The sequence below is a fragment of the Nitrosomonas sp. Is35 genome (genome assembly GCF_033063295.1).
Classification (GTDB): domain Bacteria; phylum Pseudomonadota; class Gammaproteobacteria; order Burkholderiales; family Nitrosomonadaceae; genus Nitrosomonas.
Genome location: NZ_JAWJZH010000001.1, coordinates 2,360,399 through 2,591,084, shown reverse-complemented (window position 1 = coordinate 2,591,084; position 230,686 = coordinate 2,360,399). Strand labels below are relative to the sequence as shown.

The window sequence follows — 230,686 nt, the reverse complement described above, 5'->3', positions numbered from 1 at the left end:
TCTACCGATCCCATCACAGTTTCCTCGGTGATTGATGACAAACTGGGAGATCTGACTTCGGCCGCTTTGGTAGCAAATGGTGGTAATCCGATTGTATTGAATCCGGATGAATCGTTTACATTCACTTATACCAAGACTGGCGTAGATTTAAGTAATGTTGGTACTTTAGTGAATAAAGTGACGGTAAATGGGCATGATGATGAAAATACAGCAGTTTCAGACACTGATACTGCCACCGTTATTAAATCGGGTTATGTTACGAACTCTGCTTTAAGTGAATTTGATACCAATTCTGCGGTAGCGGGACAGCAGTTTAACTTGATAGCCACGCCGACACCTTGGATTAGCAGCGGTACATACAAGGTAACGGATAGTAATCCGGGGCAGTTCTATTACAATGCATTTGCCACGGGAAATGCGGGTGATATTGCTCATATCAAATTAAATATTCCCTATCCATTCGTGACTCAAGGTGCAACACCGATTCATGTTTATAGCGGTGTTGACATACATACCGATAGCAACGGTATGATAAGTTTCGACCCGGTCGGTGAAATTGCAATTAGTAAAGAACAAATTGCAATTAGTAGCTTCACAGATACCAATGGCGATGGAAAAATTGGATTCGGTGATATTTATACCGCTTCGCTTGATGTGACTGTCCCTGCGTCTGGCTTCATTTACGCGAATATCCATTTGGATTACGGTCTGGAAAAAACAGGTCCTTGGACTAAGTTTGTAGACAGTACCGGTGGTAACGATATGAAACCGGGTTCTGGAAATCCTTATCAAACGATTGAAGATTTTGGTAGTTACGGATTTTCAAGTTTAATCAATAGCGTACTGGGTCAGGATACGATTCAGAATCAGAATATTTTCAAGAATCTGAAAGGTGTGGGCGGATTTATCCATACCGCTGATGATCATAATCCGATCGGTGGGCAAAATGTAATTCTGCTTGATAGTAAAGGCAGTAAAGTCGGTTCGGCAACTACCGATGCTGATGGCTGGGAATTCATGACAGTCAGTGCTCCTGGTAAATCAGCAAGTTACACAGCTTTCTGGGATCAAGATAAGGATGGCGTTAAAGATGCCACGGAACCGTATCAAAATATTACTTGGGGCGGTCCTACCAAGTTTGTGGAGGTCAATTTTGATTATATCGTGGGTTCCAATCCTACAATAGACGCTTTGCTTTAAAGCAGAAAATTATTCTCGGATGGATAGTAAAAACCCCTTCTAGCTAACTGCTGGGAGGGGTTTTTTAAAATATTTATACTACTTGTTTCTGATTACTCGGGACTCAAGGCATAGCAAAAATGATCTAATTGACTAGATTTTTTGGGGAATCTAATGACAGACAATAATGATGCACAAAAAGAAATTAAAACAGATCCTGCCGGAGCTCAGCCGATGCAGGTGAACATACGGATGCAGCAAGGTGAGCATACGGGTCAACCGCTTTATTCCAATTTTACTTCCGTACAAGGCGGGCAAGGCGTGGTGATTGTCGATTTTGGATTTCTTGATCCGCAAACGATCAACGCATTAAATCGACTGGCTCGCTCAGGTGAGAAAGCACCTGAGGCGGTTGGTGCTAGAATGTCTTGCCGAATGGCGATTAGCGTTGAGGCTGCTACCAATTTAGCGCATCAATTGAATCAGCTCTTTCAAAGAAAAGCCTGAAAATAAAAGTGCAGGCTTTATTTAGATAGGAAAAAGCATGACAGAAAAAAACGATATGCCGGCTGAAACAAATGGCGCTGGGCATGCGCTGCAAGTAAAAGTCGCTATGCAGGGAGGAGAGCAGACAGCGCAACCTATTTATGCCAATTTGGCTTCAGTACAGAACGGGCAGGGTGTGGTCATGGTGGATTTTGGGTTCATGGATCCGCAAACCATGCAGTTATTGAATCAAAAAATTGCTTCGGGTGAAAAGATATCGGATACGATTACTGCAAAAATGTCTTGCCGGATGGCGGTTAGTGTCGATGCAGCAAATCAGTTGTCGCAGCAATTGAATCAATTATTGGGTTTGAGTCCCAATGTTCATAAACCGGCAGTACAGCAAAAAAGGGTTGAACAATCTGAATCCGTGGTTACAAAATCGGATACCGATGCGATACCCAAGGAAGAAAGCGATAAACAAGAAAGTGGAAAAGGCGGTTTCCGGTTTCCTTGGTCCAAGAAGACACACTAGCGCTAAAAAACGACCCCCCAGATGATTATGGGGGATCATTAATTCATCCGTTGCGTGCTTCTATTTGACGTTCACGGCTACATAAGCCGAAGAAGAGTTTCCAGCTGCATCTTTTGCGATTGCCTGGATGGTGTGTGATCCCGCTTTCACTTTCTTGGAGCGGGTACTCCAACTATACGATAAGGTGCTTCCAGTACCTGTGGTAACTTGTACGCCATCGATGTAAATGTATTGCTTAATGCCGGCCGGACCACTGTTGTCAGATGCACTGGTGCTGATGGTGACGGTTCCGGTGACGCTGCCTGCAACGGGGTTTACGATGGTAACTGCTGGAGCTTGTGTGTCCACACTGGGTGTCACGATCGAATTGCTAACATTGACCGAGATGTTGGTGGTGCTCAAGTTTCCGGTTGTGTCATAGGCGCGCGCTTCAACTTTTGCGGTTCCATTCGGTGCTCCTGCCGTATCCCAACTAAACGCGAATGGGGATGAAGTGTCCGTGGCTATATTAGTATTGTTGATCCACAGTTCTACGCGCGCCACGCCGGTATTATCGGTTGCATCGACATCGACAGGAATCAACCCGGAAACAGTGGCACCGCCGAGTGGATCGATGATGAAGATTGCAGGAGCTGTCGAGTCGATTTTGGGCGTTGCATTTTTTGCAGCCAGTACCGCAGCAGCGGCATTAACTCGGCCATAACCGAAATAGACATCCTTACCAGCTGCGCCGAGATCAACGGCTGTGGAGAAAAGCAGATTTTCGATGTCAACGCTGCCCAATTGTGGATTGGCAGACATCATGAGTGCGATAACGCCAGCAGTTAATGGGCTTGAGAAAGAAGTACCGGCTACCGGCATATAATCGCCGCCAAGCCGGGTGCTATAGAAATTTTGCCCTGGCGCCGCTAGTGAAACGTAATCACCATAGCTCGAAAAATTTGCTTTATTATCGTATAAATCAGTGGCTGCTATTGCTAGCATGCTCGTAGTGACCGTGAAGCTTTCCAGTGTTCCGGTATTTCCGGCGCTAACCGTTACCAAACCTCCTTTATCTTTCATATATTGTGCTGCATTTCGAATGGATAGATTGCTAGAAAGTCCTTCAAAACTGGCATTAGCTACACGTGCTCCGTGATCCGCCGCATAGATCAGGGCTTGAGATATCGTGCTAGAGTAACCTATGCCATTCAAGTCAGTTATTCTGAGGGGCATGATCATAGATTGACCGGCGATTGCTGCTATACCAACGCTGTTGTTGGTTGCTGCCGCAGCAGTACCAGCGACAGCGGTTCCATGGCCTAGCACATCCGAGAAGTTTGAGTTGTTATCATAAAAATTCCAGCCCGATACTAGTTTTGAGGCAAGATCAGGGTGTGTGTTATCAATCCCAGTATCTAGGATTGCGATGGTAATACCGCTGCCTTGAGTAATATCCCATGCAGCTGGTGACCCAATTATGGGGTGCTGCCATGCATTGGTATACATTGGATCATTGGGAACAAAAGCCGGGGTAACGGCGTGATCAAGATCAGCAAACTTAAGGTGCGGATGGCGCTGAAGCGTGGCAACGATGCCTTCTTCAGAATATTCCGGTACATCAACGATATACAATTCGCTTTGTCCAATTTTTCTGGCCTTGCCTTCATGATCTTTCAGAATATTTGCAAAAGCTTGTGCAGGAAGACCGGCACGTGGCACTACCAGAATCCGACCTTTCGCCCATTCTTTTGTAGTGTTGCTTTTAAAATGCACACTTTGGGCTGATGCAGTGCTAGAGCGATTGTCTATGGCGTGATCATTTGCTTGTTCTGGTGGTGAAGCATTTAAAGTAACAGATAATGATGCTGTCAAAAGAAATATTCCAATCTGAGAAGTAGCTGTGACTGTGCGTTTCGTTAGGCTGGGTCTATGGGTACTTAGAAAATGTGATTGGTGGCTGTGAGGTAGTGATGAAGGTATGGTTTGTAGGGATTGTTTGTTACTTCCCATGGATTATTCCTCTAAAAATCAGGGAAGACTTTGGAGAGAAGCTGCTAAATGTAGTCATGTGTTATATGCTTATCCACTCTTGACTAGATCTGATATTGTGTTTTAGCAAACAATATAATCTGGCAGTCATGCTATCCTAAGGCGTTTGCCCTGTAGACCTAGACTTTGCGCCCCCCGCTTTCGCGAGGTTTGCCCTTTTCAAATGATTCGAGACGTGCAGAAAATTAATGATTCTTCTGCAAGATTTCGTTTTCTGTTTTCGGTTTATAGAGAGAATACTTTAGGGAGTATTTCTAAGGTGGGCGAATAAAGGTGGTTAAATTGCGCCGGGGTACATAACAAATAATTCAATTTAATCCGGTTTGATGCCCCGCTGCATGTGGCGGGGTTTTTTTATTGCGGTTGAGAGAAACGGAAGTTATTGCATTGAATGCAAGCCGATCATGTTGCCTTCGGTGTCCCGGATCAAAGCGATAAAGCCATAGGGGCCGATGGGCATTTTTTCACGGATCAAATGCCCTCCCGCAGAGGCTGCACGAGCAGCCTCAACAGCACAATCCGCACAGGAAAAATAGACCAGCACAGCATTTCCGCCGGATGGCCCGTCTGCCATTTTGACCAGCGCGCCGGATGCGCCCATTTGACCTTTCAGCATGGGAAAACTCCACAGCTCAACCGGCATGCCCGCAGGACTATCCAGTTGTTCCAGCTTTGTTTGGAACACCGATTCATAAAAACGCTTGGCGCGCTCCATATCCTGCACGTAAATTTCAAACCAGCCTACGGGATTATTGTTCATATGCATTTCTCCTTTGAGTACTTAAGTTTCGAATGGATTGTTAGCTTAACCAAGGCTTGAATATTCTCGATCTTGATTCTCTATTGGGTATCCAAACGTTCAATCAATCGGATTGGCATTGAACAAGATTACCACTGACCTATCTAAATGTAGAACATTTACTTGTTGAGTTATTTTAGTGTTTTTTATGCTGTTTTTCCTTCCTGAACTATTCCCGAGTAAAAAAGTCAGATATTTTGTTGGCTTTCATTTTTGATTATGATAAAATTTATCATCCATTGAAAAAGGTCTTATATTTCATGACCTTGAATGGATTGTGGTTAATGATAACTACAACGGGAACTGTGGCTTTGATTGGTAAAACGCACTATTTTCCTTACCAAGAAACTATAGTTTTTTTCTGATTAATAAATTTAATGGAGGAGAGAAATATGATCACAAGTGTCGTGATTTTTTCAACAAACGCCCGAGCGCGGAGGGTTTCTATGATGTCGAGTGCAATGGCATTGCAGTCATACACAAAAGTTTTCCCAACCTACACTGAACCTTGGAGGAGTTAAAATGACATTATTGATATATGATTGGAAAAAATCCATCAAAAAAGCACTGAAATTATTTTCACTATTCTTAACAATTTCCATCTTATCCGCTTGCGCACAAATGAGTTCCGTCGCTGCGCCGGTCGGAATTTCCAATAATGATCATGATGCTCTAGTCAAGTATTATGAGGATATAGGGAGAGAAACCAAAGCAAGGTTGCGGGAGAATAAAAAAGTTCTCAAGGAGTATGAAGCGCATCCTTATTACTTTGGTAGACAAGGACTAGAAGCTCAATCGCATGCAAAAGCAAACGTTCGTGAATACGAAAAGACTTTGCGGGAAATTCAGATACATGCTGATTTCCATAGAAAAATGGCGTTAGAGCAAAAGGGCAAAGTAATAAATAAAGCGAAAGCTAATCAAGATCGTGACCTCACTTCAAAGAGTCCAGAGAGTTCTGTGAACAAAGGCCTTTGAGTAAGTAACGAACAACCACCGAATTTTTCGGTGGTTGGTCTTTAAGACCTGCAACAAAAAACCTGCAACATCGATTTCCAGTCACAACGCTGATTTAAAACTGTTTCTTAGAAGGGAAGCACAAAATCCAGTGAGAACAAAATTTGATCCTTATGGCCAGCAAACGGTTTGTACGCAACAGTACGATAGGCATCGACACTGTCATAGCGGATATTCGGCCGGATGGTGAGCTTCTTCAGATGATCCCAGCGAAGTTTTAGCGTCTTAGCCGCTTTCCAGTTCATTCCCACCGTTGCCGCGTAATAGTCCGCAGGTGCAACCGTAACGTTGTTGATATTTCCCGCATAGCTTACCGGTACGCCATTGACGATATTGGTTGCCGCCGCGACCCGGAATGGCGAAGGATTGCGAAATCCGTCTCTGTCGCGAAACCACTCGCCACGAAATCCGATCGATACATTTTCGGTCAGGTCGTAATATAGATGCGTGACCAACCCCATCCACTGGGCATCTTTGACGACATTGGCGTATTTCAGATTATTCAATAGAATGCCGTCCGCGAACCCATGCACATGATGCAAGACCAATAAAGTTCTGGGATTGATTCTGTGTTGCAGTACGAGGTTAAACATTCCCCACGATTCACTGCTGTGTGTTGAAGTTTCGCCGTAAGTGCCGGTGGCATTGAACGATGTGGTCTGATTATCACTTTTCCAGGTGAAACCGGCAATTCCGCTCCAGTTGCCAAGCTGTTTGTCCCAGCCGCCATCCCAGCCCCCGGTGGCGCTGCCGGTCACAGCGCTGCCCAGAACAGACCAATTTTTATTGATGATATAACTGGCTTGTAAACCGGTATGTGTGAAAGGCTCGCCTGCATTAAAAGAATAAGCGCGCGTATAAAAGAAATTGTCGGGTGCTGGAATTGTTTCAAAACCGGTAGGAGAGTAAAAATGACCGGCTCTGATATTAATTCCTTTTGTGCCAATGGGCACATGGGCTTCCAAATAAGCTTGCGGCAGCGCGATGCCGTAGGTTTTGGTAGAGGCGCAACACAACCCGAGATCCCAGTTGCTGCGCTTTAGCGCTTCACCGGTGTTGACGTCAAAAGCCGGTACACCAAAGGCTTGAGTAAAAACGGCATCGGTTCCGAACAGAAAATCGAACCGCCCGCCAAAATCCCATTTGTGGGCTTCGGAAACCACTTGACGTTGAATAAACGTATTGAATTGATTCAACTGAAAACGATTGGCTTGATCGGCGAAAGCAACCGGTCCATTGAAGCCATCTGACTGGCTTGGATTAAAGGTTGCGCCGCCATTAACCCATCCGCCGACTTCCACTCGGCTGTCTTTAATAAAATTCTTTAGATTGCTTAAGTTGCTGGCATAGAGTGGAACCGGGGAAGCTATAAATTGAAACATACTGCTTGTCGCAGCAAGCAACAGCCATTTTGAATATTTCATCTTGCACTAGCGATAATAGTGGTTCATTAATGAGTTACGACGGCCTGAAAATACCGCGCGGATAATAACTGATTTTACCAGTTTCATGGTGAATAGATACCGCGAACGAGCCCACGTGCTGCATTACGGGATGCTACTCCGGAGCAACCGGAGTAGCGGTTATCGTATTCACCGGATAATTTCTGAGATCCTGATTTCAGCCGGTTACAACCACACCATCAATCCCATCTCCAATGGATGCGTCAGCAGCGGGTGATACGGATAAATGCGGATGAAATATTCCTGCTTGCCGCATAATTCCGGGGTTAGTTTGAGTTCGAACAAATGCTCGCCGGAGTCTTGAATGCCGGTAAAGGTAAACTTGAAATGATTGAAATTGCATAACCGTGTGGTCTTGAACTGGCGGCAGATCAATAATTCAATGACGACATCCTCGGGCGCCAGATTGTTCAGTTTCGCCGCAACCTTGAAATTCAACGCTTCGTCAAAATCGATGCGTTCGCACGGGGCATCCAGCCGGCGTAACGTGACGCCGTGCCACGCCTGTTTGATTTTGGCTTTCCAGGCGGCAATATTTTTTGCTTCCGTGAATTGATTGACGGAGTAGAGCGCGCCCTTGGTGCTGGCCGGGCGGTAGAACTGGGTAACATATTCATCCACCATACGGGTCGCGTTATAGCGCGGCAGCAGCGAGATCATCGAGTGCTTGGCCATTTTGACCCAACCCGGCGAATAGCCGAGCTTGCCGTGGTTGTAATACAACGGAATCACCTGGTCTTGCAGGATTTCATACAGCGCGCGGCTTTCCTCCTGGTCACGCACGATGCCTTCCATATCCTCCGGGCCGGGTTTGATCGCCCAGCCGTTTTTGCCGTCGTAACCTTCGCCCCACCAGCCATCCAGCACGCTCAGATTGATCGCGCCATTGATACCCGCTTTCATGCCCGAGGTGCCGCTGGCTTCCAGCGGATAGATCGGATTGTTCAGCCAGACATCGACACCGGCGACCAGCCTTCGGGCCAAGCGCAAATCGTAGCCTTCAACTAACAACAACCGTCCCTCAAACTCTGGAAAGTTAGCAACCTGGCTGATGCGCCGGATCAGATCCTGTCCCGGCACATCGGCGGGGTGTGCCTTACCGGCGAAGAGCAACAGTACGGGGCGTTCCTGATCCAGGATAATTTTCCGCAGCCAGTCGAGGTTTTCAAATAACAACGTGGCGCGTTTGTAGGTGGCGAAGCGGCGCGCAAACCCCAGTGTCAGAACATTCGGGTTGATCGGATCGACAAACTTCAGCAACCGGTCAAGATGTGCTTCGGAGCCGCGATTCCGGGCATTCTGCTCGGTGATGCGCGAGCGGATGCCGTAAAACATTTGCGATTTCAACGATTGCCGCACACTCCAGAACAAATGATCAGGTATCGCATCGATACGTGACCAATACTCGGTGTCGCACATTTTGTTGCGCCATTCATGGCCGAGATAACGGTCGAACAGATCGGACCATTCCTGCGCCAGGAAAGTCGGCACATGCACGCCGTTGGTGATATACGACATCGGGTTTTCTTCCGGTTCGATCTGCGGCCAGAGATCGCGGCAGATATTCGCCGACACACTGCCGTGTATCTTGCTGACGCCGTTGTGCGTGCGTGAGCCGTGGATCGCGAGCGCTGTCATATTGAAATCCGGACTTCCGGGCACATGGCCGAGCGCCATGAATTCTTCTTGCGTGATATTCAATCCGCGGTAAAAATTGTCAAAATAGGTTTGCATCATTTCCGCGTTGAAATAATCGTGCCCGGCAGGCACCGCGGTATGCGTGGTAAAAACCGTGTTGACCGCGACACTTTCCAGGGCGCTGGCAAAATCGAGCCCTTGCTGCACCCGGTTGTAAATCCGCTCAAGAATCATGAACGCCGCATGTCCTTCGTTGATATGCCAAACCGTCGGCTGGATGCCGAGCGCTTGCAATGCGCGTACACCGCCCATGCCGAGAATAATTTCCTGCTCGATTCGCATGGTTCTGTCGCCGCCGTATAGATTGTGCGTGATGTAACGGTCTTGCGGCGAGTTTTCCGGCAAATCGGTGTCGAGCAGATAAAGTGTGACGTGGCCGATTTTCGCTTGCCAGATTTTTGCGGTTACTTGACGTTGCAATAAGGGCACTTCAATCTGCAAGCCCGAGCCATCCGGACGCAGTACCGGGGTGACCGGCAGATCCTCGAAATCGGAAATGGTATAGGTGACCTGCTGGTTGCCCTTACTATCGATGGTTTGAAAGAAATACCCTTGGCGGTACAGCAGCCCAATGGCAACGAAAGGCAAATGTAAATCGCTCGCGGCTTTGCAGTGGTCACCGGCGAGAATGCCCAAACCGCCGGAATAAATCGGCAAGCTTTCGTGGAAACCGAATTCAAAGCAGAAATAAGCCACCTGATCTTGCGAGTTCAATCCGCCATTGCTGTTTTGCAGTGCCGAAGCATCATGGTAGGAGTCGTACGTCGACAGGATGCTATTGTAAGTGGCGAGAAAAACCCGGTCTTCGGTTGCTTTCAGCAACGCCGATTCGTCCACGCGTTTCAGGAATGCCTTCGGGTTATGGCCTACCGCTTCCCATAAATACGGGTCGAGCCGAGAAAACAGCGTGCGCGTGGCGCGATCCCAGCTGTACCAGAGATTATTGGCTAACTCTTCCAGGCGCTTCAGACGGGGGGGGATTTTGGGATTAACGGTGATGGTGAAGGCGGTTCGGGGAAACATGCAGGCTCTCCTTGATGAGAATGATCGTTGCTATGATACACCCAGCACCGGCTAATTGATTGAATTTGAGGCCGGGAATCCGCTAGCGTGGTATGTTGGATGCGGACTTCAGGGAATTTTACGGGCCGTTATCGAGCAACCGGAAGGCTTCCTGCCGGGCACCCAGTAAGCCGATTGCGGGGTTGGTGACGACATGCACCGGAATTTCGTGCAGCAATGCCGAGAATCTTCCTTTTGCGTGAAACGCATGCATAAAACCCCCGGCGCTGAGTATATCGATAATTTTCGGCGCGATGCCACCCGCGATATAAACACCGCCGCGGCATAAACCCGCCAGCGCCAGATTGCCCGCATACGCGCCGTAAATCGCGGCAAATAATTCGAGCGCCTGGATCGCGATGGGGTGTTTCTGCGTTTGCGCCAGCGCAGTGATGGCGGCGCCGCTGTCTTCTCCGAGCTGGATGAGCGGTAAATCGGAAGATGCCGCTGTGCTCTGTTGCAAAAATTTAAAAATATGCGTGAGTCCGGCACCGGATAACAAACGTTCTACCGACACATGCCCGAACCGATTTTGCAGCGATTCCAGCAAGCTGATTTGCAGCGGGGTGACCGGCGCGAAATCGATATGTCCTGCCTCGGTAGGCCACGCAACGTAGCGATTGTTTACCGGAGTGAGCCACGCTACACCCATTCCGGTGCCTGCGCCCAATACCACACGCATCGCCTGCGCATGCGGTTGTCCGGATTGCAGTGTAATCAAGTCACTGCCCGGTAGATTTTCAATCGCCAGCGCAACGGCTTCAAAATCGTTGATCAGTTTGACCGATGGAATCGAGAAGGCATGCGCGATGTGTGCACTCCCGATCTGCCAGGGTAAATTGGTTAAGGTGGCCTGTTGACCGGCAATGGGCCCCGCCACGGCAAAGCACGCCGCTGCGGGCGGATTGTTTACTGATACTTGCTGGAGAAATACTTCGAGCATGCCGGAAAAAGTCGCGAAAGCCGTGCTGTCGTAGCGCTGTGTGCAGCGCTCATGGATCTGGCCATCGACGGTAATTTCAGCCAGTTGCAGAATGGTTTTGGTGCCGCCGATATCGCCGTAGATAAGCTGTTTGTTCACGTGCCGATCAATCCTCGAAACCTGTACACAAGGTCAGCGGGTCATGCTGACAAGCCAAGCGGACAGTATACAGCCGCGCGCGTGTTTTGATTGCCTTTGCTGCCGTTTGACTTACAATCATGGTTTCAGTACATTTTTTGCTCATCACTGAGAGGCATTATGGTTGATCCCTTGATTATCGCTAAAACCAGCCAATCCGATTTGGCATTGTTACCCGCGATGGCCACGCGCCACGGTTGCATTACCGGTGCGACCGGAACCGGCAAGACGGTGACGCTGCAAAAACTGGCGGAAAGTTTTTCCAATATCGGCGTGCCGGTATTCATGGCGGATATCAAAGGCGATCTGACCGGCATCTGCAAGCCCGGAACCTTGTCCGCAAAAATGCAAACCCGTTTGGACATGCTGCAACTGGATGTGCCGCAATGGGAGGGCTTTCCGGTGACGCTATGGGATGTATTGCAGGAAAACGGCCACCCGATCCGCGCGACGATTTCCGATATGGGACCGCTGTTGTTGTCGCGTTTGCTGAATCTGAATGAAACGCAGGAAGGCGTGCTGACTCTGGTGTTTAAAGTGGCCGATGATCATGGTCTGCTGCTGCTTGATCTGAAAGATTTGCGCGCCTTGCTGCAATTTGTCGGCGACAATGCGGATCAGTTCAAAACGCAATACGGCAACGTGTCGCCCGCATCGATCGGCGCTATCCAGCGCAGTTTGCTGCAAATAGAAAAGCAGGGTGGCGGCAAATTCTTCGGCGAGCCGATGCTGAATATCGAGGATTTGATGCAGACCTTGGATGGCAAGGGTGTCATTAATATTCTGGCGGCGGATAAATTACTCAACTCACCGCGGCTGTACAGCACCTTTTTGCTGTGGATGCTGTCCGAGCTGTACGAAAATCTGCCGGAAACCGGCGACCGCGAGAAGCCTAAGCTGGTGTTCTTTTTCGATGAAGCGCACTTGTTGTTCAGCATGGCGTCGCCTGCGCTACTGGAGAAAATCGAGCAAGTGGTGCGCTTGATCCGCTCCAAGGGCGTCGGGGTTTATTTCGTCACGCAGAATCCTTTCGATATCCCGGAGAAAGTCCTCAGTCAACTGGGCAATCGCGTGCAGCATGCGTTACGCGCCTTTACCCCGCGCGATCAGAAAGCGGTGAATGCGATTGCCGAAACCATGCGGCCCAATCCGAAGTTGAATGTCAAACAAGCCATTCTTGAGCTGTCCGTTGGCGAGGCATTGGTTTCCTTTCTCGATGCCGACGGTTCGCCCTGCGTGACCGAGCGCGCGATGATATTGCCGCCGGTCAGCCAGATCGGCCCGATCACGGCGGACGAGCGCAAGGAATTGATCCAGTCATCGATTGTGGCCGGTGTGTACGAGCAGGAAATCGACCGCGAAAGCGCTTTTGAATTGCTGCAAACACGCGGCGGTGCTGAAAAACCGCTTGGCCATTCAGCGCAAACAGGCGGTTCCGGAAGCTTGCGCAAACCCGCGGACGAGGGGATTCTGGCCGGTTTGGGTGATTTGCTGCTGGGTTCGTCCGGCAAACGCGGCGGACGCCGCGAGAGTGTGCTCGACGCCTTTGCGAAAAGCGCCGCGCGCTCGGTCGGATCGTCAATTGCGCGCGAAATTACTCGTGGGGTGCTCGGGTCGATCTTAGGACAAAAGCGCCGCTAGTTTGGGGCGGTTTTGTCTTTATATTGAGGAGAGAAGACAATGAAGAAAATCATCGGCGCGTTGTTCTTGTACCTGAATACCGGCCTTGTACATGCTGCCGGTCCCTACGACGGCATTTGGACCATCGACGGCTTGCCGGAAGCGGGCTATTTAATGACATCGGAAAATAGCGGCAAGTTGATCTTTGTCGGCCTCAATCCGCCCGATTTCGACGGCAATCGGCGCTGGGGCGCGTCGTGGGGTGACATCAAAGACGGTACGGTGCGGCTGACTCGCTTAATCAACGACAATATCGATGCCGTCACCGATGTCGTCTTTACTTCACCGACGACATTAACGTTGACCCAGAAATCATGCCGTCCGATCAATCCCAATTATGTCTGCTCACTGCCAAACGGCGTGCCTTATGCGGCCACCAAGATTTGGTAAAAACGGATCACCACATTTATGCATACCATCATGAAATCACTACTCGTCGTACCCATCCTGCTGCTGGCCGGTTGCGCTTCATACTCGATCCACGGCGGCGACCCTGCACAGCGGCAATTGCGCAACCAATGGTCAGCCAACTACGAGTTATGCGAACGATTAACCGTCGCGACGCTAGCACCTGAGAAAATCCGCGAAGAGTGGACTAATGAAATTACCAGTAGAAGTGTGGATTGCAACCTATATGCGGCAACCACGCATACCGCGGTGAACCGGGATGTGCCGTTCGTACGCTGGAGCACGCAACTGACTGCACCGAGAATGATTTCAACCGTACCTGCGCCGAGTCAATTGATTCATGCGCGGTGAGTTTTTATCCTGATAAAGTCAACGATGAATATTCCGGTGGAATAATAAGTTGGGCAGTTATGCGATGGTAGCCTTCTGCTCATCCAACTTGAATCTCAACAGCTCAATACCTAGCCGCTGCAATGCATCTTTTAAGTCGGAAGCGATTGTCTCATTGTGAGGGAGGACGATTACTCTTCGGCAATCTTTTGTTGTTCCGTGAACCATGAGCTGACCAATAGCGCTATAAATATCTGATCGCTCAGTGCTGGTTTTAACCTCAAAGACCTCAATGAGGTCACGGCTGATTGTGACGCCCATATCAATCAAGATGCTCTTAACAATTTTCCCGCCATTTGGAAGCGATTTTGCCGTGCGCCACGAATGCAAGGCATCCACAACGTCGCCGTGACGAGACAGGTAATCAATTTCTCTTGATCGTTGGCCTTTGCGCCTTCCGCGCGCCTCAGAGTAGAAATCTTCGAGTTCCTTCTTCTTGTGTTGGAACTCCTCGGTTCCGATCTCTCCAGCTCGAACAGCCTGTTTGAATCGCGCAATGTCATCGATATACTGTACAGCAGAACGGCTTGCCGCAGTGCCATCAATTGGCATAACTAAGATACCTTCGCGGATGTTGCCAGAAGAATCGACAACATCAATGGGAAGTCGAGCACACCATGCCATAAAGGCAGACTTCCCGACGCCTTTGGTACCGCCACCAATGCGCCCAGAGTGCAAAAGGTAGATCTTGCCGGTGTCGTTATCGCGACCGAAAAAGCCTGCTACTTGGTTATTGCGCCCCTTGTATGCGGTATTGATTTCGACAGAAATCTGTAGATTACTATCGTCCCCAAATAGACCAAACCAATTCAAACGTCGTGGATTTGGAGCATTCTCGCCATCGTAATCCGACGACCAATACCAATGATTTCCGTTCGTAACAACTCGTGCATCGAAAGTTGTTCCACCTGGATAGCCGATGTTCTTCGTTACCTTTCTTTTGAAGTCACGGCGAATCGTAGCTTCCAACTTGTGCTGCGCCTTCGCAATTTCTTCCTCGGATTCTATGAGTGAAAACATTGGGACTCCTCGATTTTTCTATGTGCCGATCGCCGGTTTGATGTCTAGCGTAGTAGGTAAGATATTCTATCCAGTAATCTTATACACAATGCAGTATAACTCTGTGATCAATTCTCATCCTATATTTCCAGATAAATATGAAAATAAATACGGCAAATCATGCAAGTAAAAAGACCTGACGGGCTATGGATTGAACGCAAGTTCATTTTACCAAAGACCGGTCCCAATAAGGCATGTCGCCGACGTGTTCCGCTAGGAAATTAATAAAAGCGCGTATTTTTATGGGTAAATGCCGGCTGGGGAGATAACAGGCGTAAATATGACGTTCCACGGATAGATAGTCCGGCAACACCGTCTGCAGCCGCCCTTTTTGTAATTCCATCCCAATCGTATACGTGGGCAGCAAGGCAATGCCCAATCCATACAGCACGGCTTGCGCGAGCGCATCGTTATCGTTGATCCGCAGGGTTCCGGAGATCGGGATCTTGATCTTGCCTTCCGGCCCGTCGAAGCGCCAATAACCTTGTTCGGGTGAAAGCGCGCAATCGAGACAGTTATGCTTTACAAGATCGGCCGGGGTTTGCGGTGTGCCCCGTTGTTGAAAATACTGCGGGGTTGCGCACAGTATGCGGCGGACGGGCGCAATCTTGCGCGCCACCAGATTGGGGTCGGGCTCATTGGTGACGCGAATTTGCACGTCATACCCTTCTTCAATCAAATCGCCCGGATGGTCGGTAATCGTCAAATCAACTTTGATCTCAGGATAGCGCGCGAGAAAACAGGGCAGCGCCGGAGCGATATGGCGCGTTCCGAATGAGCTCGGTGTGCTCACTTTCAGTGTCCCGCGCGGCTCGTCATGAAGACTATTGATGGCCCGCTCGGCGTGTTCGGCTTCTTCCAGAATGCGTTTCACATGTTCCGACAGCGCGACGCCTGATTCCGTCAGGCTGAGATGCCGCGTGCTGCGGAGAAGTAAACGGGTGCTGAGATCCTTCTCAAGCTTTGCGACCGCTTTGCTGACCGCTGAACGCGAGATGTCCATGCGCCGCGCCGCTTCGGCAAAACTGCCTGTTTCTACCACCCGCGCAAATATGACGAAAAGATTAAGATCTTGCATCGTGTCATTGTATCTAATTCGGAAACAAAATGTTTCGCTTTATTGGACTTATCACCTAGACATTCAATCTATATGATCTATTCCAAGGTGAGATATTTAATTTGTATCTTTAAGTGGTAGGGTTTTTGTTGTTGCATTTAAAAGACTATTATATGTCGATCCTTATTTTGTTTGTTCTTTGATCATTTCGTGTGAGAGTGATTGGTTGATAAGGTAGTAGTTTTATTGTCAACCTGAAAGAACGTATTATGAACCTGGATATTTATTCGAACCGGCCATGCGCTTTTTGCCGGTTGGTATGAATAACCGGTAAACATCCTAAAAGAGGAGTAATAAATGGAAACTAAAGAGTTATTTAAAGCACCGCAGTTGGTTGTAGTTTATGCAATCACGATTCTTTACACGATTACGTTTTACTTGGCCGCGGTCACAGAGCCGTCTGCGACGAAGAAACACTACAGGGTTTATGAGGTTGCCCAGGTGGAAACAGGTCGTCCTGTTTATCTTGAAGCTATAAGAGATGACAGCTCGGGCTAGACGGAGTATGGATTGCGCCCCCGTGCTTGTGCCTGGAAAATCATTGAAATATGCCCACGGGGGCGTCCGGATTGGTGAGTAATAATTAATTGAAGTTTTGGAGAGGAATCGATGGATGATTCAATCGTAATGAAAAGATTCGAAATCGTTATTGGAATCGAGTATCTCGATCAGTTGACGGAATTGCTGGAGAGATCCGAGGTGCGTGGATATACCGTTTTCAAGAATGCTGGCGGTATCGGATCGCGGGGTATCCGCCATCCCGACGATGTTCTGACACCCGCTGAAAATATTGTGGTCATTCTCGCTTGCAAGGAGGATAGGGCGCAGAAAGTGTTGAATGAACTCGGCGCGGCAATGAAAGGCTTTGGCGGTATGTGCCTGATTTCAAATTGTCATGCGCAAATGCCTGGGTGAAATGGATGGATTAAACCCCATTTTTTATGCCAGCTGAGTGGCTGGCATCAGCTGCTATATTTCGTTAGTCCGCTTCCCCGATTCTCACGATCCGCCTCATAGTCGCACGCAGTAACGGATCACATCAAAATATCTTGTTTTATTGTGTTGATTGGATCACACTGGAATAGAGTTTTGATTGATCGATCCTGTTGCTAGCGGATAATCAAACTCTTTCTTAGTGCGTTCATTTCTCATGAAAAAGTAGCTTTATTTTTTCTATCCACGGGAGGCACATCATGGCAAGAGATTCTGCATTAATCAGCAAAATCAAATCCGGTATCGTCAGCAATCTTTCCTGGAGCGCTGCGCGCAATACCAATCTCCATATCGAAAACCAAATACTCAAAAAGGGCGAAGCGATTCTGGCGTACAAGCAGCGCATCGTCATGGAACGCAATTCCATCATGGTTTTCGCCGATGACGCACCGCAATTCAATTGGTCGCATCCGTGCCGCTACTTGTTGCACGATGCGGAAACCGGGGATTTGTACAACGAAGTGGAGGCCCAGTTCCCGCCGTATATGACGGCTGACCCTCCCAAGACTTTTCAGCCGTTTCATACCCCCATCAAGATCGCGGAACCGGAAATCTATTATCCCGTTTTGCCGTGGCTGCGCTGTCCGATCCGCTGGGCGAAAGGTCAACGTTATGCGGTTTTATTCTCGGGCGCTTCAAACAACCGGCATACCAACGATCTGGAGTTTCTCTATCGCACGTTGCGCGATATTTACGGTTTTCCGGCGGCGAATATCTTTGTGCTGAACTACGACGGCACGATCAACTATAACGGTAATCCGCATCCAGTGGTGAGTTGGCCGGGAGACAGTTCCGCCTATCGGATGCCGGTCAACGGTAAGGGAACAAAAGCCGATCTGGATACGGTTTTCAATACACTCAAGGCAAAATTAAAACCGGATGATCTGTTGTTGATCCATACCAACAATCACGGCGGTCATAATGGCACGCAGTCTTACCTGTGCACTTATAGCGGCGCCGACTACCTGGCACACGATTTTGCCGATACGCTGGCGACGCTGCCCAAGCACTATTGCATGATGGTGATGATGGAGCAGTGCCATGCCGGCGGTTTTAACGCGCCGATTCTGGCGAAATCAACCGCCACGCACACCAGTGTTTCGTCCGCTTGCCTGGAGTTGAACAATTCGATCGGCGGCGCGCAGTTCGACCCGTTTGCACGCGATTGGATTGCCGCGATGGCTGGAAATACCGCCTACGGCGGCGCGTTGGCATCCAATCCGGATACGGATGGATCGGGCAAAGTTTCCGCGCGTGAAGCGCACAACTACGCCGATTCGGTGCACGATCCCTATGATACGCCGGTGTTCAGCCAGTCTTCGGCGGCCGCTGGAAATTGTTTTCTTGGGCAGCGCTATTCGTACATTTGGCCGGTTTATTGCCGCTTGCTGGTGGAAGCTTTGCAGCCTTTATACATCAGGAAACCGATTCCTGAATTTTACGATATGGTGCACAGCAAGCTGATGCCGCAATTGAAGGATATCGAGAGCAAACTCGAAAATACTTCTGCGGCGCAAGAGAAGGAGTTGCGGGCAGCACTGGGCGATGTCGTGAAAAAGGCGCTGGGTAGATGAGAGAATCCGATCAGGGCATTTTCGAGCGTGTCAGCACGGTCTTTGACGATGCAACGTTATCCAACGCGATCGTCTATCTGAGCCGCGAGATCGCGCATGCCGGAGCCAGAGTTCACGCCGGAGATGCGCTGATTGATATTCCCTGGGAAGCGCGAATTGTGTTTGTCGATCTCGAACCACAAGCAAACTGGGGGCATCGCTGTGCCTACATCATCTTACAGTGTGAAGGCAACGGGTGTATCCGCAAGGATGCGCAAATGCCCCCCTTTCTCAAACCCGGCGGGATGCCGTTCCGCTTGCTGTCGAAGGGCGCTGCGGTTCCCGAATGGACGGTTGCAACGCTGTAGACAGGGCGGAATGCCGGATGGATGCGCGTTTGACAGTGCAACGGGCTTCCAGTACATTCGCGCATGAAAGCGGGGGTGCCGTGTGTGCCTTCAGCCGGTTGATTCGTTCGGTAACCATTCGTCTTATTCACCCATAACAAGGATTTTCGATTATCCATTATGATCAACGTGGCCGTGCAACTCCTTGCGACACAGCTGAATCAATATTTGCGCCGTACTTATAATCTAGGTGAAGATGTGGTGGTGGTTTCCAATTTATTGGAGATAGACGGTACGGTGGCGGTCAATGTCAATAATAAGCTGGTTGTTTTTTTGGTGAATATCGAGAAAGATTCCGTGCCGTTCCGGCAAGTCAGCGCGCATGAGATGGGCGAAAGGGGAGTGCAGAGCAGCGCGCCGCTCTATTTCAATTTGCACCTGATGATGGCGGCGAACTTTACCGGCAATAATTATCCCGAAGCGCTGAAATTTTTATCCAGCACGATCATTTTTTTTCAGAAAAATCACGTGATCAATCATCAAACCGCGCCCGAGATGGATGGGCGTATCGAAAAGCTGATTCTCGATATCGAAAATCTTTCAATCCAGGATCTCAGTAACTTATGGGGTTCCTTGGGAGGGAAATATCTGCCTTCCATTCTGTACAAGGTACGCATGGTGGCTTTCGATACCGAAGATGTCGTTGGCCGTACCCCGGTTGTGGGTGAGCCGAAGCCGATGGTGCAATAATGTTTCAAACATGGTTTATTGTTGGGAGACTAGCCAGAGGTTGAGCACAATATGGGAGCTTATCGTTTACTCGCCAACGTGACTGTCGAACATGCCTATTTCTCGGGACAGAGCTGTAGAACCCTGGAATTCATTCCCAGCGAATCTTGTGCAGTGTTATTGAGAAGAACGGGGTTGTTGCTCAAGGCGTCGGAAAGCGGAGTTGCGGTTTACTTTGATGAGGAAAAAATCGACATCCTGCGTCTTCATGCGGAAGACGATTTGGTGCTGGCTTTTAAAGTTTTTTCCAAGGACAGCAACTTCTTCCGCTATACCGCTCCCGGCGCTCCACCCGATGATTCGATTCTTTTTTTCGATACGCAACGAGTCACCCGGAATGCGGCGGATAAACAAATGCTGCACCCTGATGCGTATGCCGCCGCGGATGCTTGGTTAAAGCTGACAACCGATCCCTTGCCCGCCATACTGGAGCGCAAGGATTATCTCGTCAAGCCGGTTTTTATTGTGCAGCTACGCATTACCACCGGAGCGGAAGGACTGTGTTCGAACAAGCTGGACTCCGCCGCGCGCAAGTTCTATATCCGTTTCACCACCAATCAGACGTACTGGAAATACTACATTCTTGGCGATTTATCCAAGCGCAATGTGTTCATCGCGGATTTGGACAATACCCTGCAGTTTGAAAACTTGGGGAGCACTCTGTTGCCTGGAAATCGTGAGGCGGTTCAATTGCTATCGTCCAAGGCGATTCCGCTGCATGAACAACCTCATCAGCGTCTGCAATTGAAGGAATCGACCGGCATGGGAGATCGGATACTGGTCAAGCGTTTGCCGAATGCCAGTGTGGAGCAGGTGCATGGTGACCTGATGGCAGGAAAGATAGAGCAGGTTTCGGAGATTTATATCAGTTAAATGAACGTGCCGCGATAATGATCGTTCGATCCGATTGGAACAGGTTTGCTTACACTGTATTCCATCCCTGTCCCTTTTTAACTTTAACCAATTTAAGATCCGCTAATTTTAGTAGCGCAAGTATTACTTCTTTTTTATTTGTACTTGAAGAGAAATTGGCCTGCAGGATTCCTTTAATATCTTTGACGCTGACATTGGGTTGCCCAGTTTTAACTGCGTAATAAACATAAAGTAAATGCATATCGTTTTTGGCCTTCGCTGCGATTTTTTTGTAGGGCTGCTTCATTGCGCTGCGCGGTAATTTAAGCGGCGAGATACTTTTTGCAGCTGCTTTAGTGGCGTCCATTAAAATATTTTCAATAGCAGGCAAATTCGCTTGGCTGAGACCGGCACCGATATCTTCAAGATCATCGCAAAACGATTTGAGTCCAAGTAAGTGTTTCTGGACCGGACCTTGGTCTACCCGGTATGTGGCAAACGTGGTGGTGTGTTTTGTCCGTTCAGCTATTTTAGAATCCCAGACTAACAGAGATTCAAGCATCAGTTGATAGTTGGGTGCGCTGCCTTTGACCAGCTCCGGCCCTGGCAAGCTTGATAATTTAGTGGGGACTGTGGTGCTGATTCTGGTGGTATCGATGGCCGTTTTTCCCGGTTGAAATTTACCGGTATGTGCCCAACCGGCTAGCGGTGTTATTTTGCTTTGCCCGGGGATCAAGCCTGCGGATGCGCTGTAACGGTCTTTGTCGGTGTCCAGTTCGGAGCGGATATCCTGTTGTGTTTTTGGATTGGTGCCGACACCGAACGAGCATTTGAAAGTTGCCTTGGTCGGATCGTCGGTTTTGTCCTCGGCAACAGTGACGGAGTAGTTGATGTAATGCGTTTTTACGTCCTTTATCAGATGTCCGCCGTTGTTCTTTTTGATATCGTCAGCCGCTTCATTCAGCAGTTTCTTGACAGGCTGCTCAACGTGCGCCGAGTGATCCGAGTTTGCTTTGGTAGAGATCGGATACAAATTTTCCGGGGTAGCGTGTCCGCCTAAATCATGATTGAGCAGATGCCCCCGGACCACACCTGCTCCTCGAAACAGATTGCGCAGGCGCCGCGTCCATGTCCATTGTGTTCCGGTGGCGGTGCCGACGACCGGATCGGCGGCATCCAGTTCCGCTTCCATTTTCTTTCCGACCAATTGTTCTTCCTGCGGCATACCGAACTTAATCGAACCGGCTTCGTGTTTGATGGCGGTAGCGCGTTGCGCGACTTGTTTCGAGTGGGATACGCCGCGGATGACTGCCTTGAGTTGTGCTGCTTCTCGTGCTTTCGGGCTATTGCCTATCGTTTCAATGAGCCGTCTTTGCGCTGCTGTTTCGGGCCGGTTGTCGACAAATTCCGGCGCGCCACGGTTTTCATTCTTGTGCTGTGAAACATGATTGGCAGCGGCTTCGCTAGCCGATTGCTGATTCCTGTTTTGCCGTACTTTTTCCATAGGTCACGCAATGATTGGCATAGGATTTGTGGAAGAGACTTAACCATACAGGATGGGTCTGTTTCATACAAATCCTGTTTCCAAGCCGTGAAACTTGTATCCAGCGGTTTAGTTTTCCGTAGTAAAAATCCTACTGGCAAAATCTGACTTGTTAAATAGAAATCACATCCTTATAGTGTGCCTTCTAATAATTGCTGATCACTTAATAATGATGTGAGATGTCCATGTCTGAAATTCCACCTTATCAGCAGTTATTCGAATCCAGCCCGCATCCGTATTTGATCCTGCGTGCGGATTCCGGCTTCACCATCGTCGCGGTGAACAATAAATACCTCGAAGTGACGGGCACTCAGCGCGATGCCATTGTGGGTCAAAGCATTTTCGATATTTTTCCCGCCAACCCGGAAGATCAGGCATCCACCAGCGTGCGTGATTTACGTGCTTCACTCGACCATGCAGTGAGTAAGAAACAAACCGATGTCATGAATGTGCAAAAGTACGATATTCCGTTACGCGACGGTAGCGGGGCATTCGAGCTCAAATACTGGAGCCCGGTGAACACGCCGGTGCTGGATGCCGAAGGCCGTGTCGCTTATATCTTTCATCATGCGGAAGATGTGACTGAGTACATCGTTAGTCATGACCATAAAGTGCAACCGGGCAAGGTGAAAGCGCGCGCGCAGCGCATGGAAGCGGAGATCGTGCAGCGTGCGGCTGAAGTAAAGCAAACCAATCGCGTCCTGAAAGCCGCCATGGAAGAGCAGGAACAATTGAATCAGCGTTTGACTGAGCTGGATCACCTGAAATCGCAGTTTTTTGCCAATGTCAGTCATGAACTGCGCACACCGCTGACGCTGATTATCGCGCCTCTGGAGAACCGTATGCGGTGGCTTACCGGCAGCAACGCTTCCGCGGAAGAGCGTCATGAAACCGGATTGATGCTGCGTAACGCGCGCATTCTTTACCGCCATGTCACCGATTTACTGGATGCGGCTAAGCTTGAGGCAGGGCGCATGCCGGTTTTTTGGGCGCGGTTCGATTTGGCGGAGCTGGTGCGAGTCACGGCAAGTTACTTTGAATTGCTGGCGAAGGAGCGCGATATCGCATTCCAGGTTATCACCCCGGAAGCCTGTGCGGTCGAAAGTGATAGCGAGAAGCTGCAACGCATCCTGCTCAATCTGCTGTCCAATGCATTCAAATTCACGCAGGATAAAGGCTGTATTTTCATCCGGCTTGTTACCACCGAAGCGTGCGCGCAGATCGAAGTTCAGGATAATGGCCCCGGCATACCGGCGGAAATGCGCGAGCACGTGTTTGAACGTTTTATGCAGGTGGAGAGCAGCGTAACCCGGCAGCATGGCGGCACCGGCTTAGGGTTGGCTATCGTCAAGGATTTTGCTGATTTATTGCACGGCAAGCTCGAACTCGAAGAATCGCCCGGGGGTGGCGCGCTATTCAGGATCACGCTGCCGCGCACCGCGCCAGCCGGTTCGGTATTACGGGACGCACCAGTTTCCCTGGACGAGATCATTGTGCATGAAGTCATGGATGAGCTTCAAGGCCCGGCGCAAAGAACCTCGTTACCGGTAACCGCCACCCGTTTGCCCTTGATTTTGGTTGTTGAAGACAATGCGGATATGAATCGCTTCATTGCCGATATGTTGCAGCCTCGCTATCGCGTGGCCAGTGCTTTCAATGGCCGTGAAGGATTGGAGCAAGCACTGAAACTGGCGCCCGATTTGATTCTTTCCGATGTAATGATGCCGGAGATGGATGGTGAACAAATGGTGCAGCAAATACGCCAGCATGCGGAGCTGGATGGCGTGCCCATCATCATGCTGACCGCCAAGGCCGATGACGATCTCTGTGTCAAACTGCTGAAATCCGGCGTGCAGGATTACCTGAACAAGCCTTTTGCCGTGGATGAGCTCCTGGTGCGCGTTGATAAACTGGTGCTCGAAAGACAAATGGTGAGAGAGCAGCTGCGGCAAAGCGAAGCACGATTTCAGGCTACTTTTGAACAAGCCGCCGTCGGAATTTCTATTATTTCGCTGGAAGGATATTGGTTGCGTGTCAACCACAAGCTTTGCGCTATCTTGGGTTACAGTCAGGATGAATTGATGGCGCTTACATTTCAGGATGTCACCTATCCCGATGATCTGGAGGCAGACATCAATAACGTAAAGCGCATGTTGTCCGGTGAAATCGCCGCATATGCAATGGAGAAACGCTATATTCGCAAGGATGGCCGTGTGATCTGGATCAATCTTCACGTTTCCCTGGTGCGTAAGCCCGATAACGCGCCGGATTATTTTATCGCTGTGGTTGAAGACATTCAGAGCCGCAAGGAAATTGCAGCAAACTTCAAAGAGGCGAGACGCATCGCCAACCTCGGACATTGGACCTGGAACGGCGTGGATAAACAAACCTGGTCCGAGGAGCTTTACCTGATTTATGGCCGTGATACAGCTTTGCCGCCTGCGGATTATCAGGAAATGGCGAGTTTTTACACCGTGGATAGCTGGAACAAGCTGGCTGCCGCAGTACAGAAATGCTGGCGCGATGGTGCCGCATTTGAGTGCGATGCGGAGGTGGTGCGGCCGGATGGTGAGCATCGCTGGACGATCTCGCGCGGAGAAGCAGTACCCGATGCTGACGGTCGTATCATTGCCATGCGCGGAACCGTGCAAGATATCACCGAGCGTAAGCTGGGCGAGATGGCGCTGCAGGAAAGCAAGGAACAACTCAAGTTGTTCATTGAATACGCACCCGCCTCGTTAGCCATGTTCGACCGGGAAATGCGCTACCTTGCGTTCAGTCAGCGCTGGCGTAACGATTACAACATGGGGGATCGTGATTTATTGGGGGTATGTCATTACGATGCTTTTCCTGAGATCGGCGAAGAATGGAAAGCGATCCATCGCCGCTGTCTGGCCGGTGAAATCGTCCGCGCCGAGGAAGATTGCTTTGAACGGGCCGATGGCAGTGTGCAGTGGTTACGCTGGGAAGTGCGGCCTTGGCATAAAGCCGGTGGTGCAGTCGGCGGGATCGTTATGTTTACCGAGGATATCACTTACCGGAAACAAGCCGAAGCGGCGTTGCAGCAACTGAATGCCGATCTGGAAAAACGGGTTGCGGAGCGTACCGCCGAATTAAAGATGCTCAACCAGTCACTGGAAAGCTTTGTGTATTCCGTTTCGCATGATTTGAAGGCGCCGCTGCGCGGTGTCGAAGGCTATAGCCGGTTGCTGGAAGAAGACTATTCCGATCGATTGGATGACGAAGGACGTTTATTCATCACCAACCTGCGCGCGGGTGTCACGCGCATGAATGAGTTGATCGATGATTTGCTGGCTTACTCACGCATGGAGCGGCGTAAACTGGAATCCAATATGCTGGACCTGACAGCATTAACCCATCGGGTGATTGCGGAGTGTGGCGGGGAGATTGCCGCGCGTCAGATCGAAGTCATTTGCGATTTGCCGCTATTGATGGTCAATGGTGATCGCGACGGCTTGGTTATGGTGCTGCGCAATCTGCTGGAGAATGCGATCAAGTTCAGCCAGCATGCGGCTCATCCGCGCATAGAGTTTGGTGCTGACCGGGATGATCGACATGTGATCCTGTGGGTCCGCGATAATGGTATCGGTTTTGACATGAAGTATAATCAGCGCATCTTTGAGATTTTCGAACGTCTCCATCGGCTGGAAGATTACCCCGGTACCGGGATCGGTCTGGCTTTAGTCAAGAAGGCTATGCAACGCATGGGAGGACGGGTATGGGCACAAAGCACGCCGGGTGAAGGCGCGACCTTCTATCTGGAATTGACCGCGATGGCGGAAAACCTGAAATAGTGACGGAGTCGATAACGATGAGCTTATACCCGCCGATTCTCCTGGTTGAAGACAATCCGCTTGATGTTGATCTGACGCTACGCGCTTTTCAACGCCGCAAGCTTATTAATCCTGTGTTGGTCGCGCGCGATGGCGAGGAGGCCTTGGCGTGGATACCGCGCTGGGAATCGGGCGAGATCCAGCCGGCCGTCATTCTGCTGGACCTGAATTTGCCGCGCGTTGACGGTCTGACGGTGTTACGGGCATTGAAAGAACACGCGGTGCTATGCCGCATTCCGGTTGTTGTTCTCACCACCTCGAAAGAAGATCGAGATATCCAGGCGGCTTACGATTTGGGCGTCAATTCCTATATTGTAAAACCGGTGGGGTTTGATAACTTCATGGACGTGGCGCAGCACATCGAACTGTATTGGTGCGTTCTCAACGAGCATCCCCAATAATCATGATGCGCGTTCTGTATATCGAAGATTCCGCCAGCGATGCCGATCTGGCCCTGCGCACCCTGCGCCGGACCGCGCCGGATATCGAATTGAATGTAGTGAACACCCTGGCTGAAGGATTCAAGCGGCTTGCCGAACCGGATTGTCATGACGTGCTGCTGGTTGATCTGTCCCTGCCCGATGGCTCGGGTTTGGATGCATTGACGCATGTCCGGGAGCAATGCTTGGTCATCGCGGTAGTCATTCTCACAGGGTCGGGCGATCAAGATTCCGCCGTGGCCGCGCTCAAGGCCGGCGCGGATGATTATCTGATCAAACGGGATGATTATCTGGAACGGCTGCCGCGGATATTACGTAACGCACGGGAGCATTTTCGCGACAATCTGGAGCGCAGTCACCCGGTCCTGCGCGTGTTGTATCTTGAGCATAACATATTCGATATCGATCTGATGCGCCGTCATTTTGTGTTGCATGCGCCGCATATCCAGATGACCGCAGTGAGTAGCGTGCAAGATGCGCTTGCACTACTGCCCGATGATCCGGTGAAGCAGGCGGCGCAATTCGATGCATTGCTGATCGATTATCACTTGCCCAGTATGGATGGTTTGGAGTTTTTCCAATTGTTGCGGTATGAGCGCAAGCTGAATATTCCTACCATCCTGGTGACGGGCCAGGGTAGCGAGATGGTGGCCGCGCGCGCGCTGCACTTGGGTGTGGATGATTATTTAACCAAGCACGAAGGCTATCTGTATGAGATTGTCGCCACTTTGGAGAAAGTGCAGCACCAGGCGGAACTGACCCGCGAACGGATCAGCTTGAAAAGAACCAGCCAGCGCCTTTCGCATCTGCTGGCCGCCAGTCCGACAATTTTGTACAGCCTGCAATTCTCCGGAGGAAAGCCGCGCCCCAGTTGGGTGAGTGAGAATATCGAACGTTTGCTGGGCTATACGCAAGAAGAGGCGTTGACGGCGGATTGGTGGCGCTCGCATATCCATCCGGATGATCTTGAAGCGGCTTTGGCTCGCCAGCCGGTGTTGCTGAGTGAAGGCCAGCTCACGCACGACTACCGGTTCCTGCATCGATCCGGGCAAGTCGTCTGGATACTCGATGAGCTTCGATTGGTGCGAGGTGCTGACGGCGAACCTGCCGAAATTGTTGGCGCCTGGCTGGATATCAGTGAACATAAGCGGCTCGAACTGATACGCCAGGCGCATCAATCCGCATTGAATCTGATCGTTGCCAGCCAACCGCTGCCCGTGGTTCTCAATGATATCGCGCAACGTCTTGAGGTGATCAATCCCGGCATGCTGGTATCCATTCTGCTGCTGGATAAGCATGCGGGCCGTCTTAAGCACGGCGCGGCGCCCAGTTTACCGGATGAATATAACGACGCTATCAACCGGGTGATGATTGGTGAAGGGATCGGTTCATGCGGGACGGCCGCGTGGCGCGGCGAAGCGGTGATTGTTACCGACATCGGTCACCATCCGTTTTGGCAGCCTTTTCTGGAATCGACGCGCAAAGCCAATCTTCATGCCTGCTGGTCGATACCCTTCAAAGATGAAGCGGGCAATGTGCTAGGCACTTTTGCCATTTATCATCGTACCCCGCGCGAGCCGACGCCTGCCGATTTGATGCTGATCAATGAGTTCGTGTCGATCACGGCCGTGGCGGTGCAAAAGGTCCACGCTGCGGAAACATTAAAACAGGCGGCGGCGGTGTTTGAGTCCAGCCGGGAAGGGATCGTCATCACCGACCTGGAGCCGCGCATTCTGGCCATTAACCGCGCTTATACCGAAATTACCGGTTACGGTGAAGCACAAGTGCTGGGTAAGAATCCGAAGATCATCAAGTCGGGGCATCACGGTAAACCCTTTTACCAAGCTATGTGGGCCGGTCTGAAGACCGTGGGCCATTGGAGCGGGGAGATCTGGAACCGCCGCCGGAATGGCGAGATTTATCCGCAATGGCTGACGATCAGCACCGTGTTTAATGACAGGAATGAGCCCTGTAATTATGTCGGCGTGTTTGCAGACATTACGCAGATGAAGCAATCTGAGGCACAGCTGGCGCAATTGGCGCATTATGATCCATTGACCGGCTTGCCGAACCGGCTGTTGGTGCAATCGCGTCTGCATCATGCCATTGAACGGGCGCAACGGCACAATCTGCGCATAGCGACGCTGTATGTCGATCTGGATCGCTTCAAGAACGTCAATGACAGCCTGGGGCATCCTATCGGAGATGAGCTTTTGATTATGCTGGCTGCGCGCCTGAAAAAGCGTTTGCGCGAGGAAGATACGCTGGCGCGCCTGGGCGGCGATGAGTTTTTGCTGGTGCTGGAAGATATCAAGGAACCGAGCGAACCTGCTTCTGTCGCGCAGACCTTGATTGATTTGCTTGCGACGCCCTTTGCACTGCCCAGCGGTCATGAGATCTTCATTAATGCCAGTATCGGTATCAGCCTTTTTCCGGATGATGCCAGCAACGTCACCGAGTTGATCCAACATGCGGACATGGCCATGTATCTGGCAAAAAAAGAAGGCCGCAGCACCTATCGTTACCATACGGAAGCGTTGAGCATTGCCGCCAATGAACGCTTGGTCATGGAAACCCGCCTGCGCCATGCGCTTGCCGCTGGGGAGTTTGTTCTGCACTATCAGCCGTTGATCGACGCGCATAGCGGCCGGGCAGTCGGGGTTGAGGCTTTGGTGCGATGGCAGCCGCCGGGAGAAGCCATCGTGCCGCCGGGAAAATTTATCCCGATTGCAGAAGAAACCGGATTGATCGTGCCGCTCGGGGAGTGGGTGTTGCGGACCGCCTGTGCGCAAGGACGGGCCTGGATTGATGCCGGTTTTGCGCCGCTCGTGATGGCGGTCAATCTGTCGGTACGGCAGTTTCAATCCGAGAATCTGGCTGAAGTGATCCAGCGGGTTCTGGAAGAAACGAAACTTCCGGCGGCCTGTCTGGAGCTCGAATTAACCGAGAGCATGTTCATGGAGCATGCGGAACGCTCGATCGATACGCTGAAAACCTTGAAGGCGCCGGGAATCCAGCTGGCGATTGATGATTTTGGCACCGGCTACTCGTCATTGACTTATTTGAAGCGCTTTCCCATCGATAAACTCAAAATCGATCAAAGCTTCGTGCGGGGCCTGGCGCACGATCCCAATGACCGCGAGATTGCCGCCACGATCATCGCGATGGCGCGCGGTCTGAAATTAAGTGTCTTGGCGGAAGGTGTCGAGTCGGAGCAGCAGCTGGCTTTCCTGCGTCAGCATGGTTGTGATTACTATCAAGGCTTCCTGTTTCACCGCCCCGCACCGGCAAAGGAACTTGAAGCTTGGCTACGGGAGCACGCCGCACAGCCGTAAAAATTGCGCGTTCTGCTGGAAGTAGGAATTGAAAATGTTAATTTCGCGAATTCTTTACGTAACGCTTGAGAATTAATATTACATCGGCTAAGCTGCTCTATGTTCAATCTAAACAAGGTTGTAGGCTGGATTTATCAAGTTGAATGATAACAATGGCCGATGAACGCTACATTTCCAATTAAAAGGAGCTGATGATGGGGCAATATAAGACACCGGGTGTTTACATTGTTGAAAAGAGCGCGTTTCCGAATTCTGTCGTGGAAGTGGCAACCGCAGTACCGGCATTTATCGGTTATACGGAGAAAGCCAATAACAAAGGAAAATCGCTATTAAATAAGGCATGGCGTATTTCATCCATGTCGGAATTTATCAGCTTCTTTGGCGGATCGCCTAAAGCGCAATATCAAATTTCCGATGTGGCGCCTCCCGATACAGCTGAGAAAAAAGATGCTGATGCTGAAGCGGCTCCCGATAAAGGTGATAAGAAAAATACTGTACCGGCAGCTGCCGTTGAATCTGATTTCTCAAATGATGGTAAGGAATATACGCTGGGGCTCCAGGGTTCCCGCTATTTTTTGTATCACAGTATGATGTTGTTTTTCCAAAATGGCGGCGGTGCTTGCTATGTGATTTCGGTTGGCAGCTATGCTGATGCTATCGTGCAACCGAAGCTGAAAGCGGGGATCGATGTTTTGTTGAAAGAACAAGAACCGACGATGGTGGTGATTCCTGATGCGATGTCACTGGCTGAGCCCGATTGTATCGGGCTGCAACAGGCAGCCTTGAGTCACTGCGGACAAGTGATGAAAAATCGTTTTGCCATATTGGATGTTTTTGATGGCTATAAGGAAGCACAGGATAGTGGATGCATCGCGAAGTTCAGGAATGACCTTGGGACGAACAGCTTGGATTTCGCCGCGGCCTATTATCCTTGGCTTAATACTTCCATTGTTCAGACCAGTGATCTGAGCTTTGCCAATGTTTCCAATTTGGATAAATTAAGGGAAGTGTTGCGCGCCGAGTTAAACACTAGCGCAGTGGATAGCAAGAAAAAAACGGAGATTGCTGACAAGATCACGGAAATAGGAGCACGCGCTGATTTGGCTAATGATAAATTGGATGCGGCCAGAAAAAAAGAAATTACTGATCTGCAAGCAAAGTTAAAAAGTAGCAATGCAGAGATGTCGACCGATGAAGATCTGCACAAAATTCTGACAGCCGTTTGCCCGCTGTACAAAAGCATCATCGACAGCATCAAACTCAAGCTCAATCTGCTGCCGCCCAGCGCGGGCATGGCCGGTGTTTATACCATGGTCGACAATTCACGCGGGGTGTGGAAAGCACCTGCCAATGTCAGCCTGAACGCGGTCATTTCACCCGCCGTTGAGATCACCAATGCGCAACAGGAAGACTTGAACGTCACAACCGCAGGTAAATCGATCAATGCGATCCGGACGTTCATCGGCGAAGGCACCTTGGTTTGGGGCGCCCGCACGCTCGATGGCAACAGCCTGGATTGGCGCTATATCAACGTGCGCCGTACCATGATCATGCTGGAAGAGTCCATTAAACTGGCGACCAAAGCGTATGTATTCGAACCCAATGTCTCCAGCACCTGGGTAACGATTAAAAGCATGATCAGTAACTTCCTGACCAGTATCTGGAAGCGCGGCGGTTTGGCCGGTGCAACACCGGAAGATGCCTTCGGCGTGTTTGTCGGCCTGGGTGAAACCATGACGCCGCAGGATATTCTGGACGGTATGTTGAAAGTAACCGTGCTGGTTGCATTGAGCCGCCCGGCAGAGTTCATTGAAATTACCTTCCAGCAGCAAATGCAGAAATCTTAATCGGAAAGTCAGCGCGTTAATCGGTGCAATTGACAAAAACAACGTTTATTTCTTAATCATAAAATTGGGAGTGCATTATGGCAGATGATGGATCAGCTCAGTCGACGACAGTTTGGCCTATGCCAAAGTTTTATTTTCAGGTTAAGTGGGATTCTCAAGTCATGCGGTTTCAGGAGGTCAGCGGTCTGGATATCCAATCGGAAGAGATCAAATACCGCCATGGCGATAGCCCGGAATTCTCCGTGATCAAGATGCCGGGGATGAAGAAAGTCGGCAATATCACCATGAAGAAAGGCGTTTTCAAAGGCGATAACAAATTCTGGGATTGGTTTAAACAGATCAAGATGAATACCATCAAGCGCTTGCCGGTCACCATCAGTTTGCTGGATGAAGGCGGCAAGGCGACGATGGTGTGGACACTCACTAACGCCTGGCCGACCAAGATTACCGGCACCGATTTAAAATCGGAAGGCAACGAAGTGGCGATAGAATCCATCGAAATCGTGCATGAAGGCCTGACGATCGCCAACAGTTAGTGTTTTTAAATCTTGCCAGCAGATGGGTGACTCATGAATATTTCATTATCCGGAAATGTTTATCCACCCTCTGCTTTCTATTTTAAGGTCGTGATCGGGCCACCGGCCGGATTGTCGGCCGATACTTCTTTCCAGGAAGTGTCCGGAATCGAAACGGAAATGGAAGTGGAGTCGGTTGTCGAAGGCGGTGAAAACCGGTTCGTGCGGCAGCTGCCGAAAGGCATTAAGCATCCCAATTTATCCTTGAAGCGCGGCATTGCGCCATTGGCTTCGCCGTTGGTGGTGTGGTGCAAATCGACGCTCGAATCCGGTTTTAATTTGGCGATTAAGCCCTTGCCTGTTCTGGTGTATCTGATGAATGAGGACAAAATGCCGATTCGTGGTTGGTCTTTCGATTCGGCTTACCCGTTGAAATGGGAAGTCGAAAGCTTCGGCTCCACCAAAAACGAAGTCGCCATCGAAAAGATCATTCTGAGTTATACCGTTTCCATGCGCATTATCTAGCAGGCGTAAGCATACCCCATGGCGATAGAGATTAAACAACTGCTGATCAAGTCTAATATCGTGCAGCGCACCGGGAACGAGGATCTCGACTTATCCGAAGAGCACCGGTTGCTGAAAGAAGAAGTGCTGGCGGAATGCCGCCGCATGATCGCGGATTTTTTGCGCGAACAGGGGGAACGCTAAATGTCGCTGGGCGGCGCCAAAGCGCTGTTGACGATTTCGCCCTGCGCTGTGAATAACGGCAAAATAAGCGTCGATGGCTCGCTGAAAAAATTTGAAGCCATGATCAATCCCGCCGGTTACGAGCAAACGTTCAAGCTGAGCTATTCAAAAAACAAAGTGCTGGGGCAACCGGGAACTGAAACCAAGTACGATGCAAGCCACCCGGAAAAATTTGTTCTCAAGGAATTAATACTGGATGCCACTGGGGCTGTCTCGGCCAATCCGCTCTCGGTCGTCAGCGATCCGGTTCCGGTCAAGGAACAGATTGAATTATTGAAAGACGTTGTGTATCGCTACCGAGGGACTAAGCACGAAGCGCCGATTGTGCAGGTGAAGTGGGGCGAGTTGCTTTTCTACGGACGGGTGGAGTCACTGAAATTTGACTATACCTTGTTCAAACCCAGCGGCGTGCCATTGCGCGCCAAAGTCACACTGGCCTTTGTCGAATATCAGAGCAAAGAGGAAATATCCAGGGAAGCCGCGCAAGAGTCTCCGGATTTGACGCACTTGATCGAGGTGAAAGCCGGAGATACTTTGCCGCTGCTGTGTTACCGGGTTTATCAGGACTGTAACTACTATATCGATGTTGCAAAGATTAATCGTCTGACGGATTTTCGTGATCTTAAACCCGGAACTAAGCTTCAGTTCCCTCCATTAAGCTAGGTTTACTTATGGCAGATTCCCCATTAACGGGCAGCACGGGTGTCGTATCGGTGACCATTTTGAGCGATGGCAATGCCATAGCCGATACTATTCAGGTCGTTTCGATCGAAATCATGTACGGGGTCAATAAAATTCCCAGCGCCAAGATCGTTTTACTGGACGGGGATATGCCGAACAACAAATTTCCGGTCAGTGATGCGAATGATTTTAAACCCGGCGCGGTGATCACGATCAATGCCGGTTATGCCAATCAGACGAGCATTGTGTTCAAAGGTATTGTTGTCAAGCATGGCATAAAAATGGACGGCGATAATTTTTCCCGGCTGATCGTGCAGTGTAAGGACAGCTCGGTCGCCATGACGGTGGGCCGCAAGAACGCCAATTTTGTCGATTCGAAGGATAGCGACATCATCAGTAAGCTGATCGGCGCGCACAGCGGACTGAGTTCCGATGTGACGGATACGACGGTGAGTTATAAGGAACTGGTGCAGTACTATTGCAGCGACTGGGATTATTTGCTGATGCGGGCGGAAGTTAATGGTTTTCTGGTGACGATCGATGCCGGAAAAGTAACGGTCAAAGCGCCGCAGGTTGATGGTGAAGCGGTTCTGACCCTGACGTACGGTATCGATTTGATGGCGTTCAGCGCGGATGTCGATGCTGCTGCGCAATTTTCCGTGGTGAAAGGCATTGCCTGGGATCCAGCGAGCCAAGCCGTGCAAGAAGCGCAGGCGAGTCCCGAACAGTTAACCGGTCAGGGTAATCTGGCGGCTGCGGATTTGGCGAGTGTGATCGCGCCGGATTATTACCGCTTGCAAACCGATGCGCCGCTGGAAAATGCCGTGCTGACCGACTGGGCTAAGGGGCAGCAAATCAAGTCCGGTCTGGCGCGTATCCGAGGTTACGCGGCGTTTCAAGGGAGCGCCAAAGTGAAGCTTGGTACTCTGGTTGAATTGAAAGGCGTGGGTAACCGCTTTAACGGCAAAGTGCTGGTGACGGCGGTGAAACATGACATCAGGCAGGGCAATTGGGTGACGGAAATTGAGTTCGGCCTATCGCCGCAGTGGTTCGCCGAGCAGTATAAAACCGAGGCGCCGCTTGCTTCGGGCTGGGTGCCCGGAGTTAACGGTTTGCACATCGGTGTGGTGAAAAAGCTCGATGCCGATCCGGAAGGGCAATATAAGATTCAGGTATCCGTGCCGGTTTTGCAGGCAGAGACCGATGGCGTGTGGGCGCGGTTGGCCAGTTTCTACGGTTCCAGCGGTATTGGCGCTTTCTTCATTCCGGAGATCGGCGACGAAGTGGTGCTGGGATACTTCAACGACGATCCTTCGCATCCGGTCATTCTCGGCAGTTTGTACAGCAGCAAACAAAAAATGCCTTACGAATTGACCGCCGATAATTTCACCAAAGCCGTGGTGACGCGCAGTAAGCTGAAGCTGGAATTCGACGACGACAAGAAGGTGATCACCGTAACCACACCCGGCAATAACAAAATCGTCATCAGTGACGATCAGAAATCGATTCTGCTGCAAGACCAGAATTCCAACAAAATCGAGCTCAATTCCAGTGGCATTACTATCGACAGCCCGAAAGACATCAAGATCAGCGCCAAGGGCAAGGTAACCATCGACGCGGTGAGCAATATCGAATTGACGGCGAAAGCGGATATCAAGAATCAAGGACTGAATATCAATCATCAAGCCAACGTCGGTTTCAGCGCCAAAGGCAACGCTACCGCCGAGCTGTCGGCCAGCGGCCAGACCACGGTAAAAGGCGCTATTGTGATGATCAATTAAGCTGTATTGAATGCTCAGGATTGCAATTGTTTTGAAAGGAATTTAACGATGCCCCCAGCCGCGCGTATCACCGATATGCATACTTGCCCGATGCAAACACCGGGCGTGCCGCCGATTCCTCATGTGGGCGGCCCGATCAGCGGTCCTTGCGTGCCCACTGTATTGATCGGCAATATGCCGGCCGCCGTGGTAGGGGATATGTGCGTCTGCGTCGGCCCGCCCGACAGTATTGTGAAAGGCTCGGCGACGGTCATGATCAGCAACCGTCCGGCTGCCCGGATGGGCGACACAACGGCGCACGGCGGTACCATCGTGCTGGGTTTTCCGACGGTGATGATCGGCGGTTGACAGGGAAACGAGACGATGAGTACCGATAAATCTTTTCTGGGTACCGGCTGGGGATTTCCGCCCGAGTTCGGGCAATATGGATCAATGCGCACGGTGTCGGCTGAAGAGGATATCCATGAAAGTCTGTATATCCTTCTGTCGACCAATCCCGGTGAGCGCGTGATGCAACCCACGTACGGCTGTGGTTTAAAAAGTCAGGTCTTTGAAGAGATCAATGAGACGGCGGTCACGGTCATGGTTGACCTGATCAAGCGCGCGATTCTTTTTTTTGAACCTCGCGTTGTGGTGGAAAATATCCGGGTGGATTCCGGTAACCCGGAAGATATCTTGAATGGCTTGATCAAGATTGATATCACCTACATCGTGCGGACCACAAATAACCGCCACAATATCGTGTACCCGTTTTATTTCACTGAAGGCACGAATGTTAAATTATAGGGTTTCTGGGTGAATGAAGCTTCGCACCGATTGGTCAACACAATATCATCTGCACATCAGTGACGGTAAGAGTCAGGAGAAAAGATTATTACCGGCGCTGGAGAGGGATTATTTCAACGTCGCCGATATGCGTTTTCACACCTTATTGGCGCTGCTGGTTGAATATGCGCAAGTGATGAAGTTTTATAACTTGAATAACCGGGAAGACGGAACCTGGGCGCATTTTTTCTCACTGGACGAGACGGTTGTCATTGCCACGATTCTGGCTGTTGATCTGGATAAGCTGGCGACCGGCGCCGCCGCTCAGAGCAATACGGCTGACGATGAATTGGCAAAGGCATTGCGTGCATTGTCCGCAAGAGAAATCAGCCAGCATATGCTGTCGTCTTATACTGCGGTCAGGTTGTTGGACCGGTGGCTGCAATTACTGTCGCGGACAAAAAATGCCATCGGTACCGAATTGCGCAAGGTGTTGGAAAGCGTTATTACCGGACTCAGGAAAGATATCGATGTGCTCGGGCAATATTTGGCTGAGCATGTCGCGCATCACACGCTCGAAACGATTTTCTCCCGCGATTTAATGACATTGTTGCAAGTGACGGAAGAAACCACGCTCAGTCACGCCAATGCAACGGTTGATGTGGCCGATGCCGTTCCGATCCGGTCCAGTTTCTATGCGTTTGTCAAAGCCATTGAGATGGTGCAAGGCAGTGCGGAAAAATTATTGTCCGTTTCGTTAACCAGCAAGGATCACGAACCCGCCGCGGGATTGCTGCTTGCCTTCTTGCAGCTGTTTCAGAAACTGCACAATAAAATTAATCGCTTCACGTTGAATTATGTCGATTTTTATTACGATCAGGTGCTCAAGGTTCAACCGCGCGGTTTCACACCCGATCATGTTTATTTGGCGCTCGTTCCGAACAAAAAGAATCACACCGTATTGATACCGAAAGGAACGGAATTTCTCGCCGGTAAGGATGAGAACAAGCAGGATATTGTTTATACCGCTGACGACGATGTCCTGATAAACGATGCCTCGGTGAGCGCTATTCATACGTTATTTTTTAAGCGCGATCCGCTGAATTTTCCCGAAAATGGTTTGAACGAATCGGTCGTGTTGAATGATCGAGCCAGTGCGATCACCCGGCAGATCCCTACCGGCGGCTGGTTGAACGACGTGCCGGTTTTAAGCGGCGATAGTGTGCTGAACGGCGAAAATCTCCCGGCATACCCATTATTCGGCGCGCCGAAAGAAGGTGAGGAAACCATTCTGCTGCAGCATGCCCGCATCGGATTCGCGCTGGCCAGCAAGGCGCTGTGGCTGCAAGAAGGACGCCGTACGGTCTCTATTCACATGAAATACGCCGCTGGACCGGGAATCACTCTGGAACAATGGATCCGGAAAATCGCGGCAACCATGCAACCGTCCGGCAGCGCCGGTGAAATAACGCCGATCCTCGAGCAGCAAGCTTTTTTTAAAGCATTCCGGGATATTTTCATCATCAGCTTGTCGACCTCAGGCGGATGGCGGGAGATCGCGGAATATCTGCCATCCTATTCAGGCATTGCGCAGCAACAAGTAGAAAACAGCCTGACGCTGACTTTTTTCCTGCCGGAAAACTTTCCGGCGGTCGTTCCCTACGATTGCAAAATTCACGGTGAGGGTTATGAAACCGGATTGCCTGTGGTGCGATTAGTTTTGAATCCCAAGAGCTACTTATATCCCTATGGGATTCTGAGCAAGCTCGAGTTGGAGCGGATCCGCATCGATGTCGCGGTGGAAGGATGCCGCACGGTGCAATTGCACAATAACATCGGACAATTATCCCCGCTCGCGCCGTTTGCGCCGTTTGGCCCGCTGCCGGAGGTTGGTTCGTATCTGATCGTGGGATGCCCGGAAGCAGCCGGAAAGCAATTGTCGGATTTCAACGTCGAAATCCAGTGGGGCGGTTTACCTGCCGGTATCGGCGGTTTTAAAACCCATTACCAGGGCTATGAAACATTCGACGATACCGACTTCCGCGTCAGCACAACGGTACTGTCCAATGGCAAATGGCTGCCGGAGAATGCCAAAGCGGCGGTTGTCAATTCCCTGTTTCACATTAAAACCGGTTTGGATGGCGGCAGCGAAGTCAGCGCGTACCGTAAATTGTCGTGCGCACCGGTCATTTCCTATTGGAGTCCTGTTGAATATCGCAATGCTTTGACAGAATTTGGTTACACGCCCTCCACCCATCGCGGTTTCTTCAAATTCACCCTGACGGGGCCGGGGTCAGCATTCGGTCATCGCGATTATCCCACGGCATTGGCTAATGTACTGACTTTCAACGCTAAACAGAAACATGCCAAGTTTCTTAAACGCGTGCCAAATCCGCCGTACACACCGATGATTACATCCATCGCAGTCAACTATAAAGCTTCTGCGCAAATGATCATGGGCAAGGAAGAAGTCAATTGCGTTGCAGCGCTGCGGGAAAGAATGATCTATTTGCATCCGTTGGGGTGGAAGAATGTCACTGTGCGAGCCGATCAAGCGAATTATTTATTGCCGCAATTTCTCCACTCCGGGAATTTGCTGATCGGTTTGAAAGGATTGACCGGCGGTGGTGTGATTACGCTTTATTTTTATTTGCGTGAGAACTCATTGCCGATAGAAGCTGATTCGCTGAAGGAAATGCAGTGGTTTTATCTGGCGGATAACCAATGGTTTCCGCTCAGCGCTAAAGAAATCGTATCCGATTCCACGCAGCGGTTCATGCGGTCGGGAATTATCACGTTGAATATTCCGGCGGATATTTCCCAGGATAATACCGTATTACCGGCCGGATTATCCTGGTTGCGGGTGTCGTCCGATCACGATCTGGACAAATTTTGCAGTTTGTATTCAATCCATGCGCAGGCGTTAAGAGCCAGCCGGTATCTGGAACAGAATACCGTGCCGGGCAATTCCATCCGCTTGCCTGCCGGTGCGGTGTTGCGTGCGCGCAAATCAATTCCGGGCATAGGCGCCGTCAAACAAATTCAACCCTCTTTTGGCGGCCGTTTGGCGGAAGATCGCGCTCAGTTGCGCATCCGCGTCAGCGAGCGGTTGAGGCATAAGAAGCGCGCGTTGTTGCCAGCCGATTATGAATTGCTGATACTGGAGCAGTTTCCGCAAATCTATAAGGTGAAGTGTTTTCCCGGCATGAACCCTGATTTTGTGTTCAAGCAGCGCTTCAGTCCCGGTCATGTGCTGATTGTGGTGGTGCCTTATCTCGCCCGGAATGAAAGCGTCACGCAGAAACCGCTGCTGAATGGCCACCTGATTGAAGAAATACAGGATTTTATCAACCAGTATGTGCCGCCGTTTGTGACCGCGCATATCATTAACCCAGTGTACGAAGTCATCCAGGTGCGCTGCACGGTCAAGCTGAAGAACGCATTGCTGGCCGGTATGTATCTGGAACGGTTGAACCGGGCGATATCGGATTTTCTGTCGCCGTGGAACGAGACCGTGGGATATACCCGCCACTTTGGCTGGATGGTCAGTAAACATGAAATTGAGTCTTTTATTCAGAGCCTCGATTATGTCGACCGTGTCACCAATCTTTCGATACTGCGTATTGCCCCGGCGGGTGAAGACTTTTTCGATCTGTTTGATAGCGCCGATAAAACGGAGGATTCGGAAGTGAAAGATATTGTTCCGGTATATCCCTGGAGTATCGTGGCGCCTATCCAGCAGCATTTTATCGAGATGGACGATCGCTACGATTTAATCGAGCCGGAAATGACCGGCATCGGCGAACTCGAAATTGGCAGTACTTTTATAATTTCTGACGAAAAATGGCGCGAAAAGATAGAAAAACACTAGAAGCCAAATTCAAGAACGGCAGGATGCCTTCTGAAGTGGCATTTGCCGATTTAATCGATTCGACGCTGAATCTGATTGATGATGGATTCGAGAAGACAGCCGAAGAGGGGTTGAAAATTTTTCAGCTGGGTGACGGCAAGCTGATGAGTTTTTATCAGAGCATGGCGACGCTCAGCCCCATGTGGTCTGCCGGTATCGATAATGCAACGGGAAATTTGAGCTTCGGTAATAAAAATAACCCGCATATTCTGACATTGCGCAGCACCGATGGCAGCAACGCCGAGTCCGGCGATGCGGTAAAAGCCGGTGTCGGTATCAATACCGATAATCCCCGCTTTGAACTGGATGTCGCCGGTACCATCGCTTCGCATGGCAGAGTCGGACGCCGCGGAGAGCTGCCGGTACCCGCGGATGGAAACTGGCACGATATCACCGAAACGCTGACCGGCTGTCAGGCCTTCGAAGTGATGGCCGGTGTCGGTGGTAAGGATGCCGACGGCAAGTATGCCTTGATGCATGCTTTCGCGCTCAACGCCTATAACGACAAGAGTCACATCACCTATCATCAGGCGCACTATGGCGCAAAGTGCAATCGCTTGGAATTACGCTGGGAGCGCGGCGCGAATATCGAAAACTTTGAATACACGCTGCAACTTCGTGTGGAATCGTCATACGGTGACAAGATCTGGGTGAATTATTACATTACCCGGTTATGGTATGACCCGGTGATGTATGAAAGCGAAAAAGAGCCGGAATCGGCGTACCCCAAGGTTTTACGCAAAAGACAGGAAGACAAATAAATGTCCGCGCGCATGCTAGTCATTCATTTGAGCTTGCAGGAAGGTAATCTGCTGCTGGAAGCGCTGGCCGAGCTGCCGTTCAAATCCGTATTCGAACTGATCGGTAAATTAAATCAGCAAGCCAATGCATTGTTTGCGCCGGGTATCGCGCCGCAGGAACCGCAGCGCTTTGTGTTTGCCGAAGCGGAACTGTCACTGGCCATCAAGGCATTGGGAAATTTGCCTTATCATCGCGTCCATGCATTGCTGACCGGTTTAAATCAGCAAATCCAAGCGCAATTGAGCAACCCGCATTCATTCGCAGCTTCGCAAGAGTATGCCGGCCTCTGAGCAAATACCGCGTATCCGGATCGATCCCGATGGATTGGATTTTGAGACGTTACGCAAGGAAGCCATCGGTAAGGTTCAGGATTTATCCGGTGACATATGGACCGACTATAACCTGCATGATCCCGGCGTCACCATTCTGGAACAACTCTGCTATGGGTTGACCGATCTGTCTTACCGTTCCGGATTTGCCGTCCCGGATTATTTGGCCGGTGAAAAAGGAACCATCGATTATCAGCAGCAAGCGCTCTACTCGCCGGAAGAAATTCTTCCCAGCGCCGCAGTGACCGGAATCGATTATCAAAAAATTCTCTACGACGCTATTCCGGAAATCGATTATGTCTGGCTCGAACCCAGCGCGACGGAAGAGAATGCGGGTCTTTACACCATATTTGTGAAGCTTGACGATGAGCTGATTCAAAGCCGAGTGGATCCACCCAAACAGAGCGAGAGTCTGAGCGAACTATCCGGTAAGCTGGAACGGATCAATGCCGCTTCGGAGCATGTCCGTTCGCTGCTGGATCAACTCGGCCATCAACTGGATGCCTGCCACGAAAACTTGAAACGTGGGTACGATTTTGCGGCTGATATTGACTTGCCGTTCCCGGCATCCGAGCAACTGGCTGAGCAAATAGGCGATATCCTGCATCAGCTGGATGCGAGTTTATCGAGTGTCGACGATATCTGGAGCAAGATCGGCTCCATCTGGTCGGTCATGATGGACTCATCGCTCAGCGCGGATTTGAGTAGCCGGTTGAACGAAGTGTTGTTCAAATTGGATGCGGTATTCCATTATGCGAAACTCAACGATGCGTTAAATAATATCCTGGCTGCGATCGAATCAAACCCGGATGATTGGATAGCCAATGGCGGCGAGTTGCTGGCGAAGCTGGCCATTCCCTTGTCGCGCTTCGAGGGTGTGTTATCCAGACTGGATAACATATTGGCGGGAATCGGCGACGGCTTGTTTTCGGAAATTGATACGCCGGATCAACGCGCCGGGAAACTCGATGAAAAGGCGGTCATACAAAAAATCCACTCTGTTTTTGCCGCGCATCGCAATCTTTGCGAAGATATTCATCGCGCCGAAATTATCCACACGATACCCTATTTTCTGGCGGGCGAGATCGAAATACAACCGGCTCACAATCGCGCCAAAATTTATGCCGAAATTTTTCTACAATGCGCCCACTATATTTCTTCCGGCATTCAGATTGACCGCTATGAATCGATTCTGAGCCAGGCGGGCAATTACGAGCAGATTTTTTCCGGCCCGCTGACACGGCACGGTTTTATCAGCGACCGGTGCTTTGAAGGCGCGGAGGAGATTCTTAGCGTAGTCGATTTGATTGCCCTGATCAGTCAAATCGACGGTGTGAACAAGGTGCACGATTTGTACCTGATTAACCAGGAAAACAAGAAGTTCACCAGTATTTCCTATGACTCATCGCGCTACGAATTTCCCGATTTGTGCTTCCCCAAATCCGGCAAACCGAGACAACTATTGCGGCTGGTGCTTCCTCAGGATGTGAGCCGCAAGAATCATGACGGCAAGGCGGGGTTTACGCCCTACGAGAATGCGCAAGACGAAGCGTTGCTGGAAGAAACGCGTCTGGAACTGAAAAAATTAATTTTTGCATACCATGCATTCAGAAATAACCGCCCGTCGTTTGCGCATTTAATTCCGCTACCCAAAGGAGAGCGGCGGGTATCACCCGATTATTACTCGATTCAGAATCATTTTCCGGCCATTTACGGGATTAACCGTTACGGTATTCCGCAATCGGAATCACCCGGCGTAAAAGCAAAGGCAAAGCAGCTCAAAGCATATCTCTTTCCGTACGAGCAATTGATGGCGGATTACTTGAAGCATCTGCAAGAAATGCCGCGCTTGTTTTCGCTCGATTCCGGGCTGGAACAGTCCTATTTTTCCCAGTTTCTCGATGACCGGAATATTCCCGGTATCGAATCGCTGTATGCGGGCGGCAAGCAGTATAGCCAAACCGTTCTTGCCGGTATTCTGGCGAATCATGATGACTTTTATGAGCGCAGGAATCGCGTGCTGGATACGGTATTGGCGATGTATGGCGAGCAATATCCGCAACGCTCATTGCAGCAATTCGATTGTTACCGGCGCGCCGATCCAGGCAAGTGGGTGATCGAAAACAAAATCAATTATCTGAAATGCATCCGGGAAATCACGCGTGACCGGGCGAAGGGTTTTAACTACTTGAAACCGGTATTGCACGCTCATCATGGTGAGCTGGAAGAGAATCTCGCCGGTGCGCATAAACGGATCAGTATTCTGCTGGGATTGCAGTCATTCGATCGCATTGCATTGATTACCGATGTTCTCATTGGAAGAAACAGCCGTCTGATTCCCGATCATATTCTGGCGGAACATGTGCAATTTTTACCGGAGAAAATGGAAGATCGTGCGATTCCGATCGTGTTCGAGCAAGAAAAATTTGCCGGAATTGCCATTCCCGCAAAGCTCCCGCCGTTTGGTTACGGCGTTTTTAAGGATGGAGTCGAGATAAAAAATTTCCGCCTGATCAGCACCAGGGAATATACCGCCGTGTGCTTGAAGTCCGGACAGAATGCCCGCTTGTGGCCGTTGAGCCGCAAACGCAACCGGGATGAAGCGGTTCGGTACGCGCATGAGTTCTGCAACGCGATCACGCAGTTGAATATCGCATGCGAGAGTTTTCATATGATCGAACACGTGCTGCTGCGGCCCCGGGGGGAAGATGTTGCTAGCGGTATTCCCGGGACTGAAGATTTTTTTGATTTCCGCGTCAGCGTGATCTTTCCATCCTGGACAGCAAGGTTTGCAAATACCGCGTTCCGTAAATTTGCCGAGGAAACGGTGATCAAAAATCTCCCTGCGCATATTCTCCCCGAGTTTTACTGGCTCGACTTTGTCCCTATGCAGGATTTCGAGCAACGCTATAAAACTTGGTTATTTTGTTTGCAGCAGGCGAACCTCGATCATCATCAGGATAATTTCAAGCCATTAAACAGAGCATCGGAACGAATCATCTCTTTTCTGCTGAAGAACAGAGGAGAAGCAGATTGTGAATGCTGGCTTTAATACTATGTCGAGAGCGCACCGCATTGATGAATTTATTTTTGACTGTTCGTTCGATTCTCTCTCGTTAGCCAATGAACACGAGCCGGAAATGAATGCTTTCCTGACAGTAAAGTTGCTGCCCGCCATCGATTCAATCCTGGATGAATTCGATGAAACCGGTGCGGTCTGGCGCTTGGATCGGGTGGAAATTGACCTGGGCGATATTCCCGGCGTGGATTTTTATGCTGAGCTGGTTCAGCGCGTGCAGGAAGAATTGAGTGATCAGTTGCGTGCGCTGCAAAGCAATTTGGCGCAATCCGGATCGATGCCGGTCAAGACGTTGCCAGCGCAATTACCGGTACAGCGGTTAAGTACAATCCAGACGGATTTGGAAAAACTACAGGATTTTTTGCTGACGGGCCGGATGCCTTGGTATATGGACACGGCAGATCGGCATGCGCACGAAAAAATGCTCCAGCAAATACTGCGCGAGCACAGCGCCAGCGCAGCTTGGGTACATCTGCTCAAACGCTTGCCATCGGCGGAAAGAACAGTAGTGATTAACCGCTTGGTTTCGCAGTTTCCGCACCGTGCATTGGAGGATGTTTTAAGCCGTATCACGCCGGATCATGCGCATCCGCTGCTGGATTTCCTGCGGCTATATCAACGGGCAATATCAGACATGGATGCCATGCCAGCCGCTCAAACACAGGCGGTCAATGCCGTATGGGAAAAGCTCTTGGCAATGCTGCTGCAACACGGTCAGGCTGCGGATAATGGGGTGACTGTGCTGGATCGCCTTTTCCGGGAAATTGCACCGCTGCAAGCGCGAGAATCGCTCTCCCTGCTGAAAAGAATCCGTCAATTCGCTGTGCAGTCTCGTAACGAAGGAAAAACCGGCAACTTACTGTATGACGCATTGCTAGCCATGGAAAATGCCTATGCACGGAATTTGCATACGGATTCCACGGAAAACTCAGTCTTGCCAGCGCGCCGGAATGACCATCAGGATGCGGTACGAGACAAGATAAAAGGGACAGAAAATGGGCGTAGGCAAGAAGAGGTACAACACTCGCAGAGCACTGCACAACCCACTGAAGCAGAACAAACCCAGCCGATACATGAAGCATTGTATTCCCGCATCATAGCCGCGCTGCAACAGGCGAAGCTGATCGATGCGGAATTTGCTTCGAGCGTGCTGCGGCTGCAAGCGGCTGAACGGCGGCAACGGTTGCAGCGCTTACTGCAATCGCCGCAAATAAAACCCCAGCTGCTCCAGCTGCCGCAATCGGTTCTGCTGGACATCGGCTACTGGCTGTCGCCGCCAGCAGCGCTGCTGATCGAACGCCTGCTGGCGCATAGCGCCGTCCTGCACCGGTTGCCGGGATCGTCCCCAAAAATAACCCAGAAACACTGGAAGCAGCAGTTATGGGGCGCGAGTCTGGATTACCTGTTGTCCGGAACCGCGACGGAGATCGATCCGGCCGTATACTTGCAAACGCTCGTGCGCGCTGTCTCTCCGGAAGAAGCGGACTTGCAGACAGTGCTCCGCGCCTGGTACGCAGCGCTGGAACACAGCGAAACCGGCGGCGCGATGGCGACGTTATTGCGAACCCTTATCGGCGGCGCACCGGCATGGCAGCGGGCAGTAGAAGAAACCTTGCACTTCGCTCAGGAGCTAAACCCGGAAAGCGAAGCAAGCGCTCCTTACCGGCAACTCCAGCAACGTTTCGCAACTGGTCAGCCGACCGCCGGGCAGTACAGCCTACGCACGCTGCTGGAAACGTTAGCAACCGGTTACCCGGCGCAACTGCGGCAACTGTATCAAGACCTGCGCAGCCGCCGCTACGATGTAACGGCAGCGCAACTGGACGCAATCGAATTGCACAGCTTGGTTGAACATCTGCTGCGGATGGAATCCGCCAGCGACACTGCCGACCGGCGCACTTTCCTGCAGGCGATAGAGAAACATGCCGATCAAGTCAGTGACCGGCAAGCCTACTACCGGTTGCTGCTGGAAGAGCTACTGCATGACCGGGAAATCGACCTGGAAGCGATTGCAATCCAGTCGCAGCAAACACCTTCCCGGTTCAGTGATACCCCGGTAGACTGGAACAAACAAGACAAGCAAGACAAGCAAACCGAAACGGAATCAGCAACCGGATTCACTGCACAACAATCAACCAAACAACCCTTCCCGGCAGGCGACGAAACACTGTATGCAACAGTAATCGCAGCCTTGCGCGAGGCACAGCTGATCGACGCGCATCATGTAACAGTTGAAACAGACGACCAACCGGCTGAGCTCAGGCAACGGTTACGCATGACACTGCGCACGATAGCCGTACCCGGCTGGGTGGATAAACTGCCGCAATCCATACGGATGAATATCGCGTACCTGCTGGCACCGCAAGCGGCGGTGCTGAATGAACACCTGCTGGCGCAGACAGACAAGCTTTACCGGGTAACCGGACAAAATAACCGGCAGCAATGGCAACAGCGTTTATGGGCCGCTAGCCTGCGGTATCTGTTGACCCTGGATACTGCTGAGATCACACCGGCGATCTACTTGCAGGCACTCGCACGCGGCGTATCGGATGAGACTGGTGTGCAGATCACACTACGGGCTTGGTATGAAGCGTTGGCGCAAGGCGAAGCCGATGATAAAACGCAAACGGCTGACTTTCAGCATCTGCCGGAAAACCGGGTAGAAGAACGGAAAATTGATCCGAAAGCGATTGCAGCGTTACAGCAGCAGACATTGCCTGAAAACGATCCTACCCATAAAAATCAGGATAAGCCGATCACAGCCGAACCGGTGAGCACCGGACCAACTTTCCAACCAATGGCGCCGCAATCCCGAACCGGTTTTGAGACACTGTATGTCACCGTCATGGCGGAACTGCGCAGAATAGGGCTGATTCATGAGCGTCTCGCGGTTATGGAAGAAGGTATTCAGCCTGCGAACCTCAGACAACGGTTACTGACTGCATTGCGTGCGATAGCCGTACACGACTGGGTGAATCAGCTGACGCAATCGGCCCGGATGGATATTGCCTATTTGTTAGCCCCGCCAGCGGCAGTACTGAATGAACATCTACTGGCGCACGCGGATACGCTATACCGGGCGGCTGCCTGGATTGAACAAAGCAGCCGGAAGCAATGGGAACAGCGCTTATGGACGGCCAGCCTGCGCTATTTGTTGACCCTGAACACCGCCGAGATCACACCGGCGGCTTACTTGCATGCACTCGCATGCGATGTATCGGGTGAGACCGACGCGCAGATCACGCTACAGGCTTGGCATGAGGCGCTGGCGCAGCGTAACACTTCCGGTGTGTTGCATACACTACTGAGAGACCTCACTGTGAGCACTCAGGCAAAGGGGCAAACGGACACGGTACACCGTGAACCGGCAAAACCGCAGGCGGCAAGAGAAACTGAAAATATAGAAGAAACCAGATTGCCGCAGATCACTGCACAACTCGCTGAAGCAAAACGATCCCAGCCGGTGCATGAGGAACTGTATTCCCGCATCCTAGTAGCGCTGCAACAGGTGAAGCTGATCGACGCAGGCTTTGCTTCGAGCGTGCTGCGGCTGCAAATGGTGGAGCGGCAGCAACGGTTGCAACGTTTGCTGCAATCGTCGCAAATCAAACCCCGGCTGCTTGAATTGCCGCAACCAGTTCTGCTCGATATCAGCTACTGGCTGTCGCTGCCTGCGGCGCTGCTATTCGAACGCCTGCTGGCGCATAGCACAGTCCTGTACCGGCTGCCCGGATCGCCCCAAAAAACAATGCAGAAACACTGGAAGCAGCGGCTGTGGGGCGCGAGTCTGGATTATCTGTTGTCCGGAACCGGCACAGAGATCGATCCGTCCGCCTACTTGCAAGCGCTTGTGCGCGCTGTTTCTCCGGAAGAAACTGACTTACATACAACGCTCCGTGCCTGGTACGCAGCGCTGGAACACAGCGAAACCGGCGGCGCGATAGCGACGTTATTGCGAACCCTCATCGGCGGCGCACCGGCACGGCAGCGGACAGTAGAAGAAATCCCGCATTCCGTTCAGACACTGAACCCGGAAAGCGAAGCAAACGCTGTTTACCGGCAGCTTCAGCAACGCTTCGCAACCAATTATCCGGCGCAACTGGATGCATTCGAGTTGCACAGCCTGATTGAACAACTACTGCACTTGGAATCCGCCGGTGACACTACCGACCGACTCACTTTTCTGCAAGCGATAGAGCAGCACGCGGATCGCGTCAGTAACCAGCAAGCCTACTACCGGTTGCTGCTGGAAGAGTTATTGCACGACCGGGAAATCGACTTGGAAGCGATTGCAATCCAATCACAGCAGGCACCCTCCCGGCTCAGTAATACCGGTGAAGATTGGAACGAACAAGCCAAACAAGCCAAACAAGCGGAAGCGGAATCAGCAACCGGATCAGCTTCGCAGCAATCAACGAAACAACATTCCCGGCCAGGCGACGAAACACTGTACGCAACAGTACTCGCAGCCTTGTACGAGGCACAACTGATCGATGCCCATCGCGCAGCCATAGAAACAAGCATTCAACCGGCTGAACGCAGGCAACGATTACGCAGCATATTGCGCACGATTGCCGTACCCGACTGGGTGGATAAACTACCGCAATCCATACGGATGGATATTGCTTACCTGTTGGCGCCGCAAGCGGCAGTGCTGAATGAGCACCTGCTGGCGCAGGCAGACAAGTTATACCGGGTAAGTGGACAAGAAAATCGGCAACAGTGGCAACAGCGCTTATGGGCCGCCAGCCTGCGTTATCTGCTGACTCTGGATGCCGCTGAGATCACACCGGCGGCCTACTTGCAGGCGCTCGCACACGGCGTATCGGACGAAACCGATGCGCAGATCTCGCTACGAGCTTGGTATGAAGCGTTGACAGGGAATAAAACTGCTGCTGCGATTCGTTTATTGTTACAGGCAGTGATCGAACCTCCAGCTGAGTCGCTGCACACTGGAATGGAAAATCCACTGACCGAAACCGGAGTCAATCCATCGTTGCCGGTTGAGCAAGCAGTGGCCATCGATTGGGATGCCTTGCTGAATAGAACTGAGTCGACCGGTGTCACAGAAGAAATTTATATCGATAATGCCGGGCAAGTATTGGCAGCACCGTATTTGCCGCGGCTTTTCAGCATGCTGAAACTGGCCGAGGAGGGCGCTTTTGCCGATCGCCAAGCAGCCGAGCGTGCAGTGCATTTGCTGCAGTTCATGGTCAACGAGCAAACGCAATCGCCGGAATACCAGCTGACACTGAACAAAATTCTATGCGGCGTATCGACCGGCATTCCGATCTGCCGGGAAATCGCTATCAGCGCGCAGGAACAGGAAACGATCGAAGGGCTGATCCGCGGCATGATTCAGAACTGGAAAACCATCGGTAATACCTCCATCAGCGGTTTACGCGAGACATTCCTGCGGCGTAAAGGGAAGTTGCAATTAAAAGAGGATGGCATGTGGTATTTGACGGTCGAGCCCGGCGTGTTTGATATGCTGCTGGATAGTTTGCCGTGGAGTTTTTCCGTCATCAAGCACAGCTGGATGGAGCGTGCGGTTCATGTCACCTGGCGCTAATCGGATGAGTCTTACAAGGGAAGCATAGTCAGCGATGGAAAGTCGTGCAAACGCAGCTGCGCTGGAAAAAGAAATAGCCTGGTTCAAGGCGGTGCTGGCAGCACGCTGTGATATTTATTTCTGCCGGGAAGGCGCTATTGAAGATATTCATCAGTTACCGCCACCGGATATTGCTCAGGAGCAATCGGAATATGCGCAACTGGTGCGGGAATACGCCATGGGATTCGATGAGCGCCTGGTGATCATTCTAGCGCTGCTGCCGCACATTCAACCGCATGTGCTGGACACTTTTTTATTGAACAACCAGGAGACCGCGCGGGGATTTACCGAATTCGGCGGATGGAAAGGCAAAGGACACAGCGGATTTTTACCTACTTGCGAGACGGCTGTTTTCATTCTGGCGGGAGACGATCTGGCAAAGCGTTTTGACGTGATGCGCCTGTTTCAGCCCGATCATTACTTGTCCAAACAGCAGATTATCAAGGTGGAACATATCGCCAGCGGCGAGCCTTTTTTGAGCGCCATGTTGATGATGTCGGTGGAGTATTTGAACCGGTTGACGCTGGGGCGTCACGATAAACCCGATTACGGTATTCATTTTCCGGCCAAGCTGATCAGCACGTCGTTGACTTGGGACGATCTGGTGCTCGATCCGGAAGTGATGGATGAAATCGACAATATCAACACCTGGCTGCGGCATTCGCACACCATTTTGCAGCAATGGAATCTGGGCAGGAATATCAAGCCGGGTTACCGCGCGTTATTTTATGGTCCTCCCGGCACGGGAAAAACGTTGACGGCGACGTTGATCGGATCGAGCATCGGCGTCGATGTGTACCGTATCGATCTGTCGATGGTGGTATCCAAATATATCGGCGAGACCGAAAAGAATCTGGCGAATGTGTTCGATCAAGCGGTCAATAAGAATTGGATTCTTTTTTTCGATGAAGCGGATGCGTTATTCGGTAAACGAACGCAAACCAGCAGTTCGAATGACCGCTACGCGAACCAGGAAGTATCGTATTTATTGCAGCGCGTTGAGGATTATCCCGGTGTGGTGATTCTGGCGACTAATTTGAAAACCAACATCGACGAAGCCTTTGCGCGGCGTTTCCAGACCTCGGTGCATTTTGCGATGCCGGATGCCGACCAGCGTTTAAGATTGTGGCAAGGTATGTTTGCCGGCAGCCGGTTGCTGGCGGCGGACGCCGATTTGGCCAAGCTGGCGGAAAGCTATGAGCTTTCAGGCGGCGCTATTACCAATGCGGTGCGCTATGCCGCCATTCAAGCGATACGGATGAAGCGCGATGTGATTATTCAGGATGACCTGATCAAAGGCGTGATAAAAGAATTGCTAAAAGAAGGCCGAACACTGTGAGTATGCGATGAAAAAATATTTCCTTTGCTGGATGGTGTGCATTTTTTTAAGCTGCGGCGTTTCTGCTGCGCTGGCAGTGGACGCGCAGTACGATCGCCTGCTTGATCAGGAAAAATTCAAGCGGTTGGATAAATCCACTGTCAGTGGCATGCAGCGCAATCTGGCGTTGATTTATCAAGGCGATCGCGATTGGAAAAAGGATGTTGCGCAGAGCAGGCAGCCGCTGACAGATGGGAGAATGGGGCCGGTCACGTTGTATTGGTTGCAACGGTTTATCCACGATTTCAAGATTGAGCCGATCGGCCAATATGTCAATGAAACCAAAAACCGTCTGGAGCGTATCGCATCCTTCGCCAATATGTTTCCGGAAGAGGCAAAAGTGCTGATCAGCGCCGATTTTGCCTTGTGGAACGGCGATCTGCCGGAAGTGCAGAAGAATAGTTATTACAAGGTGCGGCGCAGCGGAACCGATCAAGCCTTGCTGGATCTTGTGTACCTTTATCTGCAAGTGATCGATCCACAGGTGGAATCGATAACGGTCCATAAGAATCAACCGATGATCAATTTCTATCAGCTGGCGGCGGAAGATTTCAAGATACTGCAAGGGAAAGGCCAGATTTATGCGCAGTTGTCCAAACTGGTCAATAAGAAATTCGATAACGTAGCGGCTTTGCAAGCGGCCGTCGCCGAAGCGCTGAAGGATTATCCCGATTTGGTTGATCGATTGACGCCAGTGATCCAGCAATATTACCGTTATGCCGATGCTGTCATCAGTCAGAATTTTCTCGATGTGCTGATGGGCGATGCGCTGTTTACTTCGCTCAATGGTGTTCTCGTTGCATTATTGGATAAGTCGTTAAAAGGTGTCGCCTATCCCGATAAGCATCTGTTCGAGCAAGCGGCGAAGTCGAAAATCTATGCGGGCATCGGCGCCTGCCAGGATGTGAATAAACAGAATGCCTATGTGTCCGGGTTAAAAATCAGCGATGACGATTTTAAAAAATTGACCGAGGACTTGCTGACCGGCCCCTATCAGGGAATGCGCGATTTTTCTCAGCAGTTGAAGGAAATTGATTTATTGCGCCTGCATCCCAAGGAGGATTGCGAAGACCATGATTTGGCATTGATCGATGAATTCATCGCCGGGTTGTATACGCAGGTGGTTCAGCCTGCCATCGCACCGTTGTACAAGAAAAGCCCGGTTTATCGCGCGGCATCGCCGGTTCAATGGGATGGCAGCGGCTGCGGTTGTGTGCTGGATGATTTGTCCGGCACGGTGTACGGTTTTTACCCGTTCTGGCTGGCTGGAGAGAAGCAAACGGTCAATTTCAGCGTGCTGTCCAGAGTCGCTTATTACGGGCTTTCGTTTGATGAAGACGGCATCATCAAGCACGCGAATAATGTACATAACGAAAGCACGATTTTATCGCTGGGTGATGCAGGCCGGGATGCGCAAACTGCATTTATTCAGGCTGCCCGCAAACACAACAGCAAAGTCGACTGGGTCATCCGCAATGATAAATCGTATTGGGAGCGTTGGAGGAAGCTGTCCAATCCGTCCAAAGCAGCGGTTTTTGAAACGTTGACGGAAAACATCGTGAATCTGCTCACCAGCCAATTAACCGATCGTTTCAGCACAATACGGCAAAATATAACCTTCGGCATGATTCCGCCGCCCGCACTGGGCGATGGCATTACGCTGTATTTCGATGGTTTCCCGGACGATCGCGAGTCGGTTGAATTGTTCAACCGCTTTTTTACCGAGTTGCAGAAAAGATTGTTTGCGCAGGGAGGCGACTATTTTGTCAATATCCTGGTGCCCCAATCCGCCTTGGGCAGCGGTGTTTACCGCTATGCCAATTTATTTGCCTGGGTTGATAATACCAAGCCTTCCAGCAGCGCGGATACATCGTTTGCAACCAATGCGCGTTCTGACGTGAGAACAAAGATTCTGATTCTGATTGAGGAACCGACTACGGATTCCAAGAAGAAATTGCGACTGGATATTGAAAATGGCGAACTGCACGGCATCGAACGCGGCATATTGCTTAGACATATCGTTCCGGTCATCGAATTCGACGGCAGGGATTGGAAGCAGCTGGAAGACGATATTGTCTACTTTAAAGATAACTTCGGCGGAATCGGGTTCTGGCCTTTATGGGCCAACGAGCCGGAGGTGGTCGAGGAAATGCCATTCCGCTGCGATGAAATTAATTTTGTCAGCGGTTGCCTGGTGAGATATTTCCAAAATACCACTTGGCATGGCGAACCGGAGTCGATACTGGAAAAAATGGTTTGCGAAAATCGCGTGTACTTCCGGTTGGCATGGATTGCGCTGAGCTTGTTATGTTTGTTATTCACCCTCTTGTATCTGTATTCATGCCGCATCCATAAGAAAATCAGTAACTTTTATGTGATTTATCTGCTGGTTATTCTGCTGCCCGCACTGATTACGGGATTGCTGCTGCTAACCTATGATCCCGTGCTGGAACCTGTTTCTGCGGGCAATTTGCCGTTGATTTTGGTTGTCTCCGGCGGTATTGCAGTTAGTGTCATTGCTTATCAGCGGCGGAAAAAACAAATGCGCAAGCCATCGCGGCCTAGAATCAGCGATTAGGCCGGGTATGGATTTGGAGCGCAGAGGATCGATCCTTATAGGAAAGACACAATGGACTTGATTGAAAAAGCGACCGTCATGCACTATCACCGCCATCGCATTGCCGAATTTCAACACGGCACGGTCGAATCACTGGGATGGCGCGGCGCACATAGCCAGCAAGTGCGCTACCAAGTGCTGGCTAAAGTGGGTAACTTGAGTGGTAAGACGATACTCGATGCCGGGTGCGGATATGGCGATTTAAAAGCATTTCTGGACCAGCATTTCTCCGGCTTCGATTATATCGGCATCGATCAAATGCCGGAGTTTATCGCCGAAGCCCGGAAGCGCTTTGAAGGTATCGAACGGACAACTTTTTATCAAACCGACTTCAGCACCGCCGAGTTACCGCAGGTCGATTACGTCATCGCCAGCGGCGTATTGGGATACCGCTGTAAAGATGACAGTTTTTATACCGCCATGATCGGCAAACTGTATAACAGCGCCCGGATCGCGCTGGCTTTTAACATGCTGGATAAAAGCCGCTTCCCGCAGCATGATTTACTGATCGGACATGACCGGGAAGAAATTCTGACACTTTGCCGGGTACTGTCGCCGCGCGTAGAATGCCTCAATGATTACTTGGAAGATGATTTTACGGTGTTGATGTATCGGAACGACGGATAATGTTGTTTGTGGTGACACAGAGGATTTCTGTTACTTATGGCGAAGAAAACCGAGATTAAATGGTTAAGCGAATCTGAAGCGCATAATTATCCGGCGGCTTTATCGTACTTATGTTTGATTTACGATGAACAAACGGCTGCCCATCATGTGGGTAATTTGAAGCAAGCGGCGATGTCGCAATTTAAAGCCAAGGATATTTTTAGATCGTCCGGCTTATCGTTACTTGGGATCAGCAATACCCACGTGCAGAAGAATCAGCAGAAAATACAGGCAGGAATTCAACTGTCACCTATTCTGCTGGTGCGGGATCCGGCGAACGGCAAGGTAATTGTTGCGGATGGCTATCACCGGCTATGCGCGATATACAGTTACGATGAGGATGCCGATATTCCGTGCAAAATTGTATAGCCATCATAAGGTATGTAGCTTGATTGAGGATATTAACCAAGCGAGCGTTAATGCTTAATCTCGGCATGTAACTGCAAGCTGCGCTAAATAAACGGAGGGTAATATGAAACAGTCATTATCGATTGAATCAGAATCACAGCAAGCTCGCCATTCTGCAGTATCAGCAAACAGCGTACTTGGTGTCCAAGCTTTTGCCGATAATCGCGAATCAACAGCCGCCCAGCGTCAATTAAAGATTGCCATGGCCAACTTCCCGCAAGCCGCAGCGCAACGGAGAACCAGTCAACTGATGAATAACAATCCGCGGCTGCTGGTGCAACGCAAAATGTTATCGGGAGAACCGGTGCAGTGCATAGAGGAAGACGAATCCTTGCAAAAGGAATCCGGGCCGATCCAACGAGTCGAAGAGGAAGAATTGCAGAAAAAAGCGGCCACGGATTTTCCCGCGCAATTGGAACAACAATCCTCCGCCAAGCCAAACAATACCGGCCTGCCGGACAATCTCAAATCCGGAATAGAGAATCTATCCGGTATGTCGATGGATTCCGTCCGGGTACATTACAACTCATCACAACCAGCGCAATTGAATGCACTGGCTTATGCGCAAGGAACCGACATTCATGTCGCGCCGGGGCAGGAGCAGCATTTGCCGCATGAGGTGCGGCCTGTTATGCAACAGGAACAGGAAAGGGTAAATCCTGCCACGCAGATGAAAGGTGTGGTGCAGCGCGATGAGGATAGAGACAAGAGTTATGCCAAGATAGGGGCGATGAGCACGCTTGGGTTACTTGGTGGTGCGGCATTGTTGGGTGGAGCACTGCCGACGTTAGGTTTACTCGCTGGTGGCGCAATTGTTGGTGGGGCAATTGGGTGGGGAGCATCAAGGTTGAGAGAGAGTTTTTTACCAGAGGGGCCATCGACATCACTGGCACCTGTAGAAGATAGTTTTGAATACGGACACGATGAAGAAGAGGGATTGGGGGAGCAGGAGTCGAATTTGAAGGCAGCTACTAGAGATGATGTTAAGCCCGAGCTTTATGGTGAAATAGAAGAATTAACAACCATGTTTGGGAATCTCAGTCTTAATGAAAGCGGTAAAAGTACTCAATACATGTCCGCAAATCGTTATAACACTCAGCAATTTAAGCTGATGCCAGGGGCAACAGTATTCCAACTTGCGCGTGGATCGGGACCGAGCTATCAGGAGTATTACAAATCAAACTCTCATGGGGATTACAAGAAAGTAGAATACAATCGTAATACATTGGGCACTTTTGATTTTGCCAAACGCCCTATGGTATACAAGGGGGGAAGATGGGAAAATCCTGTTAAGAACGGCTCAAAAGTTGATCTGGAGCAAGGTGCAAAGAAAAAAGGATATGGAATTACTAGTGGAAAGAAATTGGCTGAGATCAGCAAGGCATCTCGTGCTGTGCATTTTAGCATTGCGAATCGTATCATGAAGAATGGCGCTGGACAAAGCAGTCCAGATGGTTGGACTTGGCATCACTTGCCTGAGGAATACAAAATGGTGCTGGTCGATCGCCAGGTACACCGTAAGCATGGACATAACGGTGGTAAATTTCTCTGGAAATAATTGCATGGATGTCGGGCGTGTAAGAATTCAGTTACTGAATTATCATTTTTATAATTAGATATGACGATGTAGCTAAAGCAATTATTGACAATTGAATCGGAACGATAACTGACACATAATTCTGTTGCATCAGAGATGCTCTATGGTTGATCAGGTTTTTGTGGTAAATCGTGAGGCAACAGCAGTTCAGCTAAATTGATGCTTAAATAATAAATTTCCAGAGAAATGATTAACTCAATTTTAGTTTAGTCCAGATTGAAGCAGGTTCTGTGTTTACTGATTCTAAGTTAGACAAAGCTAGAAGTTTGATGTACTTTTTGTCAGAATAAACTGTTAATCCATGCGGCTAAAATATAGTGGAGGGGAGAGGTAATATGAAACGATCATTACCGGTTGAATCAGAGCGGCAACAAACGCGCAATCCTGCTGCCGTGGCAGCTATATCATCCGTTCATCAAGCTTTTGCGGACAATCGTGAATCGACTGAAAATCAGCGTCAATTGATGACTGCTATGGCCAATTCTCCCCAAGCTATCGCGCAAAGAAAAATTAGCCAACTGATACACAATAGTTCGCGCATGCTGGCGCAGCGCAAAATACTATCCGGTGAATCCCTGCAGCGCATCGAGGAAGATGAATCGCTGCAAAAGAAATCCGAGCCGATCCAACGGATTGAAGAGGAAGAATTGCAGAAAAAAGCGGCTACGGATTCTCCCGCGCAATTGGAAGAGCAGTCTTCTGCGCAAACGAACGGCACCGCGAATAACACCGGCTTGCCGGATAACCTCAAATCCGGCATAGAGAATCTATCTGGTATGTCGATGGATTCGGTCCGGGTGCATTACAACTCATCGCAACCGGCGCAACTCAACGCGCTTGCCTATGCGCAAGGCACCGATATCCATGTCGCACCGGGGCAGGAGCAGCATTTGCCGCATGAAGCCTGGCATGTGGTGCAACAAGCGCAAGGCCGGGTGCAGCCGACGATGCAGATGAAGGAAGGTATTCCCATCAATGATGATCGTGGGTTGGAGCACGAAGCGGATGTGATGGGCGCGAAAGCATTAGGAAATGCTGTGTAGCTTTAATAGAAGTTAACCGGCGGGATGGGTGTTGAATCTGGCCGGATCCGGGATTTATTCAATGTGCCGCAACATCGCTACTCCAGCGCAGTCTGCAAGCGGCTATCCATCGTCAATGCACGAAAATCCGTCTCCCAGCCTTTGAGCTTATCGTGCGCATGCTGGCGCTGTGCTGGCGTGGTGCTGTTGTGCATGCGCGTGATAAAGCCGCAGGTGTGTTCGGCTAATTTCAACTGGTAAGCGCGGTAGTCCGGATCGTCGGAGCGGTGCGTGTGTTCAATCAGTTTCCGCAATGAAGCCGTGGCCAGTTCAGGTGCGGCGGATTCGGCGGCGAGCAGGCGCAGTGTCCGCAAGGTTTCTTGTTGCCGCCGCTGGCGTTCGGTCAGCCATGCCTCCGGGTTGAAAGGGGAAGCTTCAAGGCTGGCGATGATTAAGCGCCGCTGGGCTTTGTCGATATCGCCGTACAGATTCTCGATGCGTTTAACCGTCCGCTTGATGGCTGCGCGCTGCCGGTCCTCGGGATCGGGTTGCAGGAAATCTTCGCGTAGTTCCTCGTTACTCTTGGCATAACGTTTCTCGAGATGACGCCATTGCGTTTCACCCAAACGCAATGCCACCGGTGTGCCGAGGTGCACGGCGTGATCGAAAGCGGGCGCGATGATAGCTTGCAGCTCGTCGGACCAGCTACAGACTTGCGTGGATGTCAACTCACCGTCGATCCGGCTGCGTATCGCGGCTAACCAATCCGCGTATTCCGGCAATTGAGTGGCGCGGTGCCAGCCAAACCATTGGTGAATGGCGTGCTTCGCCTGCGGTGTTTGTTCCCGGCTGAAATCGACATACCCGTCGAGCCACCACCACGCCAATTGCGGCCCGTTATCATAGCTCAGACGCAGCATGCTGCAACCGCTGAACAGCAACAGCGCAGCGATCAGCGCGATTCTTGCGAGTGATTTCCGTAGGGTGTTCGGCATGGTGGCAGGTATCAATTCAAACGTGAACAAATGGGAATTTTACAGCAATCGCAGAGGTTTTTTCTTTAGTGACGATTCATTCGGAATCGCTAGGATTCGTGCGCTTTTGGCGATAACATGGCAGAACTTTTTACTTTAAACGCATGCAATGAGTTTTCCGCGAATTTTCTACATTCATGACCCCATGTGCAGCTGGTGCTACGCCTTCAACCGAAGCTGGGCCGCATTGCAGCAGGCTTTGCCACGCGACATGGAAATTGTTTACCTCGTTGGCGGCTTGGCGCCGGATACTACCGAACCGATGCCGCTCGCAACGCAAAAAATGGTGCAGCAAGCCTGGCAGCGCATCGAACAAACCGTTCCCGGTGTGCACTTCAATTGGGATTTCTGGTCGCGCAATACGCCGATCCGCTCAACTTATCCAGCTTGCCGGGCCGTTCTGGCAGCCAAAAAGCAACGCGCGGAAGCCGAACCGGAAATGATCCGCGCCATTCAAACCGCCTATTATCAACAAGCGAAGAATCCCTCACTGCCGGAAACCTTGCAAGCTTGCGCCGATGAAGTTGGATTGGACGCGGAAACCTTTAGCGAAGATCTGAAAAGCCCGGCGATAGAAAGTGAATTACAGCAGCAAATGCAACGAGCTAGAAGCATGGAAGTCTATTCCTACCCGTCTTTGCGGCTGGTCATTAACAATGCCGTGTTTCCGATTGCTATCGATTATTTGGATTATCGAGCCATGCTGGATGAGATAGGAACAATCGAATCGGTAGCGGCTCGTACTTGACCGGCAATATTTTTTCCAAATGAATTTCTAATCACCTATACTATCTATTCAAGAATATATTCATATATTAATTCAAATGTATGTCACTACACGCCGAGACTATTCGGATGCGACTATTGGGCGGGCCGCTATCCGGACATCAACTATCTGAAATTATTGGTGTCAGTCAACCAACGATCTCCCGTGCTCTGACCGAACTGGGCGATGAAGTCGTTCGGATTGGCGCTGCGCGATCTATTCAGTACACGCTGCGCGATGTCATGCGCGGCTTGCCGGACTTCCCGGTTTATCGAGTCGATGCGGAAGGCCGGATACGTCAGCTGGGAATGTTGATTCCAGTGCGTCCGGAAGGGTTCGTTATGTGCGAAGAGAATGGCGCCGCGCTTCATAGCCACGGCTTGCCCTGGTGGTTGTTTGACATGCGTCCCCAAGGGTATCTCGGCCGGGCATACGCTGCTCGTTACGGCGTTGAACTGGGGCTTCCGGAACGGCTCACGGACTGGGCCGATACTCACGCTTTGCGGGCGCTGCTTGCGCATGGCCATGATGTGGTAGGGAATCTGCTGCTGGGCGATATTGCGAGGGATCGTTTTCTCGCCGCTTCCATTCCCGATCCAATCGAGGAGAGACAAAAGGCCAAAGAATATGCTCGGTTGGCACTAGAAGCCGCTCGTGGTGAGAAACCCGGATCGTCAGCTGGAGGCGAGCAACCAAAATTCACCGCCTTCGCCACCACGCCCGATGGACCTCGGCACGTCATCGTGAAGTTCAGCGAGATGGAAGAAAATCCTGTGAGCGAACGCTGGCGTGATTTGTTGCTAGCCGAACATCTTGCGCTGGAAACGCTACGCGAGGCCGGTATCCCTGCCGCCAAGACACGGATAGTGGATCACGGCAGCCAACGTTTCCTTGAAGCGGAGCGTTTTGACCGTATCGGCAACTTGGGCCGGTGTGCACTATTCTCCTTAGCTGCATTGGACGCCGAATTCGTTGGCGCAGGAACAGGCGGTTGGCCCATCATCGCCCGCTGCCTGGCGGCTGACGGTCAGATTCGCCAAGAAGCAGCGGATCGGGCAGATCTCCTGTGGGCTTTCGGCACCCTGATCGGTAATACCGACATGCACAGCGGCAATCTGTCATTCGTCTCCGGACAGGGTCTCCCTTATGATATCGCACCGGCTTACGATATGACGCCAATGACCTTTGCACCCCGCAGTGGCGGCGGGCTACAGAACGCCATGTCCGAAGCAAGCATTTGCGCTGGTGTGACCAACGAAACCTGGCGATACGCCGAACAACTGGCTCGTGTGTTCCTCGCTCAAATGAAAGCGAGCACAGGATTCAGCCACCGGTTCGAATCGTGTATCGCTGCACTCGAGGACTACATCAAGACGGCCAGTGCTAAGATTGACCGGCTAGGATGAATGTGTAGAGACCTTTGCACAGCTATGATCCCAAGGTAATCACGCAATACCCCGATCCGCCCAACTGATCCGGCTTGCCGGGACTTCTTGCAAGCATGCGCCCATGAGATTGGTTTGGACGCGGAAACATGTAGTGAAGACCTGAAAAGCCGAGTGATAGAAAGTGAACGCATTCAGCTTCTTCGTTTTCATTAACTTCTACAATACCATTAGGCCTTATAAGAGTTTGAATAATGCCACCTCCTCTGTAAACAACCCTGATATTTTTACAGTTAAAAGAATCCAACTATGGAGGGATTCACATTTCAATGAAATAGTTAGTTGCCGCTTTATCAACTGTCGACATGGTAAATGTTGGCGATTGTTTAAAATATCTAGAAGAATCGATTATCTGATCAATAATATCTCGCGGATGACTACTCGTCAGTGCTCGCCCGGTTTTTCGATAGTATGTGTCGATAAGATAATCAGCCACATCTTCGTTGAATGAAATACCTTGCATGGCACAAACACGCCGCAAAATTTCCTTATATTCACTTTCGGTTGAGTAATTTATCTTTATTTTGTGACGGATACGGCGCAAAAAAGCTTCGTCAACCAAATCTGAGGGGCGAAGATTAGTGCAGAAGATGTTAATCTGATCAAAAGGTATCTCGAATTTCATGCCGGTATGTAAGGATAGAAAGTCTGTTCCACGTTCAAGCGGAACAATCCAACGATTGAGCATTTCACGCGGAGACATTTTTTGCCGGCCAAAATCATCCAGAATGAACACGCCATTCGCGGCTTTCATTTGGACCGGCGCTTCATAAAACTTGCTATGTCTATCCCAATGTAAGTCGAGCATTTCAGTTGTAAATTCCGCACCAACCATTACGACCGGGCGGTGGCATTTTATCCACCGCGGATCATGCTTCAGATTGGCATTTATATCGAGGTGCATGTGCTCATCGGTTTTGTCAGCAATTTCAAAATGTATGGCAGGATCAAAAATACGAATGATTTGCCCGCTTACTTCTATGGCTTGCGGTATGTAGACATGATCAGGTAATGCCCGTCCTAATGCTTCTGCAACACTTGATTTTCCCGTCCCTGGCGGACCATAGAGAAAGATTGCACGCCCAGAGCTAAAAGCCGGACCCAATTGATCAAGCAACTTCTCACTTATCACCATATGGCTGAGCGATTCTCGTATCCATGCTTTATCTATCTGGATCTGTTGAACATATTGCTGGGAAAGGATACTTGTATAGTCTTTCAGCGGAACCGGTGCGGCGCCCGCATAAAGACTAATATTCATGGCCATTTCCGCTCTTTCCCGGCCGCGCTGTGTTAATTCAAAAACTTGAGTTTCCCGCCCATAACCGGCTGCTAAACGAATCGTAATTAAATGATCCGCTTTGAGTAATTCAATGAGTTCATTGATCACACTGTAGTGAAGGCATAGTTTGCTGGCGATTTGGTGCAAGGTAAAAGCACCCGCTTCCTGGTAGGCAATTTTCAGTAATAGATCACTGAGGAAAACCTCGCTTAATCCTGTATTTATTATTCTTAACGGTATGGGTGGCACAGGATGTAGTATTCCCTTTACTTGCTCGGATGTGAGAAAACCTAATGAAACGAGACTGTCTTCGAGTCTCCCGCTATTTTGCGTTTGATCGATTCTCGCCTGAGCTAACTGCGCATTGGAAATCAAACCTTCTTTAATCAATAACCTGCCAATAGAATTCGCCATATCACACGCTCTCTTTCAATTTTAGAAGTAAATGCTCCAATCCACTGAATTCTTGATTCTCTTCAAGAATCCAAGCTCAGGTTAACGGCTAGTGATCACATTTCTTCATTCAAGCGACAGATTCTTTGCAAATTGCACCATCAGAAACAACTGTTTAAACCGGGGGTAAAGTCGGCTGTAACAATTAAAAGTTAATAGTACGAATGAACTAATAAATACTCCGACTAATATACTAATAAAAAAGGACTTATTGACTATGGTTCGGAAAAGGCAATATCCCTAGAATGCACCTGTGCGTAATTAGAAGTAGTCAGTAAGCAATGATTACCACTGATGCAAAGTGTTTTTTATATTTTTGTAAGAAACTTCTGAAAAAGTGCTTAAGTTTGAAAATCACTTGCCGCATTTAGGCAAGTCTATTTTGATAAATAGGCAATACTGATCTTAATTAAAGGAGAAATCATGGAAAAATTAGTACAACAAGTTAAACAATTCTGGAATGACGAATCAGGTGTAACCGCAGTGGAATACGCTATCATGATTGCAGCTGTTGGAGCAGTGGTTTTGGCAGCCGGTACCCCGCTTGGTACTGCACTCACTACTTATTTTAACGGCGTAGCTGGGCTGCTTCCAGCACCATAATTGCAGATCGCGTAGAGTCAACAGAAGGAAAGAAGAGGTCAAATTTTCTCCCTTTTGCTGTTCTCTGTAATCGGGTGCATAGTTTCTTATCGAAAGGCCATCCAGGCTGAGTTGGATGGCCTTTTTAAATAACCATAGCCGGGAGATTATGTCATGTTTCTTCCAATGTTTCTTGTTCTAGCGGTATTACTGATGATCGCCTGTTGGCAAGATTTTTACGATTATCGGATAAAAAACAATTTGATCGTTACAGGCACTGTATTAGGCATTGCGTTGAACACATTTCTGTTTGCAGAAACGGGATTCTTGGATTCCTTAATCGGATTGGGTTTTGGCTTATTACTGTTGCTGCCATTTTATCTGTTGCGCATTATGGGTGCAGGGGATGCCAAGCTCATGGCAATGATTGGAGTATTTGTCGGGCAAAATGATATTCTCTGGGTGTTTCTCTATACACTTGTTGCCGGTGGATTACTCGCCTTGGTTTTTTCATTGTGGCGCGGAAAACTGCGCAGAATGATCGATAATGTCATTCTGTTATGTCTGCCAGTCTTGTCGACTTCGAAATCCGAATGCTTCAAGGATAATCCTTCATTTTCTGCTGAAGCATCCCAATCTGCCGGAAAACTACCCTATGCCATCGCAATAACAGCTGGAACTGGATTCTTTCTGGCCATGAAACACTTCCAGTAATCAATTGATTGGTAACGATGGGGTTCCCTAAAGTTCTTTAAATTACTGCTTTAAACTACAGAATCATATCTCGAATTTTATGCTGGGTAATGCAGATTCTGCGAAAGATGATGCACTGTGTTTATTATCCAATCACTAATTATTTATCTTGCACCGTCAGAGATATAAATATCTGTTTTCCATTTTCACACAGCTTTGGGTGTTGAAAATATACTGCCTCATCGTTCTCAAGCTTTATTAAACTTATAGATATATCTCCGCACTAAAACCATTAAACAGAATTAACCTGTAATTACCGCCTTGATCCTGGAATTACTTCACCCTAATCTTTCCTACAATCAAACCGTAAGAATAGAAGATTCACTTGAAGCATGAAGTTATGGCGTTGGATAACTTTTTATTTATAAGTTATCCATTATGTCGTGCCATGCACGATTCAAAAGATTAGAAACTTAGGATTGTAAAAATGAAAAATAACAGAGCACTCTTGATGATTGTGGTTTCACTGTTGCTGGGATTAGCGGCCGTTGTGGTTGCGGGAAAGTGGATCAATGAGCAAACGCGTGTTGACGCTTCAGCGGTGTTTGTTGCGCTACGCGATATCGATGCCGGTACGCGATTAACTCCCGAAATGTTGAAAAAAGCGGATTGGCCAAGCGGCAGCATGCCTGTCGGCTCGTTTCAGGACGGCGAGCTATTGAGAAACCGGGTACTCAAAACGCATCTAGTGACCGGAGAGCCCGTACTGGAATCTAAATTGGCTCCGATTGGCACCTCGGGTGGTCTTTCAGGTGTCATTGCCGAAGGTAAACGAGCCATTACGGTACGAGTCAACGATGTCATCGGCGTTGCCGGTTTCGCATTGCCGGGCAATCTTGTCGATATTCTGGTCAGCGCCAAGGATGAAAACCATAACCCTTTCTCGAAACTGGTGCTGGAACAAATTCTGGTACTTGCCATCGCACAGGATGTCGGGCGAGACGATACCAAGCCCAAAGTCGTTACTGCCGTGACTCTGGAAGTATCTCCCGAACAAGCCGAAGTTCTCGATCTTGCACGAAACATTGGCACACTTTCCCTGGCGTTGCGCAATCAGGTAGATGGTCAACACATCGACACGCATGGGCGGCGCATTCACGATCTGCTCAAGCGATCCGTGCCAACTCCAGCGGCATCTGCTGAACATAAAACCGTTTATCGCTCCAGGGACCCGCACTACGAGGCGATTGCAGTAATTCGTGGAACCAGTAAAACCGAAACCAAACTGTCAGAAGGACGAGGCAAATGAGACGACTGTTCATCAACAACTTCCCGATAACGTTCATTAGAAGTTATTTCCCTGCTCTTTTGCCAATTGGTTTGGCTTCATTAACGCTGGTGTTGCAGCCGCACGCAATGGCTCAGACAACACCACCGGTCAAAACAGTTGCAATGCAAACGGAACAAAAAGCATTGCCTGACCAATTTTTGTCGCAGACGGGTGCGGCCAAACTGGATGTGACGCTGGGTAAATCAACGCTATTGAAATTACCCAATGCCATCAAGCGTATTTCGGTTGGCAGTCCCAGCGTCGCTGATGTCATGATGATCAATCCACAGGAGGTCTATGTTTTAGGCAAGATTGTCGGCATGACCAATATCACACTGTGGACCAAGGATGGCAAATCCACGGTGATTGATGTCAATGTTCTAATGGATGTCACAGCGCTGAGACAGCAAGTGCAAGCCATTATGCCGGACGAGAAAGATATCCAAATTACTGCAGCAGGTGATTCGCTGATTGTGTCTGGCATGGTCTCGAATACCCTAAAAGCTGACCGGGTTGTCGCTCTGGCCGAAGCTTTTCTGCGTACGTCAATCCTCAATATGATGCTGAATCTTCAAGGAGGTGGTCAAGGAGATCAACCTAGTGCTGGAGCGCAAGCAGGAGGCGGTGGAATGGGGGGGATGGGTGGAATGCAGGCTATGCAAACATTGCGGCAAGGCTCACAACATAATGAGAACTCACAAGGTGCAGGTGCAGGACTAGGCAATTTCAAAGTCATCAATCTGATGGGAGTACGGGACAATCAGCAAGTCATGTTGGAAGTCAAGGTGGCTGAAGTAAACCGGACCGAAGCCGAAAAACTGGGATTTGATTTTCAAGGCGCTCTGAGAAAATCCGGAAGTGCCTGGACTCAAATAGTGGGGGGCTTGATTGGCGGTAGTCCAGCAGGCTTATTGCTCGGAAAGAATCCAGTGGCTACCGGGTTGCCATTTGCTTCCAGTGAAGGTGGTTCTTTCCTAATTGATGCCGAGAAAAAAGACAATGTGATCAAAATTCTTGCTGAACCCAATATCGTTGCGATCAGCGGACAAGAAGCCAGTTTTCTGGTGGGTGGCGAAATCATGATTCCTGTTTCTTCCGGGGTGGGCAGCACGGTCAGATTGCAATCCAAACAATTTGGCGTTGGATTGATTTTCTTACCTACTGTACTGGAAGAAGGCCGCATCAATTTGCGTGTCAATCCCGAAGTCTCCGAATTGGTGTCATTCCAACAAGTTGCTTCCACAGGTCTTGGTGCCATTGTTGCGGTGCCGACTTTCAAGACCCGCCGTATTTCAACCACCGTGCAGCTCCGCGATGGCCAATCACTGGCAATCGGTGGATTATTGCAAGATAACTTCAAGGAGCAAATCAAACGCTTCCCAATGCTTGGAGAAGTACCTGTCCTGGGCTCCCTGTTCAGCAGCAGTGATTTTCTGATGGACAAAACTGAGTTGATGATTATCGTTACACCACGTTTGGTACAACCAATGCAGCCTGATCATAGCGTTCCTACGGATGCATTCATACGACCAGGACGCGGAGAATTCCTGCTGCAAGGCCGATTGGAACGTCGGGATGATCCATCGGATAATCAAGATGCTCCTCAGCAGATGATCGAAAAATCGGGTAATCCGGCGAGCAGCGCTGAGCCCAGTGGATTTCAAATGAAATAAGGATATGACTATGAATAAATTATCGCTTAATGCAACTATATGCCTGCCCATCATGCTACTGGCATTAACGGCGTGTGTCACACATCCGCCTAAAAGAATGGATTCCAGATTCGGTAATGCGGTTGGCATGGCGAAAGCGCAACAGACCGTCAATCCTGATGCTTCCTTGGATACTACCCCAGTGAGAGGGGTGGATGGCCAAGCTGGCGACGCCATGATCGACAATTACCGGGATTCCTATATCAACCGTCCGGCTCCTGCTCGCGGTGCATTGAACGTTGGCACCAGTGGAGGAACCGCGGGTGGGGGTGGCGGTAGTCCGCAACAGTAGGCTGATCGGCATTATTCAGCGATATTGAATTAGTAACTATCTTCAGAGGGATTGTTTATGCGCGGCTTGGGTATTCCTGGTTTGGAAGAAAAATGGAAGGGTAAAAACCTGAACATTAAAAAAGAGCGCGGGGCTGTGGCAGTTTTGGTGGCACTATCGATGGCATTGTTGATCGGTTTTGTTGGTCTTGCGCTGGATCTGGGCAGACTCTATGTAGCCAAGACCGAGCTGCAAAACAGTGCTGATGCCTGCGCGCTGGCAGCCGCGCGTGAATTGACAGGCGCCAACACCAATCAGCTCACACTGGCCGAGGCAGCGGGCATTACTACCGGAGAACTGCACGATGTGCTATTTCAGGATGAGCAGGTCGTTATTAGCGGTGTGACCTTCAGTACATCGCTGACGGGAGGTTATCTGTCAGCTTTTACTGGCCCAGGAGCAACTGATATGCGGTTTGTGCGTTGCGAAGCCAGTCGTACAGGTATTGGCAACTTCCTCATTCAGGTACTTAATATTCTGCCGGGTATCAGTATTGGCGATCAAATGGTTTCCGCTAGCGCCGTGGCTACGCTTTCGCCATCGCAGATCACTTCCTGCGCCGTGCCGGTTGGAATATGCAGTAGCGATGTTCCGGCTAGCACGCCAGTTGGCACATGGATAACCAGTGTGCTCGGCCCAGGAAAAGGTGGCAAAAAAGGCGATACAGTTGATCTAACTGGAAATTTCATGTGGATTGATTTCACGCCACCCGCCGGTGGCGCTGCAGAGCTGGCTGGACAGCTAACCGGCCCCGGTGTCTGTAATCTTCCCGCTTTGGGTACGAATGTGGGCGAAGCGGGTGTCAAATCTTCCTTAGCCAATGACTGGAATAGCCGTTTTGGCATATATCAAGGTAGTGTCAAGGAGGGTGACTCGATACCCGACTATAGCGGTTACGCTTACACCGATTATAAAGATAGCTGGCCTTCAAAATTTGGTGCATTTTCCGACTTCCAGAGCAAACGAGGAAGTAATGCGGCTTATCAAGGCGATAAAACCACCGGATTAAAAACGACGGGAAAAGTGGAAAGTTCCACTTACCTCAACGCTAACGGTGCAGATCGCAGACTGGCCACGGCTGCTATCGTTGATTGCGATGGCCTAAAGAAAGGCACGACATCTGCTGTCTCGGCATGGGCATGCATATTGATGTTGCATCCCATTAATAATTCTGCGGGGGGTACCGGCACCGGCGCTGACCGGATGTATCTGGAGTACTTGGGGCGCTCGAATCAGGCCAACAGTCCATGCGCCACCAATGGTGTCCCCGCCGGCCCTACTGGAGTTGGTCCGATGGTCCCGGCGCTCGTGAGGTAAGCACAGCATGAATCAGACAAAATTTCCGCTTAGAAATCCAAGGAGTAGCATGCCAAAAACGATGCGGGGCGCGGTTGCTGTGGAATTTGCCATACTGTTGATCCCGTTGCTATTGCTTGTGTTGGGAGTGTCCGAGTTCGGCCGGGCGCTGTATCAGTACAATACACTTGTCAAGTCAGTGCGTGATTCGGTACGTCATCTCTCGCACTTAAATCCGACGAGTAGTGATTATTCAGAAACGCAGATCGAAGCAAAATGCCTTGCCGTATATGGCAATACCGGTTGTAGCGGAGATGCGCTGTTACCGGGATTGACTACCAGCATGGTCAGCATCAATCCCATCGTTACGACGACTTCAACGGGCGCATCCATTACCCTGGTCGAGGTCAGAATTACCGGATACACATTTAATTTCTTGTTGGATCCTCGCACGCTCACGGGTGGTGGCGATGAATCGATTACATTTGGCGATATTCGCGCCACGATGAGGCAAACATGAGATCTACTCTGAGATTCCAGCGAAAATTCGTACCGGTTAATCGATTCAAGCAGTGCGGTGTTGCTGCCGTTGAATTTGCCTTGATTGCCGTAGTGCTGTTTACACTCCTGATCGGTATCATGGAATTCAGCCGTGTGCTGCATTACTGGAATACCGCAACGGAAGCAACACGGCTGGGTGCACGCTTGGCAGTCGTGTGCGATCAGGATGCAGCGGCAGTCAAAACGAAAATGCAGTCCATGCTGAACATTTTGGATAGCAGCAATATTTCTGTTGAATATATTGATAAAGATGGCAATAGCTGCGATCCCGATTCCTGCAGGTCCGTAACGGTTAGCATTTCAGGGTTGACCGTATCCACTTTTGTTCCGCTGGTGCCGCTGAACATCGAAATGCCGCCGTTTAGCACAACGTTGCCGCGCGAAAGCCTGGATAGCGCCAATCCTGATTGCGCATAAAACGTCATGAATAAATCATTCGTATCTATAACGAGGAACTCAACATTGATGATTATGGCTATTTCACAAGATCAGCAGCGATTATCCTGCTTGCGCCCATACCTTACTACTAATAATGCCGCACGGACTCATGCAGCGCCTTCATTCAATGCGTAGTGATTAACAATTCAGAGGAACAAAAATGATTATCGCCGCAGTTTCACGAAAACAACAAATTCTGGAAAGTATAAGTCAATTTCTGTCTGAGTTTGATCGATCCGACCAATTCTCTCAAGATTCGAACCAGGAACAACCCTATACGCTAATATCCATCAATGGCGGTATGCAGCAAGCCGTTGCAGTGGCTGAGCAGGAACATCCTGATCTGCTCTTGCTGGAAAGCTCCGAGGATGAAACTAATGATCTGCATATTCTGGGTAATGTAACAGCACGTTTTCCAAGTCTAGGCGTTATCATGTTATGCCCGAACCCATCGCCGGAACGATTATTGGAGGTAATGCGTGTCGGTGTCCGGGAAGCGCTGCCGACGCCACCGACTCGCGATTCGCTCTTGAGTGCAATTAACCGGTTTCAACAAAGAATCAAGCAAGCCAGTATGCCCGTTAGAAACGGCAAAGTATTGGCGTTTATTCCTTGCAAAGGCGGCAGCGGCGCTACTTTCCTGGCAGCCAATCTGGCCTATACACTGGCGGCGCAGAATAATCAGCGGGTAGCTCTGATCGATTTCAATCTTCAATTGGGAGACGCTTCATTATTTCTTAGTGACAGTAAATCTCCGGCTTCCATAGCAGATGTTGCCCGGCAGATTCACCGGCTTGATGGCGCGTTCTTGGCTTCCAGCATGATCCAGATCACACCCAACCTGGGCATACTGGCTGCGCCGGATGAGCCGGAAAAAGCAACGGAAATAAAGCCCGAGCATGTCAATCCGATACTGCAGGTTGCTATCAAGAATTATGATTTTGTCATTCTTGATATTGGCCGCCGTATGGATTCCGTGTCCGTCCAGGCGCTCGACAAAGCCGACATGATTTTCCCTGTAATGCAACAGACGCTGCCATTTATACGCGATGCTAAGCGCCTGATTGATGTGTTCCGGTCATTAGGCTATCACAAAGACAAGTTGCGGCTAGTTGTTAATCGTTATGACAAAAAAAGCCAGATTACCTTGGACGATATTCAGAACACGCTCAAATGCGAGGTTTTTAAATCGATTCCCAATAACTTTTCCGTAGTCGATGAATCAGTGAATCATGGTGTACCGGTGCATAAACTCGCTCCACGTAGTCCCATCGCCAAAGCAGTAGAGGATATCGGCAATGAACTGAGTCAGAGCACAGAGCAACAGGAACGCTGGTTTAGAAAACTATTTTCTTAACATCATTTAACGGATTATTGATTATGTCTATACGAGATCGTTTGCAACGCTGGGGTGAGAGCGATACGGCTGTACCTGAACAGGTATTCGTCATGGAAGATAGTTTAAAGCTTGAAAAGAGTTCATTTCATGAACTCAAATCCAGAATACACCAAAAACTGCTCGATCGCGTTGATCTTTCGGTGATGGAGAAGCTGCCGCCGGATCGTTTGACGAATGAGCTCAGGACCCTTGTAGAACAATTACTCATTGAAGAGAAAATACCTATTAATCTGACCGAAAGGGGCAGTCTGGTTTCTGATATCCAACATGAGATCCTCGGTCTTGGGCCATTGGAACCTTTGCTGGCCGACCCGACGATATCAGATATCTTGGTCAATACGTACAAGCAAGTGTATGTGGAACGCCGCGGTAAACTGGAACTTACCGGTGCTCATTTTGCCGATAATCGTCATTTGCTGAGAATCATAGACCGCATCGTGTCAAGAATCGGCCGCCGCGTTGATGAATCCAGTCCCATGGTTGATGCCCGGTTACCGGATGGTTCCCGCGTCAACGCCATTATTCCCCCGTTGGCTTTGGATGGCCCGCTTTTGTCTATCCGGCGTTTTCCAGTTTCGCCATTAAAGATAGATGATCTGATTCAAAATAAATCGTTGACACCAGCAATGGCTGAAGTGATTGCAGGGTTGGTCAAAAGTAAATGCAATTTGCTAATCTCTGGCGGTACAGGTAGCGGTAAAACCACCCTGCTTAATATCATGTCCGGATTTATTCCAGCAACCGAGAGGATCGTGACGATCGAAGATGCTGCAGAACTACAATTGCAACAACCACATGTTGTTCGACTTGAAACGCGTCCACCCAATGTGGAAGGTAAAGGTGAGGTCACACAACGCGCATTAGTCCGGAATAGTCTGCGCATGCGGCCGGACCGGATCATTATTGGCGAGGTGCGCGGCTCGGAAGCCATGGATATGCTGCAAGCCATGAACACCGGTCATGAAGGCTCTATGACTACAGTGCATGCCAATACGCCCAGAGATGCCGTGAGCCGGATTGAAAACATGGTTAACATGGCGGAGACGAATCTCCCTGCCAAAGCAGTACGGCAACAAATCAGTTCCGCAATCTGGGTCGTTGTGCAGGTTTCCCGCATGTCGGATGGAAAACGTAAATTGATCAGTCTCCAGGAGATCACGGGCATGGAAGGTGACATTATTACCATGCAGGAGATTTTTACCTACACACAAATGGGTGTGGACAATAATGGCATGATACAAGGACATTTTCATGCAACGGGTGTACGTCCAAAATTCGCCGAGCGCTTGAAAGTATTTGGTGTTTCTTTGCGTGATGAATTGTTCGATCCAGATAGAATTTTTAAATAATAAGGCGCTTTGTAAAAATGGACTACACTTATTATTTCTTTATTTCAATGATTTTCATTGCAATCGTATTGCTCCTGGAAGGACTTTATCTGCTTTGGAATACTTATAAGGGACCAGAAGCCGTACGTATCGAAAAACGGTTACAGGCCATTTCAGCCGGTTGGGAAGATTCGTCCGGGCATAATCTGATCAAGCAACGTTTGTTGAGTGACTCTCCAACGTTGGAGCGCCTGTTGATGGAAATTCCCCGCATTCACAGCCTGGATCGCCTACTGATTCAATCAGGCTTGCAACTAAGTGTTTCCAGCTTTTTGGGTTACTCCTGCCTATCGGCAGCTGGCGGGATGGCTGTCGCAACATTGTTCAATCTGAACTTTACATTTACGCTACTCTGCTTTGCATTGAGCGGTTCACTCCCTGTTTTGATGGTGTTGAGTGCACGGCACAAGCGTTTGTTAAAAATTGAGGAACAATTGCCGGATGCCATCGATTTGATGGCGCGCGCATTAAAAGCAGGTCACGCTTTTTCGGGCGCATTGCAAATGGTATCCAGCGAAAGCGCCGATCCCATAGCCACTGAATTTCGAATTACTTTCGATGAAATCAATTATGGTATTCCGATGCAGGATGCCCTGATGAATCTGAGTATCCGCATACCCAGCACTGATCTGCGCTATCTTGTCATTGCCGTGTTAATTCAACGGGAAAGCGGCGGTAATCTGGCAGAGTTACTTGAAAATATCGGCAGTTTGATCCGCGCGCGTCTTAAACTACTGGGAACCATTCGTGTGTTGTCAGCAGATGGGCGCTTGTCGGCCTGGATTCTTGGATGTCTGCCTTTTTTCATGGCAATGATTATTCATTTTGTTAACCCCGGATATGTAAATATATTGTTCACGGATCCCACGGGGCGTTTGCTAGTCGGCACTTCATTAACAATGATGGTGTCCGGAATTTTTGCCATGTGGCGAATTATTAAAATCCGGGTTTAGAACTTGCCTGAAGAATCGATCTATTCTAATTATTGGCGGCAGCCCTACGAAAAGTAACCTGGAGTAATAATCATGACCATGATTCAAATACTATATCTTGTCATCATTTTCATCGCCGTAGCTGGGGGTGTTTTTGGATTGATGCGGCTTCTGACGCCTGACCCAGTGCAATCGCGCTTAGATCAAATTGCATCTGAACATGCAACATCCGCCTTAAATGAGTCCAATCCATGGGAAGAAGTTGCCAATAAGCTCACAAGCCCATTTGCTTCACTTTCTTTACCAAGCGAAGGATGGGAAAGCTCTCCGCTGCGAACTCTCTTCATGCATGCAGGTTACCGCTCCCAATCAGTGCCATTTTTCTACTTTGGAGGCAAAACACTTTTGGCAATGCTAGTGCCGGGTATTTTCCTGCTTTATGCAGGCATTAGTGGTTTGGAGCTAAATAATGATACTTCGCTGATCGTTTTTCTAGCTTTGGTAACTGCAGGCTATTACCTGCCTAATGTAGTTCTGAACTATGTCATCAAGATACGGCAGCGAGATTTATTTGAAAATTTTCCCGATGCTATCGATCTGATGACGGTATGTGTCGAAGCAGGATTAGGATTGGATGCTGCCATGCGGAAGGTCGGAGAAGAAATGTATGTAAAATGTAAACCCTTGTCTGAAGAACTTCATCTGGTGAATTTGGAAATGCGGGCAGGCCGAAGCCGGGATCAGGCATTACGCAATCTGGCATTACGCACCGGTGTCGAAGAAATAGAGGGATTGGTTGCCATGTTGATCCAAGCCGATCGTTTTGGTACTAGCATTGCATCATCTCTGAGGGTTCACTCCGATATGCTGCGGACCAAACGGCGGTTGCGCGCTGAGGAAGCCGCAGCCAAAATAGCACTCAAGCTACTGTTTCCGCTAATTTTGTTTATTTTGCCGACTTTGTTGGTGGTTATGGTTGGTCCGGCAATTATTGGTGTTTCCAAAACACTGCTTCCTACCCTGTCGGGTAGTTAATGAAAGGAACCAAAATCCATGTGCAAATTTACGCAATCCCTATTAACCATCATTTGCCTGTTGATATTGACTGGATGTACTTCCATGCAACAAAGAACTGGCGCCGATGGTCATATATCCACTGCAAAAGAAGATCCGCAACTGAGTCAAGCCAAGCAATTTTATTTATTGGGCCGCGAGCACTATCAGAAAAGCCAATATGCTGAAGCTGTCAATGCTTTTGAGAAAGCCATTGAACTGAAACCGGATTATTACGAGGCTTATGGCAGCCTGGGAGTGGTCTATTCGATACTGGGTGAAGACGAACTTGGAATCAGCCTGATCAATGAAGCCATCAAATTGGCGCCTTCGATATCCGATTTGCACAACAACCTGGGTTACGCCCTGTTGAAACAGGGGCGGAACGCCGAGGCAGCGGGTGCATTTGAGCGTGCTTTGCAACTGGATCCTCGGAATGTACATGCCCGTAATAATCTGAAATCCGCTTACAAGCTGATGGGGTGTACTGACGGTGAATTGTGTGGACAGTGGCAAGAGCCCAGACAGCCATAATTTCAAGCCAAGGATTACTCAATCCGAATACACACTGACAGTTATCTTAAATCACTATTGAATATCAGGAAAATAAACCATGTTCCATATCAAACAACTCAGATGGGTATTAAGCAGTGTGCTGGTGTTAGCGGCATGTACTTCAGTTCAAAAAGATACCACGCTTAACGGTATTGAAATTAAACCCGTAACGAGAGTTAATCATGCCAATGGAAGCCCTAGAATTATGTACTTATTGGGGCGATACCATCAAGGTAAGCTGGATTATCAGAAGGCCATCGTTGCATATGAAAGGGCTCTTGAAGTAAGGCCTGACTATGTTGAAGTACACAACGGATTGGGCGTTATATACTCCATGCAGGGCAAACATGAGTTGTCGTTGCGGCATTTTAATAAAGCAATAGAATTGGCGCCACAGGAAACTTATTTGTATAACAATCTTGGTTATGCTCATCTGATTCGGGGTAACTTTGCCGAGGCGATCAAATCATTAAGCAAAGCCTTATCACTGGATCCGGAGAACAAGAGAGCGCACTGGAATTTGGCGATTGCACAGGAAAAAAATCATTTGGATAATAAAGTGACTGCATCGCAACCCAATCCGGATAACTCATCCTCTATTGTCACTCAAGAGCTTTCCAAGACGAATACCGATGAATTTGGTGACCATATCACTCGATTTCGTGAAGACGCAGATTCGCAATTAACCTCTGTCATATCGTCCTCGGATGATCTGGACGCACACGATAAAAACTCCAGACTGCCGGATAATAAAAACATTCGATTAGAAGTTTCGAATGGTAATGGCATTACAGGTATGGCAAAGCAGATATCAGTTTTTTTTCAGCAGCGTGGCGTTGCCAGCGTAAGAGTGACCAATCACCAGACGTACAATCAGAACAAAACTGAAATTTACTATCGTTCAGAAAATTACCATCAAGCCAATCAGATTAATCAAATGCTACCGATGCCGGTCAAATTGGTTGAAAGTGACCAATTGCGTCACGACATACAAATAAAAATTTTATTAGGGCAGGATTTTTCTCGAGAAACTGCCTACTTCAATACAAAAGAACTGGTGCAAGTCAGTCAGCAAAGTATTGAAAAATCCATCGTTCAATCTGAAAGAATGTGAAAAATTAAACGACATGTAATGAGATCCTTACAATTAAGGAACCTTCAATTATTTTTTGGAATAAGAAATCGGCATCAAAGACCATCAAGCGGAGATAGATTCTAAGGAAACGCTGAACAATTAGTGATTTTCAGATTTTCCGGAAATCCTACCTCCCTAGGATTTCCGGGTCTTTGGCGATAACATTGCGGGACTTCTGTTTTTGGGAGCTTGCAAATGTGAGCACTCCGCGAATTTTCTACATTCATGACTCCATGTGCAGCTGGTGCTACGCCTTCAGCCAAAGCTGGGCTGCGTTGCAGCAGGCATTGCCGCGCGATATGGAAATTATTTACCTCGTTGGCGGCTTGGCGCCGGATACCACCGAACCGATGCCGCTCGCAACGCAAAAAATGGTGCAGCAAGCCTGGCAACGCATCGAACAAACGGTACCCGGCGTTCACTTCAACTGGGACTTCTGGTCGCGCAACACGCCGATCCGCTCAACTTATCCAGCTTGCCGGGCCGTTCTGGCAGCCAAAAAGCAACGCGCGGAAGCCGAACCGGAAATGATCCGCGCCATTCAAACTGCCTATTATCAACAAGCGAAGAATCCCTCACTGCCGGAAACCTTGCAAGCTTGCGCCGATGAAGTTGGATTGGACGCGGAAACCTTTAGCGAAGATCTGAAAAGCCCGGCGATAGAAAGTGAATTACAGCAGCAAATGCAACGAGCTAGAAGCATGGAAGTCTATTCCTACCCGTCTTTGCGGCTGGTCATTAACAATGCCGTGTTTCCGATTGCTATCGATTATTTGGATTATCGAGCCATGCTGGATGAGATAAAAGCAATTGAATCTTTAGTGGCTAAAACTTGAGCTGACAGCTTCAGAAATTGGCCAAAATTATGTTGAAATTGATCGAATGAATCTGATCGGAATTCGATAGTCTGACATACGGCAAGCAATTGCTGATTGTGGTTTTTTGTTATTGTAATGATTGCGCATAGACCAGAAGGTGATGAAATATTAAATTCTCTGGGGGGTACCTCCTTTCTGACACACTATTGAAGGCACGTGGGGGCATAATCCACTGCCTGTTCTAATGGTGTAATATCACTTTCCGCTATATTAAAACCCCGATGACACCAACCGAAAACACTAAAACCTTGACCAAGTTATTCGAAGTAGTCAAAGACCTGCCGGTTTGGCTTTTAACGGCATTTGCCTTCGCAGCTGGGCTGATGCTGTTTATGCCACAGATTAGCAGCGAATTACCGGAGGATTATCGGCCTTGGCTGATAGTCGGCTTTGTCTTGTTCGGAGTGCTTGCTTGTTTTAAATGGATTATTGTGTTGTTGATAGCATGGCGAGCCTGGAAAACCCAAATTAAGGCACATAAAAAATTTCATGTGACACCCATGAATCAACATTGTCATTGGTCGGTCACTAGACAGCCTGATGGTTCCTTAGTCACTCAGATCGTTGCGGACTTCGCGGTTAAAAATCAAAGTGTTTCTTCCATTGGACTGATGCGTGCTCGAATTATCAAGCCAAAAATCAGTGGTGAAGTTCTGCATGACATCATAACCGTTCGTGAACAGCACGGACAGATGTATGGTACAGCTTACATGTCTGATTTTCGCATCGCTCCTGGAACAGTACTACTGGCAAGGGCGATGGTGATGATCCGGGGCAAATTTCATAACAAGCCTGAGGATGAAGATCTGCACGTTTTGATCGGTATTGGAGACGATGATGGCTATGAACAACGTGTCACAGTAGTGTGCAAGGGTATGCACAAGCCAAAGTCAACTGATCTACCGATCCCTATCGAAGCACTGCATCTGATCTCCGATCCGATCGAAAAAGATGTAGCCTCGGTGCTACAAACGGAACTGAGTCGCTATGAATTGAATGGTCGCGAATCGGGTGGCCTTGGCAGCGTCCATATAGTCATGGATGGGAAAGAGATCAAACAATTTGGCAATGGTTTTCGTATCATGCAGGTTACAACGAACCAGGAAATCGTGTCCTGATCCAGGATCAGCCAATGTTAAATCAGACAATCTCAACGCACTCTTGGCCCTATATTCGCGATTGGTAAGTGACGCTGAGCGAGAACGTTTTACCAATGCATTGCTTAATCGACTTCAAAATGAAATAGGCTATGCTCGAGTCGCTTATTTGATTGTTTTGGTACTGTTAAATATTGGGAAGCTTGGAGAGGCTCTGGAGGCCGCTAAATTTGGACTTCTGGAGAATGAACAAAAGGATTTTGGATTGAGTAATGTGTTGATGATGTTGAATGGTTTACTTTGCTACCGCCATCTGAATTTCACTTCAGACATGCTCGACAAAATTGAGCACTTCGTGCATGGGACGCAGGAATATTCGTTCCGAATACCACAAAAGATCGCGGCGATACGTGCTTTACGGCTATTATCGTCAACGTGAACACTAACAGTAGAAGAGCTCTTGATTATCACTATATAGAGTGATTGAATGCAGGAGCTGCTTCTAGCCGGAAACCGACATTCCAATCATGTCAATTTTTATCTCACCCAAACGAAAAATATTTCTTCAACTTATCCCAAAAACCAGCGGTATCTGAATCGGCCGTTACAGTTTTATCGACCAACAAGTTTTCCATAATCAATTGGTAAATTTTCGATAATTTCTCGAGATCGTCCACAGCCACGTGTTCATTCAATTTGTGGATCGTCGCATTGCGCGGGCCAAATTCGATGACTTGCGCGCAGATGTCGGCGATAAAGCGGCCGTCCGACGTGCCGCCGGAGGTGGAGAGTTGCGGTTCGATGCTTGTGACTTCAACAATGGCGGCGTGCATGGCGTCGGCCAGTTCCGCCTTGGGGGTGAGAAATGGTTTGCCCGACAGTTCCCACGCTAATTCATAGTCAAAACCGTGCCGGTCGAGAATTTCGTGCACGCGGGCTTTGAGCGATTCGACCGTGCTGGCGGTGGAAAAACGGAAATTGAATAACAAGTTCAGCGTGCCGGGAATGACGTTGGTCGCACCGGTGCCACCGTGAATGTTGGAGATATGCCAAGTGGTCGGCGGGAAATATTCGTTGCCTTGATCCCATCCGGTTTGCGCCAATTCCGCAATCGCCGGTGCGGCGAGATGAATCGGATTTTTCGCCAGGTGCGGGTAAGCGATATGGCCTTGGATGCCTTTGATCGTCAGATTGCCGGATAAGGAACCGCGGCGGCCGTTTTTGATGGTGTCGCCCAGCGTGTCGGTACAGGTGGGTTCACCGACGATGCAGTAATCCAATAACTCGCCGCGCGCTTTGAGGGTTTCGACTACTTTAACCGTGCCGTCGACCGCAATGCCTTCTTCGTCGGAGGTGATCAACAGGGCGATCGATCCTTGATGGTTAGCATGTTGTGCAACAAAGGCTTCAATCGCGGTTATAAAAGCGGCGAGCGATGATTTCATGTCGGCGGCGCCGCGCCCGTATAACTTGCCATCCCGGATGGCCGGGATGAACGGTTCGCTGTCCCATTGTTCCAGCGGGCCAGTCGGCACGACATCGGTATGTCCGGCGAAACACAGCACGGGCGCGGTAGTGCCGCGGCGCGCCCAGAGATTGTCGACTTCGCCGAAGCGCATTCTTTCGATGTGGAAACCGAGTTTTTCCAGCCGCTCGATCAGAATTTCCTGGCAGCCGTCGTCGGCAGGTGTCAGTGAACGGCGGGCTATCAGTGTTTGCGCAAGCGTCAGTGTGTCATTGGACATTATTTTTTCCTGAATTTAACAAGTTAAAGATTGGCGGCGGCCCGGGTGTATGAAAACCACAACAAACGCGTCATAATACTTCGGCGTTACAGTAGGGATTTGAGCGATTATCATGTAAATTGAGGACTGTAAGCTTTTTAAGAAGATGCTGGATTTTACACGTCTGATTCAGGTCTTGTACAACGTTGAATCATCATGTACTTAGCTTGAACGGGCTTAACTCACTACGAGGAAGATCACCATGCTCCTGTTTCTCTTCTATGTCATCTTGTTTGTCGTTGCCGTCGCCGGTGTGATTTTGGCTGTTCCAGTCATACGGCGCAATTTGGTTTCCAATCCGGTACTGAAGATTTTCCGCAAGATGCTGCCGCAGATATCGCAAACCGAGCAGGAGGCGCTGGATGCCGGTACGGTCTGGTGGGAAGGTGATTTGTTCAGCGGCAAACCGGACTGGAAAAAACTGCTGGCGTATCCCAAACCGCAATTGACCTCGGATGAACAGGCGTTTCTCAATGGCCCGGTCGAACAATTATGCGCCATGCTGGACGAATGGAAAATCACGCATGAATTGAAGGATCTGCCGCCGGAAGTGTGGCAATTCATCAAGGACAACGGTTTCTTCGGCTTGATCATTCCCAAGCAGTACGGCGGCTATGGCTTTTCCGCGCTGGCGCATTCCGAAGTGGTGATGAAAATCGGTTCACGCAGCGGCACGGCGGCGGTGACCGTAATGGTGCCGAATTCTTTGGGGCCAGCCGAACTGCTGTTGCATTACGGTACCGAGCAGCAGAAAGAATATTATTTGCCGCGTTTGGCTAAAGGGCTGGAAGTGCCTTGTTTTGCGCTGACTTCACCGGAAGCGGGTTCCGATGCCGGGGCGATGCCGGATTTCGGTATCGTTTGCCGGGGTGAGTACGACGGTAAATCCGATGTGCTGGGGATGCGGGTAACCTGGGAGAAACGCTATATCACGCTGGGGCCGGTTGCGACCATCTTGGGCTTGGCTTTCAAGTTGTACGATCCGGATCGCTTGCTGGGCAAGGATGAAGATCTCGGTATTACGCTGGCGCTGATTCCCACCAACACGCCGGGTGTCAACATCGGGCGGCGGCATTATCCGCTTAACGGCGCATTCCAGAACGGTCCGAACTGGGGCAAGGAAGTGTTCATTCCAATGGAATGGATCATCGGCGGGCAAGAAGGCGTCGGGCAAGGGTGGCGCATGTTGATGAATTGCCTGTCGGTCGGACGCGCCATTTCGTTACCGGCCACCAGTGTGGGTGCGGCCAAATTGGCGGCGCGCACTGCCGGTGCGTATGGCCGGGTGCGCACGCAATTCAAAACGCCGATCGGTTATTTTGAAGGTATCGAGGAAGCGTTGGCGCGCATCGGCGGCAATACCTACATGATGGACGCCGCACGTGTGCTGACAGCCACTGCGGTCGATCTGGGTGAAAAACCCTCGGTGGCGTCGGCCATCGTCAAATATCATCTGACCGAACGGGGACGCCAGGCGGTCAACGACGCGATGGATATTCACGGCGGCAAGGGGATTTGCATCGGGCCGAGAAACTATCTGGGACGCACTTATCAGCAGATTCCCGTCAGTATCACGGTGGAAGGCGCGAACATTCTGACGCGCAGCATGATTATTTTCGGTCAGGGCGCGATCCGTTGCCATCCCTATCTGCTGAAAGAAGTCAATGCAACGCACGATAACAATCCGGATCGTGCATCGCGCGCGTTTGACGAAGCCTTGATCGGGCATGCGCAGTTTACCTTGCGGAATACGGCAAACGCTTTGTTTTATGGGTTATTCGGCGACTATATCAAAGACAATGCGCCGGAAAACAGCACCCCGGAAACCGCTGTTTATTACCGTAAGCTGGCGCGTTTCTCCGCCAGTTTCGCCTGTATCGCCGATATCGGGCTGATGCGCCTGGGCGGTTCGCTGAAGCGCAGAGAAAGATTATCCGCCAGATTGGGCGATATCCTCAGTATGTTGTATTTATGCTCGGCCACGCTGAAACGGTTTGAGGACGATGGCCGTCCCAGTTCGGATTTACCGTTGCTGCATTGGTCGATGCAGGATGCTCTGTATCGATTGCAACAAGCGTTCGATGAGTTTCTGACCAATTTCCCGGGGCATATTACGTTGATCTGGGCGCTGAAAGCCTTGGTCTTCCCGCTCGGGAAACGCTGCAAACCACCCACTGATACCCTGGCGCACGAAGTCGCCAGACTAATGATGGAACCCGGTGCAGTGCGCGATCGATTGACTTCCGGGATTTTTGTTCCCACCGCCGATGGTGAACCGATGGCGGATCTGGAGCACGCTTTGCAATGCGTCATTCAATGCAGCGCCATCGAAGCCAAACTGCGTGAAGCGGTCAAGCAGCATAAAATTACCGATCATGGTGACGGACAGATCGCTCAAGCGTTGCAATTGAACATCATCACCGCGGAAGAGGCGGATCTTCTGAACAAATTGAAAGATTTGCGCGGCCGGGTGGTTAAAGTGGACGATTTTCCGCGTGATTTTGGTCACGAAGCAGGGACGGACATGGGAATTGCCGGAACAATCGGTCACGTGGCGAGCGCCGCTGGTGCCGGTGCTGCTGGTTTTGTCGCGGCGGTGAGTGCCGCGGCCGCTGCGGCTGCCGAAGTCATGGAGAGTATTTCTTCAGACGAAGGCGGTGACGAAGAGGAACAAGACAGGGAATGACGCGCACTGAAAACATAACGACACTGACAGAAATCGCGGAATAAAAAGGAGCGCTATGCAAATCGAGCAAGACGGAATGACAAATATTATTCCGGTAGAAGAAGCGAAAACACTGGATGGTCTTTTCAGGGCACGTGTGCAACGTTCACCGCAAAAGGAAGCCTATCGTTATTTCAATCCGATCAGCGAGGAATGGGCGAACTATACCTGGGAGCAGATGAATCAATGGGTGGCGCGCTGGCAAGCCGCGCTGATGAAAGAATCGCTCGCGGCGGGCGACCGGGTCGCGGTGATGATGAAGAATTGCCCGGAATGGGTGATGTTCGAGCAAGCCGCGCTCGGCCTCGGGCTGGTGGTGATTCCCTTGTACACGGATGACCGGGTTGAGAATGCGGCTTACGTCATCAACGATGCCAACGTTAAATTATTGTTGCTGGATAACTCGCATCAATGGCAGCAATTTTTGACCATCCACAATGAAATAGAGGGACTGCAACGGGTGCTCATCCTCCGGCCCTTTGAGCCGGACAGCATCGATGCTTGCGACAATGTCCGTATCGTGGCTGCGATGGATTGGCTGTCGTCGGCTCATGCCGGTGAAGTGCAGCATATCCCCAGCGATCCGCATGCGCTGGCCACGATCATTTATACCTCCGGCACATCCGGCCGCCCCAAGGGTGTGATGCTCAGTCATCACAATATTTTGAGTAACGTGGCCAGCTGTTTGCAGGTGATTCCGGTGCAACCGGATGATTTGCTGCTGTCATTTTTACCGTTGTCTCACACTTTTGAACGGACATCGGGGTATTACGTGCCTATGATGGCGGGCGCGACGATTGCGTATGCACGCTCGATTCCGCAGTTGCAGGAAGATCTGCTGACCATCCGCCCGACGTTGTTGATTTCGGTGCCGCGCATCTACGAACGGGTTTATGCGGGCATACAGGCGAAACTGGCCGAAGGCTCGGGTTTTGCGCGCTGGTTGTTCAATTTTGCGGTGGAAGCCGGGTACAGCCAGTTTGAATGCCAGCAAAGAAGGGGGTACCGGCGCTTGTCGCATGTGTTGTGGCCAATCCTCGATCGGTTGGTGGCCAGCAAAGTGCTGGGTAAGCTGGGCGGAAGGTTGCGGATGGTGATGAGCGGCGGCGCGGCCTTACCGGCTGAAGTTTCGCGCATATTTATCGGTCTTGGATTGCCTGTTTTGCAAGGCTACGGAATGACGGAAAGCAGTCCGGTCGTGTGTGCTAACCGGGTTGAGGATAATGTGCCGGCCAGTGTCGGTTTGCCGATTCCCGGCGTGGAAGTCAAATTGGGGGAAAACAATGCCTTGCTGGTGCGGGGGCCGAATGTGATGCTGGGATATTGGAATAATCCTGAAGCGACGAAAGCGGTGATTTCGCCTGATGGCTGGCTGAATACCGGTGATATCGCATCGATTGATGCGCAAGGCCATGTAACGATTACCGGGCGGTTGAAGGAAATTATCGTTTTGTCGACCGGTGAGAAAGTGCCGCCGGGTGATATGGAAGCCGCGATTCTGCGTGATCCGCTGTTTGAACAGGTGATGCTGATCGGCGAAGCGCGTTCTTATTTAAGTATTCTGGCGGTATTGAATCCGGCCCGGTGGCAGGATCTTATCGCGCATTATGGTCTGGATGATCGTTTGGATAGTGAACAGCAGAAACATCAGCTGGAGAAAATTTTGCTGGAAAAAATCACGCACCAAACCAGTGAATTTCCAGGCTATGCCAAAATACGCCGTGTTGCCGCCGTTCATGAACCTTGGACTATTGAAAACGGGCTGTTGACACCCACGCTCAAATTAAAGCGCACAAAGGTGCTGGAAAAATATAAAGCCGAAGTCGACAAACTATATATCGGGCATTAAGCAGCGGGCATTGCCCCATTGAATCTTTTCGAGAGAAGGAAACAAGCCGATGGCAAAAGATACGAGTAAGCTGGATAAAGTGGTTCTGGAAGCGCGCCGGAATGCCGAAAAACGCGCGCAGGGATACCGCGAACAAGCGCTTAAATTATTTCCCTGGGTGTGCGGGCGTTGCGCGCGCACGTTCGATCATAAGAATTTACAGTTACTGGAAGTGCATCACAAAAACAGCAATCACGACGATAATCCGCCCGATGGCAGTAACTGGGAACTGCTCTGCACTTACTGCCACGAAAACGAGCATTCCAAGCTCAAGGATGCCATGGGCCGGACGGATAGCGGGCAAACCGGAAACACGGCGACGTTCAATCCTTTTGCCAATCTGAAAGATATGCTGAAGAACAAACCTTGATCCGGATTCCGCTTGTTCAATTGAATTCAGATCAATGGCGGTATTCCAGGCTGAAGTGCGTTGTATTAAACGGGCAGGCGGTTATAATGAGTTTTTCGAGCGCAGAGGAGTCAGGTCATGGTGAAGTTAACGGATATCAAAGGAATCGGTCCGGCTACAATCAAAATATTGCAAGAACGCAAAATAAAAACGGTTGAGGCGCTGGCTTCGCTGAGTTTGGAAGAGCTGCGGAAAATACCGGGTTTCAAAGGTGAGTTGCGTGCGCGTGCGGTCAAACAAGCCGCGGCGGATAGCCTGCGGGAAAAGCCAATCAAACCAGCCAAACCGGCCGGTGCGGCGGATAGCAGCCCACTGACTGTGATCAAGAAGACTGTAGCCGGTCAGATAGTAAATCCGCCTGAAGCGGATAAAGCAAAAGACAAAGATAAAGGCAAAGACGAGAAAAAAGCCCGGAAAGACGACAAGAAAGCAGTAAAAGACAAAGAAAAGAAAAAGAAGCATAAAGATAAGAAAAAAGACGGCAAGAAAAAAGACGGCAAGAAAAAAGATAAAAAGAAATCATAGCTCCTTGGGTCTGATCAAACATTGCAGGCGCGCTTGATGCGCTTTTGCCGAAATGGGCGCAGTACCGAAATCAAGCACAGCGGTTGCAGCGGTGGTCAGTAATTTACCGGAATCGTTAACAGGTGGGGGATCATGGCACAGGTGGCAGAGTAATTGATCCAGACCGGGATTATGGCCGACGATCAGCAAGGTGTGAGCGCCTGCGCCGTATTGATCGACCAGCGCAATCAGGTCATTGAGCGATGCTTCATAGATTCTGTCTTCCCACAGCACATGCTGCTGAGCGAAATCCAATTGCTCCGCAACCAACTGGCAGGTTTGTTTTGCGCGCCGCGCAGGTGAACAGAGTATCCGGCCGATGCGGTACTGTTTCTGTTTCAACCATTGTCCCATTTGTTTTGCAGCTTTTTTGCCGCGCGTGGTCAGCGGGCGGTCGAAATCGGATTTGCTCGCATCGCTCCAGTCCGATTTGGCGTGTCGCATGATGATCAGCTGATTTTTTTGCATCGCTTGAATAGAAAACATATTCACCAACCAACATACTATCACCCTTATGGCGCCGAACATGGATGAATCCTACGCAGCAGTGGATTTAGGTTCAAACAGCTTTCATATGATTGTGGCGAATTGGGCGGATGGCCGCTTGCAGATCATCGACCGCATGAAAGAAATGGTGCGATTGGCTTCTGGCTTGAATGACAAGCAGGAATTGTCCAACGAATCGATGCAGCAGGCGCTGGAATGCCTGCAGCGGTTCGGTCAGCGCATCCGGGAAATTCCGCATGTGAATGTACGTGCCGTCGGTACCAATACGCTGCGCCAAGCCCGCAATGGCGGCGATTTTTTGCTACAAGCGCACCATGCATTGGGTCATCCGATTGAGATTATTGCCGGCCGTGAAGAAGCACGGCTGATTTATTCCGGTGTGGCGCATACGTTGTACGATGAGGTCAATAAGCGGCTGGTGATCGACATCGGCGGCGGCAGTACGGAGCTGATCATCGGCCGGGGGTACGACACCTACCAGACGGAAAGCTTGTATATGGGTTGCGTCAATATGGAGCAGCGGTTTTTCGACGACGGTAAGATAAAAGCCAAAAAAATGCGCAAGGCCATCTTGTTTGCAATGCAGGAACTGGAATCGCTGGAAACGGCGTATAAGAAAACAGGCTGGGATTATGCCTTGGGTTCTTCCGGCACCATCATTGCCATACGCGATGTGGTGCAAGCGCAAGGCTGGTGCGATTCCGGCATCACAGCACCCGCGCTGACGCAATTGATGGACGAGCTTATCGCGATCGGTGACAGTGCGTTCATTAATTTTCCTGGTTTATCGGAACGCAGAAAGCCGGTTTTTGCTAGCGGCGTCGCGATATTGTACGGTGTGTTTGAGGCACTCAATCTGAAGAAGATCGATGTATCCGAAGGCGCGTTGCGTGAAGGTTTGCTGTATGACCTGATCGGCCGGGTGCACGATGAAGATGTCAGGGACAACACGGTCATGGCGGTAGCGCAACGCTACAATGCCGATCTGGAGCAAGCTGGCCGAGTCAGAGACACTGCCGGAAATTTTTTTAATCAGGTAAAAGCGTCCTGGGAATTGGATGAAAAAAACGACCTGAAATTACTGCTGTGGGGCGCTTACATTCATGAAATCGGCTTATCGGTTGCGCATAACCAATATCACCGGCACGGCGCTTATCTGACGGCCAATTCGGATTTGGCTGGTTTTTCGCGCCAGGAGCAAACGAAATTGGCGATGCTGGTGCGCAGCCATCGCCGCAAGTTTCCCGTGGAAGAATTTGAATCGATTGCTGTTTCCATGCGCACCTCCATTATTAGATTATGTATCTTGCTCAGGCTGGCGGTGGTGATGCACAGAAGCCGCTCGAACATCAGCTTGCCGGAAATACTGATTTACGTAAATAAGAACCGCGTGAATTTGGACTTTCCGCCCGGCTGGCTGGATAAACACCCCTTAACGCTGGTTGATCTCATTACCGAGCAAGGTTTTTTGCAGATCGCGGATATCAAACTATCCTTTCATTAGGCAGTTGCAACAGCTTACTTGAGATTACATGCGGAATTCATTGCAAGCTATTGAACTTATGGGTTGCGAGCGCTAGACTGCTGCATTTCCCGATATCGGAAAAACGGATTTTTTGTGTTCAAAGTTTTACCCAATGATGTTCCAATGAGAGAGGGGATGGCATGCAATTAGGAAAACTTGTGCGCCGGTTTAGCGGGATTTGCAGCATCGCATTGTTTTTGATGCTGATTCAATCGGCTCCTGTGGTGGCCGAAGAGTGGATTTATACCGTCCGGCCCGGCGATAATCTGTGGAATCTGGCGGAACGCCATCTAAAAAGCATGGAATACGTGCAACCGTTGCAACAGCTCAATCAAGTGCGCAATCCCTACGTGATACCGCCCGGCACCGCGCTGCGAATTCCAGTGGCCTGGACAAAACAGCAGGATATCTTCGCGCACGCAGTCAGTGTCTACGGTACCGCCACGTTACAGCGCAAAAACCAGGAACGCATACCGCTTGAGCAAGGCATGCAATTGCTGACGGGCGATGAAATCCAAAGCGGAAACGATGCGTTCGTAACCGTGGAATTCGCCGATGGGTCGCAAATGCGCGTGCAAGAAAACACCCAGCTGCGCCTGGAGAATATGCGCATGTTCGGCGATTATGGGCTGATTGACACGTTGGTCGATATGCGTCAGGGACGCACGGAAAATTCCGTACCGAAAAAATCCGAGAAAGCCACCCGGTTCAAAATCAAAACACCATCCGCAATCAGTTCGGTGCGCGGCACGGATTTCCGCGTTGGGGTCATCGAAACGCAATCCGGCACCAGCAGCGAAGTGCTGACCGGCAGCGTGGAAGTCAATGGCGAAAGAAAACAAGTCAAAGTGCCGGCGGGGTATGGCACGGTAACCATCGAAGGCAAGCCGCCGGTCTCTCCGGTCAAATTGCTGCCGCCGCCGGACTTATCCGAAGCCGCGCATTATTATCAAAATTTGCCGCTGGTGATTAAATTTGCCCCACTGGCGGGGGCGCACGCATACCGGGCGCAGATTGCCGCCGACCGGGACTTTAAAAACTTACGCTCTGAATTTACCGCAGCGAGTTTGCCTTTCCGCGACGGTGATATCCCCGATGGCGATTATTGGCTCAGAGTGCGCGGCATCGATGGTTTATCGATCGAAGGCAAGGATGCGGTCATTGCGTTCGCGCTGAATGCCTACCCGGAAGCGCCTTTTATTCTTGCGCCCCTGCCGGGCGGCATGGCGGAGCCGGAGAAGCAGCAATTCAAATGGGCGGCGCAAGCGGATGTGTCGCACTACGCCGTCATGATCAGCAAGGATGCCGATTTTTCATCGTCTTTGTACTTTAATCCCGAAGTGAAAGAGAACAGTGTGACGTTATCCGAATCGCTGACGCCCGGTCACTATTTCTGGCGTATTTTCGCCGTATCCGCGCGCGAAGGCGCGGGGCCGTTCAGCGATACCATGGCATTCCGCGTACCCTATCCCGCACCGGCGGTGGGTGAAGCGAAGCTGGACGATAACAAAATGACATTCGCCTGGCGGGCCGCTGTGGAAGGACAGAGCTTTCAGTTTCAATTCGCGCGCGATAAGGAATTCACTCAGATTATTCATGATGAGTCGACCACCGCTTCGCAGCTGACGATCGCAAAACCGGATAGCGGCACTTATTATTTGCGTATCAAAACAATCGAAGCGGACGGTTTCCAAGGTCCGTGGGGAACGCCGCAAGCGATTGAAGTGCCTTTCGGTATCTCATACTGGTTCATGCTACTGATGCTGCTGCCATTGCTTGTATTGATATGATCCTGGCGGGCCGGTCGTGGAAGCATTACTCATTTGCTGCGCGTATCGTCATCCTGTTGACCGGGGTCGCTGCCATCGCTTATACGGAAGTGCTGGAGCGTTTTGATTTTATCCTCTATGACAAAATAGCCGTTCTGCAGCAATATCCGCAAGATCCGGATATCGTAATCGTTGCCATCGACGATGAGAGCTTTAAAGTGTTAGGCCGCTGGCCGTGGTCCAGGGGCGTGCATGCGGAATTAATCAACCGGCTGAATTCAATCGGTAACAAAGCGCTGGCTCTGGATTTACTGTTGTCCGAGCCGCAGGAAAACGATCCCTACGCCGATCACTTACTGGCTCAAGCCATCGCCGCTCACGGTAATGTCATTTTTCCCGTGGCGCCGGTATTCGACGCCCATATGGAATCGCTGATGCTGGTGCAGCCGCTGCCGCTGTTTACCCAGCAGGCGGTATTGGGCCATGTCGATATCGAACTGGATAGCGATGGCGTGGCCCGGCGGGTTTATCTGTCCGCGGGGATCAATGCACCCGAATGGCCTGCGCTGGGATTGGCGCTGACCAATCCGGCGGCGGTAAGAGCCATGCAGCAGCAAGTCCATGAAACAGTATCCGGTCAACCGGAACATTGGGAGAGAGCGCAAGAAGCGCTGATACCGTATGCAGGCGAGTCCGGTAGTTTCCGCAAAATATCGTACGCCCGGGTGTTGTTCGACGATGCCGTCCTGGCCGGTTTAAGGGACAAAACCGTGCTGGTCGGTATGACGGCCACCGGGATGGGAACACGCTTTGCCACACCGCTCTCGCCGCTCAATCATCAACCCATGACGGGCGTGGAATGGCATGCCAATGTGTTCTCCATGCTGACATCCAATCGCATGATTTATCCGGCGCCGGGAATGATAACAGCCGCGCTCTCGGTTGTGTGGGTCAGCGCGATTCTGGTCATTCTCGCTTGGGTAGGAAAGAATCTTACCATTCCGCTATTGCTCGCATTCATGGCCGCCGGACTGTTTCTCTCCGGCTTGATTCTGGAATTGAACCGTGTCTGGATTCCTCCCGGTGCTGCCTTGTTAGGCACATTGTCGCTGTATCCGCTGTGGAATTGGCGCCGCATCAATGAATTTTTGCGCACACTCTGGATGAGCAAAGCGCATTCCAATGTGGCGCTGGAGTCGATCGGCGACGGTGTCATTATCACCGACGTTTCCGATCAAGTGATTTACATCAACACAGGCGCGGAAAAAATTCTGCGTACCCGGCTCGAGCAAATCAAGGGAAAACCATTAGCGGAAATTCTCGGGTTTGATACGAATGTGGCTGATGTGCCGGTTGATCAAGCCGGGAAAGATTTCGCAGGCGGCAGCGTGAATAAACCCGGCATGGTTGAATGTGTGCTCAGAACCGCGCAGGGCAATGAACGGACGGTTCGCATCACGCGCAACCAATTGCTGGATGAGCAAAAAGCCACTATGGGTTCGGTGATCGCCATGACGGATATTACCGACCGGATCGAACTGGCGCAGCAAGTCGCGCATCAGCAGAGTTACGATGCGCTGACCAAGCTGCCGAACCGCTCAAGGCTGCTGGCGCAATTCGATTCCCTGATTCAGGAAATCGCCAATAGCGGAAAAATTATCACGGTATTTTTTGTCACCTTGGATAATTTTAAAAAAATTAACGATGCCATGGGACATCATGCCGGAGACAAACTGCTCAAAATGGTGTCCGGCCGTTTGTTTGACGCGGTGGCGCCGGAGGATATGCTGGCGCGCTGGGGTGGCGATGAGTTTGTGCTGTTATCCAGCTGTTTAGCCAAGGAAGATTCCGCGCCCGGAATGGCGCAGAAAATTCTCGATGCGATCCGGCAGCGTTTTGAGATCGACGGTCTGGAAGTCTTCGTTTCCGCCAGTATCGGGGTGAGTTTTTACCCGGATGACGGATTGACCAGCGAAACGGTGCTGGAGCGCGCCGGTACCGCGATGTACCGGGTCAAAAAGGATGGCGGCAATCACTTCGGTTTGTATTCGGCCGAATCCTCGGTGGTCTGGACACGCGATCAACTCGAACTGGAACGGGAATTGCGCGCGGCGATCAAGAATGACGAATTGCAGGTGCTGTTTCAACCGATCGTCCATGCGCAGTCGCATCACATTGCCCGCATCGAAGCGCTGGTACGTTGGCTGCACCCGAAGCGGGGCTATTTGTCGCCGAGCGAATTCATTCCGCTGGCGGAAGATATCGGCCAGATCGGGCAGTTGGGTGAAATCGTACTCAGAACCTCGTGTACCGCGGCGTATAACCTCTTGCAACTGGGCTACCCGGTGAATGTTTCGGTCAATGTGCATCCGCGGCAATTATTGAACCGGGATTTTCCGCAAACGATTCTGCAAGTGCTGCACGACACCGGACTGCCCGCGCAGTCCTTGATACTGGAAATCACCGAAAGCGCCATCGTGAACGACATGGAACGGGTCAGCAAGGTGCTAGAGGAAATCAGACGTTTGAATATTTTGATCGCTCTGGACGATTTCGGCACCGGTTATTCCTCGTTGACGCTGCTGCGGGAATTGCCGATCGATATCCTGAAAATTGATAAATCCTTCGTGCGTACGCTGGATCAGAACCGCAACGATCTGAAAATCGTGCAAGCCATTATCGGTCTGGGAAAGAATCTCGGTTTGACCGTGATTGCGGAAGGTGTGGAAACGGAGCGGCAAGTGAAGTTATTACTTCAACACGCCTGTTATTACCATCAGGGCTATTTCTTCAGCAGGCCGATTCCTTATGAAGCGCTGTACGAATTAATGCAGCACAAGCTGTATCAGGCCGGGCCGCAATAATGTTCCAGCAGCAGCTGCTGCGCCGAGCGCGGTTTGGCGGTGCCGGGCTTCGAACGTTTGTACGAACCGTCGCTTTGCAGTAACCAAGCTTGCGTGTTGTCGGACAGGTAGCTAAGCAGCCCTTGATCGATGACATTGTCGCTGGTGCGTTTCTCCTCGACCGGAAAACACACTTCCACGCGGTAATGTAAGTTGCGCGTCATCCAGTCCGCGCTGGAACAAAATACCAGCTCCTCGCCGATTCCTCCACCATTATGAAAATAATAAACCCGGGTATGCTCGAGAAAACGGCCGACGATGGAACGTACGCTGATATTTTCCGATACCCCTTTAACGCCGGGGCGCAAGCAGCAGATGCCACGGATGATCAAATCGATTTTGACACCCGCTTGCGACGCCTTGTACAACGCGGCGATAATTTCCGGATCGACCAGCGCGTTCATCTTGGCGATGATCCAGGCTTTTTTCCCAGCGGCTGCGGCGCTGATTTCCTTTTCGATATAACTCAGGATACCCTTATGCAGCGTGAACGGCGATTGTAAAAGCTTTTTCAGCTTACCTGCGCGGCCCAAACCGGTCAGTTGGTGAAACAGTTTATTGACGTCCTCGCCGATGGCCTTGTCGCAGGTCAGCAGACCGTAATCGGTATACAACCGCGCGGTGCGGGCGTGATAGTTGCCGGTTCCCAGATGCACGTAGCGGCGCAAGGCGCGGCCTTCCCGCCGCACCACCAGAATCATTTTCGCGTGGGTTTTGTAATTGACCACGCCGTACACGACGTGCGCGCCCACTTGCTGCAACTCGCTGGCCAGTTCGATATTGGCTTCTTCATCGAAGCGCGCGCGCAATTCGATCACTACCGTGACTTCCTTACCCGCACGCGCCGCTACCTTGAGCGCTTCGACCACGGCGGAATCGGCGCCGGTGCGGTACAGGGTCTGCTTGATCGACAGTACATTGGGATCGGCGGCTGCCTGACGGAGAAAATCGATGACCGGAGCGAACGATTGAAACGGGTGGTGCAGCAGTATGTCGCCGTTATGCAGCGCGTCAAAAATATTGGTGTTTTTCAGCAAACGCTTGGGAATGTCGGGCGTGAAACCGACGAATTTCAATTCCGGCCGGTCGACCAGATCGCAGATTGCCAGCAAACGGCCCAGATTGACAGGTCCCGTAACCTGATACAGATCGTTTTGCTGTAATTCAAACTTGTGCAACAGAAAACGGCTGAGATTATCCGGGCAATTATCCGCGACTTCCAAGCGCACGGCGTCGCTGAATTTGCGCGATGGCAATTCGCCTTCCAATGCGCGCAGCAAATCGTCGATCTCTTCGTCGTCGATCAATAAGTCGCTATCGCGCGTCACTTTGAATTGATAACAACCGGTCACGCTCATGCCTGGAAACAGATCGCCCACATGCGCATGAATGATCGACGAGAGCATGACAAAGTCGTTATTGCCCTCGCTATACTTGGCCGGAATCGGAACCACCCGGGGCAAGGAACGCGGCGCTTGCACGATGGCCAGCCCGGAATCCCGTCCGAAGGCATCCTTGCCTTCGAGCGAAATGATGAAATACAGATTTTTGTTCAACACCTTCGGAAATGGGTGCGCGGGATCCAGGCCGATCGGGCTGAGTACCGGCAATACTTCATCCTTAAAGTAGCGGTGAATCCAGCGGCCGAGCAGCGGTTTCCACTGCGCGCGGCGCAGCAAACGTATTTTGTCCTTGGCTAATGCTGGAATGATCAAGTCATTCCACACGCTGTATTGCTCCTGCACAAACTGATGCGCAGTTTCGCTGACGCGCGCCAGCACTTCGGCTGGGGATAGATTATCCGGGCCGGTTTGCGTCGAATTGTATTTGACCTGCTGTTTTAAACCGGCTACGCGAATTTCAAAGAATTCGTCCAGATTAGTACTGGCGATGCATAAGAAGCGCAGTCTCTCCAGCAGCGGCAGGCTTTCATCCTTGGCTTGCTCGATGACGCGCCGGTTGAATTCCAGCAGGCTCAGTTCGCGGTTGATGTACAGCGTCGGGTTTTTAAGATCGAGAGTATCCATCAATGGAAGTTGTTCAGGTGATTTTTACTTTTTCTTGTCAATTTATTGCCATTCCAATGTGCTTGTGTGGAAAATACGCGAGTTTGCCGGAGTCCGGTTTATACCGCATTAATGTTTCATTTTGGTGACAGTTTCAATAATTTGCCATTGTCTTCATCTGTCAGCAGATACAACGCGCCGTCCGGACCTTGCTCCACATCGCGGAATCGCAGCGTGTTGGTCAATAACCGTTCTTCGCTGAGAATTTTTTTATCATCGGAGGTTAAACGCACGATTTGCCGTCCGGCCAAAGCGCCGACAAACAAGTTGCCGTGCCATGCCGGAAACAATTTGCCGGTATAGAACACCATTCCGGACGGTGCGATCGACGGCACCCAGTAGTGAATGGGTTCTTCAAAGCCTTGCCCGGCGTGTTCGTGCTTTATCGGCGTACCGTCGTAGTGCATGCCGTAGTTGGCTTTGGGCCAGCCGTAATTTTTACCGGGCTGCGGGATATTGATCTCGTCGCCGCCCTTGGGGCCATGTTCATGAATCCACAACGCGCCGGTTTTCGGATGAATCGTAGCGCCCTGCACGCTGCGATGACCGTACGACCAGATTTCCGGTTTGGCTTGCGGATTGTTGACAAACGGATTGTCAGCAGGCACCGAGCCGTCGGGCTTGATGCGGATGATCTTACCGATGTGATTGCTCAGGTTCTGCGCTTCTCCCATGTAATCACCGCGATCGCCCAATGTGATGAACAGATTGCCATCCGGCGCAAACGCCAGACGCGAACCGAAATGTACCGACCCCGGTACTTTCGGTATTTGACGGAAGATCACTTGCAGATTCTCCAAACTGCCGTCCTTCAACTCGGCCCGGGCAACCGCCGTACCGGCCCGCGATCCTTCCGGCTCGGCATACGACAGGTAAATCAGCCGGTTCTTGGCAAATTCCGGATCCAGTGCGACATCGAGCAAACCGCCTTGCTGCTGAAAGAAAACCGCCGGAACGCCTTTGATGGGCTCCGATACCTTGCCATCCGGTGTGATGATACGTAACCGGCCAACCTTCTCCGTTACCAGCACACTGCCATCCGGCATGAACGCCATGCCCCACGGGAATTGCAATCCCTCGGCCACCAGGCGCACATCGAATTCGGTTTGGAGGCGTTGCGCTTGCACGGTTTGTGGAACCGCAAGACAGAGAGCGATTGCGATCAGGATTTTTTTAAGTGGTGGTTTCATAGTGGATAGTGTCACGGTGCATGAGTTAACGCGCTCCACTGTACCATTCCTGCCGGAGCGGCTCAATACAGGCCGGATCAAAACACCACAATCCGTACCCGCACGCCGCCGAACACATTGAGCGGCGGTCCCGGTTCATAATAACGACCCAGTGCCGCATTGATGCGAGTATTGGCGTTGTATTGCGCGTCGAACAGGTTGTTGACGCCGAAAAAGATCGAGCTTTCAAAGTTGTTGCGCCGCAACTCCCATCCCGCCAGCAGTTGACCCAAGGTATACGCCGGGTTGGTTGCGCTATTGGTGTCGTTGACAAAAAACTCGCCAACGCGGTGCACGTGCAGTTGCCCGAAAAAACCGAGCGGGTGCGCGTAGCGCAGCAATCCTTCCCAGCGATGCCGGGGAATTCCCGGGAAAATATTGCCTTTCAGGTTGGTATCGTTGGCGATGTATTTTTCAAATTCAAAATCGGAAAAGGTGTAACTGACTTCGCCGCGCAGCCCTTTCCATTCCGGCGTCGCCAGGCGCGTTTCCACGCCGATGCGGCGCGATTGCCCGGCGTTGCGGAAAAACGCCCGGCCGGGCGATGTGGCGAGCTCGAACGGTGTAATCTCGTTCCACGTGCGGATAAAAAATACCGCCGTGTCGTATTGAAATCCGGCGGTGTTGCCGCGAAAGCCGAGTTCGTTGCTGAGTGATGTTTGCGCGTTCAGATTCGGATTGAAACCGCCTTTCCCGGCGGGATTGTTGATCAATTCGGTGGTGGTCGGCGCTTCAAAGACGGAAGCGGTATGCGCGTAAATCTGCTGCTGGCTGGTGACGTGATACACCAGACCGGCGGTGCCACTGGCTTGCGACACGGTGCGCGCGCCGGATTGGTTACCGTCGCTTTTGAATTGATCTTTGACTTCGTACCGCAGCCAATCCCAGCGCCCACCGAACACCACATCCAGCTTATCCGCCACACGCCATTCGTTGCGGAAAAACGGCCCGGTGCTTTGCACGCGTTCGGTCTGACTCAAGTTCAATGCGCCGCGCACACCGGAATTGTTGTTGAAACGCTGCCGGTCGTCATTCTGGATGCCGTAATCAACACCGATCAGAAAGCGGTTGGGGCGATTGAATAAAATGTGATCGTTGACAAACTGCATCATCAATCCGCCCACCTGCCGGTCAAACTGCACCTGTCCGCCGTCGAAAAACTGCTGGCGGCTTTGAAAATCCCGTTGCAACCAATGTCCCGTCACGCTGAATTCCTTGCCGGCAGACGGTCTCTGGCGAAAGCGGATACCCATTTCCTCCTGGCGGATTTCCTCACCGGCGTTGTACTGCACATTGCGTGCGGAAGCTTGCCGGGGATCGGCCTGCACTTCCGCTCGAGTCAAAGCGCCGGGATCTTTCGACAGCGGCGAATAAAATTCGCGGAACACCAGCATCAAATCGGAATCGGCACTCGTCTGAAAATTCAGTTTAGCCTGTGAAAACGTATTCTGCATCGCGCTATGATCGCGCCAGCCATCCTGTTGCGTGTGCGAACCATACAAACTGTAACCAAAGTTTCCTTGCCGTCCGCCCATAAATAACTCGGACTTCAGATAACCGTATTGCCCGAACACCTGGCGCGGCATCACGACGAATTTCTCCGGCGGCGCTTCGCGCGTGGTGATGTCGATCATGCCGCCGGAGGCATTGCCGTACAGCGACGCGGAAGGCCCGCGCAGAATATCCATGCGCTCGATCAGCGACGGATCGATCGAATCCAGCTGCGTTTGCCCGTCCGGCAATGTCGCCGGGATGCCGTCGACGCGCATCTGAATACCGCGCACCCCGAACGGCGAGCGCGCGCCAAACCCGCGAATCGCAATGCGCAAGTCCTGCGTGAAGTTGAACTGATTCTGAAAAAACACCCCTGGCGTGCTACGCGCGAACTCATCCAACGTCGCGCCGGGCTGGTAGTTATGCTGCGGAGTGCGCGTGATCTGTGTGACGCTGTTGGGAATCTGTTCCGGTGAACGTTCGCTGCGCGTGGCGGTGATGTTGATCGGATTGAGAATTACGGATTGTGAAGAACCGGGATTTTGCGCCTGGGCTGGCATTATGCTTGTCACGCAGCCAACCAACATGAAGACACGGCGAATCACCCAGGATATGCGGCAAAAATGAAAATGTATGGCAGGAGTAAACAACATGCGGGCAAGTTTACCATTCTGCCCAGCAACGTTAAATTATTGGGCCGCTCTGCTTGAGTTTTGCTATGGCGAAAGCTATTGTGTTGATGTTAAGGAATGAAACGGCAAACCCATCGCGACGAGTTGAATTAAACAAAAAAGCCCATGCAAAAATCTGAAATGTCATCGAGCAGCGCATCCAACGACGAAAAGCTGGGTCCCGATCAATCTGCCTTTTGGTGGCTGATCGGATTGGCCACGCTATTGCTACTGGGATCGGCCTTAATTGCCTGGCAACAGCCGCCGAATCCGGATGCCAATCGTACTGCCGCACCGGGATGGATCGATACCTTGCAGTATCCAATCGAACAGAACGTTTTCAAGCGCGTGACTGTGATTAATGCAAATTTGGGGGCTGTATTTGCCTTGGATCAACATGTCTGGGCGGTGGGTGATGTTGGTCTGATTGCACACAGCGCGAATGGCGGGAAAACCTGGGAACCCCAAACTAGCGGTACTCGAGAAAGGCTTAACAGTGTCACGTTCCATGCGGACGGGCAGCAGGGCTGGGTGGCGGGCTCTGGTGGCACGATATTAAAGACAAATGATGGCGGGAAAAGCTGGGAACCCCAAACCAGCAGCACTCGAGAAAGGCTTAACAGCATCACGTTCCATGCGAACGGACAGCAGGGCTGGGCGGCAGGCGAAGATGGTACGATCCTAAAAACAGTGGATGGCGGGAAAACCTGGGAAACCCAAACCAGCGGGACTCGAGCATGGCTTGCTAGCATCACGTTCCATGTGAACGGACAGCAGGGCTGGGTGGCAAGCTCTGGCGGCACGATCCTAAAAACAGTGGATGGCGGGAAAACCTGGGAGCCCCAAACCAGCGGAACTCGAGCACAGCTTACTAGCATCACGTTCCATGCAGACGGCCAGCAGGGCTGGGCGGCAGGCGATGATGGCAAGATCCTGAAGACGGTGGATGGCGGGAAAACTTGGGAACTCCAAACCAACGGGACTCGAGCATGGCTTACTAGCATCACCTTTCATGCGGGTGGGCAGCAGGGCTGGGCGACAGGCGATGATGGCAAGATCCTGAAGACCGTGAATGGCGGGAAAACTTGGGAACTCCAAATCACCGGGACTCGAGCATGGCTTACTAGCATCACGTTCCATGCGAACGGGCAGCAGGGCTGGGCGGCAGGCTCTGGTGGCACGATCCTAAAAACAGTGGATGGCGGAAAAACCTGGGATCCGCAAACCAGTGGAACTCTAGCACGGCTTACTAGCATTACGTTCCATGCGGGCGGGCAGCAGGGCTGGGCGGCAGGCGGTAGTGGCACGATCCTGAAGACAGTGGATGGCGGGAAAACCTGGGGGCCCCAAACCAGCGGGACTCGAGCATGGCTTGCTAGCATTACGTTCCATGCGAATGGACAGCAGGGCTGGGTGGCAGGCTCTGGCGGCACGATCCTGAAGACAGTGGATGGCGGGAAAACCTGGGAGCCCCAAACCAGCCGAACTCGAGCACAGCTTACTAGCATCACGTTCCATGCAGATGGCCAACAGGGCTGGGCGACAGGCTCTGGCGGCACGATTCTGAAGACAGCGGATGGCGGGAAAACTTGGGAGCCCCAAACCAGCGGAACTCGAGAAGAGCTTACTAGCATCACGTTCAATACAGACGGCCAACAGGGCTGGGTGACAGGCTCTGGCGGCACGATTCTGAAGACAGTGGATGGCGGGAAAACCTGGGAGCCCCAAACCAGCGGGACTCGAGCATGGCTTACTAGCATCACGTTCCATGCGAACGGACAGCAGGGCTGGGCGGCAGGCTTGGATGGCACGATCCTAAAAACAGTGGATGGCGGAAAAACCTGGGATCCGCAAACCAGCAGCATCACTCAAGAAGAGCTTATTAGCATCACGTTCCATGCGGACGGGCGGCAGGGTTGGGCGGCAGGCGAAGATGGCACGATATTGAAGACAGTGGATGGCGGGAAAAGCTGGCAGGCGCAAGCCAGCGGCACCAATGCATGGCTTGTTAGCATCACGTTTCAAGCGGATGGTCAGCAAGGCTGGGCGGCAGGCAAAGGTGGCACGATTCTAAAGACAGTGGATGGCGGGAAAAGCTGGCAGGCAGTTGTTTATCGTTTTTATCCGGCCCCGTGGTTTTATGGGTTTGCCTTGATTGCCTTGCTGATTTACGCAGCGGCATTCTGGTGGCGTGCCCGGTTGAATCACCGGTATGAACAGACGCAATCATCGACGGCCATGAACCGGGGTGTGACCGACAATCCAGCCGGGCCGGGCGAACAGGATTTGCTGGGTGCGCGCCTGATCGCCGACAGCCTGACGCATTTTCTGATCAACGAAAATACCCGGCCGCCGCTGACGCTGGCGATTACCGGCGAATGGGGCAGCGGCAAAAGCTCGGTGATGAATTATCTGTCCGCCAACCTGAAGCGCAAGGGATTGAAGCCGGTGTGGTTCAATGCCTGGCACCACCGCGAGGAACCGAGTGTGCTTGCATCGATTCTGGCCAATGTGCACAAGCAGGCGGTTAAACCCTGGTGGCGGCTGTCCGGTTTATGGTTCCGCTTGCGTTTATTGTGGCGGCGGCACTGGTTGTGGAAAGCGCTTTTGATAATGCTATTTGCCAGTCTGGCATTCATGGGGGCCTGGCTTTCGCAAACCGGAAAATGGAACGAGTCTTGGCGCTATGCGTTGTATACCCTTAAGATCGAACAGCCGGTCATGCTGGGTGAAAAAGGTTTCCGCCAGCTGTGTCCCGAGTGGGCTAGCCTGCACGATGGCCGTGAACAGGTTGTTCAGGAAAAATACGGTGATGAAGCTATTAAACGTGTTGTAGTACCACGGCATAAGCCATTAACGGCGGTGGTTTATGTCAATCCACCGAGTACCACCAAGGATATTTTCAGTGAAAGAGAATGCGAAGTGCTGCACGAATTGCATAACCATGAACGCATCCGCCGCGATGAACTGAATTGTTTGACCAGCATACCCGTGTCTGAAACGAAACAGGCTTGTTTTGCTTCGCCCAATGTGCTGCTCAAAACCGTGGAGCGAGGTTGGGGCACGACGCTGTCGCTCGATGATGAAAAAACGCTTCAATGGGCGATGGAATACCTGAGCCCGGATTTGCCGGTCCTGCTTCCCAATGCATTCGTTTCCTGGCTGACTGCGTTATCCGCGTTATTACTATTTCTCGCCATCAAAGGCATGGCGCTGCTGGGTTTGGCGCCGGTGTCCTTCATTCAGGGATTTTTGCGAACAACCGGTGCTGTTGGTGAAGCCACCGAAAAAGTAGGTACTCGCTTGCTGTTTGAGAGTCATTTTAGGGCGATCACGCGTTTATTGGGACAAAGGCGGCTGGTATTGTTTATCGACGATCTGGATCGCTGTGATCCGGAACATACTCGCAAAGTACTGGAAATCAGTAATTTTTTGTCCAGTTCCGGAGAATTGTTCATGGTGATCGGCATGTCGACGAAACATGTGCTGATCAATGTAACGTTGAGCTTTAAGGAGACGGCGCAGATGCATGATAACGATCCGGCAAACGTGCAACCGGATCAATCCGGAAAAGATTCCAATGCCGGGCAACAGAATGGGTTTGCGCGGAGCTATTTGCATAAATTGATCCATATCGTAGTGCCAGTACCCAAGCCGGAAACCGCGCAGATCAAGGCATTACTGATGGGTGGTCTGAGCAGCCAATCCAAAGCGGAAGACAGGATGATCAGCGATGAAAAGCGCGAGGCGCGCGCAGATAAAATTCTGGCGTTTTCGGCGGCATTCATTCGAAGATCATTATTTATTCTGGCGATTGCTGCCGGAATTTACCTGGGAATGGATTCAGCGGATCAAACTCGGAAGGAACAAAAGCAATCCGCTGCTGCGGCACCTCAGTCACCGGCAACGACTGCGGAGAACAAGGCGGCAGCAGCAGAATCTTCTACAAAACAAACGGACGTTACGGATCGACCCAAAGAAACAGTGTCATCAGACGGTGAGCTATTTAAGCCCGCCTATACGCAAGATAATTTCCAAGAATGGCCGCTCCAGATTGGAGTGGCGCTTGCTCTATTTGCGGTGGTCATGTGCATGCTGTTTTTTGTGTTGTTGCAGCGGTTGAATAAATTGGATGACAAAGAATGGCTGAACTGGATCAAGCCATTGCTGCAACGATTAAAGATTGCATTGCTCGGCCCGGAGCCTATCAAGGATACCGAGAGTTTTACCGAAGCGCTGGAAATTTGGCATCCGTTGATTGCCCAGAAAGATCCGACGCCGCGCACCATCAAGGCATTTCTCAACCGGTTGCGTTACTTGGTCAGCCGCAGGAACAGTTCACAGGATAGCGATCAGGAAACCAAAGGGCACGAAGCGCAATTGGTGGCGCTGGCGGCGTTGTTTTATGTTTATCCGAAGGATTTTGATAAAATGCTGACCGCGATAGAAGTATATTCCACTGATGAGACTGGTCCACCTATATTCCAGCTTAAAGAACTATGGCCTGATTTTGCAATGACATTGATGGCGCATCAAAAAGCATTTGGCAGGACTCCATCAACGGAAGATATCCAATTTTTTAAAAGCATGACGCAAGACATACATATTCACCGACCAAACGAAAGCTAATGACACATGGAGTTGCAACTGCCTTTTGTTCCCCCAAACCGCCTCATCCTGCTCGGCGCCAGCAACCTGACGTTATCGCTGCGCTTGGTCATCGATCTGATGCAGCAGCAGATCGGCGGGCCGAGTGAGGTTTTGGCGGCGGTGGGGCATGGGCGGGCGTACGGTATTTTCAGTCAGGTCGTATGGCGCGGGTTGCCGGAGATTGCGGATTGCGGGTTGTGGCGGCAGTTGAGTGCGATGGAATTGCGTCTCACCTATGCATTGTTAACCGATATCGGCAACGATATTGTGTATGAATTGCCGGTGGAGCAGGTTTTGCGTTCGGTGGAACGGTGTGTTGAACAGTTGCAGCGGCAATCCGCGCAGATCGTCGTGACCAATTTGCCGCTGGCGTCGATTGAACGGTTATCCGAGCGGCGTTACACCTTTTTCCGCAATCTGTTTTATCCATCCTGCCGGTTGCCTCGAAATGAAACACTCAGCCGTGCGCGGGCGGTGCATGCCGGGTTGATGGATATGGCCGCGCGCCGGCAATTCCTACTAGTTGAGCAGGAAGCGCACTGGTTTGGGCCGGACGGTATTCATGTGAATTACTGGCAGCGTGAAGCGTTTTACCGGGATATCGTGCGGCGGTTTCCGGATTCCGGCGTTAAACCGGAACATCGGGATAATAAACGAAAGCGCTTTCTGACCTGGCAGCGGCGGCCGGTGTTTGCTTTCAAAACGGTGCTGGGCCGTGCGATTCACTGTCCGCAGCCAAGCGGGCAGCTGGCGGATGGCTCGCCTGTCAGCAAGTATTAAGGGTACCGATTGGATGGCGCTACGAGAATGAAAGCTGCGGCTTTTTTTGCACTAATAGTACGTTTGACAGCCTATCCGGCATTCAGTATATTCAGCGCAGAAAAATTGCGTTGATTTTTATCGTATCCTGCCTAAATTTTCTCTATTCGAGCTTTCTTATATGCGTATCGTCGTTACCGGAATGGGGATTGTGTCACCGATTGGCATGGGCATTGACCAATTCTGGAAAAATGCGGTAGCCGGTACCAGTGGGATTGTCAGTATTCAAAGCTTTGATGCCGCCAAACAGCGCTCGAAAATTGCCGGTGAAGTGACCGGTTTTGATCCCACCTCATTCCTTTCCGCCAAACAGATCGAACAAACTGACCGGTTTACCCAACTTGCTTTACACGCGGCACAACAAGCGCTGGAAGACGCAGGTGGTTTGGAAGGCTATGAGCCACGGCGCTTGGCCGTCAGCCTGGGGTCGGGCATGGGCGGATTTTCGACGTTCGAGTCTTCCGCCGCGCGCAGATTTCAAAACAAATCGGTGCCACCTTTTACCGTTCCGCGCATCATGGCGAACTCAGCCGCCGCCTGGATAGCAACCAAATACGGACTGAAGGGCATCAACCTGACGACCAGCACGGCGTGTTCCTCGGCTGCCAATGCGATTGGCATGGCGCTGGATTTATTGCGCACGGGGAAAGCCGACGCTGTCGTTACGGGCGGCGCAGAAGCGTGCGTATTGCCGCTCACGATGACGGGTTTCGAGGCATTGTTTGCACTATCCACCGGTTTTAATGCCGATCCGGCGCATGCCTCGCGTCCGTTTGCCAAAGGCCGCGACGGTTTTGTCATGGGCGAAGGCGCGGGCATTCTGGTGCTGGAAACGGAGGAAGCCGCCCTGAAGCGCGGCGCGAAAATTTATGCCCGGCTGGCCGGTTATGGTTGTGCCTGTGACGCGACGCACATCGTCGCGCCGGATGTCGACGGGCAAGTCGCTGCGATGCAGGCGGCACTGGACGATGCCGGTATGACATCCGGCCAAGTGGACTATATCAACGCCCACGCCACTTCCACACCCATCGGCGATGTGGTCGAAACCAAGGCGATCAAGCAATTGTTCGGCGAACGCGCGCCGGAAATTCCGATCAGCGCCACCAAATCGATGATCGGCCACAGCATCGGCGCTTCCGCAGCCATCGGTAGTATTGCTGCCATCATGACCTTGCAAACGGGCACGATACATCCCACGATCAATTTGCTGGAAGCCGATCCCGAGTGCGACTTGAACTACACGCCCAATACCGCAGTAGAGAAAAAAGTGCAGACCGCTCTGTGCAATGCATTCGGATTCGGCGGCAACAACGTCAGCATCGTTTTTACAACTCTATAACACAAGGTGCCAACAGACATGGATACAGCAGACCTCGAAGCGAAAGTCATCGAATTTATCGCGTCAAAAGTTGAAAACATCGACACATCCACCATCACCACCGCATCCAAATTCGAAGAACTCGGGCTCGACTCAATGGACACCGTGCAACTGCTGTTCGACGCGGAAGACGCTTTTGGTGTTACGTTCGACGGCGATGAAGTCAAGAATCTCCGCACGGTGGGGGATATTGTTACTTATATTAACGAGCATCCGCCGGAGGGGAAGGGTTAGTGGGAGTGGTGGGGGATTTTGAGCAATTACGGTTAATTGACTGTTAGAGCAGATAATATTGAATTCAAAGTAGATCATTCAATTTGTGGAAATCTACAGGTCTGAAATGATGACAGCGTAATGAATCAATAAGTAAAGGGATATCATGAGTAATTCTGTTTTAGATTTCACTTGTGATACATTATGCTGCGTCATTTTAAGAGGCTGATACTCGCTTGCCAAAATCCATACTCTCTTCCAGACTAGTTGATGTTGTTGACTCTTGCCTTCGGGAGGCAAATTCTGTTGGTTCAATCAAACACAATGGAATGGTGGGGAAAATTCGAGAAATATTCCTTACTGATTTGATATTGCCGTTATTGCCAGATGGATTTTATGCTGGTACAGGAAAAATCATTGATAGAGTCGGGGAATTATCCGCCGAGACGGATATTATTATTTACAACAAGTCTCGATTTTCACCTCTATTATTTGATGAAAAGACCGGAATCTTTCCTATCGACTGTGTCTATTACGCAATCGAAGTGAAATCCACTGTAACTCTGAAAGAAGTACGGGATGCAATAAAAAAGGGGGAGTCTATACGTTCCTTAAATGGTCCTCCAATCCATCATGTTCTTTTTGGCTTTCGGACAAACTTGAAAAAAGAAAAAGAAAAAGCTCTTCTTCGAATTCAGGAATCTCAAAAAGAATACGAATTTCCTCCTGTCAATATCTATTGCGTGGTAGATGCTGGATATTGCTATTACGAAAAAGAATGGAAAGTGTTTGTTTCAACTGATCGTAGAGCTGAAGTGATCGGACTCTTAATTGGTATCGTGAATACTCTAGTTAAAACAGGCATCCGATCTCCTGATTTCAACCCAGGAAATTACTTGGCATGGTGGGAATAAATTTAACTGGCACAACAGTGTTCTAGCCCTAACTCGCGTAAGGCCGAAGCTGAAAGCGTTTCGCTCCAATCATTTGACGAATAATTTCGCCGAATGTGTGTAATGATCGTTTGGGATGATTTGTTGATACTGGTTTTAATTTGGCGGATTGCCCTTTGGACATTCGCCTTACGGGATCGAGGGAGTCAGCGAAACCGTCGAGACGGAGATGTTGTATGGATCTGTGCAATGACTTGAAGCAGGTGAGTATGGTCTGATCCGGGCGGTTAACGGATACAACGCACAGCAACAGGTAAATTCAGTGTGGCCCAGATTTTATCGGCGGTCAGTACCGGTGCATCCAGCCGGATACCGGTGCTTAGACAAGCTCGATCTCCCAACGACAAACCGGCTTGGCGGGTTTTTTGCCAAAGCTGCGCGGCAATCCCGGCTTCTTCGGCGCTGAATGGGGTGATCCGCAAGCCCAGCGCTTCAAGATCTTCGCGCATGCCGTTGACATCGACATTTGCCGCGATTGATTTTTGCACCACTTCCGTCCAATTGACGCTAGAAATGACGGCATCCGGCAAAGCCGCTTCAACCTGATCCCAGCCGGGTTCATTCTGCAGAAAAGCCAGCAAAGCGGAGGCATCCAGAACTATTGTCATTCACCGGTTTCCCGTTTTGCTTCTTCCCGCCGGTCAGCGATGAGTTCTTCGGCGAGACTGGTGGTTGAGGGTAAGTGAGCAAAGCGGTGTTTGAGTCTTTGCTTAATCGTTCCAGCTTTTTCCAGAATCAAACGACCATCTTCCATACGCGCGATCAGGCTGTCACCGGATTCAAATCCAAGCGAACGCCTGAGCTGCGCTGGGATCACCAGCCGCCCTTGAGGATCGAGTTGCACTTCGGTTTGTGTCATTAGCTTTGCCATAATGCAGACAATTATGGCATGAACATAAATAGAATGCCATTAATGAAAAAATGAACCGAATGGTGGCTTGTATGTTCAATGTAATTACACTATAGTTGCGCGGATATCGCAACCTATTCACATTTCTCATGACCCATCTCATCAAAATCGGCAATTCCCAAGGCATACGTATCCCCAAGCCACTCATCGAACAAGCTGATTTGGAGGGTAAAGATTTGCAATTGCAAGTCGTGGAGGGCGGTTTGTTGATTACGCCCAAGAAGGCGGCGCGGGAAGGTTGGCGTGAATCCATTGAAGGTACATTGAAAGCTCACGGCACGGAGCCGCTGGATCAAGAATGGCTGAATGCGCCATTGTCTTCCGATGACAATTTGGACTGGTAATGCCGAAAGTTTCGCGGTTCCAGGTTTGGCTGGTACAACTCGACCCGACGCAAGGCTCTGAAATCAACAAAACAAGACCTTGTGTTGTTATTTCCCCGGATGAGCTTTCTGCTTTATCTACCATGCTCATGGCGCCGATGACCAGCCGTGGTTTTGAATTTCCCTGCAGGGTTGCTTGCAGTTTCAAGAAAAAACAGGGTTTGATTTTGCTGGATCAGATCCGCGCTGTCGATAAAACCCGCTTGGTCAGCAAACTCGGGGTTATTGACGAAGCAACGCAAATCGAATTGTGCCAGCGATTGCAAGAGATGTTCGCTTACTGACAGGCTATTGAGAAACTACCGGTGTTGCTGCTGCGGTAAACAAGATCTGCCTACTTGCATAACTTTCAAGAATAACCCGCTACCGAAAGGAGAATAACCATGTCCACAAACACTATCCGCCTTCATCGCGTGCTGCGCGCGCCACCTGAGAGAGTTTACCGGGCTTTTCTGGATGCCGATGCGATGGTTAAATGGATTCCGCCGAATGGTTTCACCGCGAAGGTTCATCATATGGAGGCTAAAACCGGCGGCTGTTTCAAGATGTCCTTTACGAACTTCAGCAGCGGGCATAGCCATTCGTTTGGCGGTGAGTATCTGGAGCTGGTGCCGTTTGAGCGTATCCGCTATACGGACAAGTTCGATGATCCGGATCTGCCTGGAGAGATGCAGGTCACGGTATCGTTAAAACCGGTTTCCTGCGGGACCGAGTTGAACATCGTGCAAAAAGGTGTGCCGGCAGTGATTCCGGCCGAGGCTTGCTATCTCGGCTGGCAGGAATCGCTCACGTTGCTGGCAAAGCTCGTCGAAGCCGAGATCCCGGGCTGATTTTTATGCGGTTGGCAGCGTTTTGATTCCACTGTTTTTGTGAGCATCATCGCATCGTGGCAATGTTTCACAAAAATCATTTAACAGCTGGAGTGATCTTTTTTTTCCTGCTGATAGCACTTTCCGGTTGTGTTCACCGGCCGTTTGTCACCGCTCCCTATCCCCGTTGGGGAAATGAAATTGCGATCGAGCAGGGTGGTGAGGGACCGTTGATTCTGCGTACTTTGCCGCCGCAATCCAGTCAAGCAAGCGCCTGTGTGTTGCTGGTACACGGCATGAACGAGCATATCGGGCGTTATGGCGAGGTGGCGCGGTATTTTTCTCAACGCTATTTTGTTGCCAGTTTTGATCATTATGCGCATGGCCTTTCCAATCCGGTGCTACGCCGTGCGGATCGGGCGCTCGCAGAGGGAGCCGATCGGGCCGATGTCAGCGATGCCTATCTGGCGCAATCGGCTTTGTACGATTTGGAACCATTGCGGCAGACGTTGGGCCGGGCGTTGCAAGCCTTCATGGCGCAGTGCGATGCGCAAGGCCATCCGCAGCGGCCAGTGTTCATCGTGGCGCACAGTCTGGGCGGACTGGTGACCGCGTCGTATTTACTTAAGCATCAAAACGAATCCGATCTGCGCAAACGGTTGCAGGGTGTGGTTTTTCTCGCCCCGGCTTTTGCCGTGAGCGAACCGCCGGGATGGCGCGGCTGGGTGGCGAATCCCTTGATCAAGCTGTCTTTTCATGCAGAAACGCATTTTCTGCATCCGCAAGATGAGCCGCTGCCTTTGCTGCTGTTCAATCAATTACTTTCATTGGTCACGGTGCCGGTTCTGGATGGTTTATTCGAGATGTTTTCCTGGCCGGGACTGCGCAACTTTGCGACGCCTACCTCACCAGCTTGGGTGACGGATTACTTGACCGATAGCGAGGAAGAGAAAGCCCGCCTGCGTGCCGACGGCTGGATCGTCCGCCGCAGTCTGTTGCGCTACGTGAAAGGCATCGAAGAAGAAGTTGTTCGTTTCCGCCGCAACATGGCCGGTTTCTCGATACCGTATTACCTGATTTATTCCGAACTGGACCCGATTACCCCCGCCTGGGGTGGCGAAGATTTTGCCCGTGTGACACTGCAACATAATCCCGCTAACGAAGTTTTGAAACTACCTGGTCTGCCGTATCACCAGCACGTGTTTATGCAAGAACCGGCACGGACCGAATTGCTGCAGAAAATCGAACAATGGCTGGATCGCCGGTTACGTGTAGTGCAATGACAACTGATGTGAGGTGCGCTACTAGGTGGTGATATCCGGTTGGGTGAGAGTACTACCGTTCTGCTTTACCCGGTAATACTCTCATTTCCATGGAACTTTATTGACTCAATCGAAGCTTATGATTGAGGATCGATTTAAAACTCTTCCCAATCATTACCACCGCCTGCGGCTGTTTTGCGCGCTTGTGTTGTTCCGGATGCCGCTTCCTTGTTTAAATTAACCAGTGCTTTTTTCGCAGCAGGGCCGCGATTGGGCAGATTGGTAATCGTCGCAGGACGATTGTTTCTTTTTACAGTTGCAGAGGTTGAATGAGCACCTGCCAATTTGAAAGTACTCACTGCATGTGTCAGGGCTTGTGCTTGGTCCTTCATGGACTCGGCGGCAGCGGCAGCTTGTTCCACTAAGGCTGCGTTTTGCTGTGTGGCTTCGTCCATTTGGGTGACCGCTTGATTCACTTGTTCGATACCTGAGCTTTGTTCCTGAGAAGCTGCGGAAATTTCACTCATGATGTCGGTGACTCGTTTAACAGCCGTGACAATTTCATCCATCGTAACGCCCGCTTCATCTACCAAACGTGTTCCTTCATCAACTTTGGATACTGAGTCATTGATCAGTTCTTTGATCTCTTTTGCAGCTGCGGCAGAACGTTGCGCCAGCGTACGCACTTCCGTGGCTACTACCGCAAATCCACGGCCTTGTTCACCGGCACGTGCTGCCTCGACGGCCGCATTCAGCGCCAAAATATTGGTTTGGAATGCGATGCCATCGATGACACTGATGATGTCGACAATTTTCTTCGAGCTTTCGTTGATCGAGCTCATGGTTTGTACCACTTGACCGACTACCGAGCCGCCTTTCATCGCAACTTCGGAAGCTCCTGCGGCCAGTTGATTAGGGCCTGTTAACGCTATTTGATATAATTTGGTGATGGAAATCACCGAAACTCAATATCAACAGATCGAGCACTGCCTGCCGCGTCAGCGTGGCAACGTCAGCCATTCCAATCTGCAAGTTCTCAATGCCATTCTTTACGTTGCCGAGCATGGCTGCAAGTGGCGAGGACTGCCCAAGCGATTCGGCAACTGGCATACCATCTATACCCGCATGAATCGCTGGGCAAAGAGTGGTGTACTGAGCCATGTATTTGGGCAACTTCAGCATCAGCAAATCATCCGTATCCGTATTGAAACTGTTTCGCTGGACAGCACCAGCATCAAAGTCCATCCCGACGGTACGGGTGCGTTAAAAAAAACGGCCCCCAATCCATCGGAAAATCTCGAGGTGGATGGACCACCAAAATTCATCTGGTTGCCGCAGATTCCAGAACAACCATAAGCTTTGCCCTCTCGCCCGGTCACGCCCACGATGCGCCAGAGGGCAGGCAGCTTTTGCTTTCCCTCGGTCCCGTCAATACGCCCACCTACCTGCTGATGGATCGTGCTTATGAGGGCGACCAAACCCGGCAACTGGCACTAGATTTGGGTTACATCCCGGTTGTTCCGCCCAAAGCAAATCGCTTGTCACCCTGGGAATACAACCGTGCCATGTACAAAAAACGCAACGAGATCGAACGATTGTTCAGAAGGCTCAAGGGATTTCGCCGCATCTTCTCCAGGTTCGATAAGCTCGATGTCGTCTTCATCTCCTTTATCCACTTCGCTCTCATCGTCGAAGCAATCAGATTGTGTTAACAGGCCCTAGCTTGATGCGCATTATCCGCATTTTGTTTGACGGTCGATGTCAGTTCTTCCATTGAAGACGCAGTTTCTTCCAGACTGGATGCTTGTTCTTCGGTGCGTTGACTCAAATCGGAGTTGCCGGAAGCGATTTCGCCTGATGCGGTTGTAATTTCATCGGTACCCATACGCACCTTACCAACCAAATCTGATAAATTGTCATTCATGGTTTTCAAGGCTTGCAGCAAACGGCCGGTTTCGTTGGTTGAATTGACTTCAATGCGGTGAGTCAAATCACCCGTGGCAACGGCATTAGCAATCGCAACGGCTTCATCCAACGGGACAATAATCGATCTTAGCAACAAATATCCGAAAATGGCTGCCAGGATAAAACTTGCGATGATGATCATTGCCGTCGTTGAAAAAATACTTTCATAGCTGGTTTGCGCATGATTATATTCTGTTGTTGAAGCCGATCTTTGCAGATCGAACAGAGCAAATACGGTTTCGCGCAGTGCGCTGAATTTTTTCATGGTATCCGTTGAAACATGGTGCGCGGCCGCTTCAAATTTACCCGCTGCTGCGAGCTGAAAAACCTGATTGGCCGATTGCACATATTGCGCATGTTGTTCGGTTTTTATTTTACTCAACCTCACTTCTTCAGGTATTAAATTGGATGCCTGGAATTGCGTCCACAACCCTTCATTTTTTTGAACCAGTTGTTGCACCTCGGCGCTCAGCGTTTTTGCCGCATCGGGGTTGCTTAAATTGGTGGCGGCGACAACTTTGGCTTGTACTTGATACCAGTTATCCAGAATCGTTCCCAATTGAACGGCCGGTCCCAGCCGGTCTTCATATATGGTTTTAATTCCGGCATTCGATTGACTGAAACCATATAAACCCATTGTGCCAATTCCAAGCACCAGTGCGGATAGGACGCTCATTACAAAAATTAATCTGAACTTGATAGAGGTATTTGTAAACATTTGGATCTCCTTGTAATTGCAAATAAGATGAAGTCAATAATCTTTAGTTGAGGTTTTGGTCAATCAGGCCCATATCGCTGCTACTCATCAATTTCTCGATATCGATCAATATCAGCATTCTCTCGTCGACGGTGCCTAATCCCATGATGTATTCCGTATCGATGATTGAGCCAAAGCCAGGGGTGGGACGCATTTGTTCTTCAGCCAGATTCATCACATCGGATACGCTGTCGACCACCATGCCCACCACGCGTCCGGCGACGTTGATAATGATCACGACAGTGAATTCATCATAATTTTCATTGCCAAGGCGGAATTTGATGCGCATATCAACGATTGGAACAATGATTCCGCGTAAATTGACTACACCTTTGATGAATTCGGGCGCATTCGCAATTTGTGTGATGGCATTGTAATTACGAATTTCTTGTACCTTGAGTATTTCAATTCCATACTCTTCGTTTCCTAATCGAAAAGTCAGAAACTCATTGGTTGTCGCATTTGCCGCCGGATTTACCGGCTCAGGCGCATTGCTGGTTGTATGTTCTTGCATCACGATTAACTCTCCTTCCCTATAAAAGATTGCAAACCAATAAAATCCAATGACTGTTATTTCTTCCTGTAAATATTCATACTAACCATTAATATTCAGTATGATATTTAAACTTGTTGTGGAGCTGCTGCTGATGGAGGGGTACTATAGGGCAAAAAAATAATGAGATTGTGGAGAGAATGTAAACTCTTTGTAAATTAAAAGACAAATTTATGAAAATCAGTATTTTTAAGGGGCTATTGGAATAGTTATTTGTTCCTGGTAGTTGAACTGCTGATTAAGCGATTATTTTCGATTCTTCTGTTTCCGCTGCATATTGATGCGGACTTTTGTACCCCCAAGTATGTATGCAGCCGATGGCTGTTATAAAACATCGAAATATACTGTAGTACATCTTGCCGTGCTGCCATTCCTCCGTATGCTTTTGCAAGAGCATGCGTGCATCGGTTTATTGCAGAGTTGCACGCAAGTTTGATCGCCGGTTGCAGATGCCGGACTGATCGTTTCAATAGCACCAACGGCGATTTCGAAATTGTCGCTTCCAGCAGCTAATCTTTATCTCCATCGTTGTGATAATGCCCACAATACCCTGACCGTTATTCTAGTATACTGTTGTTAAGTGGCAGTTTTTATTGATTTTCTTGAAAGTGTGACTGACCGAATTAAGAACGTATAAGGATATTCTGAGCGCCACGGGGTGATGTGTAGATAACGCAATGAAGAGAGTTGCTTCTTATTATCCGGGACTCACAACTTCATAAGCGATGTTTGCTTTACATCAGTGTAATTTTGGTTCTTCTCGTTTAAGTTTCTTACAAAAATTAAAAAGAAAATAGGGGTGAAGAAATGAATAAGAATAATATTCCCAATCAATTTCTAAACAGTGATCATCAGCAAACATTAGCAACGATTAAATGGTTGAATAATTGCCAAACATGGGACGAATTTAACCAAGCGGTTAAAGCGGCGTTGCTGCCATTGTTGAAGTGCAACGGTGCATTCTACGGGCGGCTCATGGGAGAGCAAAATGCGTTGCAGTTACTGGGCAGCATTAATCAATCAACCTGCTGTCAGCATAGCTGGAAACAGTTATTGAATATTGCCTCGCAGGGACTGGTTATAGCCGATTCCAAGGATAGTCACCCAACTGAGCCATTGCCAATCAGTGCAGTGAGCGATGTGCAGTGTTTCGAAGAAAATGGCGGTTACTACCGGTCTTTTGATTTGGCTTGGCAGCAATCGCATCGTAACTGCACCGTGGTTAAAGTATTTGATGATCACCACCAATTGGCCTTTCAATTTTATTTTTGCCGGTTGAGTAATCAGCAACAGGTATTCAGCCAAAGGGATTTTGAACTGCTGAAAATACTGAAGCCTATTTTGCTGCAAACGCTGAGGCTCATCTTATTCCGGCAAGAGAGCTTTAATTCCTGGTTAACAAAAAACTTCTGGTCTAGTTATACCGACCCGATAACCGTATTTCGCAGCGACGGTCAGGTCATTTTCCAAAGCTGTGAATTTGACCGGGTTTTTGCTCAGGAAAAGCAGGCATTCCTCTCTTCCATGCTTGCGCTCATCAATTTTCTGCAAAGTAATAAGATCAATGGGTATAGCTTTCTATCGCAATTGGGTAAGCGTCTTTATGAAATCAAACTGACCCTGATTCATGCGGATGAAGATTCCCGCCACTGCATCTATTTATTGCATCCCTCCCGCATTACTCACAAATTTGGAAAAGTCTTCAATCAACTCGATAAGACCCGGTTAACCCATCGTGAAATGGAAATAACGGTACTGATATGCCAAGGAAAAGCTGCCCGGGAAATCGCCGAAGAGATTCACCTGAGTTATCACACCGTGCGGAATCACATTAAAAGTATCTACAGTAAGTTGGGTGTTTCAACACGAAGCGAACTGCTGTCGAGCATCGAGTGAGATCTGTGCGGTCATTATCAATCAATTGAAATTCAAAATGACTCAATTGGGTTATTTTTGTTTGATTCATATCGTTGTATAAAGCTTTTTAAATTACATCATACAAAATTAATTTTTTATGAATAACTGTCAAAACAAATGAAACCTAAACCATCAGATCGCAGAGGAATACTCAAGAGTTGCTGCGGCAAAAGTACACAATGTACAAAAAATTGAAATTAACAAAAAACGATATGACAGGAGATTATTTTGTGAACGGAGATCTGTTGAAAATAAAAAAATATTCCAAGCATTGTTTGCAGCGATCCGCTTGCTTGCTGATAAATTTAGCGTTGTTATCTGGATTTGTTAGTTTGACTGGTTGTGCTGGCATCCACTTATATAACCCAGATAAGGATGCTACAGCATCATTAGTAAAAAAAACCAGTGATGAAATTAACTTTAAAGCGGTTATCGAAGAGGAACGAAAAAATCAGACTAAATTGTTAGTCCATGAACTTGAAGTTGTTGCGCAAAATTCAGAATCACTTCGTAATACAAAACTCCTCTCGTTATTGGGAGATGGTAACAAGTCGTTAAGTAACAAACTACAGGAATCGATTGATAAGCAATTGATCAAATTAGGAATTGAAAAAGTAAATGTCGAGCAGAAGATAAAAAAGGCGAAAGAGAATCTAAAACAACAAGAAGACAATGCTACTGAAGCAAAAGAAATATATGAGAATGCTTTGAAGGAATATAAAGAAGCTTTAAAACAAGCTGAAACTGATACATCCGAGGCAGCAAAGAAAGAAATCACGGATCAAGCTAGAAGGCTACAAAACGCGCTAAATACTTTTGAGAAATCGGGAATTCTCGGTAAGCAAAGTGTTGCGAAATCTCAAATCGAGAATATTGACCTAATACTAGATGCGTTTGTGACAGGTGAGGTTGCTGATGGGAAACTGAATTGTTCGGGTATAAAAGATGAAAATATTGAGGAGGCAGTAAAAGTGCGAACACAAGAAAAATGCTTGGATAAACAACAGGCTTTAACTTTTGTTGCGCAACTCCCCAGATTTAGGGGCAGGCTTTCTGCAATAGAAGCACTTTCTAAGCTACCACCAGTTAATTCTTTATTATTTGAAAAAGAACGATTAATGGCATTGAAAGAAAATGCAGATACCCAAATTGAAAGATCCAGCACCAGATTTAAATTACTACAACAAGAACTTGAATTCGTTGATAATGAATTTAAAGGTTTAAATGAATCTCAAAGATATCTCAATTGGGCAATCGCAGCTAGCTCTAAAAGAGAAATTAATACTTCAGATTTATATAATAAATCCAAATCCATAAACGAATCGGCACGTCGCCATATGGTAGTTGCACTCACAACATATTTGAATATATACACTGGCCCACGGCGTGCAAGGGATGAGATTAAATACCGTTTAATCGACATCGACCATGCGCAGGCACTTGATAAATCAGAAACAGCGCTCCGACTTTGGGAGGTAGCCATTAAACAGCCAATCATTGTATTGGCGGCATATCATGGTTCGGGCATGAAAAGGGAAGAAATCGCAAAGCTAATCATCGAAGGACTTAAAGCTGCGGGTTTGTTTACTATTGCAGGAGGAGTTTTAAACTAATGTCAACCAAAAAAAACATTTCCAAGTTCACCTTGATTGTTTCAGCGAGTCTATTCTTTGCTGCCTGTTCATCTACATCTGAAGTTCGAGAATTAGCTAAAATTACTTCGATAAACTCTTCGCTGGTAAATACAGAACTGTCTGGTTTTGTTGAAAACAGTCGCGCAAATTCAGAAGAAAGGGCGGCGAATATTGCAGCATTCAGCAAGCAAGCAGAAAAACGACAAGTAACATTCGAAACGAATCTGCAAGGTGCACATGCCGCGGCAGTCATCGCAGGAGAAACAGGGGCTCAAAATTACGCTACCTTAATAAATGAATTACGGCGCACTTCAAACATTATCCAAGAACGTCAGCGCGCAGCTCTCTTGCGAGATTTAACTTTACGAGAGCAAATATTATCATCACAGCAGGTTTTAATGATTCCAAAAAACGATTTGTCGACAATTTCAAAAAAACTTGGAATTTTAGCTGAAGAACCAACTTATCAAGAGCAGTTACAATTTCTAACCGATTTTTTTTCAGCGGTGTTGAAAGATATTAAGGAAGCTCAGAATACATCTAATCAAGCCACAAGCTCTTCTAATTGATAACACACTTACAACTTCTTCAGAGCACATATTCAACAGGGGTTAGTTTCTAATTTCTTAGAAAGGAAATAATCACATGGCAATCAAGAATGCATTGAATGAGCAACAGATTTCGGATTATAGTAAAAGTTACGATTACACCCTAAAATGTTTAGAAGAATCCAAGCGTAAACTGGAGAAGCTAAATGAAGACCCTACTAAAATTAACGAAGATGATTTTCATGACAATGAGACAGAGATCGGTGAATTAGATCAAAAAATAGCGCTTGTAAAGAGCAAAAAAATTGCATTTGATAGAAATGAACATTCCATCAATCCACCCTCGACTCAGCAGTTGGATTCACTCAAAGGACTTATGACTAAAGTTGAGAGATTAACTGCAAATCAAGCAATTGCTACGGAAATAGTCAGGTTGAGTACCGATGCACTCACTGAATTTAATAACATTCATTCTGATTAGGTGTAGTAACTGAAATAACCGTCTATAGATCAGTTTGTTAATCGTTTATTGATCCGGTCCAATAAGTTAATTGAAGCAATTACTCAGTGTAATTAAGTGAGCGAATTGGGGGCACGGTAATATTGAAGATTCCATTATGGTTTCTTCATTTGCTTATTTCCCCGGTTTAGATTGATTCGTTTTTTTGGATATTTAATAGATGCGATTGAGAAGTTAAAGTTAGAGGATAAGTGAAGTGAATGAGCATATCGAAAAACTCATAAAAATTGCGAGTGCTGAGGTTGGGACTCGTGAAGATCAGAAAATAATACAGGTGCACGCATTGTTGAATACCAAGGGGCTACATGGTTGGCTCCCGGTGCATGGCCATGGTGTGCTGCATTTACGGCATGGATAACACGGGAGTGGTTGGAGGATGAAAAAGTCAGAGAAGCTTTGAGGCTTGCATCCTTCTCATTGGCTGAGAAATGGCGTTGCCGGGATGCCAGCGCATTCGGATGGGAGAAATGGGCAAAACAGAAAAACATTGCATTATTACCAGAAACTGAAAAAGCAAAAGCGGGTGATTTTGTCGTTTATGATTTTTCTCATATTGGATTGGTGATTGAGGATCAGATATCCGCAAAAGATAAAATTAAAACCATTGAAGGAAACACAAATAAAAAAGAGGAAAAAGGTGTGAAAGATAGTGAAAGCGGAGATGGTGTTTGGAATAAAGAGCGAGTTCCGAGTTTGACTAAAAGCTATATACGGATTTTTTCGTAGAGTAGCGTTTTTCAATCGCAAGCCGACTCTTGATACAAGTGGGTATAAATATTTCTAGGGGAAGATAATGAAATTACATAAGATAGCTGCAATTTGGTTGGTGGTTTCTATGACTATCATTTCTCAGGATATACTAGCAGAGGGCGGAACCTCATCAGGAGTAGTTTCATGGGTTCCGGTAGAGCCATGGCTTATTTATGTAGTAATAGGCGTGATATTACTTGGTGGGTTTGTCAGTCTTAATTGCATCATGTCTGCTCTTTCGAAATCAAAATGGTCATTGGCCGATGCACTATCTGAGGAAGCCAGCGTTGTATCTCTAGAAGCTGACGGCAGTGGCGGTTTTAAGCCAAGGCTTGGTGCTGATGGAAAACCGATAATGATCACCGAATTGCGTGCAAGTTCTAGTCGAATGATTGCGTTAGTGGGAATGATACTAATCTTATTGATGTTTCTGGGGTTTGGAATTTTTGCGATGTACTCTTTTGCAAAAACTGGAGTAATGCCAAATCCTGAAAATATGGTCAATTTTTTAGCAGCTGGAATGACGCTTTTTGCTCCCTATCTTGTTAACCAGTTTTCAGCACTGTTCGAAAAACTTGCACCGAAGAAATCTTAATATTTAGAACAAGCAGTAAAGCTTCATTCAAGAATTCAAATGCACTGCGCCGGAATAGAATTTCGAGGCAGTGTTTTTTGTTGTGCAGGTTGCTTGTAACTTATAAACTCTGAGGTTATAGCTTGAGTTTGAATTGATGAATTCAATTTTAAATTGAACCAAAAGAGGTAATAATTATGAAAGCAACATTTTCTGACCTGATGCAACGCATACCCGGTAAGGCGAGTCCGGAATGGCCGATGGGTGAGCCTTTTACGTTGGCGTTTGCGCACGGCACGATGTCGGTTGAAGTGTATGCACCCAGAGGTTCCGATATACAAACGCCGCACGATCAGGATGAGTTGTATTTCATTCATACCGGCCGTGGGGAAATTGTCATTGCCGGTGAGCGGCATGCGTTTGAGCCCGGTATGGTGTTTTTCGTCGCGGCGCATGTCGAGCACCGCTTCGAGAATTTTTCGCCGGATTTTACGACTTGGGTGGTGTTCTGGGGACCGAAGGGTGGCGAGAAAAGCTCAGGAGCAGCGAGTTGACAAGTCATGCTTAAATTCTATGGCTATAAACAGTGCGGCACGTGCCGTAAGGCGGAGCAATTTCTACAGCAGACGGGCATTGCTTATGAGTTTATCGATATCACCGAAAATCCACCCGGCGCGGAAGAGCTCGCTGCGATTGTCGAACGCGCCAATGTTCCACTGAACAAGCTTTTCAATACCAGCGGCGTGCAGTACCGTGAATTGAAAATCAAGGAACGGCTGCCTGCGTTATCCGGGCCGGAAGTATTAGTTTTGCTTGCGGGCAATGGCCGTTTGATCAAACGCCCGCTGGTCACCGACGGAAAACGCGCTACCGTGGGTTTCAATGCGGAACAGTTTTCGGCGGTATGGGGTTGATGCTCCTCAGTAAAGTTGGGGCTCCCGCTTAGCCGCGTAAACAAACAAGCTTGCGCTTTGAGTCTCATGCTTGTACTCTTGCAGCACAGTTCGATGCGAACAGTGTCTTATTCCATAACCGGATCAAGCAGGAGGCGAAATTGAGCGGGCAACGTTTTTTGGTGCGTAAAGCGGCGGTACTCGGGGCTGGTGTGATGGGGGCGCAGATTGCGGCGCATTTGGTGAATGCCAATATCGAAACATTGCTGTTTGAGCTGCCGGGCGATGCCGGTAATCCCAACGCCAACGTAATCAAAGCCGTGGAGAAGCTGAAAAAGCAAGAACCCGCGCCGCTCTCGGTCAAAACCAAGGCGACTTGTATTCAAGCAGCGAATTACGAGCAGCATCTTGAATTGCTGAAAGATTGCGATCTGGTAATCGAAGCCATTGCCGAACGCATGGACTGGAAACGCGATCTGTACGTCAAAGTGGCGCCCCATCTGGGTGAACACACGATTTTCGCCAGTAACACTTCCGGTTTATCGATCAACCAGTTGGCCGAAGCATTTCCGGAAACGTTGCGCCATCGATTCTGCGGCATCCATTTCTTCAATCCGCCGCGCTATATGCATCTGGTCGAATTGATCCCTTGTCAGGTCAGCGACGCGGCCATGCTGGATCATCTCGAAGAATTTCTCGTTACGAATTTGGGCAAGGGCGTGATCCGCGCCAAGGATACGCCGAATTTCATCGCCAACCGTATCGGTGTGTTTTCGTTGCTGGCGACGATGCATCATGGCCGCTCGTTCGATTTTGGTTTCGATCTGGTCGACGCATTGACCGGCGCGCTGATTGGCCGTCCCAAAAGCGCGACGTTCCGCACCGCCGATGTGGTGGGTCTGGATACGCTGGCTCATGTTATCAATACCATGCGCGACACGCTGCCGGACGATCCCTGGCATCGCTATTTTGCGGCCCCGGATTGGTTGCAAGGCTTGATTCAAGCCGGTGCGCTGGGTGAGAAAGTGAAGCGCGGGGTGTATCAGAAAATCAAGAATGAAATCCATGTATTTGATCTTGCAGCACAGACGTACCGGGTTTCAGGTGCGGAAGTGGACGACGATCTGAAGCGTTTGTTGAAATACAGCAGCCCGGCCGAGAAGTTTGCCGCGTTGCGCAATAGTCATCAGCCGCAGGCGCAGTTTTTATGGGCGATATTCCGCGATTTGTTCCATTATTGCGCAGTGCAGCTGGAAACCATTGCCGATAATGCCCGTGACTTGGATCTGGCGGTGCGCTGGGGATTCGGCTGGAATCAAGGGCCTTTTGAAATCTGGCAAGCCGCCGGATGGAAACAGATTGTTGATTGGATTCAGGAAGATATCGCCGCCGGTAAAAGTATGAGCCTGGCGCCGTTGCCGCAATGGGTCACGGCAATCGCCGAAAGTAAGTCACAAAGCGTACATTCCGCGCAAGGCTCGTTTGCTCCGGCTTCCGGAAAGCCGCAACTGCGTTCAACATTGCCGGTGTACCAGCGTCAGCTGTACCCTGACCGGCTGATCGGCGAACCGGCGGCCTACGGGGAAACCATCTTTGAAACGGATGCGGTCAGGTTGTGGCATACCGGCGATAAAATTGCCATTCTGAGTTTCAAAAGCAAGATGCACACGATCGGTATCGATGTGCTGGAAGGGGTGCAGCAAGCGATCCAGGAAGCCGAGCAGAACTGGCGCGCCTTGGTCATCTGGCAAACCGAACCGCCGTTTTCCGCCGGTGCCAATTTGCAGAAAGCCACCGAAAAACCTAAGCTAGACGCGCAACATAGCAATGCACCGGCGGAACCGCCTGCACCACCAAAACCGCCGACAGCGTTTCAGTCGTTCCTGAAGAAATTGCGCAAATCGACCCAGGAGACTGTCTTGCATGTGGCGCGTGAATTGGATCTCGCCGATGTGCTGATGGCCAAGAAACTGGCCGAAGTGGAAGGCATGATCAAGCAATTTCAGCAAACGTCGCAGAGGCTGCGCTATTCGATGATTCCGACCGTGGCCGCTGTAGATGGTCTGGCGTTGGGCGGCGGGTGCGAGTTTGTCATGCACTGCGACCGGGCTGTGGCTACGCTGGAAAGTTATATCGGCCTGGTGGAAACCGGGGTCGGATTGCTGCCGGCAGGCGGCGGCTGTAAGGAGTTTGCCATGCGGGCCGCGCAAAACGCCAAAGACGGCGATCCTTTTCCGCAATTGAAATATTATTTCCAAACCGTGGCGATGGCGGAACTGGGGAAAAGCGCCGAGCAGGCGAAAGAGCTCGGTTACCTGCGCAGCGCCGATACCGTCGTGATGCATCGTTTCGAATTGCTGCACGTGGCCAAGGCGCAAGCGCTGGCGTTAGCGGAAGCCGGTTATCGTCCGCCATTACGCATGCGGGAAATTCCAGTGGCGGGTAACACCGGTATCGCAACGATTCAAAGTCAACTGGTGAACATGCGCGAAGGCGGTTTCATTTCCGAGCATGACAATCTGATTGCGAATAAAGTGGCGCATGTGATGTGCGGTGGCGATTTAACGCCGGGCAGTCTGGTCGACGAAGACTGGTTCCTGGAATTGGAGCGCGCAGCTTTTATGGAATTACTGGCGACGGAAAAAACCCAGGCCCGCATTGAATACACCTTAAAAACTGGCAAACCGCTAAGAAACTGATTTCACGATTCACGGAGAATCCTATGACCAAGCAAACGCAAGAAGCCTATATTGTCGCTGCCGCACGTACACCGGTTGGAAAAGCGCCGCGCGGTATGTTCAAGAATGTGCGTCCCGATGACATGCTGGTGCATGTGCTGCACGCGGTGATGAAACAGTGTGAAGGACTCGATCCAGCCGCGATTGACGATGTCATCGTCGGTTGCGCCATGCCGGAAGCGGAGCAAGGCATCAATGTCGCACGCGTGGCGCTGTTACTGGCCGGTTTGCCGAACAGTGTCGCGGGGATGACAGTGAATCGTTTTTGCGCGTCCGGCTTGCAATCGGTTGCGCTGGCGGCGGACCGCATCCGTCTCGGCGAAGCCGATGTGATGATCGCCGGCGGTACCGAGAGCATGAGCATGGTGCCGATGATGGGTAACAAAGTTTCCATGAATCCGGCGATGTTCCAACATGAGGAAAATGTCGCGATTGCTTATGGCATGGGCATGACCGCCGAGAAGGTGGCGGAGCAATGGAAGGTTTCGCGCGAGGATCAAGATGAATTTGCCCTGACCAGTCATCAGCGGGCGATAAAGGCAATCGCGACGGGTGAGTTTAAAGATGAAATTGCAGCCTATACCGTCGATGAAAAACGGCCGGACTTGATTACGCATACCGTGCATGAGGAGATTGCGGTCAAGGATACCGACGAAGGGCCGCGTGCCGACACTAATGCCGAGGTTTTGGCGAAATTGAGACCGGTGTTTGCGGCAAAAGGATCGGTCACTGCGGGCAATAGTTCGCAAATGTCTGATGGCGCGGGTGCGGTGGTGCTGATGAGCGAAGCTGCATTGAAGCGTTTCAACCTATCGCCGCTCGGCCGCTTTATCGGTTTCTCGGTTGCTGGTGTGCCGCCTGAAATTATGGGTGTTGGGCCGATCAAAGCGATTCCCAAAGTATTGGCGCAAACTGGCATCAAACAAGACGACCTGGATTGGATCGAATTGAATGAAGCGTTTGCCGCACAAAGCCTCGCCGTGATTCACGATCTGGGGCTGGACCGCAGCAAAGTGAATCCATTGGGTGGAGCGATTGCCTTGGGCCATCCACTTGGAGCAACCGGTTCTATCCGGGTGGCAACCTTGCTGCATGGATTGCGCCGCCATAAACTGAAATATGGCATGGTGACCATGTGTATCGGCAGTGGCATGGGCGCAGCCGGTGTGTTTGAAGCGCTTTAATGCTGGAAATAACAGAAAGCTGCTTATCATCGCTTATGGCATAGATCGATCTTCGTAAAAACCTGCGCAAGGAACGGCAACGGTTCACACTAATTGCTATGCCAGAGCAGGTAGTGGTTTTTTCTCAGCCCAAGGGAACCGGAACAGCGTAATCCTCGCTGTTTTTTTTCTTAAAGCAGATCGCTCTGCTTATTTCACGATCCATTCTTTTCTCGATTAGCCTCTGCGCATTCCTGCGAAACCTCAAGTAAGTCATTAGTAAGCCGTAACAATCAGTTCACTGCATGGGTATTCCGAAAAATTTGATGATACGCATGCGTTTTGTAACAGTCTGCAATGGATGAACGATTGCACAATAGTTTCCGTACTAAATCAGATTATCGCTATTTGGAGGTTGTTTTATAGTGAATCCACATGCCTCTTTCGATTTGCTTTCCTGTGTCAGTGACTTTGCGGTGTGCATAAATACGCACGGCGTCATTGAACAAGCATCCAAACCTTCGCAGGCATTTTTGCAATTACCGGCAGAGTTATTGCAAGAATCTATTGAATTATTCATTCAACCTGAAGATATGGCATTGTTTGCCGAGGCGCGGGAAAAAGCCAAGCAGAGCGGTGAGAAACAAACTTTCATCTGCCGTCTTCTGCGGCAGCGTGTATTGCCGGTTTGGGTTGATTGTTACATGCATGCGTTGCCGGAGGATAAATATCTTATCGCGGCATTTGACGCTACGCACTGGAAGGATAGCGAAAGCCGCCTGGTTTACCTCTCCACGCACGATGTCTTGACCGGATTGCCGGGCAAAGTCTTGCTCGACGATCGTATTGCCATGAACATTCAAACGGCGCAGCGGGAAAAGAATGTCTTGTCGTTGATTGTGCTGAGTTTGGATGGTTATAGAAAAATTAACGATTTGCTGGGACACAGTATCGGTGACGAGCTGATTAAAGCTGTAGCGGAGCGGCTGCAAAATTGCGTGCGGCGCAGCGATACGGTGGCGCGTGTCAGTGATGATGAATTTTCCATGATCATGCTGAGTGCGGGGCGGGAAAATATCGAATTGATTGCCAGGAAGATTTTAGCCGCGATGCAGCGGTCTTTCCGCATTGGCGAACATACCCTGCATATCAGTGCCAGTCTGGGTGTTTCCATGTATCCGGAACATGGCCAAGACGCTTCGCTCTTGTACCGGAATGCCGAAATGGCGATGTACAGAGCGAAAGCGCAAGGTAAGAATTACTGGAGAATTTATAGCGATCAGGTTGATGATACCGAAAGAAGCGATTTATCGCTGGAATCGGCCATGTACGAGGGGATCGAGAATGGTGAGTTCATGCTGCACTATCAACCGATATTTTGTACGCAAACCGGTCAATTGAAAGGTGCGGAAGCGTTGATGCGATGGCAGAATCCAAGCAGGGGCTTTGTTTCACCGATGAAATTTATTCCCTTGGCGGAAAACAGCGGGTTGATAAAAATTCTCGGTGCATGGGCTTTGCGCAGTGCGTGCTATCAAGCTAAACAATGGCAGGTAGCTGGCCTTAAAGATTTTTATATCTCCGTCAATGTATCCCCGCGCCAATTTGTGCAAGAGGATTTTCTCGATATGATCCATAAAGCATTAGATGAATCCGGGTTATTGCCGGGTAATCTGATGCTTGAAATCACCGAAGGTGTATTGATGGAAAATCCGCAGCGTTCCGGGGCGGTTTTGACGCAACTGCATGCAGCGGGGGTAAAAATCGCCATTGATGATTTCGGCACCGGTTATTCCTCATTGGCTTATTTGAAGAGATTTCCGCTATCCGTGTTGAAGATTGATAAGTCGTTTGTGGATGACGTGGTGAACAGCGCGGAAGATATGGCGATTGTCGGCACAATTCTCAGTCTGGCGGAAGGATTGAATCTGCTGGTCGTCGCCGAGGGTGTGGAAAATGATGCGCAACTGGGTTTCTTGAAGCAAGAGGGATGCAATCTGGTGCAAGGCTATTTGACCGGCAGGCCGGTGCACTCGGATGCATTTAAAGAGAAATACATGGCATGACGGAATCTGCTCCTGAGCTTGAAAACAGTAAAGATCGGTTCTTTGCCTTGTTGACAAAGCGCATGAGCGAGAAAGGTGATTTCCCTGCCTTTGCAAAATCCGTGCAGCATCTAGATGAGTTGATGCACGATCAAAATAAAAATATCGCCGATATTGCCCGTGTGATTCTGAATGATTTCACTTTGACCCAGAAAGTGATCCGTTTGGCCAACTCCGCCATGTATTCCGGAATGGGCGGGGAAATTACCACCATCACCCAAGCCGCGGTCGTACTTGGCATCGATACCATAGCGCATATTACCCTCAGTATCCGTTTCATCGATACGCTTTCCGCTTCCGCACCGGTATCGGACGAAGCGCGCAGGGAACTGGCAAAAGCGATATTGGCTGGAAATATTGTCCGCAATGTTGTGACTAAAATGAATATGGTGAACGGCGAAGAAGCAGTCGTATGCGCGTTGCTGCATCATCTTGGCCGTCTGATGCTGGTATTTTATTTACCTGATGAATGGTCCAGGATTCAAGAAATCGCGCAGGGTAACGTGATAAGCGAGAACGACGCGGCGCGGGAAGTAACCGGAGCATCCGTTGATGAAATTTCTCAGGAAATTGCCAGGAACTGGTGTCTGCCCAAGAAAATATCCCACTGCATGATCAGTTCGGCAAACTTCACGGAAATCAGCATACCGGGTTCGTCCGATTGGCTTAAGGTAATGGCCAATTTTGCCAGTGGCGTTGCATTGCTATTAGCGCATCAGTGCAACGAGGATGATTTAAAGCAGTATGTGTCACGTTATAGCGAATCATTACTGATTTCTACCGAGGATCTCGCTGAATCGGTCGATTTGGCGCAGCAGACAGCTGCTGAATTTTCCGGTATTCCGGAAAGCGGAAAATCCATTGGTAAACCCGATGACTCGCGCGAACGTCTGGCTGTCAGTATTCGTGAACTCAAGATGGCGCTGGCGCAGGGAACAGACTTCAATGTCGTATTGAGCATGACTCTTGAATCGTTGTACGTGAGCATGGGTTTTAACCGTGTGATTACTTTCTTTCGCGATGCCGGTATGTTAAAAGCCAAAGTCGGGTTCGGCAGTGGCGTACCGGAAGTGTTACCCGGATTGATTTTTCCCGAAGCATACGCAGCCGATGTGTTCCATCTGTCCCTTGCCAATAAAGCGGACGTATTTATCCAGGATGTTGCTTCCACCCGATCCTCTTCCAGTATACCGGCATGGTTAAGGGAAACTTTGCCGGATGTCGATGCCTTTATCCTGTTGCCGTTGGTTTTCAATGGCAAAGCTATCGGTTTGATCTACGCGGACTGGTGCGCGGGAACAACCAGTCGGATCGAACCCAGCGAGCTCTCATCGATGGGTGTGCTGAGGGATTACTTGATGAGAGCCTTGATAAAAAGAAAATAGCGGTCCGATCGTATTCCTTCCTAAGCTATTTCCTACCCCTTCTGAAAAGTCTTGCCAGAAATCCATACCGGTCAAAATTGTAAGCAGCATACTGTCAGTATTTTCTGATAAAAATTCCTAAATCAACAGCTTTTAAGCTCAAGTTAAACGATTATATTTCGTTAACACCGCATTGCAATTAATTTAGTAAACACGGCGGTTTCGAATATTTTAGCCTGAACCGGTCATTCGATGAACTCTACAGCGGGAAGTGTAGGATTTTTCCTGGAATGACTGTAAATGCGGGCTTGATGAACCGGAAGATTCTAAATCTCTGAAAAAAATTACAAAGCATGACGACATTAACTTCAACATTTGAGCTCAGTAAAGCTAATTTTTTTGCACTACTCGAAAGAAGAATCAGTGAAAAAGGGGATTTTCCGGCACTGTCGAAATCAATCCAGGGCCTTAGGCAACTGATATACGAAGAAGAGAGAAATATTGCCGACATTGCCAATGCCATTTTAAGCGATTTCACCTTAACCCAGAAAATCATCAAACTGGTTAATTCGGGCATGTACGCCGAGGCTGATCAAGAAATTACCACCATTTCTCATGCCATCGCGGTGCTCGGATTGGATACGATTACCAGCATTGCACACAATGTTCGCACCATCGATACCCCATCGGCAGCAAAAGCAGCATCAAGCACGGTATATGCCGAGCTGGAGAAAGCATTCTTAGCGAGCGATATTGCCAAGAGCATCGTATCGAAATCGAACGTCGCAAACGGTGAAGAGGCGATTGTTTGCACGCAATTGCACCATCTTGGGCACTTGATTCTGGTTTTTTATTTTCCCGAGGAATGGGCAAGAATCCAGCAAGTTTGCGGCGGTGATCATACCCGTGAAGACAGTGCCGCACTGGAAGTGATCGGTATGACCATCGATGAAATATCGCATGAAATCGCCAAGGATTGGCAGTTACCAGCGAAAATTTCCAGCACGGTAAGCGATCTATCCTCGCTCAGTAAGGCTGATGGACTGGGCTCTACCGGTTGGGTGAAAACGATGGCCGGTTTCTCGAAAAGAATGGCGGCATTATTAGCGAATAATATCAGTCCGCACATCCTGAAAAATTTCATTTCACATCATAGCGAGTCGCTCCTGATTCCGCATGAAGTGATCTGGCGATCCATCGAATCGATACAGAATAAAACCGGTAAGTCCGCCGCGCATTCCGATACGGAGATAATGAATGACGAGTGGAACAGATCCCGCAAGCGGATTGCAGCCGGTTTGCTGCAGTTGAGTATCGCGCTGGGCCGGGGGATCGATTTTAGAAGCGCTCTCAGTATCACTCTGGAGGTGCTTCATGACAGCATGGGGTTTAACCGGGTGATCGCCTTTTTCCGCGATGACGAAGAATTCAAAGCCGGACTATATGTTGGCAATCTGCGGCCGGAAAAAATGGCGGATCTCTATTTCTCCAGAAAATATGCTGCCGATGTGTTTCACTTGGCGCTGCGTCAGAAAGCCGATGTATTTATTCAGGATGTCGCATTAAGCAGGGAAACCACGATACCCATTTGGTTCAGAAAAACGCTGCCGGATGCCCGTTCTTTCATTTTGCTGCCCTTGGTCTTCAATAACAGCACCATCGGCATAATATACGCCGATTGGCGGACCGGGCAAACGCGTGTGATCAGGCCGCGGGAATTCTCTTCGCTGGTCATGCTCAGAAATTATTTGATGAAAGCACTGATGAAATGAACGGATACAGCCGGAGCCTCAGTTCCAGGCTGTGCCGATCGTCATAGATGTGACGCCAGTCATCTTCCTTGCACTATAATCCGGTTTTGCCAAAACAATACAAAGGAAACGTTTCATGAGTGCTATTTGGTTTAAAGACTATACCGTCGATTATCTGGAAGGATTGCGCAACGCCAACATGGGCGAGCATATCGGTATTCAATTCACCGAGCTCGGACCGGATTTTCTGAAAGGGTGCATGCCGGTCGACAAACGCACCACGCAACCGTTCGGGATTTTGCATGGCGGCGCCAGTTGCGTGCTATCGGAAACGCTTGGCAGCGTGTCCGGCTGGATGACTATCGATCCGGAAAAGTATCGCGCGGTCGGGCTGGAGTTGAATATTAATCACATTCGCGCCGTGACCAAAGGCCATGTCATCGGCATTTGCACACCGTTGCACACCGGCCGCCGTACCCAAGTCTGGCAGACGGATATTGTCGAAGAATCCACCGGCAAACGCGTGGCGATTTCGCGTTTAACGCTGGCGATTATTGACCAAGGCACACTCAGCGCGCAGAAGGAACATGTGATCGTCGACAGGGAATCATAAAATGTTTTGCCGGATCGACCGGTAACCGGTTGCATTAAAAAACCCTCACACCGGAGTTGCAAGTATGAGGGTTTTTTAATGGCAGACGTAACAACAATGTGTGCAGCGTAAATGTTCCTAAGCGTCCTTGCTGTCTTTGTTCTTAGGGCTGTCTGCCGCGGATGGTGTATCGGATGATCCGGCAGTACCGGCTGGATTTTCCGTTCTTGGTTCGCCACTATCGCCAGCGGCCTCGGCGGTAACAGCTTCCGCAGATTCCTGGTTATTGGCTGCGGACTGATTGTCTGCGTGTTCTTCTTTACCTTTATTGTTCCACATGAAATAAGCCGCACCCATGGTTACCACCACAACTGGGAGCGTGATGAACACCAGCAACGCGTATTCCATCGAGATGTCCGCTCCTGCCGGCAGCGGTTTGGTGACGACCATGTAGGCATGCCCAAACGCAAAGCCGTAAACCGGCACCAATGCTGCCATGTAGCGGTTGGTGACCAGTGGTCGTACCGTTAGCATGTTCAGCACATTGGAAGCGTAGTATCCAATGAAATAGATAAAAATATAAAAGAAAATAGCGCCCATCGTTTTTCCTTATTGATCTGGTTTATCGGTTAAAAAATCGGAATGCATCAAAGACCGGAAGTATTCGGGCTTATGATACACAGATCGCCGCGAAAATTGTACTGATCGCGGAAAGGTTAAAGTTAACAGATTCTAAGCAACTCACGGTAGTTCAGATTTGATCCGGTCATTCCTCAAGTCGGGAGTAACTGTGAGATCAAATCTGAGTTACTGCAAGTCACTATAGATCAATCAAGTCATCTCGATTAATTTTGCATCGATAAGTTGAGCAGCATCTTCTCCGATTAAGTAACCTATTTGCCGGTACGCTTCAAATTGCTCTTCGCTGAACCATTGATCCAGTGTTGATTCGTGCGGGAATTGGTTGTTCAGTGCAGCATAATTTAAGACATCAATTGCACGTGATTCCGCTGATACCGGAAACGATAATTTCATGTAAATCAATATTCCGTCTTTCTCATTCTTGAATTCTGTTTTTGCGCTACTGGCGTATTTGATTTTTCCAATGACAAAGTTTTTGGAACTGAATCTACTTTTTGCCGAGAATTTTTCTGAGCCATCATCCCCAGGTATTTTTTTCGGACGAAGCTCAGAAACATCGATCTCGATTTCCACGCCAAAATCTACCCGGATCTTATGGATCGCATTGGCCAGATCGTCAAAATTAAACAAGTGATCTTCGCCGGCATCGCTGACCACAATTAAAGCACAGCGGCGGCGTACCAATTCATAAATGCCGAGATTCTCAAAATGTCCGCCATCGCTTAGGTAGATCTTTTTTTCTTTTTCATTAGCATCGCTCGACATTTCTTTGTAAAGTGTGGTTAACAATGGTGTGTCCGAAGAAAATTGCCATCTTTTATCCTGACCTTGCCACCACTCTTCTTTAAGCGGATTAGATAACCACCAGCCAAGGCGAGCACCTCCCAAGACCATTAACATCGAGACCCCCGGCTTGGTATGAAAACCACCCAATGGGCTGCTCGCTGCGCCTGAAATGGTCATAGCCAAATCCAATTTAAGAAAATATTCATTGGGTGGATTTTCTTTCTCTTCCTCATAAGCTGCCCTGTTTTTAGAGGCATAAGATTCTGTTTTTTGGAAGCATTCCTCCGATGGATTTCTCGTGCCATCAAGTGCGTAACCGCAGTAGAGGGGAGACATTATAAAAGATGCAGCTTTTCGATCTTGCCAAGCCAGATCATTATTTTCTCCGGCGAGATTTAGCGTCGTATTCACAATAAGATAGGGCTTAATATCAATTAAATCTTTTAAGTTAATCGCATCAGTGGCATGAACCCCAATATCGGCATCTCTGATGATGGAGGCGCCATTTGTATCGGTCTTGTTGCTGGCAGCTAGATAGGCATTGGTTAAGCGGTTGCGATAGAAGGTATGCATCGAAAATAGGTTTGCATTAATTTGTAGTGCTAAGAATATCGCGATTGCAGTTGCAAATAATCCCCATACGAAAGGCGCAGATAAACTTATGGAATTCAAGGCAAGAATATTCAATTGGAAATAATCTTTAAAAGATGGAATGCAATTTACTGTTTCAAAATAATAATATCCTTGAAGACCATCTCTGAGAGTTTTGAATGTAATTGCTTTAGCATTTTCCTGAGGAACTAATAACTGATGGACTAATAATTCTGTGACTGGTGTTGAATTTTCGTGACATGTGAGTTGAAATTTTTTTAGGTTTTCAGTAAAAGATTTGGGAGGTGAATCGTTTTCAAAGGCAGTGCGCACTCCCAAAGATACAAATCCCAATAGAGCAAATACCAGAATAAATGGTGCGATAGAAACTATACCTTCAGTCAATTTTTCTTTCCAATCAGCTTGCTTGTTCTTATTCGAGCCTGTTGTCGTGCTTGCTGCAAGCCATCGAACAATTATTGCGAATAATGCAAAAATACCTCCCACCGTAAATATAGCTTCTGTCCAGTCAAGTAAAGGAGGGAAAAAAAGAAATAATACTGCGGGGAGTGCAAAAATTAGTGAATATTGAGCCATTTTTGCTGCAACGCGGCTAACCCAGAAATAGGCTTCAGAGGAAATTGCTCTACCAGTAATCCCAAGATGAATTGAGATCGCTAAGGCCAATAATAAACAGACGATGGGGGATATAATTCCAGCTAAAAACCAGACCGAGTGACTTTGTTTTTCCGCGATGCCGATACCAAATAAAATCTCATGAATCCAGCCGGGTAAGTGAGGAAGGACATATCCTAATGCGAGTATCGGTATCGCTCCTAGAACTGCACACCAGTGAAGCCACACCCAGTTTACTTTTGCATCAATTTTCTGTTTGCAGTGTTTTGCAAAATCTATTCCAATCGAAGCTGCGCAAGCATAGGTACTGCTTAAGATTATCCCCCAGAGGAGAGGGGCATTTGCAGTGATCTGAGTTCCCCACATACCTAAGCATATTGAAAAGATAGTTGCCAAAATTGCAATAATTTTTACAGTGAATTTCTTGTCGGAGAGAGTCTCATTCGGTTGGTTCTTGAGCACGCCAGCCACCAATGGTAAGCGAAACCAAACTATTGCTGTCGCAAAAAATCCAAAAGCTAAATCCAAAATAAGAGCTATTTGAGAGAGCTCAATTCCTGCAATTGATTGATGCTGGTATTCTTCAATTAAAAGCATCATTCCTGAGAAAAGCGACATTGTACCGAAGACAAACAAGCCGATAACCACGCTGGATAAAAAAACGTTTCTGAAATGATAGGTCAGATCGGTTAACGTATCGAGAGAAAGAAGACCTTTCCGGGGAGTCAGATAGTTACTGTGCTGACGCAACCACGATATTTCACTAGGCTCAGCTTTATTCTGATTTAGGTCGGTTTTGTCGTTAAGCTTATTTTGTACTTTCTCGATTCCACTCCACTGTGGAGCATTTTGTTGTTCACGATAAGCCCATGATGTCAACCACGATCCGATATAACTGCCTCCGGATACGGTGGATAAGTAATCAAATTTATGCAGAAGCTTTTTCTTGGCGAGTGCCTGTATGACGCCTAAATTAAAAGTTGCACTGCGTATCCCGCCGCCCGAAAAAGCCAATCCGATTAGCTTTTCTTTCTTACCGATTTTGTCTTTTTCTTCTTGCAGTACATCCTTAAATTTTGTCGCCATGATTTCAATACTCCTTTGAGTATTCGTAATTGAGATTTTGGAAAAAAAACAGTAACCTGTTCTGTGAACTTTGTTTGCATAATGCCGGCATCAATATGGCAATCCTGAGTTACAAGAGTCTGAGGCGGCCGAATTTGTCTATCAGTCAGCTCCAATTAACCATTCCAGATATGCGTTATTTTATTCATTGATATGTTGATTTATAAGAAATTATAGCACTCGATCTGTTAAATTGACGGTCAGGCGCGCACAAGATTTCATGTTAATTTATTTTCCTGCGTCGAGTCTGTCTTGCCATGCCGACTCTTCGACATTCTTACTCTCACAAAACCTTCACAATTGCCGTGCTAGACTCGTTGCGTAGTACGTAGTATCTTCCTGAATGTTAGTCGATCAACGTTCTTTGAGCGTTGATCTTTTTTATGGCGCGCGGTACGGCTTCTGCTGCTGTAAACCCATTCCTCTGCAATCATTCCACAAAAGATTCATTTGCGGGTCATAAAAATTCGGTATGCTACAGGCTCGTTATATTTAGTCGGGCTATTGTTATGGATTCCCCTGCCTCGTTGTCATCCGTTGCTACTGAACTAGGCGCGCTTGCTGAAGAAAAATTACTGGCGATTCCGGAATATGCGGAGCGGCAGGATTTGCACGCCGAATTGAATGCAGTGGCGTATGAGTTGCTGGCGCCGCCATTTGAGCTTTCGCATTTGGTCTTGTTGTCGGAACGCGACCGGGTCGATCAGGAGCGTCAATTGGTGGGTGAGTTATGTACGCGCTACGGCATCGATCCGCCGAATGCGCACGAAAACGATTTCAGCGCGGATTGCGGCGAGTTTCGCCTGCGCTGGGAGCGGCATACCGAATACTCGACATATACCATTTATCGCGCCAAGCCGTTTGACACGCCGTTTGAGCATCCCGCGGTTGCGTATGTGCCGCAGGATTGGCTGGCGCGTTTGCCGGGTGAGTTGCTGGTGGCGACGCATATCGCGCTGGAAGACCGTTCGCGTCCCAAACGCAGTTTGCATGAACTGGTGAATTTATTCGCTTCCGGAACGGTGATCGGCTCCAAGGTGGCGGGCGGCGCGGCCAGCGTATGGAGCGATAACCAGATTCATGCCGACAATTTTGGCCGTATTCTGATTCATGACGACAACTTGCGTAGCCGTCAGGTCGGGCGGCTAGTGCAGCGTTTGCTGGAAATCGAAACCTACCGCATGCTGGCGATGCTGCCGCTGCCCGTCACGCGTAAGATCATACCGCAACTGGCGCGTGCCGATCAGCGCCTGGCCGAATTGACCGCAAACAGTGCCGGACTGACCTGCATCGAGGATGAGCAGAGCTTGCTGAATGAATTGACCCAGCTGGCGGCGGAAACCGAGCGTTTGTCGGCGCTCACCAGTCACCGCTTCAATGCTTCTAGAGCGTATTACGATATCGTGAAATTGCGCATCACCGAATTGCGCGAGGAGCGTATCGAAGGGTTACAGATGCTGCAGGAATTCATGATCCAGCGGCTGTCGTCGGCGATGGGGACGTGCGAACTGGTGCATACCAAGCTTGAAACGCTGTCGACCCGTTTGGGGCGCGCGTCGGCGTTATTGCGTACGCGTGTCGACTTGTCGATGGAAGGACAGATCCGGGATTTGCTGAAATCCATGGACAATCGTGCCCACGTGCAACTGCGCATGCAGGAGACGGTGGAAGGTTTGTCCGTGGTGGTGTTGAGCTATTATCTACTGGGCATAGTCGGTTACGGATTGAAAGCGCTGAAAGCGGCGGGGCAGGATATCAATGTCGAATTGTTGACCGGCATCGCGATCCCGTTCGTTGTTCTCGCCGTTTACTTTGTCGTGCGCGGTGTGCGTTCAGTGATTGGCAAATTGCACCGGGATAAGTGAGCGGTGCAATTTGCCCGATGCTAGGAGAACGCTGATTAATTGACTACACGAGCGAATCACTTCGTTGCGCGGTACTCGCTCCCTTGCCTATCTTGTAGAGATGTCTCGGTTGCTGTGTTCCGTGCGCCTCGTGCTTCATCTCGTTCGCCGAATTAATCAGCGTTTCCCTAGCATTCGGTGATGCTGACCGCCAATCCGCCGAGCGATGTTTCCTTATATTTCACCGACATTTCCAATCCAGTTTGTTTCATTGCGGCAATGCAGTTGTCGAGCGACATGAAATGCTGGCCATCGCCGCGGATTGCTAATGATGACGCAGTGTACGCCTTGATCGCACCGAAGCCGTTGCGTTCGATACAGGGTACCTGCACCAGGCTGCCTACCGGATCGCAGGTCATGCCCAGGTGATGTTCCAATGCGATTTCCGCCGCATTTTCAATTTGCGCTGTCGAGCCGCCTTTGATCGCGCATAAACCGGCGGCTGCCATCGCGGAAGCAGAACCGACTTCGCCCTGACAACCTACTTCGGCGCCGGAAATCGAGCTGTTGTGCTTGATCAAACCACCAATCGCACCGGCCACCAATAAGAAATCGCGTACTTGTTCCAGCGTTGCCCCTTCGTGTTTGACCGCATAATAAATCACCGCCGGAATGACACCCGCAGCGCCGTTAGTCGGTGCGGTAACAACCATATGTCCTGCTGCATTTTCCTCATTGACGGCCATGGCGTAAGCGCACAGCCAATCGTTCAAGTTGGCTTTTTGCGGATTGTTCTGTAATTGCAGAAACAGCGCATGCGCGCGGCGTTTAATGTTGAGTCCGCCAGGCAACCTGCCTTCGGCCACCAAACCTTTTTCCAGGCAGGTGTGCATCGCGTCCCAAATGGCGTCCAGACCATCGTTCAATACTTTTTCATTCATGCGCTCAAGCTCATTGCTGCGTTTCATGGCGGCAATCGATAGGCCGCTGTCGGCGGACATTTTCATCATTTGATTGGCGGAATCGAACGGAAAACCGCACGAACTGGTTGCTTCCATTTTGATCGGCGCAACGATCTGGCCAATCTCGGACAAAGTGGAGATGAAGCCGCCGCCGATTGAGAAATAAGTTTCTGTCAGCAGCGTCTTACCGGTTCCATCCAGCAACTGAAAAATCATACCGTTCGGATGTTCCGGCAATGGCTCGCCACGATCAAAAATAATGTCTTCGGGTGGATTGAAATGAACGGTGATCGATTCGTTGATCGGCAGCATATTTTGCTGCCAGAGTTTCTGGAACAGTTCATTGACGTCCAATTTGGCCAGTCCTTGCGGAGTGTGATTGTGCATGCCTAAAGTCACCGCGCGGTCGGTGGCGTGACCCTTGCCGGTAAACGCCAATGATCCGCGCAAAGTACAGCGTACTTGCAGGAAATCCGGAATTGGATGACTGGTGACAAAAGTCTGAACGCGGCCGCGAAAATCCTTGGCTGCAACCATGGGACCCATGGTGTGCGAACTGGAGGGGCCTACACCTATTTTGAAAAGATCAAGAACGCTGATAAACATTAAATTGCCTGTGAAAATTTAGAGGATCTGAGTGATGTTCCGCAGAAAGTGCGTACTGAAAATCGAAGCGCAGTAAGTATGCTATATGTCTTGCACCGACTCAACAAATTTTTGTTGATAACCATGATAGGACTGACTATCAGGTATTTTATATTGCTTGATAGTTGATTTGCTGGATATCTTGCATTTCATAAAGAAATGAGTATAATTAAGAATCATTCTCATTATTAATGATCATTAGATCGTTATTTGTAAGACAAGAATTTTTTAAATATAGATCGCAAGGTATTTAAAATGTACGTATGTATCTGCAAAGGTGTAACCGAAAGCGCGCTGCGTGAAGCAATTTATCAAGGCGCGGGCCGGATGAGGGACTTAAAAGCCAGCTTGGGGGTAACGGAGCAATGTGGTCTGTGCGCGTGCCATGCCAAGGAGGTTCTGGATCAGACATTGGTGCAGAAATCTCAGCTGCAAAATTTTACTCCTCAATCAACTTGCGTGTGCGAAACAGCAATCTGAGGGAAATCCAAGAATAGTTTGGGCGCAATAAGGATTTCCCGGCTGATTGTGGAATCTTGCTGGTGAATCCGGGTTAGTTATTCAATTCATTGCATTTTAATAATAATATTTACCCGCGAATCGGGTAAGCACTGCAAAAATAATTTTGCACTCACTCATGATATGACTATTCGTGGTTTTACTAGATACATCTGTTTTTGTGCGGTATTCGTCAGTGTGTGTCTAGCGGCAGCTTTTTTGCCTAAGCCTAGCGTTGCACAATCAGTAAATACTTCAACGGCAGTGCGGACCTACGATATTTCTGCCGGTTATCTGCACGACGCACTCATGCAATTTTCACAACAGGCCGGAATTAAACTTGCGCTGGATCCTGCGCTATTGCAGGGGAAAGTCACGCATGGTTTGACGGGTGATTTTGAGATCAAAGCAGCGCTCGATCAGTTGCTGACCGGTTCCGGCTTGCAAGTGACGCAGCGCGACGATGGTTTTGCTATCGTCGCAGTACCTTCGGCTTCTCCTGAACCGGTTGTCACCACATTGCCGGCAATACAAGTCACGGCCAGCAATACCAATCGCTACGCGGCGGTGAGCACCAGTACGGCGACCAAAACCAATACGCTGCTGCGGGATGTGCCGCAAGCTATCTCGGTGATAACCAATGAGTTGATTAAAGATCAATCGGTGCGAAGCATCGGCGATGCCGTCCGTTATGTGCCCGGCGTCGGTATCTCCCAAGGCGAGGGCAATCGCGATGCACTGGTGTTTCGCGGTAACCGTTCCACCGGCGATTTCTTCACCGATGGTATTCGCGACGACGTGGAATATTACCGAGATCTCTATAACATCGAGCGTGTCGAGGTGCTCAAAGGCGCTAACGGCATGATTTTCGGCCGCGGTGGTTCGGGTGGTGTGGTTAACCGTGTCAGCAAGCAGGCCAATTGGAATCCCACAAAAGAATTTTCTTTCCAAGGGGGATCTTTCAATCTGAAAAGAATGACCGCCGATGTCGGGTACGTGATTAACGATATGGCCGCGGTCCGCTTGAATGCGCTCTACGAAGATGCCGGCAGTTTCCGGGACGGAGTCAGCATGGAACGGCTGGGCATCTCCCCAACGGTGACGCTAAAACCGACGCATCGCACCAAGATTATTGCCGGCATGGAGCGGTATCACGATGACCGTACCGCTGATCGAGGCATTACTTCATTCATGGGGCGGCCTGTCGATGTGGATCGATCGCAATTCTTCGGGGATCCGCGACGTAGCCACGCTAATGTCGATGTGCTGGCCTTTAATTCCTTGATCGAACATAAATTTGACAATGGCATCACGCTGCAAAACCGCACCAATTATGCGACCTACGATAAGTTCTATCAAAATGTGTTTGCCAACGGCGGATTGGATAATGTGCTCAATGAAGTTTCGCTGGGAGCTTATAGCAATGCGACTAAACGAGAGAATGTTTTTAATCAGACAAACTTGCTGTATTCCTTAAACACAGGCCCTATTGCGCATACGCTGATGGCCGGTATCGAAGTGGGGCGCCAGGAAACCCATAACCGGCGTGAAACGGGCTTATTTAATAATAGTCTGGCTATGACAAGCCTGCCGGTATCTTTCAGTAATCCGATCACTCATGTTCCCATTACTTTTAGAACCAGGAATGGCGGCAGGGACGGGGATGTCGATGCATTGAACCGTAGCATTGTCAACGTGACTTCGCTTTATATTCAAGATCAGATCGAGATCATTCCGCAGCTTCAAGCGATTGTAGGGGTGCGTTATGACTTGTTTGAAGTGGACTTTCAGCAGAAAAATGGCCCGAGAGAGCATTTAAAAACGAGAGACGATCTGATTGCACCCCGTTTTGGTTTGATCTATAAACCTATTACTCCTGTTTCATTTTATGCAACCTATAGCCAGGCCTATGTGCCGCGTGCCGGTGATCAGCTGACAGCCTTGAACGTCACGACTGAAACACTAAAACCGGAAAAATTTACAACGCTGGAGGCAGGGGTGAAATGGGATATACGGCCGGATTTAGCGTTTACCACTGCGGTTTATCAGCTGGATCGCACCAATGTCATCAACTCGGTGGTCGGCGGACAAACCTTTCTAACCAAAGGGCAACGTACCGAAGGTGTTGAAGTCAGTTTGTCCGGGCAGTTGACCTCAAATTGGAGCGTGATGGGGGGGTATGCCTATCAAGTCGGCGAAATCACCAGCGACATCCAAAGCGTTGCGAAGAAAGGTGCGTCGGTAGCGGAGCTTCCGCGCCATACTTTTTCAATGTGGAGCCGCTACGATATTACGCCGAGTATCGGCGCAGCATTTGGTGTGATTCACCGGGATAGTATGCTTGCTTCATTGACGAATCGCGTTACTTTACCTGATTTTACTCGCGTGGATGCAGCGCTTTTTACGCAATTCACCAAAAGTTTCCGCGGTCAGTTAAATATAGAAAATTTATTTAATACGAAATATTTCGCTTCTGCACAAAACGATTTTAACATTGCTCCAGGTTCACCCATTGCGATCAGAGCGACTTTGATTGCCAATTTTTAGTTCACAAAAATAAAAAAATATATTTTTTAGTTGCGACTGTAAATAATAATAGTTATCATTTGTATTCTCGTTAATGTTTATTGTATAGAGGAGTTTTTATGTATTTATTGAGGAGACTCATAAATTCACTAAGTATGTTGTTGATCGTGAGTTTATGTTTCATGGTTGTAATTAATAATGCGGTTGCGGCCTCGAATACCGCAGCTATCGAATCTGCGGTCACTGCTTACAGAACGATTGGAACGCTGCGTAGAGAAGTGCCGATTAACGGTGATGCCATTGCAGATGCTTATGCCGGTGTTTTACAAACATTGGTGCAAGAAGTCGATACCGCCAATTCATTAAGTCTGGATAGTGATGTGCTGGCGGCCATCGACGATATTAAAAACGATTATGCGCCAAGACTCGCGGCGCAAGTCGTCGACAAGACGCTGCAGCGCGTGTTTTATCAAGCGATCTGGAATCGTATTGCTGCCATCCGCGATCAATTTGAAACCGGCACATCAACTGCGTTGATAGCCATGCTGGATGAATCGGTGGCCGCATTTCAAGCCATATCCGCCACTGTAGCCAGAGAAAATCAGCTATTGACTGCCGACCGTCAAGCACTCGAAGCTGGCAGCAATCCAGGACTCGATGTGGAGGTGAACGATCACTTTTCCAGAATTAGAACAGCAATCAATAAAAGTAATCCGGAAGAAGATTTCGTCACGGTGCAAATCGCCCGTTACGCGATACGGATGTCACTTGCACGCGCTTACTACATTGCGGTATTACGTGAAGTTGCCGGTGCCATTGAGAATAGAGCCGCGGATCCGGAAGAAACCAGCATTGAACTCAAGGAAGGAGAGATTTTCTATCGCGTTATTGAATCGCTGGTGGCCAGAGGAAATCCTGCCGGCAGCTTGAGGATAAAAGCGCAATTAACAGGAGATCCATCCAAAGTTGTTGCCGATGAGATTGTCAGTGAGCTAGGAAAAGGTTTTATTGGCCGTGTCGTTGCCGAAATGAATGGTCAAGCAAGCGCCATCACGGAAAAAGACCGCCCGCATGCCGTGGCCGAAGCGGCAGGCGCCAAATATTTTGCCAGAGTCCTGTTGCCCGATCTCGAGTTGCGATTGGGTGCTGCTGACCGGGGCAGTCTGGAAACTGAGCTGGAAAATTTAATGACTGCCAGCAATGAACTCAGTGCTCCCAAATCCGAGCTGGCGCGCAATGCCATATCGGCTCTGTTGACAAAGTATGAGAACGCACTGAATCGGGCCAAATATGAAGTGGCGCAACATACTGCCCTTGTGGAAAATGCCCTGGCCGATTACCAGGCAATCGATGCGCTGCGGAATCAAGTGCCGATCGATGCTGACGCCATCGCCGGGAAATATGCTGGAGATTTACAGCAACTGACGCAACTGGTCGATCAAATTTATGGCTTGACGATCGGCCAAGATGTTACCGCAGCCATTGCACAGGTAAGTTCCGGCAATCAAGTTCCCTTGGCTTTGCAAGTGATCGATAAGTCGCTGCAGAAAATGTTTGCGTTGGTTGTTTATAACCGTGTCACGCTGGTTCAGGAGCAGTTCGGCAATTTATCGGCAGATGCGCTCGCGCTCGAATGGGACAGAGCGTACACCGCTTACTCGGCGATTGCTAAAACAGCGAATAAGGAAGACAAAGTGCTTTCCTCGGACAAACAATCGATTGTGTCAGGTAGCGATCCCGATCTGGATTATCAAATCACCGCTGCTTTTATTCAAGGCAAACGGGCATTCGATAAAACCGACGCAGGCGATGCGCAAACATTAGCGCTGGCTAGTGAAAATATCGTCATTCCCTTGGTCAGGAGTTTTCTGATCGGCGTGCTACGGGAAGTTCAAGGTATTATCGAAAATAGAGCCGCGGAAGCCGACGAAGCCAGGGAGAAACAGATCGAAGGCGAATATTTTTACCGCATCGTGGAAGGTTTTATCGCTCAGGATAATCCATCGGGAAGCAATCAGATCAAAACCCAGTTTACTGGCGAACTATCCAATGTCGTTGCCGACAAAATCGTCAGTGAAATTAGCAAAGGCATTCTGGGGCAGGTAGAAAGAAGTATTCATCAAATCGAAGCCAATTTCACAGCCGATAAGAATCAAGCGTTGCTGGCTTTGGAAAGATTGTCGCTGTATACCGGCGTTTTCTTGGCTGATCTCGCTCAGCGCTTGAATACATCGAAACGCGCCAGTCTGGAAAATGCAATTCGCGATCTGAAAGATGCGATCAATAACGGCAATACTGATAGAGCCGTTGCATTGCGGTCCATAATGACCGGAATTCTTGCGGAATACGAGAGTAAGTTGTTGTAACAGCAGGTTCCCTCCCTCGCAGTTTTAGCCCTTCTACGAGGGAGGATTGTGTTCAAAAGGTTACTTACAGTATTTCAAACCCGGCTCCGCGATCGTGGAGCCAGTCGTAGCCAGCCACGACACCCCCTGTCTTTAGCCAGCCATTCTTATCACCGATGCGATCGCAGAATATGAGCGATCGCTGCCAATGTCTAATGTAACGCTTACACCAATCGAGAGATGGGTAACAAGAAAACGTTATTGTCTGGCTGGCATTGATCGTCAATACAGGCACTCTCACAGCCCGGGAATATTGGATAGTGGCAGACGAAGTGCAATGGAATTATGCCCTCTGTATTCCTATCAACCCGATGTCCGTGGACGATGGATGTATCACTGTCATGTCAATGATCATATCAATGCCGTCATGATGACGAGCTTCATTGTTGAATAAAACTCAGCTGTAGAGAAGAAAAGAAAAGGGCCAATCCTGGAAGATCCGGGGTTGGCCCTTATGAGTAAGGAAGAACTAAAAGAGAATTGAGAATGAAGTTTACAGATTGAAAACAATCATATCCGCGGTGATCGCGTTTACGTTGACGCCAACCAGTTCAATGGAAGCTGCGCCGTTGAGGAATTCAGCGGTAAAACCGGTGTCACCGTTATCGGTGATATTCGTGATAAAAGAAAGCAGTTGCGGCACCGAGTCGATTCCGAGGGCTTGCGAGTCGAAAAATAACCGGTCTTCACCAATCGTGAAATCCGTGACTTGAAACCTTCCATAGCCATAGAAGCCAAAGGTATCGTTGCCACTTTCTCCAGTGAGCCGGTCGAGGTCACCCTGCACAAGTGTTCTTCTGCCGCCTTCTACAGTGATGATGACCGGCTTGCTGCCACCCGCTCTCAGGATATCGTCGCCTGCGCCGCCAAATAATTTATCAGTACCTTCCTGGCCGTCGATATCGTCATTGCCATCTCCGCCATTCAGCGTGTCATTGCCATCCCCGCCTTTCAGCGTGTCATTGCCGTTTCTGCCTTGAAACTCGTCATGCCCTGTACCTCCCGTGATGGCATTGTCTAAGTCATCGCCTATATACAGTAAATCATTGTCGGTGAATCCGGCGGAACCAATCCCTTCAAAAGGAAAACCATCGATAAATTTGACCGATCCCGATCCTAGATTGGGACGAGGTCTAGTGGTGACTGCCATAATGTTGCCTCCTATTTCTAATCTGATGTGTGCATTTAACAAATAAATGCGGCGATTTTTCTGTCTCGTCTCATTATATTGAATAAATAATAATGAGAATGATTCCTATTATATTAAATAATGGTTAAAATGCAATCTTTATTATTACCGATTATTGAAACTGAAAAGGTTAAGTGGCTGGAAATAAAGCAATAGCTGCTAAATATAACCATGAAGCTTGATGAATTGTTATTAAAGGCAAAGGAATTAATCATCGTCGGCAAGTACAACGATGCTGACGGGATTCTCGAGCCGTTGAAAAGTGAATATCCACTATCCCCGGAGGTTGCTCGCGCGTGGTGTTCGTTGGCGATGCGCACGGGCCGGACGGCCGATGTGTCCGCGTATGCCGCAAAAATCTACGCGCATGTGCAAGGTGACTTTCACAAAGCACACTGGGCGCATGTGCTCGGAACCGCGAGTTTTATTTTGCTGGATTTATCCACCGCGCATGCGCATTTCACTTATGCGCTGAATCATCTGATGGCGCTGGCTAAATCCGGAAAAATCCCGCCGTATAAAGAACAAGTCAAACCCAGCCAACCCGATACCAATGTATTCGCTTCGGGAGAAGCGGAAAAATTGCTTTGGGCGACTTGCGCGGAACTGGCCAAGTTGAATATTCCGGTATTTCCTTTTGCCGGTACTTTGCTGGGTTTGGTTCGCAATGGCTGCTTGCTGGATTTCGATAAGGATCTCGATATCGCCGTGCAAATGGAGTTCTGGGATGCCTGCTGCGCGACGCTTGAGCAAGCGGGCTGGGTACGCGCACCGATGCGGATCGAATACGCCAATTATCGCGATTATATCCATCCGGAATTGGGGATTACGCTGGATGTGTGCGGCCTGCAAGCCCGCGGTAAACAGATCGTCGGCGGTTTTGCATTGCCCGGTTACCCGGATGATTATCAGCGCGTCTCGGTTTTCCCCAAATTCGATCTGACGCAGCGCAGTACAGAGCACGGTGAAGTCTGGTTTCCGCGCCAGCCGGAAAAGATTCTGACCGCGTTCTACGGCGACTGGCGCACGCCGAATCCCAATTGGGATACCGTGATATCCGCATGCAATCTGGAAAACTTTACCCAGCTGGTGCGTTGCTATGCCTATCACAGACTGATACAACGCTGGTTGCTGGGAGATTTGGCCAAAGCGTGGTGCTATGCGCACCAGATTGTTCTGAAGGACCCCGATGACGTGCTTGCGCTGCGCAGCCGGCAGTGGATGGAGCGCGCAATGGCCCGACTGAACCGGGAAATTCCCGTGTGGCCGAAAAATCAGCGGCAGAAACGGGTTTATACCCGCATGGTGGCCGATCTATTTCATGAAGGTCATATCAACTTTTTACGGGCGGCGCGCGCATTGGGCACGCACCTGACCGTCTGCGTGGTTTCCGATGAACGCGTGGTGGAAAATAAAGGTAAATTGCCCGTCATGAAGCAAGCGGAACGCGCCGCCGTTGTGGCCGCCTGCAAGTATGTCGACGCCGTCATGACGGAAACCCCTGCGAGCGTCACCCCGGAATTCATGCAGCAGCATGGTTTCGATATTTACACCTTCGCCTGCGCATCGGAACAGGAACGCCAGGATAAATACAAACTCTGCGAGTCTTTACCGGCTGAAATGATTCAGGAGCTACCTTACACTCCGGGTATTTCTACATCCGATCTGGTGGCGCGTATTTTGGACGGTGCAGGAAGTAAGGAAACGCAAATAAAGAGCGAGTAACATCCAAAAAGAATTCTGCACACCCGGAAATGCCTGGTTTTCATCAATGTGGCAAATTTCCACCGGAACCACACGCGCCAAATTGTGTTCCAGTTCAGTCTGCACCGCCTTGATGCGTCGGGTCGGCTTGCGCATACTGAATTTCTCGACCTGTCAGGTAACGATCCATCGGAATCTTTCACCCAATCCCTGATTGCCGCTTGTGGAGAAGATGAGCCGGTATTTGTCTACAACGCCGGATTTGAGACGGCGCGCATACGCGAATTGGCGGAGCGTTTCCCTTCTTTAAGCCAACCGCTGCTAGCGATCAATGATCGAATCGTCGATCTGCTACCGGTTGCGCGTGAACGCTACTACCACCCGAGCCAGAAAGGCAGCTGGAGCATCAAGAAAGTGCTGCCTGCTTTGTCGTGCCTGAATTACGGTACGATACCTTGGATGGCGTGCAGGATGGCGGTATGGCGATGAATGCTTTTTTGGAAGGCATTCATCCGGATACCGCACCCGAACGCAAAACCCAGATCGAACAACAGCTTCTGGCATACTGCAAATTGGATACTTACGCTATGGTGCGTTTGTGGCAGGTATTTTCCGGGTGTACGGATTTGAATCTCTGAATCATGACCTGATACTCTGGATTTCTGAAAGCCATCCGCCTATTTCATAAATTGGAATCACTGCTGTCCGAAGATCAACATGTGGTCGAGCTAGATGATGTCTGCAAGGTTGTTGCATCAGTGGTTAATTCGGCAATGCTGGAGTGGTGGTTGAGGGAGGTATTTAGAATGTTAATAAGTAGCCATTGATGCAACAACAATAAAAAAGGAATAAATCAATTGAAATATTTTCAATACTCTGATTGTGAGACAAAAAATTATTTTATTTTTACATTAAGGCAAGTCGGATCATGGTCGGGAAATGTAGAAGATAATGCACCTGGTAATAGAATCAAAGCCAGAGTGCCTTCTTTTCAGCGTGGTTTGGTTTGGGAGCCCCAACAAATTGAATTGCTTTGGGATTCGATTTTTCGGGGCTTTCCCATAGGCTCAATAGTTATCATCGATAGAATTAAAGAACAACATGATAAATCCAACCCAACGCATGCAAAAAGTGAACAGACACAAGAATCTGAAGTGGATACATCGCATCACATTCTTGATGGTCAACAACGCTGCAACGCAATAGCCTGGGGGTTTGTTGATCCTTGGAAAGATGGAATAAGTAATGACGTTGTTTTGTGGCTTGATCTAATTCCTAAAAGCCTTCTCAAAAATACCACTCGCAAATATCTGTTTCGGGTTGCAACAAAAGCGCATCCATGGGGATTTCATAATGGAGATGAGGCAAGCATTTTAAAAGTAGAGCAGCGAAAAGAATTTATGGGGAAAGTAGATAACTTTAAGGAAAATTTTAAAAAGTATGATTGTGAAAAACTGTCGTATAAATTTAAAGAAAAATACCTTTCTCAGAATTTTAATGAAAGACCTTTACCGAGCTTAGCACTACCTTACTATGCAGAATTTCCCGTGCCCGTATTTTTGTTATTCAGACACTTCAAAGAAGGTAAGTTAGATTGGGATGCACTAGCTCAGGAAGAATGGATAAGCTTTGTTGAGAGTTGGGCGAAGGAAGCTAATAAAATTAGTGATATAAGTAAGGGTGAGCGTGAAATTGTTGAATCGGGTCTGAGAAAGGCAGAACAATGTCGTCTTATTGCGTTATTGGTGTCAAACGAGGGGATAGAAAATAGTATTGATAATATTGAGCAAATATTTCAGCGGTTGAATGGACAGGGAACACCACTAGATAATGAAGAACTTATCTATTCGATGATCAAAGCTTATTGGCCTGAAATTGAGGAAATAATGAATAAATTGGCTAAAAAGCCAATCACTGATGTGAGATTAGTGAACTTAGGCATACGCATTGCATTGACTGAAGAAAGTGATCAAAAAATTGAATCTCAATTAACAGTAGATCAGATCCGTAAAATTTTCAGCAAAAATCCTGATAAGGATATAAAAGATCTTGAGAAACGGGAAAGAATTGAGAAATATTTTGGTTCAGGTGAATTAGAGAAGGCATTAATTTGGATTGATGAAAGCTTTTTATACGAAGAGAAGAGTCGTACCTATGGTTTGCCTGCCTATCTGAGGAGTAGCATTGCTTGGTCATCACGAGAAGTATTTGCTTGGTTGATGCTACTTGCCAAGAGATATCAATACATATCCATGTCTTGCGAAGATAAAAATACTAGAAGGATTATTGGGTTAGCTCTCGTTGTTCATTGGTTTGGGATAGATAAAGAGAAAGCAATCAATAGATTGATTAATGAAAGTGATTTATCAAGTATAAAGATCGCAGATATGAATAAGAATAGCGATAAAAGATTAGTTCTTGTTCCTTTGAATATTACGGATCTTAATGAGGCTTTTCAGCTTGATGAAAATAGTTCACCTGAGCAATTGATTAACTGGTCAAGTTTTTGGCAGGGCGTTGTAGTTCGCAATAAAGATGGTAAAGAGAAAAAAACGGATGAGCAAAATGAGAGTATAGGTTTGTTCATCGAGAAACTTCGTCAGCAACAAGAGTTATTGGTTTATGCGCAACGCGAATATCTTGAGGATGCTTTCAAAGGATTCGATCCATCCAATAAATTAATGTGGAAAGGACATAATAGGCCATGGGATTATGATCATATTCTTGCATCTGAGAAACTGAATGGCACGGGAAAGGGGAAGCGTGAACAGCTAAAGTTTCATGAGATCTGTAAAGCTTGGCAGCAATCGATAGGTAATCAAGTTGCAGTCGATTTTTCTTTTAATCGGGCGGCGCAAGATATCGATCCTATCGAAAAATATAAATCAGTGAAGATTAAGGGATACAACTTAAAAGAGCGCGGGTTCGATGTTTTTGCAAGCGATGATGAGTTGGAAAGTTTTAAATTAAATCTTTCAGATCTTCAAAGTAAAAATGATCCGCTAAATCCTGCTCGAAGTTTTGTACTTGCTAACAAAAAACGGCTAATTAAGATATACCAAGAATGGTATGACAATCTTCAAATTGATTAGGCAGAATAATCATGTGTTAAGAGAATTTATTGGTATTGTGGATAGCGGATTACAGTTTTTTGATAGAAAAACAATCAGTTTTATTACCATCCTTTGGGGAGTGTATTGAATAACAATGAAAATTTCCCAGTATGCGGCCTTCAGTCAGCGTGGTCGAGGCAAATCACATAACGAGGACGCTGTTTTGCTAGACGGTCAGGTGTATCAAGGCAGTGTTCGCGAAGGTAGGATGGTAGATACTTCGCAGCCACGCTATTTTGCCATTGCCGACGGAGTGGCCATCGGGACGTTGCCGCGTTTGGCCAGCCGGCGTTTGCTGGAAATTTTGCGTGATCATCTTGCATCGGCATCCGCGACGGAATCATTGTCGACATTGCTGCATCGAGTGCAGCAAGACTATGTGGCGCTCAGTGAAAATCCAAAATTGTACGGTATGGCTTCAACGTTGGTGGGGGTGCGCTTGCTTGGAAATGCGGCGACCATTTTTAACGTCGGCGATTCGCGGGCTTATCTTCTGGCGGATGGCCGGGCAGATCTGTTGAGCCGTGATCACAGTTTGTTGAACGATTTGATGGATGACGGTGAAATCACTGCTGAGCAAGCTACAAATTCTGCGAGTATCTTGCAAGGCCTTACTTGCCAGTTCATCGTGGATGCCGAATGCGATGACTTCAGGGCAAATATCGCCACGCATGAATTGCAACGCGGTGAACGTATTCTATTGTGCAGCGATGGATTAAACGAAGCCCTGGATGATGTACAGATTGCTGCGCTCTTTGCCAATGAGTCTGAAGCAGACCTTGTGAATGTCCTCAAAGCTGCACGCCGCGCGGGCGGCAGCGATGATTTTTCGGTCATTGTGCTGGCAGGTGATCAATAGATTACTTTGTCAGTTGCTCAAATCGGTTGCATGCCGCCTTTTTATGCGAATTCCGCAGACTGTGTAACATCATTCCCCCGGTTGCAACGTAACCGGCACGTCCATTTTCTCACCCTTACGCAGCACGGTAATCGTGATGATGTCGCCGACTTTGTAGCTATCGATACGGTTCAGCAATTTTTCCACTGAATCCATGGGTTTTCCATCAACGGCAACAATGATGTCGTTGGCGATGATGTTGCCTTCCGGGGTCAGTGTTGCGCCGCGCAATCCGGCTTCGTCGGCGGCTGAGCCGGGGCCGATGCTTAGGATAACCACGCCGTTCACTTTCAGAAATTGAGTCAAACGGTTGTTCAGTTTGCTGTCGACGGTGATGCCCATGGCCGGGCGGATATATTTGCCGCGGCTGATGATTTGCGGAACGACGCGGTTGACGGTATCGACCGGCACGGCAAAGCCAATCCCGGCGCTGGCGCCGCTGGGGCTGTAAATGGCGGTATTGATGCCGATCAGGCGGCCTGCGGAATCCAACAGCGGGCCGCCGGAATTGCCGGGGTTGATGGCGGCGTCGGTTTGAATCAGATTGTCGATGGTGCGTCCATCGCCGCCGGGGAGTGAGCGATCCAATGCGGAGACGATCCCAGTGGTCAACGTCCAGTCCAGACCGAATGGATTGCCGATGGCGAATACTTTTTGCCCCACCTTAAGATCGTTGCTGGTGCCGATCGGCACCGGGGCTGGCCGCTGAAAGCCGATGCCGATTTTCAGCACGGCGATGTCGTGCGCCGGGCTTGCGCCGACCAGGGAAGCCTTGTAATCGCGTCCGTCGGCGAGACGCACGGTGGCTTCGCTGGCGCCTTTAACTACGTGAAGATTGGTGATGATGTGCCCGCTATCATCCCAGATAAACCCCGAGCCGGTGCCGCTGGGAACGGAAAAAGTATTGCGCGTCCAGGCATCCATGACGCGCTGGCGGGTGGTGATGAACACCACCGAGTCACGCGAATTTTCAAATAATTCAATCGTGCTTTTTTCGTCTTCCGCCAGATTGCCGCGCGCCTGTACGACGCGGGGTTCCGCGCTCTCTTGCTGGCTCTGGCCGGAAAAGGGATTCCAATGAAAAATATTCGGAAAATAGTGGTAAAGGAAGCTGTGAAAAAATAACACCAGCAATACACCGGCCAGCGTGTACCAGATGAAACGGGAAAAGAATCCGTTGGGCATGAATATTCGCTCCTTTAGTGATTATTTTTCATTATTTGCTATAGGCTTGTGCCCATCGTATCAGATCGTGCTCGCCCATCGCGCCCGCTTGCCGGGTGATTTCCCGGCCGCCTTTAAATAGTACCAAGGTTGGAATGCTGCGGATGTTATAACGAGCGGCCAATCCTTGCTCTTCTTCGGTATTGACTTTGACCAGACGCATGTGCGGTTCCAGAGCAGCCGCTGCTTTGCTGAAGGCCGGCGCCATCATGCGGCAGGGGCCGCACCACGGCGCCCAGAAATCGATCAGCACCGGAATATCGTTGTTGGTGATGTGCCGGTTGAAATGATGCTCCGTCAATTCGGCCGGTTGTGCGGCAAACAGCGGTTGATGGCAAGCGCCGCATTGGGGCGATGCCTCGAGACGGTCTGCCGGTACGCGGTTGGTGGCATGGCAGTGCGGGCATACGATATGTAAAGACATGGTGATTTCCTGATGAATACGTTTATCGAATCGATAATTTCTTAGCTTTCATCCAGTCCGGATGCTTTCAGGCGGGCGCGCAGCGATTCAATTTCCTCGATCATATCGGCGACCAGTCCGGCCAATTCCGGATTGCCCTCGAAGTCGCGTTCTACCGCGATGATTCTTCTGATGCGCATAAAGCTGCGGCTATCGAATATCCATACATCCGGGTCGGCGCCGATTAAATCGTCATTGCGCAACAAGCCCCACTGCACGCGTTCGATGATCCACTCCCGGCTGACATGGCAGCTTCGTGCCAGCTCATCCAGGCTGAATAGGGCATCTTCCAGTAAAATGGCTTCAATCTCATTCGACATGACCTAGACTCCGAGATTTTGGCGCGGATTAAATGCGAGTTCCTGCGCCATGGTTTGATAAAACGTGCGTTCTTTTTCACCGGTGGCCGGTGGCAGCACGACTTCCAGCACCAGATACAAATCGCCGGGTGTTGCCGCCGGAATGCCGCGTCCTTTCAAACGCAGTTTACGCCCGGACTGGGAATTTTCCGGCACACGCACTTCGACTTGACCATCCGGCACCGGTATTTTGATGGTTGCACCCAGCATTGCTTCCCAGGGCGCGACCGGTAATGTGGCATAGACATCCTTGTTTTCGATCCGGTAACGGCTATGCGGCTTGAAGTGAACTTCCAGGAACAAGTCTCCGGCCGCTTCACCGGCATGCCCCGGACCGCCTTGTCCGGCCAGCCGGATCACTTGCCCGGCGTGTACGCCTTTGGGAATGCGCACATTCAGCGTATGCTCGGCCAGCACGGTGCGCCCTTGATCGTCGAGTTTGGGCATGCGCAGCGTCAAACTGCGGGTTGTGCCGTGATAGCTGTCTTCCAGGTCGAGCATGATTTTGGCGTGATGATCTTCACCGCGTTTGCGTTGATGCGTATGGCGCGTGCCCGCGCCCATGCCGCCGCCGAATAATTCGGCAAAGAAATCGCTGAAATCCGCTGCTTGCGCACCGTTAAATCCCCGTCCCCGGAACTCAAAATTGCTATCCCATCCGGGTGGCGGCTGAAAATCGCTGCCTGGCTGAAATCCGCCTTGCCCCAATTGATCGTAGGCAGCGCGTTTTTCCGGATCGGACAGTACCGCGTTAGCCTCGTTGATTTCTTGCATTTTGTGCTCGGCGTCCGTTTCCTTGGAAACATCCGGGTGGTACTTGCGTGCCAATCGGCGGAACGATTTCTTGATCTCTTCCGCTGTCGCATCGCGCGAGACACCTAATGTTTTGTAGTAATCCTTAAATTCCAAGTCAGTTCCCCTCGTTGATTACGCTTCCGGCATCTCATTATTGCCGCTTTCAGCGCATTAGTGAAGTTGCATGCATATCCGTATTGCTTACCCATTCTCCACGACTAAATGGGTTCACGGCAGGAATTTATCAAGTGTCAGGAAATAGCTTCAGAATGGCCCGGAGATTTCAAACGTCATGCCATCCTCGGCGCGCCCGGTTTTGCCGCGCTGCGAACTGAAATACAAGCGCGAACCATCGGGACTGAACGCCGGACCGGTGACTTCCGAGCGGTCATGACCCGCCAGCTGCAACAGCGGCAAAATCTTACCGGCGGTCAGCACCACGATCTGCATATCGCCTTTATCCTCGGCGATCAGTAAATCTCCCGCTGCATTGCCGGTGATATTATCCACACCGGTCAAGACCGGCCGCGGGTATAACGCGGCGTTGTACACGATGCTGAGGTGCTGGCGTTCCACGTCATACGCCCACACGCGATCGTCGCCCTTGGTGGAAAAGTAAACGATGCCCTGGTGATACCAGATGCCTTCCCCGCCATCAAACCGGGTGCTGTTGGCGACTTGTTTTCGGGTTGGTATGGAAACCGCTTGAGGGTCGGGCAGGGCGTGCCAGCGCACCGCGCCAATGCGGCCATCGATGACTTCGGCCACTTCCAGCACACCCTCGTCGAGACCGGGATTGCCGGCGGCATCGAGTGCATGTGCGGTATAGCGGTACAAACAGCCATCCGGCTGGTCTTCGGTCAGATAAAGCTGTTTGTTCTGCGTATCCACCGCAACCGCTTCATGCCGGAATACGCCGAGCGCGCTGCGGACTTGCGCCGCCTTGCGGCCAAACGGATCGCATTCCCACACCCGGCCTTTATCGATTTCCTCGCACGACAGCCAAGTCTGCCACGGCGTATGCCCGCCCGCGCAATTGCGGTTAGTATGTTGCAGGATCGGATACGCATCGACAACATCACCGGCAGCATTGAAGCGCAACGCGCCTACGCCGCCCGCCTGGTTGTCCAATTCGCTATTGGAAACATAAATCCAGCCGCCATCCGGGGCGGCAAACGTAGTCCCGCCATCCGGCGCGGCATGCCAGCGGTAACCGGAAATTGTTTGCCCGGAATGAGCCACGATGCGCGAAGTGAATCCTGCGGGCAAGCGCACACCGTTCCGGTCCGGCGGCAAAAGATCGCCCAGCACTGCCAGCGACGCTGCCGACCGGACAGCGGACGGCAGCAAAACATTACCGGCAAACGCACCCAATGCCATGAAACCGTACTGCAATAATTTGCGCCGCTGCGGGTTAAATGTGTTCATAGTGAAGCTGGCCTCATGTGGTAAAACCAAGCGGTGGATGTCCGGGAGATAGTTTACAATGCTGCGCTGTTAAATGACCACTCAACGGATACACGCTGCAATGATTCAGATCCTTAAACCACTCGTCTCTTTTTTGATGTTTTTGATTGTACTGTTTTCTATCAGCACCATTCTAACGATTACAACCGGCTTTCCTGCCTGGCTTTCCGCCACCGTTTCGGTTGTTTGCGCAACCTTCGCCGCGTGGTTTACCTGGAAACTGGTTGCGGGAGAAAGAATAAGCACTTTGGTTGCAGTTACCGGCGGTGCATTAATCCTGGGCGGACTGTTCTTTACCCTGGGTTTTCTCGGGCCGATGGTCATTTCCAAAGATACCAGCCAAGGATCGATGATCGGACTCTTTATCGCAGCGCCGCTAGGGCTGGTCGTGGGAGCGATTGGGGGGTATGTTTATGCGTCGAGGCAGAATGCGGCTGAGGAAATTTGATGTTTCTTACTACCTTTTATAGCTCAACACTTAAATTGGATTCGCTCAAAAGTTAGAAGCGGGCGAATTCATTTTTGACGGCAATTTTACTTGCGCTGGCTTCGATAGCTACTGTAAGAATCGAGGCCGGTTCGGCTAAGTGGCTGGTTAGCATGGTTAAATGATACTGATCAGTTGCTTGGCCTGCTCTGCCACACTGCTGATTTCCTCGGCAATGCTGTCTGCTTTGCCTGGATCGATGCCAAGTGCGATCCATTCCTGTGGAGTGATTTCTTGCGCGGTGGATTCGATGATTGCAAAATCCGGCAGCATTCGCTCGGCCAGATTGACGAGCCGTACCAGCGGTTGGCCGATTTCAGCGTTCGCGCTATTAGGGATGTGGTGATAGCGGATGACGGCAATGATTTCAGCCGGTAGCCCCCAGTGAATGCCGAGTTGTGCGCCGATCTCGCCATGATGCGTGCCGAGCAGCGCATGTTCTATTTCCAGCGGTGATGCATCCGATGGGGTGCTGAGTTTTTCGTAGAGTGCGTTGCACGTATCCTTGGCAATAAAATTAAGCACGTTATAACCGATGTCGTGTAGCAATCCCGCGAGAAAAATTTGTTCGTCCACGGGTCTGGTTTTTGCGGGCATGTGTTTGGCAATAACGCGCATGGCCGAGGCAATGGTCATGCTGTGAGCCCATAAATCGGCGGATTTCAATTTGCCTTCGGGCGGTTTGGTCAATGCCGAAACGGTTGCCATGCCGATGGCGACCGATTTTATTTGCGTCAAGCCGAGATACATGGCGGCATCGATGATCGACGTGATAATGCCAGGCGTGGCGAACAAAGCGGAGTTTGATAATCCGATGATCTTGGCTGAGATCTGCGAGTCTTGCGCGACCAGCTTGAGCATCTGCGTTTCGCCATGATCTGTGTTCAACGCCAGCCCGAGCAATTTTTGCGCAATGGCCGGCATGGCCGGGAGTGTATTGATATGCGTTAGGATTTGTTGCAAATCGATAGGGGCGGATTCTTCTGGCCGGTATTTCGTTTCATTGAATGCAATCTGATTCATGTTGTTTACCTATTATTAATGAGTAACATTGATGCCGTTCCAAAATCATTAAATTATCGATGGCCGGAATGCATGCCGGGATGTGTCATTATAAAAAGCTGGTGTGATTTCTATAGGATAAACAGCGATGTGAAAGGTAATCTTTTCTGCGGTTTTTCCGATACTGACGAGCAAAATTAGTTTTCTCAGCGTTTCTTTGATGAATGGAATCGAACGACGGATATGATGAGAAATTGGAAAACAATAATAAAAAACGCCAGAGTGTCTGATACGATTGGGCGGATAATCATCGGCCATGTAATTTTTTATTCCATTGCTCAGCTATGCTTTCTCATGCAACTCTTTTTTTATCCGGTGCAATGCGCCATGTACGGATTGCCCGTAAATCGATAATTCCAGTGGTCAATGATTGATCCGGCTTCATTATTCGTGACTTATGATGCATAACGCCGCCGCTCGTTTCCTGTCTTGCCTGCACAATAGGCAATTTATTTTTTTGCCGGTGTTCGTGGTTGGAATTTGCCTTCTGCCGGTCGGATTCTATGTCGATCATTTGCATACGCGTAACCAGGAGCGCGATTTGCGTGATGCGGTATTTACCCGGCTTAGCCTGTTGCGTGCTACTTTGGAAGGTCACATCACCAGTAATGCGCAACTGGTTCAGGGTCTGGTCGCGTCGGTTTCGGTTGAACCGGATCTGCCGGCGGATAAATTTGCCCAATTAGCTCAGTATTTGTTCAAAGGCCGGTCGCAATTGCGCAATATCGGCGCCGCGCCCGATTTAATCATAAAGTATATGTATCCGCTCGAAGGCAACGAAGCGGCCATCGGTTTGAATTTCCGCCATCATCCCAAGCAACTCCAAGCCGTGCTGCGAGCGCGAGACAGTGAAAGTCTTATATTTGACGGGCCAGTCGATCTGGTTCAAGGTGGCCAAGGTTTTATCGCGCGCATCCCGGTATTTCTCGATCGCCATGAATCCAGAGAGGATCACGCATTTTGGGGAGTGATCTCCGCCGTGATCGATGTGGATCAGTTATACCGGGCAAGCGGTTTACTGGTTCTTGCGGAAGAATTTGATATTGCGCTGCGGCGGAACGATGGGCCGGAAAACGGCAAGGTGTTTTTCGGAACCAGTCAAATCTTCGATCAGCATCCTGTACTACTCGATATCTCCTTGCCGGATAATGGTTCCTGGCAGATGGCGGCAATCCCCAAAGGTGGCTGGTCTGCCGCAAGTGGCGAGTCTATTCTTTTCCGGCTGGGCTTGATTCTAACCGGTGTTTTAATTCTATTGCCGCTGATTGCGATAGCCAGATTTCATCAAAAGAACCAGGATAGTGAGACACGTCTGAGAACGTTGTTCGTAATGTCACCGGTTGGTATTGCCTTAAATGATTATGCTACCGGTCAATTCATCGAATTCAATGATGCCTTGTTAGCGCCTACCGGTTATACGCGCGAGGAATTTCTTAATCTGACGTACTGGGATATTACACCGCGGGAGTATGCTGCCGATGAGGCGCGCCAGCTTGAGAGTCTACAAGCGATGGGCAGTTTCGGTCCTTACCGCAAGGAATATATCCGCAAGGATGGTAGCCGGTATCAGGTTCAACTCAACGGTGTCGTGATCCGCGATGCTTCTGGCCGGAAGTTGATCTGGTCGATTATCGAAGATATTACCGCGCGTTTGCAGGCGGAACAGGCGCTGCGGGAAAGTCAGGAACGATATCAACGCTTGGTGGAAGACATCGGTGGTAAATTTGTCATTTATAGCCACAAAGCGCTGACAGGGGAGCTCACCTACATCAGCAGCGGGGTCGATAAAGTTTTTGGTATTACGAAGGAAGAAGCCATCGGAAGATTCTGGGATCGCATTACTAATTGGCACCCGGATTCGCTGGATCATGCTTATTCTGTCGCTACCCAGATTGCGCAAGGAAAAATGGATTTTGTGCAATTCGAGATGAGTTTTGTTCATCCGGATGGCAGCGAGCACACGATCCTGGCCTCGGCGCATCCGGCCAGTGATGCGAACGGCGATTTGTGCATCGAGGGTATCGCCGAAGATATTACTGAGCGCAAGGCTGCCGAGGAGGCGCTTATTCATGCCCGGCAAGAAGCGGAGCGGGCCAACCAGGCCAAATCCCAATTTCTTTCCAGTATGAGCCATGAACTACGCACACCCCTGAATGCGATTCTGGGGTTTAGCCAATTAATGGAACTGGAAGATCCCCGCAGTCAACATCTTAAGTACATCAAGGAAATCAGGAATGCGGGCACGCATTTGCTGGCATTGATTAATGAAGTGCTGGACTTGGCCCGGATCGAATCGGGACGGATCGATCTGAAGTTGGAGCCGGTTGAAATTGGCCCGATTATCGAGGAGTGTATCAGCTTGGTGCAGACCCAAGCGGATAAGCTGGGTGTTCAACTGGTGCAAGCTGGCGTGGCCGGTAAGGTACTTCATACCGATCGAATCCGGTTTAAGCAAGTCATGCTCAATCTGATATCCAACGCCGTTAAGTACAACCGCAAAGGCGGCACAGTGCATATCGGCGCGAGCGCCTCACCGGACACCACGGGCAATTTGCGGATACTCATTACCGATACCGGGAACGGTATCGCGACGCATAAAATGGCCGAACTCTTCCAGCCGTTTAATCGATTGGATGCTACGAATAGCGGCATTGAAGGGACCGGTATCGGATTATCCATTACGCGCCAGATTGTCGAATTAATGGGCGGTACGGTCGGTGCCGACAGTGAATTGGGCGTAGGCAGTACTTTCTGGATTGAGTTGCCAGTGGAATATGCGCGATAAACCCAGCAAGCCGGTTTGCGAGAAATCAACTGATAAAGTAATTGCGCATCATGCCCATGTCTTCGTGCTCCAGGTTATGGCAGTGATAAAGAAATAAGCCGCTATAGTCCTTGAAGGGTTTAATGATTTCCACTTCTTCGCCCGGCATGACCAAGACAGTGTCTTTCCAGCCGCTGTTAATGAATCCGTCTTTGACCGTATCGTAAGCGCCGCCCTGGTTGTTTTGTTTGCGCGATAGGATCTGAAACTGCTGGCCGTGGATGTGGATAGGGTGCGGCAATGCCATCATCATGCCCATGCCGCCACCTCGGCCGCCGCGCATTCCTCCACCCATTCCCTGGTTATCATGGGATATTTTGATTCTCTGAACGGAGTTAAGCGGAATTTTTTCCAGTTCGGAATAGTTTTGCATCTCGAACGTTTTGCCGTTGAGATTGAATGCCATATGCCGCATGCCGATGGTAATCGGCACAGTGGTGTCCGGATGGGTAACATCCGTGGCAGTCAAGCGGTGCAATGGAATCAATGCGGCCGGTAATGCGGGTGAATCGCTGACTTGTCCGGTGATCCGGAATTTAACGATAGGAAACACGTCATTCTGACCTGAAGCGCCATCCATCATGCCCATCCGGCCCATACCGTGGCGCCCGCCTCCCATGCCTCCTCCCATATGCGCGGCGGATCCCTGGTAAGCAAGATTTTGCAGCGTTAGATCGGAACCGGGTTTGCGGCCGCTGAAATCGACCCACAGCTCTACCCGCTCGGCGGGGGCGAGCATGATGTAGGGGAAAGTTTCCGGTTTTTCCAGTAACCCGCCATCGGTGCCGATCGCGGTTAACGGTGTGCCGTCATCCCAGCCCAGCTTGTAGATTCTGGAGTTCGATCCATTCAGGATGCGCAAGCGGTACGCCCGTGTTTTAACGGCGATAGGGCTGTCACTTTGGCCATTCACCAGGATCGTGTCGCCCAGAAAGCCGCGCATGCGCTGGTGCATATTGAGCATGTAACGTAATTGATTACCCTGCGAGAAACTGCGATCCTGGATGACCAGCGGAATGTCATATTCACCGCTGGGTAATTCCAGTTTACGCTCGGCTTCATCGGTGATGGTGATCAGTCCGGCCAAGCCCTGATATACCTGAGAAGCCGTTAATTCATGGGTATGTGAATGATACCAATTGGTACCGGCTGGGTTTTTTACCTCAAATTCGTAAACATACTGCTCGCCATGATGGATCGCATACATTGGATGGCCATCCATCACTTGTGGTACATGCATGCCGTGCCAATGGGTAGCGCATGGTTCCGGTAGCTGATTATAAAAGAATATCCGGACTTTCTGACCTCGTTCAAAATTGAGGATCGGTCCCAAATAACCGGGCAATTCCTTGAGCGCGGTTTGAGGCCCTTTGAGTAATTTTCCGGTGTATTTGAAAACATGCGTATGAGCACCCGGCAGGATAGAAACGTCCGCATTCTGAGCGGTTAACGCAATTTCAACGTCGGCTTTGAATGAATGATCGGGCGTTTTGTTAATAACTCGGTTATCGGCCAATGCGAAACCGGGCAGGGTGGCAGCCAGGGTGCCTAAAGCGCTGTATTGCAGGAATTGGCGCCTTTTATAATCAATGTCTGTCATGATAAACCTTTCGTGTGATTAACAATCAGTTTCGAGCGGTTTACATCAAATTGCGGATGATTCCGCTGTCACTATTTCCTGGAATTCAGTGTATCAGCTCAAACGTAATAAGCAACCGGATTTCAGGTGAGTGAAATAATTCTTGTGCAAAAAACAGGAGGATAAAAAGCGGGATGGGAAGTCTAGAATACGACTGGCTTACTTGAGCAGCGCCATCAACATTTGCGGCGATGTATTGGCTTGTGCCAATACCGCAGTGGCGGCCTGCTGCATAATCTGTGTTTTCGTCAACGTAGTGGTCTCTTGCGCATAGTCGGCATCCTGGATACGTGACCGGCTCGCCACGGTAGACTCGACACTGGTATTGTTGTTGGTAATGACCGATTCCAGCCGGTTCAGCTGTGCACCGATCTTCGATCTTTCTTCATTGACATGATTCAGCGCCAGATCCATCATGTAGGTGGCAAATCCTGCATTGTTAACCAGATCGACACTTTGGATACTCATCGCGGCAGTATTGACCGCTCCGAAGGTCACATTCATGGTGTCGGTTTTGTTTGCACCGACCTGCAACTGTTTGTTATTACCGACCGCAGCGGCATTTATATTTTCCCAGATTTCGTTAAATCCGCCGAGCGGATTGGTGCCGCCTCTTGAACTGGTATCGGAAATAACGCTTTTGGCGGTTTGGATTGCGCCTCCATCGGCATTTGAGCCGCCGATCGCACCAGTATCGGTGTCGGTCAGATTCATACCGGCAATGTATGCGGCTCCGTTCGTGACAAAATCGGCATTAAAGGCATCGGCGTTTGCATATAAACCGCCCGTCGCGGCATTAATGGCATCGCTGAGTGTGGCGCTTTGATTCTGGTTTAAGTAAACCATGACATCTTTGATGCCCGAGCCGCCGTTGTCCTTGATCACTTGATGCAAGTAGCGCACGGCGGAGTAGGCTGCGGAGTAATCATCCGAAGTTCCTCCCCAGGCTGCACCGGCTGAGCCGAAAGTTGCTGCTTTAGCCATGACACCGCCGATGCCGACGCCGCTGATCGAGGATTGTAAGCGCTCGTCGGCACCATGAATGAATTCCGCAGCGCCTTCCATAAACCATGTTTGATCTCCGGCGGGATCAAACATCGAACCGATATTCATGCTCCGGTACATCACGGCGTGTACCATTTCATGCGCAATAATCCGGTCGTTATAAAATGGCGCATTGCCGCCGTCGGGTAAATTGGGTGGCGTGAAGTCGCTCATATCGATCTGCAATTTGACATTAGCCGCCTTACCCGTATAGCTTCCGGGTACCGAACCTACCACCCGGGCAGCAGTTCCACCCGCGCCATCGGTAAACGTTGTCAGTTCGATATTCATATCGGCGCCATCGGCGGAAATGCCGAAATATTGCTGGATCTTGCTTTCCGCATCTTCCAGCCAGCCATTTTGTAATCCATACATAACAGCCAGTTGATCGGAATTACCGAGAACACTGCTGCCGGAATTATCGAATATTTTGTCGCCGTTAAATGTAGCTGTGGTGGAAACGTTTTCTATTTCCTGAATCAGTTGATTCGCTTCTTCTTGTAATGCTTTCTTGTCGCTGAGACTATTAGTTGAATTCGCTGCTTGTATGGAGAGTTCACGGATACGTTGCAATGCGGAAGTCATCGAAGTCAATGCACCATCGGCGGTTTGCAGCATCGAGACTCCATCGCTGGCATTTCTGGTCGCCTGATTTAAGCCGCGGATTTGCGATGTCATCCGGTCCGAGATGGCGAGGCCCGCCGCGTCATCCCTGGCACTGTTAATCCGCATACCCGATGACAGCCGTTCTAATGAACGGCCGAGATCATTTGTAGTTGCGGACAAATACCGCGAACTATTCAGCGCTCCTAGATTGGTATTGATCGATAAACTCATTTTTTATCATGTGGCGTGACAAGTACGCTTTTTTTAACGAAAGCTGGTTAAATTTCTTTAGATACTCGAGTAAATTTTCTTACTGAGTTTATCCCGGCCGGTCGGATGAAATTTCCTGAAGCTATTGTGGTGCGTGGGATAAGGAGGGTTTTTGCAGTGGATATGAAGTTGCTGGCTAAGGTTCGTTACCGGAGTCTTTCAAATCCAGCAGCGGTAACTCCAATCCCTCAATGGCTGGTAGCGCCCGCCCTGCAATGCCTTGCAGATCGCCATACATGCCCACGGTGGATTCAATGACACCCTGAATTTGCATTTCCCGCTTGGCCCAGAGCCGCGTCATGGCTTTGCGTTCTCTGTCGAGATCAGCCTGCATGTCGGAGAATTTCTCGACAATGGCTTCGATGCGATGTTTGAATCTTGGTCCGGTCAAATACTGATAGACCAATTCCATTTTGGTTTCTTGTCCTTCCTGGGTTTGCCGTGTGCTGGCGATTTCGATCAGGGATTGACGCAGAGCGATGACAAGCGGCAGCGCCAGACGAGGCTCGGTAATCCAGACTCCATCGATCTGACCGAATGTTTCAATGTCTTTCGGTAACGTGCTGGATACCAGCACCGCTATTTCCGCTTTCGCGCTGCGTTGATCGCCGCGTAGTTTTGCCAGCCAACCGTCACTCCAATTCTTGGTTCTTTTGGATTCCCACAAAATCGCACCGCACCATTGTCCCAATGGCCCCATGACTCTCTGTAGCACATCGCCGCCGAATTCGCCTTTGGCAACAGGCTCGATACTATCCAGCGGGAATTTGAGCCGCAGTGTGGTTTCCAGTTCGAGTTCCGAAACTTCGCCCTGGAGTTGTTGCGAACCCTGATCGGCTCTGCGCTTTAACTCCTCAATCTGCCGCTGCATTGACGCAATCTGTTCCTCTTTTTCACTGACTTTGAGCCGGAGGCCGTCTTCGGCTTCTTGTTTTGCTTTTTGGCGAACCAGGGTGATCGATTCCTGCACGCGTTTTTCGACGGTTAAATCCAATTCGCGTTTGGCATCGTCCAGTTCACGCTGTTTCCGGATCAAATCGGCCTGCGCTTTCTGCGCTTCTTCCAGTTTGCTGTTGCGTTGCTGGAGAATTTCCTGCAATTCGGTCAGTTCTTTTGATTTCGCTTCCAAGTCGGTTGCCATTGCCAATTTTGCTTTTTTGGCTTCTTCGGCGGCGATCAGTGCGCGTTCCGCCTTCAATTTGCTGGCGACTTGCTCATCAATGGTTTTCTGCGCGTCTTCCAGTGATCTCTGCTGGGCTTTGAGTGTGGCTTCGCGCTTGGAAACATCCGCTTCTTTTTGCGCCAATTTCGATTCGTATTCTTGCCGCGTTGCTTGTATCAGCGGGGCGGCGAGCGATTCGGTCAGTTTGATTTCCGTTGCGCAATTGGGGCAATGAATGGTGGGTTCGCTCATGGTGATTCCTTCGTAATCAGAATATCGGGAATTTTATTGGGTACGGAATCATATCAGCTGGAGAATTCTTATTGCGTGACAAGCTAATTTTATTGCTCATAAGCTGATATAGCAGTTCAGGAGTGCGTCAGTCACACCCGGAATGAACGGGCCAATACCACTCAATAATCTATCATTTTTGCCGCTACCAAGTGGTATTACAACTATAAAGAAACAAAGCATTATGGCCATCGATACAGCACATTTAAAAATTCTGATTTGTGATGATTCCGTTACTAATATATTGATATTGAGTAAGTTATTGGAATCGGAAGGGTACTATCATCATACGAGTTTGACGGATCCCACGCGGGTTTTGCCTGCCATGCAGGAGAATAATTACGATTTGTTATTGCTTGACATTGAAATGCCAAAAATAGATGGATTCGAGGTCATGCGGCAAATCAATGCGTCGCCGGTCAGCGAGCAACTCGTGCCCATTCTGGTATTAACCGGAAAACAGGGTAACGAGACCCGGAATAAAGCATTGTTGCTGGGTGCGCAGGATTTTGTGAATAAACCATTCGACCAAACGGAAGTAATTTTGCGCGTAAAGAATTTACTACGGGTAAGGGCCGCTTATTTAGCAAAGCAAGATATTGCAAAAGAACTGGAGAAAAAAGTAAAAGAGCGCACTTCAGAGCTGGATAAAGCCACGGATACATTAATCAATATCATGGCCAGAGTCAGTGAAATGCGTGATAACGATACCGGAAAGCATGTCATACGCGTGGGTAAATATGCGCGTATTCTCTCGGAAGCATTGGGTCTGCCCGCGCATATTTGTTATCTGATTGAAAAAGCCGCGCCTTTGCACGATATAGGCAAAATTGGTATCCCTGACCATATTTTGCTGAAACAAGGGAAGCTTACCGATATGGAATGGGAGAGAATGCGTAATCATGCGCAAATGGGTGCCGATTTGCTGGCCAGTCACGGATCCTTGATGGTGCAATTGGCAGCGAGTATTGCACTGTCGCATCATGAGCATTGGGATGGGAGCGGTTATCCCAAACAACTGAAAGCAGCGTCGATTCCTATTGAAGGCCGCATTACAGCGATCAGCGATGTATTTGATGCGCTCACGTCACAAAGGCCTTACAAAGAAGCGTGGCCGGTGCGGAAAGCAATCGAATATATCGAGAGTAAAGCGGGAACGCATTTTGATCCTCAATTAGTGGAATTATTTATTGAGAATATCGATAAAATTATCGCGATACGGGAGCAATACAAAGATTTAACCGAGGACTCAATCCAGCAACAAATAACTTCCCGGTTAACTGCCGTAAGCAATTAAAGTGGCGCGTTGGCGGTTAATTTAAACGCGCGGGTTTCAATTCAGCAGCAAAGTATATCCCAGCCCCACAGTGGCGCAGGTGCAGATCACCGTAACAATTCCCACTTTATAGTTGAATAAAGCGATAAATGCGCAGGCTCCGATCAAAGCGGAGAACCATTCAAATCCGGCATCAAATCCTTGCGGCCACAGGACATGGTAAGCAAAGAATATCGCTAAGTTGACAATAACCCCGACAACCGCAGCCGTGATGCCGGTCAACGGCGCGGTAAATTTGAGGTCGTGACGGGTTGCTTCCACCGCAGGGCCACCCAAAAGAATAAAAAGAAAAGACGGTAAAAATGTGAATAACGTCGCAATAGCGGCGCCGCAAATTCCCGCTAACATCAGTAAATCTGGTCCGAACAGCGCTTTGGTCCAGCCGCCGACAAAACCGACAAACGCGACGATCATGATCAACGGGCCGGGTGTGGTTTCACCCAGTGCCAGTCCATCGATCATTTGTGCCGGATTCAACCACGCGTAATGCTTGACACCACCTTGATAAACATAAGGCAGCACCGCGTAAGCGCCGCCAAATGTCATGAGCGCTGCTTTGGTGAAAAACCAGCCCATTTGTGTCAGCGTGCCATCCCAGCCATACTGCATGGCGAGCAATAGCATGACACCGCTCCAGATGAACAGTCCGATTACAATAAGCAGTATGAATTGGCTCCATCGGAATAGGGCGTGTTCCGGAATAGGGGTGTCATCATCGATCAAAGCCGGGCCGTACGTGTTTTTTGATTTTTCGTGATGTCCGCCTGCTCTGAATTTGTCCGGTGCATAGTGCGATCCGATGTATCCGATCAACCCTGCTATTAGTACGATATAGGGAAAGGGAATGTTGAATGCAAAGATGGCGATGAATGCCGCGACCGAAATAGCGCGCAGCAGATTGTTCTTCAACGCTCTCGAACCGATCCGGTAAGCTGCGAAAAGAACAATTGCCGTAACCGCGGGTTTGATGCCATACAAGATACCCGCGACAGCCGGTATTTCACTATAAACCAGGTAGATCCACGTCAGAATGATCAGAATCAAAAGCGACGGCAGTACAAACAGCGCGCCGGCCATAATACCGCCCCAGGTGCCGTGCATTAGCCAACCGATGTAGGTGGCCAGTTGCTGGGCTTCCGGGCCGGGCAGCACCATGGTGTAATTCAGCGCATGCAAAAAGCGTTGCTCGGAAATCCAGCGCCGTCTCTCGACCAATTCCTGGTGCATCATGCTGATCTGCCCAGCTGGTCCGCCAAAACTGATAAAACCCAGTTTCAGCCAATAAACGAATGCTTCCATGAAAGATACCGGTTCCGGCCGGGTTACGGTTTGTTGTTTTTCGGGTGACATAGTCGGTGGATGAGGAGTGTGGAATGGGATGTGAAGGTTATTGCTCAGCGGTTTTCCATGATTGACTGCCTTCGGCAGCTTTTTGCAGTATCGAATTTCGTTCATGCTCCGGCAGCTTGCTCAGTTTTGTAATCGTATCGAAGAATCGTTCCATATCCCAGTCATGCTGTTTCAGAATCCCCTGGAATGCCGGTAGCAATTGCGTATAAATCGAAACCGTTGCCAGCAAGGCATTATTTAACGATTGCGAAAACCACCGGTCGTAACTGCTGAGATCGTTTTTTTCGGTTTTCAAGTGCAAGAACTCGGCGCGTAATTCGTCGAAGATATGCGCCTTGCGTGTCCGTTTTTCAGTGTCATTCAAGTCCGACTGAAAGAGTTCTTGCAAGCGTTTGCGATGTTTGAGTACCAAACCGGTAAAGATGGTTTCTCTTTCCTGCCGCGCGGCTAAAGCAATTTGTTCCGTAGCTGTGCCGCTGCGTTCAAACCAGCGCTTGATGCCTTCATGTTCCACCGCGGTGGCAAAGGATTCATTGAAAACAGTGTCGCCGGATACATACATGACCTGATGCGCCAGTTCGTGAAAAATCAAACGCGCCAGATCCATCTCTGAGTAACCGATAAAAGTGTTCAAGACCGGATCGCTGAACCAACCCAGCGTGGAATAAGCGCGGATTCCGCCAACATGCACGTCATAGCCTTCCTTGCGGAGCTCTTCCGCGTAACGTTCGGCGCTGGCTTGCGAGAAAAAACCACGATAGTTAACACAACCGACCTGCACAAAGCACCATTCTTTCAGCTTGACGGAGAGCTCGGGGGCTGCGAAAACATTCCATACCACAAAAGGGCGCTCCAAATCGGCATAACTGGTATAGCTCAGATTATCCGGCAACTTTAATTCGCGGCTGGCGAATTCACGCAACTGCACCACCTTGGCGAGTGAATGTTTCAACTTCGGATCAATATCCGGGTTTGCAATTACTTTGCTGATCGGCTGCGAACGGTGTATGACGCCGAAATGTCCGTCGATGGCCTGCGCGTAATAAGGAAGATTAGTGCAAGCGCTAAGCCAGATGATCAGACTCATGATCGTGGCAAGTAACAAGGTACGTGGAACGCGTGCTAACACTTCGATTCCTGGCGGGATAATAGAGCTCGGGTAAAAACCGCGGTTGTATGCGCTGTCATCATGTTCATTGGATTCAGCCCGATAAATGAGATAGATCAAACCTAGATTGAATTGTGTGCTATTTCAGTTGTGAAGTCATCAGATTCTAATTTCTCCGGTTAATTCCATCGCAATTTTTAAGCATCTGCTATCGGTACTCTCTATTTTTCTCCGGTGGTGCCGATATAAGCATCTGGATTAAAAAGGAAAGAAGGTGCTCATGATGAATCTAAGCCGTGCTTACAAAAAATTTTCTCACAGCATGCTGTCATGCCAGCGCAAGAAATCATTATGGCATCGATTTATTCCGTTCTTAAATCCGCTTAATTTTTCTTCTCGACATGGTTTCGTGTATGCAAGCCGGATCTGAGTCCTTTCTCATTTTAGGTGTTACCTGCGAGGGGCGGCCATTTCGCCCCAGTGATTGGGCGGAGCGGCTGTGTGGCGCATTGGCCAGCTACGATAACCGGGGGCGGTGGGTGTATTCGAATTATGCCCAGCCGGTCATATGCCAAGGCAAGATAGGCGTGCGAGTGGAAAAGATACTGCAAGACATCGATCCGGCCACTTATCAATTTATCATGGCATTTGCATCCAGTAATCGTTTAAAAATAGAACTGGAAGAAGAAGTAATAATCCATCCACAGGAATCCATTGTAGTGCAGGAGATTGTTGTGCCTGTGCGGAAACTGACATTTGCAATGTGATGGTATCGAAGGAAAATCGATTCCGGTTAATTCCGGGTTCTAAGTAGTTAAGACAGATTGCTTCCTGCTTCCTTACAAAGACTTAAGATATTCCAGCAGATCCAGCCGTTGCTCCTTGCTTAACGCAGGCAGCAGTGTTCCATCCGGTAGCGGTGTGCGGCCGGCAGCATATTCATGGCCGCTGTTGTGATTACCCCAAATGCTGGTACGGAACAAAAAACCGTCATAACCCGCCGATTTGAATCCTACTTTGTCCGGGTCAAATTCGCGCGATCCGACCATGAACTCATCTGGGCGGTATTCTCCCTCTACCGGATCATCCGGTCTTCTTTTTGGCAGCAGCAGATCGTACAGTGTCGGTACCGAACCATTGTGCAAGTAAGGGGCGGTTGCCCAAATGCCATTCAGCGGGCGGGCTTTATACGCCATTGCCGAAGCAAAAGGTCGTACGGTGGTGTCGGGTGTGTAGTGACCGTTTTTCAGAGAAGGCTGTACTTCGTTGTCAAAGAAAGTGTAGGCAAAATCAAATGATCGCTCAATCCATCGGCGCGCAAACCATTTATCGCGATCGGGGGTTGTCACCACATTGCGGGTTGCGGCGGTGAGCAGTGCAACCACCGGTGCTTGTTGTTGCAGCAATATATTTCCCGTGCCGACACTGACGTATTGATTGCGCAAGATACCGCTATAGCCGGTAAACGCAATGGCGTTTTCCGCCATTTTAGAATCGGTTCCGACCAAAGACACATCGATCATTTGAGCGACAACGCGGCGATCGGGGGCGGCACGGTCAATTTGGCTGTGACAAGCGGAACAATAATGTAAAAATAATTCAGCACCCCGGGTCATTCGTGTGGAATCGATTTTGGGCAGGATGTGCTCCGGCCATTGCGGTGACTTTAATTTGCGCAGATGATTCTCCACCCGGCGCAAATTGCGGATATCAATGGAAGATTGAAAATCGATATGTTTGGAGCCGAATCCCTGCCCGCCTAATACCGAGGATAAGGTAAAGCCGTCTTTTTCCTGCCAATCGAGTGTGCCGAATACGCCGATCAATTGACCGGCATTGCGCGCCATCGGTCCCAATCCGCTGTTGTCGACCCGGCCATTCCATTGAATATAATCGTGTTGCGGTACATCCCACAGAAACGGATAACTGACCGGCGCATCGGCCGGATTATAGATTTTATTGCGCAATTGAATGCTTTGCTTACCGGTCAGGTGTATCTGGGTCCGTTCGACAATATGGTCGCGATTACTGCTGCTGAGAACAGGTTCGATGTCTGTCATTACTTGCGTCAGCTCTTCCGGGGAAAGTAACCCGGCAAGCAATTCACGCATTTGCTGTGCACTCATAAGGTGTTCAAGCACACGGTTGTAGATGCGTCCGAATGCATCCAACCGGGCATAGCCGTATCGTGTCAATGGGCGTTGAGTATCGCGTGGGCTGTTGACGATGGTGTAGGTTTTGATGCGCTGCGCATATTGCCTGAGATCAGCTTGGATATCGTCCGCATGATTGTAATGACCTTGTTGCAATATATTCGCTACAAAGCGTTGCAATTTTTCCGGATTTTTTAGAGTGGCATACAAAGCTTCAGCCAGATCGATCATGAATGTTTCCATATCCGAATATGCGGGGCCGCCGTCAATGCGGATTCCGGTACCCTGGTAATTGATCTGGGTCGTGTGACAGGCTGCGCAAGTAAACCCCATGTACGCTTTGCCTTGATATTCATCCCGCACCATCCCGGCAGGTAAACCATCGGGATTGCTGCTGGTTTGACGTTGCGGCAGATAGCCGTAGCGATCCATGTTTTCATCCGCGCGGAACAAAGCGGACGAACCGGATTGCTCCAATACCAAGAAGAAACTGTACGGTAACAAATTGGAGCCTTGCGTTGCAGTATAGAACCACAGACTATCCGCAGCAGACCAGCCTTGATCAAGATAGACAATCCGGGAAAACTGGCTGCCAAATTTATCGATGCCGCTTATGGGAGCGCCACGATTGGAATCATTGTCACGAAGCTCGTATAGCCGCCAAGATAAGCCGGTTACAAGCCAGGTAATGATCAATAAGCTGGAAATCAGCAATAAAATTTTTATGCGGGATAAATAACGACTAAATGGTCTGGGATACATTGGGATAAATGTCATCGTTCAGCAATTATTCAGGATTCTTTTGCTTAAATACCCGGTAACTGACAATCAATAGTCCTTAACTCATTAATGGTTGTAAAAATAACAAGAAGAAATTCATTATCCCTGTTATTGAGAGTACTAAGTCTTAAATTTCATATATGATTGGCAGCTAATTTTATGTGAAGAATATGTGAAAAACATAATGTTGTTGTAATAATTGAAAGGAACTTATGCAGATTTCACCGTCTTTTTATTTCGTGTTAAGTATATTCTTAGCCATCTCACCGCTGCCTGCATTAGGACAATCAAAAGCCAAGCTTACAATAGAAGAAATACAACGCATAGGATTGGAAGCCAATGGTCTCGTCCAAGCCGCGCGTTCGCAGGTCAATATGGCCAAAGCTGGGGTAGTCGCCGCATCAGCATTCCTGAATCCGGAAGTAACCGTAACCGCCGGGCCTGATAGCAATCGCTATCCACTTACTGTTACTGGGCCCACTTCCATGCAACGTTCATTAACGGTCAATCAGCCGATCGAGAATCCTTTTATGCGGAGTGCTCGCATCGATGCTTCGGAAGCCGGGGTGGACGCAAGCCGTGCAAGCTTAGATCAAGTGCGTGCCGATTTGGCGGCGCAGCTGCGTGTAAGAGCCTATGAGCTGATGCTGCGCCTGGAACAGGCAACTATCGAGCAGAGTATTTACGAATTATTGGAAAATTTGCGGAATCGAATTGCCGTCAATGTTGAAAGAGGCGAAATTGCGCGGTTTGAATTGATTCGCGCTGAAACGGAGTTGCAAAGCGCGGCAAATCGTGCGCAGGCAGCGCACCTGACCGCACAGCGTGCCCGGGTGATGTTGCTGCAATTGACGGCCGGTGCCATTCCAATTGATTTTGAGATTAGCGGTTCATTGAAAGATCCGGTTCTGCTGCCGCCGTTAGCAGAATTGCGCGAGCAAGTACCCAAGGTTAATCCGGAAGTAGTGCGGCTGCAGGCGGAACAGGAACGCGCCAATCATCGAATCTCCCAGGAAAAAGCTTCAGTACTGCCGCAAATCAACGTGTTGTACACCAATTATCAAGACGCGCAATTCACATCCAATATTGCCGGCGCGAGCGTCAGAATCCCGATCTGGTATCGCCGCCGCGGGGAAATTGACACTGCTATTTATGATTCCGCGCGCATACGGGAAACACTTGAGTTTCGCCGCTATGAAATCGGTCAGCTATTTGAAGCAGCCTGGCAAGCCTTACAGATTGCACAACGGCGCGTGGATTTATTTGAAGGTGGTTTGATCAAGGAAGCGGAAAATGTGGTGCAAGTCGCGCAAACCGCCTACCGGTTCGGTGAACGCGGGTTAATCGAATTTTTGGATTCGCAACGTATTCTCCGGGGAATCTTGAGTGATTCCATGCAGGCACGTTTTGAGCTACAAACCGCTGCAGCTGAAATTGACCGTCTACGCGCTCATTATCCCAAGGAGTTAGTTCCAGAATGAATTTCAAAATAATTTTTACCGGTTTTACAGTCGCTGTAACTTTATTGCTAACAGGATGTGATAAAAGCGAATCCACTGACTCCGCTGACAAAGCGCAACAAAAATCGGCTGAAGAACGAGACTTCAACAGCATTACTGCTCGTCCGGAAGTATTGAGCCGATTGCAAATCGGACAGCCATTTCTGGTTGATCTGGCGGATAAAATCCAAGTACCGAGCCGGGTTCAAGTCGATGAAGAAAGAACCGCACAAATCGGTTCTTACGTCACGGGGCGTGTCACTGATCTGTTTGTTATTCTGGGTGATTACGTCAAGGTGGGACAGAAACTAGTACGCATTACCAGTCCTGATTTAACTAATTCTCAACTGGCTTATTTGCGTGCGTTATCGCGCGTAGTGGTCACTACCAAATCGCTTGAGCGTGCGCGCCATCTACTGACTGCCGATGCCATACCGCTGGCTGAAGTGGAGCGGCGGCAATCCGAGCTGGAAATTGCGCAAGCCGAAATGGGCGCAGCTGCTGATCAACTCAGATTATTTGGCATGGGCGATGCGGAATTCAAAGAACTCAAAAAACGAGGGAAGATACTGCCCTGGCTGGATATAAAATCTACCCGGGAAGGTTACGTAATCGCACGTAATGTCATTGTAGGTCAAATAGTACAACCTGCCGATCCACTGTTTCAAATTGCCGATCTTTCTCACGTTTGGGTGGTTGGCGACGTGCCCGAACAAATCGCCCGTGACGTCGAATTGGAACAGCATGTCGAAATCAATGTACCTGCATTGGGACCGCATTTTCTGGATGGTGTGATCATTTTTGTTTCAGATACCGTCAATCGCCTGACGCGAACAGTCATGACCCGGGTGATGGTGGAAAACCCTGAGCGTAAACTGAAGCCGGATATGTTGGCAAATATGCACATCAAGGATCCGCAGCACAAAGTGCTGGTTGTTCCTGAATCGGCTGTGGTCCGGGAATTGAATCAAGATTATGTCTTTACCGCCATCAGCGATAATCATTTTCAGCGCGTACCGGTTGAATTGGATAAAGAAGTGGCTACCTTACGCCCCGTGTTAAAAGGATTGACGATCGATCAACGAATTGTGACTGCCGGTGCGTTTCATTTAGACAGCGAGCGTAAGCTTGCTGAACTGGAGTAGCCAGTTATGACCGCGATCGTTCGTGCAATGCTTAACCAGCGTTTGCTGGTGCTGATTATCGGGTTGATATTGTGTGCTGCCGGTGTTGGAGCGATTAAAACACTGACTGTGGATGCATTCCCGGATGTGACCAATATTCAGGTGCAAGTCGCCACGGTAGCAATCGGCCGCAGCCCTGAAGAAATGGAACGTTTGGTGACCGTGCCGGTGGAAATTGCCATGACCGGCTTGCCGGGGTTGGTCGAAATGCGTTCGATGAACAAAAGCGGATTATCGCTAATCACGCTGGTATTCACTGATCAGACCGACGTATTTTTTGCGCGCCAGTTAGTAATGGAGCGCATTATCGATGTCACGCCACGCCTGATACCCGGCATTACGCCGGTACTTGGACCGGTTTCTACCGGTCTGGGTGAAGTCTATCAATATACGATTGAACACCCAGATGATGGTAAGCGAAAATTAACTGAAGAAGAATTGATGGAGCGGCGTACTGTTCAAGATTGGGTGGTGCGTCCGATGCTACGTTCGATCCGAGGTGTGGCGGAGGTCAATTCTATCGGCGGGCATGTCAAGGAATACCAGGTGTACGCCGATCCGAATAAGCTGCGGCATTACGACCTGACATTGACCGATGTCAATCGCGCTCTGGCGAGTAATAATGCCAATGCCAGCGGTAATATTCTAGCATTGCAATACGAACAATATCTGATTCGCGGTGTGGGTCTGATTTCCAGTTTGGAAGATATTCGCAATATTGTACTCAGAGAAATGGATGGTGTTCCGGTTTATGTGCGTGACGTTGCGCACGTGACCTTTGGCGGGGAAGTGCGCCAGGGTGCTAGCATCAAAAACGGTGACACGGAATCGGTCGCCGGTATCGTGATGATGTTGCGCGGTGGTAATGCCAAGGAAATCGTCGGGCGGATCAAGGAGAAAGTCACGGAAATCAATGAGCGTGGAATCCTCCCTGATGGCTTGCAAATCGTGCCGTTTTACGATCGTACTGATCTGGTCGATGCCGCATTAGGGACGGTGCAAAGCACGCTGATAGAGTCGTTGATTCTGGTGATTGTGGTGTTATCGCTTTTTCTCGGTACCGTGCGCACCAGTTTTGTCGTATGTTTCACGTTGATTATCACGCCACTTATTACTTTCCTAGTAATGAATCATTACGGTATGCCCGCCAATTTGATGTCACTTGGCGGATTAACTATTGCGCTCGGTATGATGGTTGATCCGACGGTGGTTGTGGTTGAGAATATTTATCAGCGTCTGGGAGAAGCCAAAGACACTGGAAAATCCAAATTCAATGTAATCGTGGATGCGACAGCTGAAGTGGGTACACCGGTTATTTTCGGCTTAATCGTAACCGTGCTGGTATTTTTGCCTCTGATGACGCTTGAAGGTATGGAAGGAAAAACTTTCAGTCCATTGGCGGTGACTATTTCGATTTCGTTGTTTATTGCATTGGTTGTATCGCTATTGCTGTCTCCGGTACTTTGTGATTACCTGCTAAAAGGTGGCAGTGAGCAAGACACCAAGATCATCGCCGTGATGAAAAATGCCTATCTGTACACTTACGATTTGGCCAACCGCAATCAGAAGAAAACCATGATCATTGCAATTTCCGCCCTGATGGCGGCATTTGCGCTGTTTCCGTTACTCGGCAAATCGTTTATTCCGATCATGAAGGAAGGCGCGGTAACACCGGTAATTATTCGTGCGCCGTCGATTTCTTTGGACGAAGCCATTAAAATTGAAACGGAAGCGATGAAAGCGATTGCCGCGATCCCCGGTGTTAAATCGGTCGTTTCCAAACTGGGTCGCGGCGATACTCCTGCCGATCCGGCCTCGCAAAACGAATCCGATCCGATTGCCGATCTCGATCTGGTTGGATCGGGCCGCACCCAAGCGGAAATCGAGGAGGATATCCGTAAAGCGCTGACTGTGTTGCCGGGTGTCAATATCGTGATCTCGCAGCCCATTGCGCAACGGGTGGATGAGATGGTTACCGGGGTGCGCTCGCAAGTCGCCGTGAAAATTTTTGGCGATGACCTGGAAGAATTACGTAAATTATCCGAACAAGTCGCGCGTATCGTCAAATCAACCCGTGGCGCGCGGGATATCCGTATTGAGCGCTTGTCAGGGCAGCAAGAATTAACCATCAATATCGACCGTCGTGCAATTGCCCGTCATGGCCTTAATGTATCGGATGTCAACGAAATGATTGCCACCGCCGTGGGGGGTAAAGCGGTCACGCAGGTTTTCGAGGGAGAACGGCGTTTTACGCTGTTGCTGAGATTCCCGGAAGAATTCCGCCATGATGTGGAAGCCATCAAGGAATTGCTGCTCAGACCAGCTATCGATGGCGCACGGGCTGGAATGGGAGCTGGCGGCATGCTGGTGCCGCTTAGTGCGGTAGCGGAAATTAAAGTAATCGATGGCCCCGCGATTATCTCGCGTGAGTTTGCTAAACGCCGTGTAGTTGTTGGTGCCAATGTGCATGAGCGCGACTTGGGTGGTTTTGTCGCCGAACTCCAGCAACGGGCTGCCAAAGAAATTAAATTACCACCAGGCTATTATTTTGCCTGGGGCGGGCAGTTTGAGAACATGGAACGTGCGATGGCGAAACTATCGATCATTGTGCCGATAACGTTAGCCGCTATTTTCTTCCTGCTGTTCATGCTGTTTAACTCGATCAAAATGGCTGTGCTCATTTATCTGGTACTGCCGTTTGCATCAGTCGGCGGGATAGTCGGATTATTTGTAACCGGTCAATACTTATCGGTACCGGCTTCGGTAGGTTTTATTGCGGTGTGGGGGACTTCCATCTTGAACGGTGTGGTGCTGATTTCTTTTCTGCGCGAGCTGCGCGAAAAAGGTTTCAGCGTGCAAGAAGCCGCGAGGAAAGCCTGTGCGCAACGCTTTCGCCCCGTTATGATGACAGCCGCTACAACGGTGCTCGGTTTGGCGCCCTTTTTGACAGCAACAGGGCTGGGTTCTGAAGTGCAAAAGCCGCTCGCAATCGTAGTCATTTTCGGGTTAATGACCGCGACGGTGATGACGATGGTGGTAATGCCGATGATTTATCGCTGGTTTGACGATATACCAGATAAGAAAAATGAACCGGAACAGAATCAGCCGGAACCGCTGCCTTTAGCGGATACATTGCAAAGTCCGGCCAAAGAAGCTTAATCCTCTATGGATAAACAGCGCTGCAAGATGGCTTGCAGCGCTGTTTTTATTTAGAGTACGCGAAACGCAATGATAGTCACTAGGGTTGGCGGCAGTGCAGCTATTAATAAGCCCAGCGGATGAATGGATTGTTCATGAAATTTGCCTTTTAGAATTGCAAAACCTGCCGGATTCGGCGCATTGGCAATAACTGTCAGTCCGCCTCCGGTTACCGCACCGGCAACCAATGCGATTTTGAATTCTTCACTGAGCCCTTCAACCAGAGAACCCAGATAAGTGAGCGCGGCATTGTCCGTAACGGCGGTTAATAAAGTAGCGCCAAAGTAGACCGCCGTATCATCCATTTCCAACAACAATGGTTGCAACCACCATTGTTGTTGCCCGCCCAATACCACCAATCCTCCCAGGAAGAAGGCAACCAGCAGCGCCTCACGTAAAATCAATGGACTTTGATATTGCTGATAGGCGGCAGTAAATCCCAGGAAGAACAGAAAAATGCCCATAAATGCCGCAGGATGGTGCGCGAACAATACAACCAGCGCAAGAAAAATGATATGTATCAATACCACCGGCAAAGGAGTGTGCGATGCCGCAACAGAATCCTTCTGGCTGACATGTCCCAGTTCGTGGCGGAATAACCAAGTTACCGCAAATGCATTGACAGCAACAGCTAATGCCGCTTTCCAGCCGAAAGTGGTCATCATGAACCAAATATCCCAATTCCATTTTCCGGCCACCATCAATACCGGTGGTGCGGCAAAGGGTGTTAATGTGCCGCCGATTGAAATGTTGACAAATAACACGCCGACCGTGGCATATTTCAAACGGGTGGATACTTCCTTGCTGAATAACGTGTCGCGTAGCATCAGCGCTGCCAGCGTCATGGCGGCGGGTTCTGTGATGAAAGAACCGAGCAACGGAACAAAGGCCAACAATAGAAAGTACATTGCTGTGCCGGTGTTTACGGGCAAAACAATGGCTGCGCCTCGAACAGAGGCCGCCGCAAAATCCAGAATCGGGCGTGTTCCGGCAATCACCATGATGACGAATACAAACATGGGTTCAGTGAAATCACGGGATTCGAGGTAGGTTATTGCTTCATGCTTTCCGTTGGCAGCGAATATAAACAGGATCAAGACCATCGCCCAAAAACCGAATACCACTTCCACTTCGCCCAGCAAATGCCAGATACCGGCGTGTTGCGGCTGGCAATGCGCTAGATGTTCAAAAAATTTGGTTGAGAAGGTGTGAATAATAGCCAAAGCGAATAACGCCGCAGCGATGAGCTGTATAGTCGTTGGATTCATCGTAGTGATTATAAATAGTTAAGCGTACATAAAGATAACATGCTTTTGTTACAGCATCATATAACTATAAAAATGCCTGATACATTTTTGACTAGGGTTTACGGGAAATGGATGGGTTATAAATACGAATTTTTTTCGTGCTGTGGAGAAGGGGTATAATCTACAGTCTTTATAGATTGTAATTTACTATCGCTCCAGTCAGCATAATTAGATTACTCTGGGTTCAATCCGCGTGCTATTTATTTATCCCATCCTTAACCGTCAGAATGAGCGTTTCATGAAGAACCTATTCGCACTGTTAATCCTGATGCTCATGTCAGTTCTCGGGTGTCTGAACGCAAATGCTGAAATCAACGTGGAGGCGGAATACAAGGAAACGATCGGTCAGCATATCCGGGTTCATCAGGATGAAGATACTCATTGGCGCATGCAGGATGCCTTGTTAGCGTATCGTGATGGCCGGTTCGCACAGTCCGGCAATTCTGTCATCAATTTCGGGATTGGCGCAAAACCGGTATGGCTGGCATTTAACGTCAGAAACGATGGATATAACGCGGTGCGCCGGAATCTTCTGCTGGAAACTTCCTGGCTGGATAAAATCGATATTTATTTCTTGCGCCAGGATGAGCTGACCGGAAGCTATCATACGGGAGACAGTTTACTGTTTTCCCAGCGCTCGCTGGATCACCGGTTTTTTGTCGCCGGTCATGATTTTAGCGCCGGTGAGACGACCGTGCTGATCCGGGTGGAATCCGATGATGACATGGTTTTGCCGCTTTACTTCATCAGCAATGAGGCGCTGGCGGATAGAAATCAATGGCAGGCGTATAGCTATGGTTTCATGTACGGTGTAATTTTGGCTTTGGTTGCCTACAATGTGATGCTATATATTGGGTTGCGCACCAGCCCCTATCTGTTTTATTCGCTTTATCTGCTGTTTTTTTTACTGCTGAACTTCGCTTATACCGGTCATGGTTATCAATGGCTATGGCCGGAATCGCCGCAATGGCAAAAATGGGCCAATCCGGTATTGATCATGGCCTGTACCGTGAGCGGATTTGCATTCGCATTGCAATTTTTGAATATCAAAACCGCTTGGCCCCGTGTATATCGCTTTATCATTGCCAGCTCGGCTGTTTTTTGCGCATTCATGCTGTTAGCGATGCTGGCTGGGGAATTTATCGTGTCGCTGCTGATAGCGCTGGTGTTCATCTTTTTTTTCTATATTTCTTCGATCGTATTGGGTGTTATTTCGTTGCAAGCCGGTAATCAATTCGCCAAGTATTTTCTGCTGGCGTCGATTTTTACGATATGCGGCGGTGCGATTACCGCCAATGCCGTCTGGGGATTGATTCCGTTTAACGAATGGACTTACCGGGCGACCGATATCGGCATGATGATGGACGCCATCTTACTCGCGCTGGCATTGGCCGAACGCTTTAATATCAATCAGAACGAGAAATTGCTGGCGGAGAAAATGGCCGGTATCGATTCGTTGACCAATCTGAATAACCGGCGCTCTTTTTATAAGTATGTTCAACCGATCTGGGCCATGGGGTTACGTAGCAAGAGCAGCACCTCCGTCATCATGCTGGATATCGACAATTTCAAGTTGCTCAATGACACGTACGGTCATGCCCTGGGGGACCGGGTTTTGGTGCAGCTGGCGGAAACATTGCAGAAAGAAGCGCGCAGCGGGGATATCCTGGCGCGTTGGGGAGGCGAGGAGTTTCTGGTTTTTCTGCCGGAAACCCGTTTAATCGATGCGATTGCCATTGCGGAACGGATGCGCAACAAAATCAACGTGATTCAGCTGACGAGCGTCAAAGGTGAGAAGCTTTTATTTACCGCCAGTTTTGGCGTTGCCCATACCTTCGTGACCAATGTATCGCTGGATGAATTGATTTCTCAAGCGGACCAACAACTTTACCGCGCCAAGAAACAGGGACGTAATTGCGTGTGCTCGGATCAATCCGGCTGAGGATAAAAGCATTGCAAAAATGAAAACCGGTCAGACAGTTCACCGCAACTGCCGGTCCTCGGCGGGATGGTAACGCTCAATGCAATTTCTGAGGATCCGCTCCGGTTTCATCGTCATCATCCTCGGCATCGAGTTCATCACAGCTCTCTTCCAATTCATCAATCAATCCCACGATCCGGCTATCCGGAATCATGCCATCGGCTAATACGCTGTCATCATCAATATCCGAAGGATCAACGTTGTCCTCATCATCCAACGAAAGTCTTTTCAATGCCACGGTAAACCTCCTTGCGATGTGGGTTGAATACGCTTTCATTAAAACACATGGCGGTGCAGTGGAAAGGAGGGATTAGAAAGGATTCTTTGTAACAATTCCGGGCTTTGGAAAGCGCGTCCGGAATAAAGGTTAATGCCGGATGCCGGGAGTCCGGATGATGTCAGAGCAGCGCCGCGCCGCTAAGTTACGGAGACCGGTTGCGATAGCCACTGGGTTCGCACTTGCTCGCGATTCAAGGCCAGCCACTGTAATGCAATGATGGCGCTGGCCGAATTGATCCGGCCCGATTGTAGAAAGGTGAATGCAGTATCCAGCGGAACGACATGCACTTTGATGTCTTCGCCTTCTTCGGGAGCACCATGAATACCACCGGCTTTTGCCGCATCGGCCCGGCCGCAAAACAGGGCAATGCGTTCGCTGGTGCCACCGGGGCTGACCAGAAAATCGCACACCGGGAGCAAAGCGGTGATGATGCAATCGGCTTCTTCGATGCTTTCGCGTTTGACCACGTCTTGCGCAGTTTCACTGCTTTCGATCATGCCGGCGACGATTTCCAGCAGCCAAGGCCCGCCTGGTGCAGTCAGCGCGCCAACGCGGAATTGCTCAATCAGGATGACTGCATCGCGGATCGGATCATACGGCAGGACGGCAGCGGCATGGCCGCGCTCGAACAGTTCACGGCTCAGCGGGCGGCTCCAGCCGCCATTGAATAGCCGGTGACGCAACCGGTATTTTTCTATCCGGAAGAAACCTTCAAAACAAATCGTTTTCTCTAAAATTTCTACATCTGCACTCACAGCGGTTTATCCCATGCGTAAAGATTGTCATGCTGCGCATGCCATGCCGCAAGCTGTGCTATTTTGCAACGGCTAGAGCTAACGCAATCCCAACGTATCGAGTGTCACATCGTCATCGTCGTCCAAATCATTCTTGACGGTATCGAATTCGTCATCGTCAAATTCATCTTTGGTGGTCTCAAATTCATCGATTATTTTTGCAAATTTTCCGGGCGGTATTTTGCTGTCCGTTACAACATCATCCTCATCATTCAAACTATCAATAGGATAGATACCGTCGTCGTCATCGAAAGAAAGCTCTTTAATCATTGCCATTACCTCCGTGTCAATATTTTTGAAGATACGCTATTGATAACAGACCCTACCGTTGAAACAATTAAAGATCACCCGGGGTTTTTCCCGGCAATTCTGAGATTTGAATGATATTCATCAAGAAAATCATTTGCTAAGCGATTCTTCTCAATTATAAATATACGCTATTTGATTTTTTCTGGCGGAAAAAGTTTGCTGATGAAATAGCGCTACTGGCATTGGGTATGGCGGTTATTCCGGTTTATGTCATGAAGAACAGTATAGTTTTGAGGCTGCTGGTATCCGGAATAGCCAACGGTGTTTGAGCGATCATCGTTTCCGATTATTGCCAGCCGGTCACTTCATAGCCTTTTTCTTCCAGGCAGCGCGATACAAAATTGGCATACGCTTGGCTGGGTTGTGAGGATCTCGGGGAAAACAGAATCCCTCGCAATAATCCCGCAACCGCGCCACTGGCCGCGCCCACTAAAGAGCCTTGCCCAGCCGCACCGTATATCGCTCCGCCTGCTGCACCGCTTGCCGCTCCCACACCGGCTCCCATTGCGGTGCTGCTAGCCACATCACCCAACTGGCCGCCGCCTTCCTTGGCACCGGCTGATTCAGCCATTTTTCTGCAAGCTTCAATATCTTTTTCAGCAGCTGCTTTGCCGACAGATAGAAAATGCGTGTTGGGATATATAACAGGTCCAGTGCTGGAGCAAGCCGATAAACCCAGAAAGATAGATCCCGCGATCAACGTCATTCCCAATTTCATTGTTTCACCTCCGGTTGAAGAAATAATACTGACTGAGTGGATAGTATAGCGGTTATGGTGTTCACTATTCTGCAAAGAAAGCAGCTGCCGGATAGAACTTGGCCGATGCGGATTGAGAATTGCAGAGAGGGTAGTTGAGGAAACTGAATTGCGATAAAACGGAGTGTGATCACTGATGCTGTGAAAATGCCGCTGCCCAGACCATCTGGCAGCGGCATCCGTCAAGTTAGACGATAACAATCAAACGTGGTGTTTTATTTGCTATCTTTTGCGGTTAAAGCGCCCAGGAAGGCTTTGACATCCTCGACAAAACCAGGACCCACTTTCCGTCCGAGCTGATGTTCCGCCATTTCTTCAATGGCTTCGTCCAATGTTTTGACTGAACCGTCATGAAAGTACGGCGCTGTTTTGGTGATGTTTCTCAGGCTGGGCACTTTAAACACTTTCTTGTCGGTTTCCAGTCCGGTTACAGCAAACCTGCCGACATCGGATGTTTTATATTCTTCGACAAGACCGATTTTTTTATAGGAATTGCCGCCGATGGCCACACCGTTATGACAATTGGCGCATCCCATATGGACGAATTTTTGCAAGCCTCTTTTTTCGGCATCATTCAATGCATTTTCATCGCCTTTGAGAAAATCGTCAAAGCGCGATGGCGTGATCAGCGTGCGCTCAAAAGCGCCGATGGCTTTGCCCACATTTTTGTATTGAATCGGATCTTTTTCATCTTTAAACGCTTCGGCAAACATGGCTTTGTATTCGTCGATTTTTTTCAGTTTGTCGACCACCGCCGCTTCACTCGGCATGCCCATTTCGATCGGATTCAAAATCGGTCCCAACGCCTGCTCTTCAACGTCTTTCGCGCGTCCATCCCAGAATTGCGCGATATGCAGAGCGGCATTGAACGTGGTGGGAGAATTTCTGCCGCCGCGTTTGCCTTCATGACCCGGTGACGTTGGTTGGCTGTCGACACCGAAATTATTCAGTTGATGGCAGGAGTTACAGGAAATGGTGTCATTCACTGACAGTTTGGGATCGAGATACAGTTTTTTGCCCAACGCGATTAAAGCAGCATTCTTTTTTTCGTCGATAATCGATGCTGGCAGCGGTTCGAAAAATTGTTTTAAGGTGGTCTTATCGAGTTTGTGGTGGCCGCCGTGCATCATGCCGCCCATTCCGTGATGGCCGTCATCATGCATTTCGCTATGATGGTCGTCCTTTTTTTTCGCATCACCCTGATGATCATGCCCGCTCTGAGCATAACTGTATGAACTTACTATGAATGCCAGGAATAAAAATATTTTCATATGACCTCCAAAAAAATTAACATTAGCACTTTGATCGATTTTATTGAATAAGCAAAATGCTTAATTGCAGACAATTACTTACAGGAGAAACGTTTTTTTATCTTTCTTATCCGGTTCTCAGCGGAAGCGCTGAAGGACGGAGACGAGATACTAGCGGATTTGTTTCTATTGTAGAAGGAGTGTTTCAAATTTATCGGCAGTCATCGGCTTGCTGAAAAAATTACCTTGCCCGAAATCGCAGCCCATGGAAATCAATAATTCTTTTTGCAAATCGGTTTCGACGCCTTCGGCGATTACCTTCATGCCCAAGCGGTGCGCCATTGTAATAACCGCTTCGCACAGAATTCTGTCGTTGGATTTGCTGTCCAGATTGGAAATGAATGAACGGTCGATCTTGAGATAATCGATATCGAATTTCTTCAGATAGGACAATGAAGAATAACCTGTGCCGAAATCATCAATGGCTACCTGAACGCCGGCATCGCGGTAATTTAATAATTGTTTAACTACCAATTCGTGCACATCGAGCAGCAAGTTTTCGGTGATTTCAACGATGATACTTTGCCCGTCCAGGCCGCGTTCATTGAGATGGTTGACCCAATCGCTCATTTTGCTGATGAATTGCTTGGGTGACTTATTGATGCTGATCTGAAAACCGGCGTTGAAATGGGTTTGCCAGAGGGCAACCTGATTGACCGCTTGTTTGAAGACCCAGTCGCCGATGTCGGTGATGAGATTGGTTTCTTCCGCGATGCTGATAAATTCCCCCGGATACACAGTGCCCCGTTCCGGGTGCTGCCAGCGGATCAGGGCTTCGGCTTTGTAGACATTGCCGGTTGCCAGTTCCACGATCGGTTGATACAGCAAATAAAGTTGTTGATCCCGCAGTGCGTTGCGCAATTCGTACGCGGTTCTCGAACGGACTTCGGTTGCCGTGCGCATATTCGATGTGAAACAACTCCAGCAGTTGCGGCCATTGTTTTTGGCGGCATACATGGCTTGGTCGGCATTCTTAATCAATATTTCAACATTATTGGCATCATCGGGGAAAAACGTGGCACCGATACTCGCGGAAACATACGCTTGCTTGGTATTGAGATGAAACGGTTTGGCCAATTCCAGCAAGATCATTTGCATGATCTTTTCGGCACTTCGATGCTCACTGATGCCGTTCAGTATGATGGTGAATTCGTCCCCGCCCAGGCGCGCCACGGTATCGGTTTCCCGCACGCAGCTGCTTAGCCGCTTGGCTGCCTCCGCCAGTAGCGCATCGCCCACGCTATGCCCCAATGAATCGTTTACTTCCTTGAAGCGGTCGAGATCGATAAACAGCACTGCCAATCCCGCGCCGATCCGGGCTGCATTTTTAATGTCATGATTTAACCGGTCATAGAACATATTGCGGTTCGGTAATCCGGTCAATGAATCGTAATTGGCTTGCCGCCAGATGATTTCATCCGATTTCTTCTTGCTGGTGATATCGGAAAAGTTGATCAGGTAATGGCTGATCCGTCCGTCCTTGCTACGTACCGGAATAATATTGAACCACGCCGGATACTCGCGCCCCTGCTTGTGCCGGTTCCAGATTTCGCCATACCAATGGTTATGCTGCTTGACGCTTTGCCAGATTTTCTGAAAAAAATTGCTGCCGTGCCTGATGGATGTAACGATGGTTACAGATTTTCCGACGATCTCTTCATCCGCATAACCGGTTATTTTGTGCAGCGCTTTGTTAATCGAGATGATGATCTTGTTGGCATCCGCGATCATGATTGCTTCGGTGCTGTTTTCAAAAACCTTGCTGGAAAGATATAACTGCTCGTTGACTTTCTTTTGTTCCAGTGCGATACCGATAATAAATGAACCGATTTCCAGCAGCTTGCGGTGAAAAGTGCTGGGTAAGCGATGCTCGAAACTGGACAGCGCAAACGATCCGACGCATTCGCCGCCTTTGCTGCGCACCGGCATGGACCAGCAGGAAAGAATATTGAAATCGATGGCCAGCTGGCGGATGTTCTGCCAGCGCGGATCGTCCAGCGTGCTTTCGACAAAAACCGGTTCCTGGCGGAAAACGGCATTACCGCAGGAGCCGGCTCCCGGACCCGGACGCAGGCCATTGAGCTGCACAATGCACGCTTCCGGAACACTGGGTGCGGCAAACACATTCATGCATTGCTTTTCCTTGTCTAATAGCATGACCGATGCCACCGCGTTATCCAGCAGCTGCTCCATCAACAAGCAGACTTTCTCGCAGATTTCCTTGTAATCATTTCCCAGTACCACCAGTTGAAGAATTTCTTGCTGAAACTGGAGGATCCTGCCCTGTTCGGTATTGGTCAGGTCAAAATAATTGGTCGGTGCAAAAATCTGCGCGGATAAATCCTTATTCACAAGAATATTCTTACTCATTCGCGGTTAGCATGGCCAGTAAGGTTTCATGAGAGATTAGCAATGGCATTGAATGCCGGATAGGATGTCAATAAATGAGCTGAGTTGGCCGGAATTATACGATAAATTACTCACATGTTAAAAAACTTACTGCTAGGATAATCACTTACATTTTTCTGCTTTTGCGTGTCGCTGCATGGAGATATTTGTCAGCGGATTGTTTCAAAATTATTCGCAGCGATACACATTACCGACAAATATGATTTCCTTATCAGCTCCCGGTATTTCATACCGTCCTGAATTATTGGAGTAAATGATATGCACGGTGTCGCCGCCCAGTTGCTGCGCTTCGTTTCTTAAGTTGTTACGGGCCTTGATCAACCGGTCCACATAAGGAGTATTGACCTCTCCGCTGTCATTTTCTTTCGAGGAACCCTTCACTTTACCGAGTAACTCGCATCCATCGGGACCTTGTTCACCGACCACCATCGTGACGGTTTTGGTTTTTTCCGGTTGCGGCGGGACTTCGCCCGTTTGTGCCGAAGCTCCGGTACAGCTCAGGATGATTGAAACGAACATGGCTGCTTGGGTTAACTGGTTTAATTCTTTGCAAACATTCATTGCTGACTCCTGATACATACGAATTGTATTCTTAAAGCCGGTTAGCATAGAGAAGCGCAGTATGGCCCGTCAATAGCATTCGTCGAAGCTCGGCCGGATAATGGCGGCAATAGGAGGAAATAAAGCCACTCACGGCATCTTTTCAAACGGCTTACGGGATTATCGGTGCTGTATATTGCAGGAATGTAACTAACAGGAGGTGTGACGTTGGATATCATGATTTATATTTCCCTGGCGGGACTGGCCATCGTGTTTGTGTACGGCGTCATGTTGTACAACAGTTTGGTGGATATTAAGCACAGCGTATCGCAGGCATGGTCGAATATCGATATTCTTTTGAAGCAGCGCCATGATGAGCTGCCCAAGCTGGTGGAAACCTGCAAGCAGTATATGGGTTTTGAACAGGAAACGCTGAAGCAAGTGATTGCGGCGCGATCACAGGTTTCCAACGCGCGGGAGGCCGGTAATATCGGTGCGCTGGGCGCGGCGGAAAATATGCTGCGCATGGGATTGGGCAATCTGTTTGCCGTGGCGGAAGACTACCCCGAGTTGAAAGCCAGCGAGAAATTCCGCCATTTGCAGGCGCGTATCAGCGGATTGGAAAACAGCATCGCCGACCGCCGTGAGTATTACAACGAAGCAGTCAAAATCAACAATGTGCGCATCGAGCAGTTCCCCGATGTCATCATCGCCAATTGGTTTAAATTCAAACCGCGCGATCTGCTGGAATTCAGCGATGCCGATAAGCAGGATGTCAATATCGGCAAGCTGTTTGGTTGACGTGGAGGGCGCATGAACCAAATACTGGCTGACATTCCGCCGCAGGATTATCCCTATGTGCTGGGTGCGGTGATCGTTGCGGCATTGACCGGTTTTTATTTTTTTATGCATAACTGGAAACGGCTGCGCCTCATTGAGGACACACCAACCGCTAAATTACGCTCGGCGCATCAAGGTTATGTTGAATTGGAAGGAAAGGGGCAATTCATCGACGACCGGCCGATTTACGCGCCGTTATCCAATCACCCCTGTCTTTGGTACCGCAGTGAAATTGCCCAGCAGGAAACATTCACCGAAAAAGGCCGCACGCAAACGCGCTGGAATGTGGTGTACACCAATACCAGCGATCACCGTTTCAGGCTCACCGATGGTGTCAGCAGTTGCTATGTCGATCCGGATCGCGCGGAAATCAACGGTATCGAGAAACTGGTGTGGTACGGCAATAGCGAATGGCCAACCCGGACACAAATACTGGAAAGCCAGTCGATCGTTCATGCCATGACCAACAACTACCGCTACAGCGAGTGGCTGATACTGCCCGGGCAGCCGCTGTACATATTAGGGCAATTCAGCACTTGGTCTGCTGCAACACAGAAATCAATGCGCGACGTGATGATCAATGTGATCAACGATTGGAAAAAGGACCAAGCCACGTTGCGGGAACGGTTCGACAGCAACAAGGACGGCAACATCGACCAGCAGGAATGGGAAGTGGCGCGATCCGAAGCGCACGCCGCAGCGCAGCAGATTCATGATGAGTTGGCACTGGAGCCGGATACCAGCATCATGGCCAAACCCAACAATCCGTCGCGGCCTTTTATTATCTCGATGTATCCGCAAGCCTTGCTGGCACGGAAATACCGCCGCAGCGGCTATGCCGCCTTGGCGGGGTGCATCCTATCGATCTGCGCTGCTGCTTGGCTGGTGCATGTGCATGGATAATGCGCTGAATCGCCATGCCACTAATGCCAGAACAATTTGGATCGCGCCAGACGATGCCACAAGGCTGGAGATAACCGTGGATGCTGCGCGGCTTCGGACGCCAATACGCCACTGAGGCAGCCAAACTCAAAGCCGAGCGCGGCGGATTTATGCGGTAGCTTGTACAGTAACTGCAGCGCGATACGCCGGTCGTTCTCGATTCCCAATTCATCTTGTAAAGCGGTCAAAGCGTTCAAGAATCGATTCACCCGTTTTCCGTATAGCGGTGCAAACGCTTCCACGCAGTAACGCATTTTTTTGGCGGCGATACGCGCAAAATGGCGCTCGGCCGGATCCAGCCGGGCAAAACCGCGGCAGCATTTGCGCAGCTTCTGCCAGCGTTTCTCCAGTATGACTTCAGCCCATGTTCCGGTCGTGCGCATGTGTTCATTAATTGGTGTTATCAAAAGGCTGCGGCCGATGTCGAGCGTGAGCTGGGTGAACACCGGTGCCAGCAATAATGCTTGCGCCCTTTGCCTCGCTTGCGCAGCGGCATTGTGCAACAAAGCTAATGCGGTTTCGGAAACGGCAGTATTTTCGGCTGATGTAGCCAGAACGGGCAGGATGCCGGGTAGAATTTCTTGGTGAAACACATCCCAGTCGCGCGCTGGATTCAGTGCGTGGGTCAACGCGCGCAACGGTTGTTCCCAAGCAGGTATTTCCTGTCCCAGCGATTTCGCCAATTGCGCACCGGCACGCAAACGGCGCAACGCAATGCGCAGCTGATGCAGATACTCGATGTTCTCTGCCTGTTCGAGAAAGCCAGGTACGTTGGCGGATAATTGCACCAGTGCCGCTTGCACGATGGCATGCCATGCTTCACCCGCCGGTTGGTCCCGGTCGATACCCGGGCGAATGGCTTTGACCGGGCTGGGACTAAACGCGCCGCACAGGATATAGCCGCGTTCCGCTTTGCTGCGCGGTTCGATATGCAATGGCGCTTGTTGCAGTAATTGCGTTGCAATATCAAATAAAAATTCCGCCGGACCGGATTTGAGTTCGATTTCCACTTCGCAAATATCGCGCGATAACTCAGCGGCGAAGATTTTGCCGGTATCGAGCGCCACTTCCGCTTGCGCGGCACCTTCGCCGATTTGCCACGTTGTGCGCCGGAACTCGGTGGTGAATACCGGCGCGATGCGCTTGAGTTTGATTCCGGCGAGCAGATCCAGCGCTGCTTGCGGCAATGCGGAGAAATCCGGATGACGGCCGTCCGTGACCGCCATTTCCCACTCCGGGCGGCTCGTCAACGCACCGACCGATTGCGTCTCCGCTTTCAACGTCTGTATCCATTGATCACCGGCCTGGCGCACGCGTAACGCGATACCGCGCTGCATCAGATCGAATTTCGGTGTATCGAAGTAAATGCTCAGTAAAGTGCGCTGTTGCGGAGCAACGGCGTGCAGCAAGGGATGACGCCGGATGCGCGCAACATAACGCGGCTGCAAAGCCAGCTTGAGCTCGATTTCCATATAATTTTTCCGTGAGAGTGGTGTCGCGACGGGCAGCGGTTGGAGCGGATACTGTACTATTCAATCTTCAAGGTATCAAAATTGATTCCCTCGGGCGCCGGTGGTGTTGCCAGTTTCATATTTTCCAGTGCGGTGACCACTTGTTGCGCAATGACCAGATTGCGGTACCACTTGTAATTGGCCGGCACGATATGCCACGGTGCGAGATCGGTGCTGGTGGCGCTGAGCATGGCTTCGAACGCATCCATATAGTTTTTCCAGAATTTACGTTCTTCGATGTCGCTGGTGCTGAACTTCCAGCGTTTCTCCGGATTGTTGATGCGTTCCTCCAGCCGTTTCTTTTGTTCATCCTTGGAAATGTGCAGAAAAAACTTCAGAATGCACGTGCCGCTCTCGAACAAGAGTTCCTCGAATTCATTGATCTGGTTAAACCGTTGCTGCACCACCTTATCCGAAATCAAGCCGTGCACACGCGTGATCAGCACATCTTCGTAATGCGAGCGGTTAAAAATACCGATCTGGCCTTTCTCCGGCGCTTTCTGATGCACGCGCCACAAAAAATCATGTTTCAGCTCTTCCGCCGACGGCGACTTGAACGTCACCACCTTGCACCCCTGCGGATTGATGCCCGACATCACATGCTTGATGACGCCATCCTTGCCGCTGGTATCCATACCCTGCAACACAATCAGCAACGCGCGGTTGCCGTTGGCGAATAAACGCTCCTGCAAATCATCCAATTTGCCAATCAATTTTTCCGTGGCAGCTTTGGCTTCTTCCTTGCCTTGCGTGGTTTTCTGGAAATCACCGGTATCGTCAGGATCGCATTGCGACAGATCGAGCTTGCTGCCGGGTTTTACTGGGTGGTTTTTCATTTTGTTTTGTACTGAACTACTAATTTGAGTCATTGCCATGTGAATGATAAGCGAATTCTCTTTGATTGAAGTCGTCACCAGTAGAATACAGGCAAAGTGATGTTTTTCTGGGTTTTTCAAATACATCGGTATAGTGAACTTCGCCCCAAACAACAATAGCACCATTTTCTTGATTGATGGCTTCAATTTGTTGTTGATTAAGTTTTTTCCCAAGCTCAACACACGAATGAATTGATTCGCCAGGTGAGAGAGTCGATTTGGATGCGTGCTCGGGAAAATTTGGTGAATCGAGTTTTATTTCAAGTGGCCATTTATGTAAATTAATATTTAAAGAGCATGTCAAGTTAAAAGCTGGGGTATTTCCATGATTCTTAGTTATTACTGACACAATAAGAGATCCGTCATCAGAAAAAGATATTTTTTCGCTGTGCATCATTGAGACATAAGCACGTAATTGCGTTTGGGCGTTCTTTTCGGCACCAATTACAAGTTGGCGAGTTGCCCAGTAGAGAGCACAAGTAGCTATAAATAATAGAAAAGTCAATAAATGTATGGGGTCCGCAAGAAACTTATCGAGCCAATCTCGATTATTTTCTTGCACTTTATTTTGTAACTTATTATCTGATTCTGTTCTTGTGATTGATGGCTCGATACGATTATTTTGGTTTTCGATATTTTCAATTTTTACGGATTTGTTGGTTGGCGGCTCTTGTGCAAAGCTAAGCGTAGATACAAAAAATAACATCATAACTAATGCGACATTAAGTGCATGATAAATAAAAGTCATTGGGATTTCCAATTAAAATAAAAAATTGATTAATTAAGCCTATTAGAAGTCGAGATTGGTTTTGATTTATAAAAAATGCCGAGAAATGAGAATTTAATTTGATTTTTAGAAACGCATTATTTTGTAACTCAAAACTTTTTGTTTAACAAGACAAATAAAGATCTAATCGAACTAGGGCCTGTTAACACAATCTGATTGCTTCGACGATGAGAGCGAAGTGGATAAAGGAGATGAAGACGACATCGAGCTTATCGAACCTGGAGAAGATGCGGCGAAATCCCTTGAGCCTTCTGAACAATCGTTCGATCTCGTTGCGTTTTTTGTACATGGCACGGTTGTATTCCCAGGGTGACAAGCGATTTGCTTTGGGCGGAACAACCGGGATGTAACCCAAATCTAGTGCCAGTTGCCGGGTTTGGTCGCCCTCATAAGCACGATCCATCAGCAGGTAGGTGGGCGTATTGACGGGACCGAGGGAAAGCAAAAGCTGCCTGCCCTCTGGCGCATCGTGGGCGTGACCGGGCGAGAGGGCAAAGCCTATGGTTGTTCTGGAATCTGCGGCAACCAGATGAATTTTGGTGGTCCATCCACCTCGAGATTTTCCGATGGATTGGGGGCCGTTTTTTTTAACGCACCCGTACCGTCGGGATGGACTTTGATGCTGGTGCTGTCCAGCGAAACAGTTTCAATACGGATACGGATGATTTGCTGATGCTGAAGTTGCCCAAATACATGGCTCAGTACACCACTCTTTGCCCAGCGATTCATGCGGGTATAGATGGTATGCCAGTTGCCGAATCGCTTGGGCAGTCCTCGCCACTTGCAGCCATGCTCGGCAACGTAAAGAATGGCATTGAGAACTTGCAGATTGGAATGGCTGACGTTGCCACGCTGACGCGGCAGGCAGTGCTCGATCTGTTGATATTGAGTTTCGGTGATTTCCATCACCAAATTATATCAAATAGCGTTAACAGGCCCTAGTATTATTAGGAAGTAATCATGAACGACCCCCATTTCACCGTCCCCATCGCCCAGCACATCTGGGATACCAAATACCGCTACTATGAGCACGGTGTCGCGCTGGACACTTGTATCGAAGACACCTGGCAGCGTGTTGCGAAGGCGCTGGCCGTGCCGGAGAAAAGTCCGGATGATTCGCAGGCGCGCTTTTACAGCATTCTGCGCGATTTTAAATTTCTTCCCGGCGGGCGGATTCAAGCGGGGGCGGGGACTGCGCATCAGGTGACGTTGTTTAATTGTTTCGTGATGGGGACGATTGCCGATTCGATGGATGGCATTTTTGACGCGCTCAAGGAAGGGGCGTTAACGATGCAGCAGGGCGGCGGGGTTGGGTATGATTTCTCGACGCTGCGGCCACGCGGTATGCCAGCCGCCAGTGTCGGGTCGGTGGCTTCCGGGCCGGTTTCGTTCATGCGCATCTGGGACAGCATGTGCGCGACCATCCTGTCGACCGGCGCGCGGCGCGGTGCGATGATGGGTACGTTGCGTTGCGATCATCCGGATATCGAGGAATTCATCGCCGCCAAGCAGGATCGCAGCCAGTTGCGGCATTTCAATGTTTCCGTGCTCATCACCGACGCGTTTATGACCGCCGTCAGCCGTGACGACGATTGGCCGCTGGTTTTTCCTGCGAGCGAAAGTGAAACCGGTGGCGAGCTGCTCGTGCGTGTCTGGCCAGGCTATGGCGATACGGTGCCGTGCAAGGTGTACAAACGCATCCGGGCGCGTACGTTATGGCAGAAAATCATGCAAGCCAACTATGATTACGCCGAACCGGGCGTGTTGTTCATCGACCGCATCAACCGGCTGAATAATCTGTATTACTGCGAAACGATTCAAGCCACCAATCCGTGCGGCGAAGTGCCGCTGCCGCCTTACGGCGCTTGCAACCTGGGTTCGATCAATCTCACGCAATTCGTGCGCAATCCTTTTACTGCACAGACGAGTCTCGATCTGGAAGGCATCGGCGCGGTAGCTGCAACCGCCGTGCGGCTGCTGGATAATGTTATCGATGTTTCGCATTTTCCCTTAGCCCGCCAGGCTGAACAGGTGCAGCGTTCGCGCCGTATTGGTCTGGGTATCACGGGTTTGGCCGATGCATTGATCATGCTGCAAATCCGTTACGGCGGCAATGAAGCGGAGAAAATCACGCAGCAAGTCATGCAGCACATCTGTCACGCGGCTTATCAAGCTTCGATAGAACTGGCGCGGGAGAAAGGCGCGTTTCCGCTGCTCGATAAAGAAAAATACCTGGCCGGTGCTTTTGTGCGGACGTTGCCCAAATCGATCCGCAGCGGCATCGCGCAGTACGGTATCCGCAACAGCCATCTGACCGCTATCGCTCCGGCGGGTACTATCAGTCTGCTGGCCAATAATGTTTCGAGCGGGCTGGAGCCGGTATTTGGCAGTGATTACATGCGCCAGGTACTTAAGCGTGACGGCTGTTACGCGGATTATGCAGTGACCGATTATGCTGCCGCTCTATGGCGCAAAGAACGTGCGCGTGACGATCTGCCTCCGGCTTTCGTTACGGCGCATGCGCTGACACCGGACGAACACCTGCATATGCAGGCAGCGATCCAGCCGTATGTCGATCAGGCGATCTCCAAGACGATCAATGTTCCAGCGGATTATGATTTCGAAGCTTTTAGTACTCTTTATCAGAAAGCGTACGATTTCGGCTTGAAAGGCTGCACTACGTTCCGGCCTAATGCGGTGACTGGCGAAATTTTGCATAAACCGGATGTAGAACATGCAGCGCCGCATTGCTGCGGTCTGGAGCGGGAGCCGGACTAAGCACCCGGGTGACATTAAAAATCCGGATCGTCCGGAAAAATACCCGTCCGTGCAACGCCATCGTCCCCGATGCTGCCGCGGAACATGCCGCTGGTGTTGTAACGCATCGCGAAGCGGCCTTGCGCATCCAGCACGATCAAACCGCCGTCGCCACCGAGCGCGGCGACTTCCGCGAGTGTACGGTCGGCAGCCTCGGCAAGTGGGATTTGTTGCAACCGCACCTGTGCCGCCGTATTAAACGCCGCTGCGGTTTGGATGAACATTTCACCACTGCCGGTTGCGGATACCGCGATCGAGCGATTGTCCGCGTAGGTGCCCGCGCCAATGATAGGTGAATCGCCGACGCGCCCGTAGCGTTTGTTCGTGAGTCCCCCGGTCGAGGTGCCTGCGGCGAGATTGCCGTAGCGATCCAGTGCCACGGCGCCGACAGTGCCGTGTTTCTCATCGCCATCGGGCGACGGCGTGCCTGAGTCCATGTCGTGATCGCGCACCACCTGTTCTTTCGCGATGGCTTTTTGCAGCTGATCCCAGCGGCGCTGTGTGTAGAAATAAGCTGGGTCGACGATTTCCACGCCGTGCTCGGCAGCGAAAGTCTCGGCGCCCTGGCCGATCAGCATCACATGTTTGCTTTGCGTCATGACCGCATGCGCGGCGCGGATCGGGTTGCGGATCGTGGTGACCCCGGCAATAGCGCCCGCCATGCTCGTAGCGCCATCCATGATCGATGCATCCAGTTCGTTACGGCCTTCGTGACTGAACACCGCGCCTTTGCCGGCATTGAACAACGGCGAATCTTCCATCAACACAATCGCGGCGATCACGGCGTCGATACTGCTGCCGCCCGCTTTGAGGACGGCGTGGCCGGCAGTTAGCGATTCAGCCAGCACTTGCCGGTAAGCCTGTTCGCGTTCCGCAGTCAGGCGGTTGCGGTTGATCGCGCCAGCGCCGCCATGAATGATGAGGCGGATGGGCGCGGTATCAATGAGAGTCTGGTGTTTTCCGGTCACGGTTTGATGAATCAGAAAGAATGAGAAGTGAGTGTAGCGAGTGCTGATTCCAAGTTACTTTTTTGTGTCATCCCAAATAATGGTACCCGCTATGCTTGTTTCTGCAAAATCCGGACATGTTTCATCGCCGCGGCCCGTAAAGCCGCCATCGGGTGCGCAAATGACGTTGCCGGTTGTGTCGTACAAGATATTGAACATATCGCAGCATTGCGAGGCGAAGTAATAAACTCTTGCACCTTTATATTCAAATTGTCTGATCAAAAGGGGGCGATCAGTAGCAGTAGGCACTTTTATGAAACCATCAATTTTTTGCACAAGCCATAAAGGAAGAAAATCTTTGTCGAATCCTTCAATAGCAAAAGTATTTTCTGGCTGAATCAATTTTAAATTTGCCCAGATTTTTTCCTCGCCGATCATCACGCAAGGAACATGTACTCTGTTTTTGGAAACATCGTAGCGTGCAGTGCACTGCTCTTCCGATGCTGTAGTTACCGTAGAAAAAGTAAAAAGTCCTAAACTTATCATCAACCCTAGCGCATATTTCTTTAACATTTTTCTTTTTCCTGAATTTAAATGCGAATTGGCCTTAACGATAGCTATCGAACCCGGGTAGATTCCTTATTCGCCATTTCCAATACATCGTTTGCCGTGAGCTGCCTGCTCATGTCGCCATCCCAGGTGGCGTTGAACGGCAACGTATTTTGCACCAGCTTGGCGCGATTCAGATAAGCATGCAGCGTCATTTCCGGTTGTGTGATCGGAATGGCGATGGCGCGCGGGTTGCGCGTGACTTCGGTGAGCAGGGTTTGATTGACCTTGGCCTGTCGCCGCGCATCGCGCTTACCTTTGGGCGTTGCGCGCACAGTGCTTAACGATTTCTTGAGCAGATTGGCGTGATTGCGCTTGTCGTCTTCCAGGATCGGGTAAGCTTGCAAATACAACTGATTGCCGCGCCAGCCTAGCAAACGCGGCTGATTGACAATGCGGATCGGCGTGCCGACGGGGACATCGCGGTAAATGCCGACGATGTCTTCCGGGTACATGCGCAGACAACCATGACTGCCGCGCAAGCCGATGCTGGGTGGTTTGTCGGTGCCGTGAATGGCGTAGTTCGGCCAGTCCAGTTTCAATACATGCGTGCCCATCGGGTTATCCGGTCCGGGTGGTACCACGGCGGGCAGCGGATCGCCGTTTTTGGCGTGTTCCCGGCGGATCGAAGGCGTCGGAATCCAACTGGGATTTTCCGTTTTCGAGGCAACGCGCGTCATCCCTTCCGGCGTTTTCCATTCCACCCGGCCGATGCCGACCGGATGCGTAATGACTTTTTGCGGCTTGCCGGGCTTGGTCTTGGGAAAATAAAACAACCGCATCGCCGCGAGATTGATCACAACGCCCTGACGCGGCGCGTCCGGCAGCACGAACTGCGTGGGGATCACAATCCTGGTACCCGCTTTCGGTAACCACGGATCGATACCGGGATTGGCGCTGACGATTTCTTCATAACCTAGGTTGAAGCGCCGCGCGATGTCGGACAACGTATCGTCCTTGCTCGCTGTGATAACTTGCACCGAACCAACCACATCGTCGCGCGCCGGATCAAAACTGAACTCATGACTGGCGACCGGGATAGGCAATGGCTTCACCACAGGTACAGGCGACGCCGCTTGTTGGGTTGGAATCGATTGGCAACCGGTGAGGAACAGAAGACCGGCACAGAAGCCGCACGCGAGGCCATCACGGAACAACGATAAATATTTTTTATGCATAATAATCAAAAGGATCGTGAAACTTGGACGTGATCGATGACGGTCAATTTACAAGATTTCTCACGATGACACAACCATTAACCATAACAAATCAGGATATTCGCAGGGTCATTTAAAGTATTGGCTGAGGGGATTGAGAGTACGCTAATCACCACGAGGGCGATAAGTTCTAGTGGTGATTTGAAGTTGTTATCAACACATTTTTTGACCGGAAAAATTGATTGCCAGTATGATTGCCGGTTTGAGAAAACAGTATTTGATTTTATTGTTTATGTGTATTTATAAGGTCATAAATAATAGACTAATAAAAGCAATTTGTTTGTCTGTTAAAGTCTTCGTTATGTGTTTAAAAAAATAATTCAATGCATTTATATGGGTATGGCAACTAGTTTGGTGGGATGGACAAGCGAAACGTTATCCATCATCGGTTAAATCAGTTTTGATAGGTTAATTATTGAAAATGGCCACTATCGGTTTCATCGGTCTCGGCATCATGGGCAAACCCATGGCGGAGCATTTGATCAAAGGCGGGCATCGTCTGTTTTTACACTCGCGCAGCGGCGTGCCTGCGGATTTGGTTGCATTGGGTGGCAGTGCTGCATCTTCGCCCGAGGAAGTGGCGCGGCATGCGGACATCATCATCACCATGCTGCCGGATACGCCGGACGTGGAAAAAGTGCTGTTCGGCGAGCATGGTGTAGCCGATGGGCTGCAATCCGATCCTGGACGGAGCCAGATCATCGTCGATATGAGTTCGATTTCGCCGCTGGCGACGCGAGAATTTGCCGTGCGGCTGAATGCGCTCGGGCACGACTATGCCGATGCGCCGGTGTCGGGCGGCGATATCGGTGCGCAAAATGCCACGCTGACAATCATGGTGGGTGCGAGCAAAACGGTGTTTGATCGGATTCAGCCGATCCTCGCGTTGATGGGCAAGAGCGTGACGCATATCGGCGATGTCGGCGCCGGACAGGTGTGCAAGGTCGCCAATCAGATTGTGGTGTCGTCGGCAATCGAAGCGGTGGCCGAGGCGCTGCTGTTCGCGTCCAAGGCCGGTGTCGATCCGGCCAAAGTGCGGCAAGCGTTGCTGGGCGGATTTGCCGCGTCGAAGGCGCTGGAGGTGCACGGGCAGCGCATGATCGAACGGCGTTTCGAGCCGGGGTTTCGCATCGAATTGCACCATAAGGATTTGAATATCGCGTTGCAAAGCGCCGCCGAATTGGGTGTGAGCCTGCCGACTACGGCGACGGTGCGCGAATTGTTTTCCGCATGTCTCGCGCACGGCGGCGCAAAGTGGGATAATTCCGCCATTGTCAAAATGCTGGAAAAACTGGCCAACCACGAAATTCAAAAACACCCTGAATAATCACATGCCTTCTCAAGAACTGGTCAATAAACTGCGGGCTTTCTTACCGCATGAAGCGGTGTTGCATGAAGCCGAAGACTTGAAACCGTACGAATGTGACGGTTTGTCGGCTTACCGGCAATTGCCGATGATCGTGGTGTTGCCGCAGAGCGAAGAGCAGATCGTTAAAATTTTGCAGCTTTGCTATGCGTCGAAAACGCCTGTGGTGGCACGGGGTGCCGGTACCGGCTTATCGGGTGGCGCGTTGCCGCATGCCGAAGGTGTTTTGATGTCGCTGGCCAAGTTGAAGCAAATCATCGCCATCGATCCGCTGGCGCGCACGGCGCGCGTGCAGCCCGGTGTGCGCAATCTGGCGATCAGTGAAGCGGCGGCACCGCATGGTTTGTACTATGCGCCCGATCCTTCGTCGCAAATCGCCTGTTCGATCGGCGGTAATGTCGCGGAAAATTCCGGCGGTGTGCATTGCCTGAAATACGGTCTGACCGTGCACAACATTCTCAAACTACGGGTGTTGACGATGGACGGCGAGTGCCTGGAGATCGGCGGCGATAGCCTGGACAGCGCGGGTTATGACTTGCTGGCGTTGATGACGGGCAGTGAAGGCATGTTGGGTATCGTCACGGAAATCACCGTCAAGCTGATTCCCAAACCGGAAAAAGCGCAATTGGTGATGGCGGCGTTTGACGATGTGCAGAAGGCCGGTAGCGCGGTGGCGAATGTCATCGGCGCCGGCATCATCCCTGCCGGGATGGAAATGATGGACAAAATTACGATTCATGCGGTGGAGGAATTCTTGCACGCCGGTTATGATTTGGCGGCGGAAGCCATTTTATTGTGCGAGTCGGACGGCAGCACCGAGGAAGTGGCGGATGAAATCCGGCGGATTTATGCCATCATGCAGCAAAGCGGCGCGACCAACATCAGTACGTCGAATAATGAAGCCGAACGGCTCAAGTTCTGGGCCGGGCGTAAAGCGGCGTTTCCCGCGGCGGGCCGGGTTTCGCCGGATTATTACTGCATGGACGGCACCATTCCGCGTAAACGCCTGGCCGATGTGCTGCGCGGCATTGAAGAACTTTCACAAAAATATGGATTGCGCTGCATGAATGTGTTTCATGCCGGGGACGGCAATTTGCATCCGCTGATTTTGTACGATGCGAACAAACCGGGTGAGTTGGAAAGAACCGAGGAATTCGGCGGCAAAATACTGGAAATGTGCATTCATGCTGGTGGTACGATCACCGGAGAGCATGGCGTGGGAATGGAAAAAATCAATCAGATGTGTTCACAATTCGGAACCGGAGAACTGGCCATGTTCCATGCCGTGAAAGCGGCGTTCGATTCAGCGGGTTTGCTGAATCCGGGCAAGGCTGTACCTGAATTGCACCGTTGCGCGGAGCTGGGGGCGATGCATGTGCATCGCGGTGAGCAAAAATTTGCCGATTTGCCGCGCTTTTGAATGCCATGCAGACCACAATCGATCAATACCAAGCAGTGATTCGCGCTGCGGCTGAATCTAAAACCCCGCTGCGAATACGCGGCGGCGGCACCAAGGATTTTTACGGTAATCGGGCAGGAGAACAAAACAGCACGCTGCTGGATATGAACGATTACAACGGTATCGTGGATTACGAACCGACCGAACTGGTGATCACCGCACGTGCCGGTACACGGCTGGCCGATCTGGAAGCCGAACTTGACCGGTATGGCCAGATGCTGGCATTCGAACCGCCGCATTTCGGTGTGGCGGCTAGCTTGGGCGGCTGCGTTGCTGCGGGGCTATCCGGTCCGCGCCGTGCCGCCGCTGGTAGTGTGCGCGATTTTGTGTTGGGTGTGCGGTTGCTCGACGGAAAAGGCGAAGATCTGCATTTTGGCGGGCAGGTGATGAAGAATGTCGCCGGTTACGATGTGTCTCGGTTGATGGCGGGATCGATGGGTACGCTGGGTGTATTACTCGAAGCTTCGCTGAAAGTTTTACCCAAACCGGCGATGGAAACGACGCTATGCATGGCTATGGATGAAGCGGGTGCGATCGAAAAGATGAATCAATGGGCGGGTAAACCGCTGCCGGTTTCCGCGACTTGTTTTGCCGATGGCCAATTATTTGTCAGACTTTCCGGCGCCGAACCGGCAGTGCGTGCGGCCCAAGTGAAATTGGGTGGAGAAACGCTGGCGGATGATAAAATTTTTTGGCAATCGGTGCGCGAACATATGCACGGCTTTTTCCAGCCGGACAAACCGCTGTGGCGCTTATCGATCAAATCGACAACACCACCCTTATTGTTGCCGGGTAAGCAGCTGCTGGAATGGAATGGCGGCTTGCGCTGGCTGCGCACCGATGGCGGCGAAGACGCTGAAGCTATTCGTGCCGCCGCGAAAGAAGCGGGTGGTCACGCTACATTGTTTCGTCATAATAAATCAGGTATTTTCGTGTTCCACCCTTTACCTTCCGGCATGATGAAAATCCATCGCGTGCTGAAAGAAAAATTTGATCCATCCGGGATTTTCAATCCCGGACGACTTTATTCCGAGATTTAAATGCAAACCAAGCTCGCTGATTTTATAAAAAATTCCCCGCAAGGCCAGGAAGCCGACGCTATTTTGCGCAGTTGCGTGCATTGCGGTTTCTGCTTGGCGACTTGTCCGACGTATCAAATTCTGGGCGATGAGCTGGATAGTCCGCGCGGGCGTATTTATTTGATGAAACAGATGCTCGAAGGGCAGCCGGTTACACAAAAAACCCAATTGCATCTGGATCGTTGTCTGACGTGCCGCGCGTGCGAGACGACGTGCCCATCCGGTGTGCGCTATGGCGCTTTAGTCGATATCGGCCGCGCTATGGTTGAACAACAAGTGAAACGCGACACGCAATCGGAGGTGTTGCGTTTTACGTTGCGTAAAGTGTTGCCCAATGCTTGGGTATTTAATACTTTGTTCAAGGCAGGTCAGCTTGTGCGGCCGTTTTTGCCGCAGAGTTTAAAAAGAAAAATTCCAACTAATCTCAGTTCCGCCAAGGCCTGGCCTGAATCGCGTCATGCCCGGAAAATGCTGGTGCTGGATGGGTGTGTGCAACCGTCGTTGGCACCTAACATTAATGCCGCTACTGCGCGTGTACTGGATCGTCTGGGAATTTCGTTAATGAAAGCGGAAAATGCCGGGTGCTGCGGGGCCGTGGCTTTCCATCTGAATGCGCAGCAGGATGGACTCGATTACATGCGCCGCAATATCGATGCCTGGTGGCCATGGGTGGAACGAAAGGAAGTCGATGCGATTGTGGTCACTGCCAGCGGCTGTGGCGTGACGGTGAAAGAATACGGACATTTTTTGCAGCATGATCCGGTTTATGCCGGAAGGGCCGCTAAGGTTTCGGCCCTTGCCAAAGATATTGGCGAAATCGTTCATGCGGAATTGGATAAGATTGAGCAATTACTCGCTCAGCAGCGTATTAATGCTGGAAAGACCAAATTGTCGTTTCATTCTCCCTGTACGTTGCAGCACGGCATGCAGATTCGCGGCGTGGTTGAGAAAATTCTGCACAGCGCCGGTTTTGATTTGACTACGGTGCCCAATGCCCATCTGTGTTGTGGCTCGGCGGGTACATATTCTATCCTGCAACCGGAGCTTTCGCAGCAGCTGCTGAAAAATAAAGTGACAGCACTGGAATCTGGTAAGCCTGATCAGATAGCCACTGCGAATATCGGTTGTTTAATGCATTTGCAGACCGGCACCGCGTTATCAGTCAAGCACTGGGTTGAGCTTCTGGATGAGCGGTTATCCGGCAGCTGAACGGTGAAAAGTTTTCATTTCGATTAATATTCTAAATTTTTTGTTATACAATCCTTGGCTAAGTTGTTCGGGCGAAATTTCTGGGCATACATAAATGAGTAACAGGCATATAGATAATCAATTGGAGAAGATATGAAGGTAGTTTCTAAAAGTAATTGGGTAGCAAAATTTGGTGGTGCAGTATTGGCATCTTTTATGGCGCTACCATCGTATGCGCAGTTAATGCTCGCTCACGAAGGTCATCACGATGCTGGCGGTTGTACGATCAAAACCGGCGAATTCCCGGTAACGTTCAGTGCGTATGAAGTACCGGAAGGCGGCATACCACCGATGCATTCGTTCTGCGAGAATCTGCCAAATACCGGCAAGGTGAATTTGACCATTGAATTACCGCATGAAGCACGGGAAATTCCTTTAGCAGTTCGCTTAGTTAAAGATGGACATGAAGGCCATGGTGCCAAGCCAGCCGCACCGGCGGAGCAAAAAGCAGCGGATGCTGGTGATCATGCAGGACACGAAGGAATGAATCATGATCAGCACGCAGGACATGCTGCTGAACATGGTTTGGTTTATATGCCCGCGCAAAAGCATAACTCCGGAATCATTGTGGTAGCAGCCAATATCCAGGAAATAGGTCAGTACGCTATACAACTGGAAAAGAAAGACGACGCAGGCAATGTCAAAACAGTCGTTAAAATTCCATTAGGTGTTGGTAAAGGCGGTGGCCATGGCAGTCATGGCGGCGGTCTTGGCATGATGGAAATTGCTGTATTAGTCCTAGTTGCTGGCGGTGGCGCTGCATTCTATTTTGTGCGCCGCAAAAAGGCATCGGAAGCTTAAGCGTAAACTTCAGTGTAAACTGACAAGGCTTTTTTCATTGGTGGAACGGATGTGATATGCACCGCTTAGGTTGTGATTGAATCAAGCGGTGCAATTTGATTTTTTGAATCAAAACCAGTGAGTAAGATAATACCAATTATTCCTACGCTACCATGTCAGCTAAAATCCCTTGACAGTGGTGAGGTGACTAAGTAGTCTAGAAGATGCTTACTGCCTGTGGGATGAGGAATTGTATGGGCAGAGGGAATGGATAGATAAAGGAAGTAAAAGCTCTGGATACTGGGTATATGAAGGGTATTCATGGTGGAAGAGAACAAGAAGAAGAGCAAAGTAAAGAAGAGGCAAGGAAGAAACTTATGGAAAACCAAAGGAGAGAGAGATGAAAGGCAAGCTATGGCCGAGGATAGTAGCGGTACTGTTAGGAGGGATGCTGATAGGAGCGGCCCAGGCTGACATACCGAGCGTACCGAACGAACTGTATGAAGCGTTGAAACTGGACCGTACGAAAGTAACGCCGAAGGAACTGCACGAAGCGCTGGTTAAGCGCTACAAAGATCCTGCGCAAGGAGCGGGACGCGGCACACTGGCGCAATACTGGGAACCGATCCCGTACGGAATTTACCTGGATCCGGCGACATTTTACAAATCACCGACCACGAACAAAGAAGTAGCAAGCCGTAAAGAATGCGTGGAATGCCACACCGACGAATCACCGGTATGGGTACAAGCATGGAAGAGAAGCAGCCATGCGAACCTGGACAAAGTGCGCAACCTGAAACCGGGCGAACCTACTTTTTACAAGAAAGCCAAACTGGAAGAAGTCGAAAAGAACCTTCGCTCGATGGGCAGACTGGCTGAAGGCGAGAACCTGAAAGAAGTTGGCTGTATCGACTGTCACGTAGACATTGGTGCGAAGAAAAAAGCCGACCACACCAAAGACATCAGAATGCCGACGGCCGATGTATGCGGCACCTGTCACTTGGCAGAATTTGCGGAACGTGAATCGGAACGCGACACGATGATCTGGCCGCACGACCAATGGCCGGATGGACGCCCATCGCACGCACTGGACTACAAAGCCAACGTAGAAACTACCGTATGGGCAGCGATGCCACAACGTGAAGTAGCCGAAGGCTGCTCAATGTGCCACACCAACCAAAACAAATGTGACTCATGCCACACCCGTCACGAATTCTCAGCAGCGGAATCCCGCAGACCGGAAGCCTGCGCAACCTGTCACAGCGGCGTAGACCACAACAACTGGGAAGCGTACTCCATGTCCAAGCACGGCAAAATTGTCGGCATGCTGGGCAACCAATGGAACTGGGAAGCACCGTTAAAAGACGCCTATGCAGTAGGCGGACAAAGCGCACCAACCTGCGCCGGCTGCCACATGGAATACGAAGGCGAATATAGCCACAACATGGTCAGAAAAATCCGCTGGGCGAACTACCCGTTTGTTCCTGGAATTGCGGAAAACATCAAAAGTGAATGGTCGGAAAAACGTCTGGACTCATGGGTAGTCACTTGTACCCAATGCCACTCGGAACGTTTTGCCCGCTCCTACCTCGATCTGATGGACAAAGGCACATTGGAAGGACTGGCTAAATACCAAGAAGCCAATGCAGTCGTACATCAACTGTACAAAGAAGGCCTGCTGACCGGTCAAAAAACCAACCGTCCTGCACCACCTGCACCGGAAAAAGAAGGCTACGCCTACTTTGCCCAACTGTTCTGGTCGAAAGGCAACAGCCCTGCAGCCATCGAACTGAAAGTGCTGGAAATGCATGAAAACGACCTGGCCAAGATGCACGTAGGCCTAGCGCACGTTAACCCAGGCGGCTGGACCTACACCGAAGGCTGGGGTCCGATCAACCGCGCTTATGTTGAGATTCAAGACGAAAACACCCGCATCCGTGAAATGGTTGCACTGCAAGAACGTGTTAAAAATCTTGAAACCAAGAAAACCAGCCTACTCGACTTAGACGGCACAGCAGAGAAAATCTCTCTGGGCGGTTTAGGCGGTGGCATGCTGCTAGCCGGAACACTGGCACTGGCAGGCTGGCGCAAACGTAAACAAAGCGAAGCTTGATAAGCGCTAACGCAGAAGATCGCACTGCCAAGGCAGTGCGATCGTCAGACAAGCTACTCCCGTCATTAGGAATCATCCTAGTGACGGGAGGTTTGCTTTTATTGGGCTGGTTTGCGTATTTATGGTTTAAACCGGTACCGGCCCCCTATCAATATCAACTGGTCGCGGAAGGCGACAGCCAGAAGTTCAGCAAAATGGACCTATCGGGCTGGCCCGAACTCAAGCTAAGCCAATACAAAGTACAAGCGGACGGCGTAGCCAAACCCATCGCCGAATTCATCGTCGCAAGACAAAAGGATGAAGCACCGGTACTAATTTACTGGAAGAACAGCACCAACGAAATACTCTACAACTTTGACCGCAAACCATCGGAACTTAGCACCCTGGCAGCGGCGATAGCCAAACACGCCCCGAAAGACGCCCTGATACTCTCATGGTGGGACACATCGCGGCAAATCAAACTGCTCACCGGCCACGACACACTCTTTACCAGCCACCTGAACGAACCGCTGATGATACCGGTCCCCTGGTTGGAACAAAGCGAAGCCATCCAAGCCTATGAAAAACAATTCTGGGGAAGCAAAGCCAGTCAAAAAGAACGGGAGCAATTCAAACGTTTCAGCGAAGCCCTGACGGCCCCTGCGGAAGAAGGCGTCAAGCAACTGCGGGAACTGATAGGCTCAGACCGGGAAACCTATGTCATCGTACATGTCACCGACCTGTATAAAGCAGGACTCATGCACCCCGACAGAATCGGCGTAGCGTTTCAGAACTTCCCGATGACCGGCAACATGCACGGCATGATCAACCAGATGAAAGTGCAACTGAAGGAAAACGACTTTGACACCTACACCCTGCAATCGGTCGCGGACGAAGAAATCAGAGTATTCTTCCTGAGTGACGAAAAGAGCAGCCAAACCCTACTGGCGAGGATGTTACCGTTTGTAGACAAAAAAGCCCCGACCGAACTGGACGTAGCGCAACTGATCTATCAACAAGGCGGCTACTGGGTATACCGGCTACCGTAAACGGAAACGCCAGCGAAATAGCCATTTACACAAAGCGGCGATAGCGTACAATACGAGCCATCAAAAACTTGAATTAAAAAAGCATAAAGGAGGAAGGATGAAACACCCAATAACCTATCTACTGGCTGTTCTGGCAGCAGCCGCATTTTTCTCAGGCGCAGCGATAGCGGACACTTTTGAAGGACGCGCGAAATGCAGCTCCTGCCACAAATCGCAAGCCAAAGCATGGAAAGACACCGCGCACGCCAAAGCGATGGAATCGCTGAAACCTGGCGCACGCAAAGAAGCCAAAGTTAAAGCCAAACTGGATCCGGAAAAAGACTACACCCAAGACAAAGACTGCGTAGGCTGTCACGTAGACGGCTTCGGCAAGAAAGGCGGCTATACCATAGAAGCAGCGAAGAAGCCCCTAGCGGCAGTAGGTTGTGAATCGTGCCACGGACCTGGTAAGAACTACCGTGGCGACCACCGCAAGGCAGGACAAGCATTTGAAAGCAAAGGCACCACCACACAACGTAAAGTGGTTGCTGACAAAGGCCAAGACTTCCACTTTGAAGAAGCCTGCGCAGCTTGCCATTTGAACTACGAAGGCTCACCCTGGAAAGGCGCGAAAGCCCCTTACACCCCATTCACCCCTGCAGTAGACCCTAAATACACCTTTGACTTTGACAAGATGGTCAAAGACGTCAAAGCAATGCACGAGCATTACAAACTGGACGGCACTTTCGTAGGCGAGCCAAAATTCAAGTACCATGACGAATTCCAAGCCAGCGCAAAGGAAAAGACAGGGGACAAAAAAGATAAAGGAAAAGAGTAATGACAGGCATACAAAAAGGAGCGATAGGCACGCTGCTGACAGGTGGTCTGCTGGGCATCGTACTGGTAGCGGTCGTATTTGGCGGGGAAGCAGCACTCTCGACCGAAGAATTCTGCACCAGCTGCCACTCGATGACCTATACGCAAACGGAATTAAGACAATCGACGCACTATGGTGCGTTGGGTGTCAATCCCAGCTGTAAAGATTGTCATATACCGCAAGGCTTCAAGAACTTTCATTTAGCGGTGTATAGCCACGCAGTGGATGGCGCGAGAGAACTGTATCTGGAACTGATGAATGACTACTCGACGCTGGAGAAATTTAACGAACGCCGCTTGATCATGGCGCACGATGCGCGGATGAACCTGAAGAAATGGGACAGCATCACCTGCCGTGACTGCCATAAGAACCCGAATCCACCGGGAGCTGACGCCCAAGAAGCGCACAAGAAGATGAAGACGGAAGGTGCGACGTGTATAGACTGCCATCAGAACCTGGTACATGAAGAAGTACCGAAGACCGACCTGAATGCGAGCTTGAAAGCTGGCAAGCTGGTTTTGGTGAAGGAAGAAGATGAAGGCGGTAGTGGAGAAGACGAAGACGAGGAAGAAGACGAGGGTGAAGGAGCGGCTGGAGGATCATCTGGAGGATCATCTGGCAGCACAGAAGCCCAGAGTGATGATGAAGATGAGGATGAAGAGTAATTATCTTCACACTTCGTTGAAGTAAATATAAACTATGCAGGACATATCAAGGCGTTTGCAGATAATATATTGGTAAGTATAAGCAAATGCTGTAGTATTTATGGAAATTCAGTAGCCCGCCTATGGCGGGCTTTTTATTACAGTAAGGTTTTTTAAAAAGATGTTGAGTCATTTTCCAAAACCAAATATTGATTATCCGCATCGGAATAGGGATTATTTTATTGCGGGCTTTACTTTCTTCTGTGTTGGAGTCAGTCTGGTGATTGACGGTAGCGCAAGTAAAGAAATGCAGAATTTACTGGGTGTGATCGCCTGGATTTTTCTGTTTGGGCTGCTGATCGGTGAGAATAAAGAAGTAAGAATGCAAGTTGTCGTTGCTGTGGCATTTGCAACGGCCGGAGAACACTTTGCATCGATTTATATGGAAGGCTATACCTATCGGTTTGGAAATGTGCCGCTTTATGTGCCGCCCGGTCATGGTATGGTTTATTTGACAGCGGTTGCCCTTTCACGCTCGAGATTTTTCCTGATCAATGCCAGGAAGTTAGCGGTTTTGGTAATCGCAGCCGGTGGCCTATGGTCGTTGTGGGGAATCAGCGGTATTCCTGAGCAAGGAGATCAGGTTGGTGCGTTTTTGTTTTGTATTTTTGTTATTTGTCTTTTCAAAGGCCGATCGCCGATGGTATATCTGGGTGCTTTTTTCATTTGCACTTGGCTCGAAATTGTGGGGACAGCAGCCGGTACATGGAAGTGGGCATCCATAGAGCCGGTTTTCAATTGGACACAAGGAAATCCGCCGAGCGGTGTTGCTGCCTGGTATTGTCTTGTGGATGCGGTAGCAATCGGTTTCGCACCAAAAATTCTAAACGGATTGCAAAAAATGAATAGCTGGTATAAAACATCATTTATTAAGTAACCTGCTGCCCCAAAAAAACTTTGAATGATTTGAATGGCAGCAATTAAGATCCGATATTCAACAAATTATCTGATTACTTGGAAGGAATTTCTGTGACTGTTGTGCGTTTACCTGATGGATCTGAGCGTATTTTTAATCAACCAGTAACGATATTAGACGTGGCTTCGTCCATTGGACCGGGTCTTGCGCGAGCGGCTATTGCTGGAAAAGTTAATGGAAAGCTGGTCGATGTTTATAGTCAGATTAAAGATGATAGTGAGCTCGCAATTATCACGGAGAAAGATGCCGAAGGATTGGAGATTATCCGGCACTCATGTGCGCATTTACTCGCGCACGCGGTAAAAGAACTATTTCCTGACGCACAGGTTACTATTGGTCCCGTGATTGCGGATGGATTTTATTATGATTTTTCCTATAAACGGCCATTTACACCGGAAGACTTGCAGGCTATTGAGAAACGCATGCTGGAAATCAGCAAGCGCGATTTAAAGATAGAACGGAAAGTTCTGGAACGCACGGATGCGATCAGTTTTTTCAAGAATCAAGGCGAGCACTACAAAGCGCAAATCATTGAATCGATACCGGGCAATGAAGATTTATCACTCTATTCCCAAGGTAATTTTACCGATTTGTGCCGAGGACCGCATGTTCCGGCCACATCAAAAATAAAAGTATTTAAGCTGATGAAAGTGGCCGGTGCGTACTGGCGTGGCGATTCCAATAATGAAATGCTGCAGCGCATTTATGGAACCGCGTGGACCAATAAGGATGATCAGAAGGAATATCTGCATTGCTTGGAAGAAGCGGAAAAGAGGGACCATCGCAAAATCGGCAAGCAGCTGGACTTGTTTCATACGCAAGATGAAGCGCCTGGCATGGTATTCTGGCATCCTAAAGGCTGGCTGTTGTGGCAGCAGATTGAACAGTACATGCGAAATATACTGAAGCAAAATGGCTATCAGGAAATTCGGACACCGCAAATTTTGGATAAGGATTTGTGGGTGCGTTCAGGACATTGGGAAAACTTTCGCGAGAATATGTTTACCACTCATGCGGACGAACGCGATTTTGCTATTAAGCCGATGAATTGTCCCGGCCATGTGCAAATATTCAATCAAGGCCTGCGGAGCTATCGAGAGCTTCCGGTACGATTGGCTGAATTCGGTTCTTGTCATCGCAATGAAGCATCAGGAGCGCTGCACGGTATCATGAGAGTGCGTTCGTTTACTCAAGACGATGCGCATATTTTTTGTACGGAAGATCAGATACAAGATGAAGTGGTGAGATTTATCGATCTGCTGAAAGGTGTTTATGCCGATTTTGGCTTTAAAGGATTGATGGTTAAACTTTCAACCCGGCCGCAGAAACGTGTCGGATCGGAAGTGCAGTGGGATAAATCGGAAGCAGCGCTGAAAGCGGCATTAACTGAAGCTAAGCTCGAATGGGAACTACAGCCTGGCGAAGGTGCATTTTATGGTCCGAAAATTGAGTTTTCGTTAAAAGATTGTATTGGGCGAGTTTGGCAATGCGGTACACTGCAACTGGATTTTTCCATGCCGGATCGTCTGGGCGCAGAATACGTCGCAGAAGATAATTCAAGACAGATACCTGTAATGTTGCATAGGGCCATACTCGGGTCTATGGAAAGATTTATCGGCATATTACTGGAGAATTACGCGGGTGCATTACCATTGTGGCTTTCACCCGAGCAAGTTGTCGTGCTCAATATCTCTCGTGCACAAACCGATTATGCCCAGGAAGTAGCTGCACAATTGGAGCGGCATGGCATTAGAGTCACCTTGGACTTGAGAAATGAGAAGATAACCTATAAAATCCGCGAGCATAGCTTGCAGAAGCTTCCCTATCAAATTATAGTCGGGGATGAAGAGGTGCGCACGAATACAGTAGCAGTGCGCAATCGCGCAGGTGATAATTTGGGTCAGATGACGCTAGAAACACTGCTTGTGCGTCTTGATGAAGAACTGTCTGCAAAAGTATAAATTTCTTTATAAATTACTCTTGGAGAATTTACCATAGCTCAGGAAAAATCAGTGCGCATCAATCAAGAAATCGATGTGCAAGAAGTTCGTTTGATTGGTGTAAATGCGGAGCAGATCGGTATTGTGACACTTGCTGAAGCAAATGCCTTGGCGGAAGAAGCGGGAGTCGATCTGGTTGAAATAGCGCCCACTGCGCAGCCGCCGGTGTGCCGCTTGATGGATTATGGTAAGTTTCGTTATCAAGAAAGTAAAAAGAAGCACGATGCGAAGATCAAGCAAAAGCAAGTTCAGATTAAAGAAATTAAATTCAGACCGAATACGGATGAAGGGGATTACAATATAAAACTTAGAAACTTAATCAACTTCTTGAACGAAGGAGATAAAGTTAAAGTGACATTGCGGTTCCGCGGACGTGAAATGGCGCATCAGGAATTCGGTATGCGTCTTCTGGAGCGTGTCAAAGGTGATCTAGAAGCGTTTGCAATAGTGGAGCAATTTCCTAAGATGGAAGGACGGCAAATGGTAATGGTGTTGTCTCCCAAAAAGAAAGATACCAAAGCCGATAAAGCAAAAGTATCAGCGGAAGATTCATCCGCAGTAGAGTAGTTGAGTGTCATCATAAGTGATCTCCAGGTTGGTAAAGTTTCTCAAACATGAGAGCACCTGGTTTCATATCAAAGAGGAGTATTTATGCCTAAAATGAAAACTAAAAGTGGAGCGGCAAAACGCTTCAAGTTTAGAGCGAGCGGGAGTGTCAAACGCTCACAAGCTTTTAAACGCCACATCTTGACTAAGAAAACAACCAAAAATAAGCGTCAACTGCGAGGTACTGCTGCTGTGCATGCCACGAATGAAGCATCGGTTCGCGCTATGATGCCGTACGCATAAAGGGAGAAGATAATGCCAAGAGTTAAACGTGGTGTAACCGCTCATGCGCGGCATAAGAAAATCTTAGACTTAGCCAAAGGTTATCGCGGACGTCGTAAGAATGTTTATCGTATAGCCAAACAAGCGGTCATGAAGGCTGGCCAGTATGCTTACCGGGACCGCCGTCAACGTAAAAGACAGTTCCGTGCATTATGGATTGCGCGTATCAATGCAGCTGCCCGTGAATGCGGTTTGTCATACAGCGTATTTATGAATGGTCTTAAGAAAGCAAGTATTGCAGTCGACCGGAAAGTTCTGGCTGATCTAGCTGTATTCGATAAAAGCGCTTTTGAGAAAATTGCAGCACAAGCAAAAGCGAGCCTTACTCCATAATTGGATGTAAACCGATAGATATTGGGAGGTCGGGTAAAACCTGAACCTCCCTTTTTCTTGTGAAGTGGAACGATAGGGTAGTTGTTATTTAATCTTAATGCGCTTGTTGACATGAAAAACCTGGAAGAAATTATCACTGAAGCAATAAGTCAGATGGATAACATCAAAGACCCTGCCGAGCTGGAAAATGTTAAAGCGCGTTATCTCGGTAAAAGCGGCGTGCTGACTGAGTTACTCAAAGGATTGGGTAAACTGCCTGCTGAAGAACGTCCCGCAATGGGAAGCCAGATCAATGAAGCAAAGAACCGGCTGGAAGCGACACTTAAATTACGCCGTCATGCAATTCAGGAAAAAGAGCTGGAAGCTAAATTAACCGAGGAAGCTCTGGATATTACCTTGCCAGGTAGAGGATGTGGAGTCAGCGGCTTGCATCCGGTAACAAAAACGTTGCAGAGGATTGAAACATTATTTCACTCGATCGGATTTGATGTGGTTTCGGGACCGGAAATAGAAACCGATTTCTATAACTTCACGGCACTTAATATCCCAGAGAATCATCCAGCACGGGCAATGCACGACACCTTCTACATCGATAATGGCAATTTGCTGCGCACACATACGTCGCCAGTACAGATCCATTATATGCAGAATAATAAACCGCCGATTAAGGTGATCGCGCCCGGACGTGTTTACCGGTGTGATTCCGATGTGACGCATACGCCCATGTTTCACCAGGTGGAAGGTTTATGGATCGATGAGAATGCCAATTTTTCCGCCTTGAAAGGTGTTCTGGCAAATTTCATGACGCAATTCTTTGAACGAGATGATTTACCCGTGCGCTTCCGTCCGTCTTTTTTTCCATTTACCGAGCCTTCGGCGGAAATGGACATAGGTTGCGTTATGTGCAACGGAAAGGGATGCCGTGTTTGTAGTCATACCGGCTGGCTGGAAGTGCTGGGATGCGGAATGGTTCATCCCAATGTACTAAAACATGTGGCCATTGATAGCGAGCAATATATTGGGTTCGCCTTTGGTATGGGAGTCGAGCGACTGACAATGCTCAGATACGGTGTAAATGATTTGCGGCTGTTTTTTGAAAATGATTTGCGCTTTCTCAAACAATTCAATTGAATCTGATTGATTTACTCATTATCGTTAATAACAACTGAATTTTATGAAATTTTCCGAGAATTGGCTACGCAGTTTTGTTAATCCACTGCTTTCCAGTGACGAGCTTGCGCATGCACTGACGATGGCCGGCATCGAAGTGGAGAGCATAGAACCAGTAGCGGCCACCTTTGATAAGGTTGTTGTGGCCGAGGTGCTGGCCGTCGAAAAGCACCCGGAAGCTGACCGGCTCAAAGTGTGTAAAGTCAGAACTGGAAAAGCCGAGGACGATGTATTGCAAATTGTGTGTGGTGCACCCAATGTGAGCACGGGTGTAAAAGTACCGTGCGCACTGATTGGCGCAACTTTGCCGGGTTTCACCATCAAAAAATCAAAGCTGCGCGGTATCGAGTCGGCCGGTATGTTATGTTCGGCTAAAGAATTAGGCATCAGCGATGCTGTGGATGGTTTGTTGTTGCTTCCCGGTGATGCGCCTGTAGGCATGGATTTCCGTGGTTATTATGAGCTTGATGACCATGTTTTTACGTTAAAGCTGACACCAAACAGGGCGGATTGTCTTGGCGTGCTGGGCGTGGCGCGTGAGGTTGCGGCAATAACATCGGCCGGACTCTCTGTGCTGGAGAGAAAACCTGTTCCGGGAGAAATAAACGATACGCTGGGTGTGCAGGTCACGGCTTCGGGCGCGTGTCCGCTTTACTGCGGCCGGATTATGCGGGATATCAATCTCAATGTGCCGACGCCATTGTGGCTGACCCAGCGTCTGGAACGCAGCGGGCTGCGGTTGATAAATCCCATCGTCGATATTACCAACTATGTATTGCTGGAAACCGGACAGCCCATGCATGCCTTCGATCTCGCCAAAATTAAGGGAGTTATTCAAGTCCGGTATGCTGGCCGGGATGAGAAAATGCAGTTACTGAATGGTAATCAGATTGACCTTGATTCCGGGATGTTGTTAATTGCCGATGAACAAAAGCCGCTGGCACTGGCTGGCATCATGGGCGGGTTGGATAGCGGAGTGACTCAGGGTACGACGGATATTTTTCTGGAAAGTGCTTTCTTTAGTCCGGATACGATCAGCGGTAAATCTTTTCAATTGGGATTCAGCTCGGATTCGGCTTATCGGTTTGAACGCGGAGTGGATTATGCAGCCACGAAAGATGTGCTGGAATATGCGACTCACCTGATACAAACGATTTGTGGCGGTAAGGCGGGGCCGGTGACTGAGGTCGAACATGAACTGCCGCAACGATCGTCTGTCCCCGTGCGTGTTGAGCGAATCAAACGAGTATTGGGTATCGATATCGGCAAGCAGCAAATCAATGATTATTTCAAGCGCTTACAATTTGAATTTTTAGTGAATGATGATGCCTTTAATGTGACACCGCCAAGTTATCGTTTCGATCTGGCAATTGAAGAGGATTTTATAGAGGAACTGGCGCGGATTTATGGTTATGACCGGATTCCGGTGCATTTCCCACATGGTGGAATGGCGATGCTTCCGGCATCCGAAACAAAATATGCCACAATCGATATAAAACGGTCGTTGACAGCACGAGATTATCAGGAAGTGATTAATTATGCTTTCGTCGATGCCGATTGGGAACTTGACTTGGTCAATAACAGTAAACCAATCGCATTACAGAATCCGATTGCGAGTCAAATGAGTGTCATGCGGAGTAGTTTGATAGGCGGCTTGATTTCCAATTTGCAGTTTAATTTGAACCGAAAGCAAGCCAGAGTGCGTTTATTCGAGATCGGCTGCTGTTTTATCAGGGATGATGAAAGCGACTGCAAACAAGTGGAAAAGCTTGCCGGATTGAGCTATGGCGATATGGCGCCGGAACAGTGGGGAATAACGGCGAGAGGTGTCGATTTTTATGATGTCAAAGCAGATGTAGAGGCTTTGTGTCAAGGCAAGGCTCTCTATTTTAGAAAGTTTTCTCATCCGGCATTGCATCCGGGGAAATCCGCGCAAATCTTGGTTGACGATCAGCCGGTTGGATGGCTGGGTGAATTGCATCCGCGCTGGCAGAAGAAATATGGATTACAGAGAAACACCATATTATTTGAGGTGGAATCAGGCAGTTTGATGTCTAAATCGCTACCAGCGGTTAAAGAAATTTCTAAGTTTCCACCTGTACGGCGCGATATTGCAATTATCGTCGATAATAACGCTAGTGTGCATTCCCTGCTCGATGCCATAAATGCGGGAAAATCGGCGATAGTGTCAGACGTTTCGTTATTCGATATTTATCGCGGCAAGGGGATGGACGACAGCAAAAAAAGTCTTGCATTCCGGGTGTTGTTACAAGATACTGAGAAAACACTGACCGATGAAGAGGCCGATTCTGCGGTGGCAAGCATAGTGGAAATATTGAAGAGTAAATTTTCCGCTGCATTGCGCAATTGATACGTTTCTATTACCTGTGTGTCGATATTTTATTCGGTATTGATTGTTATGGATCGATTCCGCAAAAACTGAATGTATGAGATAAGTTATTAATCTCTTTTTATCTAAAGTAAAAGTGTTACTGCTTGATGATTCTAATTTAGATGAATTATAGCTATAAAATTAATAACTAACTGGAGTGAAGTATGGCATTAACAAAAGCTGAATTAGCAGATTTATTGTTTGAAAATGTGGGACTTAATAAACGTGAGGCCAAGGATATGGTCGAGTCGTTTTATGAAGAAGTACGTACCGCTTTGCAAAATGGTGAGGGAGTAAAACTTTCTGGATTCGGTAATTTTCAATTACGAGCAAAACCTCAGCGTCCGGGAAGGAATCCAAAAACAGGGGAAGAAATTCCGATTACTGCCCGTCGTGTCGTCACATTTCATGCAAGCCAGAAGTTAAAATCTTTGGTTGAGAAAAATTATCATGGAAAACAAAAAAGTAAGTAATACACTACTGCCGATTCCTGCCAAACGATATTTTACTATCGGGGAAGTGGGTGTTCTTTGCGGTGTCAAACCGCATGTATTGCGCTATTGGGAACAAGAATTTGCGCAATTAAAGCCCGTAAAGCGCCGTGGTAATCGACGTTATTATCAGCATCAAGAAGTATTGCTCATACGGCGCATTAAAGAGTTACTGTATGATCAAGGATTTACAATCAGTGGCGCGCGTAACCGTTTGGAACATGCTGAAAGCGAATTGATTTCATTGGAAGATATTACTGCCGGTCCGCAGCCTTCAATGACGGATTTAAGTTATATCCGGCGTGAAATTCAGAGTATTGTGTCGCAATTGCGCTCATGAGTGATAGTAAGTGATGCTTTCTAAGTAAGAGTTTCTAAAGTTCACGTGTATTGTTTGCTATAATTGCCCGCTCGGGGCGTAGCGCAGCCTGGTAGCGTACTTGCATGGGGTGCAAGTGGTCGGAGGTTCAAATCCTCTCGCCCCGACCACTTGATTGGACTTCGACTTAAAAATATGACAGATGCTGAGTTTACTGTGCACGAATGTTCGTTTGATTATCTGGTGATTTTCATAACTTCATAAAAATGCGCATATTGCTCAGTAACGATGATGGATATTTTGCTCCCGGTCTTGCTTACCTTGCTGAATCACTCGCACAAATTGCAGAAATCATAGTCGTTGCACCCGAAAGAGATCGAAGCGGTTCCAGTAATTCTTTGACGCTGGATCGTCCATTAAGCCTGCGTAAATCCCATAGCGGTTTTTATTATGTCAATGGCACACCGACAGACTGTGTGCATTTGGCAGTCACCGGCATGCTCGACATTATGCCGGACATGATTGTTTCCGGAATCAACAAGGGCGCTAACATGGGTGACGATACGATTTATTCGGGTACTGTTGCTGCGGCCACAGAAGGTTTTTTGCTGGGAATTCCTTCATTGGCTGTATCCCTGGTCGATGCGTCCAGGGGGAACTACTCCGCCGCCGCACGTGTTGCGGTTGATATGGTGGAACGTTTCAAAAAAAATGAAATTCAGAGTCCCGTTTTGTTGAATATTAATGTGCCGGATATCGAATATCAGCAACTGCAAGGAATCGAAGTGACTCGCTTGGGGCGGCGGCACAAAGCGGAACCCGTCATCAAATCGCAAAATCCCCGTGGTGAAACCGTATATTGGGTGGGCGCGGCAGGTCCGGCGCAAGACGCTGGGAAAGGTACGGATTTTTATGCTGTGCAGCATCATCGGGTTTCGGTAACGCCGTTACAGATAGATCTCACCCGTTATGATCAGTTGGATCTGATAACAAGCTGGCTTAATAACTAGGCGCTTGTTATGTCGAGAGAGTTGAAATTTTATAGGTACTGATTGGTGAATGTTCGTCATTCTGGAATAGGTATGACCTCGCAGCGTACACGCATGCGCATGATTGAACGTTTGCGTGCACAAGGAATCGCGGATGAAGTGGTTTTGTCCGTGATGAGTACCATTCCTCGTCATATTTTTGTTGAAGAAGCCTTGGCAAGCCGGGCTTATGAAGATGTTGCCTTACCTATAAATTACGGACAAACGATATCCAGTCCTTGGATCGTGGCGCGCATGAGCGAGCTTTTACGTGCCAATGCAAGTTTAGGCAAGGTGCTGGAAATTGGTACCGGTTGTGGTTATCAGACTGCCGTGCTGGCACATATTGCGCAAAAGGTTTTTTCAATAGAACGGATTGGGCCGCTGCTGACACGCACTCGTATCCGGCTGCAAGAATTGCAAATCCGGAATATCTATTTAAAACATGCGGATGGTTTGCTTGGGCTTGCCGAAGCGGGACCTTTTGATGGTATTATCATGACGGCAGTGACGACGCACGTGCCGCTTTCTTTATTGGAACAATTGGAAGTCGGCGGCAGGATGGTTTTCCCGAAGGGAACCCAAAAGCAGCATTTATGCATTATTGAACGGAATTCGCAAGGTTTTGCCGAGACGGTATTGGAAGAAGTGAATTTTGTACCTTTACTGGCAGGAGTCATAAAACAATAGCGGCGCGAGGTATAAAATGGCAAATCATGCAACGATCAAACTGATCAACACTATTGATATCTGCAAGTATATGGTTACGATATTTTCTTTACCGAAGCGGTTAACGTTACCCATTAGCGATTTTTATTTGTTGTGCGGCGCCAGTCTTCTGTTGATTGGGTGTAGTACGACACAGCCTCCCGTCCAGGTAATCGATCGCGCAAAAAGCGATGCGGTGCAACCTGTAAAGCCGGTCGAATCGAACAATACGGATGGTCAAGTCTATACGGTGCAGAAAGGCGATACCCTATACGGAATCGCGCTTAATCATGGTGTGGATTTCAAGAAATTGACGGAATGGAATAATATTACCGATCCAAAGTCGATCAAACCGGGGCAAAAAATTTATTTATCGATGCCGGCAAAAAGCTCGCAACCGGCATTATTCGCGTTACCGCAGCAACCCGAAACGGTAACGCTTGAACCGGCGCAGAATCCGGTTGACCGAGTTACTCCGGTTCCGCCCGAAAGCAGTCCCGCAGTCAGTAGCGGCAAGGTAAAAACCAGTCCTAAAGCGCTTAAATTGCCTTTTTCAGAGCAGAATGTAGCACGATCACAATATCCGGCCAATAACCCTTCGCCTGCAATACCGCCTGCATCCGCAGTAGCGGAAAAAAATACCAAAATTGAAGTCGCTCCTCAACCTGAATCATCACTGTCCGATAAAGCGGCTAGTTCGGTTGCCGATTGGATCTGGCCGACAACAGGAAAATTATTATCATCTTTTTCCAAGAATTCCAAAGGGGTAAAGATATCCGGCCAAGCAGGGCAACCGGTTCTTGCTTCCGCGGCGGGTGAGGTGGTTTATAGCGGTCATGGCCTGCGCGGCTATGGAAATCTGATCATTATCAAGCACGACAATACATTTCTGAGCGCTTATGCGCACAACAGTAAATTGCTGGTCAAAGAAGGCGAAGCCGTGGTGAAAGGGCAGAAAATCGCGGAAATGGGCAATACCGATACGGATACGATCCAATTGCATTTTGAAATCCGTAAACATGGAAAACCGGTTGATCCATTACAATATTTACCTAATCAATCGTAATAGCCGGTAGTAAACTAGCTCGAGAAATAGCAAAAAAGCGCATAACTATAGAAGGTTATGCGCTTTTTTATGTCCGCTGCTTTTTTATTCAGCAACTGATTGCCGCAGGTGTTTCAACGCTTCGACAGTATGTTTGGTCGCTTCCTCCGCATGATCTTGTTTCGCATGCGCAATCGCTTCTTCTAAATGCTTGATCGACTCGGTTATGTGTTGATGTGCCTCAGCAGACTCTTTTTCGGCGGCTTTGGCATGGGTGAGGCTTTCTTGCGCGTGATCCAGCAATGCTTTGCTATGTCCGGCTTTGCCGTGAATTTGCGCATCCTCCGCGTGTTTTATCGCTTCCGTTGTATGTTGGCGCGCGTCCGCTGCTATGGCTTGTGAACTGAAGTAAAACAAGGCGCCGATCACAGTGATCGCTAAAGTTTGCTTGAGTTTCATGCTACTTCCCTCCGTGCTGGTTAAGAAAAGGTTACCAATGCTCAATAGTGATCTTTTTCGTACGGGTGGAATACTAAGGATTGATCAGGTTATTGAGTGTTTTATAATCGACCCATCCCCGCTCAAGGGTTACACCGCCCATGTGTGTGAATGGCTGGGATGGTTCGCCCAGATCGGACAGAATAGTCACCGCACCGCTAAAATCTTGTGAACGAGTATAACCGCTGACAGTAATGAGGGTGGAAAGATTTGCCGCACGTGCTGATTTCAAGCCGTTTTCCGAATCTTCTATGGCGATGCATTGCGGCGCGGTTAGTTTGAGTTGATCGAGCACCCAGTGGTAAATATCCGGCGCCGGTTTTTTCAACGGCACGATGTCGCCCGCGCCGATCACATCAAACCAGCCGATCGATTCTTCACCTAGCGTCGATTTAAGCAGCGCAGTGACATTTTCCATCGTCGTCGTGGTTGCGATCGCAAGCTTTACTTTTTCCCGGCGCAACTCGTGAATCAACCGGGCGACACCGGGACGTAACGGGATGTTGCCGGTTTCCATCAACGACTCAAAATGCTTGGTTTTGGTTTTGTGCAGACTGGCGATCCATTCGGTCAGATTGCTTTTGTCGAGCTCGGCGGGTGCATATCTTTCCATGAAATAGCGAATCCGCTCTTTGCCACCGGTAATTTGCAATAACTCACCATAAAGATCGATATCCCAATTCCAGTCGAGATGGAATTGTTTGAAGGCGGCATTGAAAGCCAAACGATGACCATCTTGTTCCGTGTCGGCAAGCGTGCCGTCAACATCAAATAGTACAGCTTGTAATTTATTATTTGTATTCATTGTATTAGTCTTGGTAAGTATTGAATCAGTGGTAGCTGGCACGTTGCAAACGATCCGTGATGGCTAACCATCCCGGATGATCTGGCGGCGCCTCAACGAGCAGATAATCAAATGCTGCCCGGTCAAACTGCCGTAATCTGGCATACAGTTGCTGACCATACGCGACAGGATCGGACGGCATGGCGAATTGTTCGATGGATTGACTCAAGGCGGGCCGTGACTGAGCGCTGTGGGACCAGGTTATGACCAGTATGCGCAAGTCTTGTTCCGCCAGAGCTACTGCGTGTTGCCATAGTTGCTCCGCAGGGTAAATTCGCAATGGCGTTACCGGCGCATAGTGCGCGGGCAAGGATCCGGAAGTGCGGATGGTTTGCTGGCCGTTGTGCGCCAGCAGAACCGGACCTTCCAGCACGGTTTCAAGCGCGGATAGCGCAATCCCTCCCGGCCTGAGTATTTGCGGTAAGTCATCGTGAAAACTAATGATGGTGCTTTCCAGACCGACTGCGCACGCACCGCCATCCAGGATCATATCGACTTCCGGGCCTAATTCTTGCTGTACGTGCGCGGCTGTGGTCGGACTGATGCGCCCGAACCGGTTGGCCGAAGGCGCGGCCAATGCTTTTTCCGGGCCCAATGCTTGCAGTAAAGCCAACGCGATGGGATGCGCCGGCATACGCAGCCCTACAGTATCTTGCCCCCCCGTTACGCAATCGGGTATGCGCCGGTTGCGCTGCAGGATGAATGTCAAAGGCCCGGGCCAGAAGTGCTGTGCCAGCTTCCACGCGGATTCCGGAATCGCTTGCGCCCAGTAATGCAAATGCGCAATAGCGCCGATATGGACAATCAGCGGGTGATCGGCGGGGCGTTGTTTTATCCGGTATATCTTGTGGATAGCGGAAGGATTGGTGGCATCGGCACCCAGACCGTAAACCGTTTCAGTTGGAAACGCAACCGTTCCGCCCGCGCATAATATTCCCGCTGCGGCAGTAATTTGCTGTTGTTGCTCCGCGGTCAAGCCGGACTGCGGTGTGGATAACGTTGGTTGCATTGTTGTAACTTTCGATTCTCGATTAAGGCAAACAATCATGCCATGATGCGGTGAAATGAATCACGGCGTATTGTCATGCCAGTCATATCCCAGTATGCCCTGCATCATCCGCACGATATGAAAGCTTAGCCAATTCACGATGTAGTTGCGCCATGAAAAGATACTTTTGCTGGCCGGCGTCACAGGGGTCGATTGCTGCGCAATGGCCGTCTTTAAACTGGCTCTTAAGGTCGCGGCAAATGCGTGATCTTCAATAACGACATTGGCCTCGCGCGCAAGCAGCAAGCTAAATGGATCAATATTGGAAGAGCCGACTGTGGCCCAATGCTGATCAATGACCGCTACTTTTGCGTGCAAATAACTGCGATTATATTCATAAATTTTAATTCCCGCTCCCAAGAGATTTTCGTACAGGGCTTGGGTGGCATGATGCTGCAAGCGGTATTCGATTTTACCTTGCAGCAAAAGTTCGACGTGCACACCGCGCCGTGCAGCATTTTTCAGCGCGTTGCTGAATTTTCTTCCCGGCAGAAAATAGGCGCTGGCAATAATAATTTCGCTATGCGCCTGATCAATGGCATCCAAGTAAGCGTGCTCGATATCGTGACGATGCCGCCAATTGTCGCGTATCAGCAATGCGGCTCTTTGATTTCCGCATGATTCACCGGATGGATTAATCGCGGCAGGATGGCCCCAGCGCTTCTTAAAATGCGCCCAGGCGACGATCAGCCATAAATGCCGCACAGCTTTATGGACTTGCACCAGTAACGGGCCACGGATAATGACGGCATAATCGAAGCGCGGGGTCAGATTTTCCGGGTTATGTTCGTCGTCGATGATATTGATTCCGCCGATGAAAGCGATTTGCGCATCAATGATGGCTAATTTGCGGTGCATGCGACGCAACCGGTAGCGGCGCGGCTTTGAAAAAATAAATTCCGGCCGGAATATAAGCACTTTGATGCCCGCTTGCAGCATCCGCTGTATTTCTTCCCGGGGGAAATCCTGCGAGCCGAAGCCATCGAGCAGCAGAAACACGGCTACACCACGCTGAGCCGCACGTTTTAAAGCATCGGCGATTTTTCTACCAATTGCATCGTATTCAAAAATATACGTTTCCAGGTGAATTTCAGTGTGCGCTTTGTCGATTGCAGCTTCTAATTCCGGGAAATACTCCGCGCCATTGTGCAGTAAAGTGACGTGATTGTTCTCAACAAAGTGAAAATTTCTCATGGAGAAAACAAGCGCTGTGCCGGTGCGATAGGCATTAATACGCGGTCAATCAGCCGGTGGAAATGTTCCGGCATGTTGCAACAAACGGTCGGCGGATTTCCAGACACGGATTGATGCGACGCGGTTACGAGATGCTCAGCATTCTATCCAACGCCACTTTTGCCAGTTTGGCCTCATGTTCAGGCACTTTGATCTGATTGACCACATTGCCGTTAACCAGATTTTCCAGCGCCCAGGCCAGATGCTGGGGGTCGATCCGCGCCATGGTCGAACACATACATACCATCGGCGACATGAATTGAACAATTTTATCTTGAGATTTGAATTCCTCGGCGATCCGGCTGACCAGATTCAATTCCGTGCCAACCAGCCAGCGTGTGCCGCTTTTTGCGGCTGCGATGGTTCTGATGATGTATTCCGTCGAACCGACATAGTCCGATGCCTTGCACACTTCAAAGCTGCATTCCGGATGCGAGATCACAATGCCATCGGGATGTTGATTGCGGAAACGGATAATATGCTGCGGCTGAAACATTTGATGCACCGAACAATGGCCTTTCCACAACAGAATTTTGGCTTTCTTAATTTGTTCGGGCGTCAATCCGCCCATCGGTTCGTCAAAATTCCATACCACCATTTCATCCAGCGGAATACCTAATTGATTTCCGCTCCAGCGGCCCAGATGCTGGTCAGGGAAAAACAGCACTTTTTCGCGTTGTTTGAACGACCATTGCAGAACTTTACCGGCATTGCTGGAGGTGCAGACGATACCTTCGTGTTCCCCGCAGAACGCTTTCAGGTCGGCGGCGGAATTGATGTAGGTCACGGGAGTGATCACTTCATCGGGATTTAGTATTTCCGCAAGCTCACGCCAGGCGCGTTCGACATTGGCGAGATTGGCCATGTCGGCCATGGAGCAGCCGGCCGCCATGTCGGGCAGAATAGCGATTTGTTCGGAACTGGAAAGCATGTCCGCGACTTCCGCCATGAAGTGCACACCACAGAATACCAGATAATCCGCATCTGTTTGCGCGGCCAGATGGGAAAGCTTTAAGGAATCACCGGTCAAGTCTGCGTGCCGGTATACATCGGCGCGTTGATAATGATGAGCCAGAATGACGGCACGCTTTCCCAACGCTTTTTTGGCGCTGACGATGCGTTGCGCGCATATTTCATCCTGCAGTTGATCATACTGTTCAAATTCAAAGGCTTCTTGATGCATCGCGATCCTATTCTTCCCAATTTGTTGATTGAATGATGCACATTACTCTACTTTAAGATATAGATTCAAGCTGAAATTTAAAGGGCCGCAGTGAGAATCGATTCATAAAATGAGAATTAGTGTTCTGTTATAATTCATAAAAGTGGAAATTTTAATCGGCAGTGTTGGTCCGATTCCAAATTGCCGCAGTTAAAGAAACGAATAAAATTTCCAGATGAGCGCTCGCCTACATATCAGATCTCCTTTGATTCTCATAGTCTTGTTGATCTTTTTGACCTTCTGGCTGGATCGTCTGACCCGGCCGCCGGAACAAGTGAAGGATGAGGATTTGTATCGCAATCCGGATTATATTGCGGAGAATTTATCCGGCATCCGGATAGAATACGAGCATGCGATTCAGCGTAAATTCACCGCGCAAAAATTATTTCATTACCTTGATGATAAAGTTACCGAATTGGAGCATGTCAATTTTATCAACATCGAACCGGAGAAACCGTTGATGCGTTTGTTTGCGGATCGGGCGGTCATAATCAGTAAAGGTAAGGATATTTATTTAACCGGAGATGTGACGGCTATCCGAGGAACGGATGATGATAAAAGCAAGATTACTTTAGCGACTAATTTCTTGCATCTTATTCCGGACGAAAGCTTGATTAAGTCAGACCAGGACGTAACCATTTCAAGATTTAAGACCACGGTCAATGCGAACGGATTGGAGTTCAACAACCGTACCGGGATGATACAGCTCCTGTCCAATGTAAAAGCTGTTAATAAAAAGTAATTGAATAAAATATGAAGATACTGTTCGTTGTTGGTTTTGCTAGTTTATTTTTTATCCAACCGGCTATGGCTGAGCGCGCCGATCGTGAGAAGCCGATGCATCTGGAAGCGGATCACGCTACGGTGGAGGATGTGAATCGTAAGGAAGGCATCCGGATTAGCACATTCACGGGGAACGTCGTACTGACGCAAGGAACGCTGCGCATACTGGCCAATAAAGTGGTGATGAAGGAGGATCCGCAAGGATTCCGGCATGCTACCGCAACGGGGGACTTGGTGAGTTTCCGGCAGAAACGCGATCGCATGAATGAATACGTCGAGGGATGGAGCGAACGGGCGGAATACGATAGTAAAGCGGACAAAATCGAATTGTTCCGGCAAGCGCGGCTGAAGCGAGGCTCCGATGAAGTGCAGGGCGACTATATTTCCTATGATATGACCACCGAGTTTTTCAAGGTTGTCGGCAGCAAGGAGCGCGGTGTTGAAAGCGGCCCCGATAAGCGGGTGCGTATCACCATCCAGCCTAAAAATAAACCCGAAGAATAAGTCACCGGTCAACGAGTGGAATGAATCTCATAAAATGAGTGAGTTAAGAGCGAGTAATTTAAAAAAACGCTATAAATCACGCACGGTTGTGCAGGATGTGTCTTTTTCACTGGGCAGCGGTGAGGTGATTGGTTTGCTGGGGCCCAATGGCGCCGGTAAAACGACCTGTTTTTATATGATTGTCGGCTTGGTGCCGCTGGATGGCGGCGGAATTTATCTGAACGATCAGGATTTAGGTCAGATGGCGATTCACCAGCGCGCAAAACTCGGATTAAGTTACCTGCCGCAAGAAGCCTCCATTTTCCGGCGTTTGACCGTTGAAGAAAATATTCTCGCGATCCTGGAATTGCAGCCTTTCGATGAAGACACGAAACAGCGGTATTTAGATGACTTATTACACGATTTACACATCAGTCATTTGCGCGATAATGCCGCAATCAGTCTGTCCGGAGGTGAACGCCGCCGTGTTGAAATAGCGCGTGCATTGGCGTCCCAGCCGCGGTTTATTCTGTTGGATGAACCGTTTGCCGGCGTGGATCCGATTGCTGTCATCGATATTCAGAAGGTGATTTCCTTTCTAAAGGAAAGGGGGATCGGTGTTCTCATTACTGATCATAATGTGCGCGAGACTTTAGGTATTTGTGACAGGGCTTATATCATCAGCGAAGGCCACGTGCTGGCCCAAGGTAAACCTGAAGAGATCATCAATAATGAAAAAGTTAGAGAAGTCTATTTGGGGGAACACTTCCGGCTATAGCGTTCCGGGCGGACTGCAACTGAATCGATTGGCGATTATTGTTTTTTCAGGATTATGAAGCAGACACTCCAATTAAAAGTATCGCAGCAACTCAGACTGACTCCCCAATTGCAGCAATCTATCCGGTTGTTGCAATTATCCACCGTTGAACTGAATCAAGAAATTGAGAGAATGGTGCAAGAGAATCCATTGCTGGAATTGGGGGAGGAGTGGAGCGCCCCGCCAGCGGTTGTCTCATCCGAACACCCGGAAACCGCTTCCGAATCAGCAGATTCTGACGCTATTGCAGCAGAAGCGGAATCAACCGAAGTTAAAGCGGAGCGCGAAGAGGATTTTGAGCACGATCCGGAATGGCAGCAAGACAATATTGTCTCTTATGGTACTCCTGAAGATGATGATCTGGATGGACCGCAGATACCTGATAAGCCTTTAAGTTTGCGGGAGCACTTGAATTTTCAAACCTGCTTGAGTCAGATTTCCGAGCGTGAAAAAATAATTATCGGCTTGCTGATCGACAGTCTGGACGATGATGGCTATCTGTTACAAGATTTAAACGAGTTGATGACTCTGCTGCCCGAGGAGCTAAACATCGGTGCCGATGATTTGCAAAGTGCGTTGCAACGCTTGCAGCATTTTGATCCTGCGGGCGTGGGGGCGCGCAATTTGCAGGAGTGCTTGCTATTGCAGCTACAGGCGATGCCAAGTAATGCTGGTCACCGTGACCAAGCGATCAAGGTAGTGCGGGATTATCTGGAAATTCTGGCTTCTCATGATTTCGGTCAAATAAAAAAGCTGTTGGCGTGTGATGATGAGAGCCTTCGTGCTGTCAACAAACTGATTACCAGTTTGAACCCTAAGCCGGGTGCGCAATTTGGTTCTCATAGCGAACGCTACATTGTGCCCGATATTACGGTGACGAAAAGAGGCGGTGTATGGGTTGCACATCTTAATGCGAATGCGATTCCGCGCCTCAATATAAACCATCTCTATGCTAACATACTCAAACAGGAGCATCATTCCGCGCGTCAATTAGTCAGTCAGCTGAATGAGGCCAAATGGTTAATAAAAAATATACAGCAACGCTTCAATACCATTCTGAAAGTAGCCAATGCCATCGTGGAGCGGCAGCAGCAATTTTTTGAACACGGTGCAATTGCGATGCGCCCGCTGGTGCTGCGCGAGATTGCGGAAACTTTGGATCTGCATGAATCCACAGTATCACGGGTAACGACACAAAAATTTATGTATACTCCGCGAGGTATTTTTGAGCTCAAATATTTTTTTGGCAGCCATGTTGCCACAGATTCAGGCGGCGCTTGTTCAGCCACGGCAATTCGTGCGTTGATCAAACAATTGGTACAGGAAGAAAATCCAAGGAAGCCGCTGAGCGATAATAAAATTTCAAGTATTCTTGAGCAACAGGGTATTGTTGTTGCGCGTCGAACCATTGCGAAGTACCGGGAATCGCTACAGATTCCCGCGGCAAATCTTCGCAAGTCCATTTAATCAAATTAGAGGAAGGATATGAACCTTAAACTTACCGGTAACCATGTAGAGATTACTGATGCCATGCGTGATTATGTCACTTCAAAAATCAGTAAAATTAAACGCCATTTTGATCATGTCATTGATGTCAGCGTCATTCTCTCGGTTGAAAAGCTTAAGCAAAAGGCTGAAGCTAATGTTCATATACGCGGTAAAGATATTTTTGTCGAGACCGACAGCGAAGACATGTACGCATCGATTGATAGCCTGGTTGACAAGCTGGACCGGCAAATCCTCAAACACAAGGAAAAGAATCTTGAACGGCGCAATCACGGCGCACTGAAAGATCAGGATCTTGAACAATAAGATGTTGCGGCATCATGCGGTTTCAGCATGACCCGCGGTATTATCATTTAGAAGAAAGTATTCCATTTTCCATGAATCAAATTTCGCAATTGCTGCCATTGACCAATTTCATTGTCGATCTTGATGTCAGCAGCAAAAAACGTGTTTTTGAACAAGCTGGATTGTTATTTGAAAATACGAATCAAATTGCGCGCAGCCAGGTTTTCGACAGCCTGTTTGCGCGTGAAAAACTCGGCTCAACCGGATTAGGGCAAGGTGTCGCCATCCCGCATGGCCGGATCAAGGGATTGCGCGAAGCGATCGCTGCGCTGGTGACCATGAAGGAAGCGATACCGTTTGACGCGCCGGATGGTCAACCGGTCAATATTGCCTGTATTTTGCTGGTTCCGGAAAAAGCCACTGACAAGCATTTGCAGATTCTAAGCGAGCTGGCGCAAATGTTCAGCGATAAGCAGTTTCGTGAAAGTATCCTGAAATGCAAGGATGCCGCCGGAATCCATAAGCTCATTACCGACTGGGAACCCAATGTCGCGAATTAGTATTGCACAGCTTTTCGAGGATAAAAAAGACAAACTCAAACTGACCTGGATCACCGGTCAAGCAGGCGCTGCGATTGAGCTCAGCGATGAGGAAATCGCGCAATCGGGGCAGGGTATGATCGGTCATTTGAATTTCATTCATCCCGATTGGATTCAAGTCATCAGTAGCGATGAAATTCATTATCTTAACAAGCTGGAAGCCGCCTCGCTGGAGAAAAAGATCAATCAGCTCACGCAGATTAATCTGGCCTGCATCATCGTCGCGGATAATGCCGAAGTGCCGCCGCCGATCTATAATATGGCGAGCGCAAACAATATTCCGTTGCTGCATTCGCCTTATCCCGGCCTGGAAGTGATCTGGCTGATCCGCACCTATCTGAGCACCGCGCTGGCGCCATCGTGCAGTCTACATGGCGTGCTTCTGGATGTGCTTGGCATGGGCGTGATGATCACCGGCGAAAGCGGGGTCGGTAAAAGCGAATTGGCGCTGGAATTGATCAGCCGCGGCCATGGCTTGGTTGCGGATGATGTAGTGGAATTACGCCGTATTGCACCGGAAACATTGGAAGGCCGCTGTCCGCCGATGCTGCGGGATTATCTGGAGGTGCGCGGTCTGGGCATGCTGAACATCCGCACCATTTTCGGCGAAACGGCGGTGCGGCGCCGCAAAAACATGAAATTGATCGTGCATTTGCAAAATAGCGGCGGATCAAGCTCAGGTCAGTTGGAGCGCTTGCCGATCAGTGATCTCACCGAAAACATTATGAGTGTCGATATCCGCAAGGTTGTCATTCCCGTCGCGGCTGGCCGTAATCTGGCCGTTCTGGTGGAAGCGGCAGTACGGAATTATGTATTGCAATTGCGCGGCATCGATGGCACGAAGGAATTCATTGAACGCCACGAACGTGAGATGAATAACGAATTAGCCGATAAGAATTAATTCCGGCGCGGATTAATTCTTACGCATTTATTTTTCTCAGCCTTTCCGGGAGTGACCTCCAAGTCAACACGGATGTTATGAACAATCCTCAAACAATTACCTTGGCGTTGACGGGTGCATCGGGCATGCCGTACGGTATTCGTTTGCTGGAAATGCTGTTGCGGGAAGGTAAACAAGTCTACCTGCTGTATTCCAAAGTGGCGCAGATCGTTGCACAACAAGAAATGGATCTGGCGCTGCCCTCCAGCGCCAAGGAAACGGAAGCTTTCTTTAACCGCCGTTATCAGGTGCCGGATGGGCAGCTGCGGGTGTTCGGGCGCGAGGAATGGTTTGCGCCGGTTGCTTCCGGTTCTAACCCGGCCGATGCAATGGTGATCTGTCCTTGCACCATGGGTACCATGGCTGCGGTCGCTGCCGGTTTGAGTCAGAATTTGATCGAACGCGCAGCCGATGTCATGTTAAAGGAACACCGGCCGCTCATTATTGTCCCGCGGGAAACGCCATTTTCCGTCATTCATCTGGAAAATATGCTCAAACTGGCGCGAAGCGGTGCGGTTATTTTGCCAGCCAATCCTGGTTTTTATCATCATCCGCAAACGGTGCAGGATTTGGTGGATTTCGTCGTGGCGCGTATTCTGGATCACCTGGGCGTCAAGCATGACCTGATTGCGCGCTGGGGAACGGGTAGCTGACGCTCGCTATATTCTCCGGTTGTTACTCAGGCGCATCTTGCAGTATCGAAGCGGGCATTAGCTGATGATCCTTAGTGCGAAAAATTCCTGCTTCGGTTACCACATAATGCATCGAAATGTCGTGTGCCTGCGGATAAATACTATCGAGCCGTTGCAGCTCAAAAGCCACGCCAATGGTGAGCGGCTGGTGTTCGTAAGTAGCTAGGGTGCGGTCAAAATAGCCGCTGCCGTAACCTAGCCGGTAACCATGCTGATCAAACCCGACCATCGGTATCATCAAGGCATCCAACCGGACAATCGGGGTTTCCAGTGGGACCGGAATACCGTAAGCGCCGTTTTTCATCGGTGTATCCGGCGACCACTCGCGGAAACAAAGTGGCTCGTTTTTGCCGGTTATTTCCGGCAAAGCCAGGATGGCGCCCTGCTGCAAACAATACTGAGCGATCGGGCGAGGATCGTATTCGCCACGAAATGGCCAATAAATCCCGATGATCATTTTTTGCGGCTGCGGCAAACCTTGCTTGAGAAAGCCGGTAATGGCCTGGCTCCATTGCTGGTGGATTTTTGCCGGTATGGCTTCGCGGGCCGCGATTAATTGCTTGCGCTGCTGTTTTTTCCATTCCGGTAAATTGTCCATAATCCTTGACCTAAATATCCGCAGTTGGGCGATCAGACACAAAGTTTTGTTTTAACAGTTTTCTGACCGGCGCCGGAATGCCTTGTTCAAGCGCATCAGCCGGGTTGATCCAGATTGATTCCGTTTTTGTAATCCCGGAATTCGACACAACATGCAGCAAACGCGGATGAATGCGCAGTTTGAAATGCGTAAATTGATGATCCAGAACCGGTAACTCAATCGGCGAGTGAGCCTTGACGCCAAGCTGATGCTCGCAATAATGAATCGCATCGGTAGCGGTTTCGATTTCCGGAGGGCACCACAATGCTCCCCAAATACCTGAAGAAGCTCTTTTTTGCAAAAGTAATTTCTGCTGCCACATCAGCAATAAAAATACGGTTTCTTTTTGTGGCAGCGCCTTACGGGGTTTGGCAGCCGGTAATTGATCCACACGTTGTTCCTGAAATGCAGTGCACTGTGACCGTAGCGGGCAGACTTCACAGCGTGGAGTTGTGCGTATGCAAACCGTAGCGCCCAGGTCCATGAGTGCCTGCGTATAGGTTTCAATCGCACCGTCGCCGTAGTCAACGGGTAGTGATGCTTCCGCTTTTTCCCACAGTAGGCGCTGAACTTTGGTTTCTCCCGGATAACCGCTAATGCCGAAATAACGCGTTAAGATTCGCTTAACATTGCCATCCAGAATCGCTTCGCGCTGGCCAAAAGCAAAAACGGCGATAGCAGCGGCGGTGGATCGCCCGATTCCCGGCAGTTGCTGAATAATTTCCCGCGTCGCGGGAAATTGGCCTTGATGATCTTGCATAATCCTTTGAGCCGTCCGATGCAGATTGCGCGCGCGAGAGTAGTAGCCAAGTCCGCTCCACAAAGCCAGCACCGCATCGAGCGGCGCTTGTGCCAGGCTTGCAACGGTTGGGAATGTCTGCATAAACCGGGCGTAATAAGGAATGACTGTATTGACTTGTGTCTGCTGCAACATGATTTCAGATAGCCAAATTGCATAGGGATCGCGACTCCGTTGCCAAGGCAAGTGGTGACGGCCATGGTCGTTATGCCAATGGATGAGCCGGGATGCTATGAACGACATGAGAACTCAAATGCGCTGGAGCGGATGACCTGGAGAAGCTGTCATAAATGCTATGTGGCGATCACTCTTTGGCAAGATTTACGGGAAAATAACTTCGCTGAATTTGGCATTGGGGGTTAGCACTTCCATTTTGGCGAGATGGATTAATTCGACTTGTTGCCGCGAATCGCTATCGATCACCAGACATTCATGTTTCTCGGGGGAGTTGACAATATCGATGGCTTTTCCTTCGATAATTTGATCGTTTTTTAAGATGAGTTTCAGCCGGTAGCCGTACATGCAAGCAACTTCCACAAAATCATGAAGATCGCATGAAATTGCGTCTTGAGTCATGGTGATAAATCCTTAAATGATAGTATGAGGGCATAATATACACGATACTAAGGCCGCAAAATCAAATTATGGAAATTCTAAAAACACTGGCTTTATTCATCGTTACTGCGCTCGCTGAAATAATCGGCTGTTATTTGCCGTACCTCTATTTGAAAGGAGGCAAGCCGTTCTGGTTGCTTTTTCCCGCAGCGGTCAGCTTGGTGATATTTGTTTGGTTGTTGACACTGCATCCACAAGCGGCTGGCCGTGTTTATGCCGCTTATGGCGGTGTTTATATCTGTGTGGCGCTGATGTGGTTGTGGGCGGTCGATGCTATCCGCCCGGCAATGACGGATTGGATTGGAGTAGGTATCTGCTTGATCGGGGTAATCGTTATTATGTACGGAAGACAACTGGGCCGGTATTTATAGCAAAACTGACTGGCGTATTCCGATGCTACAAGTTGTTTCAAACGATTATTTGACTTTTCTTATTTGTTCCTGCTTGATGATATAGCGTTGGATCATCGCTTCCATGCTGGCTGTCAGCTCGATAAACTGACACCCTGCGCGCATGCAATTTTGTCCGTTGCGTAAAGTGATTTCATAGGTGTTCTTTACCTGAATGTTGACCGTAATCGTGCCAATATCGGGAAGAGAAATTTTGCAATCGCTATAAATCATACCTGGATCAAAATTGATGATTGGATGATGATCAATCACGGCGATTCCACCGCAGCTGATATCGAGCAATGCCACTTCAGCATTGGTGGATTGATCTTTCCCCGGAATTGGAATGACGCATTTAAGGGGTTTGGCGATGGGAGTGGTAATGCGGAAGTGATTTCTTCTTTGTATGCGTAACAGTGACTTAGGAATATTGACCGCAAAAGCATCTTTACCGTCAAACTGAATTTTTCTGATTTGATCACAAATAAATTCTATTTTTACTCTATTTTGCGTGGTTACAAAGACCAATGCTTTGGAATGCAGTGTTTTTTGACAATGTTTGTCATCGATCCCGTAATCAATCACCATTTCTTTTTTATTCGCATCGATTGCGAGAATTGAAGTCAAAATAAAATCACTGGCGTAATCGGGATAGAGCGTGATTAATGAATTTGTTT

General features: G+C 49.6%; 194 protein-coding genes, 1 tRNA gene, 3 pseudogenes and 1 riboswitch (2 of these 199 cut by a window edge). Of the genes and pseudogenes, 136 read left to right on the top strand and 62 right to left on the bottom strand.

All coding sequences use genetic code 11. The features are described from left to right. The 3 genes from R2083_RS12185 to R2083_RS12175 all read left to right on the top strand — a co-directional run. On the top strand, positions 1–1,200 hold the end of the coding sequence (locus R2083_RS12185; protein WP_317538624.1) for a hypothetical protein. 5,265 nt of this gene lie to the left of the window's left edge; the window shows 1,200 of its 6,465 coding nt (coding positions 5,266–6,465); its start codon lies off the left edge, out of view; its stop codon occupies positions 1,198–1,200. 153 nt (positions 1,201–1,353) lie between these two features. Then, positions 1,354–1,686, top strand: a complete 333-nt coding sequence (locus R2083_RS12180; protein ID WP_317531518.1) for a hypothetical protein — start codon at positions 1,354–1,356, stop codon at positions 1,684–1,686. Between the two features lie 37 nt (positions 1,687–1,723). Then, positions 1,724–2,200, top strand: coding sequence for a hypothetical protein (locus tag R2083_RS12175; RefSeq protein ID WP_317538623.1), 477 nt, complete (start codon positions 1,724–1,726; stop codon positions 2,198–2,200). Between the two features lie 60 nt (positions 2,201–2,260). On the opposite strand, the gene R2083_RS12170 is transcribed toward R2083_RS12175, so the two are convergent. Continuing rightward, entirely contained in the window at positions 2,261–4,054 is a 1,794-nt protein-coding gene (locus R2083_RS12170) for a S8 family serine peptidase (protein ID WP_317538622.1), read from the bottom strand. A gap of 256 nt (positions 4,055–4,310) precedes the next feature. Continuing rightward, positions 4,311–4,396: riboswitch (cyclic di-GMP riboswitch) on the bottom strand. Positions 4,397–4,610: 214 nt separating this feature from the next. Then, positions 4,611–4,991, bottom strand: a complete 381-nt coding sequence (locus R2083_RS12165) for a VOC family protein (RefSeq protein WP_317538621.1) — start codon at positions 4,989–4,991, stop codon at positions 4,611–4,613. Between the two features lie 561 nt (positions 4,992–5,552). Between R2083_RS12165 and R2083_RS12160 the strand changes: the two genes are divergently transcribed. Then, on the top strand, positions 5,553–6,008 hold the full coding sequence (locus tag R2083_RS12160) for a hypothetical protein (RefSeq protein WP_317531514.1): 456 nt from the start codon (positions 5,553–5,555) through the stop codon (positions 6,006–6,008). Between the two features lie 107 nt (positions 6,009–6,115). Here the strand turns inward: R2083_RS12160 and R2083_RS12155 are convergent, their stop codons facing one another. From R2083_RS12155 to glk, 3 genes are all read right to left on the bottom strand, one after another. Beyond that, positions 6,116–7,429 (bottom strand): porin, encoded by a 1,314-nt coding sequence (locus tag R2083_RS12155; protein WP_317531513.1) that lies wholly within the window; start codon positions 7,427–7,429, stop codon positions 6,116–6,118. A gap of 246 nt (positions 7,430–7,675) precedes the next feature. After that, entirely contained in the window at positions 7,676–10,231 is a 2,556-nt protein-coding gene (gene glgP, locus R2083_RS12150) for an alpha-glucan family phosphorylase (protein ID WP_317538620.1), read from the bottom strand. A gap of 118 nt (positions 10,232–10,349) precedes the next feature. Continuing rightward, a complete protein-coding gene (glk, locus tag R2083_RS12145) occupies positions 10,350–11,351 on the bottom strand; it encodes a glucokinase (protein WP_317538619.1) in 1,002 nt (333 codons plus the stop codon). 159 nt (positions 11,352–11,510) lie between these two features. Between glk and R2083_RS12140 the strand changes: the two genes are divergently transcribed. The 3 genes from R2083_RS12140 to R2083_RS12130 are packed head-to-tail and all read left to right on the top strand — an operon-like array spanning position 11,511 to position 13,829. Continuing rightward, the gene (locus tag R2083_RS12140) at positions 11,511–13,031 is read left to right on the top strand and encodes a helicase HerA-like domain-containing protein (protein WP_317538618.1); all 1,521 of its coding nucleotides are present in this window, start codon (positions 11,511–11,513) and stop codon (positions 13,029–13,031) included. A 39-nt stretch (positions 13,032–13,070) separates the two neighbouring features. Continuing rightward, positions 13,071–13,460 carry a hypothetical protein gene (locus R2083_RS12135; RefSeq protein ID WP_317538617.1) on the top strand — a complete coding sequence of 130 codons (390 nt, stop codon included), beginning with the start codon at positions 13,071–13,073 and terminating at the stop codon, positions 13,458–13,460. A gap of 30 nt (positions 13,461–13,490) precedes the next feature. Continuing rightward, positions 13,491–13,829 carry a hypothetical protein gene (locus tag R2083_RS12130; RefSeq protein WP_317538616.1) on the top strand — a complete coding sequence of 113 codons (339 nt, stop codon included), beginning with the start codon at positions 13,491–13,493 and terminating at the stop codon, positions 13,827–13,829. A gap of 57 nt (positions 13,830–13,886) precedes the next feature. Here the strand turns inward: R2083_RS12130 and R2083_RS12125 are convergent, their stop codons facing one another. Beyond that, on the bottom strand, positions 13,887–14,888 hold the full coding sequence (locus tag R2083_RS12125) for a hypothetical protein (protein ID WP_317538615.1): 1,002 nt from the start codon (positions 14,886–14,888) through the stop codon (positions 13,887–13,889). Between the two features lie 202 nt (positions 14,889–15,090). Beyond that, complete coding sequence (locus R2083_RS12120) at positions 15,091–16,005, bottom strand: LysR family transcriptional regulator (protein WP_317538614.1); 915 nt, start codon at positions 16,003–16,005, stop codon at positions 15,091–15,093. A gap of 336 nt (positions 16,006–16,341) precedes the next feature. On the opposite strand from R2083_RS12120, the gene R2083_RS12115 reads away from it, so the two are divergent. The 6 genes from R2083_RS12115 (at position 16,342) to R2083_RS12090 (ending at position 20,599) form a co-directional block, all read left to right on the top strand. Continuing rightward, on the top strand, positions 16,342–16,542 hold the full coding sequence (locus R2083_RS12115; RefSeq protein WP_317538613.1) for a hypothetical protein: 201 nt from the start codon (positions 16,342–16,344) through the stop codon (positions 16,540–16,542). Positions 16,543–16,671: 129 nt separating this feature from the next. Beyond that, entirely contained in the window at positions 16,672–16,959 is a 288-nt protein-coding gene (locus R2083_RS12110) for a DUF190 domain-containing protein (RefSeq protein ID WP_317531503.1), read from the top strand. Positions 16,960–17,237: 278 nt separating this feature from the next. After that, on the top strand, positions 17,238–18,611 hold the full coding sequence (locus R2083_RS12105; RefSeq protein ID WP_317538612.1) for a C13 family peptidase: 1,374 nt from the start codon (positions 17,238–17,240) through the stop codon (positions 18,609–18,611). Then, entirely contained in the window at positions 18,608–18,958 is a 351-nt protein-coding gene (locus R2083_RS12100; protein ID WP_317538611.1) for a hypothetical protein, read from the top strand. The genes R2083_RS12105 and R2083_RS12100 overlap by 4 nt, the downstream gene beginning before the upstream one ends. A 159-nt stretch (positions 18,959–19,117) precedes the next feature. Then, on the top strand, positions 19,118–19,687 hold the full coding sequence (locus R2083_RS12095; protein WP_317538610.1) for a DUF4255 domain-containing protein: 570 nt from the start codon (positions 19,118–19,120) through the stop codon (positions 19,685–19,687). Positions 19,688–19,738: 51 nt separating this feature from the next. Beyond that, entirely contained in the window at positions 19,739–20,599 is an 861-nt protein-coding gene (locus R2083_RS12090; RefSeq protein ID WP_317538609.1) for a hypothetical protein, read from the top strand. 49 nt (positions 20,600–20,648) lie between these two features. Here R2083_RS12090 and R2083_RS12085 read toward each other — a convergent pair whose 3' ends face one another. Then, the gene (locus R2083_RS12085) at positions 20,649–22,082 is read right to left on the bottom strand and encodes a hypothetical protein (RefSeq protein WP_317538608.1); all 1,434 of its coding nucleotides are present in this window, start codon (positions 22,080–22,082) and stop codon (positions 20,649–20,651) included. A gap of 224 nt (positions 22,083–22,306) precedes the next feature. Between R2083_RS12085 and R2083_RS12080 the strand changes: the two genes are divergently transcribed. The 22 genes from R2083_RS12080 (at position 22,307) to R2083_RS11975 (ending at position 57,525) form a co-directional block, all read left to right on the top strand. Then, positions 22,307–25,936 carry a PAS domain S-box protein gene (locus R2083_RS12080; RefSeq protein ID WP_317538607.1) on the top strand — a complete coding sequence of 1,210 codons (3,630 nt, stop codon included), beginning with the start codon at positions 22,307–22,309 and terminating at the stop codon, positions 25,934–25,936. A gap of 17 nt (positions 25,937–25,953) precedes the next feature. Then, a complete protein-coding gene (locus R2083_RS12075; protein ID WP_317531495.1) occupies positions 25,954–26,376 on the top strand; it encodes a response regulator in 423 nt (140 codons plus the stop codon). 2 nt (positions 26,377–26,378) lie between these two features. Continuing rightward, the gene (locus tag R2083_RS12070) at positions 26,379–29,750 is read left to right on the top strand and encodes an EAL domain-containing protein (protein ID WP_317538606.1); all 3,372 of its coding nucleotides are present in this window, start codon (positions 26,379–26,381) and stop codon (positions 29,748–29,750) included. 191 nt (positions 29,751–29,941) lie between these two features. Then, on the top strand, positions 29,942–31,597 hold the full coding sequence (locus R2083_RS12065; RefSeq protein ID WP_317531493.1) for a phage tail sheath family protein: 1,656 nt from the start codon (positions 29,942–29,944) through the stop codon (positions 31,595–31,597). 77 nt (positions 31,598–31,674) lie between these two features. Further along, positions 31,675–32,133, top strand: a complete 459-nt coding sequence (locus tag R2083_RS12060) for a phage tail protein (protein ID WP_090318288.1) — start codon at positions 31,675–31,677, stop codon at positions 32,131–32,133. 33 nt (positions 32,134–32,166) lie between these two features. Beyond that, complete coding sequence (locus tag R2083_RS12055) at positions 32,167–32,637, top strand: phage tail protein (protein ID WP_317538605.1); 471 nt, start codon at positions 32,167–32,169, stop codon at positions 32,635–32,637. A gap of 18 nt (positions 32,638–32,655) precedes the next feature. After that, on the top strand, positions 32,656–32,820 hold the full coding sequence (locus R2083_RS12050) for a DUF5908 family protein (protein WP_176776388.1): 165 nt from the start codon (positions 32,656–32,658) through the stop codon (positions 32,818–32,820). Beyond that, complete coding sequence (locus R2083_RS12045) at positions 32,821–33,522, top strand: hypothetical protein (protein WP_317538604.1); 702 nt, start codon at positions 32,821–32,823, stop codon at positions 33,520–33,522. Between the two features lie 8 nt (positions 33,523–33,530). Then, a complete protein-coding gene (gene vgrG / locus R2083_RS12040) occupies positions 33,531–35,321 on the top strand; it encodes a type VI secretion system tip protein VgrG (protein ID WP_317538603.1) in 1,791 nt (596 codons plus the stop codon). Between the two features lie 48 nt (positions 35,322–35,369). Then, complete coding sequence (locus R2083_RS12035; protein WP_121167321.1) at positions 35,370–35,669, top strand: PAAR domain-containing protein; 300 nt, start codon at positions 35,370–35,372, stop codon at positions 35,667–35,669. 15 nt (positions 35,670–35,684) lie between these two features. After that, a complete protein-coding gene (locus R2083_RS12030) occupies positions 35,685–36,107 on the top strand; it encodes a GPW/gp25 family protein (RefSeq protein WP_317538602.1) in 423 nt (140 codons plus the stop codon). Between the two features lie 13 nt (positions 36,108–36,120). Next, positions 36,121–39,957, top strand: coding sequence for a baseplate J/gp47 family protein (locus R2083_RS12025; RefSeq protein ID WP_317538601.1), 3,837 nt, complete (start codon positions 36,121–36,123; stop codon positions 39,955–39,957). Beyond that, positions 39,930–40,757 carry a hypothetical protein gene (locus tag R2083_RS12020; RefSeq protein WP_317531488.1) on the top strand — a complete coding sequence of 276 codons (828 nt, stop codon included), beginning with the start codon at positions 39,930–39,932 and terminating at the stop codon, positions 40,755–40,757. The genes R2083_RS12025 and R2083_RS12020 overlap by 28 nt, the downstream gene beginning before the upstream one ends. Continuing rightward, complete coding sequence (locus tag R2083_RS12015; protein ID WP_317531487.1) at positions 40,758–41,087, top strand: hypothetical protein; 330 nt, start codon at positions 40,758–40,760, stop codon at positions 41,085–41,087. Beyond that, on the top strand, positions 41,074–44,178 hold the full coding sequence (locus R2083_RS12010; protein WP_317538600.1) for a hypothetical protein: 3,105 nt from the start codon (positions 41,074–41,076) through the stop codon (positions 44,176–44,178). Before R2083_RS12015 ends, R2083_RS12010 begins: the two co-directional genes overlap by 14 nt. Before the next feature lie 4 nt (positions 44,179–44,182). Further along, positions 44,183–49,777 carry a contractile injection system tape measure protein gene (locus R2083_RS12005; protein ID WP_317538599.1) on the top strand — a complete coding sequence of 1,865 codons (5,595 nt, stop codon included), beginning with the start codon at positions 44,183–44,185 and terminating at the stop codon, positions 49,775–49,777. Between the two features lie 34 nt (positions 49,778–49,811). After that, a complete protein-coding gene (locus tag R2083_RS12000) occupies positions 49,812–51,155 on the top strand; it encodes an ATP-binding protein (RefSeq protein ID WP_317538598.1) in 1,344 nt (447 codons plus the stop codon). Between the two features lie 7 nt (positions 51,156–51,162). Further along, positions 51,163–53,772, top strand: a complete 2,610-nt coding sequence (locus tag R2083_RS11995; protein ID WP_317538597.1) for a hypothetical protein — start codon at positions 51,163–51,165, stop codon at positions 53,770–53,772. Positions 53,773–53,823: 51 nt separating this feature from the next. Continuing rightward, the gene (locus tag R2083_RS11990; protein ID WP_317531482.1) at positions 53,824–54,438 is read left to right on the top strand and encodes a class I SAM-dependent methyltransferase; all 615 of its coding nucleotides are present in this window, start codon (positions 53,824–53,826) and stop codon (positions 54,436–54,438) included. Between the two features lie 36 nt (positions 54,439–54,474). Further along, complete coding sequence (locus R2083_RS11985) at positions 54,475–54,846, top strand: hypothetical protein (protein ID WP_317531481.1); 372 nt, start codon at positions 54,475–54,477, stop codon at positions 54,844–54,846. Between the two features lie 103 nt (positions 54,847–54,949). Further along, complete coding sequence (locus R2083_RS11980; protein WP_317538596.1) at positions 54,950–56,443, top strand: HNH endonuclease; 1,494 nt, start codon at positions 54,950–54,952, stop codon at positions 56,441–56,443. Between the two features lie 374 nt (positions 56,444–56,817). Continuing rightward, a complete protein-coding gene (locus R2083_RS11975) occupies positions 56,818–57,525 on the top strand; it encodes a DUF4157 domain-containing protein (RefSeq protein ID WP_317531479.1) in 708 nt (235 codons plus the stop codon). A gap of 77 nt (positions 57,526–57,602) precedes the next feature. Here R2083_RS11975 and R2083_RS11970 read toward each other — a convergent pair whose 3' ends face one another. After that, on the bottom strand, positions 57,603–58,499 hold the full coding sequence (locus R2083_RS11970) for a DUF6279 family lipoprotein (RefSeq protein ID WP_317538595.1): 897 nt from the start codon (positions 58,497–58,499) through the stop codon (positions 57,603–57,605). 148 nt (positions 58,500–58,647) lie between these two features. Here R2083_RS11970 and R2083_RS11965 point away from each other — a divergent pair, with 148 nt between their 5' ends. Together R2083_RS11965 and yjjJ are read left to right on the top strand one after the other, a co-directional pair. Next, entirely contained in the window at positions 58,648–59,286 is a 639-nt protein-coding gene (locus R2083_RS11965; RefSeq protein WP_317538594.1) for a DsbA family protein, read from the top strand. A gap of 80 nt (positions 59,287–59,366) precedes the next feature. Next, positions 59,367–60,710, top strand: coding sequence for a type II toxin-antitoxin system HipA family toxin YjjJ (gene yjjJ / locus R2083_RS11960; RefSeq protein WP_317538593.1), 1,344 nt, complete (start codon positions 59,367–59,369; stop codon positions 60,708–60,710). A 298-nt stretch (positions 60,711–61,008) separates the two neighbouring features. Here yjjJ and R2083_RS11955 read toward each other — a convergent pair whose 3' ends face one another. Further along, positions 61,009–62,421, bottom strand: a complete 1,413-nt coding sequence (locus R2083_RS11955; protein WP_317538592.1) for an ATPase — start codon at positions 62,419–62,421, stop codon at positions 61,009–61,011. Between the two features lie 486 nt (positions 62,422–62,907). Between R2083_RS11955 and R2083_RS11950 the strand changes: the two genes are divergently transcribed. The 16 genes from R2083_RS11950 to R2083_RS11875 all read left to right on the top strand — a co-directional run bounded on the left by R2083_RS11950 (position 62,908) and on the right by R2083_RS11875 (position 77,885). Next, the gene (locus tag R2083_RS11950; RefSeq protein ID WP_107804417.1) at positions 62,908–63,087 is read left to right on the top strand and encodes a Flp family type IVb pilin; all 180 of its coding nucleotides are present in this window, start codon (positions 62,908–62,910) and stop codon (positions 63,085–63,087) included. A gap of 153 nt (positions 63,088–63,240) precedes the next feature. Further along, entirely contained in the window at positions 63,241–63,780 is a 540-nt protein-coding gene (locus R2083_RS11945) for a prepilin peptidase (RefSeq protein ID WP_317538591.1), read from the top strand. A gap of 466 nt (positions 63,781–64,246) precedes the next feature. Next, a complete protein-coding gene (gene cpaB / locus R2083_RS11940; protein ID WP_317538590.1) occupies positions 64,247–65,068 on the top strand; it encodes a Flp pilus assembly protein CpaB in 822 nt (273 codons plus the stop codon). Continuing rightward, positions 65,065–66,762: a type II and III secretion system protein family protein gene (locus tag R2083_RS11935; RefSeq protein WP_317538589.1), complete on the top strand. Its 1,698-nt coding sequence runs from the start codon at positions 65,065–65,067 to the stop codon at positions 66,760–66,762. Before cpaB ends, R2083_RS11935 begins: the two co-directional genes overlap by 4 nt. Positions 66,763–66,772: 10 nt before the next feature. Continuing rightward, complete coding sequence (locus R2083_RS11930) at positions 66,773–67,093, top strand: tRNA dimethylallyltransferase (protein WP_317538588.1); 321 nt, start codon at positions 66,773–66,775, stop codon at positions 67,091–67,093. 57 nt (positions 67,094–67,150) lie between these two features. Beyond that, a complete protein-coding gene (locus R2083_RS11925) occupies positions 67,151–68,449 on the top strand; it encodes a Tad domain-containing protein (RefSeq protein ID WP_317538587.1) in 1,299 nt (432 codons plus the stop codon). Between the two features lie 49 nt (positions 68,450–68,498). Beyond that, positions 68,499–68,948, top strand: coding sequence for a TadE/TadG family type IV pilus assembly protein (locus R2083_RS11920; protein ID WP_181258475.1), 450 nt, complete (start codon positions 68,499–68,501; stop codon positions 68,946–68,948). Further along, positions 68,945–69,406, top strand: coding sequence for a TadE/TadG family type IV pilus assembly protein (locus R2083_RS11915; RefSeq protein WP_107804424.1), 462 nt, complete (start codon positions 68,945–68,947; stop codon positions 69,404–69,406). Before R2083_RS11920 ends, R2083_RS11915 begins: the two co-directional genes overlap by 4 nt. Positions 69,407–69,587: 181 nt before the next feature. Beyond that, complete coding sequence (locus R2083_RS11910; RefSeq protein ID WP_317538586.1) at positions 69,588–70,784, top strand: AAA family ATPase; 1,197 nt, start codon at positions 69,588–69,590, stop codon at positions 70,782–70,784. Positions 70,785–70,807: 23 nt separating this feature from the next. Continuing rightward, positions 70,808–72,175, top strand: a complete 1,368-nt coding sequence (locus tag R2083_RS11905) for a CpaF family protein (protein WP_317531465.1) — start codon at positions 70,808–70,810, stop codon at positions 72,173–72,175. A 17-nt stretch (positions 72,176–72,192) separates the two neighbouring features. Continuing rightward, positions 72,193–73,167, top strand: coding sequence for a type II secretion system F family protein (locus R2083_RS11900; RefSeq protein ID WP_317538585.1), 975 nt, complete (start codon positions 72,193–72,195; stop codon positions 73,165–73,167). Between the two features lie 72 nt (positions 73,168–73,239). Then, on the top strand, positions 73,240–74,181 hold the full coding sequence (locus R2083_RS11895) for a type II secretion system F family protein (RefSeq protein WP_317538584.1): 942 nt from the start codon (positions 73,240–73,242) through the stop codon (positions 74,179–74,181). 84 nt (positions 74,182–74,265) lie between these two features. Further along, positions 74,266–74,733 carry a tetratricopeptide repeat protein gene (locus tag R2083_RS11890; RefSeq protein ID WP_317538583.1) on the top strand — a complete coding sequence of 156 codons (468 nt, stop codon included), beginning with the start codon at positions 74,266–74,268 and terminating at the stop codon, positions 74,731–74,733. Between the two features lie 79 nt (positions 74,734–74,812). Further along, complete coding sequence (locus R2083_RS11885) at positions 74,813–75,868, top strand: LytR C-terminal domain-containing protein (RefSeq protein WP_317538582.1); 1,056 nt, start codon at positions 74,813–74,815, stop codon at positions 75,866–75,868. Between the two features lie 218 nt (positions 75,869–76,086). Beyond that, on the top strand, positions 76,087–76,725 hold the full coding sequence (locus tag R2083_RS11880; protein WP_317538581.1) for a DsbA family protein: 639 nt from the start codon (positions 76,087–76,089) through the stop codon (positions 76,723–76,725). Between the two features lie 263 nt (positions 76,726–76,988). Next, positions 76,989–77,885 (top strand): hypothetical protein, encoded by an 897-nt coding sequence (locus R2083_RS11875; RefSeq protein WP_317538580.1) that lies wholly within the window; start codon positions 76,989–76,991, stop codon positions 77,883–77,885. 521 nt (positions 77,886–78,406) lie between these two features. On the opposite strand, the gene dapE is transcribed toward R2083_RS11875, so the two are convergent. After that, the gene (gene dapE / locus R2083_RS11870; RefSeq protein ID WP_317538579.1) at positions 78,407–79,609 is read right to left on the bottom strand and encodes a succinyl-diaminopimelate desuccinylase; all 1,203 of its coding nucleotides are present in this window, start codon (positions 79,607–79,609) and stop codon (positions 78,407–78,409) included. A 241-nt stretch (positions 79,610–79,850) separates the two neighbouring features. On the opposite strand from dapE, the gene R2083_RS11865 reads away from it, so the two are divergent. From R2083_RS11865 to R2083_RS11850, 4 genes are all read left to right on the top strand, one after another. Then, a complete protein-coding gene (locus R2083_RS11865; RefSeq protein ID WP_317538578.1) occupies positions 79,851–82,334 on the top strand; it encodes an acyl-CoA dehydrogenase in 2,484 nt (827 codons plus the stop codon). Positions 82,335–82,410: 76 nt separating this feature from the next. Continuing rightward, complete coding sequence (locus R2083_RS11860; RefSeq protein ID WP_317538577.1) at positions 82,411–84,222, top strand: long-chain fatty acid--CoA ligase; 1,812 nt, start codon at positions 82,411–82,413, stop codon at positions 84,220–84,222. A gap of 49 nt (positions 84,223–84,271) precedes the next feature. Beyond that, positions 84,272–84,631, top strand: coding sequence for a YajD family HNH nuclease (locus R2083_RS11855; RefSeq protein WP_108698088.1), 360 nt, complete (start codon positions 84,272–84,274; stop codon positions 84,629–84,631). A 117-nt stretch (positions 84,632–84,748) separates the two neighbouring features. Then, positions 84,749–85,195 (top strand): helix-hairpin-helix domain-containing protein, encoded by a 447-nt coding sequence (locus R2083_RS11850; protein ID WP_317538576.1) that lies wholly within the window; start codon positions 84,749–84,751, stop codon positions 85,193–85,195. Here the strand turns inward: R2083_RS11850 and sixA are convergent. After that, a complete protein-coding gene (gene sixA / locus R2083_RS11845; RefSeq protein WP_317531452.1) occupies positions 85,190–85,720 on the bottom strand; it encodes a phosphohistidine phosphatase SixA in 531 nt (176 codons plus the stop codon). The two genes, R2083_RS11850 and sixA, sit on opposite strands and share 6 nt — an antisense overlap. A 40-nt stretch (positions 85,721–85,760) precedes the next feature. Here sixA and ppx point away from each other — a divergent pair, with 40 nt between their 5' ends. From ppx to R2083_RS11830, 3 genes are all read left to right on the top strand, one after another. Next, positions 85,761–87,245 (top strand): exopolyphosphatase, encoded by a 1,485-nt coding sequence (gene ppx / locus R2083_RS11840; RefSeq protein ID WP_317531451.1) that lies wholly within the window; start codon positions 85,761–85,763, stop codon positions 87,243–87,245. Between the two features lie 161 nt (positions 87,246–87,406). Next, positions 87,407–89,056 (top strand): FecR domain-containing protein, encoded by a 1,650-nt coding sequence (locus R2083_RS11835; protein ID WP_317531450.1) that lies wholly within the window; start codon positions 87,407–87,409, stop codon positions 89,054–89,056. Continuing rightward, entirely contained in the window at positions 89,053–91,899 is a 2,847-nt protein-coding gene (locus R2083_RS11830; protein ID WP_317538575.1) for an EAL domain-containing protein, read from the top strand. Before R2083_RS11835 ends, R2083_RS11830 begins: the two co-directional genes overlap by 4 nt. Here the strand turns inward: R2083_RS11830 and ppk1 are convergent. From ppk1 to R2083_RS11815, 3 genes are all read right to left on the bottom strand, one after another. After that, complete coding sequence (gene ppk1, locus R2083_RS11825) at positions 91,881–93,965, bottom strand: polyphosphate kinase 1 (RefSeq protein ID WP_317531448.1); 2,085 nt, start codon at positions 93,963–93,965, stop codon at positions 91,881–91,883. The genes R2083_RS11830 and ppk1 overlap by 19 nt on opposite strands. Positions 93,966–94,081: 116 nt before the next feature. Continuing rightward, the gene (locus tag R2083_RS11820; RefSeq protein ID WP_317538574.1) at positions 94,082–95,194 is read right to left on the bottom strand and encodes a PQQ-dependent sugar dehydrogenase; all 1,113 of its coding nucleotides are present in this window, start codon (positions 95,192–95,194) and stop codon (positions 94,082–94,084) included. Positions 95,195–95,271: 77 nt separating this feature from the next. Further along, a complete protein-coding gene (locus tag R2083_RS11815; RefSeq protein WP_317538573.1) occupies positions 95,272–97,299 on the bottom strand; it encodes a TonB-dependent receptor in 2,028 nt (675 codons plus the stop codon). 225 nt (positions 97,300–97,524) lie between these two features. Here R2083_RS11815 and R2083_RS11810 point away from each other — a divergent pair, with 225 nt between their 5' ends. From R2083_RS11810 to R2083_RS11790, 5 genes are all read left to right on the top strand, one after another. Further along, positions 97,525–102,027 (top strand): YCF48-related protein, encoded by a 4,503-nt coding sequence (locus R2083_RS11810; protein ID WP_317538572.1) that lies wholly within the window; start codon positions 97,525–97,527, stop codon positions 102,025–102,027. A 6-nt stretch (positions 102,028–102,033) separates the two neighbouring features. Then, the gene (locus R2083_RS11805) at positions 102,034–102,828 is read left to right on the top strand and encodes a hypothetical protein (RefSeq protein ID WP_317538571.1); all 795 of its coding nucleotides are present in this window, start codon (positions 102,034–102,036) and stop codon (positions 102,826–102,828) included. Between the two features lie 160 nt (positions 102,829–102,988). Beyond that, positions 102,989–104,206 carry a beta-ketoacyl-ACP synthase II gene (gene fabF, locus R2083_RS11800; RefSeq protein WP_317538570.1) on the top strand — a complete coding sequence of 406 codons (1,218 nt, stop codon included), beginning with the start codon at positions 102,989–102,991 and terminating at the stop codon, positions 104,204–104,206. A gap of 18 nt (positions 104,207–104,224) precedes the next feature. After that, the gene (locus tag R2083_RS11795) at positions 104,225–104,479 is read left to right on the top strand and encodes an acyl carrier protein (RefSeq protein WP_317538569.1); all 255 of its coding nucleotides are present in this window, start codon (positions 104,225–104,227) and stop codon (positions 104,477–104,479) included. 215 nt (positions 104,480–104,694) lie between these two features. Then, positions 104,695–105,372: a DUF6602 domain-containing protein gene (locus R2083_RS11790; RefSeq protein WP_317538568.1), complete on the top strand. Its 678-nt coding sequence runs from the start codon at positions 104,695–104,697 to the stop codon at positions 105,370–105,372. Positions 105,373–105,638: 266 nt separating this feature from the next. On the opposite strand, the gene R2083_RS11785 is transcribed toward R2083_RS11790, so the two are convergent. Further along, positions 105,639–106,019 (bottom strand): type II toxin-antitoxin system VapC family toxin, encoded by a 381-nt coding sequence (locus R2083_RS11785; protein ID WP_317538567.1) that lies wholly within the window; start codon positions 106,017–106,019, stop codon positions 105,639–105,641. Then, entirely contained in the window at positions 106,016–106,270 is a 255-nt protein-coding gene (locus R2083_RS11780; RefSeq protein WP_317538566.1) for an AbrB/MazE/SpoVT family DNA-binding domain-containing protein, read from the bottom strand. Before R2083_RS11780 ends, R2083_RS11785 begins: the two co-directional genes overlap by 4 nt. Positions 106,271–106,410: 140 nt before the next feature. On the opposite strand from R2083_RS11780, the gene R2083_RS11775 reads away from it, so the two are divergent. The 4 genes from R2083_RS11775 (at position 106,411) to R2083_RS11760 (ending at position 108,796) form a co-directional block, all read left to right on the top strand. Then, positions 106,411–106,665 carry an AbrB/MazE/SpoVT family DNA-binding domain-containing protein gene (locus tag R2083_RS11775; RefSeq protein ID WP_317538565.1) on the top strand — a complete coding sequence of 85 codons (255 nt, stop codon included), beginning with the start codon at positions 106,411–106,413 and terminating at the stop codon, positions 106,663–106,665. Beyond that, positions 106,665–106,988: a type II toxin-antitoxin system PemK/MazF family toxin gene (locus R2083_RS11770; protein WP_317538564.1), complete on the top strand. Its 324-nt coding sequence runs from the start codon at positions 106,665–106,667 to the stop codon at positions 106,986–106,988. Before R2083_RS11775 ends, R2083_RS11770 begins: the two co-directional genes overlap by 1 nt. A 99-nt stretch (positions 106,989–107,087) precedes the next feature. After that, positions 107,088–107,534 (top strand): SRPBCC family protein, encoded by a 447-nt coding sequence (locus tag R2083_RS11765; protein ID WP_317538563.1) that lies wholly within the window; start codon positions 107,088–107,090, stop codon positions 107,532–107,534. Positions 107,535–107,596: 62 nt separating this feature from the next. Then, complete coding sequence (locus R2083_RS11760; protein ID WP_317538562.1) at positions 107,597–108,796, top strand: alpha/beta fold hydrolase; 1,200 nt, start codon at positions 107,597–107,599, stop codon at positions 108,794–108,796. A 134-nt stretch (positions 108,797–108,930) separates the two neighbouring features. Here the strand turns inward: R2083_RS11760 and R2083_RS11755 are convergent. Next, a pseudogene (locus R2083_RS11755) lies at positions 108,931–109,689 on the bottom strand (methyl-accepting chemotaxis protein); the annotation flags it as partial. Positions 109,690–109,723: 34 nt separating this feature from the next. Here R2083_RS11755 and R2083_RS11750 point away from each other — a divergent pair. Continuing rightward, a protein-coding gene (locus tag R2083_RS11750) for an IS5 family transposase (RefSeq protein ID WP_317530936.1) occupies positions 109,724–110,487 on the top strand; the annotation gives its coding sequence in 2 pieces (ribosomal slippage) (positions 109,724–110,039 and positions 110,039–110,487; 765 coding nt in all). Positions 110,488–110,495: 8 nt separating this feature from the next. Here R2083_RS11750 and R2083_RS11745 read toward each other — a convergent pair. From R2083_RS11745 to R2083_RS11735, 3 genes and pseudogenes are all read right to left on the bottom strand, one after another. Next, a pseudogene (locus tag R2083_RS11745) lies at positions 110,496–111,458 on the bottom strand (MCP four helix bundle domain-containing protein); the annotation flags it as partial. Positions 111,459–111,501: 43 nt separating this feature from the next. Then, positions 111,502–112,011 carry a chemotaxis protein CheW gene (locus R2083_RS11740; protein WP_317539002.1) on the bottom strand — a complete coding sequence of 170 codons (510 nt, stop codon included), beginning with the start codon at positions 112,009–112,011 and terminating at the stop codon, positions 111,502–111,504. 277 nt (positions 112,012–112,288) lie between these two features. Continuing rightward, positions 112,289–112,418: pseudogene (locus tag R2083_RS11735) on the bottom strand (IS3 family transposase); the annotation flags it as partial. Positions 112,419–112,857: 439 nt separating this feature from the next. Here R2083_RS11735 and R2083_RS11730 point away from each other — a divergent pair. The 14 genes from R2083_RS11730 to R2083_RS11665 all read left to right on the top strand — a co-directional run bounded on the left by R2083_RS11730 (position 112,858) and on the right by R2083_RS11665 (position 128,620). After that, positions 112,858–113,946, top strand: coding sequence for a response regulator transcription factor (locus R2083_RS11730; RefSeq protein WP_317538560.1), 1,089 nt, complete (start codon positions 112,858–112,860; stop codon positions 113,944–113,946). Positions 113,947–114,146: 200 nt separating this feature from the next. After that, a complete protein-coding gene (locus R2083_RS11725) occupies positions 114,147–115,580 on the top strand; it encodes a hypothetical protein (protein WP_317538559.1) in 1,434 nt (477 codons plus the stop codon). Continuing rightward, a complete protein-coding gene (locus tag R2083_RS11720) occupies positions 115,580–116,170 on the top strand; it encodes a hypothetical protein (RefSeq protein ID WP_317538558.1) in 591 nt (196 codons plus the stop codon). Before R2083_RS11725 ends, R2083_RS11720 begins: the two co-directional genes overlap by 1 nt. Before the next feature lie 76 nt (positions 116,171–116,246). Then, a complete protein-coding gene (locus R2083_RS11715; RefSeq protein WP_317538557.1) occupies positions 116,247–116,630 on the top strand; it encodes a hypothetical protein in 384 nt (127 codons plus the stop codon). A 348-nt stretch (positions 116,631–116,978) separates the two neighbouring features. Next, positions 116,979–117,395 (top strand): hypothetical protein, encoded by a 417-nt coding sequence (locus tag R2083_RS11710; protein ID WP_317538556.1) that lies wholly within the window; start codon positions 116,979–116,981, stop codon positions 117,393–117,395. 67 nt (positions 117,396–117,462) lie between these two features. Continuing rightward, entirely contained in the window at positions 117,463–118,014 is a 552-nt protein-coding gene (locus tag R2083_RS11705; protein WP_317538555.1) for a hypothetical protein, read from the top strand. A gap of 176 nt (positions 118,015–118,190) precedes the next feature. Then, on the top strand, positions 118,191–118,547 hold the full coding sequence (locus tag R2083_RS11700) for a cupin domain-containing protein (protein ID WP_317538554.1): 357 nt from the start codon (positions 118,191–118,193) through the stop codon (positions 118,545–118,547). Positions 118,548–118,553: 6 nt separating this feature from the next. Further along, entirely contained in the window at positions 118,554–118,907 is a 354-nt protein-coding gene (locus R2083_RS11695) for an arsenate reductase family protein (protein WP_317538553.1), read from the top strand. Positions 118,908–119,047: 140 nt separating this feature from the next. Next, positions 119,048–121,585: a 3-hydroxyacyl-CoA dehydrogenase/enoyl-CoA hydratase family protein gene (locus R2083_RS11690; protein WP_317538552.1), complete on the top strand. Its 2,538-nt coding sequence runs from the start codon at positions 119,048–119,050 to the stop codon at positions 121,583–121,585. 23 nt (positions 121,586–121,608) lie between these two features. Beyond that, complete coding sequence (locus tag R2083_RS11685) at positions 121,609–122,808, top strand: acetyl-CoA C-acyltransferase (RefSeq protein WP_317538551.1); 1,200 nt, start codon at positions 121,609–121,611, stop codon at positions 122,806–122,808. A gap of 404 nt (positions 122,809–123,212) precedes the next feature. After that, positions 123,213–124,853 (top strand): putative bifunctional diguanylate cyclase/phosphodiesterase, encoded by a 1,641-nt coding sequence (locus tag R2083_RS11680; protein WP_317531423.1) that lies wholly within the window; start codon positions 123,213–123,215, stop codon positions 124,851–124,853. After that, a complete protein-coding gene (locus R2083_RS11675; protein WP_317531422.1) occupies positions 124,850–126,277 on the top strand; it encodes an HDOD domain-containing protein in 1,428 nt (475 codons plus the stop codon). Before R2083_RS11680 ends, R2083_RS11675 begins: the two co-directional genes overlap by 4 nt. A gap of 332 nt (positions 126,278–126,609) precedes the next feature. Continuing rightward, positions 126,610–128,028 carry an HDOD domain-containing protein gene (locus R2083_RS11670; protein ID WP_317538550.1) on the top strand — a complete coding sequence of 473 codons (1,419 nt, stop codon included), beginning with the start codon at positions 126,610–126,612 and terminating at the stop codon, positions 128,026–128,028. Positions 128,029–128,143: 115 nt separating this feature from the next. Continuing rightward, complete coding sequence (locus tag R2083_RS11665) at positions 128,144–128,620, top strand: hotdog fold thioesterase (RefSeq protein WP_317538549.1); 477 nt, start codon at positions 128,144–128,146, stop codon at positions 128,618–128,620. Positions 128,621–128,737: 117 nt separating this feature from the next. Here the strand turns inward: R2083_RS11665 and R2083_RS11660 are convergent, their stop codons facing one another. Both R2083_RS11660 and R2083_RS11655 read right to left on the bottom strand, forming a co-directional pair. After that, entirely contained in the window at positions 128,738–129,199 is a 462-nt protein-coding gene (locus R2083_RS11660) for a hypothetical protein (RefSeq protein WP_317531419.1), read from the bottom strand. A 231-nt stretch (positions 129,200–129,430) separates the two neighbouring features. Continuing rightward, the gene (locus R2083_RS11655) at positions 129,431–132,340 is read right to left on the bottom strand and encodes a patatin-like phospholipase family protein (RefSeq protein ID WP_317538548.1); all 2,910 of its coding nucleotides are present in this window, start codon (positions 132,338–132,340) and stop codon (positions 129,431–129,433) included. A gap of 548 nt (positions 132,341–132,888) precedes the next feature. On the opposite strand from R2083_RS11655, the gene R2083_RS11650 reads away from it, so the two are divergent. After that, positions 132,889–134,244: a DUF3422 domain-containing protein gene (locus R2083_RS11650; RefSeq protein WP_317538547.1), complete on the top strand. Its 1,356-nt coding sequence runs from the start codon at positions 132,889–132,891 to the stop codon at positions 134,242–134,244. Between the two features lie 167 nt (positions 134,245–134,411). Here the strand turns inward: R2083_RS11650 and R2083_RS11645 are convergent, their stop codons facing one another. After that, positions 134,412–135,791 (bottom strand): L-serine ammonia-lyase, encoded by a 1,380-nt coding sequence (locus tag R2083_RS11645; protein ID WP_317538546.1) that lies wholly within the window; start codon positions 135,789–135,791, stop codon positions 134,412–134,414. A gap of 294 nt (positions 135,792–136,085) precedes the next feature. Between R2083_RS11645 and R2083_RS11640 the strand changes: the two genes are divergently transcribed. The 4 genes from R2083_RS11640 (at position 136,086) to R2083_RS11625 (ending at position 141,653) form a co-directional block, all read left to right on the top strand. Continuing rightward, positions 136,086–136,310 carry a (2Fe-2S)-binding protein gene (locus tag R2083_RS11640; protein WP_317531413.1) on the top strand — a complete coding sequence of 75 codons (225 nt, stop codon included), beginning with the start codon at positions 136,086–136,088 and terminating at the stop codon, positions 136,308–136,310. Positions 136,311–136,547: 237 nt separating this feature from the next. Then, positions 136,548–138,875, top strand: a complete 2,328-nt coding sequence (locus R2083_RS11635) for a TonB-dependent siderophore receptor (protein ID WP_317538545.1) — start codon at positions 136,548–136,550, stop codon at positions 138,873–138,875. A 161-nt stretch (positions 138,876–139,036) separates the two neighbouring features. Then, a complete protein-coding gene (locus R2083_RS11630) occupies positions 139,037–141,220 on the top strand; it encodes a hypothetical protein (RefSeq protein WP_317531411.1) in 2,184 nt (727 codons plus the stop codon). A 316-nt stretch (positions 141,221–141,536) separates the two neighbouring features. Continuing rightward, positions 141,537–141,653 (top strand): multicopper oxidase domain-containing protein, encoded by a 117-nt coding sequence (locus tag R2083_RS11625; RefSeq protein ID WP_317538544.1) that lies wholly within the window; start codon positions 141,537–141,539, stop codon positions 141,651–141,653. A 99-nt stretch (positions 141,654–141,752) separates the two neighbouring features. On the opposite strand, the gene R2083_RS11620 is transcribed toward R2083_RS11625, so the two are convergent. Then, positions 141,753–142,409, bottom strand: coding sequence for a hemolysin expression modulating protein (locus R2083_RS11620; RefSeq protein ID WP_317531409.1), 657 nt, complete (start codon positions 142,407–142,409; stop codon positions 141,753–141,755). 210 nt (positions 142,410–142,619) lie between these two features. Between R2083_RS11620 and R2083_RS11615 the strand changes: the two genes are divergently transcribed. The 5 genes from R2083_RS11615 (at position 142,620) to R2083_RS11595 (ending at position 148,124) form a co-directional block, all read left to right on the top strand. Then, positions 142,620–144,173: an adenylyltransferase/cytidyltransferase family protein gene (locus R2083_RS11615; protein WP_317538543.1), complete on the top strand. Its 1,554-nt coding sequence runs from the start codon at positions 142,620–142,622 to the stop codon at positions 144,171–144,173. A gap of 84 nt (positions 144,174–144,257) precedes the next feature. Further along, positions 144,258–144,641: a DUF2779 domain-containing protein gene (locus tag R2083_RS11610; protein ID WP_317538542.1), complete on the top strand. Its 384-nt coding sequence runs from the start codon at positions 144,258–144,260 to the stop codon at positions 144,639–144,641. After that, positions 144,638–144,790, top strand: coding sequence for a hypothetical protein (locus tag R2083_RS11605; protein WP_317531406.1), 153 nt, complete (start codon positions 144,638–144,640; stop codon positions 144,788–144,790). Before R2083_RS11610 ends, R2083_RS11605 begins: the two co-directional genes overlap by 4 nt. Before the next feature lie 219 nt (positions 144,791–145,009). Then, positions 145,010–147,244, top strand: coding sequence for a DUF262 domain-containing protein (locus tag R2083_RS11600; protein WP_317538541.1), 2,235 nt, complete (start codon positions 145,010–145,012; stop codon positions 147,242–147,244). 115 nt (positions 147,245–147,359) lie between these two features. Further along, complete coding sequence (locus R2083_RS11595; RefSeq protein WP_317538540.1) at positions 147,360–148,124, top strand: PP2C family protein-serine/threonine phosphatase; 765 nt, start codon at positions 147,360–147,362, stop codon at positions 148,122–148,124. Between the two features lie 69 nt (positions 148,125–148,193). Here R2083_RS11595 and R2083_RS11590 read toward each other — a convergent pair whose 3' ends face one another. From R2083_RS11590 to R2083_RS11570, 5 genes are all read right to left on the bottom strand, one after another. Next, positions 148,194–149,348, bottom strand: a complete 1,155-nt coding sequence (locus R2083_RS11590) for a S1C family serine protease (RefSeq protein ID WP_317538539.1) — start codon at positions 149,346–149,348, stop codon at positions 148,194–148,196. Between the two features lie 31 nt (positions 149,349–149,379). Next, positions 149,380–149,817 carry a thioredoxin TrxC gene (trxC, locus tag R2083_RS11585; protein ID WP_317539001.1) on the bottom strand — a complete coding sequence of 146 codons (438 nt, stop codon included), beginning with the start codon at positions 149,815–149,817 and terminating at the stop codon, positions 149,380–149,382. A 35-nt stretch (positions 149,818–149,852) separates the two neighbouring features. Further along, a complete protein-coding gene (locus R2083_RS11580) occupies positions 149,853–150,170 on the bottom strand; it encodes a chaperone modulator CbpM (protein ID WP_317531402.1) in 318 nt (105 codons plus the stop codon). Between the two features lie 3 nt (positions 150,171–150,173). Next, positions 150,174–151,118: a DnaJ C-terminal domain-containing protein gene (locus R2083_RS11575; protein ID WP_317531401.1), complete on the bottom strand. Its 945-nt coding sequence runs from the start codon at positions 151,116–151,118 to the stop codon at positions 150,174–150,176. Positions 151,119–151,268: 150 nt separating this feature from the next. Further along, complete coding sequence (locus R2083_RS11570; RefSeq protein ID WP_317538538.1) at positions 151,269–152,432, bottom strand: alkaline phosphatase PhoX; 1,164 nt, start codon at positions 152,430–152,432, stop codon at positions 151,269–151,271. Between the two features lie 73 nt (positions 152,433–152,505). Between R2083_RS11570 and R2083_RS11565 the strand changes: the two genes are divergently transcribed. Beyond that, entirely contained in the window at positions 152,506–152,919 is a 414-nt protein-coding gene (locus R2083_RS11565) for a multidrug ABC transporter permease (protein WP_317538537.1), read from the top strand. 156 nt (positions 152,920–153,075) lie between these two features. Here the strand turns inward: R2083_RS11565 and R2083_RS11560 are convergent, their stop codons facing one another. Both R2083_RS11560 and R2083_RS11555 read right to left on the bottom strand, forming a co-directional pair. Next, complete coding sequence (locus tag R2083_RS11560) at positions 153,076–153,981, bottom strand: HDOD domain-containing protein (protein ID WP_317538536.1); 906 nt, start codon at positions 153,979–153,981, stop codon at positions 153,076–153,078. Positions 153,982–154,029: 48 nt separating this feature from the next. Further along, positions 154,030–154,278: a hypothetical protein gene (locus R2083_RS11555; protein WP_317538535.1), complete on the bottom strand. Its 249-nt coding sequence runs from the start codon at positions 154,276–154,278 to the stop codon at positions 154,030–154,032. Positions 154,279–154,417: 139 nt separating this feature from the next. Here R2083_RS11555 and R2083_RS11550 point away from each other — a divergent pair, with 139 nt between their 5' ends. Then, positions 154,418–156,805 (top strand): PAS domain S-box protein, encoded by a 2,388-nt coding sequence (locus R2083_RS11550; RefSeq protein ID WP_317538534.1) that lies wholly within the window; start codon positions 154,418–154,420, stop codon positions 156,803–156,805. A 25-nt stretch (positions 156,806–156,830) separates the two neighbouring features. Here R2083_RS11550 and R2083_RS11545 read toward each other — a convergent pair whose 3' ends face one another. From R2083_RS11545 to R2083_RS11535, 3 genes are all read right to left on the bottom strand, one after another. Continuing rightward, the gene (locus R2083_RS11545; protein ID WP_317531396.1) at positions 156,831–158,444 is read right to left on the bottom strand and encodes a multicopper oxidase family protein; all 1,614 of its coding nucleotides are present in this window, start codon (positions 158,442–158,444) and stop codon (positions 156,831–156,833) included. Positions 158,445–158,642: 198 nt separating this feature from the next. Then, positions 158,643–160,364, bottom strand: coding sequence for a flagellinolysin (locus R2083_RS11540; RefSeq protein WP_317538533.1), 1,722 nt, complete (start codon positions 160,362–160,364; stop codon positions 158,643–158,645). Positions 160,365–160,539: 175 nt separating this feature from the next. Further along, positions 160,540–161,817, bottom strand: coding sequence for a DUF2130 domain-containing protein (locus R2083_RS11535; protein WP_317538532.1), 1,278 nt, complete (start codon positions 161,815–161,817; stop codon positions 160,540–160,542). Between the two features lie 142 nt (positions 161,818–161,959). On the opposite strand from R2083_RS11535, the gene R2083_RS11530 reads away from it, so the two are divergent. After that, a complete protein-coding gene (locus R2083_RS11530; protein WP_317538531.1) occupies positions 161,960–163,153 on the top strand; it encodes an HD domain-containing phosphohydrolase in 1,194 nt (397 codons plus the stop codon). 36 nt (positions 163,154–163,189) lie between these two features. Here R2083_RS11530 and chrA read toward each other — a convergent pair whose 3' ends face one another. Then, entirely contained in the window at positions 163,190–164,542 is a 1,353-nt protein-coding gene (gene chrA, locus R2083_RS11525) for a chromate efflux transporter (protein WP_317539000.1), read from the bottom strand. 37 nt (positions 164,543–164,579) lie between these two features. Beyond that, complete coding sequence (locus tag R2083_RS11520; protein WP_317538530.1) at positions 164,580–165,671, bottom strand: aminopeptidase; 1,092 nt, start codon at positions 165,669–165,671, stop codon at positions 164,580–164,582. Between the two features lie 392 nt (positions 165,672–166,063). Here R2083_RS11520 and R2083_RS11515 point away from each other — a divergent pair, with 392 nt between their 5' ends. Beyond that, positions 166,064–166,417, top strand: coding sequence for a DUF3579 domain-containing protein (locus R2083_RS11515; RefSeq protein WP_317538529.1), 354 nt, complete (start codon positions 166,064–166,066; stop codon positions 166,415–166,417). A gap of 72 nt (positions 166,418–166,489) precedes the next feature. Here R2083_RS11515 and R2083_RS11510 read toward each other — a convergent pair whose 3' ends face one another. Beyond that, on the bottom strand, positions 166,490–168,580 hold the full coding sequence (locus tag R2083_RS11510) for a di-heme-cytochrome C peroxidase (protein WP_317538528.1): 2,091 nt from the start codon (positions 168,578–168,580) through the stop codon (positions 166,490–166,492). Between the two features lie 215 nt (positions 168,581–168,795). On the opposite strand from R2083_RS11510, the gene R2083_RS11505 reads away from it, so the two are divergent. From R2083_RS11505 to R2083_RS11495, 3 genes are read left to right on the top strand one after another with little or no spacing between them, the layout of a single operon-like run. Continuing rightward, on the top strand, positions 168,796–170,064 hold the full coding sequence (locus R2083_RS11505; RefSeq protein ID WP_317538527.1) for a TolC family protein: 1,269 nt from the start codon (positions 168,796–168,798) through the stop codon (positions 170,062–170,064). Beyond that, the gene (locus R2083_RS11500) at positions 170,061–171,227 is read left to right on the top strand and encodes an efflux RND transporter periplasmic adaptor subunit (RefSeq protein ID WP_317538526.1); all 1,167 of its coding nucleotides are present in this window, start codon (positions 170,061–170,063) and stop codon (positions 171,225–171,227) included. The genes R2083_RS11505 and R2083_RS11500 overlap by 4 nt, the downstream gene beginning before the upstream one ends. Before the next feature lie 6 nt (positions 171,228–171,233). After that, positions 171,234–174,425, top strand: a complete 3,192-nt coding sequence (locus tag R2083_RS11495) for a CusA/CzcA family heavy metal efflux RND transporter (RefSeq protein WP_317538525.1) — start codon at positions 171,234–171,236, stop codon at positions 174,423–174,425. A 50-nt stretch (positions 174,426–174,475) separates the two neighbouring features. On the opposite strand, the gene R2083_RS11490 is transcribed toward R2083_RS11495, so the two are convergent. Then, entirely contained in the window at positions 174,476–175,732 is a 1,257-nt protein-coding gene (locus tag R2083_RS11490) for a putative Na+/H+ antiporter (protein WP_317538524.1), read from the bottom strand. Between the two features lie 277 nt (positions 175,733–176,009). On the opposite strand from R2083_RS11490, the gene R2083_RS11485 reads away from it, so the two are divergent. After that, on the top strand, positions 176,010–177,713 hold the full coding sequence (locus R2083_RS11485) for a diguanylate cyclase (RefSeq protein WP_317538523.1): 1,704 nt from the start codon (positions 176,010–176,012) through the stop codon (positions 177,711–177,713). 76 nt (positions 177,714–177,789) lie between these two features. Here the strand turns inward: R2083_RS11485 and R2083_RS11480 are convergent, their stop codons facing one another. The 7 genes from R2083_RS11480 to R2083_RS11450 form a co-directional block, all read right to left on the bottom strand. Next, the gene (locus tag R2083_RS11480) at positions 177,790–177,990 is read right to left on the bottom strand and encodes a hypothetical protein (protein WP_317538522.1); all 201 of its coding nucleotides are present in this window, start codon (positions 177,988–177,990) and stop codon (positions 177,790–177,792) included. A gap of 179 nt (positions 177,991–178,169) precedes the next feature. Next, positions 178,170–178,787: an ADP-ribose diphosphatase gene (nudF, locus tag R2083_RS11475; RefSeq protein WP_317538521.1), complete on the bottom strand. Its 618-nt coding sequence runs from the start codon at positions 178,785–178,787 to the stop codon at positions 178,170–178,172. A 78-nt stretch (positions 178,788–178,865) separates the two neighbouring features. Beyond that, on the bottom strand, positions 178,866–179,102 hold the full coding sequence (locus R2083_RS11470; protein WP_317538520.1) for a hypothetical protein: 237 nt from the start codon (positions 179,100–179,102) through the stop codon (positions 178,866–178,868). Positions 179,103–179,421: 319 nt separating this feature from the next. Beyond that, on the bottom strand, positions 179,422–179,853 hold the full coding sequence (locus R2083_RS11465; protein ID WP_317531380.1) for a glycine zipper family protein: 432 nt from the start codon (positions 179,851–179,853) through the stop codon (positions 179,422–179,424). A 254-nt stretch (positions 179,854–180,107) separates the two neighbouring features. Beyond that, positions 180,108–181,163 (bottom strand): cytochrome-c peroxidase, encoded by a 1,056-nt coding sequence (locus tag R2083_RS11460; protein ID WP_317538519.1) that lies wholly within the window; start codon positions 181,161–181,163, stop codon positions 180,108–180,110. A 165-nt stretch (positions 181,164–181,328) separates the two neighbouring features. Continuing rightward, complete coding sequence (locus R2083_RS11455; protein ID WP_317531378.1) at positions 181,329–183,572, bottom strand: EAL domain-containing protein; 2,244 nt, start codon at positions 183,570–183,572, stop codon at positions 181,329–181,331. 207 nt (positions 183,573–183,779) lie between these two features. Further along, entirely contained in the window at positions 183,780–184,172 is a 393-nt protein-coding gene (locus R2083_RS11450; RefSeq protein WP_317531377.1) for a DUF4156 domain-containing protein, read from the bottom strand. Positions 184,173–184,388: 216 nt separating this feature from the next. Here R2083_RS11450 and R2083_RS11445 point away from each other — a divergent pair, with 216 nt between their 5' ends. Together R2083_RS11445 and R2083_RS11440 are read left to right on the top strand one after the other, a co-directional pair. Continuing rightward, positions 184,389–184,952: a LemA family protein gene (locus tag R2083_RS11445; protein ID WP_317532086.1), complete on the top strand. Its 564-nt coding sequence runs from the start codon at positions 184,389–184,391 to the stop codon at positions 184,950–184,952. Positions 184,953–184,964: 12 nt separating this feature from the next. After that, positions 184,965–185,894 carry a GIDE domain-containing protein gene (locus R2083_RS11440; protein ID WP_317538518.1) on the top strand — a complete coding sequence of 310 codons (930 nt, stop codon included), beginning with the start codon at positions 184,965–184,967 and terminating at the stop codon, positions 185,892–185,894. Between the two features lie 20 nt (positions 185,895–185,914). On the opposite strand, the gene R2083_RS11435 is transcribed toward R2083_RS11440, so the two are convergent. The 4 genes from R2083_RS11435 to R2083_RS11420 all read right to left on the bottom strand — a co-directional run bounded on the left by R2083_RS11435 (position 185,915) and on the right by R2083_RS11420 (position 190,012). Continuing rightward, positions 185,915–187,405: a CHAD domain-containing protein gene (locus R2083_RS11435; RefSeq protein WP_317538517.1), complete on the bottom strand. Its 1,491-nt coding sequence runs from the start codon at positions 187,403–187,405 to the stop codon at positions 185,915–185,917. A 56-nt stretch (positions 187,406–187,461) separates the two neighbouring features. Continuing rightward, a complete protein-coding gene (locus tag R2083_RS11430) occupies positions 187,462–188,280 on the bottom strand; it encodes a polyphosphate kinase 2 family protein (RefSeq protein ID WP_317538516.1) in 819 nt (272 codons plus the stop codon). Positions 188,281–188,299: 19 nt separating this feature from the next. Further along, positions 188,300–189,067 carry a hypothetical protein gene (locus tag R2083_RS11425; protein WP_317538515.1) on the bottom strand — a complete coding sequence of 256 codons (768 nt, stop codon included), beginning with the start codon at positions 189,065–189,067 and terminating at the stop codon, positions 188,300–188,302. 181 nt (positions 189,068–189,248) lie between these two features. Then, positions 189,249–190,012, bottom strand: a protein-coding gene (locus tag R2083_RS11420; protein ID WP_317529838.1) for an IS5 family transposase whose coding sequence is annotated in 2 segments (ribosomal slippage) — positions 189,249–189,697 and positions 189,697–190,012 — 765 coding nt in all. Because the reading frame shifts where the segments join, the coding sequence is not laid out codon by codon here. 54 nt (positions 190,013–190,066) lie between these two features. On the opposite strand from R2083_RS11420, the gene R2083_RS11415 reads away from it, so the two are divergent. Further along, positions 190,067–191,884, top strand: a complete 1,818-nt coding sequence (locus R2083_RS11415) for an adenosylcobalamin-dependent ribonucleoside-diphosphate reductase (RefSeq protein WP_317538514.1) — start codon at positions 190,067–190,069, stop codon at positions 191,882–191,884. A gap of 14 nt (positions 191,885–191,898) precedes the next feature. On the opposite strand, the gene R2083_RS11410 is transcribed toward R2083_RS11415, so the two are convergent. Genes R2083_RS11410 through R2083_RS11400 form a run of 3 tightly spaced genes read right to left on the bottom strand, consistent with a single transcriptional unit; the run spans position 191,899 to position 194,657 of the window. Next, on the bottom strand, positions 191,899–192,891 hold the full coding sequence (locus tag R2083_RS11410) for an isoaspartyl peptidase/L-asparaginase (protein ID WP_317538513.1): 993 nt from the start codon (positions 192,889–192,891) through the stop codon (positions 191,899–191,901). A gap of 54 nt (positions 192,892–192,945) precedes the next feature. Next, positions 192,946–193,443: a DUF6970 domain-containing protein gene (locus R2083_RS11405; protein ID WP_317538512.1), complete on the bottom strand. Its 498-nt coding sequence runs from the start codon at positions 193,441–193,443 to the stop codon at positions 192,946–192,948. Positions 193,444–193,487: 44 nt separating this feature from the next. Beyond that, positions 193,488–194,657, bottom strand: coding sequence for a L,D-transpeptidase family protein (locus R2083_RS11400; protein WP_317538511.1), 1,170 nt, complete (start codon positions 194,655–194,657; stop codon positions 193,488–193,490). A gap of 460 nt (positions 194,658–195,117) precedes the next feature. Here R2083_RS11400 and R2083_RS11395 point away from each other — a divergent pair, with 460 nt between their 5' ends. The 22 genes from R2083_RS11395 to R2083_RS11290 all read left to right on the top strand — a co-directional run bounded on the left by R2083_RS11395 (position 195,118) and on the right by R2083_RS11290 (position 216,640). Beyond that, the gene (locus tag R2083_RS11395; RefSeq protein WP_317538510.1) at positions 195,118–196,023 is read left to right on the top strand and encodes a 2-hydroxy-3-oxopropionate reductase; all 906 of its coding nucleotides are present in this window, start codon (positions 195,118–195,120) and stop codon (positions 196,021–196,023) included. 4 nt (positions 196,024–196,027) lie between these two features. Continuing rightward, positions 196,028–197,482: an FAD-linked oxidase C-terminal domain-containing protein gene (locus R2083_RS11390; protein ID WP_317538509.1), complete on the top strand. Its 1,455-nt coding sequence runs from the start codon at positions 196,028–196,030 to the stop codon at positions 197,480–197,482. Between the two features lie 5 nt (positions 197,483–197,487). Further along, positions 197,488–198,561 (top strand): glycolate oxidase subunit GlcE, encoded by a 1,074-nt coding sequence (gene glcE / locus R2083_RS11385; protein ID WP_317538508.1) that lies wholly within the window; start codon positions 197,488–197,490, stop codon positions 198,559–198,561. After that, positions 198,562–199,809 carry a glycolate oxidase subunit GlcF gene (gene glcF / locus R2083_RS11380; protein ID WP_317538507.1) on the top strand — a complete coding sequence of 416 codons (1,248 nt, stop codon included), beginning with the start codon at positions 198,562–198,564 and terminating at the stop codon, positions 199,807–199,809. Between the two features lie 132 nt (positions 199,810–199,941). Continuing rightward, positions 199,942–200,649 (top strand): hypothetical protein, encoded by a 708-nt coding sequence (locus R2083_RS11375; RefSeq protein ID WP_317538506.1) that lies wholly within the window; start codon positions 199,942–199,944, stop codon positions 200,647–200,649. 379 nt (positions 200,650–201,028) lie between these two features. Continuing rightward, the gene (locus tag R2083_RS11370; protein ID WP_317529993.1) at positions 201,029–202,741 is read left to right on the top strand and encodes a multiheme c-type cytochrome; all 1,713 of its coding nucleotides are present in this window, start codon (positions 201,029–201,031) and stop codon (positions 202,739–202,741) included. Between the two features lie 35 nt (positions 202,742–202,776). Continuing rightward, positions 202,777–203,769 carry a hydroxylamine oxidation protein HaoB gene (gene haoB / locus R2083_RS11365; protein WP_317532046.1) on the top strand — a complete coding sequence of 331 codons (993 nt, stop codon included), beginning with the start codon at positions 202,777–202,779 and terminating at the stop codon, positions 203,767–203,769. A gap of 97 nt (positions 203,770–203,866) precedes the next feature. Next, on the top strand, positions 203,867–204,586 hold the full coding sequence (gene cycA, locus R2083_RS11360; RefSeq protein ID WP_317529994.1) for a cytochrome c-550 CycA: 720 nt from the start codon (positions 203,867–203,869) through the stop codon (positions 204,584–204,586). Beyond that, a complete protein-coding gene (locus tag R2083_RS11355) occupies positions 204,586–205,290 on the top strand; it encodes a NapC/NirT family cytochrome c (RefSeq protein ID WP_317538505.1) in 705 nt (234 codons plus the stop codon). The genes cycA and R2083_RS11355 overlap by 1 nt, the downstream gene beginning before the upstream one ends. Positions 205,291–205,450: 160 nt before the next feature. Next, the gene (locus R2083_RS11350) at positions 205,451–206,206 is read left to right on the top strand and encodes a hypothetical protein (protein ID WP_317538504.1); all 756 of its coding nucleotides are present in this window, start codon (positions 205,451–205,453) and stop codon (positions 206,204–206,206) included. 92 nt (positions 206,207–206,298) lie between these two features. Then, on the top strand, positions 206,299–208,206 hold the full coding sequence (thrS, locus tag R2083_RS11345; protein ID WP_317538503.1) for a threonine--tRNA ligase: 1,908 nt from the start codon (positions 206,299–206,301) through the stop codon (positions 208,204–208,206). Between the two features lie 51 nt (positions 208,207–208,257). Then, positions 208,258–208,812, top strand: a complete 555-nt coding sequence (gene infC, locus R2083_RS11340; RefSeq protein WP_317531359.1) for a translation initiation factor IF-3 — start codon at positions 208,258–208,260, stop codon at positions 208,810–208,812. An 84-nt stretch (positions 208,813–208,896) separates the two neighbouring features. Next, complete coding sequence (gene rpmI / locus R2083_RS11335; protein WP_090321993.1) at positions 208,897–209,094, top strand: 50S ribosomal protein L35; 198 nt, start codon at positions 208,897–208,899, stop codon at positions 209,092–209,094. A gap of 12 nt (positions 209,095–209,106) precedes the next feature. Next, the gene (gene rplT, locus R2083_RS11330) at positions 209,107–209,466 is read left to right on the top strand and encodes a 50S ribosomal protein L20 (RefSeq protein WP_108698729.1); all 360 of its coding nucleotides are present in this window, start codon (positions 209,107–209,109) and stop codon (positions 209,464–209,466) included. A gap of 111 nt (positions 209,467–209,577) precedes the next feature. Next, entirely contained in the window at positions 209,578–210,597 is a 1,020-nt protein-coding gene (pheS, locus tag R2083_RS11325) for a phenylalanine--tRNA ligase subunit alpha (protein WP_317538502.1), read from the top strand. A gap of 43 nt (positions 210,598–210,640) precedes the next feature. Next, a complete protein-coding gene (gene pheT, locus R2083_RS11320; RefSeq protein ID WP_317538501.1) occupies positions 210,641–213,007 on the top strand; it encodes a phenylalanine--tRNA ligase subunit beta in 2,367 nt (788 codons plus the stop codon). Positions 213,008–213,192: 185 nt separating this feature from the next. Further along, positions 213,193–213,501, top strand: a complete 309-nt coding sequence (locus R2083_RS11315; protein ID WP_317531356.1) for an integration host factor subunit alpha — start codon at positions 213,193–213,195, stop codon at positions 213,499–213,501. After that, the gene (locus R2083_RS11310; RefSeq protein ID WP_317538500.1) at positions 213,479–213,859 is read left to right on the top strand and encodes a MerR family transcriptional regulator; all 381 of its coding nucleotides are present in this window, start codon (positions 213,479–213,481) and stop codon (positions 213,857–213,859) included. Before R2083_RS11315 ends, R2083_RS11310 begins: the two co-directional genes overlap by 23 nt. A 72-nt stretch (positions 213,860–213,931) precedes the next feature. Next, positions 213,932–214,008: transfer RNA gene (locus R2083_RS11305), tRNA-Pro, on the top strand. A 96-nt stretch (positions 214,009–214,104) separates the two neighbouring features. Beyond that, positions 214,105–214,848, top strand: a complete 744-nt coding sequence (gene surE / locus R2083_RS11300; protein WP_317531354.1) for a 5'/3'-nucleotidase SurE — start codon at positions 214,105–214,107, stop codon at positions 214,846–214,848. Between the two features lie 45 nt (positions 214,849–214,893). Further along, on the top strand, positions 214,894–215,556 hold the full coding sequence (locus tag R2083_RS11295) for a protein-L-isoaspartate(D-aspartate) O-methyltransferase (RefSeq protein WP_317531353.1): 663 nt from the start codon (positions 214,894–214,896) through the stop codon (positions 215,554–215,556). A 16-nt stretch (positions 215,557–215,572) separates the two neighbouring features. Continuing rightward, positions 215,573–216,640, top strand: a complete 1,068-nt coding sequence (locus R2083_RS11290; protein WP_317538499.1) for a peptidoglycan DD-metalloendopeptidase family protein — start codon at positions 215,573–215,575, stop codon at positions 216,638–216,640. 84 nt (positions 216,641–216,724) lie between these two features. On the opposite strand, the gene smbP is transcribed toward R2083_RS11290, so the two are convergent. From smbP to nadA, 5 genes are all read right to left on the bottom strand, one after another. After that, positions 216,725–217,078, bottom strand: coding sequence for a small metal-binding protein SmbP (gene smbP / locus R2083_RS11285; protein ID WP_317538498.1), 354 nt, complete (start codon positions 217,076–217,078; stop codon positions 216,725–216,727). A 73-nt stretch (positions 217,079–217,151) separates the two neighbouring features. Next, the gene (locus R2083_RS11280) at positions 217,152–217,922 is read right to left on the bottom strand and encodes an HAD family hydrolase (RefSeq protein WP_317538497.1); all 771 of its coding nucleotides are present in this window, start codon (positions 217,920–217,922) and stop codon (positions 217,152–217,154) included. 25 nt (positions 217,923–217,947) lie between these two features. Next, positions 217,948–218,970, bottom strand: a complete 1,023-nt coding sequence (locus R2083_RS11275; protein WP_317538496.1) for an L-threonylcarbamoyladenylate synthase — start codon at positions 218,968–218,970, stop codon at positions 217,948–217,950. A gap of 60 nt (positions 218,971–219,030) precedes the next feature. Beyond that, positions 219,031–220,203: a cardiolipin synthase ClsB gene (gene clsB / locus R2083_RS11270; RefSeq protein WP_317538495.1), complete on the bottom strand. Its 1,173-nt coding sequence runs from the start codon at positions 220,201–220,203 to the stop codon at positions 219,031–219,033. A gap of 124 nt (positions 220,204–220,327) precedes the next feature. Next, entirely contained in the window at positions 220,328–221,425 is a 1,098-nt protein-coding gene (gene nadA / locus R2083_RS11265; protein WP_317538494.1) for a quinolinate synthase NadA, read from the bottom strand. 244 nt (positions 221,426–221,669) lie between these two features. Between nadA and lptC the strand changes: the two genes are divergently transcribed. The 8 genes from lptC to R2083_RS11225 all read left to right on the top strand — a co-directional run bounded on the left by lptC (position 221,670) and on the right by R2083_RS11225 (position 227,530). Further along, positions 221,670–222,206 (top strand): LPS export ABC transporter periplasmic protein LptC, encoded by a 537-nt coding sequence (gene lptC, locus R2083_RS11260; RefSeq protein ID WP_317538493.1) that lies wholly within the window; start codon positions 221,670–221,672, stop codon positions 222,204–222,206. Between the two features lie 11 nt (positions 222,207–222,217). Continuing rightward, positions 222,218–222,751, top strand: a complete 534-nt coding sequence (gene lptA, locus R2083_RS11255) for a lipopolysaccharide transport periplasmic protein LptA (RefSeq protein ID WP_317538492.1) — start codon at positions 222,218–222,220, stop codon at positions 222,749–222,751. A gap of 34 nt (positions 222,752–222,785) precedes the next feature. Further along, the gene (lptB, locus tag R2083_RS11250; RefSeq protein ID WP_108698715.1) at positions 222,786–223,508 is read left to right on the top strand and encodes an LPS export ABC transporter ATP-binding protein; all 723 of its coding nucleotides are present in this window, start codon (positions 222,786–222,788) and stop codon (positions 223,506–223,508) included. Between the two features lie 54 nt (positions 223,509–223,562). After that, a complete protein-coding gene (locus R2083_RS11245) occupies positions 223,563–225,014 on the top strand; it encodes an RNA polymerase factor sigma-54 (RefSeq protein WP_317538491.1) in 1,452 nt (483 codons plus the stop codon). 18 nt (positions 225,015–225,032) lie between these two features. Then, complete coding sequence (gene hpf / locus R2083_RS11240) at positions 225,033–225,359, top strand: ribosome hibernation-promoting factor, HPF/YfiA family (protein WP_317531342.1); 327 nt, start codon at positions 225,033–225,035, stop codon at positions 225,357–225,359. Between the two features lie 71 nt (positions 225,360–225,430). After that, on the top strand, positions 225,431–225,898 hold the full coding sequence (locus tag R2083_RS11235; RefSeq protein ID WP_317538490.1) for a PTS sugar transporter subunit IIA: 468 nt from the start codon (positions 225,431–225,433) through the stop codon (positions 225,896–225,898). Further along, the gene (gene hprK, locus R2083_RS11230; RefSeq protein ID WP_132428131.1) at positions 225,885–226,838 is read left to right on the top strand and encodes an HPr(Ser) kinase/phosphatase; all 954 of its coding nucleotides are present in this window, start codon (positions 225,885–225,887) and stop codon (positions 226,836–226,838) included. The genes R2083_RS11235 and hprK overlap by 14 nt, the downstream gene beginning before the upstream one ends. A 77-nt stretch (positions 226,839–226,915) precedes the next feature. Beyond that, positions 226,916–227,530 (top strand): flavin prenyltransferase UbiX, encoded by a 615-nt coding sequence (locus R2083_RS11225; RefSeq protein WP_317538489.1) that lies wholly within the window; start codon positions 226,916–226,918, stop codon positions 227,528–227,530. A gap of 22 nt (positions 227,531–227,552) precedes the next feature. Here the strand turns inward: R2083_RS11225 and R2083_RS11220 are convergent, their stop codons facing one another. From R2083_RS11220 to R2083_RS11210, 3 genes are all read right to left on the bottom strand, one after another. After that, positions 227,553–228,167, bottom strand: a complete 615-nt coding sequence (locus R2083_RS11220) for a 5-formyltetrahydrofolate cyclo-ligase (protein WP_317538488.1) — start codon at positions 228,165–228,167, stop codon at positions 227,553–227,555. A 10-nt stretch (positions 228,168–228,177) separates the two neighbouring features. Beyond that, positions 228,178–229,248 (bottom strand): A/G-specific adenine glycosylase, encoded by a 1,071-nt coding sequence (gene mutY / locus R2083_RS11215; RefSeq protein WP_317538487.1) that lies wholly within the window; start codon positions 229,246–229,248, stop codon positions 228,178–228,180. 78 nt (positions 229,249–229,326) lie between these two features. Continuing rightward, on the bottom strand, positions 229,327–229,581 hold the full coding sequence (locus R2083_RS11210) for a Rho-binding antiterminator (RefSeq protein WP_317531337.1): 255 nt from the start codon (positions 229,579–229,581) through the stop codon (positions 229,327–229,329). A 68-nt stretch (positions 229,582–229,649) separates the two neighbouring features. Between R2083_RS11210 and R2083_RS11205 the strand changes: the two genes are divergently transcribed. Then, on the top strand, positions 229,650–229,991 hold the full coding sequence (locus tag R2083_RS11205; protein WP_317531336.1) for a YnfA family protein: 342 nt from the start codon (positions 229,650–229,652) through the stop codon (positions 229,989–229,991). A gap of 45 nt (positions 229,992–230,036) precedes the next feature. Here R2083_RS11205 and R2083_RS11200 read toward each other — a convergent pair whose 3' ends face one another. Then, a protein-coding gene (locus R2083_RS11200) for a flagellar brake protein (protein ID WP_317538486.1) crosses the window boundary here: on the bottom strand, positions 230,037–230,686 show its 3' portion. 136 nt of this gene lie beyond the right edge of the window; the window shows 650 of its 786 coding nt (coding positions 137–786); its start codon lies beyond the right edge, outside the window — the gene reads right to left on this strand; the stop codon is at positions 230,037–230,039.

Bases quoted from the DNA above. Each gene is read 5' to 3' on its own strand.
- R2083_RS12180 (WP_317531518.1), top strand. From the start codon at position 1,354: ATGACAGACAATAATGATGCACAAAAAGAAATTAAAACAGATCCTGCC.
- R2083_RS12175 (WP_317538623.1), top strand. From the start codon at position 1,724: ATGACAGAAAAAAACGATATGCCGGCTGAAACAAATGGCGCTGGGCAT.
- R2083_RS12165 (WP_317538621.1), bottom strand. From the start codon at position 4,991: ATGAACAATAATCCCGTAGGCTGGTTTGAAATTTACGTGCAGGATATG.
- R2083_RS12160 (WP_317531514.1), top strand. From the start codon at position 5,553: ATGACATTATTGATATATGATTGGAAAAAATCCATCAAAAAAGCACTG.
- R2083_RS12155 (WP_317531513.1), bottom strand. From the start codon at position 7,429: ATGTTTCAATTTATAGCTTCCCCGGTTCCACTCTATGCCAGCAACTTA.
- glgP (WP_317538620.1), bottom strand. From the start codon at position 10,231: ATGTTTCCCCGAACCGCCTTCACCATCACCGTTAATCCCAAAATCCCC.
- R2083_RS12140 (WP_317538618.1), top strand. From the start codon at position 11,511: ATGGTTGATCCCTTGATTATCGCTAAAACCAGCCAATCCGATTTGGCA.
- R2083_RS12135 (WP_317538617.1), top strand. From the start codon at position 13,071: ATGAAGAAAATCATCGGCGCGTTGTTCTTGTACCTGAATACCGGCCTT.
- R2083_RS12130 (WP_317538616.1), top strand. From the start codon at position 13,491: ATGAAATCACTACTCGTCGTACCCATCCTGCTGCTGGCCGGTTGCGCT.
- R2083_RS12125 (WP_317538615.1), bottom strand. From the start codon at position 14,888: ATGTTTTCACTCATAGAATCCGAGGAAGAAATTGCGAAGGCGCAGCAC.
- R2083_RS12120 (WP_317538614.1), bottom strand. From the start codon at position 16,005: ATGCAAGATCTTAATCTTTTCGTCATATTTGCGCGGGTGGTAGAAACA.
- R2083_RS12115 (WP_317538613.1), top strand. From the start codon at position 16,342: ATGGAAACTAAAGAGTTATTTAAAGCACCGCAGTTGGTTGTAGTTTAT.
- R2083_RS12110 (WP_317531503.1), top strand. From the start codon at position 16,672: ATGAAAAGATTCGAAATCGTTATTGGAATCGAGTATCTCGATCAGTTG.
- R2083_RS12105 (WP_317538612.1), top strand. From the start codon at position 17,238: ATGGCAAGAGATTCTGCATTAATCAGCAAAATCAAATCCGGTATCGTC.
- R2083_RS12100 (WP_317538611.1), top strand. From the start codon at position 18,608: ATGAGAGAATCCGATCAGGGCATTTTCGAGCGTGTCAGCACGGTCTTT.
- R2083_RS12095 (WP_317538610.1), top strand. From the start codon at position 19,118: ATGATCAACGTGGCCGTGCAACTCCTTGCGACACAGCTGAATCAATAT.
- R2083_RS12090 (WP_317538609.1), top strand. From the start codon at position 19,739: ATGGGAGCTTATCGTTTACTCGCCAACGTGACTGTCGAACATGCCTAT.
- R2083_RS12085 (WP_317538608.1), bottom strand. From the start codon at position 22,082: ATGGAAAAAGTACGGCAAAACAGGAATCAGCAATCGGCTAGCGAAGCC.
- R2083_RS12080 (WP_317538607.1), top strand. From the start codon at position 22,307: ATGTCTGAAATTCCACCTTATCAGCAGTTATTCGAATCCAGCCCGCAT.
- R2083_RS12075 (WP_317531495.1), top strand. From the start codon at position 25,954: ATGAGCTTATACCCGCCGATTCTCCTGGTTGAAGACAATCCGCTTGAT.
- R2083_RS12070 (WP_317538606.1), top strand. From the start codon at position 26,379: ATGATGCGCGTTCTGTATATCGAAGATTCCGCCAGCGATGCCGATCTG.
- R2083_RS12065 (WP_317531493.1), top strand. From the start codon at position 29,942: ATGATGGGGCAATATAAGACACCGGGTGTTTACATTGTTGAAAAGAGC.
- R2083_RS12060 (WP_090318288.1), top strand. From the start codon at position 31,675: ATGGCAGATGATGGATCAGCTCAGTCGACGACAGTTTGGCCTATGCCA.
- R2083_RS12055 (WP_317538605.1), top strand. From the start codon at position 32,167: ATGAATATTTCATTATCCGGAAATGTTTATCCACCCTCTGCTTTCTAT.
- R2083_RS12050 (WP_176776388.1), top strand. From the start codon at position 32,656: ATGGCGATAGAGATTAAACAACTGCTGATCAAGTCTAATATCGTGCAG.
- R2083_RS12045 (WP_317538604.1), top strand. From the start codon at position 32,821: ATGTCGCTGGGCGGCGCCAAAGCGCTGTTGACGATTTCGCCCTGCGCT.
- vgrG (WP_317538603.1), top strand. From the start codon at position 33,531: ATGGCAGATTCCCCATTAACGGGCAGCACGGGTGTCGTATCGGTGACC.
- R2083_RS12035 (WP_121167321.1), top strand. From the start codon at position 35,370: ATGCCCCCAGCCGCGCGTATCACCGATATGCATACTTGCCCGATGCAA.
- R2083_RS12030 (WP_317538602.1), top strand. From the start codon at position 35,685: ATGAGTACCGATAAATCTTTTCTGGGTACCGGCTGGGGATTTCCGCCC.
- R2083_RS12025 (WP_317538601.1), top strand. From the start codon at position 36,121: ATGAAGCTTCGCACCGATTGGTCAACACAATATCATCTGCACATCAGT.
- R2083_RS12020 (WP_317531488.1), top strand. From the start codon at position 39,930: ATGGCGCGAAAAGATAGAAAAACACTAGAAGCCAAATTCAAGAACGGC.
- R2083_RS12015 (WP_317531487.1), top strand. From the start codon at position 40,758: ATGTCCGCGCGCATGCTAGTCATTCATTTGAGCTTGCAGGAAGGTAAT.
- R2083_RS12010 (WP_317538600.1), top strand. From the start codon at position 41,074: ATGCCGGCCTCTGAGCAAATACCGCGTATCCGGATCGATCCCGATGGA.
- R2083_RS12005 (WP_317538599.1), top strand. From the start codon at position 44,183: ATGTCGAGAGCGCACCGCATTGATGAATTTATTTTTGACTGTTCGTTC.
- R2083_RS12000 (WP_317538598.1), top strand. From the start codon at position 49,812: ATGGAAAGTCGTGCAAACGCAGCTGCGCTGGAAAAAGAAATAGCCTGG.
- R2083_RS11995 (WP_317538597.1), top strand. From the start codon at position 51,163: ATGAAAAAATATTTCCTTTGCTGGATGGTGTGCATTTTTTTAAGCTGC.
- R2083_RS11990 (WP_317531482.1), top strand. From the start codon at position 53,824: ATGGACTTGATTGAAAAAGCGACCGTCATGCACTATCACCGCCATCGC.
- R2083_RS11985 (WP_317531481.1), top strand. From the start codon at position 54,475: ATGGCGAAGAAAACCGAGATTAAATGGTTAAGCGAATCTGAAGCGCAT.
- R2083_RS11980 (WP_317538596.1), top strand. From the start codon at position 54,950: ATGAAACAGTCATTATCGATTGAATCAGAATCACAGCAAGCTCGCCAT.
- R2083_RS11975 (WP_317531479.1), top strand. From the start codon at position 56,818: ATGAAACGATCATTACCGGTTGAATCAGAGCGGCAACAAACGCGCAAT.
- R2083_RS11970 (WP_317538595.1), bottom strand. From the start codon at position 58,499: ATGCCGAACACCCTACGGAAATCACTCGCAAGAATCGCGCTGATCGCT.
- R2083_RS11965 (WP_317538594.1), top strand. From the start codon at position 58,648: ATGAGTTTTCCGCGAATTTTCTACATTCATGACCCCATGTGCAGCTGG.
- yjjJ (WP_317538593.1), top strand. From the start codon at position 59,367: ATGTCACTACACGCCGAGACTATTCGGATGCGACTATTGGGCGGGCCG.
- R2083_RS11950 (WP_107804417.1), top strand. From the start codon at position 62,908: ATGGAAAAATTAGTACAACAAGTTAAACAATTCTGGAATGACGAATCA.
- R2083_RS11945 (WP_317538591.1), top strand. From the start codon at position 63,241: ATGTTTCTTCCAATGTTTCTTGTTCTAGCGGTATTACTGATGATCGCC.
- cpaB (WP_317538590.1), top strand. From the start codon at position 64,247: ATGAAAAATAACAGAGCACTCTTGATGATTGTGGTTTCACTGTTGCTG.
- R2083_RS11935 (WP_317538589.1), top strand. From the start codon at position 65,065: ATGAGACGACTGTTCATCAACAACTTCCCGATAACGTTCATTAGAAGT.
- R2083_RS11930 (WP_317538588.1), top strand. From the start codon at position 66,773: ATGAATAAATTATCGCTTAATGCAACTATATGCCTGCCCATCATGCTA.
- R2083_RS11925 (WP_317538587.1), top strand. From the start codon at position 67,151: ATGCGCGGCTTGGGTATTCCTGGTTTGGAAGAAAAATGGAAGGGTAAA.
- R2083_RS11920 (WP_181258475.1), top strand. From the start codon at position 68,499: ATGCCAAAAACGATGCGGGGCGCGGTTGCTGTGGAATTTGCCATACTG.
- R2083_RS11915 (WP_107804424.1), top strand. From the start codon at position 68,945: ATGAGATCTACTCTGAGATTCCAGCGAAAATTCGTACCGGTTAATCGA.
- R2083_RS11910 (WP_317538586.1), top strand. From the start codon at position 69,588: ATGATTATCGCCGCAGTTTCACGAAAACAACAAATTCTGGAAAGTATA.
- R2083_RS11905 (WP_317531465.1), top strand. From the start codon at position 70,808: ATGTCTATACGAGATCGTTTGCAACGCTGGGGTGAGAGCGATACGGCT.
- R2083_RS11900 (WP_317538585.1), top strand. From the start codon at position 72,193: ATGGACTACACTTATTATTTCTTTATTTCAATGATTTTCATTGCAATC.
- R2083_RS11895 (WP_317538584.1), top strand. From the start codon at position 73,240: ATGACCATGATTCAAATACTATATCTTGTCATCATTTTCATCGCCGTA.
- R2083_RS11890 (WP_317538583.1), top strand. From the start codon at position 74,266: ATGCAACAAAGAACTGGCGCCGATGGTCATATATCCACTGCAAAAGAA.
- R2083_RS11885 (WP_317538582.1), top strand. From the start codon at position 74,813: ATGTTCCATATCAAACAACTCAGATGGGTATTAAGCAGTGTGCTGGTG.
- R2083_RS11875 (WP_317538580.1), top strand. From the start codon at position 76,989: ATGACACCAACCGAAAACACTAAAACCTTGACCAAGTTATTCGAAGTA.
- dapE (WP_317538579.1), bottom strand. From the start codon at position 79,609: ATGTCCAATGACACACTGACGCTTGCGCAAACACTGATAGCCCGCCGT.
- R2083_RS11865 (WP_317538578.1), top strand. From the start codon at position 79,851: ATGCTCCTGTTTCTCTTCTATGTCATCTTGTTTGTCGTTGCCGTCGCC.
- R2083_RS11860 (WP_317538577.1), top strand. From the start codon at position 82,411: ATGACAAATATTATTCCGGTAGAAGAAGCGAAAACACTGGATGGTCTT.
- R2083_RS11855 (WP_108698088.1), top strand. From the start codon at position 84,272: ATGGCAAAAGATACGAGTAAGCTGGATAAAGTGGTTCTGGAAGCGCGC.
- R2083_RS11850 (WP_317538576.1), top strand. From the start codon at position 84,749: ATGGTGAAGTTAACGGATATCAAAGGAATCGGTCCGGCTACAATCAAA.
- sixA (WP_317531452.1), bottom strand. From the start codon at position 85,720: ATGTTTTCTATTCAAGCGATGCAAAAAAATCAGCTGATCATCATGCGA.
- ppx (WP_317531451.1), top strand. From the start codon at position 85,761: ATGGATGAATCCTACGCAGCAGTGGATTTAGGTTCAAACAGCTTTCAT.
- R2083_RS11835 (WP_317531450.1), top strand. From the start codon at position 87,407: ATGCAATTAGGAAAACTTGTGCGCCGGTTTAGCGGGATTTGCAGCATC.
- R2083_RS11830 (WP_317538575.1), top strand. From the start codon at position 89,053: ATGATCCTGGCGGGCCGGTCGTGGAAGCATTACTCATTTGCTGCGCGT.
- ppk1 (WP_317531448.1), bottom strand. From the start codon at position 93,965: ATGGATACTCTCGATCTTAAAAACCCGACGCTGTACATCAACCGCGAA.
- R2083_RS11820 (WP_317538574.1), bottom strand. From the start codon at position 95,194: ATGAAACCACCACTTAAAAAAATCCTGATCGCAATCGCTCTCTGTCTT.
- R2083_RS11810 (WP_317538572.1), top strand. From the start codon at position 97,525: ATGCAAAAATCTGAAATGTCATCGAGCAGCGCATCCAACGACGAAAAG.
- R2083_RS11805 (WP_317538571.1), top strand. From the start codon at position 102,034: ATGGAGTTGCAACTGCCTTTTGTTCCCCCAAACCGCCTCATCCTGCTC.
- fabF (WP_317538570.1), top strand. From the start codon at position 102,989: ATGCGTATCGTCGTTACCGGAATGGGGATTGTGTCACCGATTGGCATG.
- R2083_RS11795 (WP_317538569.1), top strand. From the start codon at position 104,225: ATGGATACAGCAGACCTCGAAGCGAAAGTCATCGAATTTATCGCGTCA.
- R2083_RS11785 (WP_317538567.1), bottom strand. From the start codon at position 106,019: ATGACAATAGTTCTGGATGCCTCCGCTTTGCTGGCTTTTCTGCAGAAT.
- R2083_RS11780 (WP_317538566.1), bottom strand. From the start codon at position 106,270: ATGACACAAACCGAAGTGCAACTCGATCCTCAAGGGCGGCTGGTGATC.
- R2083_RS11775 (WP_317538565.1), top strand. From the start codon at position 106,411: ATGACCCATCTCATCAAAATCGGCAATTCCCAAGGCATACGTATCCCC.
- R2083_RS11770 (WP_317538564.1), top strand. From the start codon at position 106,665: ATGCCGAAAGTTTCGCGGTTCCAGGTTTGGCTGGTACAACTCGACCCG.
- R2083_RS11765 (WP_317538563.1), top strand. From the start codon at position 107,088: ATGTCCACAAACACTATCCGCCTTCATCGCGTGCTGCGCGCGCCACCT.
- R2083_RS11760 (WP_317538562.1), top strand. From the start codon at position 107,597: ATGTTTCACAAAAATCATTTAACAGCTGGAGTGATCTTTTTTTTCCTG.
- R2083_RS11740 (WP_317539002.1), bottom strand. From the start codon at position 112,011: ATGCAAGAACATACAACCAGCAATGCGCCTGAGCCGGTAAATCCGGCG.
- R2083_RS11730 (WP_317538560.1), top strand. From the start codon at position 112,858: ATGAATAAGAATAATATTCCCAATCAATTTCTAAACAGTGATCATCAG.
- R2083_RS11725 (WP_317538559.1), top strand. From the start codon at position 114,147: ATGTACAAAAAATTGAAATTAACAAAAAACGATATGACAGGAGATTAT.
- R2083_RS11720 (WP_317538558.1), top strand. From the start codon at position 115,580: ATGTCAACCAAAAAAAACATTTCCAAGTTCACCTTGATTGTTTCAGCG.
- R2083_RS11715 (WP_317538557.1), top strand. From the start codon at position 116,247: ATGGCAATCAAGAATGCATTGAATGAGCAACAGATTTCGGATTATAGT.
- R2083_RS11705 (WP_317538555.1), top strand. From the start codon at position 117,463: ATGAAATTACATAAGATAGCTGCAATTTGGTTGGTGGTTTCTATGACT.
- R2083_RS11700 (WP_317538554.1), top strand. From the start codon at position 118,191: ATGAAAGCAACATTTTCTGACCTGATGCAACGCATACCCGGTAAGGCG.
- R2083_RS11695 (WP_317538553.1), top strand. From the start codon at position 118,554: ATGCTTAAATTCTATGGCTATAAACAGTGCGGCACGTGCCGTAAGGCG.
- R2083_RS11685 (WP_317538551.1), top strand. From the start codon at position 121,609: ATGACCAAGCAAACGCAAGAAGCCTATATTGTCGCTGCCGCACGTACA.
- R2083_RS11675 (WP_317531422.1), top strand. From the start codon at position 124,850: ATGACGGAATCTGCTCCTGAGCTTGAAAACAGTAAAGATCGGTTCTTT.
- R2083_RS11670 (WP_317538550.1), top strand. From the start codon at position 126,610: ATGACGACATTAACTTCAACATTTGAGCTCAGTAAAGCTAATTTTTTT.
- R2083_RS11665 (WP_317538549.1), top strand. From the start codon at position 128,144: ATGAGTGCTATTTGGTTTAAAGACTATACCGTCGATTATCTGGAAGGA.
- R2083_RS11660 (WP_317531419.1), bottom strand. From the start codon at position 129,199: ATGGGCGCTATTTTCTTTTATATTTTTATCTATTTCATTGGATACTAC.
- R2083_RS11655 (WP_317538548.1), bottom strand. From the start codon at position 132,340: ATGGCGACAAAATTTAAGGATGTACTGCAAGAAGAAAAAGACAAAATC.
- R2083_RS11650 (WP_317538547.1), top strand. From the start codon at position 132,889: ATGGATTCCCCTGCCTCGTTGTCATCCGTTGCTACTGAACTAGGCGCG.
- R2083_RS11645 (WP_317538546.1), bottom strand. From the start codon at position 135,791: ATGTTTATCAGCGTTCTTGATCTTTTCAAAATAGGTGTAGGCCCCTCC.
- R2083_RS11640 (WP_317531413.1), top strand. From the start codon at position 136,086: ATGTACGTATGTATCTGCAAAGGTGTAACCGAAAGCGCGCTGCGTGAA.
- R2083_RS11630 (WP_317531411.1), top strand. From the start codon at position 139,037: ATGGTTGTAATTAATAATGCGGTTGCGGCCTCGAATACCGCAGCTATC.
- R2083_RS11625 (WP_317538544.1), top strand. From the start codon at position 141,537: ATGGAATTATGCCCTCTGTATTCCTATCAACCCGATGTCCGTGGACGA.
- R2083_RS11620 (WP_317531409.1), bottom strand. From the start codon at position 142,409: ATGGCAGTCACCACTAGACCTCGTCCCAATCTAGGATCGGGATCGGTC.
- R2083_RS11615 (WP_317538543.1), top strand. From the start codon at position 142,620: ATGAAGCTTGATGAATTGTTATTAAAGGCAAAGGAATTAATCATCGTC.
- R2083_RS11605 (WP_317531406.1), top strand. From the start codon at position 144,638: ATGAATGCTTTTTTGGAAGGCATTCATCCGGATACCGCACCCGAACGC.
- R2083_RS11595 (WP_317538540.1), top strand. From the start codon at position 147,360: ATGAAAATTTCCCAGTATGCGGCCTTCAGTCAGCGTGGTCGAGGCAAA.
- R2083_RS11590 (WP_317538539.1), bottom strand. From the start codon at position 149,348: ATGCCCAACGGATTCTTTTCCCGTTTCATCTGGTACACGCTGGCCGGT.
- R2083_RS11580 (WP_317531402.1), bottom strand. From the start codon at position 150,170: ATGTCGAATGAGATTGAAGCCATTTTACTGGAAGATGCCCTATTCAGC.
- R2083_RS11570 (WP_317538538.1), bottom strand. From the start codon at position 152,432: ATGAACACATTTAACCCGCAGCGGCGCAAATTATTGCAGTACGGTTTC.
- R2083_RS11565 (WP_317538537.1), top strand. From the start codon at position 152,506: ATGACCACTCAACGGATACACGCTGCAATGATTCAGATCCTTAAACCA.
- R2083_RS11560 (WP_317538536.1), bottom strand. From the start codon at position 153,981: ATGAATCAGATTGCATTCAATGAAACGAAATACCGGCCAGAAGAATCC.
- R2083_RS11555 (WP_317538535.1), bottom strand. From the start codon at position 154,278: ATGGCCGATGATTATCCGCCCAATCGTATCAGACACTCTGGCGTTTTT.
- R2083_RS11550 (WP_317538534.1), top strand. From the start codon at position 154,418: ATGATGCATAACGCCGCCGCTCGTTTCCTGTCTTGCCTGCACAATAGG.
- R2083_RS11545 (WP_317531396.1), bottom strand. From the start codon at position 158,444: ATGACAGACATTGATTATAAAAGGCGCCAATTCCTGCAATACAGCGCT.
- R2083_RS11540 (WP_317538533.1), bottom strand. From the start codon at position 160,364: ATGAGTTTATCGATCAATACCAATCTAGGAGCGCTGAATAGTTCGCGG.
- R2083_RS11535 (WP_317538532.1), bottom strand. From the start codon at position 161,817: ATGAGCGAACCCACCATTCATTGCCCCAATTGCGCAACGGAAATCAAA.
- R2083_RS11530 (WP_317538531.1), top strand. From the start codon at position 161,960: ATGAACGGGCCAATACCACTCAATAATCTATCATTTTTGCCGCTACCA.
- chrA (WP_317539000.1), bottom strand. From the start codon at position 164,542: ATGTCACCCGAAAAACAACAAACCGTAACCCGGCCGGAACCGGTATCT.
- R2083_RS11515 (WP_317538529.1), top strand. From the start codon at position 166,064: ATGCAAGCCGGATCTGAGTCCTTTCTCATTTTAGGTGTTACCTGCGAG.
- R2083_RS11510 (WP_317538528.1), bottom strand. From the start codon at position 168,580: ATGACATTTATCCCAATGTATCCCAGACCATTTAGTCGTTATTTATCC.
- R2083_RS11505 (WP_317538527.1), top strand. From the start codon at position 168,796: ATGCAGATTTCACCGTCTTTTTATTTCGTGTTAAGTATATTCTTAGCC.
- R2083_RS11500 (WP_317538526.1), top strand. From the start codon at position 170,061: ATGAATTTCAAAATAATTTTTACCGGTTTTACAGTCGCTGTAACTTTA.
- R2083_RS11495 (WP_317538525.1), top strand. From the start codon at position 171,234: ATGACCGCGATCGTTCGTGCAATGCTTAACCAGCGTTTGCTGGTGCTG.
- R2083_RS11490 (WP_317538524.1), bottom strand. From the start codon at position 175,732: ATGAATCCAACGACTATACAGCTCATCGCTGCGGCGTTATTCGCTTTG.
- R2083_RS11485 (WP_317538523.1), top strand. From the start codon at position 176,010: ATGAAGAACCTATTCGCACTGTTAATCCTGATGCTCATGTCAGTTCTC.
- R2083_RS11470 (WP_317538520.1), bottom strand. From the start codon at position 179,102: ATGGCAATGATTAAAGAGCTTTCTTTCGATGACGACGACGGTATCTAT.
- R2083_RS11465 (WP_317531380.1), bottom strand. From the start codon at position 179,853: ATGAAATTGGGAATGACGTTGATCGCGGGATCTATCTTTCTGGGTTTA.
- R2083_RS11460 (WP_317538519.1), bottom strand. From the start codon at position 181,163: ATGAAAATATTTTTATTCCTGGCATTCATAGTAAGTTCATACAGTTAT.
- R2083_RS11455 (WP_317531378.1), bottom strand. From the start codon at position 183,572: ATGAGTAAGAATATTCTTGTGAATAAGGATTTATCCGCGCAGATTTTT.
- R2083_RS11450 (WP_317531377.1), bottom strand. From the start codon at position 184,172: ATGAATGTTTGCAAAGAATTAAACCAGTTAACCCAAGCAGCCATGTTC.
- R2083_RS11445 (WP_317532086.1), top strand. From the start codon at position 184,389: ATGATTTATATTTCCCTGGCGGGACTGGCCATCGTGTTTGTGTACGGC.
- R2083_RS11440 (WP_317538518.1), top strand. From the start codon at position 184,965: ATGAACCAAATACTGGCTGACATTCCGCCGCAGGATTATCCCTATGTG.
- R2083_RS11435 (WP_317538517.1), bottom strand. From the start codon at position 187,405: ATGGAAATCGAGCTCAAGCTGGCTTTGCAGCCGCGTTATGTTGCGCGC.
- R2083_RS11430 (WP_317538516.1), bottom strand. From the start codon at position 188,280: ATGAAAAACCACCCAGTAAAACCCGGCAGCAAGCTCGATCTGTCGCAA.
- R2083_RS11425 (WP_317538515.1), bottom strand. From the start codon at position 189,067: ATGACTTTTATTTATCATGCACTTAATGTCGCATTAGTTATGATGTTA.
- R2083_RS11415 (WP_317538514.1), top strand. From the start codon at position 190,067: ATGAACGACCCCCATTTCACCGTCCCCATCGCCCAGCACATCTGGGAT.
- R2083_RS11405 (WP_317538512.1), bottom strand. From the start codon at position 193,443: ATGTTAAAGAAATATGCGCTAGGGTTGATGATAAGTTTAGGACTTTTT.
- R2083_RS11400 (WP_317538511.1), bottom strand. From the start codon at position 194,657: ATGCATAAAAAATATTTATCGTTGTTCCGTGATGGCCTCGCGTGCGGC.
- R2083_RS11395 (WP_317538510.1), top strand. From the start codon at position 195,118: ATGGCCACTATCGGTTTCATCGGTCTCGGCATCATGGGCAAACCCATG.
- R2083_RS11390 (WP_317538509.1), top strand. From the start codon at position 196,028: ATGCCTTCTCAAGAACTGGTCAATAAACTGCGGGCTTTCTTACCGCAT.
- glcE (WP_317538508.1), top strand. From the start codon at position 197,488: ATGCAGACCACAATCGATCAATACCAAGCAGTGATTCGCGCTGCGGCT.
- glcF (WP_317538507.1), top strand. From the start codon at position 198,562: ATGCAAACCAAGCTCGCTGATTTTATAAAAAATTCCCCGCAAGGCCAG.
- R2083_RS11375 (WP_317538506.1), top strand. From the start codon at position 199,942: ATGAAGGTAGTTTCTAAAAGTAATTGGGTAGCAAAATTTGGTGGTGCA.
- R2083_RS11370 (WP_317529993.1), top strand. From the start codon at position 201,029: ATGAAAGGCAAGCTATGGCCGAGGATAGTAGCGGTACTGTTAGGAGGG.
- cycA (WP_317529994.1), top strand. From the start codon at position 203,867: ATGAAACACCCAATAACCTATCTACTGGCTGTTCTGGCAGCAGCCGCA.
- R2083_RS11355 (WP_317538505.1), top strand. From the start codon at position 204,586: ATGACAGGCATACAAAAAGGAGCGATAGGCACGCTGCTGACAGGTGGT.
- R2083_RS11350 (WP_317538504.1), top strand. From the start codon at position 205,451: ATGTTGAGTCATTTTCCAAAACCAAATATTGATTATCCGCATCGGAAT.
- rpmI (WP_090321993.1), top strand. From the start codon at position 208,897: ATGCCTAAAATGAAAACTAAAAGTGGAGCGGCAAAACGCTTCAAGTTT.
- rplT (WP_108698729.1), top strand. From the start codon at position 209,107: ATGCCAAGAGTTAAACGTGGTGTAACCGCTCATGCGCGGCATAAGAAA.
- pheS (WP_317538502.1), top strand. From the start codon at position 209,578: ATGAAAAACCTGGAAGAAATTATCACTGAAGCAATAAGTCAGATGGAT.
- pheT (WP_317538501.1), top strand. From the start codon at position 210,641: ATGAAATTTTCCGAGAATTGGCTACGCAGTTTTGTTAATCCACTGCTT.
- R2083_RS11315 (WP_317531356.1), top strand. From the start codon at position 213,193: ATGGCATTAACAAAAGCTGAATTAGCAGATTTATTGTTTGAAAATGTG.
- R2083_RS11310 (WP_317538500.1), top strand. From the start codon at position 213,479: ATGGAAAACAAAAAAGTAAGTAATACACTACTGCCGATTCCTGCCAAA.
- surE (WP_317531354.1), top strand. From the start codon at position 214,105: ATGCGCATATTGCTCAGTAACGATGATGGATATTTTGCTCCCGGTCTT.
- R2083_RS11290 (WP_317538499.1), top strand. From the start codon at position 215,573: ATGGCAAATCATGCAACGATCAAACTGATCAACACTATTGATATCTGC.
- smbP (WP_317538498.1), bottom strand. From the start codon at position 217,078: ATGAAACTCAAGCAAACTTTAGCGATCACTGTGATCGGCGCCTTGTTT.
- R2083_RS11280 (WP_317538497.1), bottom strand. From the start codon at position 217,922: ATGAATACAAATAATAAATTACAAGCTGTACTATTTGATGTTGACGGC.
- R2083_RS11275 (WP_317538496.1), bottom strand. From the start codon at position 218,970: ATGCAACCAACGTTATCCACACCGCAGTCCGGCTTGACCGCGGAGCAA.
- clsB (WP_317538495.1), bottom strand. From the start codon at position 220,203: ATGAGAAATTTTCACTTTGTTGAGAACAATCACGTCACTTTACTGCAC.
- nadA (WP_317538494.1), bottom strand. From the start codon at position 221,425: ATGCATCAAGAAGCCTTTGAATTTGAACAGTATGATCAACTGCAGGAT.
- lptA (WP_317538492.1), top strand. From the start codon at position 222,218: ATGAAGATACTGTTCGTTGTTGGTTTTGCTAGTTTATTTTTTATCCAA.
- lptB (WP_108698715.1), top strand. From the start codon at position 222,786: ATGAGTGAGTTAAGAGCGAGTAATTTAAAAAAACGCTATAAATCACGC.
- R2083_RS11245 (WP_317538491.1), top strand. From the start codon at position 223,563: ATGAAGCAGACACTCCAATTAAAAGTATCGCAGCAACTCAGACTGACT.
- hpf (WP_317531342.1), top strand. From the start codon at position 225,033: ATGAACCTTAAACTTACCGGTAACCATGTAGAGATTACTGATGCCATG.
- R2083_RS11235 (WP_317538490.1), top strand. From the start codon at position 225,431: ATGAATCAAATTTCGCAATTGCTGCCATTGACCAATTTCATTGTCGAT.
- hprK (WP_132428131.1), top strand. From the start codon at position 225,885: ATGTCGCGAATTAGTATTGCACAGCTTTTCGAGGATAAAAAAGACAAA.
- R2083_RS11225 (WP_317538489.1), top strand. From the start codon at position 226,916: ATGAACAATCCTCAAACAATTACCTTGGCGTTGACGGGTGCATCGGGC.
- R2083_RS11220 (WP_317538488.1), bottom strand. From the start codon at position 228,167: ATGGACAATTTACCGGAATGGAAAAAACAGCAGCGCAAGCAATTAATC.
- mutY (WP_317538487.1), bottom strand. From the start codon at position 229,248: ATGTCGTTCATAGCATCCCGGCTCATCCATTGGCATAACGACCATGGC.
- R2083_RS11210 (WP_317531337.1), bottom strand. From the start codon at position 229,581: ATGACTCAAGACGCAATTTCATGCGATCTTCATGATTTTGTGGAAGTT.
- R2083_RS11205 (WP_317531336.1), top strand. From the start codon at position 229,650: ATGGAAATTCTAAAAACACTGGCTTTATTCATCGTTACTGCGCTCGCT.